Genomic DNA, 202500 nt, shown 5'->3' with positions numbered 1-202500 from the left:
CGTTTAAGGAGCTGATCGACGCGATTGAACGGATGTTCCGCAGCAATTGCGTAATGCCGGTCCGTCATCATCACGAGATGGAAGTGCCGGGCGAAGCAAGCGCCGTGATGCTGCTCATGCCGGCCTGGGTGCCGGGCGACCATATCGGCGTAAAGATTCTCAACCTCTTTCCCGATAATCATTTGCGCGCGCTTCCGACGATCATCGGCAGTTATCTTCTCTCCTCCGGCAAGACCGGCGAGATGCTGGCGATCGTCGAGGGTGGGGAGCTTACCGCGCGGCGCACAGCTGCAACGTCAGCGCTTGCCGCAAGGTATCTGGCACGGGAAGAATCCGAGACGATGCTGATGGTCGGCACGGGCCGCCTCTCGCTCAATCTGATACAGGCCCATGCGGTCACGCGGCCGCTGAAGCGGTTCCTTGTCTGGGGACGCGGCTACGAAAAAGCAGAAGAGACGTCCAAGGAAGCAAGGGGACTCGGCTTCGACGCGGTTGCCGTCGACGATCTTGGTGCGGCAGCCTGCCAAGCGGATATCATTTCCTGCGCTACGCTATCGAGCCAACCGCTGATTCGCGGCGAGTGGCTTAAGCCCGGCACCCATCTCGATCTTGTCGGCGCCTTCAAGCCAAGCATGCGCGAAAGCGATGATGAAGCGGTGCGGCGCTCTTTCGTCTTCGTGGACACGCGTGCGGGCGCCGCACAGGAAGGAGGCGATATCGTCCAGCCGCTCGCAAGCGGCATCCTGGCAATGGAAGATATAAAAGCCGAGCTTGCCGAATTGGCACGCGGCAAGCATCCAGGCCGAACCAGAGTCGACGAGATCACGCTTTTCAAGTCGGTCGGCGCGGCGCTCGAGGATCTCGCCGGTGCTATTCTCGCCTATCAGCATGCCTCCGGACAGGTGTCCGGCTGATGGCTGTTTCCTATAAGGCTGGACCGATCGCCGGAAACCTGCCGAAACTGCCGATCACCGACGTTCTCTGGGAAGTCACCGAGGCCCTGGCCCGTGGCACGCGGGCGGTGCTCTCCGCTCCGCCGGGCGCCGGCAAGACAACGCTGGTGCCGCTCGCGCTACTCGATCAGGACTGGTGTTCGGGCAGGATCATCCTGCTGGAACCGCGGCGGCTGGCAGCACGAGCGGCAGCCTCGCGGATGGCGTCCCTCATCGGCGAGACCGTCGGCGAAAGGATCGGTTACCGGATGCGGCTCGACAATCGGATTTCAGCCAGAACCCGGATCGAAGTGGTGACCGAGGGGGTCTTTGCCAGGATGATCCTCGACGATCCGGAGCTCACCGGCATTTCCGCGGTGATCTTCGATGAATTTCACGAGCGGTCGCTCGATGCGGATTTCGGCCTGGCGCTCGCACTCGACGTGCAGTCCGCGTTGCGCGACGACCTGCGTGTTCTCGTCATGTCGGCGACGCTCGATGTCGATCGGGTCGCGGGCCTGCTAGACGATCCGCCGGTGATCAAGAGCGAAGGGCGGAGCTTTCCGGTCGATATCCGGCATCGAGACCGGGCACCGAACGAACGGATCGAGGGCTCCGTGACGCGCGCCATCGTCGAAGCACATGCGAGCGAAACCGGTTCCATCCTCGCCTTCCTGCCGGGACAGGCGGAGATCCTCAGGACGGCGGAACGGCTGGAGGGCAAGTTCGGACCTGAAACCGTGATCGTGCCGCTTTACGGCAATCTTTCCCAGAAGGAGCAGGATCTGGCAATCAGGCCGTCGCCGACCGGGCAGCGCAAGATCGTGCTTGCCACATCGATCGCCGAGACATCGATCACCATCGACGGCGTGCGGATCGTCGTCGACAGCGGCTTGCAACGCCTGCCGGTGTTCGAGCCGGCGACGGGGATCACGCGGCTGGAGACGGTGCGGGTCTCGCGCGCATCGGCCGACCAGCGGGCGGGCCGCGCCGGCCGTACCGAACCGGGCATCGCCGTCCGACTCTGGCATCCGGGGCAGACGGCGGCGCTTCAACCCTTCACCCCGCCGCAGATCCTCGCCAGCGATCTTTCCGGCCTGGCGCTCGACCTTGCCCATTGGGGCGTGCAGGATCCGAAGACGCTTGCCTTTCTGGATCCGCCGCCTGGACCGGCTTTCAGCGAAGCAAGGGGTCTGCTCACGCAGCTCGGCGCGCTCGATCCCCAGGGTAGCCTTACTGAACACGGCCGGCTTATGCGGGAGCTTGCGCTTCCGCCCCGCCTTTCGGCGATGGCGATCTTCGCAAATGAAGAGGGCTTTGGCCGGGAGGCCTGCCTGCTTGCCGTTCTTCTGACCGAACAGGGCCTCGGCGGCAGCGACATCGATCTCGATGAGCGGCTGCGCCGGTTTCGCAACGAACGCGGCGACCGTGCTGAATCGGCCCGCAGACTGGCGGAACGAATCGCCTCCAACCTGCCGAAGACGTCACAGTCCAGCGAGCCGGTGACCGCAGGCCGGCTCCTGGTGCATGCATATCCCGACCGGATCGCGCTACAGCGCGGCGGGCGGGGACGCTTCGTCATGGCAAACGGCCGCGGAGCTGAACTGCCGGAGACCGAGCGGCTTGCCGCATCACAAATGCTGGTCATAGCAGACCTTACCGGCCGGGCGGCACAGGCAAGAATTCTTGCTGCGGCGGAAATCAGCCGCGCAGGCGTAGAGGCGGAACTTGCCGGGGCGATCCAGCAGAAGGATGAATGTTTCTTCGACCGGACAAGCCGCCAGGTCCGCGCCCGCAAGGTAAGGCGCCTCGGCGCCATCATTTTCGAAGAAAAGCCGCTGCCCCGGCCTGCCGGTGAACAGGCGGCAAAAGCCCTGGCGGAGGGCGTGCGTGAACTCGGGCTCCAGGCTCTGCCATTCTCCAAGGATGGAATGCAATTGCGAGAAAGGATCGGTTTCCTGCGCCGATCGCTCGGCGAGCCCTGGCCGGATGTCAGCGACGAAGCGCTGCTCACCAGGCTCGACGATTGGTTCGTGCCGTTCCAGGGAAATACTTCGGGTCTCGATTCCGTCGAGCCCGGCAGTCTTTCGGAAGGGCTGCGGTCGCTGATCCCCCCTGCGGTGGCGCCGGATCTCAACAGGCTGGCGCCGACGCATTTCGAAGCGCCTACCGGCCAGCGGCATCCGATCCGCTACGACGCCGAAGAACCGACGCTTTCCATTCGTGTGCAGGAATTGTTCGGATTGAAGAAACATCCATCGGTGGCGGGAGGCAAGCTGCCGCTGCTTCTCGAACTCACCTCGCCGGCGCACCGGCCGATCCAGACGACCCGCGACCTGCCGGGCTTCTGGACCGGCTCCTGGAAGGACGTGCGGGCCGAGATGCGCGGGCGTTATCCCAGGCATCCGTGGCCGGAGGATCCCGCCGAAGCGCTTCCGACGACGCGTGCCAAACCGCGCGGGACGTGACAGAATGCCGCCTGCGACCGGAAGTCCAACCGGTTTATGAAGCCGGCTCAATCATGAGTGGCCGCGGCAGCAAGAGACAAATTGTGATCGCTGACAATCCATCGCTGCGTTCTGCGCAATTCAGCCCTTCGAGCCGCCGCATCCGGCTTCAGACATTGGTGCGGCTGCGCTGGCTTGCCGTCGCGGGCCAGACGATCACCGTTCTTATTGTCGGGCTGCTGCTCAGGTTTCCGCTTCCGCTGCGGGAAGCCGCCGTCCTGGTCGGCGCGCTTGCCGCCGCCAATCTCATGCTTTCGGTCTGGTTTCCGACCACTTACCGGCTCGGGCCGAAATCGGCGCTCGCCCTGCTCAGTTTCGACCTGCTGCAGATGGCGGCACTGCTGTTCATCACCGGAGGGCTTGCCAATCCCTTTGCACCGCTGATCTGCGTTCCGGTCATCATCGCCTTTGCGTCCCAACCGCTACGCCATTCACTCGTACTGATCGTCTTCGCTCTCGTGTGCACAACTGTGCTTGCTTTCTCGCCCTATGCGGTTCCCTGGTATCCGGGAGAAGAATTGCGCATCCAGCCGATCATGCAGCTCGGCGTCTGGTGCGCGATCGCCTCGATGATGATGTTCGCGGCGTTCTACGCCTATCGCGTCAGCCACGAAGCGACCCTGCTTGCGGACGCGCTTGCGGCGACGGAACTGGTTCTGGAGCGGGAAAAGCATCTTTCGCAGCTCGACGGACTTGCCGCCGCGGCCGCCCACGAACTCGGCACGCCGCTCGCCACGATCAGCGTCGTCGCCAAGGAGATGGAGCGCGAGCTTTCCGACGACGACCGCTTCCGGGAAGACGTGCAGCTCTTGCGAAGCCAGAGCGAGCGCTGCCGCGATATCCTTCGGCGGCTCACCTCGCTCTCGGCCGAGAATGAAGAGCATATGCGCCGTCTGCCGCTCTCCTCGATGATCGAGGAAGTCGTGGCGCCGCACCGGCAGTTCGGCATAGCGATCGAACTCATCGAGAAGGGTGACCGAACGGCGGAGCCGGTCGGCAACCGCAATGCCGGCATCATCTACGGCCTTGGCAACCTCATCGAAAACGCCGTCGACTACGCCAAGAGCAAGGTAACGGTGATGGTCGAGCACAATGCGGAATGGGTGGCGATCACCATCGAAGACGATGGCCAGGGTTATGCGCCGGATATTCTTTCGCGGATCGGCGAACCCTATATGACGAAGAGACCCAGGGAGGACGAACGGGCGGGCGGGCTCGGGCTCGGGCTCTTCATCGCCAAGACGCTGCTCGAACGGTCCGGCGCATCGATCCACTTCGGCAACCGCGATAACGGTGATGCGGGTGCTCGCATCCATATCGAATGGCCGCGTTCGGTGATGGAAGCACGAGACTCGAAATGACTTTGCGATGGTGGTCCGACGGGACATAATGAAAAGGAAAGGCGGGCCTTCGCAAAAACCGAAAGCCGCGGAGAAACGAACACATGGATACGCATCTGGAAAAGACCACTGACCACGAGCTCGGCCCCGATCCTTCGCTGTTGATCGTCGATGACGACGGCCCGTTCCTGCGCCGGCTGGCGCGCGCCATGGAAAGCCGCGGCTTCGTGGTGGACACAGCAGAATCGGTGGCCGAGGGGATCGCCAAGTCGAAAGCCCGCCCGCCCAAATATGCGGTCGTCGACCTTCGTCTCGGCGATGGCAACGGGCTCGACGTGATCGAGGCGATCCGCCAGAACCGCGAGGATACCAAGGCGATCGTGCTGACCGGTTACGGCAACATCGCCACCGCCGTTACGGCCGTGAAGCTCGGCGCGGTCGATTACCTCTCCAAGCCGGCGGATGCGGACGATATCTTCAATGCGCTCACCCAGCGGCCGGGCGAAAAGGCGGACGTGCCGGAAAATCCCATGTCGGCCGATCGCGTGCGCTGGGAACATATCCAGCGTGTCTACGAGATGTGCGAACGCAATGTCTCCGAGACAGCCCGCCGGCTCAACATGCACCGCCGCACGCTGCAGCGCATTCTTGCGAAGCGCGCGCCGAAATAATCACAGCTCGTCAAAGCTCTTGCCGTTCGCCCATTCTGCCAGCATCAGGCGCTGGGCGGCGGTCCGGGAAAAGTTCAGCGTCATCGCCTTGCGGGTCGCAGGCGGCAGCTTGTGCTCCGGTGCGTCGCGCACCAAATGCCCGCCATAGCCGTCGGAAAGGAAAAGGCCGCAATCTTCCGGGAAGATCTCAAGCGGCACATCCTTATGGGTGGCAAAGAACAGCCGGTCGCAATAGGCGCGGTATTCGGGCCATTTGCGGTCGACGCGAAAATCCTCGACCGAAGTCTTGATCTCGATGATCCAGATCTCGCCCTTTTCGGAGATCGTGACGAGATCGGCGCGTCTTCCGCTTGTCAGCACGAGTTCCGGAATAAGTGCATGCCGCATGTCATGCAGCAGGATCTGCACGCCCTTGCGCACCATCATGGCGCGCGCGGACTGGCGCCCATCGATGAGCGGATTGTTGCTGACAACGTTGAGTATAGTCATGGTTTCCCGTGCCGCTGCCGGTAAATGTTGCAAAAACGCAATGGCATTTTTATTTGTGCGCCGGCTCTCTTCTGGTGCGCTGCAGCGGCTTGCCAAGTGCAATGTAATCGAAAATAACCCGTCATCAAAGGTGCTCGCACACCTGTCGCAATCGATTCGTTTCTTCCAAGAGATTTCCATGCGCTTTCGCAACAGCATGCTCGCATTCGGCCTGTTGGCAACTGCCGCCTTGGCCGGATGCTCCACGACGACTTCCGGCGGTACCGAGGTCGCAACCGTCACGACCTCGCAGATCTTCACCGATTCCTACGGTTCGATAAAAGACGCCGGTTATACCTTGCCGGCGATCCCGATCAGCCGTGTGGACAAGAAATTCCATCGGCAGATCGTCAGCTATTCCACCACCGAACGGCCGGGCACGATCATCGTCAACACGCGGGAGCGCTTTCTTTACTATATCCTGCCGAACGGCCGGGCGGTGCGTTACGGTATCGGCGTCGGCAAGCAGGGCTTTGCGTGGTCGGGCACAGCCTACGTTGCCTGGAAGCAGGAATGGCCGAACTGGCACCCGCCGAAAGAAATGGCCGCCCGCCGTCCGGACGTCGCCAAGTATGTCGAAGACGGCATGGGGCCGGGCCTCGGCAACCCGCTTGGTGCCCGCGCCATGTATCTCTTCAACGAAAAGGGCCAGGACACGCTTTTCCGCCTGCATGGCACGCCGGAATGGGCTTCCATCGGCACGGCGGCCTCGTCCGGCTGCATCCGCCTGATGAACCAGGACATCATCGACCTATACAGCCGCGTCCGTCCGGGCCGCAACACCAAGGTCGTCGTAATTCAGTAACCCGATATCGGCAAGAACAGAAAGGCCGCCGAGATTTCTCACGGCGGCCTTTGTTTTTGTGATCTGTCTACCGGTCACCCGGCGAGTTTGGCTTTCAGTTCCAGCCGGCGGCGGTGCAGGACCGGCTCCGTGTAACCGTTCGGCTGTTCGCGGCCTTTCAAGACCAGATCGAGCGCCGCCTGAAAGGCAACCGAGCCGCCGAAATCCCTGGCCATCGGCACGTAGAGCGGATCGTCGGCGTTCTGGCCATCGACGACGGCAGCCATGCGCTTCATGGTCTCGACGATCTGCTCCTTGCTCACCAGCTTGTGGTGGAGCCAGTTGGCCATGTGCTGGGACGAAATGCGCAGCGTCGCGCGATCTTCCATCAGCGCCACATTGTTGATGTCCGGCACCTTGGAGCAACCGACACCCTGGTCGATCCAGCGCACAACATAACCCAGAATGCCCTGCGCATTGTTGTCGAGCTCGCGCTGGATTTCCTCCGGCGTCCAGTTCGGCCGCGACGCGACCGGAACGGACAGAATGTCGGAGAGTTTTGCGCGCGGCCGGCTTTTGAAGCCCGCCTGAACGGCGGCGACGTCGATCTTGTGATAATGCGTGGCGTGCAGCGTGGCGGCGGTCGGCGACGGCACCCAGGCAGTATTGGCGCCGGCCTTCGGATGGGCAATCTTCTGCTCCAGCATCGCCGCCATCATGTCCGGCATAGCCCACATGCCCTTGCCGATCTGCGCGTGGCCGGAAAGGCCGCATTCGAGCCCGATATCGACATTCCAGTTCTCGTAAGCGCCGATCCAGGCCGCCTGCTTCATATCGCCCTTGCGGATCATCGGACCGGCCTCCATCGAGGTATGGATCTCGTCACCGGTGCGGTCGAGGAAGCCGGTATTGATGAAGACGACGCGCTCGCGCGCCTGGCGGATGCATTCCTTAAGATTGACGGTCGTGCGGCGTTCCTCATCCATGATGCCCATCTTCATGGTGTTCGTCGGCAGGCCGAGCGCCTGTTCGACACGCGAGAAGATTTCGCAGGCGAAGGCAACTTCCTCCGGCCCGTGCATCTTCGGCTTCACCACATACATGGAGCCGGTCCGGGAGTTCTGCCGGCGACCATTCGGGCCGATGTCGTGAATGGCGATCAGCGCGGTTACCATGGCATCCATGATGCCTTCCGGCACCTCGTTGCCGTCGCTGTCCAGCATCGCCGGGTTGGTCATCAGGTGCCCGACGTTGCGGACAAGCATCAGCGATCGGCGCTTCAGGGCGAAATTCGAGCCATCCGGCGCCTTGTAGTCCGTATCCGGATTGAGGCGGCGGATGAATGTCTTGCCACCCTTGGCAACTTCCTCGGTGAGATCCCCCTTCATCAGGCCGAGCCAATTGCCATAGGCGACGACCTTGTCCTCGGCATCGACGGCGGCAACGGAATCCTCGCAGTCCATGATCGTGGTGATCGCCGATTCCAGCCACACATCGGAGATCTTCGCCGGATCGGCCTTGCCGATCGGGGTCGTCGCGTCGATCAGGATCTCGATATGCAGGCCGTTCTTCGTGAGCAGCAGGTGCGTGGGTGAAGCCGGTTCGCCAAGATAGCCGGCAAACTGCTTCAGGTCGGCAAGACTTACGGTCTTGCCGTCTCGGGCGGCAGCCGTCAGCTTTCCGCCGGTGACAGTGAAGGAGGTCACTTCAGTCCAGCTTGCGCCGGTGAAGGGCGCCGATTGATCGAGAAAATCGCGGACCCAGGCGATGACCTTGGCGCCGCGGACGGGATTGTAGCCCTTGCCCTTTTCCGCCCCATACATCTCAGGAATGGCATCCGTGCCGTAGAGTGCGTCGTAAAGCGAACCCCAGCGGGCATTGGCGGCGTTCAGGGCGTAACGGGCATTCATGACCGGCACGACGAGCTGCGGCCCGGCGATCTCGGCGATCTCCGGGTCGACATTCTCTGTGGAAATCCTGAAGTCCGGCCCTTCCGGCAGGAGATAACCGATCTCGCGCAGGAAAACCTCGTAGGCCGAAAGATCGGTCGGCGCGCCGTTCCGGCGGTACCAGTCATCGAGCTTTCCCTGAAAGGCATCGCGCTTGGCGAGCAGTTGGCGGTTCCTGGGCGCAAGATCATGAACGATCTTCGAAAATTCGGAAAAGAACCGGTCGGCACCCACGCCGGTGCCCGGTAGCGCTTCCTTCACCAGGAAATCATAAAGCTTCTCGTCGATTGCGAGACCATTTTTCTGAACGCGAGCCATCGGCTCCTCCGAACTCCACGATATGCGGATGAGTCTCATTTGCGCCGAAGGAAATTGCAATGGCATAAATTTCAAATGACTTGTGCAATATTGGAAACAATCCCAGCGCTGATCAATAATCTTGCCAAGCTTCGCTGGAGGTTTGGCCATGCCGCTCCCAATAAGGTACCGATCCATATAGTTCGACGAGATATTCGATAAATACCCGGATCTTTGGGGGAAGATGTTGCCGGCTCGGATAAACGGCCGAAACCGACACATTCCTTGAGCCTTCATATTCCGGCATCACTCTCACTAGGCGTCCCTCCTTCAGCTCGTTGCCGATATCCCAGGTCGATCTCAACGCTATACCAAGACCTGCTATCACCGCTTCGCGAACCACCTCGCTCGAATTGGTCTTCAGCCTTCCCGCGGGACGATAGACAAAGGGGCCCCTGGGTCCTTCCAGCCTCCAGGGTTCGCCGTTATGCGGAGCCAGACAATGATGGTTCGCCAGGTCTTCTATCTTCTCCGGGATGCCGAAACGGTCGATGTAGGACGGCGATGCACAGAGGATCCGTCGAACCTGAACCAATTTTCGTGCGACGAGGCTCGAATCCTTCAGCTCGGATATACGGATCGCCACGTCATAGCCTTCGGCAATAATGTCGGTGAAGTCGTCCGACAGCATCAGTTCGATCGAGAGAAGCGGATGCGCCCGCATGAATGTCGGAAGATGCGGCGCGATATGCATTCGCCCGAAGGATGTCGGAGCGGAGATGCGGAGAGTTCCTACGATTTCAGTCGATTTTCCCGAGACGAACTGCTCCGCTTCCTCGATGCCGGTCAGGACATTCGCAACCCGGTCGTAAAATCCCCTGCCGGCGTCCGTCAAACCGATCTGGCGCGTCGTGCGCTGCAAGAGACGCGTTCCGAGCTGCTCTTCCAGCCGTTTGATGCGCTTGGAGACCACGGCCGGGGAAATACCCAGGCTTCTTGCGGCGGCCGACATATTTCCAGTGACTGCGACCTTGATGAAGATTTCCAAGTCGCCGAGATTGGTGATCACGGAGAATTTGTTCCTTATTGGAATAACCGCCTGGCTATTATAGCCAAATCGCAAATAAACTCCAGGGATTGTGATCTCGACAGGCTTCGCCTTGCGGTCCTTGATGACACCCGCTCGGCGAGATGGCTCCCGCCTTAACGCGGACTGACCCGCATCGGTATGCCGTCGCGGGGCTGCGTCGTCAGCTTCTGCACCGGCCAGACTTTCGTTTCCGGCGTGACGTCGAACTGATAGCGATGCATCAGCACTGCAAGTGCGATCACCGCCTCCTGCATGGCAAAGGTCGCACCGATGCAAATGCGTGGGCCCGCGCCAAACGGCAGATATTGAAAGCGGCCGATCGCGCCGCGGTTTTCGGGTAGGAAACGCTCCGGCATGAAAGCCCGCGGCTTTTCCCAGTAGAGTTCGTGGCGATGCAGCGTCCAGGGCATGACCAGCACGGTGACGCCGGCATCGATCCTGACCGTCTCGCCGCTCGGGCTGACCCAATGGTCATCGGCGATCGCGGCGCGATTGATCGACGGCGCTGGGGGGTAAAGCCTGAGCGCTTCCTCGAAGGCCGCCCGTGTCCAGGGCATCAGGTCGAGCCACTCCACCGGTTCGGCACCGGTTGCCAGAACATGGTCGATCTCCTCCTCCATGCGCTCGCGCACATGCGGCGATTGCGCCACGCAATAAAGCGTCCAGGCGAGCGCCCGCGCGGTCGTCTCGTGGCCGGCGCCGATGAAGGTGAGAATATTATCCTCTATCTCGTCCGGCGTCAGGCCGTCGGGGCCTTCGAGCTGGAGAAGCAGCGTCAGGAAATCCTGCGGCGTATCATCTGGGTTCGCGGCCATCCGTTGCCGTCGCAAGGCCATCGTATCCGCGACGACTTTGCGGAACTTGCCGAGTACCCGGCTGCCGCCGATACGCGTCAACCGCGGCACCCAGGGCGGGGCACGCAGGAGATCCATGGGGTCCACACGGCCCATGCGATGCAGCAACCGGTCGACATCGTCGGAAAAACTCTCGCTCGCCGTGACGATCTCGCCGGAGAAAAGCGTCTCCGAGAGGATGGCGAACGTCAACTCGGTCATGTCGACCGATATGTCGAAGATCTTGCCGTCCGGTCCCGCATCCGCATATCTGGCGGCATATTCCTCCGCCTTCGCCAGCATCTGCCCGGCAAAACCTCTCGCATGCTTCGGCGTGAAAACCGGTGCCATCGCCTTGCGGGACCGCTTCCATACCGGCCCTTCCGCCGTCAGCAGGCCATCGCGCAGGATCGGCCTGAGGATGAGCTGGCGAATCTCCGACATCTCGTAATTGGCCGCATTGTCCACCAGCACATGGCGGATCAGGCCCGGATCGTTGACGATCAGCGTCCGTTCCTTGAAGAATTTCGTTTCGATCCAGGGAAGCGTGAAGGAAGGCCGGCCCCACAGTTCAAGCGGGTTGTGCATGACTGTCCATATGATCTGAAGGCGTGTCGGCGGAACGGTCCTCGGCATCGGGGCCGGCGGGACGAAGGGTTCGGGGCGCATGTCCATCGACGGCCCTCCTCGGGGGTTCCTACATAGGGAATATCAGGCTTCGCAGGCAGGATTTCAACCGGAGCCGGGACCCTAAAGAAGGGATCTCAACTCCGAAAGCTTGTCGTTGACGAGCCAGCCGTAATAATTCTCCTCCGGCAGGCCGCCCCTCGCCTTGAGTGCTGCGGCGCGCCCGGCTGAACCGCCGGTATTGTAAAGCGTTGCCGTAATGCCGGGATTGCGAGCGATGTCCACGCCGGCGATCGTTTTGTAATCGTCAATCGCCCGGCGGATATTGGCGGCCATATAGGCAAGCGACCTGTCGGGGTCCATGATCGCGTCATAGACATCCGCGGCCTTGTTCTCGTCGAGCTTGGGATAACCCGAAATCCTTGCCACCGTGTCCGAGAACATCAGCGCCGTCAGCGGATTGATCTGGCCGAGGCCGAATGTCTGGCCGGCATAAAAGGGCTGGAAGAATACGGCGCTGAAGCGATTGTCCGGATAAGACTTACCGCCCACCATCCGGCCCCTGAAATTCTTTTCCCAGACGTTCTCGCGGCAGGTCCAGAGCTTGTAGGAGTCGGAGTAACCGTTGCACTGGCCGAATTCCGGCCGGCCGAGAAAGTCCTCGATGGACTCGTCTCCGTAACCGAACCGGAAGTTGTTTCCGGCATAGGCGGCCGCCTTGACGTAATAGGTCTGCAACCGATCATAGGCATCGACATTGTAGGTATGCTCGCCGACGATCGCGCCGATCATATGGATCGGGTCGATACCATAGGCGGCGGCTGTCGCCTTGATCTTGGCGATCAGCTTCCGGTCGGTTGCAAGCAGATCGCGAATCTTCTCGTATTTTTCGTCGAATGTCGTTTTGCCGGCACGCGTGCGGCGCATCGAAGCGCCTGGAACCTTTGGCTGTTCCACATGACGGTTACCCTCCGGCACCACGACGAGTCCCCCCGCCAACGCGGAAGAAGCCGCGAATGTGGCCGTGACGAGGAGGAATGCCAGGAGTATGCGTTTCAAGATTTGCTTGTCCCAGGACTTTGTCTGCGCCGGTCTACGGCGCCGGATGCTGAAAGCTATTCCAGCCGACTCAACTCTCAAGAGGCGGCCACCATGAAAACGCGTGTCCCTTACGTGAAGCATAAGCAACCGTCGAGACGCGGATGTTCAAAATCCCGTCAGAAGCCGACATATGGCAGCCGGACGTTGCCCGGCTGCCACGTTGTCCTGCTTAGAGAATATAGCGCGACAGGTCCGTGTCGGCAGCCAGATCGCCCACGTGCCTGCGCACATATTCTGCATCGATCATGACGGACGAACCGCCACGATCCGGCGCATTGAACGAAATCTCGTCCAGCACCCTTTCCATCACGGTCTGCAGGCGGCGCGCGCCGATGTTCTCGACCGAAGAATTGAGGTGAACCGCAACATCCGCCAGCGCGTCGATCGCATCCTCGGTGAAATCGAGCGCCAGCTCCTCGGTACCCATCAGCGCCTTGTACTGGCGGATGAGGCTTGCTTCGGTTTCCGTCAGGATACGACGGAAGTCCTCTTTCGTCAGCGGTTTCAGCTCGACGCGGATCGGCAGGCGGCCCTGAAGCTCCGGCAGGAGATCCGAGGGCTTGGCGACATGGAAGGCGCCCGAAGCGATGAAAAGGATGTGATCGGTCTTCACCGGCCCATACTTGGTCGAAACCGTCGTGCCTTCGACGAGCGGCAGCAGGTCCCGCTGCACGCCTTCGCGGGAAACGCCGGCGCCGAGCCCGCCGTCGCGGGCGGCGATCTTGTCGATCTCATCCAGAAAGACGATGCCATCGTTCTCGACTGCACGCACGGCCTCGCGCTGGATGACCTCGTTATCGATCAGCTTGTCCGATTCATCGCGGATGAGCTCGGAATAGGACTTCGAAACCGTGGTGCGGACCTTCTTGGTGCGGCCGCCGAGCGCCTTGCCGAACATTTCCGACAGGTTCAGCACGCCAATATTGGCGCCGGGCATGCCGGGAATCTCGAAGCCGGGCATGCCCGAACCGGTATCGGCGACTTCGATCTCGATCTCCTTGTCGTCCATCTCGCCGTTCCTGAGTTTCTTGCGGAAGCTTTCGCGGGTCGCCGGCGATGCGGTCGAGCCGACCAGCGCGTCGAGCACGCGTTCCTCGGCGCTCATGTGCGCCTTCGCCTGCACCTCGGCGCGTTTCTTCTCACGCACGAGGCCGATGCCGACCTCGACGAGATCGCGGACGATCTGCTCAACATCGCGGCCGACATAGCCGACCTCGGTGAACTTGGTCGCCTCGACCTTGATGAAGGGCGCCCCGGCGAGCTTTGCCAGACGACGGGAAATTTCCGTCTTGCCGACGCCGGTCGGGCCGATCATCAGGATGTTCTTCGGCATCACTTCGTCGCGCAGGCTCTCGTCGAGTTGCTGGCGGCGCCAGCGGTTACGGAGCGCAATCGCCACGGCGCGTTTCGCCTCATGCTGGCCGATGATGTAGCGGTCGAGCTCCGAGACGATTTCCCTGGGTGAAAAAGTAGTCATTTCAAATCCGTTTCTTCTGGTGCGTCCAACGCCATGAAATGGGCCGGACCGTAGATGGAAGTCCTAGTGTCGATGTAGCGGAAACCGGCCTTCTCGTAAGCGCGGATCGCCGCGACGTTTTCCGGATCGGGATCGATGACGATCCTTATCGCGCCGCCGGCGAGGAGTTCGGCCGCAAACTGGCGGATGATGGCGCTGCCATGGCCTTTGCCGACGAGTTCCGGACTGCCGATCGAGATATCAATTCCAAGCGTTCCCTTCGGCTGGTCCTGATAGGGATGGCCCTCTTCAAGATGCGGATCATAGTATTGGAGATAAGCGATCGGCTTTCCTTCCCACTCCACGATCATCGGCCGGGTTTCGACGCTCGTCATCGACTCTTCGATGCTCGCCAGCTCCTCATCAACCTCGCCCCACCATTTCGCGATATGCGGCTCGGCGAGCCATTTTGCGAGCAAGGGAAAGTCCTCACAGGCAACATCGCGAAATTGGTAGCGAGGCGGGCCGTCAGCCATCGGCGTCCAACGTTTCGATGACGATGTTGTGGTTGGTATAAACGCAGATATCGGCTGCAATATCGAGAGCCTGCCTTGCAATTTCCTCGGCCGACTTGTCCGTGTCCATCATGGCGCGGGCTGCGGCATAGGCGAAATTGCCGCCGGAGCCGATTGCCGTCACGCCATGCTCGGGTTCCAGCACATCGCCGTTGCCGGTGACGGCCAATGTCGTCGACTTGTCAGCGACGAGCATCATGGCTTCGAGGTTGCGCAGATACTTGTCCGTGCGCCAGTCCTTGGCGAGCTCCACGGCCGCGCGCATGAGCTGGCCCGGATATTGTTCGAGTTTCTTTTCAAGCCGATCGAGCAGCGTGAAGGCATCGGCCGTCGCGCCGGCAAAACCGGCGATCACCTCGCCCTTGCCGATACGGCGCACCTTGCGCGCGTTGCCCTTCATCACGGTCTGGCCAAGGCTCACCTGGCCGTCGCCAGCCATGATGACCTTGCCGCCCTTCCGCACAGTAATAATCGTTGTCATTCAGCACCTGTCTGGCCCCACCGGGGCATTGTTGGAGGCTCGAAACCGCCTCGTTGAACCCTATGTAAGTGGGGCTTAGCCGAATGCAATCTCCTGACAGCCCGCTGGGCAAAATGTCCTGCTTTTGCTGGATATTTGCCGGGCAGCCTGATAAGGAGCCCTGATCAGGGGCCGGAACCTGGCCCCCAGCATGGAGCATACCCTTATGGGCGAAACAACCGTCGCGCGCTCGGGAAGCATTTCCCGCAAAACCAACGAAACTTCCGTTTCCGTTTCCGTCAATCTCGACGGTACCGGCGCCGCGAAGATTTCCACGGGCGTCGGCTTCTTCGACCATATGCTGGACCAGCTTTCGCGGCACTCGCTCATCGACATGAATATCGATGTGAAGGGCGATCTCCACATCGACGACCACCACACGGTGGAGGATACCGGCATTGCACTCGGCCAGGCAATTTCCAAGGCGCTCGGCGACCGTCGCGGCATCGCTCGTTACGCCTCGCTCGATCTTGCCATGGACGAAACCATGACCAAGGCGGCGATCGACGTCTCCGGCCGGCCTTTCCTCGTCTGGAACGTTTCCTTCAGCGCGCCGAAGATCGGCACGTTCGACACCGAACTGGTGCGTGAATTCTTCCAGGCCTTCGCCCAGAACGCCGGCATTACCCTGCATGTGCTCAACCATTACGGCGCCAACAACCATCATATCGCAGAGACCTGCTTCAAAGCCGTGGCGCGTACGCTTCGCGCGGCAACCGAAATCGATCCGCGGCAGGCCAATCGCGTTCCTTCGACCAAGGGCATGCTGGTCTAGCCGCTTCTGGGAGAACCTCCTTGAGAAGCTACCTCGTTCTGACACCTCCCGGTGGGCCTGACAGAGATCACCGTTCCACGCTCGTTATGCAGGACGGGTTTTCCTGGCTCGCGTTCTTCTTTCCGTGGCTCTGGCTGTTCTGGAACCGGCTCTGGATCGCAGGCATTGCAGCCCTGCTGACGCAAATCGGTATCGGGCTCCTGATGGATATCCCGGGATTCGGCACGGCCGGTTTCCTCGCGGGTTTTGCCTTCAGCCTGCTGATCGCGCTCGAAGGTCGACATTATCGCTCCGAAGTCCTGATCCGCAGCAGATGGACGCTGGAAACGGTCATTGCCGCACCCGATATTCAGTCGGCTGAGGAAATCTATTTTTCCGGCCTGCCGCAACCCGAAGAGAAACAACTGCCGGCCTCGGCCGAGTGGGCGAAACAAGCGAAGCCGCCCATCGCCGGCTGGCGAGGGCCAGATTTTGGCCTTTTCGACTATCAAGGAGGACGCTGATGCGCGTCGCAATCATCGACTACGGGTCCGGCAATCTCAGGTCGGCCACCAAGGCCTTCGAGCGGGCCGCCCGCGAATCCGGCATCGACGCCGTCATCGACCTCACCGACAAGGCGGATGCCGTCGCCACCGCCGACCGGATCGTGCTGCCGGGCGTCGGCGCCTATGCCGATTGCCGCGCCGGCCTCGATGCCGTTCCAGGCATGCGGGAAGCAATCATCGAGGTCGTCGAGCATAAGGGCCGTCCCTTCCTCGGCATCTGCGTCGGCATGCAGCTCATGTCGTCGCGCGGGCTCGAAAAGACGATCACGGAGGGTTTCGGCTGGATCGAGGGCGATGTCGTGGAAATGACGCCGAATGATTCCAGCCTGAAGATCCCGCAGATCGGCTGGAATACGCTCGACGTCATCCATCCCCACCCGCTCTTCGAGGGCATTCCGACGGGTCCCGATGGTCTGCACGCTTATTTCGTGCATTCCTATCACCTGGCTGCAAAACACCGACACGACGTGATCGCCACCACCGCCTACGGCGGGCCGGTGACCGCCTTTGTCGGGCGCAACAACATGGCGGGCTCCCAGTTTCACCCGGAAAAGAGCCAGACGCTGGGCCTCGCTCTGATCGCCAATTTCCTGCGCTGGAAGCCTTGAGCTCCCGCGGATCATCAAGGATTTGAAGTAAAGTGATCCTATTTCCCGCAATCGACCTCAAGGACGGCCAGTGCGTGCGCCTCAAGCTCGGCGACATGGCGCAGGCGACCGTCTACAATCTTGATCCCGCCTCGCAGGCGAAGGCCTTCGAAGACCAGGGCTTCGAATGGCTGCATGTGGTGGACCTCAACGGCGCATTCGCTGGCGAGAGCGTCAACGGTGCGGCCGTCGATGCCATCCTGAAAGCCACGAAAAACCCCGTCCAGCTCGGCGGCGGCATCCGCACGCTCGACCATATCGAATCCTGGCTTTCGCGCGGGCTCACCCGCGTCATCCTCGGCACCGTGGCTGTCCGCGATCCGGCCCTTGTCGTCGAAGCCTGCAAAAAATTCCCCGGCAAGGTCGCCGTCGGCATCGATGCCAAGGGCGGCAAGGTCGCGGTCGAGGGCTGGGCGGAAGCCTCCGAGCTTGGCGTCATCGAGCTTGCCAAGAAGTTCGAGGGAGCCGGCGTCTCGGCGATCATCTATACCGATATCGACCGCGACGGCGTTCTGACCGGCATCAATTGGGCCTCGACGCTGGAGCTTGCGAATGCAGTCTCGATTCCGGTCATCGCATCCGGCGGGCTCGCCTCGCTCGATGACATCCACCGCATGCTGGAGCCGGATGCGGCACGGCTCGAAGGCGCGATCTCCGGCCGCGCGCTCTATGACGGCCGGATCGACCCGAAGGAAGCATTGGCGCTGATCCGCGCTGGACAAGGACGTGCAGCATGACCCTCAAAACCCGTGTCATTCCCTGCCTGGACGTCAAGGACCGCCCGCGTTGCCCGCAGCCGCGCAGCGGCGAGGACACGCAAACAAGAAAGGCGGCCGCCCTATGACCCTCAAAGCCCGCGTTATCCCCTGCCTGGATGTCAAGGACGGTCGCGTCGTCAAGGGTGTCAACTTCGTTGACCTGATCGATGCCGGTGACCCCGTCGAAGCGGCAAAGGCCTATGACGCAGCCGGTGCCGACGAACTCTGCTTCCTCGACATCACCGCCTCATCCGACAATCGCGAAACGATCTTCGACGTCGTCGCCCGTACCGCCGAACACTGCTTCATGCCGCTCACCGTCGGTGGCGGCGTGCGAGGCATTGCCGATATCCGCAAGCTGCTGCTTGCCGGAGCCGACAAGGTTTCCATCAATACGGCCGCGGTGAAGAACCCGGAATTCGTCGCGGAAGCGGCCGACAAGTTCGGCAACCAGTGCATCGTCGTCGCCATCGACGCCAAGAAGGTTTCAGGCGAAGGCGAGATCGATCGCTGGGAAGTCTTTACCCATGGCGGTCGGCAGCCGACCGGTATCGACGTCGTGGAATTCGCGAGGAAAGTCGTCGATCTCGGTGCCGGCGAAATCCTGCTCACATCCATGGACCGCGACGGCACCAAGGCCGGATACGACGTGGCGTTGACCCGAGCCGTGGCGGACAGCATCCGCGCCCCGGTGATCGCATCGGGCGGTGTCGGCACGCTGGACGACATGGTCGCGGGTATCAGGGAGGGTCACGCAACGGCCGTTCTCGCCGCATCGATTTTCCACTTCGGCACCTATACGGTCGGCCAGGCGAAACACTATATGTCGGAACATGGCATCGCCATGCGGCTCGACTGACCGGGAGGAACAGTGTGAGTGAGTTTTCCCTGAGTGACCTGGAGCGGATCGTCGCTGCCAGAGCCAAGGCCTCGCCGGACGAGTCCTGGACGGCCAAGCTCGTCGCGGCCGGGCAGACGAAGGCGGCGAAGAAGCTCGGCGAAGAGGCGATCGAGACGGTCATTGCCGCATTGGCGCAAGACCGAACGGATCTGGTGTCCGAAAGCGCCGATCTGCTCTATCATCTTATGGTCGTATTGAATATTGCCGGCATCCCGCTACAGGATGTCATGGATGAACTTCAGCGGAGGACCGGCCAATCCGGCCTTCAGGAAAAGGCGGGCCGGCAGACACCATGAATCTCGTACCACAACCTGCCGAACTGCCCGACGCCGGTTCGGCCTATGCGGAATATTATTCGCCCTACCATCACTTCACGGCAGAAGAGTGGGCGAAGTTTCGCGCCGATACGCCCTTGACGCTCACTGCCGACGAGGTGACCCGGCTGCGGTCGCTGGACGATCCGATCGATCTCGACGAGGTGCGGCGAATCTATCTTTCGCTCTCGCGCCTGCTTTCCTCACATGTGGAGGCCTCCCAGCTCCTCTTCCAGCAGCGGAACCGGTTCCTGAGCCTTTCCGATGTCACCAAGACACCTTTCATTATCGGGATCGCCGGGTCGGTAGCCGTCGGCAAGTCGACGACCGCGCGTATTCTGAAGGAGTTGCTTGCCCGCTGGCCCTCGAGCCCGAAGGTCGATCTCATCACCACCGACGGCTTTCTCTATCCGAATGCCGTGCTCGAACGCGAGCACATGATGGACCGCAAGGGGTTTCCGGAAAGCTATGATGTCGGCGCCATCCTGCGCTTCCTATCGGCCATCAAGGCAGGCGAGCCGAACGTCAAGGCGCCCCGCTATTCGCATCTGACCTACGACGTGCTGCCGAACGAATACACACTGGTCGACCGGCCGGACATCCTGATCTTCGAAGGCATCAACGTCCTGCAATCTAGGGCCCTGCCGGCGGACGGCAAGATCGTGCCGATCGTCTCGGATTTCTTCGATTTCTCGATCTATATCGATGCCGACGAGGAGCAGATTCACAACTGGTACGTCCAGCGGTTCATGAAGCTGCGCCAGACCGCGTTCCGCGACCCAACCTCCTACTTCAAGAAATATGCGGCGATCGACGCGGATGCAGCACGCGCCGTGGCGGAAAGCCTGTGGGAGAACATCAACCTGAAGAACCTGCGGCAGAACATTGTCCCCACCAGGCCGCGCGCCGACCTCGTCCTGCGCAAGGGCCGCAATCATCTCGTGGAGACGGTTTCGCTCAGAAAATTATAGGCGGTCGATCGCCGGCTATCGGCATTCAAACCTCAACTGTTGACCCGGCGAAGCGTCAGGTTGATGCGGCCACCGTTCTTCAGAAGCGTCGATGTGCCCGGATAGATGCGATCGACGCCGTGAAAGGCAAGACGCCCTTCGCCACCCAATATGACGACGTCGCCGCTTGAAAGCCGGAAGGAGCCCGTCTTGTCCTTACGATTCAGGCCGCCGACGCGGAAAAGGCAGCTATTGCCGAGCGAGACGGAAAGAACGGGTGCTTCGAGATCGGTCTCGTCCCTGTCCTGATGCAGCCCCATTTTCGCATCGTCGGAGTAGAAGTTGATGAGGCAGGCCTCCGGCGGCTTCAGATAACCGGCAAGCTTCTCCCACAGGCCCAGCAATTCCTGTGGCATGGCCGGCCAGGGTTTGCCCGTCACCGGATGAAAGGGCTGATAGCGATAGCCTCTTTCTCTATCCGTCACCCAGCCGAGCGGACCGCAATTGGTCATCCGCACCGACATCGGCTTGCCGGTGCCCGGCATTTCCGGAGTGTAGAGCGGGGCTTCCGCCGCCACGCCGCGGATCAGCTCGACCAGGTACCCCTGAGCTTCACGGTCGAGATAGCCCGGCAGATGCCGGATGCCATTGGGCAGCGTCGACACGTCAATCTCCCGTCGGGCGGCCGCGCATCTTCTTCACCTCGGAGCGGCCGGATTTCTCCTTCAGCCTGCGCTCTATCGAACCCTTTGTCGGCTTTGTCACCTTGCGCGGCGGCGGTGGCGGTTTCGCTGCTTCGAGGATCAGCTCCTTCAGCCTCTCGCGCGCCTCCTCGCGGTTGCGCTCCTGGCTGCGAAAACGGTTCGCCTCTATCATCAGGACGCCCTCCTTCGACACCCGTTTTCCGGCAAGCCTGATGGCATTCATCTTCACCCGCTCGGGCAGAGAGGGCGAATTGGCGATATCGAAGAAGAGCTGGACGGCGGTCGAGACCTTGTTGACGTTCTGACCGCCCGGCCCGCCCGCCAGCACGAACTGCTCGGCCAGTTCCCATCCGGCGATGGTGATGCGACTGTTGATGACAAGGGGATTGCTGGCCATGGTCGTCCGTCTACCGTGTTGGCCGCATGTTTCCCATAAAGCCGGCAAAAAGAAAACCGTCGGCTTTCAGCCGGCGGTTCCACGTGAATCAATCCGCTAATTTATTCGGCGGCGGCAAGCATTCCCGGAGCGGCGTTGCGCACCTTGCTGTCGACATGATCCTCGAACTTCTCGAAGTTCGAGACGAACATCGAAACCAGCTTGCCTGCCTGCGCATCATAGGCGACGCCGTCGGTCCAGGTCGAGCGCGGGTCGAGGATCGCCTGCTCCACCCCTTCGACCGCGACCGGCACGGCGAAGCCGAAATTCGGGTCGATGCGGAACTCGGCATTCTTGAGGCTGCCGTTCAGCGCGGCCGTCAGCAGCGCGCGCGTCGCCTTGATCGGCATGCGCCGTCCGACGCCATAGGCGCCGCCGGTCCAGCCGGTATTGACCAGCCAGCAATCGACGCCGTGGCGATCGATGAGATCACGCAGCAGGTTGCCGTATTCGGCCGGATGACGCGGCATGAACGGAGCGCCGAAGCAGGTCGAGAAAGTGGCTTCCGGCTCGGTCACGCCCTTTTCCGTGCCGGCGACCTTGGCGGTGTAGCCGGAGAGGAAGTGGTACATGGCCTGTTCCGGCGTCAGCCTGGCGATCGGCGGCATGACGCCGAACGCATCGGCGGTCAACATGATGATCGTCTTCGGGTGCGGCGCGATACCGGTCGCCGACGCATTCGGAATGAAATGCAGCGGATAGGCGCTGCGCGTATTCTCCGTCAGAGAGGCATCGTCGAAATCCGGAATACGGTTTTCGTCAAGCACGACGTTTTCCAGAACGGTACCGAAACGACGGGTCGCGGCATAGATTTCCGGTTCTGCTTCGGCCGACAGCTTGATGGCCTTGGCGTAGCAGCCGCCTTCGAAATTGAAGATGCCGGTTTCGCCCCAGCCATGTTCGTCGTCGCCGATCAGGGTACGGCTCGGATCGGCCGAAAGGGTCGTCTTGCCGGTCCCCGAAAGCCCGAAGAAAACGGCGGAATCGCCTGCCGGACCGACATTTGCCGAGCAGTGCATCGGCATGACATGCTTGGCCGGCAGAAGGTAATTCAAGACCGTGAAGACGGACTTCTTGTTCTCGCCTGCATAGGACGTGCCGCCGATCAGGACGATGCCTTTCGTCAGATCGCAGGCGATGACGGTCTCCGTGCGACAACCGTGACGGGCCGGATCAGCCTTGAAGCTCGGCATGTTGATGATGGTCAGCTTTTGGGCGAAGGTCTCGAGAGACGCGCGGCTCGGGCGGATGAGAAGGTTGCGGATGAACAGGGCGTGCCAGGCCAGCTCGGTCACGACGCGGGTGGGAAGCGCGTTGTCCGGGTCGGCGCCGCCGATGAGATCCTGGACGAACAGGGACCTTCCCGCCGCATGGGCCAACATATCCCTGTAGAGGACTTCGAAGCGCTCGGGGGACATCGGCTTGTTGTTGTCCCACCAGATGACGTCCTCGGTATTGCCGTCGCGAACGATGAACTTGTCCTTGGGGGAACGGCCGGTGTGCTGGCCGGTGACCGCCCTCAAGGCCCCATCGGCAGTGAGATCGGCTTCTTCGCGGCGGATGGCTTCTTCGTAAAGCTCTGTCTCGGAGAAGTTGTAGTTGACGCGCGACACATCATGAAAACCAAGAGTCGCTATCCCATTGGCGGGATTATAGAGTCCGAACTCCTCCATACGCGCTTTCCTTCTGTTGCTGTTGAATGTGGCGCGAAATTAGGGAGGGATTTCCAAAAGGGCAAGAGGGATCTTTTAAATTGTTTAGCAATATCAATTAATTAATCGATTTAAAAAATTTTATTCCTCTTTAAATCGTTTTACGGCTCGTTTTAATTCTCGTTCTTCACGACTCCAAATGACGAGGCGAAATACCGCGACTGTAAGCCACCTCTTTTACTTTGCCACAATTTGTTCCACCTTTATACTCAAGAAGCGCGTCGGCGGATGCCGCCTGGGCTGGGCTGATTCCAGGAGATGCGCATAAATGGTCACGGAGACGGAGAGCATGCAAACAATCGCGCTCGTAGATGACGACCGCAATATCCTGACTTCGGTGTCGATCGCACTGGAAGCGGAAGGATATAAGGTCGAAACCTATACGGACGGCGCCTCCGCGCTTGACGGGCTGATCGCCCGTCCGCCGCAATTGGCAATTTTCGATATCAAGATGCCGCGTATGGACGGAATGGAGCTGTTGCGCCGGCTGCGGCAGAAGTCCGACGTGCCGGTGATCTTCCTCACCTCCAAGGATGAGGAGATCGATGAGCTGTTCGGACTCAAGATGGGCGCGGATGATTTCATCACCAAGCCTTTCTCGCAGCGGCTGCTTGTGGAGCGGGTGAAAGCCATTCTGCGCCGGGCGGGCAATCGGGACGTCCAGGCGGTCGGCGGCGTAAGAACCGCGTCAGACCAGCAGGCGGCACGTACACTGGAACGCGGTCAGCTTCTGATGGATCAGGAACGCCATACCTGCACCTGGAAGGGCGAACCGGTTACCCTGACAGTGACCGAATTCCTGATCCTGCACTCGCTGGCCCAGCGGCCGGGCGTGGTCAAAAGCCGCGACGCCCTGATGGATGCCGCCTATGACGAGCAGGTCTATGTGGACGACCGCACCATCGACAGTCACATCAAGCGGCTGCGCAAGAAGTTCAAGATGGTCGATACCGATTTCGACATGATCGAAACGCTCTACGGCGTTGGTTATCGCTTCCGCGAGGCGGCATAATGCTTGCTAAAGCTTAACTTGAGGCCACGGCCGGATCAGGGATAAACTGATCCGGTGGAAGGACTGCAGTGGCAGATCAGACATTCGACAGCGAGATGGCCGGAATAGAGAAGGTCGAGACACGTCGTGCGCCGCGGCGGTTCTGGTCGCGACCGTTCACGCTCATTCGCCGGGTCTTCGGTCACGCGGTCTTTTCGAGCCTCACGCGCCGCATCCTGTTCTTCAACATTGCGGCGACGGTGGTTCTCGTCGCCGGGATCCTTTACCTCAACCAGTTCCGCGAGGGATTGATCGACGCTCGCGTCGAAAGCCTTCTCACTCAGGGCGAGATCATCGCGGGCGCTATTTCCGCATCCGCCTCGGTCGACACCAATTCGATTACCATCGATCCGCAGAAGCTCCTGGAACTGCAGGCCGGGCAGAGCATCACGCCGGTGCCGAACGACGAGGACCTCGATTTCCCGATCGATCCAGAACGCGTGGCCCCGGTCCTGCGCCGTCTGATCTCGCCCACTCGAACCCGCGCCCGCATCTTCGATGCCGATGCCAATCTGCTTCTCGATTCCCGCCACCTTTATTCGCGCGGCCAGGTCCTGCGTTTCGACCTACCGCCGGTGGAGGATGAATCGCAAACCTGGAGCGACTGGTTCGCAGGGCTCTTCAATCGCCTTCTGCAGCCTGGTAATCTGCCGGTCTACAAGGAAGCGCCGGGTGGCGACGGGTCGATCTATCCGGAGGTCATGAACGCATTGACCGGGGTGCGCGGCGCCCTGGTGCGCGTTACCGAGCGCGGCGAGTTGATCGTTTCTGTCGCGGTGCCGATTCAGCGCTTCCGCGCCGTGCTCGGCGTGCTGCTCTTGTCGACCCAAGCCGGCGACATCGACAAGATCGTGCATGCGGAACGGCTGGCGATCATGCGCGTCTTCGGCGTGGCGACGCTGGTCAACATCCTGCTTTCGCTATTGCTTTCCTCGACCATCGCCAACCCGCTGCGCCGCCTTTCGGCGGCGGCAATACGCGTGCGGCGCGGCGCCAAGCAGCGCGAGGAAATCCCCGACTTCGCCTACCGCCAGGACGAGATCGGCAATCTTTCCATTGCATTGCGCGACATGACCAACGCCCTCTACGACCGGATCGATGCGATCGAGAGTTTCGCGGCAGATGTCAGCCATGAACTCAAGAATCCGCTGACCTCGCTCAGGAGCGCCGTCGAAACCCTGCCGCTCGCCAAATCGGACGAATCAAAACAGCGGCTAACCGAGATCATCTTTCACGACGTGCGTCGCCTCGACCGACTGATCAGCGATATTTCCGATGCCTCCCGGCTCGATGCAGAGCTTGCCCGCTCCGTTTCCTCACCGGTTGATATGGAGATCCTGCTCGGCAATCTTGTCAATATCTCCCGCCAGATCCGCACCGGCCGCAAACCGATGGAGATTGATCTCGCTGTCGACAACAGGGGAGGCAACAAGTCGGCCTTCGTCGTCAATGGCCATGACCTTCGCCTTGGCCAGATCATTACCAATCTCATCGAGAATGCCCGTTCCTTCGTTCCGGAGAAGAGCGGCCGCATTTCAATTCGCCTTTCGCGCGTCAGGGACCATGTGACGGTGACCGTCGAAGACAACGGCCCCGGCATCCAGGCGGAAGATATCGACCGTATCTTCGAGCGCTTCTATACCGACCGGCCGGATGGTGAGAGTTTTGGCCAGAATTCCGGGCTTGGCCTGTCGATCAGCCGGCAGATCGCCGAGGCTCACGGCGGAACGCTGAAGGCGGAAAATCTGCAAAACCCCAAGACCGGCGCCCTGACGGGAGCCCGGTTCATCCTGTCGCTGCCGGCCGGCGAAACCCAATGAGGCCCCGGCCGGTCAACATCCACGCCACTGCCATCGTCATCGGCACCAGGGGCATTCTGCTTACCGGAGCTTCCGGCAGCGGCAAATCCATGCTTGCCTTTGCCTGTATCGCTGCCGCCAAAAGACAGGACGCTTTTGCGGCCCTGGTGGCCGACGATCAGGTGCTTGTCTCGCGCCATGGGGATTACCTTGTCGCCACGAGGCCGGAGACGATCGCCGGTTTGATCGAGTTGCGCGGCAGCGGCATCGCTCGTGTCGAAAGCCTTCCAGCAGCAGCGCTGGATGTCGCCATCAAGGTGGTCGCGCTATCGGAAAGCGACCGGCTTCCACCCGAAAACGAGCGTTTTGCCATCGCCGGCCTGGGTGAACTTCCGCTGGTGCGAATATGGCAGGGAGCGCCTGATCCTCTGGCGATTCTTGCAGCGTTCTCGCCCGGACTTCACGGCGAAATGCCATTTTGATCATCCGGAAGCCTGTTTTTGACTTGAACTTCAATTCTACATGGAGAAGATGGCTTCCCACCGCTAGACGGCTTTGTTGCAATGCGATAATGGCCGCGAGTTTCGATAGCAGGGGGCAGTTTTCATGATCGGACTTGTGCTTGTCACCCATGGCAAGCTGGCTGAAGAGTTTCGTCATGCGGTCGAACACGTTGTTGGACCTCAGAAATTCATCGAAACCGTATCGATCGGCCCCGAAGACGACATGGATCAACGTCGGCAAGACATTGTCGATGCGGTTGCCCGAGCCGACGACGGGCACGGCGTCATCATTCTGACCGACATGTTCGGCGGTACACCCTCCAATCTCTCCATTTCGGTCATGGACAGCGGCAAGACCGAGGTCATCGCCGGCATGAACCTGCCAATGCTGATCAAGCTTGCCGGCGTGCGCAGCGACAACAATATGGACAAAGCGCTCGCGGAAGCCTCTGAAGCCGGGCGCAAGTACATCAATGTCGCAAGCCGCGTCCTGAGCGGCAAATGAGAACCAACACCGGATGCCATCCACACTCTCCCGCGAATTCCTGATCGTCAACAAGCGCGGTCTTCACGCACGCGCATCGGCCAAATTCGTCCAGATGGTCGAGGGCTTCGACGCCATAATCACCGTCTCCAGGGACGGCACGACGGTCGGCGGCACTTCCATCATGGGTCTGATGATGCTCGCCGCCAGCCCGGGATGCACGATCGAGGTTTCCGCGAGCGGGAAACAGGCGGCGCAAGCGCTGGAGGCGCTGGAACAATTGATCGCCAACAAATTCGGCGAAGAAGCCTGAGCCGGCGGTCCTTCGAGGTCGCCGAGACATAAACATATAAAGACTTCTTTATGTCCCCGTTGCCAGCTTGCAGGAAGCCTGCTAAACCGCTGGCCAGCTTCCGCTTGGCCACAGGCGGGTCCTGCCATGTCCGTCGGTCCGCCGTCGGCACAGGCGCTACCGAACACTGGAGAGCTTTATGAGCACTGAGAAGGATTACGTCGTCGCGGATATCAATCTTGCCGCCTACGGCCGCAAGGAACTCGACATTGCGGAAACCGAAATGCCGGGCCTGATGTCCTGCCGCGCCGAATTCGTCGAAACGAAGCCGCTGAAGGGCGCCCGCATCTCGGGTTCGCTCCACATGACCATCCAGACGGCCGTGCTGATCGAGACGCTGAAAGAACTCGGCGCCGAAGTCCGCTGGGCCTCCTGCAATATCTTCTCGACGCAGGATCACGCCGCTGCCGCGATCGCCGCTGCCGGCATCCCGGTCTTTGCGGTCAAGGGCGAGTCGCTCACCGAATACTGGGAATACACCGACAAGATCTTCCAGTGGGCCGACGGTGGCCTTTCCAACATGATCCTCGATGACGGCGGCGACGCCACCATGTATATCCTGCTCGGCGCCCGTGCCGAAGCCGGCGAGAATGTGCTTTCCAATCCGGGTTCGGAGGAAGAGGAAATCCTCTTCGCGCAGATCAAGAAGCGTCTTCAGGCTTCGCCCGGCTGGTTCACCAAGCAGCGCGATGCCATCAAGGGCGTCACTGAGGAAACAACCACCGGCGTTCACCGTCTCTACGAGCTTTCCAAGAAGGGCCTCCTGCCTTTCCCCGCGATCAACGTCAACGATTCGGTCACCAAGTCGAAGTTCGACAACAAGTACGGCTGCAAGGAATCGCTGGTCGACGGCATCCGCCGCGGCACCGATGTGATGATGGCCGGCAAGGTCGCCGTCGTCTGCGGCTACGGCGATGTCGGCAAAGGTTCGGCCGCTTCGCTCGCCGGAGCCGGCGCCCGCGTCAAGGTCACTGAAGTCGATCCGATCTGCGCGCTGCAGGCCGCCATGGATGGCTTTGAAGTCGTCGTGCTCGAGGACGTCATCTCGACCGCCGACATCTTCATCACCACCACCGGCAACAAGGACGTCATCCGCATCGAACACATGCGCGCGATGAAGGATATGGCGATCGTCGGCAATATCGGCCACTTCGACAACGAGATCCAGGTTGCGGCGCTCCGGAACCTCAAGTGGACCAATGTCAAGCCGCAGGTCGACATGATCGAGTTCCCGAAGGGCAACCGCATCATCCTGCTCTCCGAAGGCCGCCTCCTCAACCTCGGCAACGCAACCGGCCATCCGTCCTTCGTCATGTCCGCCTCCTTCACCAACCAGACGCTGGCGCAGATCGAGCTCTTCACCAAGCAGGGCCAGTACAAGAACGAGGTCTATATCCTGCCGAAGCACCTCGATGAGAAGGTCGCCCGCCTGCATCTCGCCAAGCTCGGCGTGAAGCTGACGGAGCTTTCTGAAGAGCAGGCTGCCTATATCGGTGTCTCGCAGCAGGGTCCGTTCAAGGCAGAACACTACCGGTACTAGTCACTAGCCGGTCAATCCACAAGATATAGTGGCCGCAGCCTTGACAAAGGCTGCGGTTTCTTTTTTGGGCGCATCCCTTCCCGCCGATTCCCTAAGCAAGTATTGTTTTAGGACTTGATTCGCGCAGGCCCAGGAGCTTGCCGAGACCTAAAATCGGTCCGGCTCCGGGCAAGGCACGAAGTGGTATGTCTTGTCGATGAGCGGCAATTGGACGGAGACAGACCGGGTATGTCGGTAAAAATAACGAGCCTGTTCAAGCAGGCCGATCCTTCTTGCGACGGAGCGGACGCTCCGGCTTCGCTATCCGCTTCCGGCTCCCGGGATGGCGGCGCGACGGCCGGTGGGCTTTGCCGTCTCGCCCGCTTCGGCAGCGCCTTCCTTTCGGGCACCGCCCTTTCCGGGCTTGCGACCGCGGCGCTTGCGCAGCAATCGGGCAATGAAGCCGTCCGGCTCTTTTCCTCCACCGAAGTCATCGTTTCCTCGCTGGTCGTGGGTGCGCTCGGCGCCGCCCTGCTCTCCGCCGTCTGGCTGGTGCGCCAGCGCAGCAACATGGAAGTAGAGACCCAGGAAATGCGCAGCGCTTTGTCCGATGCGCAGCAGCGCATTTCGAAATACGAAGCCCTCATTGCCGACAAAAATCGGCGCATCGTCATCTGGGAAGGCGGGGCGTCGCGACCGGAACTCCTGGGCCAGCTCCCGCCGGAGACCGGAGCTCCGCAGCAAGACGTTGATTTCCTGGCCTTCGGGCGGTGGCTGCGCGGCCTATCCGCCGGCGAACTGGAAAGATCGATCGAGTTCCTGCGCAACGAAGCCCGCTCCTTCGACATAGTGGTCGAGACGAACCGTGATGAAATCCTCGAAGTGCAGGGCCGCGTCTCCGGCGGCAAGGCCTTCGTCCGCTTCATCGCGCTCAACAATCTGAGGGCGGAACTCGCGGAACTGAAGATCGAGCGCGAGCGGCTGGCAAGTTCGATCGCCCTCTTCCATTCGCTGCTCGATGCGATCGAACAGCCGGTCTGGCACCGGGACGCGCAAGGCAGGCTCACGTGGGTGAACCAGGCCTATGGCGATGCGGTCGAAACGACGGCACCCGCCCAGGCCGTTGATGAAGGACGCGAATTCCTCGGCACGATCGCCCGCGAAAAGATCAGGGCCACGGCAACCTCCGCCTCGCCGTTCCACGACCGGATTTCCACGGTCGTGCATGGCAATCGCACGATATTCGATGTCATTGATGTCGTGGCGCCCGGCGGCTCGGCCGGCATGGCGATCGACGTGTCCGAAGCAGAAGCGGTGCGCGAGGAGCTGAAGCGGACTTTGAAAAGCCATGCCGAGACCCTCGATCACCTGGCGACCCCCGTTGCCATCTTCGACGGCGAACGGCGGCTGCAATTCTACAATCAGGCCTTTGTGCAGCTGTGGGGGTTCACCCTTCCCTTCCTGGATTCGCGGCCGGACAATAGCGAACTGCTCGACAGGCTGCGCAGCGAAGGCAAGCTGCCGGAACAGCTCAACTGGCGGAGCTGGAAAGAGACGGCGCTTTCCGTCTATCGCTCGCCCGATACCCAGACCGATCTCTGGCATTTGCCGAACGGCCAGACGCTCCGCGTTATCGCAACCGCGCATCCGCAAGGAGGCGCCACCTGGGTTTTCGAGAATCTCACTGAACAGGTAGCCCTCGAAACCCGCTATAACACGCTGGTGAGGGTGCAAGGCGAAACGATCGACCACCTCTCCGAAGGGGTCGCCGTCTTTGGACCGGACGGGCGTATGCGACTATCCAACCCGGCTTTCCGGGCGCTTTGGGGCATTACGGCAGACGAAGCAAAGCCCGGCACCCACATCAAGGCGATCGAGGCGGCCTGCGGGCCATCCTACGACAAACCGGATGGCTGGCGGCGCTTCGGCCAGATGCTCACCAATTTCGATGACGAACGGCCATCATTGCAGGGCACGTTCGAGCTTTATTCCGGTCTCATCCTCGATTATGCGGTGACGCCGCTGCCCAATGCGCAGACCATGTTCACCTTCGTCGACATGACGGCCAGCGCCAGGGCGGAACGGGCGCTCAAGGAGAAGAACGAGGCGCTGCAGAAGGCCGACGAGATCAAGAACGATTTCGTTCAACACGTTTCCTACGAGCTTCGCTCGCCGCTCACCAATATCATCGGCTTCACCGATCTTCTGAAAACGCCGGGTGTCGGCTCGCTCAACGAGCGGCAAGCCGAATATATCGACCATATATCCACCTCCTCCTCCGTGCTCCTGACGATCGTCAACGACATCCTCGATCTTACAACCGTCGATGCCGGCATCATGCAGCTGCACTATTCGGAAATGGCAATCGACGACCTGCTCGATGACGTCGCCATGCAGATCGCCGACCGGCTGCATGAGAACGGCGTGACGCTCGCGATTACCGCACCGGCTGGATTGGGCACGATCATCGCCGACCAGCAGCGGCTGAAGCAGATCCTCATCAAGCTGCTCACCAACGCCACAAATTTCGCGCCGGAAGGGTCCACCATCAAGCTCAACTGCTGGCGGATGCAGAACGACATCTTCTTTTCGGTGACCGACCGGGGCCCGGGCATCCAGAAAGACATGCTGAAAAGCGTATTCGACCGCTTTTCCTCCAATTCCAAAGGCGGCAAGCGCAGCGGCGCGGGCCTCGGTCTCTCGATCGTCGAAAGCTTTGTCCAGCTGCATAACGGTGACGTGACGATCGACAGCAAGCCGGGCCAGGGCACAACTGTCACCTGCCGCATCCCAAGCGGTGCCTTGAAGACGCATTCCGTCGCTGCCGAATGAATGATGGTGCCACGCTCACTTTGACACTTGCAGACGAAGCCGAAACGATCTGTTTCGGCGAGGATCTGGCGCTTGCCTTGAAGAGGGGCGATTGCCTGGCCCTTTCCGGTGATCTCGGCGCTGGCAAATCGACGCTCGCCCGGGCCTTTCTACGGGCGCTCGCCGATGACGATACGCTCGAAGTGCCGAGCCCAACCTTCACGCTGGTGCAGAGTTACGAGCTTCGGATTCCGGTTTCGCATTTCGATCTCTATCGCCTCGGCGACGCCTCTGAACTCGATGAACTTGGTTTCGATGAAGCGCTTTCGGACGGCATCTGTCTGGTGGAATGGCCGGAAATGGCCGATGACCTGCTGCCGGAAACCCGCGTCATGCTGAGGCTGGAACATCAAGGCGACAGCCGGAGGGCGACGATCACCGGTCCGGAACCCCAGGTGAATCGCATCCGCCGGGTGCTGGCCATCCGGGAATTCCTCGATAAGCACGGTTATGCCCGCGCCCGCCGCCGACTCTTGACTGGCGACGCCTCGGTCATGCGCGCTTACGAGACAATCGGCACGGCAACTGGCGAAAAGCTTGTCCTGATGGACTGGCCGAAGCCGCCGGAAGGTCCGCCCGTGCTCGACGGCAAACCTTATCCCAAGGTGGCCCACCTTGCCACCGACGTCTATCCCTTCGTGGCGATCGCCGGCTATCTTCGCAAGATCGGGCTCGCGGCACCGGACGTGCTGTATGCGGATTGCGACCAGGGCATCCTGCTGCTTGAAAACCTCGGCGACGAAGGCGTTCTCGATGCCGAAGGGCAGCCGATACCCGAACGATACCGGGAAAGCGTTGCCTGTCTCGCCTTCCTGCACGGCCACCGGATGCCGCAGGACCTGCGGATCGACAAGACCCACGTCCACCACATCCCGGATTTCGATCCGACCGCCATGAAGATGGAGGCGAGGCTCCTCCTCGACTGGCATCTCCCCTGGAAGCGCGGCACGCCGGCGACCGATACGGAACGCGAGGACTATCTCGCCATCTGGGACGGATTGATCCGTGAACTCGCCAGTGCGGAGAAGAACCTGCTGCTGCGCGATTTTCACTCCCCGAACATCATCTGGCGCCCGCAGGAACCCGGCGTGCGGCGTGTCGGCATCATCGACTTCCAGGATGCGATGATCGGCCCGACGGCCTACGACCTCGCCTCGATCGTGCAGGACGCGCGCTCGGACGTTCCAAAGCCGCTCGCCGACCGGTTGATGCTCGACTATATGACGCTGCGCCGGTCGCAGGGCTCGTTCGACGAGCCGACCTTCCTGAAAGCCTGGGCGATCATGGCGGCGCAACGCAACTGCAAACTCGCCGGCCTTTGGGTGCGGCTCTTGCAGCGGGATGGCAAGCCGGGCTATCTGAAGCATATGCCGCGGACGCTTCGTTATCTCTCGGCAGCGTTGCAGCATGAAGTGCTCGCTCCTTTGCGCGATTGGTGCCGGCGGGCTGGAATAGAGCTCATCGAATCATAAACACGGTTTGAGATGACCATCAGACAAGCCCCCATCAAGCAGGCGATGGTTCTGGCCGCAGGTCTCGGCACCCGCATGCGCCCGGTCACCGATACGATGCCGAAACCGCTGGTAAGGATCGACGGCAAGCCGATGATCGATTACGCGCTGGACGCCCTCAGAGACGCCGGCGTCGAACGCGCGGTCGTCAACGTTCATCATTTCGCCGACCAGATGGAAGACCATCTGAAATCCTATGACGGTCTCGAAATTCTCATCTCCGACGAGCGCGGCGGGCTCATGAACAATGGGGGAGGCATCGTCAAAGGTCTGAAGCTGCTTGATCGGGAACCCATCTTCGTCATGAATGCCGATCTCTTCTGGATCGGCGAGAAGCCGGGCATGCCGACCAATCTCGAACGCCTGGCCGGATTCTTCGATCCTGACCGTATGGATATGGCTATGCTCTGCGTCCGCATCGAGGACACGACCGGGCACAACGGCGTCAGGGATTTCAGCATGGCCCCTGACGCCAGGCTGACGCGCTATCGCGACGATCCTTCCAATCCGGTCGTCTATGCCGGTGCTTTCGCCATGAAGCCGTCCTTTCTTGACGATGCGCCCACCGAGGCGTTCAACATCAACATCTATTTCGACAAGGCGATCGCGCACGGCAGGCTCTACGGCATGATGCTCGAAGGTCATTGGCTGACGGTCGGGACGCCGGAGGCGATCGGCGAAGCGGAGGATACGATCCGGCGATTCCGGGCGTCGGTGTAACCATGACGGGGCGGCATCAGCCACGCATCTTCACGATCCCCCCCGCGGCGCCGTTTCTGAAGACCGTCGCCGCCTCGCTTTGCGACGGTCGGCTGACGGACGGCTTTCGATATAATCCCTCCGACCCGCTCTCACTCGCCGACGTGACGATCTTCGTGCCGACGCGCCGTTCGGCCCGCGTGCTACGCTCGGAATTCGTCGATCTGCTCGGTGGCCACTCGGCCATCCTGCCGGTCATCCGGCCACTCGGCGAAACGGATGACGACAGCGGCTATTTCGATCTCGTGGCTCCGGAAGAAATGGACCTTGCCCTACCGATCGGCGGCACCGCACGGCTCCTGGAACTCGGCCGGCTGATCCTTGCCTGGCGCAACCAGTTGCCGAAGATCGTTCTCGACGTGCATTCGCAATCGCCGCTCATCGCGCCTGCCAGCCCGGCGGATGCCATCTGGCTCGCCCGGGCGCTTGCCGAACTCATCGATTCCATCGAGACAGAGGAGCGCGACTGGGCCGATCTCAAGACGCTCGACACCGGCCAACATGCGCTCTGGTGGCAGCTCACCGCCGAGTTTCTTTCGATCGCGAGCGCCTTCTGGCCATCGCGGCTGGAAGAGCTCAAACGTTCCTCGCCGGCAAGACACCAGGCGGCAATCCTGCGCGGCGAGGCCCGCCGCATCCTGGAAAAGGACCACACGGGGCCGGTGATCGTTGCCGGCTCGACCGGTTCGGTACCGGCCGCGGCCGACCTGATCGCCGCCATTTCCCATCTGCCGAACGGTACCGTCGTGCTGCCCGGGCTCGATCTTTCCATCCCGGCGAACCAATGGGCGATGATCGGCGAGGAAGCACCTGACGGAAAGATTGAACCAGCAAGCCGAAGCCATCCACAGTTCGGCCTGTCACGGCTCCTGAAGAAGCTCGGCATGGTACGGGAGGACGTGGGCATCCTCGGCAACATTCCGGACGATCTCGATTTCCGGACCGCGACCATTTCCCAGGCACTCGCGCCCGCCAAGGCCACCGATCACTGGAACATCTGGCGGGCATCCGCCGACCAGACTCTCTTGCGGGAAGCCTTTGCGGACGTTTCGCTGATCGAGGCGGCCAACGAACGCGAGGAAGCGGTTGCGATCGCGATCGCTTTGCGCCTCGCGCTGGAACAGCCGGCCCGGGAGGGCGGTGAAAGCCAGGCAGCGTTAATCACGCCCGACCGGGCGCTGGCCCGCCGCGTCACCGCCGAGCTTTCCCGGTTCGGCATCATAGCCGATGATTCTGCGGGCTCTCCGCTTTCCGGCACACAGCAGGGCACATTAATCCAGCTTCTCCTCGAAGCGGCGCTGAGGCCGGGCGACCCAGTTGCGATCGTCGGGCTCATCAAGCATCCGCTCGTCCGGCTCGGCTTTCCGGCCGAGGAATTGCGCTCGGCGATCGAGGCCCTGGAAATGCTGGCGCTACGCGGCGGCACCGGCGACATGGATATCTCGGCACTGGAACCTCTCCTGGAAGAGCAGCTTGCGGAACAACGGAACGACAGGCACCCGCCGCATTGGCGGCTGTCGCTACCGGAAGGCGCGGCGGACAAGGCGCGCGATCTCGCCCGGCGGCTGGCAAAGGCCGTCGAACCGCTCGCCTCGGCCTTCGTGCGCCGCCCGCCCGATGGCCGCGGCCTAACCACCAAGCTTGCACTGGCCGAATGGGCAACGAGAACCGGCCGTGCGCTTGAGGCGATCGCAATCGACGAACGCGAAAATCTGGCCGGCCTCTGGTCCGGTGAAGCCGGCGAAAGACTGGCCGGGCTACTTTCGGAAGTCATCGAGACTGACGGGCAGATGGAGGCGGACGGTCCGCAGTGGATCGACATCGTCATGGCACTGACGACGGGGGAGGCGGTGAAACCCCGTTCTCTCAGTCATCCGCGCGTCTTCATCTTCGGCACGCTGGAAGCACGGCTGCAGAGCGTCGACACGATGATCCTCGGGGGACTGAACGAAGGCTCCTGGCCTGGCCAGACAGTCAACAATCCCTTCCTCTCGCGCACGATGAAAATCGACATCGGCCTCGAACCGCCCGAGCGGCGGATCGGCCAGCTCGCCCATGATTTCCAGATGGCCTGCGGAACCCGGAACCTCATCCTGTCGCGCTCATCGCGGCAGGGCGCGACACCGACCGTCGCCTCGCGCTGGCTGCAAAGGCTGCTGGCGCTCGGCGGCAAGCCGTTCGCCGACGAATTGAAGGCGCGCGGCGACGATTACCGCCACTGGGCCTCCGCGATCGACGCGGGCGAGAACCAGCCCGGCGCCAAGCGCCCCGCCCCGAGGCCGCCAGCCGAACTGCAGCCGAAACGCTACTCCTTCAGCGAAGTTGGGCGGTTGCGCCGCGATCCCTATTCCGTCTATGCCCGACGTATCCTGAAACTCGACCCGCTGGGCCCGTTCAACCGGGACCCCGGCGCTTCGGAACGTGGCACGCTCTATCACGCGATCATCGACCGCTACACGCGCGAAGGCCACAGGCCCGGTTCGCCGGCTGCAAGGGAGGCGATGCTGCGGATCGCCCACGAACTTTTCGATGCCGAACAGTTACCACCGCATATCGACCGCGTCTGGCGGCCGCGCTTCCTCGAAGTCTCGCGAGCCTTCCTCGATTGGGAAGCAGAACGCGCGCCGGATATCCGCAGGACGCTGACCGAGGCCGGCGCCGGCTGGGAGCTGGAGCCCGCCGGCATCCGCATCACCGGCATAGCCGACCGGATCGACATCAAGGGCTCGGGCCTCGCCGATCTCGTCGATTACAAGACCGGCCTCAGCCCCTCCGTCTCACAGGCCCGAGCGTTGCTCGATCCGCAACTTGCGCTGGAAGCGGCGGCCCTGAAGGCCGGTGCGTTCAAGGATGTCGGGCCGCTCACGCCCGACCGGCTGCTCTACGTCCGGCTTCGGCCCGGCGATCGGTTCCGCGAGGACAAGGTCAACAATGAGGACTCCTCCGCGAACGCCAGGCGCCAGCCAAAATCGGCGCTCGATCTTGCCCAGGAATCGCTCGAACAGCTCACCCGTTTCGTCATCACGCTGCGGAACGGCGAAGCCGGCTTCGCATCGCGCCTGATCCCCTTCATGCAGGGCGATTTCGGCGGGGAATATGATCATCTTGCGCGCGTGGCGGAATGGTCGACGGCGGACGATGACGGGGAGGCAGAAACGGATGAGTGACCTTCTCCCCGAAGACGACGATCCGATCAAATGGATCGACTGGACGACGGTGCAGCAATCGCTCGCATCCGATCCGGTGAGCTCCGCCTGGGTCTCCGCCAATGCCGGCTCCGGCAAGACGCATGTGCTGACCCAGCGTGTCATCCGGCTGCTGCTCTCCGGCTGCCGCCCTTCCTCAATCCTCTGCCTCACCTATACCAAGGCCGCGGCGTCAGAAATGTCGAACCGTGTCTTCCAGCGGCTTTCCGAATGGACGGTGCTCTCCGACGACGAGCTCGGAAAAAGGATCGCCGGTATTGAGGGCATTGAGCCGGATTCGCTCAAGCTTGCCGAGGCGCGACGGCTGTTCGCCAAGGCGCTGGAGACGCCGGGCGGCCTGAAGATTCAGACAATCCACGCCTTCTGCGAGGCGCTGCTGCATCAGTTTCCGCTGGAAGCCAATGTCGCCGGGCATTTTTCCGTTCTCGACGATCGTGCTGCCTCCGCCCTGCTCGCCGAAGCCCGGCGTTCGCTTCTGACCGCCACATCCGCGGAAGACGATCCGGAACTGGCGGAGGCCTTCGCCCATGTACTCGATCTCGGCGATGAGTTCGGCCTCGAAACCCTGCTGTCCGACATCATCGCCAACCGCACGGCGATCCGCCGCTTCATAGCGCAAGCCGAACGGCAGGGCGGCATCGGCCTCGAACTGAAGCGCGCCTTCGGGCTCGATCCGGCCGATACGGAGGAGAGCATCGCAGCCGGCTACTGGCCGCTGCCCGGCCTTTCCGGCCTGACACTCGACCTCTATCTGGCGCTCGCGGATCAGAAGGGCGGTCAGAAAGTGACCGAGGTCGCCTATGGCCTTCGGATGGCAGCCAGGGAGCCGGACGTCTTCAAACGCGTCCAATATCTCGACCAGATCTTTCTGACGCGCGAGGGCAAGCCGAAAGCGGACAGTTCGCTTGTTGCAAAGGCGATGGTGACGACCGCGCCGGAACTTGCAAACGCGATCGACTGCGCCCGCACCCATGTCGTGGCCTGCCGCGACCGGCTGCGAATCGCGCGCATGCTTTCCGCCACCAAGGGGGCGCTGACGCTGGCCGAGCGGCTGAACGGCGATTACGAGGATCTGAAAAAGCAACGCAGCCTGCTCGACTTCGAGGACCTGATCGCTCGCACTGCCGACCTGCTCACCCGTGACGGCGTCGGCGCCTGGGTGCATTACAAGCTCGATCAGGGCATCGACCACATCCTCGTCGACGAGGCACAGGACACAAGTCCTATCCAGTGGACGGTGATCAAGTCGCTCGCGGAAGACTTCTATTCGGGCGCAAGCGCCCGGGAAACACGCCGCACCATTTTTGCCGTCGGCGACGAAAAACAGTCGATCTACTCGTTCCAGGGTGCGCGGCCGGAGCGATTTGCGGAAGAACGCGGCGAAACGGAAAAACGGGTGACGGCGAGCGGACAACCGTTCCATTCGGTTCGACTGCCGCTCTCCTTTCGCTCCACGGCCGATGTGCTTGCCGCCGTCGATCAGGTGTTCTCGCTGGAAGAAAACGCCAAGGGTCTCAGCGCGCTTGGCGAGCCAGTGCAGCACCGGTCCAATCGCATCGGCCATCCCGGCGCGGTGGATCTTTGGGACGTAGTGGTGCCGGAAGTTTCCGAACAGGAGGAAGACTGGACGGCTCCCTTTGATTCGACACCGGACAAGGCGCCATCCGCGATTCTCGCAAGCCGGATCGCCAATCGGATCGGTGAGATGATCGGCAGGGAGACGATCATCGAAAAGGGCGTCGAACGGCCGATCGAGCCCGGCGACATCCTCGTTCTGGTCCGCAAACGCGATGCTTTCGTCAATGCGCTGACCCGGGCGCTGAAGCGCCGTGACAACATTCCGGTCGCCGGTGCCGACCGGTTGCGGCTGACCAGCCATATCGCCGTGCAGGATCTGCTGGCGCTCGGACGTTTCCTGCTTCTGCCGCAGGACGACCTTTCGCTCGCCGCGCTCCTGAAAAGCCCGCTCTTCAATCTCTCGGAAGAAGACGTCTTTGAAGTCGCAGCGCTTCGGTCGGACGGGACTGGCGCGTGGGACCAGATCAACCGGCTCGCCGATGAACAACCGTTGCGTTTTCGCGAAGCGTCAGACGGGCTGCGTCATCTGCTTGCTCTTTCGCAGCAACTCAGCCCGCACGATCTCTTTGCCCGGATTCTCGGCCAATATGGCGGACGTCGGAAATTCCTTGGCCGGCTCGGCACCGAGGCTGGCGATATCCTCGACGAGTTCCTGACCTTCGCGCTTGACCACGAGACCAGTGGCCTGCCCGGCCTGCAAGCCTTCATCTCGACGCTGGAACTCGAATCTCCGGAGGTAAAACGCGAGCAGGACGGCGGCCGCAACGAAGTACGAATCATGACCGTGCATGCTTCCAAGGGGCTGGAAGCACCTGTCGTCTTCCTGGTGGACAGCGGCTCGAAAGCCTTTATCTCCTCGCACGTGCCGAAATTTCGCCTGCTACGGACCGGCAATGGGGAGGTGCCGGCCTGGGTGCCGGGGAAAACAATCAGCAACTCCCTCACGACAGCCGATGACGAGCGGATCAGGACAGCGACGGAGGAGGAATATCGCCGGCTGCTTTATGTGGGTATGACGCGGGCTGCCGACCGGCTGATCGTCTGCGGCTACAGGGGCAGCCGGGAAAATCCGGGCACCTGGCAGTCGATGATCTCCACGGCACTTTCGGCTGACGAGCAGCATTGCAGCCCCGCGCAATTTACCGGCCCGGATGGGGAATGGAGCGGCTTCAAGTGGCGGCTCCCCGCATCCGCCAGCCGCGTCGCCAAGGCGGAGGAAAAGGAAACCAGTTCAGGCAAGAAGCGACCTTTGCCGCCAATCCTCTTCCGCCCCGTGCCGGCTCAAAAGATGCTGCCGAGGCCCTTGAGCCCGTCCGGGGCCGGTACAATGATCGATGACGAGGCGGACGACCTTATCGTCACGTCGCCGCTGTTCAGCGAGAGAGAAAAGGCCGGGCTTGCACTGCAGAAAGGAAAACTCGTCCATCGCATGCTGCAGATGCTGACGGATTTCCCTCGGCATGAGCGGGAGTCGGCCGCACGGCGCTATGCGGAGCGAGCCGCCCGCTTCTGGCCGGCGACTGAACGGGAGAGCCTCGTCGCCTCCGTCATGTCCGTGCTTGCGCATGAAGAACTCGGACCGATCTTTTCCGAACGAAGCCAGTCGGAAGTCTCGATCATGGGAACGCTGACACTCGAGGGAAAGGATTACGCGATTTCCGGCCGGATCGACCGGCTGGTGGTAACTGAAACCGAAGTCATCATCCTGGACTACAAGACCAACCGTGTGCCGCCGAAAGGGCCGGACGAGGTACCGCTTGCGCACCGCGCCCAGCTTGCCATCTATCGGGAAATCCTGAAACCGCTTTATCCCGACAAGACCTTTGAATGCATGCTGGTCTATACCGAATCGGCTATGGTGATCTCGCTACCGCCGGACCTTCTGTCGCGCTCGCTTGCGGAACTCAAAACAAAGTGAGATGACGGCCATTGAAAATTTTGAGCGCGCGTCTCACATTTGGTTCAACAGAGAATCGTGAAGGAGAGCCCTATGGCTACCGTGAAAGTCGATAACAGCAATTTCCAGGCCGAAGTCCTTGACTCTGCCGAGCCGGTCATCGTGGATTTCTGGGCCGAATGGTGCGGTCCGTGCAAGATGATCGCCCCGAGCCTTGAGGAAATCGCCACCGAGCTTGCCGGCAAGGTCAAGGTTGCCAAGCTGAATATCGATGAAAATCCTGAGCTGGCTGCCCAGTTTGGCGTGCGGTCGATCCCGACGCTCGCCATGTTCAAGGGTGGCGAAGTCGCCGACATCAAGGTTGGCGCCGCTCCGAAAACCGCCCTTTCGGCCTGGATTTCCAGCGCCGCTTAAGCTGTAAAGTGCAGTGACCTCATGAAAAACCGGCTGTCTCCCTGCAGCCGGTTTTTTTTATTGCCTATCCCTGAGGGATCAGGTCGGCGGCGTGCCGTTATCAGCCAATGCATTGCCGGCGAAATAAAGCGAACCTCCGATCAGAATGCGCGGCGGCGGACTGCCCGGCACCTGGCGGCGGGTGATCTCCTGCAGCGCTTCCACGATCGAGCCGGCCGGCTCGGCGACCAGGCCCGCATCATAGGCCGAATGCGCCAGAACAACCGGATCCAAAGCCGCATCGCTGCCGCGAATCCGTGCCGTGAAGACATGTTCGGCGATGTCGGTAAAGGCGCGGAAGTAACCCACCGGGTCCTTGGTGTTGATCATGCCGGCGATGATATAGAGCGGCCGTGGCTGGCGCTCTTCGAAGGCCACCATGGCCTCGGCGATCACCTCGCCGCCAGAGGGATTGTGGCCGCCGTCGATCCAGATTTCCGATCCTTCAGGCGCATGCCGCAGCAGGTCGCCTTCGGTCAGCTTCTGCAGACGAGCCGGCCATTCGACGGTGGTCATGGCCTTTTCCATGATTGCATCGGTAACGGTGAAGCCCGCCGCCTTGACCGCACGGATCGCCGCCGCCGCATTGGCATATTGATGCCGGCCGGGCAGTTTCGGGAGAGGCAGGTCGGCAAGTCCGAACTCGTCCTGATAGACCAGCCGGCCGAACTCCTCGTGGGCGGTAAAATCCTGACCGTAGACGGAAGCCGGACAGCCGAGCCGTTCAGCGGTCGACACAAGAACGTCGCGCGCCGCCTCGAATTCCTGGTAGCCGACGACGACCGGCCGGCCACGCTTCATGATGCCGGCCTTTTCCGCCGCGATCAATTCAACTCTGTCCCCAAGATAAGCCTGGTGGTCGAGTGCAATCGGCATGATGACCGAGACGGCAGGGTTCGGGACGACATTGGTGGAGTCGAAACGCCCGCCCATGCCGACTTCGAGGATAACGGCATCAGCCGGCTTTTCGGAGAAGAGGAGAAAGCTCACCGCCGTCAGAATCTCGAAGACGGTGATCTGCTGGCCGGCATTCGCCTTTCCGACACGGCGCAGCGCATCGGCGAGATCAGCATCCGACACGAGCTGACCCCGGCCGCCCTTCACGCCGATCCGATAACGCTCGTGCCAGTTGACCAGATGCGGCGACGTATCGACGTGCACCGAATAGCCACCGGCTTCGAGCAGCGCCCGGCAGAAGGCCGTCGCGGACCCCTTGCCGTTCGTGCCGGCGATATGGATGACCGGCGGCAGCTTGAGATGCGGATTACCGAGAACCTCCAAGAGTCGGGTGATCCGGTCCAGCGACATGTCGAAACCCTTCGGATGAAGGGTCATCAAGTGCTCGATTTCCTTTTCGGCTTCGCTCACCGCGGCCTCGTTCATGATAGTCATACCGCCGCTCCGGCCCTTCGATAGTCCCGATCAATTCCCCGGCGATCAGGCGCTGACCGCAACGGGCACCGGAAGCGCATCCTGGACCGGCTGTTTTGTCAGCATCTTCAGAAGCTTGGCAAGCGTTGCCGGGATATCGTGGCGTTTCACCACCATATCGACCATGCCGTGTTCGAGCAGGTATTCCGACGTCTGGAAACCCTCGGGAAGCTTTTCACGAAGTGTCTGCTCGATGACGCGTTTTCCGGCAAAGCCGATCTCTGCGCCAGGTTCAGCGATATGGACATCGCCCAGCATGGCATAGGAGGCGGTGACACCCCCCGTGGTCGGGTTGGTCAGCACGACGATATAAGGCAGACCCGCTTCCTTCAGCATGTCGACGGCAACCGTGGTGCGAGGAAGCTGCATCAGCGACAGGATGCCTTCCTGCATGCGCGCGCCGCCCGAGGCAGGGAAGATGACCAGCGGGCACTTTTCCGCCAAAGCCCGCTCGCAGGCCTTGACGATCGCCTCGCCGGCCGCCATGCCCAGCGAGCCGCCGATGAAATTGAACTCGTGCACGACGGCAACCAGCTTCAGGCCCTGGACCTGGCCGACACCGGCAAGGATCGTGTCTTCCTGCTCGGTCTTCAGACGGCTGTCCTTCAGGCGATCGACATATTTCTTCGAATCGCGGAACTTCAGCGGATCCTGGGCAACCTTCGGCTGCGGCAGCGATTCATAGACGCCGCCGTCGAAAAGATCGGCGAGCCGCGCCTTGGCCGGCATCTTCATGTGGAAGCCGGAGGCTGGAATAACCCATTTGTTTTCTTCCAGGTCCTTGTGAAAGACCATCTCGCCGGTTTCCGGGCACTTGATCCAGAGATTTTCCGGAACCTCGCGACGGCCCAGCATGGAGTTTATGCGCGGCCGGACGTAATTGGTGAGCCAGTTCACTTGGGCGTACTCCTGTTGGAATTCGAACCTAATGTGGGCGGATTATTCGGCAGCAACAAGGCGTGCTGCACGTACGCCGGTCGCAAGACCCCGCACCAGCGTCGCGACGGAGGCGACGGTATCCGGGCCGGCCTTGCCGTCCTTGGTAAGGCTACCGGCGATCTGCGCCACGATCGCCGTACCCACGACAACGCCATCGGCTGCCGCACCGATCGCCTTGGCATGATCGGCCGTCTTGACGCCGAAGCCGACGCAGACCGGCAGATTCGTGTGAGCCTTAATGCGGTTCACGGCACCGGAGATCAGCGACGGATCCGGCAGGGACGAGCCCGTGATGCCGGTCATCGACACGTAATAGACGAAACCGGACGTGTTCTTCAGGACCGTCGGCAAACGCTTGTCGTCGGTGGTCGGCGTCGCAAGGCGGATGAAATTGACACCCTTTTTCAGCGCCGGGATGCAGAGTTCATCATCCATCTCCGGCGGCAGATCGACGACGATCAGGCCATCGATGCCGGCGGCGAGCGCGTCATCGAGGAACCGGTCAACGCCGTAGACGTAGATCGGGTTATAATAGCCCATCATGACGATCGGCGTTTCATTATCGGCCTCGCGAAACTTTCGCGCAAGATCGAGCGTCTTGGCAAGCGTCTGTCCGCCCTTCAGCGCGCGCTGACCGGCCATCTGGATCGCCGGACCATCGGCCATCGGGTCGGAAAAAGGCATGCCGAGCTCAATGATATCGGCGCCGGCGGCAGGCAGCGCCTTCATAATGGCCAGCGAGGTTTCGAAATCCGGGTCGCCGCCCATGAAATAGGTGATCAGGGCGGGGCGGCCTTCAGCCTTGAGGGCCGCGAAACGGTTGTCCATACGAGCGGTCATATCAAAGCTCCATGCCAAGGATCTTGCCGACGGTGAAGATGTCCTTGTCGCCGCGACCGGAGAGATTCATGACGATGATCTGGTCCTTGCGCATCTTCGGCGCACGCTTGATCACTTCGGCGATCGCATGGCTCGGTTCGAGTGCCGGGATGATGCCTTCGAGGCGAGTCAGCACCTGGAAGGCATCGAGCGCTTCCTGGTCCATGATCGGCACATATTCGACGCGGCCGATATCGTGCAACCAGCTATGCTCGGGACCGATGCCCGGATAGTCGAGCCCGGCCGAGATGGAATGACCCTCGAGAATCTGTCCGTCGCCATTCTGCAGGAGATAGGTCCGGTTGCCATGCAGAACGCCCGGGCTGCCGGCCGTGATGGAAGCGCAATGTTCGACGCCTTCAAGACCTCGGCCACCGGCTTCCACACCGACGATCTGGACACCTTCATCATCCAGGAACGGATGGAAGATGCCGATCGCATTCGAACCACCGCCAACGGCAGCGACAACAAGATCGGGCAGCCTGCCCTCGGCTTCGAGAATCTGCTCCCGGGCTTCCCTGCCGATGACCGCCTGAAAATCGCGAACCATTTCCGGATAGGGATGCGGGCCGGCTGCGGTACCGATCAGATAATAGGTGTCCTCCACATTGGTGACCCAGTCGCGCAGCGCCTCGTTCATGGCGTCCTTCAGCGTGCCGTGTCCGGCAGTCACCGGCTTCACCTCGGCGCCGAGAAGCTTCATGCGGAAGACGTTCGGCGCCTGGCGTTCGACGTCGGTGGCGCCCATATAGACGACGCAGGGAAAGCCGAAACGCGCACAGACCGTTGCAGAAGCCACGCCGTGCTGGCCGGCGCCAGTCTCAGCAATGATGCGCGTCTTGCCCATGCGCTTGGCAAGCAGGATCTGTCCGATGCAGTTGTTGATCTTGTGCGAACCGGTGTGGTTCAGCTCCTCGCGCTTGAAATAGATCTTCGCGCCGCCGAGATGCTCGGTCAGGCGCTCGGCGAAATAGAGCGGACTCGGACGGCCGATATAATGGGCGCCAAGTTCGGCCAGTTCCTGCTGGAAGGCCGGATCGTTCTTCGCCTTTTCCCATTCGCCCTGCAGGTCCAGGATCAGCGGCATCAGGGTTTCGGCAACGAATCGCCCGCCGAAAATGCCGAAACGGCCATCCTCATCGGGGCCGGATCGGAACGAATTGGGTAATGGCGTCTGGTTCACTTTCTACTCCCTGCGCGCCTTTTGAAGCCGGGCTTCCGCGACGGCGTCGAAAAACGCATCAATCATTCCAAGATCCTTGACGCCCGGTGCGCATTCCACCCCGGACGAAGCATCAATACCGCTTGCCCGCGTCGAGGCGAGCGCGAGAGCGACATTATCCTTGTTCAAACCTCCCGAAAGCATGTAATCCACGCTCTCGTCAAGGGAAGCCATCAGGCTCCAGTCGAAGGAGACGCCATTGCCGCCCGGCAGTTCGGAGCCCGCAGGCGCCTTGGCATCGAAAAGAAAACGGTCGGCAACGCCGATGAACGGTCCGACCCTGTCGAGATCGGCGGCTTCACTGACCGAAAAGACCTTCATGACCGGCAGGCCATAAAGCGCCTTCGCATGCAGGATGCGTTCCGGGCTTTCATGGCCGTGGAACTGGAGGATATCGGGCCTCAGCAGCGATACGATGTCGTCCAGTTCCTCGTCATCGGCATCGACCGTGACCGCGACGATCTTCACCCGGCCGCGGACACGGTCGGCCAGCTCACCGGCGATGTCCGGCTCGATATTGCGCGGGCTCTTGCGAAAGAAGATGAAGCCGATATGGGTCGCCCCCCGCGCCACGGCACGATCGACAGCCTCCGGGGTCTTCAGACCGCAAATCTTGATATCAGGTTTCATGATGCGCGGAGTGACACGAAATGCGTCAAGAGTCGAGCCAAATCGAGCGTTTCGGGTTCTCGAGTCTCTCATCGGGTCTAGCCCGGGACAAGAATGACAAGGGACGGAATCCACCCTTGGCGATCTGGGAATTTCAAGTTCGGCCGGGACACGTCGGGTGCCTCGATTTAAGTTTTTATAGGTGACACGCGACGTGTCCCGTTCAGTGTTCTTGTGCTGCGCAACTCCGGTTCCTCTGCGGCGATATGGTCTTACGTCCTTGCGGATGCCATACCGGGTTGTGTGCGACACACGCACGCCCCGCCTTGAGGCGAGAGGGGAACCATTTTCTGCGCAGCCCCTGACAACCCGACTGCATCAACGGCAGGCCGAAAGGGCACCGGTCCCATCTCGCCGGCGATGCTTGAACCGGTGTAGCCGAAACGGAACGCGAAGATTGTAGGCACAAGGCGCGAGGGCGGGGATAAACGGAGGCAGTTTTTTCTGTCGATTTCTCGCAAGGTTTTGATTTGGCTCGCCATACCCCCCTCTGCCCTGCCGGGCATCTCCCCCTCAAGGGGGAGCGCACCGGCTTCCCCAAACAAGAAACCGTTCTACCCGGCAGGCGCTGGATGAGGCCGGAAGGCGAGGCAACCGCTTCGGCCCTTCGCTAAGGCTCAGTGCGTTCGGCGCTACAATCGATTCACCGGATCGATTGCTCGGGCTACTCCCGACCGCTTCTCACTACTCGAAATCGATCGCGTGGAGCTGCGAGCCGTGCTGCTTCAACCATTTGCGGGCTTCTTCCATGCGCGGGCAGAGCTCCTTGCACAGCGCCCAGAATTTCGGCCCGTGATTCATCTCCTTCAGATGCGCCACTTCATGGGCTGCGAGGTAATCGATGACCAGCGGCGGCGCCATGACGATGCGCCAGGAAAAGCTCAGATTTCCATCCCAGGAACAGGACCCCCAACGGCTGCGGGTATCCTTCATGCTGACCGATTTGACCGGTTTGCGGATCGCTGCCGCATGGCGGGCGACCAGAACTTCCAGGTCCTTGCGCGCCTCCTTCTTGAAGAAAGCCGAAAGCCGCCGGCCCATGTGATCTTCCAGACCACTCACCTTCAGTATCGGCTCACCATCGACCGTCACGGCTTCAGTGAGGCCGCGCAAGGTTCCGGTATGCTCGATACGATGGGACACGCCACGGAAGGAAATACGGCCGCCATGGCGGACCGGGTTCTCGGTCGAAAATTTGGCGAGCCTAGTAAGCAGCCAGCCCTGATGCCGGTCGAGGAAATCGTCAATCTCGTGCTTGCGCAAACCGGCCGGCACGGTGAGATTGAGCGCCCTTCCACCGGGCTCGATCCTGAGCGTGATCCGGGTGGCGCGCCGGTTCTCCCGGATCGTCAGCGGCATCGCCCGGTCGCCGACATGCAGTGTGCGCTTCACCGTTTCGAGCGGTCTCGACTTCAAACGGACAGGTTTTTTCAGAAGCGCGAACATTCTTACGTTCTAGCCGATTCCCTTGCATAAAAAAGCCGGCGTGCGAGACGCCGGCTGTTCCTGGTTTCATCGCATGTCGTTGCCGCAAACTGCTGCACCCTTTTGGGTGGCAGCTTCGACTGTTTCACGTGAATCCAACCGCGCGATCAGAGGTCCACTACCGGATTCTGGCCGGGGCCGGAAGAATTGTTCCTGCGTTCGCGCATGAAGCGGTCGAATTCCTCCTGGTCCTTGGCGCGGCGAAGCTCGCGGACATAATTGTCGAATTCCTCGCGCATCTCGTCCAGCTTGCGGCGTTCTTCCTCGATCCGCTCAAGCTCGGCCTTGCGCCAGTCGTCGAACGCGACATTGCCGGTGGTAAAATGCGTATTATAGCGACGGCCCGCCCGACGGCAGCCGGCGAACATGCGGTCAGCGCGGTCATTCGCATCGCGCTTGAAACCGCGCAGCCTTTCCCCGAAGAGGATGTAGGCAAGCATGGCCAGGCCTAGAGGCCAGAAGACCACGAAACCGAGCACCATGAGAGCGATGGTGGCCGGCGTCCAATCCGGACGAATCAATGCTGACTGGTTCATAGGTCACACCTGATGGTTTCAGCGGGTGGCCACATGCCAGCCCGACTGAATCCGATTTGGTGAGCCCATGATCCGCCTTCAAGAAGACGGAACATTAAATCCAAGAAGATGCTGAAATATAAGAGGGAAATCGGAAGGGAGCGAATTCAGACCGCCTTGCCGCCCCGGATGACCCGCTTTACCGGCGTCCTTTTTCCCGGCGCCCTTGCATGTTTCTGCGCGAAAGCCACGATGCGCGGCGCGATCTCGCGGCGGAAACGCGAGCCGTTGAAGACGCCGTAGTGACCAACGTCCGGCTGCATGTAGTGCATGCGCATGTCTTCGGGAATGTTCGGGCAGATCGCATGCGCCGCCTTCGTCTGGCCGAGGCCGGAAATGTCGTCGTTCTCGCCCTCGATGGTCAGCAACGCGACATTACGGATCGCTTTCGTATCGACCGGAGTGACCCGGTGCATCATCTCGCCTTTCGGCAGCGAGTGCCTGATGAAGACGGTGTCGACGGTCTGGAGATAGAATTCCTCCGTCAGATCCATGACCGCCAGGTATTCGTCGTAGAAATCGCGGTGCCTTTCCGCCGATTCGCCGTCGTTCTTGACGAGATGCTGGAAAAATTCCTTGTGGGCGATCAGGTGGCGGTCGAGGTTCATAGACATGAAGCCCGACAATTGCAGGAAGCCGGGGTAGACGCGGCGCATGAAGCCCGACTGCGGCCAGGGCACATTCATGATGACGTTGTCGCGGAACCATTCGATCGGGTGCTCTTCCGCCAGCTTGTTGACGGCAGTCGGGTTGATGCGGGTGTCGATCGGACCACCCATCAGGGTCATGGACACCGGCAGCATCGAATCCCGCTGCGATTCCATCACTGCGACGGCGGCCAGGACCGGGACCGAGGGCTGGCAGACGCCGATGACATGCGCGCCAGGCCCGATGGCATGCAGCATCTCGATGACATAATCGATATAGTCGTCCAGATCGAAATGGCCTTCCGTCAGCGGCACCGTGCGGGCGTCGATCCAGTCGGTGATATAGATATCCGCATGCGGCAGAAGCGCTTCAACCGTGCCGCGCAACAGCGTCGCATAGTGGCCGGACATGGGTGCGACAACGAGGATCTTCTGGTCCTCCGACCGATCTGCCGGCAGATCGCGGCGGAAATGCAAGAGATTGCAGAAGGGTTTTTCCCAGACGATCTCCTCGGTCACCCCAACCTTTCGGCCGTCCACCACCGTTTGCGGAAGCCCGAATGCCGGTTTGCCATATCGACGGGTCACACGTTCGAAGACTTCGAGGCTGGCGGAAAGCGTCCGTCCGACCGTCGTCTGGGAAAGCGGGTTGAGCGGGTTGGAATAGAAGAAACGCATGGCATCCGCCGCGGCGCGGAACGGTACCATGGCGGCATGGTTCATCTCATAAAACTGATAGAACATGGATGTGCCACCTCTCGTGATTTTCGACGGCGTTCAGCAAAAACATCGAACCGATCGGTTCAGCAGCAGGGCCGAGACAAATTAACGGTTTTTTATCGCGGTGCAACATGAAGAAGGGATACCGGCGGGTTTTGCCATTGGAAAGCGGGACCGCGGATCATCCGCGGACTGCTCGTTGATGACCTATAATGGCAGGTAAGCCTTAAGGTTCCGCCTCCCAAGACTGGTAAAGGACTCGTGTCCGCCATGACACGAGTCCGGCGATCACTTAATCGTCAGCGACGAAGGTCTGGCGCTGAGTGCCGAGGCCATCGATCCCGAGCTCGACGACATCGCCGGCCTTGAGGAAACGCGGCGGCTTCATGCCGAGGCCAACGCCCGGCGGGGTGCCGGTGGAGATGATGTCGCCGGGATGCAGCGACATGAACTGGCTCAGATAGGAGACGAGATAACGGACGCCGTAGACCATCGTCCTCGATGAACCGTTCTGCATGGTTTCGCCGTTGACCTTCAGCCACATGCCGAGCTTCTGCGGATCGGCGACTTCGTCCTTCGTGACAAGCCAGGGGCCGATCGGGCCAAAAGTGTCGCAGGACTTGCCCTTCGTCCACTGGCCGGCGCGCTCGGCCTGGAAGGCCCGCTCGGACACGTCGTTCGTCAGGCAGTAGCCGGCTACGTAATCAAGCGCGTCTGCCTCGGAGACATATTTCGCGGTCTTGCCGATGACAACGCCAAGCTCGACTTCCCAATCGGTCTTTACCGAGCCACGCGGGATGAGCACATCGTCGTTCGGTCCGCAGATCGCCGACGTCGCCTTCATGAAGATGATCGGCTCCGGCGGGACTGTGGCGCCGGTCTCGGCCGCATGGTCGGAATAGTTGAGGCCGATGCAGATGAACTTGCCGGTGCCGGCGACGCAGGGGCCGATGCGGGCCGGCTGCAATTCCGGCAGGCTTTCGGGATCGAGCGCGGCAATTTTCTTCAGCCCTTCCGGGGAAATCGCCGCACCGGCAATATCGGCAACATGGCCGGAAAGATCGCGGATTTTGCCCTTGCTGTCGAGAATTGCCGGCTTTTCATGGCCCGGCTCGCCAATGCGCATCAGTTTCAAGGAATCTCCTCCGGTTGTCAGACAAGCCGCTTTATGGATCAAGTCGCGCGGCTTGTCACCCTGTTTTGCGGCGCGACAACTGGTTGCCAGCGAGGCCAATCGGCCTATTCTTTCTGCCTTACCGCAAACTCAACTGTGAAAATTCAGAGGATACCATGACCAGCAGCAATGCCCGCGAATCGGAATTTCCGATCGATGCCTTCTTCCTGGACCGCTGGTCGCCGCGCGCTTTCACCGGCGAGACGATCACACAGGAAACGATGCTGGCGATCCTCGATGCTGCACATTGGGCGCCCTCATCCGGCAACAACCAGCCCTGGCGTTTCGTCTACGCTCTGCGCGGCACGCCTTCCTTCCCGGTCCTCGTCGATATCCTGAGCCCCGGCAACCAGCGCTGGGCGAAGAATGCCGCAGCGCTGATGATCGTGGTTTCGAAGACCTACCGGATCTCGAAGGATGGGGAGCGGCGGCTCGCCTATACCCATTCCTACGACACGGGCGCCGCCTGGTTCTCGGTCATCTGCCAGGCCATGAAGCTCGGCTATCACGCCCACGGCATGGAGGGCTTCGACAAGGAGAAGGCGGTCGAGGTGCTTGGGATCCCGGAAGGGTACCGCGTGGAAGCGGCCGCGGCGATCGGCCGGATGGCAGACAGAAGCACCCTGCCCGACGATCTCGCCGAACGGGAGTCCCCGAGCAAGCGCAAGCCGGTTTCCGAAATCGCCTTCGAGGGGAAATTTACCGGAGAACCGTGACGGCGGAGACGCGGCGACCAGGGAGAGCGTCGCCTTGTTTCACGTGAATCCCCTATCCACAGGAAAGATTCACGTGAAACATTTTCGGGCTGGACAATAAAAAACGGCAGACCGCAGGGGCCGCCGCTTTTTTGATTGCGACGCCGGATGGGTCAGATATCGAGGTTGGCGACGTTCAGCGCGTTGTCCTGGATGAACTCGCGGCGCGGCTCCACTTCGTCGCCCATCAGGCGCGAGAAGAGGCCATCGGCATCGGTCGCATCGTTCACCTTCACCTGCAGCAGCGAGCGGACATTCGGATCGAGCGTGGTTTCCCAGAGCTGCTCGGCGTTCATTTCGCCCAGCCCCTTGTAGCGCTGCATCGACAGGCCCTTGCGGCCCGCCGCGAAGATCGCGTCGAGAAGCGCCCGCGGGCCGGAGATTTCCTGCTCACCGTCCTTGCGGCCGAGAACCGGCGGCGTGCGATAGATGTCCTGCAGACGCGTCGTCATCTGGTCGATATGGCGGGCATCGGCCGAACCGATCAGGGCCACGTCCAGGACCGCTATCTCCCTTACACCGCGCACCATGCGCTCGAAGCGCAGGCCGCCCTCATCCGTCACATGGCCGGACCAGCCGCGTTCGGTTTCCTCGGCGATCATGTCGAGCCTGCGGGCGACCTCGTCGGCAGTCTGCCGGGCGCGCTCGCGGTTGTCGGTGAGTTCCGGGTTCAATGCACCGGCAATCGCCGCCTGTTCGATGATCGACCGATTGTAGCGTGAATGCAGGCCGTCGGTCAGCGAACGCAGCCTGAGCGCATCCTGGATGACTTCCCGCAGATCCTGGCCGGCGCGCACCTCGCCCGAGCCGAGCTTCAGCGTCGCTTCCTCCAGGCCCATGCCGATCAGATATTCCTCGAAAGCCTTTTCGTCCTTCAGGTACTGGATCGACTTGCCGCGGGTCACCTTATAGAGCGGCGGCTGGGCGATATAGATATGGCCGCGCTCGATCAACTCCGGCATCTGGCGGAAGAAAAAGGTCAGAAGCAGCGTGCGGATATGGGCGCCGTCGACATCCGCGTCCGTCATGATGATGATCTTGTGGTAGCGCAGCTTGTCGGCGTTGAACTCATCCTTGCCGATCGAGGTGCCGAGCGCGGTGATCAGCGTGCCGATCTCCTGGCTCGACAGCATCTTGTCGAAGCGGGCGCGCTCGACATTGAGAATCTTGCCGCGCAGCGGCAGGATCGCCTGATTTTCCCGCGAACGCCCCTGCTTGGCGGAACCACCAGCGGAATCGCCCTCGACGAGAAAAACCTCGGACTTGGCCGGATCGCGCTCCGAGCAGTCGGCAAGCTTGCCGGGCAGAGAGGCAATGTCGAGAACGCCCTTGCGGCGGGTGAGTTCGCGCGCCTTGCGGGCCGCCTCGCGGGCGACGGCCGCCTCGACCACCTTGCCGACGAGGATCTTGGCTTCGGTGGGATGTTCCTCGAACCAGGTGCTCAGCGCCTCGTTGACGAGGCTTTCGACCACCGGCCGGACTTCCGACGAAACGAGCTTGTCCTTGGTCTGCGACGAGAATTTCGGGTCCGGCACCTTGACCGAAAGCACCGCCGTCAGGCCCTCGCGGCAATCTTCGCCCTGCAGCGTCACCTTTTCCTTCTTGGTGATGCCGGAGCTATCCGCGTAGGACGTCACCTGACGCGTCAAGGCTCCGCGGAACCCCGCCATATGGGTGCCGCCATCCCGCTGCGGGATGTTGTTGGTGAAGCAGAGCACGTTCTCGTGGTAGCTGTCGTTCCACCACATCGCGACCTCGACGGTAATGCCGTCCTTCTCGCCCTTGATGGCGACGGGTTTGTCGACGAGTGGCTTCTTGGCGCGGTCGAGATATCGGACGAAAGCCTCGAGGCCGCCGTCATAGATCATCTCCTCTTCCTTGATATCCGGCTTGCGCTTGTCCGTGAGCCGGATTCGGACGCCCGAATTCAGGAAGGCCAGTTCACGCAGACGATGTTCGAGCGTACCGTAGTCATACTCGGTCATCGTGAAGGTCTGGGGGCTTGCCAGGAAGGTGACCTCAGTGCCGGGCCGGCCCTCATATTCCCCCACGACCTTGAGCGGCGCATCGGCGACGCCATGGGTGAAGGAAATCTCGTGGACCTTGCCGTCGCGGCGGATGCGCAGCTTCAGCCAGGTGGAAAGCGCGTTCACCACCGAGACGCCGACGCCATGCAGGCCGCCGGAGACCTTGTAGGAATTCTGGTCGAACTTGCCACCCGCATGGAGCTGGGTCATGATGACCTCGGCCGCGGAAACGCCCTCCCCCGAATGGATGGCGGTGGGGATGCCTCGTCCGTTGTCGGTCACGCTGACGGAACCATCCGGATTGAGGGTAACGGTCACCAGATCCGCATGGCCGGCCAGCGCTTCGTCGATCGCGTTGTCGACGACCTCATAGACCATGTGATGCAGGCCGGAGCCATCGTCGGTGTCGCCGATATACATGCCGGGACGCTTGCGGACGGCATCGAGGCCTTTGAGAACCTTGATCGAATCGGCACCATATTCGGCACTCGCGCCATTCTCGCTGACGGGTGTATCGGTCATCAAATATCTTCCAGTTCGTTTGAGATGCCGGTTGAGCGAATCACCGGCCTTTCCACCCTGAAATATAGGGAAATCGGGGCGGTTTCTAAAGGTTGGCAGGGACGAAAGCCGTGGATGCGTGCCAGAAGTCAATCCGGGCGGGGGGTTTTCCTCAGCAGCGTGTCCATATTCTCTATCACGTCCGGCGGCAAAGTGCGAATCTGTTGCGCAAGGCGATTCGCAAAGGCCGTATAGGGCGCCGGAAGGCCCGACGTATCCAACACGACCTTCGGATGAGAGGCCTCTGCCAGCAAAAAAAGCTCCTCCGCTTCATCCCAGATAACGTTGAAGTAGCCGGCAATCCGCTGCAGGAGCTCGAAGGTCGGTCTGCCGCGCCGACCGTGCTCCAGGGCCGAGAGGTAGGCTGGCGTCACGCCGATCGCCTCAGCAAGGTCACGCTGGGTGACACCCTTGCGCCGGCGCAGTTCGCGCAATGCCTGGCCGAAGGGCGTCATTCGCGCTCCCCTCCATAGGCCCCCCGGCCCCGCGAGAGCCGGACATACATGGCGCCTTCGCCGCCGTGATGGCGCGCCGCCCATTCATAGGACGAAATCAGGAACCGGAATTCCGCTTTCGAAAACCACAGCGGCACGGCACGGCGGAGTACCCCTTCGCTTCCCATCGAGCGGCCCTTGCCGGTGATGACGAGGACGTGGCGGAGGCCCCGCTCATGCGCCCGCAGGAGGAAATCGAGCAGCAGGTCATGCGCCTCGTCCTGAAAAAGACCGTGGAGGTCAAGACGTGCCTCGATCGGCAGGCGGCCCTTGGCAAGCTTTTTCTTCACCGGCTTTTCGAGAGGATGATGGATGTTGGATCTTCTCGATCGCGCGGCGGCGCTCTCAACAGCCTGGTTTTCCGGCACCGGCGTAGGCTTCGGCCTGACAGTCTCCTCCTCGGCGAGCCTTGCCGCTTCCTTCTCTTCGAATTCGAGAATCTCCTTCATTCGGCCGGGCAGCGCGTTGGCGGTTTTCGCCACCCTGCCCCAGAGAATCCGTTCTTCCGGATCGAGTTTCCGACCGCCCTTCATCCAACAAACCTGACAGAAGCCGCCTTCGGGACGAGAATATAGAAATCCGCATCATTGCGCACCGCTCCCGCCAATTCACCAGCTTCAAACCCCGAGCCGGTGAAGATATCGCCGCGGGCCGGGCCGACGATTGCCGAGCCGGTATCGAGCGCCAACATCAACCGCGCGAACGGCTTTCCGCCGTCCATGTGCGTCAGCGTTTCGGAGCGGATGAAGAAGGGAAAGCCGAAGGTATGGATCTGCCTGTCGACCGCGAGCGATCGTCCCGCGATCAGCGGCACCTTGGCGGCGGCTACAGGACCCAGCGACGGTTCGGACACTTCCGCCTTCCGGAAGAAGATATAGGAGCGGTTATGCCAGAGAACCTCGTCAACCTTAGCCGGATTCCGAGCCAGCCAGGCGCGAATGCTCTGCATGGAAATTTCCGCGGGATCGATTTCGCCACGATCGATCAGCAGCTTGCCGATCGGCGAGAAGGGATGGCCCGCCTTGGCGGCATAAGTGATGCGTTCGACCCTTCCGCCGGGGTATTTCAACCGCGCCGCGCCCTGCACATGAGCGAAGAAGACGTCGACCTTCGACTTCGCATAGGCGATTTCGAGACCGCGGCCTTCGAGAAAACCACCATCGATCTCCGCGCGATCCGGATAGGGTACGACGCCTTCCGCTGTTCGCTGCCCGAACATGTAGCCGGAGTCCATACTCGCCGGACGACTCGCATCATCGAGATCGATCAGGTCGTCGGGACGGTAATAGAAGGGATAGGCCCAGGTTTCATCACGGGCGCCCGAGACCTCGATCTCCGGCTCGTAGAAAGCCGTGACGAAGCCGCGCCCGCCATCCAGGCGAGAAATCAGGAACGGAGTGCAATGGGTCTCGAAAAAAGCACGTGCGGAGTCGGCATCCGACGGACTTTCGCCGGCCTTTTCCAGAAACCTCGCCAGATCATCGGCTGTCAGGCCCAGTGCGCCGGTGCGATAGGGTTTGACCTTGCGGATATGATCGAGGCAGGCCCGCATGCCGGCAAAGAGCGAGGTCGGATCGTCCTCTTCCCATCCGGGCAGATCTGAAAAGGATAGCGGCCGGAGCGTATAATCCGCAAAAACGCCTGTCATTGTTCGGATTCGGTGGCAACCAGCTTCCAGTTCGGATCGCGGGAGCGGATATCACGGGCGAAAGTCCAGATATCGGTGACTTCGGCGACCGTTTCCTGGTCGCCCTCGGTCAGCGTGCCGGCCTTGTCATAGGTGGCAGAGATCAACTGGCTGACGATACGGACCGTGACCTGCGCTTCGGAATCCTTGACCGCCGTATGCGTGATATCCGCCTTGTCGATTCCGACAAAAGTGGACTTCACCACTTCGCCCCTGGCTTCCCGTTCGGAGATCGCGGTGTCGAAGCCATCATAGACCTCTTTGGAGAGGAGACCTTTCAACGTCTTCCGATCGCCATCCGCAAAGGCCATGACAATCATCTCATATGCCATACGGACACCATTCAGGAAGTCGCGCGGACGAAAGGAGGGATCAACCCTCAGCAGTTCCCTGAGCGCAGTGTTGAGCGGGGTATCTGGTTTGGCGACGGCATCGATATCGGCATAACGCTGCTCGTCAACCTCAGAATTGCGGCCCGGCAAGGTCACGACCTTGCTGTCGTCGCCGTTCGAATTCTTCGCGGCATCACGGGAGCTATAGGGATCGAGTGGCGGCTTCTCGTTTCCTGTCCGCCGGCCGAGCACACTGCGCAGTTGCAGGAAGATCAGAACAGCGGCGACAAGGAAAAAGAGTGTTATAAAGTCGTTAGAGCCCATCTTAACCCGCAATTGCCGTTTAAATGTTTGTTGCACCTTCTCATATAGTCCGCATCCACCAATCATTCAAATAGCGAAGACGTCAGCGCAAAATACTGCAGGACCATTAAGAACTGGGAACAACATGCGTTTCTTTCTCGTGCCGCTCTTTCTTATCGTTTGGCCTCTGGCAGAAATCGCCGGCTTTGTGCTCGTGGGGCGTGCGCTCGGCCTATGGGCGACGCTCGGCCTGGTGATCGGCACAGCGGTACTTGGCGCGTTCCTGCTCCGCAGGCAGGGCATGCATATTCTAAGAGAGATTTCCACGGAAGGCCGGGAAGGCCGGGTGCCCGGCCGGACCCTCATCGACGGCGCGATGATCGTGATTGCCGGCATCCTGCTCCTCCTGCCAGGCTTCATCACCGACATTATCGGTCTGGCGCTCTTCATCCCATTCGTGCGCGGGGGCCTCTGGTCATTGATCGGCCGCCGCATCGTGGTGGTCCGCACGTCCAGCAGCACGCGCTACCGTTACGACGGCGACCGGTCCTCCCCGGGCGGTAAGAAATCAGGCCCGGTAGTCGATCTCGACGAGCAGGATTTCCATCGCAATTCGAATCCCTCCTCGCCCTGGGCCGGACCAAAAAACGAGGAACATTGAACAGGCCAGTTGGTTTGCCGGGGATTGGCAAGCCCAACAACGTTCCCATTTAGCCTTGAAACCCTCTAACCCGAAATGTTAGAGGGCCTCAACGCTCCAACGCCTCGAGGAAATCCCATGGCAGACGAAAACAACCAGGCAGCAACGCCGTCCATCAATATCCTGGCACAATACACCAAGGATCTCTCCTTCGAGAACCCCGGCGCACCCCGATCGCTCCAGGCACGCGACAAAGCCCCGAGCATCAACATCAATGTCAATGTCAACGCCAACCCGCTTTCCGAGGTCGATTTCGACGTCGTGCTGACACTGGAGGCCAAGGCCCAGGAAGACGAGAAAGTCGTCTTCGCGACGGAACTGGTCTATGGCGGCGTTTTCCGCATCAGCGGTTTCCCGCAGGAACACATGCTGCCGCTGCTGTTCATCGAATGCCCGCGGCTGCTTTTCCCCTTCGCACGCCAGATCATCGCCGACGTGACGCGTAACGGCGGTTTCCCGCCCTTGATGATCGATCCAATCGATTTCGCGCAGATGTTCACGCAGCGCATGGCCGAAGAACAGGCCCGCGCCAAGGTGCAATCGCTGAACAGCTAAACCTGATCCGTTGCAATAAAAAAGGCCGGGTCCCTGACTCGGCCTTTTTTCATTTCACTCGACAATCTGATATTTCAGCCAAAGCGCCTTCTCCTTGAGCGTTGCGACCATGGCGCCATGGGCTTCGATCTCCGCTGCTGTGATGCGGGCGGCCAAAGTCCGTGGGTGGCCGGCAACGGTCACGACCACTTCCTCGACTTCGATTACCGTCGTCGGCCTTTCCGCATCAGACAGGCCAAGCGCTGCCTGGCGGCCACCGGTCATTTCGATATAGACTTCCGCCAGGAGCTCGGAGTCGAGAAGCGCCCCGTGTTTGGTGCGGTGCGCATTGTCTATGCCGTACCGGCGGCAGAGCGCATCAAGCGAATTCGGCCCCATCGGATGTTTGCGGCGGGCCATGGCGAGCGTATCGACGACCCGGTCCATCATGACTGGCGGAAGCCCAAGCCGGTCGAACTCCGCGTTGATGAAACCCATGTCGAAGGTGGCGTTATGGGCGATCCATTTGGCACCGTCAAAAAATTCGATGATCTGATGAGCCACGTCGGCAAAACTTGGCTTATCCTTCAGGAACTCGTCAGTAATGCCATGTACGGCAAGCGCATCCGGATGGACCTTGCGGTCGCCGGGATTGATATAAAGATGCAGCGTTCTTCCGGTCGGAAAATTATTGATGAGCTCAATGCCTCCGATCTCAATCACCCGGTCGAATTTCGTTTCGAGGCCCGTGGTTTCCGTATCGAAAATGATCTCGCGCATGTCATTGGTCCGTTTCTTTGGCGCTCACCTTTGCCGCTTTCAAAGTGGCTATGATCTCGCGCACCCTTTGTCTTGCCGCGTCCAGCCCGAAGCCGGTATCGACCAGGAAATCGGCTTTCTTCCGCTTCTCCGCGTCCGGCATCTGGCGGGAGAGAATCATCGCCAATTTTTCCTCGGTCATGCCGGGACGCGCAAGCACCCTTTCGCGCTGTATCTGTGGATCGCAGGTGACGACGACGATGACATCCACACGATCCTCTCCCTTCACTTCGAAGAGCAACGGTATGTCGAGCAGCACAAGATCAGTGCCGGCTTGTCGATGACGTTCCAGGAATTCAATTTCGCGACTCCGAACCAACGGGTGAACGATCGATTCAAGGAGCGGGAATTTTTCCGGTGCGGCTGCAAGCTGGCGCGATAGCTCCTGACGGTCGATGACGCCATCCCTGACCGTGCCCGGAAAGGCCTGACCGATCGGTTTCACCGCATCGGTGCGGTAGAGATCATGGACCACGGCATCCGAATCATTCACCGGCACGCCCTCTTCCGCGAACATTTTTGCGGTCGTGGATTTTCCCATACCGATGGAGCCGGTGAGCCCGATGACGATCATCAATGTCTTTCCATGTCGGCGATGACGAGATCGCGAAGGGCCTCGTCGACCAATGGCCGACGCCCGAACCATTTTTCAAAACCAGGCACGGCCTGATGAAGCAGCATGCCAAGGCCATCGACGATCGCAAAACCCTGGTTTTCCGCCTGAGCGAGCAAGGGGGTTTTCAGCGGGACGTAAACGATATCGGTGACGACTGCATCGTCCCTCAGCGACGAGAAATCGACTTGCGGCGCCTCGCCGCCATCCATGCCTAGGGATGTCGTGTTGACGAACAAGCCAGCACCGGACATCACCTCGCTCAGCGCTTCCAGAGAGTGGGCATGCACTTTCGGGCCAAAGCGATCGGCAAGCTCCTGGGCGCGTGGAACGGTCCGGTTGACCACGTGAATTTCGCCAATACCGCGATTGCGGACAGCCTGAATGACAGCACGGCTTGCACCGCCAGCGCCGAGGATCACGGCACGGCCGATCTTATCCCAACCGGGATGACGGTCATCGAGATTGGCCGTGAAGCCATAGCCATCGGTATTCGTCGCGTTGAGCAGACCATTTTCCATCCAGAGCGTGTTCGAGGCGCCGAGTTCCTCTGCCAAAGCATCCGGTCGGTCTGCCAGTCTGAAAGCCAGTTCCTTGTGCGGAATAGTGACATTGCCGCCGCGATATCCCGAACTGCCATCCTTCAAGGCCTGAATGAATGCCGGAAAGTCCTCTTCTGAGACAGCTTCGGCTTTGTAAGTACCGGTGATGTCGAACTGCTTCAGCCAATAATTGTGGATCAGCGGCGAACGTGAATGCTTTACGGGCCAGCCGGTAACGAAGGCGTTAACCAAGAGTGTTTCACGTGAATCAGCCATCGATCGCTCCAAGTTCGCGCAGCTTGTCCAGGAGCGGCAACATGGGTAAGCCCAGGATGGTAAAATAGTCTCCGTCGATCTTCGAGAAGAGCTGGATGCCTTCGCCTTCAAGTTGATAGGCGCCGACGCTGCCGAAGACCTTTTCTCCAACGCGCATCAGATATCGATCGACAAAAGCATCGCTCAATGTCCGCACGGTCAGGTCGGCATGGGCGACATGTTCCCAGACGACATCGTTATCGCGGGCAAATGCAATGGCGCTATTCAGCCGATGGGTCTTGCCGGCAAGCGACATCAGGTTCTCCTTCGCCTCCCCGAGGGATTTCGGCTTGTGATAGACCCGGTTGCCGAGAGACATGGTCTGGTCCGATCCAATCACCAGCGCACCGGGGAAATGCTGACTCACATCCAGCGCCTTGGCCTTGGCGAGCGCCAGCGCCACCTGATCAGGGGATGCCCCTTCCAGGCCTGCTTCCATCTCCCGTTCATCGATTTCGGCGGCACGACTTTCAAATGTCAGGCCAGCATTTTCCATCAGCATCCGGCGAAAGGGGCTGGCGGAGGCAAGCACAAGGGGAACTGTCACGAGGAATCTCCCAGAAGCGGCAGGCGTTTCCGCTTAACGCAGCTTCGGGCGCAGCGCAACGATTGCGGCTGCCGTCTCCTCGATCGACCGACGCGTCACGTCTATGACTGGCCAATTGTGCCTGGCGCACAGAGCGCGGGCATATTTCAGCTCCTCGTTGATCGTTGCACGGTCGGTATAATGCCGGTGATCGAAGCCATGTGTCGCCCCAAGCTCCCGGTTTTCGCGGACCTGGCTGATGCGATCCGTTGTCGCGACGAGGCCGACGATGAGTGGATGAGTAGCTCGATAAAGGCTTTCCGGCAGGTCGGCACCAGGTACGATCGGGATATTGGCTGTCTTGATACCCCGGTTGGCAAGATAGATGCTGGTCGGTGTCTTTGACGTGCGGCTGATACCGACCAGCACGACATCCGCCTCGTCATAGTCCTCCGGCATCTGCCCGTCGTCATGATCCATGGTGAAGTTGAGCGCTTCGATACGCTTGAAATAGTCGGCATTCAGGGCGTGTTGCGCGCCCACCCGCCGGCGGGACGGTGCGCCGAGATAGGCTTGAAACGTGGCCATGATCGGCTCAAGAACATTCACGCTTGGCAGACCCATTTCACGGCAGCGCTGGTCGATGAATCCCGCCAGTTCCTGATCGACAATCGTGTAAAGGACGATGCCCGGTTCCCGATCGATGTCTTCCAACACCGCCAAAAGCTGCTTGCGGTTCCGGATCAGTGGATAGACATGCTCGATCGCAAACGACGACTGGAATTGAACCGAAGCAGCCCTGCCAGCGGAGATAAGAGTCTCGCCCGTCGAGTCAGATATCAGATGCAGATGGAAGAAGTTTTTTCTGTTCTCCACGCTAATCTTTACCCTTTGTTGACAACTCGGGAGAGACGATCCGCATCTGCCTGCCGGTCGCCCGTCGCTTGGAAAACTGCCTCGTTTTCCACATCTGCAGGTTTCGTGGACGCCAATCAAGCGAACTTGTGGGCTTTGGGGATAAAGACCTCCAAGCGGCTTTCCATCCCCAGTTTATCCACAGATGGCAACGAGGCCACACCGCGCCTATCCTTCTGGAATCTCGTCAAAAAATTGATTTCTCCCTTGAATTACAAGATTTCTCGCAGGTTCTGTTCCATCCTGATGGCGAGAGTGGCGGATCGCCGCGTCGGCTGTGATTTGACTTTAATCCTTGCTACCCACCGACTCTAAGAAATAGAAAACAAAATTAAATTCTTTTCTTTGATTTAGGGAGAACCCATTGACCGGCGAAACCCGTAAGATCGTCGCGGTGCTTGAAGGCAGGACGGTCAAGCCGCCACCGATCTGGCTGATGAGGCAGGCAGGACGCTATCTTCCGGAATACAGGGAAACGCGGTCGAAGGCCGGAAGCTTTCTCGATCTCTGTTACACCCCGGACCTGGCTGTCGAAGTGACCTTGCAGCCGATCCGGCGCTATGGCTTTGATGCGGCGATCCTCTTTTCCGACATCCTGGTTATTCCGGATGCTCTGAAGCGAAATGTTCGTTTCGTGCAGGGAGAAGGTCCACAGATGGACCCGATCGACGTTTCCGCCATCGAAAGGTTGAAGAGCGACGGCGTTCTCGACCACCTGGCACCGGTGATCGAGACGGTGCGTCGATTGAGAAAGGAACTGCCGGAAGAAACCGCCCTGCTCGGCTTTTGCGGCGCGCCCTGGACGGTGGCTACCTATATGATCGCCGGCCACGGCACCCCGGACCAGGCTCCCGCCCGGCTGTTTGCCTACCGGTACCCGGAAGCTTTCGAAAAACTTCTCTCTTTCCTGGCCGAGGTATCGGCGGAATATTTGATCGCCCAGATCGATGCGGGTGTGGACGCTGTGCAGATTTTCGATTCCTGGGCGGGGGTTCTCGGAGAGCGAGAGTTCCAAGCTTACGCTGCAGGGCCGGTTGCGCGTATGATCGAGATCGTTCGCAAGGAACGCCCGCAAGCCAAGATCATAGCCTTTGCCAAAGGTGCTGGTTTCAACCTGAAGACCTATCGTCAGAGGACTAAGGCGGATGCGATCGGTCTCGACTGGTCGGTGCCGCTTTCTTTCGCAGCCGAGCTGCAGAAAGACGGGCCGATCCAGGGCAATCTCGATCCGATGCGGGTGGTCGCCGGCGGAAAATCGCTGGAGGAAGGTATCGATGCGATTCTGGACAAACTCGGAAACGGACCGCTGATCTTCAATCTCGGGCACGGCATCACACCAGAGGCCAATCCCGATCATGTGACGGCGCTGATGAGGCGCGTACGGGGAGCAAGGGCATGAATGCGTCCGAGCTGCAGAGCGGCCGGGCGGCCGGGCGGCGATCGGCAGTTCGCGCATTCGTCGCGCTTGTCGTCTTCATCGCGATCCTGGCTGCGGTCTACCTGGTGCGGCCGGATGATTTTGTCCTCTATATCAAGGCTTTCCATGTGATCGCAGTGATCTCCTGGATGGCCGGCCTTCTCTATATGCCGCGGCTTTTCATCTATCACAGCGATGCGGAACCGGGCTCAGCCCATTCGGAAACATTCAAGATGATGGAACAGCGGCTCCTGAAGATCATCATGAATCCGGCGATGATGATCACATGGGTTCTGGGCCTTTTCCTGGCCTGGGATGTTTATGGATTCCGCGGCGGTTGGCTGCATGCGAAGATCGGGCTGGTGATCCTTCTTACCCTCGTGCATGTGCTGTTTGGTCGCGCCGTCCGGAATTTCGCGGTCGACGGTCACCGTAAATCACCGCGCTATTGGCGGATGATGAACGAATTGCCAACAGTGCTGATGATCGGAATTGTCATCCTCGTGATCGTAAAACCGTTTTGATGTTCTTTTTCTCAGCAAGAATTTCTGCTTGCCCCTTGCGGCATTCCACGCGAGTCGCTATTTTCGCCCCATCTCATCTCGTGGCATGCGTGTAATTTCCCATCGTCCCTGGATCATCTTCCGCGGGAGCGAAGTTCACCGACACGCCTATATTCTCCCTAAAATTCTCACACTACGGTCCCCTCTTCATGGCTGAAATGAAGCTTCAAGAACTCAAGAGCAAATCTCCTACCGATTTGCTGACCTTTGCCGAATCCCTGGAGGTCGAGAACGCCAGCACGATGCGCAAGCAGGAGCTGATGTTCGCGATCCTCAAAGTTCTGGCGAGCCAGGACATCGAGATCATCGGCGAAGGTGTGGTCGAGGTCTTGCAGGATGGATTTGGCTTCCTGCGTTCGGCGAACGCCAACTATCTGCCCGGCCCGGACGATATCTACATCTCTCCCTCCCAGATTCGACGGTTTTCTTTGAAGACCGGCGATACGGTGGAAGGCCCGATCCGCGGGCCGAAGGAAGGCGAGCGTTATTTCGCGCTCCTGAAGGTCAATACAATCAACTTTGATGATCCGGAGAAGATCCGGCACAAGGTCCATTTTGACAATCTGACCCCGCTTTATCCGAATGAGCGGTTCAAGATGGAACTCGATGTTCCAACCTCGAAGGACCTCTCGGCTCGCGTCATCGATCTTGTAGCGCCGCTTGGTAAAGGCCAACGTGGCCTTATCGTCGCGCCGCCGCGCACGGGTAAGACTGTCCTTCTGCAGAATATCGCCCATTCCATCACGGCGAATCACCCGGAATGCTACCTCATCGTTCTCCTGATCGATGAACGCCCGGAGGAAGTGACCGACATGCAGCGCTCCGTGCGCGGCGAGGTGGTTTCCTCCACCTTCGACGAACCGGCCGTTCGTCACGTACAGGTCGCCGAGATGGTGATCGAAAAGGCGAAACGCCTTGTTGAGCACGGCCGTGACGTTGTCATCCTGCTCGATTCGATCACCCGCCTTGGCCGCGCCTACAACACGGTCGTGCCGTCGTCCGGCAAGGTTCTGACGGGCGGCGTGGACGCCAACGCGCTACAGCGGCCGAAGCGCTTCTTCGGCGCCGCCCGTAACATCGAGGAAGGCGGTTCGCTGACCATCATCGCCACGGCGCTTATCGACACCGGCAGCCGCATGGACGAAGTCATCTTCGAAGAGTTCAAGGGCACCGGCAACTCGGAAATCGTGCTCGACCGCAAGGTCGCCGACAAGCGCATATTCCCGGCCATGGACATTCTGAAATCCGGTACCCGCAAGGAAGACCTGCTCGTGCCGCGCCAGGATCTTCAAAAGATTTTCGTTCTTCGCCGCATCCTCGCTCCGATGGGTACGACCGATGCCATTGAGTTCCTGATCGACAAGCTGAAGCAGACGAAGAACAATGGCGATTTCTTCGACTCGATGAACACTTGATCCTTAGCCGGATTCCCGAATTCTCAAAGCGCCCGGTTGAAACCGGGCGCTTTGAGTTTCTGGACCTGTTTGATAAAGCATCCGGATGAACCGCACCGAGGACACGATCTTTGCACTCTCCAGCGGCACCCTGCCGGCGGGCGTCGCGGTTGTGCGGTTGAGCGGTCCCAAGGCGTTCGATGCCGCGACGGCTCTGGCAGGCGATCTCCCGATTGCACGGAAGGCCGGCCTCAGAGCGATTCGGAGCCGCAACGGATCGGTTATCGACCAGGCGCTGCTTGTCTGTTTTCCGGGACCGGCTTCCTTTACCGGCGAGGATTGTGTGGAACTCCATCTGCATGGGAGCCGTGCGGTGGTATCCGCTGTCTACGAAGAGCTTTCAGCCCTTCCGAGCCTCCGTTTTGCCGAGGCCGGCGAGTTCTCACGCCGCGCGTTTGAGAATGGTAAGCTCGATTTGGTCGAGGTCGAGGGTCTCGCGGACCTCATCTCTGCTGAAACGGAGATGCAGCGGCGGCTTGCCGTCGAGCAGAGTTTTGGCGGCCAGTCCGTCCTCTATCGGAGCTGGGCGGATCGCCTGACGCGCGCACGTGCAATGATAGAGGCGGAGCTGGACTTTGCCGACGAGGATGATGTCCCGGGCTCAGTATCCGATCGTGTGTGGTTAGATATGGGCGATCTCTACGCCGAGATCGAGCAGCATCTTGGGTCCGCGAAGGCAGGTGAAATCGTCCGCGATGGATACAAAGTGGTGATCGCCGGGCCACCTAATGCAGGAAAATCAAGTCTACTCAATGCCTTAGCGAAACGAGACGTCGCGATTGTCACGGAAATTGCAGGGACGACGAGAGATATCCTCCATGTGGATATCGATCTGGAAGGCTATCTAGTCCGCTTCTTCGATACGGCTGGTCTTCGGGAGACAGGAGATCTTGTTGAACAGGAAGGTGTGCGGAGGGCGCGGATCGCAATCGAACAGGCAGACATGATCCTTGAGCTGGAGGAAATCGATTCGGTTTCGAAACATGACGCGAAACTACCCTCAACAAATCTGCTTCGGCTGGGTACAAAGCTCGACAAGCATGGCGTTTCGCCGAATTACGACCTTTGCATCTCCAGCAGGACGGGTGAAGGCTTGGAGCAATTGCGCGGGCGTATTCTGGAGGAGTTGCGCAGGGTTTGGACGGGTTCACTCGTTCCCAATCGACAACGACAGGTCCAGTATTTGAAAGAGGCTTCCCAATCGGTCGCAGAAGCGCTAAATGGCCGGGAACTGGACATTCGAGCTGAAAGCCTTCGGGCGGCTGCATCGTCGCTCGGCAGGATCACCGGCCATGTGGATGTCGAACAGCTTCTGGATGTCATTTTTTCGCAATTCTGTATTGGCAAATGATTCACGTGAAACGTAGCGGCGACGCGGTTTCATGGAGAGATGAAAATGGACACGGTTTTTGACGTGATTGTGATCGGGGGCGGGCATGCGGGCTGTGAGGCGGCCAGTGCCGCCGCTCGCATGGGTGCGAGAACCGCGCTGATCACCCACAAAAAGGAGACGATCGGTGTCATGTCCTGCAATCCCGCTATCGGCGGTCTCGGCAAAGGGCATCTGGTCCGTGAAGTGGATGCCTTGGATGGGTTGATGGGACGGGTTGCTGACGAGGCGGGGATTCAGTTTCGGCTTCTCAACAGGAAGAAGGGACCTGCGGTCCGAGGGCCAAGGACGCAAGCGGACCGGAAACTCTATCGCCTGGCAATGCAGCGCGAGCTTTTCAGCCACCCGAATCTGACCGTGATCGAAGGGGATGCGTTTGACATCGATATTCAGCGCGGTCGCGTCGCCGCGGTCGAGCTGAAGGATGGGCGTCGATTCGGATGCGGAACGGTTGTGCTGACGACTGGCACCTTTCTTCGCGGCTTGATTCACATCGGCGACCGAAAAACACCGGCAGGTCGTGTTGGGGAAGAACCCTCGCTTGGTTTGTCGGCCACCTTGTCTCGCCTCGGCCTCAAGCTTGGACGGTTGAAGACCGGTACGCCGGCACGGCTGGATGGAAGGACGATAGACTGGGCCGGCATTGGGCGGCAGGAAGCGGACGAGAATCCGGTTCCGTTTTCCTTCATGACGGATCGGATCGTGACGCCGCAGATAGCATGTGGAGTCACGCGCACGACGGATGCGACCCATAAGATCATCTCGGACAATATCCATCGGTCGGCCATGTATTCCGGCCAGATCGAGGGCGTCGGGCCGCGCTATTGCCCATCCATTGAAGACAAGATCGTTCGGTTTGGCGAACGGGACGGCCACCAGATCTTTCTAGAGCCGGAAGGTCTGGATGATTGTACGGTTTATCCGAACGGCATCTCCACGTCGCTGCCGGCCGAGGTGCAGGACGCCTTCATCCGAACCATTCCCGGACTGGAGAGGGTTTCTATTCTCCAACCCGGTTATGCGATCGAATATGATCATGTGGATCCGCGGGAACTGAAGGCTTCTCTGGAAGTGAAAAAGATGCCGGGGCTTTTCCTCGCCGGCCAGATCAACGGCACGACAGGGTATGAGGAAGCAGCAGCTCAGGGCCTGGTGGCAGGCCTTAATGCAGCACGCTCAGCGGCTGGTGGTGGCGAACCTCATCATTTCAGCCGGGCAGACTCCTATATCGGTGTCATGATCGATGACCTGACATCGCGTGGCGTGACCGAGCCCTACCGCATGTTTACGTCGCGGGCCGAATATCGCCTCTCGCTTCGTGCGGACAATGCCGATGTCAGGCTTACGGAAAAGGGCGTTGAACTGGGATGCGTCGGCATTGCGCGCACGAAGAAATTCAGAGCTTATCAAGAGTTGCTGGATAATGGGCGCCGGCTTCTCCGCTCCTTGAACCTGACACCTAAGCAAGCCAGCCAGCATGGTTTGAGGATGAACCAGGATGGGCAGCGCCGGACCGCGTATGAAATCCTCGCCTATCCGGATCAGTCACTCACATCACTTGTCACCATCTGGCCCGAACTCGGCGAGCTTTCACCCAAGGTGGGAGAAGCTTTGGAGATCGAGGCTTCCTATGCTGTTTATATGAACCGGCAGGCAGCCGACATTCACGCCACGCACCGGGACGAAGCACGTATTATCCCTCAAGACTTTGATTTTTCAGCACTTCCTGGCCTTTCCAACGAGCTGAAACAGAAACTGGCGGTCGCTAATCCCGTCAATTTGGCGCAGGCTTCGAAAGTCGATGGCATGACGCCAGCGGCTCTTGCCCTCATCCTGGCGCTTCTCCGTCGGGAAGAAGCAGCAGCCAATCGCGTTAAACGAGTCTCCTGATGCTGTTGAACGGCAGGAGTGTTTCACGTGAAACGCAGGAAAGGCTGGAGCATTTTGCTCTGCTTTTCCAAAAATGGGCGAAGACGATCAATCTCGTAGCCCCCTCGACTCTGGATGAGTTCTGGAACCGCCATATTTCCGATAGCGCACAGATCTTCCAGCTCTCACCGGAGCCCCTCCGGTGGATCGACCTGGGATCGGGTGGGGGATTCCCGGGGATTGTTACAGCAATATTTTTGGCCGAGCTGCAGGATGGCTGGGTTCATCTTGTGGAAAGCAACCAAAAGAAGGCTGCCTTTCTTCGGGTTGCCTTGGCAGAAACGCATGCGCGTGGATCAGTCCACCCTGTGCGAATAGAAACGGCTCCGCGAATCATTCCGGAATGCGATCGAATCTCCGCACGGGCCCTGGCGGAGCTCGATCTCCTTCTTTCATATTCCGCCGATTGGATGATTGGGAAGAAAGCAAGGGCTTTTTTTCATAAAGGCCGGGATTATGCGGCGGAAGTCGCGAAAGCACGTGGTCGTTGGGCTTTCGATCTGGTAGAACATCGAAGTGTCGTCGAGGCGGACTCCATAATCCTCGAGATTGCCAACTTAAGGCGCAACGAACCCTAGATTTCAGGTGCGGCATGTTCGAAAAGAACCGGATTATCACCATAGCCAACCAGAAAGGTGGCGTCGGCAAGACGACGACGGCCATAAACCTCGCCACGGCGCTTGCTGCAATCGGCGAGCATGTGCTCATTGTCGATCTGGATCCGCAAGGAAATGCCAGTACGGGACTGGGTATCGAACGCAGGGATCGCAAACTATCTTCCTACGACTTGCTGATGGGTTACAACACGATTGCCGAGGCTGCTCTCGAAACGGCCGTCCCCAATCTGTCGATCGTTCCCTCGACCATGGATTTGCTGGGATTCGAGATGGAGATTTCTCAATCTCCCGATCGAGCATTCAAACTTCGCCGCGCCCTCAACACCGAAGAAGCGGCGGCTTATTCCTATATCCTCGTGGATTGCCCACCTTCGTTCAATCTGTTGACGATGAACGCGATGGCTGCTGCCCATTCGGTGCTTGTTCCGCTGCAATGCGAGTTTTTTGCGCTGGAGGGATTGAGTCAGCTTTTGGAAACTGTCGACCAGGTGCGTCGTACGGTTAATCCCTCCTTGGATATCCAGGGGATTGTGCTTACGATGTTCGACGCACGAAATAACCTTGCGCAGCAGGTTGTCAGTGATGTACGGACATATCTCGGCGAGAAGGTCTATCATACCCTTATCCCGCGTAATGTCCGCGTGTCGGAAGCGCCATCCTATGGCAAGCCGGCTATTCTGTATGATCTGAAATGCGCCGGCAGTCAGGCCTATCTTCAGTTGGCCTCGGAGGTGATTCAGCGGGAACGCAGGCGGAAGGCCGCTTGAAGGCTGTAGACTCACAGGTGAATGAGAGAATGAACGACGATCTTTCAAAGAGGCGCCTTGGCCGCGGGCTCGCGGCGCTGATCGGTGAAATGGATCAGCCGCTGCCGGTGGATAGCGCACCGCGCAGCGTCAATCCCGACCGGCTGGTTCCGATTGAGCATGTTTCTCGGAACCTGAAGAATCCGCGGCGGAATTTTGACGAGAGTGAGCTGCAGGACCTAGCGAGCTCGATACGTCAACATGGCATCGTGCAGCCGGTAGTCGTGAGGCCGACGGGGGGCGATCGATACGAGATTATTGCCGGCGAAAGACGCTGGCGCGCGGCTCAGCTTGCCGGATTGATTGAGATTCCGATCATCGTCCGGGATGTCGACGACCGGACTGCGCTAGAGCTTGCCATCGTCGAGAATGTCCAGCGGTCGGATCTCAATCCCCTCGAAGAGGCGATGGGGTATGACCAGCTCATTGCCGAGCATGGTTACACTCAGAACGATCTGGGGGAGATCATCGGCAAGAGCCGGAGCCATGTGGCGAACAGTCTGCGCCTTCTCAAGCTCCCTGAGCCGGTTCGTGAAATGCTCTCGGTAGGTAGTCTATCTGCCGGGCATGCACGTGCCCTAATCACCACGTCGGATCCGGTGACGCTTGCTCGTACGGTCGTCGCCAAAGGCATGTCCGTTCGTGATGCGGAGCGGCTGGCTCAGAACGATATCAAGGCGCAATCGGAGCCTGCATCCGTTTCGAAAGCGGAACAAAAGGATTCGGATACCCTGGCATTGGAGCGGACGCTCTCCGATTCTCTCGGGTTGGAGGTCAAGATCAACCATAAGAGCGGCGGCGGCCATGTCCGGATCAACTATCGGACGCTGGAGCAACTCGAAGAAATCTGCCGCCTTCTGGAGCGGCGATAATCCAAGAAATTCAGCGGCTTGACTGAATGGTAATAGCCATCAGCGCGTGGAAGGCGATGCTGGGCTCAAGGCTTTGTTTCTGGCGCGACGTGAGAACGGCAGCCTGAAGCCGTTCGGTTTCACGGGAAAGCGCTTGGGAATTCCAACTTCTCAGAGCTTTTTCGATGATCGGTTTACGCCTGAAGTGAATATGCCGGCCAAGCGTCATCATGACCTGAGCGACAGGCAGCTTCTTTTCTTCCATTTCGGCCTTCATCAAGTCCAGCATCTGAAACTGCTTCAGGCAGGATTGCAGAACAAGGAAAACCGGCGTCTTTGACGATAGCACTTTCTGGATGGCGCGGTGCAGGCCCGGAAGATCGCCGCTCAGGACGGCATCGACCGCCTCGTCGGAGGAAACACTGCTGGCATCTCCGATGATTTCTTCGATATGCCCTTCCTCGATCACACCCTGACCACGGCAATAGAGAGCGAGCTTGCGGATTTCATTACGAGATGCCGCCCGATCTCCGCCGAGCAGGTCCAGAAGTTTCTGGCGAGCAGCCGAACTGATCCGCAGGCCCTCGCTCGCCAGTTCGGTATCGATGAGGCCGTTGAGAGCCTTGATGTCGTCTGCATAGCAGGGGATAATGGCAATGGATTTGGCCGGCTCCGCGATTTTGCGCAGACCGCTGCCCTTCTTGAGATCGCCGGCTTCGACAATCAGAATATTGGCGGCTGCGGGACCGTCGGCAAGCACCTGCATCGCGTCCAAAAGTGGCTTTTCGTTGGCCGCGCCGCGCAGCCAGATGAGCTTGGATCCGCCAAAAAGGCCGAGCGCGTTGACTTCGTCGAGCAACTTGCCGGGGTCGCCCTGAAGATCGGAAATATCGATCTTGAGCATGGCGAACGGATCATCCTGGGAGACGCCTGTTTTGCGGGCCAGCCATGCCGCCCTTTCGGAAACGAGGCCGCGATCCGGGCCGTAGATCACGAAAATCCTGTAGAGCTCGGCGCCCTTTTCGGCAAAGCGATCGAACTCGTGGGACTTTATTTCTGCCATGCCGTTTGTGGCTGAGGTTCGCGCGCCAGCACAATGGCGATCTCGGCGCGGATGAACTCAGCAAGCTCCCTTGCCGCGCGGTTTTCGGCATCCCGGATCGCGCGCAGCTTTGCGAAGCCTTGGCCGGAAACGTCGATGAGCGAAACGACTTCCCGTTTGCCGGATTTTAGCACCTGACCGTCGCTCACGCGGGTGAGTGTATAGACTCCCTCGACTTGGACGCGGCCGGGAAGCGGCACGCCAGTCGTGGATACATTGTCGTCGTCCTCGTCATCGATGATGCTGGAGGCCGTGCTTGTTGCTGCAAGCTTCACGTCATAGGCGGGGTGCTTGGATTCACCTGCTCCGCCGGAGGTCAAGAAAATCAGATGGTTGCGAATAACCTGGTCAATCCGGCTTTTAGGTTGCGAGAAGCTGACGGCAGCCAGACGTTCACCGGTACCGTGAGCCTCGGAATAAAGCGGGCGAACCTGGCAACCGGCAAGAACGGTAAGCATTGCAAGGCAGGAGACGAGCCCAATGCGACGAAGAGAGCGGTCAAACGACAATGTTCACGATCCTCTGTGGGACGACGATGATCTTCTTCGGCGCCCGGCCATCAAGAGCCGCTTTTACCGCATCCAGCGTCAAAACCGCAGCCTCGACCGCACTTTGATCCGCGTCGCGCGCGATTGTCAATTCGGCCCGCTTCTTACCATTGATCTGGACCGGCAGTGTGACATCGTTCTCGATGACCAGTGCCTCGTCGTATTGCGGCCAGGCCGTTTCGGCAACCAGATCCTTATTACCGAGCACCGCCCAGCATTCCTCAGCCAGATGCGGCGTCATCGGCGCGACGAGCTGGATCAGGATTTCAGCAGCGTTGCGAACGGCTGCGCGATAAGCAGCATCACCTTCGCCGGCTGCCACTTTGCCGAGCGGCGTGGCCAGCGTGTTCACGAGTTCATAGATGCGCGCGACAGCCTTGTTGAAGGAGAGCTTGTCGTAATCCCCCTGGACCGCCTTCAGCGTCTTGTGGGCGAGCTGGGAGATTGCCAGCGCATCACCCTCCCTAGCCGCCGCCGGATGGACCCCCGCCAGGCCTTCGGAGGCTTCGGAAATCAGTCTCCAGAGGCGTTGCGTGAAACGATGAGCACCTTCGACACCGGCCTCCGACCAGATGACGTCGCGATCCGGCGGCGAATCGGACAGCACGAAAAAGCGTGCCGTGTCGGCGCCGTAGGAGGCTATGATATCGTCCGGATCAACGACATTCTTCTTCGACTTCGACATCTTCTCGATCGAGCCGATCGTGACTTCCTCACCGGTCAACAGGAGGGTCGCGCGTCGTTTGCCATCGACTTCCTCGATGCGAATATCCGCCGGCGAAACCCACTCACCGTTCGGCCCCGAGCCGTGGCGGTAGGTTTCATGCACGACCATACCCTGGGTAAAAAGGCCTTTGAAGGGCTCCTTGACGTCCACATGGCCGGTTTCACGCATGGCGCGGGTAAAGAAGCGCGAATAGAGCAGGTGCAGGATCGCGTGTTCGATGCCGCCGATATATTGGTCGACCGGCAGCCAATGATTGGCCGCGGCCGGATCCGTCGGCCCGTTCTCCCAGGGGGCCGTGAAGCGCGTGAAATACCAGCTCGAGTCGACAAAGGTGTCCATGGTATCCGTCTCGCGACGGGCGTCCTTGCCGCAATTCGGGCAGGCGACATGGCGCCATGTCGGATGCCGGTCGAGCGGGTTGCCCGGCTGATCGAAGGTGACATCATCCGGCAGCCTGACCGGCAGGTCCTTTTTCGGTACCGGCACAACGCCGCAGTCTTCGCAATGGATGACCGGGATAGGGCAGCCCCAATAGCGCTGGCGGGAAATGCCCCAGTCGCGCAGGCGGAAATTCACCTTGCGTTCCGCCTGCGGCATGTTGCCCAGCAATGTATTGGACAGCTGATCGGCAACGATTCCGAAAGCTTCGTCAGTCGTCTTGCCGTCCAGGAAGCGGGAATTAATCATCACGCCGTCATCGACATAGGCGGTATCGCCGATTGCAAAGGTTGCGGCATCGCCGTCCTGCGGCATGACGACCGGAACGACCGGCAGGCCGTATTTGCGGGCGAAATCGAGGTCGCGCTGATCGCCCGACGGGCAACCGAAGATTGCGCCAGTGCCATATTCCATCAGCACGAAATTCGCGACATAGACCGGCAGTTCCCAGGACGGATCGAGCGGATGCCTGACGCGGATGCCCGTGTCTATCCCCTTCTTCTCGGCCGTTTCCAGCGCGGCGAGCGACGTTCCATGCCGACGGCATTCTTCGGCGAAGGATTCGATGGCCGGATTCGTCGCGGCAACCGCCTTGGCAAGCGGATGGTCGGCGGCGATCGCCAGAAAGGAGGCGCCGAACAGCGTGTCGGGACGGGTCGTATAGACGACTACCTCGCTCTCGCCGGCAGCCGTGGACGAGACGATTTCCCAGCGGATGGTGAGACCTTCGGAGCGGCCGATCCAGTTCTTCTGCATCAGCCGGACCTTTTCCGGCCACTGGTCGAGCGTATTCAGCGCGTCGAGCAGGTCCTGACTGAAATCGGTGATCTTGAAGAACCACTGCACCAGTTCACGCTGCTCCACCAGCGCGCCGGAGCGCCAGCCGCGGCCATCGATGACTTGTTCGTTGGCGAGCACGGTCTGGTCAACCGGGTCCCAGTTGACCTTGGACTGCTTGCGATAGACCAGCCCCTTCTCCATCATGTCCAGGAAGAGATGCTGCTGGCGGTGGTAATAATCGACATCGCAGGTCGCGAACTCGCGGGACCAGTCCAGCGACAGGCCCATGGCCTTTAGCTGCGCCTTCATCGACGCGATGTTCTGATAGGTCCAGGACTTCGGATGCACCTTGTTGTCGCGTGCGGCGTTTTCCGCCGGCATTCCGAAGGCGTCCCAGCCCATCGGGTGCAGCACGTTGAAGCCGCGGGCGCGCTTGTAGCGGGCGACCACGTCGCCCATGGCGTAGTTGCGCACATGGCCCATGTGGATGCGTCCCGACGGATAGGGAAACATCTCAAGAACGTAATATTTCTCGCGCGGATCGTTGTTGTCGGTTTCGAAAACCTTGGCCTCGTTCCACTTCTGCTGCCAGCGTGGCTCGGCATCGCGCGGGTTGTAACGTTCAGTCGCCATTTCGATGATATTCCGGGAAAATAAGATCAAGAGTCGGGCGAGACCTTCATCATGAAACCCAGCAAGCGTCAAGTTTTCGGGGCCGGGAAGGGGGCAAGTTTCGGACGGAAGGCCTTGGCAGAGCCCTATATGAGAGTTAATCGCTCTCTTCGCAAGCAATACGGAAGGTCGGATCATGAGTGTCGAGGAACGGCTGCAGGATGTGAAAGCGCGGATCGAGAAGGCGGAGCGTCAGGCCAGGCGACCAGCCGGTTCGGTGACCCTCGTGGCTGTGTCCAAGACTTTCGATGTCGAGCATATCCGTCCGGTCATTGCCACAGGCCAGCGGGTGTTAGGTGAGAACCGGATCCAGGAAAGCCAGGGCAAATGGCCCGCCCTGAAGGCCGAGACGCCGGAGATCGAGCTGCATCTGATCGGCCCGCTGCAATCCAACAAGGCCGCCGATGCTGTCGCATTGTTCGATGTGATCGAGACTGTCGACCGGGAAAAGATCGCCCGGGTGCTCGCTGAGGAGATGAAAAAGCAGAATCGGACGCCCCGCCTCTATGTTCAGGTGAATACGGGGCTGGAGCCGCAAAAGGCTGGTATCGAGCCAAAAGAGACCTCGCGTTTCGTGGAGTTCTGCCGAAAAGAGCTCGGCCTTTCGATCGAAGGGCTGATGTGCATTCCGCCGGCGGAAGAGAATCCCGGGCCGCATTTCGCCCTCCTCGCCAGGCTCGCCCGGGAAAGTGGCGTCGAGAAGCTTTCGATGGGCATGTCCGGCGATTTTGAGACGGCCATCGAATTCGGAGCGACCAGCGTTCGGATCGGCTCGGCGATCTTCGGCGCGCGAGAATAGATTTTTGTCAAGTCCCTAGCGCTTTCGTCGGGGTTTCCCCCACTCCTCCCGCACCCTAGATTGGCTGATCTAGGCTAGCTTATGGCGGGAGGTGCAGATGCAAAGCCGTTATCTCAAGGTCTACGAGGCTTGGCAGAAGGATCCGGAAAATTTCTGGCGCGAAGCTGCTGCCGCGATCGACTGGTTCAAGGAGCCGGAGACGATCTTCGACAAGGACCAGGGCGTTTATGGACGATGGTACCCAGGCGGCGAGACGAACACCTGTTATAACTGCCTCGACCGACATGTCGCTGCCGGCCAAGGCGAAGCTGCGGCCTTTATCTACGACAGCGCCATGACGGGCACCAGGAAGACTTTCAGCTATGCCGAGGTGCTGTCGGAGGTCCAGGCGATCGCCGCCGTGCTGCGTAACCATGGCGTCGAAAAAGGCGACCGGGTCATCATCTACATGCCGATGATACCCGAAGCGGTATTTTCCATGCTGGCCTGCGCGCGGCTCGGAGCGATCCATTCGGTTGTGTTCGGCGGGTTCGCGGCCCATGAGCTGGCTGCTCGGCTCGACGATTCCAAGGCCAAGGTGGTGATCAGCGCAAGCTGCGGTCTGGAGCCCGGGCGGGTGGTGGCCTACAAGCCGCTTCTCGATCAGGCGGTGGATATGGCGAAAACAAAGCCCGACTATTGCCTGATCCTGCAGCGCGACCAGTTGCATGCGCCGCTGCGTTATGAACACGGCGACCGGGATTTCGCCGAGGCCATCGAGGCGGAAAAAGTCAACGGCACGCAAGTGCCCTGCGTACCGGTCAAGGCGACCGATCCGCTCTATATCCTCTACACGTCGGGAACCACCGGTCAGCCGAAGGGCGTTGTGCGCGACAATGGCGGACACATGGCGGCACTCCGCTGGAGCATGGAGAATATCTACGGCCTGAAGCCTGGCGATGTCTTCTGGACGGCCTCGGACATCGGTTGGGTGGTCGGCCATTCCTACATCGTCTACGGGCCGCTACTGGCGGGCACGACGAGCGTACTGTTCGAAGGAAAACCGGTAGGCACGCCCGATGCCGGCACATTCTGGCGCGTAATCAATGAGCATAGAGTGAAAGTCCTCTTCACGGCGCCGACGGCATTCCGCGCGATCCGCCGTGAAGATCCGGAAGGGGAGTATATCGCAAAGTACGACATTTCCAGCCTGCAGGCGCTGTTCCTTGCGGGGGAGCGCGCCGATCCGGAAACACTGAAATGGGCAGAACAGCAGCTCGGAATCCCTGTGATCGATCATTGGTGGCAGACGGAAACGGGCTGGGCGATTGCCGCAAACACGGCCGGTCTTGGCCTCATGCCGGTCAAGCACGGCTCGCCCACCCGACCGATGCCGGGTTATGCGCTCGACGTTCTGGACGATGCCGGACATCCGGTGCCGCCCGGCACGCTCGGCAATATCGCCGTCAAGCTTCCTTTGCCGCCTGGCTGCCTCGTCAGCTTCTGGGAGGCCGATGATCGCTTCCGCAAGGCGTGCCTGGAAGAGTTTCCGGGCTACTACAAGACTGCCGATGCAGGCATGATCGACCAGGATGGCTATGTCTTCGTCATGGCCCGGACCGACGATGTCATCAACTGCGCCGGGCACAGGCTTTCGACGGGTTCGATGGAAGAGGTCTGCGCCATGCATCCGGATGTCGCCGAGTGTGCCGTTATCGGCGTTGCCGACCAGCTGAAGGGACAGGTGCCCTGCGGTTTCGTGGTATTGAAGCACAACATCACGCGCGACCATGCGATGATCAAAAAAGAGGTCGTGGAACTGGTTCGGAACGAAATAGGCCCGGTTGCGGCCTTCAAGACGGTGATGGTCGTTGACCGGTTGCCCAAGACGCGATCCGGCAAGATCCTGCGCGGCACGATGCAGAAAATCGCCGACGGGATGCCGTGGAAAATGCCGGCAACGATCGACGATCCGGCGATCCTCGCCGAGATCACCGCGATCCTGAAGGCAAACGGCTATGCGCATGAGGGAGGCGGCCTGAAACAGACCGCCTGAGATCCGAATCGACAAGCCCCGGAAGCGTTCCGGGGCTTGTCGTGTCTGTCGCCGGGAATTTGACAGTCCGCTCAGAAGCGATCGTCTTCTTCATCCTCTTCGCGGCGGTTGGATTTCAGCGAACTAAGCTTTGCGAAAACCGCATCCGCATCGATTTCCTTTTCTTCCTCGCGCTCACTGCGATAACCGAAGTCGAGATTCTCGGTTTCGGACGCAGGCTGCAAAGATGCACCGAGTTCGGCGGCGGTCGGCAGCGGTCGGCCCTTGGAAGCCTTTTCCACTTCCAGGTCGAGATCAATCTGGCTGCAGAGGCCGAGGGTGACCGGATCCATCGGTGCCAGGTTGGCCGAGTTCCAGTGGGTGCGCTCACGGATCTGTTCGATGGTCGACTTGGTGGTACCGACGAGGCGGGAAATCTGGGCATCCTTGAGTTCCGGGTGATTGCGGACCAGCCAGAGGATTGCGTTCGGACGATCCTGGCGTTTGGAGACCGGCGTATAGCGCGGGCCACGGCGCTTCGATTCCGGCACGCGTACCTTGGGCTCGGAAAGCTTCAGCTTGTAGTTCACATCCGCCTCTCCCCGGGCGATCTCGTCGCGGGAAAGCTGCCCGGTGGCGATCGGATCGAGGCCCTTGATGCCCTGCGCCGCTTCGCCATCGGCAATTGCTTTCACTTCGAGCGGGTGCAGCTTGCAGAACTGGGCGATCTGGTCGAAGGAAAGGGCCGTGTTGTCGACCAGCCAGACCGCAGTCGCTTTCGGCATAAGCAATTGTTGAGCCATAGGTATAGTTCCTCTGTCCGTCCGCGCCGGTGTCGCGGGCCGTGGGTATCAACCACAATTTCCGGGAATTCATGTGGCTCTATAACCGGAATGGGTCAGAATTGCAAATCTCAAACAAAATGACCATTCGTCTAATTGTCCGGGTTGCTCCACCTGTTATGAATGCGGCACAAATCGCTAAAGTCTGACCTTGGCTTCGGCATTTCGAATGGGAGGTATTCATGTCCGAAAAAATTTATCCGGTGCTCAAGCCCGTTAAAGCGCGCGCTTTGATCGACAAGGAAAAATACGAAAAGTGGTATGAGGAGAGCATCGAAGATCCGGACAAGTTCTGGGGCAAGCACGGTCGGCGCATCGACTGGTTCAAGCCTTACACCAAGGTCAAGAACACGTCGTTCAAGGGCAAGGTTTCGATCAAGTGGTTCGAGGATGGGCTCACCAACGTCTCCTACAACTGCATCGACCGCCACCTGAAGACGCATGGGGAGCGCACTGCGCTGATCTGGGAAGGCGACAACCCCTATATCGACAAGAAGATCACCTATAACCAGCTTTACGATCAGGTCTGCCGGCTGGCCAACGTGCTGAAGAAGCACGGCGTCAAGAAGGGCGACCGGGTTACCATCTACATGCCGATGATCCCGGAAGCGGCCTATGCGATGCTCGCCTGCGCCCGCATAGGGGCGGTCCATTCGGTGGTCTTCGGCGGCTTTTCGCCTGAAGCACTGGCCGGCCGCATCGTCGACTGCGAGTCCACCTTCGTCATCACCTGCGACGAGGGCGTGCGCGGCGGCAAGCCGGTGCCGCTCAAGGAAAATACCGATACCGCCATCCATATCGCTGCCCGGCAGTATGTGACGGTCGACAAGGTGCTCGTCGTGCGTCGTACTGGCGGCAAGACGAACTGGGCGCCCGGCCGCGACCTCTGGTATCACCAGGAAATCGCCAGCGTGAAGCCACATTGCGAGCCGGTGAAGATGAAGGCCGAAGACCCGCTCTTCATCCTTTACACGTCGGGTTCCACCGGCAAGCCCAAGGGCGTGCTGCACACGACCGGTGGTTATCTCGTCTACGCGGCAATGACCCACGAATATGTTTTCGATTATCACGACGGCGACATCTACTGGTGCACGGCGGATGTCGGCTGGGTGACCGGCCATTCCTACATCGTCTACGGTCCGCTTGCGAACTGCGCCACGTCACTGATGTTCGAGGGCGTGCCGAATTTCCCGGACCAGGGCCGCTTCTGGGAAATCGTCGACAAGCACAAGGTCAACATCTTCTACACGGCGCCGACGGCGATCCGTTCGCTGATGGGCGCCGGCGACGAATTCGTGAAACGCTCCTCGCGTTCCAGCCTGCGCCTGCTCGGCACGGTCGGCGAGCCGATCAACCCGGAAGCCTGGGAATGGTATTACAACGTCGTCGGCGACGGGCGCTGCCCGGTCGTCGATACCTGGTGGCAGACGGAAACCGGCGGCCACATGATCACGCCGCTGCCCGGCGCGACCGACATGAAACCGGGTTCGGCCACCAAACCCTTCTTCGGTATCAAGCCGCAGCTTGTCGACAACGAGGGCAATGTTCTGGAAGGTGCTGCCGACGGCAATCTCTGCATCACCGATAGCTGGCCGGGCCAGATGCGCACGGTCTATGGCGATCACGACCGCTTCGTGCAGACCTATTTCTCCACCTACAAGGGGAAATATTTCACCGGTGACGGCTGCCGCCGCGACGAGGACGGCTATTACTGGATCACCGGCCGCGTCGACGACGTGCTGAACGTCTCCGGCCATCGCCTCGGTACGGCGGAAGTCGAATCGGCGCTCGTTTCGCATCATCTGGTGTCGGAAGCCGCAGTCGTTGGCTATCCGCACAATATCAAGGGCCAGGGCATTTATTGCTACGTGACGCTGATGGCCGGCAACGACGGCACGGATGCGCTGCGGCAGGAACTTGCCAAGCATGTTCGCCAGGAAATCGGTCCGATCGCGACGCCGGACAAGATCCAGTTCTCGCCCGGTCTGCCAAAGACCCGCTCCGGCAAGATCATGCGCCGCATCCTGCGCAAGATCGCCGAGGACGATTTCGGCTCGCTCGGCGATACATCGACGCTCGCCGATCCGGCCGTCGTGGACGACCTGATCGCCAACCGCCAGAACAAGGCGGGCTGATCACAGGAAGGCCGCCTGGATCTCCGGGCGGCCTTTCAGCATCCGATGCGGGATCGGATTTCCTCGACTTGTTCCCGCGTATGGCAGATGTTTTCGCAGGGAATGCCGTCTTTGTCCGCATCGGCCCGGCGATATCCTTCGCACCAGATCTCGACCGCTTCCTCACAACTGTCGACCTGCTTGCAGCTCTTTCGCGAACTCTGGGCATAGGTTGTCGAGGCTGCAAGAGCGGTCAGGATACAGATCAAGATTGTCGGCCGTTTCATACTTATCCCCCGCAGGAAGGGTAAGTTTGCGCGCCACCTAATTCAAGCAACTGCTTAAATCTCAAGGTTGAATCAATTCGTCTCGCAAACCTGTCGCGGCTTGCGTCCGCCGTCGTAGCTCTGCGCCAGACCGGCGAGGAGCAGATTGTCGGCGACGCTCCGGCCATCGGAAAGCGTGACGTCGGCGACGATGCGGCCGAAATATTTGTCCCCTGAAATGCGGGTGAGCTGAATTTGACGTGATGCGCCTGCGAGCATTTGCAGCGCATGCTGAGCATCAAGGCCAATTCGGCGGAGCTTGGCGCATTTGGAACGGAGCTCCGGCGTATCGATGCCGCGGATGCGGACATAGACTTCCATCTTCTGCTGTGGCCAAGGCTGCGCTTCGACAAGCAGGGTATCGCCATCGATCACGCGCAGAATTTCGGCGGCGACCGGTCCCGAGACCTCGTCACGTGCCGAGGCTTCGGTGGTGAGCACCGCGGCGAAACCAGCGAGAATCAGAAGTCTCTTGACCATGAAAGGAATAAATTCCCGACTTCGGTCGAAGTCAATAGGAATATTTGCTTATGTGAAGTGAAGCGTTGGCCAATCCGCCTCGCCCTAGAAATCGATAGCGCGACCGTTGATCTCCCAGTCGCCGAAGCGGGCGGGATCCGCGCCGCCGCGGCCGCCGATTTCCCTCGGCATCTCCGCATCGGCGGCAGCTTGCCGGCGTTCTTCGGCTTCCTTCAGGGCGCGTTGCGCCGCGGGGGATAGCGGTTTCCCTACAGCGCTCTCTTCCGGTGTCTTGTCGATGTTATCGTTGTCTGGATCTTGCATCTTTTCCATCACTGGATGGTTTATTGAAAACTGTGGTTGAATTGACCACATGATAGGACGTTCGCCGGCATGGTAAAACCCCTCGTAATACCGGCAACTGGAGAGATGACGATGAACATGATACGCACCGCCATGCTTCTGGCCTTCATGACGGCCCTGTTCATGGGGGTCGGGTTCCTGATCGGCGGGCAGAGCGGCATGATGATCGCCCTGCTGATCGCTGCCGGCATGAACGTGTTTTCCTACTGGAATTCCGACAAGCTCGTGCTTTCGGCCTATCACGCCAAGGAAGTCGATGCGCGCACCGCGCCGGAATTCTACACCATGATCCGCGATCTTGCGGCCAATGCCGGCCTGCCTATGCCAAAGGTCTATATCTACGACAATCCGCAGCCGAACGCTTTTGCGACCGGCCGTAACCCGCAGAATGCCGCCGTTGCCGCATCGACCGGGCTGCTGCAGCGCCTGACGCATGAAGAGGTCGCCGGTGTGATGGCGCACGAGCTCGCGCATATCCAGAACCGCGATACGCTGACCATGACGATCACCGCGACACTTGCCGGCGCAATCTCCATGCTCGGCAACTTCGCCTTCTTCTTCGGCGGCAATCGCGACAACAACAACCCGCTCGGATTCATCGGCGTGCTGGTGGCGATGATCGTCGCACCGCTTGCGGCGATGCTCGTGCAGATGGCAATCAGCCGCACGCGCGAATATTCGGCCGACCGGCGCGGCGCGGAAATCTCCGGCAACCCGCTCTGGCTGGCCTCGGCGCTCGCCAAGATCGCCAATGCGGCACATGTGATCCCGAACTATGAAGCCGAGCGCAATCCGGCGACAGCTCATATGTTCATCATCAATCCGCTCTCGGGCGAGCGCATGGACAATCTGTTCTCGACGCACCCGAATACGGAAAACCGTATCGCCGCCCTGCAGCAGATGGCGGGCGAGTTCCGCCAGGCCACCTCGACGGCCGGGTTCGGGACTGATAGACCGCAGCGCACCGCGCGCTCCGTCCCGAATACCGGCTCAAATTCCGGCTGGGGCCGCGGCTCGGACGAACCGCGCAAAGGTCCCTGGTCTTGAACGACAAGAAGAAAAAAAAGAAACCTTCCAAACCACCGGGATACCGCAGAGAAACGGCCCCCACTGCTGGAGGCGAAAGCCTTCCGAAGCCCGGATTGGAGGTTCGAGCCACGGCCGCCAAACTGCTGGCGGCCGTCGTCGATAAAAAGATTTCGCTCGATGGCATGCTCGATCCGGTCCATGGCAATCCCGCCTACAGGGCGCTCAATGACGCCGACCGGGCACTGACGCGGGCGATCCTGACCTCTGCGCTCCGCCATCTGCCCCGCATAGAAGCGGCGATCGCTTCCCTAATCGATAATCCCCTGCCGGAAGGCGCGCGTGCGCTTCATCACGTGCTCGTCGCGGCCGCCGCGCAGATCCTGTATCTCGATGTTCCCTCGCATGCGGCGGTCGACCTCGCCGTCGAGCAGGCCAATCGCGATCCCCGTAACCGCCGTTTCGCCAAGCTGGTGAATGCGGTTCTGCGCCGGATGGTGCGGGAGAGGGAGGAGATGCTCTCGAAGACCGCCGCGGTTTCGCCGGTGCCACCCTGGTTCCGCGAGCGGCTCGTCGCCGCCTATGGCGAGGCAGAGGCCGAGCGCATCGCGGAGGCGCAACTCGTGCCTGCGGCCATCGACCTGACGGTGAAATCCGATCCCAAAGCTTGGGCGGAAAAACTCGGCGGCAAGGTCCTGCCGACCGGCAGCGTCCGGCTGGCCGCTTTTCAGGGGGCGGTGTCCGCGCTCGAAGGGTTCGAAGAGGGAGCGTGGTGGGTGCAGGATGCGGCGGCGAGCATTCCCGCCAGACTGTTCGGCGATCTCAAGGGGAAAAAGGTGGCCGATCTCTGTGCGGCGCCGGGCGGCAAGACGGCGCAGCTCATTCTTGCCGGCGCCCACGTGATGGCGGTCGAGCAGTCCGCCAACCGGCTTGTCCGGCTTGAGGAAAACCTGAAGCGACTCGGGCTCCAGGCCGATCTGGTGGGTGGCGATCTGTTCGATTTTCGCCCGGAGGAACCGCTGGACGGCGTGCTGCTCGATGCCCCCTGTTCCTCCACCGGCACGACGCGCCGGCATCCGGACGTGCTCTGGACCAAGGGGCCGGAGGATATCGCCAAGCTCGCTGCATTGCAGGAAAGGATGTTGCGCCACGCCGTCACGCTGGTGAAGCCGGGCGGCATGATCGTCTTCTCCAACTGCTCTCTCGATCCGTCTGAGGGAGAGGAACTGGTTGCGCGCGTGCTCGGGGATCATCCGGACCTGCAGCGTTTGCCCGTAGATCCCAGGGACTGGCCAGGGCTTGGAGAAGCAATCTCGCCACTCGGAGAATTCCGCACCACGCCGGCCATGCTGCCAGGCGACGAAAATTTTGCGGGCGGCATGGACGGGTTCTTCGCGAGTGTGCTTCAGCGTCGGTAAGGCTTTATTCACCATACGGCGCGCATTCTTTCGAATGATCTAAAGTGATTCCCGCCGACAGGCGGAGACCGGATTCCTGCGGAGTGTTCCAGATTGACGATGCGGCTCGCGGATCGCCGGAGGCTTTTCTCCTACGGCATTCGGGAAATCTGGCGCCGCCTTTGCCGGCGGTCTGCCGGAATTCGTCTGGCTGTGACATCTTCTGCCCTTCAGGTGCCGGACAGGCTGATTGTCGCGCCGACGGATCTGAGGGCGCTCGATTCTTTCGTGGCGGAAGAAATCCTGGAAGATCGTTTCCCGCTGGCCGGGAGAATTCTCGAAACATTTGGTGAGTCGCCCTTTTCCATCGAGCTTCCGTCCCGGGCCTTCGCCGAGCGGCTGCATTCCTTTGCCTGGCTCAGGCATATCCGTACCAACAAGACGGAAGCAACCTGCGCCCATGCACGGCAGATGGTGTCAGACTGGATCGCATTGCATGGCCGGCGTCCGAAAGGCATTGCCTGGGAGGCGAATGTCGCAGCAGAACGGGTGATCGCCTGGCTCTCTCATTCAACCGTGGTGCTGCAGGGAGCGGAGGCGGGATTCTATCGGCGCTTCATGAGAAGCCTTGCCTACCAGGTCGGATACCTAAGGAAGATAGCCGGCTGCCTGCCAGAAGGCGAGACGCGGCTTAGACTCAGGATCGCGCTTGCGATGGCTTCGGTTTCGATGCCGGCGCGGGCCGCCCATATACGTCGCGAGGGCATCCGGCTCGACCGCGAACTGGAGCGGCAGATCATGGCGGATGGCGGCCACATATCGCGCAATCCCCGCGCGGTCCTCAATCTCCTGATCGATCTCCTGCCTCTTCGCCAGACTTATATCAACCTCGGCCACGATCTACCGCAGAAACTCATTCCGACGATCGACCGCATGTATCCGGCGCTTCGGTTCTTCCGGCATCAGGACGGTGACCTTGCGCTGTTCAACGGAGCGAGTTCGACGCCAGCGAGCGAGCTGATGTCGGTCCTGAGATATGACGAGACCGCAGGCAAGCCATTCAAGGCCCTGCCGCACATGAACTATCACCGGCTTTCGGTGGAAGGGACCACGCTGATCGTTGATACAGGGCATTCGCTTTCCGCCGAACTTTCGCGCAGTGCGCATGCCGGCTGTCTTTCCTTCGAGATGTCAGCCGGTCGGCACCGCTTCATCGTTAACTGCGGAGCACCAAAATATGCCAGCCGCAGCTACCGGCAGGTCGCCCGGTCGACGGCTGCCCATTCGACCGTGACACTCAACGAGACCTCGTCCAGCCGCATCGTCCGCTCCAAGTTTGCCGGGCCGATCCTGCTCGGCGGCGTATCGGAGGTGGAGGTCGAGCGGTGGGACGATATGCATGGCAACGACTGGCTGCGCGCTCGCCACAATGGCTATGTGCGCGAGTTCGGCTATTTTCACGAACGTGAGATCGGTCTCAACGTCAAGGGCGACAAGATCAAGGGCCATGACCGGTTGTTCCTGCCGGAGGACAAAGGACCCGAAACCGGGCCATTCGCGGCTGCGGCGCGTTTTCATATCCATCCGGCTATCGTGCTTTCCCGGCGCGATGAGGAAAGCGTCGTCATGCGGGCGCCGGATGGCGAGACCTGGATTTTTGCCGCCCCCGGTCTCGATGTGCTGATAGAGGAGGATATCTTCTTTGCAGATGTCTCCGGCGTCAGGCCGAGTCAGCAGCTCGTCATCGAATTTTCGCCACCGGAGACATCGGAAATCCGCTGGATGCTGAGGCGCGGAGATTAACGCGCAGCGCGGTTCAATCTCTTGTTATTCTACCTGTCGTTATGCCGAAACCGGCCCGCACTTCCGGGGGAGATGGATTAGGCGTTTCCTCAGGAGCGAAGCTATGCTAACCGGCGGCCATCTTTTGATGGCGCCGGGTTCAGCGGCGCATTTTGAGGAGAGACCGATGGCTGTCGTTTCCAAGAAAATCCCTGCTCCCGACCGCGTGAAAATCCGGACCGCGCTGCTTTCTGTCTCCGACAAGACAGGCATTGTCGAACTTGCCCAGGCGCTGGTCGCCCAGGGTGTGAAACTCCTGTCGACGGGCGGGACGCACAAGGCGATTGCGGCCGCCGGCCTGCCGGTCACGGACGTCTCGGAGGTCACGGGTTTCCCGGAAATCATGGACGGCCGGGTAAAGACCCTGCATCCGAACGTGCATGGCGGATTGCTGGCCATCCGTGACGATCAGGAGCATGTGGCAGCAATGAAGGAACACGGCATCGAAGGCATCGATCTCGCCGTCATCAACCTCTATCCATTTGAGGAAGTGCGCGCCGCCGGCGGCGACTATCCGACAACGGTCGAAAACATCGATATCGGCGGGCCGGCGATGATCCGTGCTTCCGCCAAGAACCATGCCTATGTGACGATTGTCGTCGATCCGTCCGACTATCCGGCAGTGATCGAGGCGCTGCGCACCAGCGACGGCCAGACGGCCTACGCTTTCCGCCAGAAGCTGGCGGCCAAGGCCTATGCCCGTACGGCTGCCTATGACACGGCAATCTCCAACTGGTTTGCCGAGGCGCTCGACATTGAAATGCCGCGCTACCGGACAATCGGCGGCGTTCTGAAGGAAGAAATGCGCTATGGCGAAAACCCGCACCAGAGCGCCGGCTTCTACGTGACCGGTGAGAACCGCCCAGGCGTCGCGACCGCCACACTCCTGCAGGGCAAGCAGCTTTCCTATAACAATATCAACGATACCGACGGCGCCTTCGAACTGATCGCGGAGTTTTCGCCGGAAAAAGCGTCGGCCTGCGCGATCATCAAGCATGCGAACCCCTGCGGCGTCGCGACCGGTCCGACGTTGAAGGATGCCTATCTGCGGGCGCTTGCCTGTGATTCCACGTCTGCCTTCGGCGGCATCATTGCACTCAACCAACTTCTCGACGGCGAGACCGCCGAAGAAATCGTGAAGCTCTTCACGGAAGTCATCATCGCGCCGGAAGTCTCGGAAGAGGCGAAAGCGGTGATTGCCAAGAAGCCTAACCTCCGCTTGCTGGTGACCGGCGGCCTGCCGGACCCGCGTTCGCGGGGTATCACGGCCAAGACCGTTTCCGGCGGCCTCCTCGTCCAGACCCGGGACAACGGCATGATCGAGGACATCGACCTGCGCGTTGTCACCAAGCGCGCGCCGACGCCAACCGAACTGGAAGACATGAAGTTCGCCTACAAGGTGGCAAAGCACGTGAAGTCAAACGCCATCGTCTATGCGAAGGACGGCCAGACAGCCGGTATCGGCGCCGGCCAGATGAGCCGGGTCGATTCCGCCCGCATCGCCGCCATCAAGGCGGAAGAGGCGGCCAAGGCCATGGGATGGGCCGAGCCGATGACCAAGGGATCGGCTGTCGCGTCCGAAGCTTTCTTCCCTTTTGCAGACGGGCTGCTGTCGGCGATCGCGGCTGGTGCTACGGCCGTCATCCAGCCAGGCGGCTCGATGCGGGACGAGGAGGTGATCGCCGCCGCCGACGAGCACAATGTCACGATGGTCTTCACCGGCATGCGGCATTTCCGGCACTAGGACCGAAGCTATTGAGCCGGAGTCTGCTTCGGCTTATCGGCGGGATAGGGTGTGATCAGCAGGAGCGCCAGGCCGGCCAGCAAGAAGATCATCAGCGTCGACATGCCGAGCCGGGCAGAGCCACTGGCATAGGTCACTATCGAGAAGAAGAGCGTTGCCATGAAGCTCGTGGCGCGGCCGGAAAGCGCGTAGATGCCGAAATAACGGCCAGCTTCGGATAGGCTGACGCTGCGCGCCAGATAGGATCGCGATGAAGCCTGGACCGGGCCGAAGGCGAGGCCGATCAGCAGCCCGAAGAGAATATAGGCTTTTTCTGCGGCCGTGCCGAACAGACCGCCGCTGTCTTCCATCGAGAGCGGGAGAAGGCCGAAGAAGACGAAGCCCGGGCCTGTGGAAATGATGCCGAGTGTTGCGACAAGCAGCAGTATCAGGCTGATGATCACGACGACCTTGGATCCGAGGAATCGATCGAACCAACCGGCCGCGATGCAACCGAAGATCGCCACGACGTTCAGGATGATGCCAAAGATGCCGATCTCGATCGTTGCCCAACCAAACATGCCGGCCGCAAACGTCCCGCCGAGAATGAGCAGGCCATTGACGCCATCCTGATACAGCATGCGCGCGACCAGGAATTTCGTGATGCCGGTCCGCCTTTTCAGTTCCCGCAAGGTGCCGCCGAGTTCGCGCAGGCCCGAGCGGACGGCCTTGCCGAGCGGTGCGCCCCTTCCCGCATCCGGTGTGAAGAGGAACATCGGCAGGATGAAGAGGAAATACCAGAGGGCCGATATGGGGCCGGTGATGCGGGCGTCTTCGCCAAGATGCGGGTCGAGGCCGAAGAGCGGCGGCAGGCCGATCAGCGTCACGCCGGTTTCCGGATTGGCGGCGAGCAGTGCGACGACCGCCATCAGCACGATCATGCCGCCAAGATAGCCGAGACCCCAGGCAATGTTGGAAACCTTGCCGATTTCGTCCTTGGAAACCAGGCGCGGCATCATGGAATCGTTGAAGACGGTCGAGAATTCCGCGGCGATCGAAGCGAAGATCATGAAGAAGATCGGCCAGATGATCGGCGAGCCGGGAGCTGCGAACCAGAGCAGGGCGACCGAGGTGATCTTGATGGCGGCGAAGACGGCGATCCATGGCTTGCGGGGACCGGACTGGTCGGCGATCGAGCCCAGGACCGGTGAGAGGATGGCGATGACGATCGAGGAGATCGTCGCCATGTTGCTCCAGGCGGCCTGCGCTGAAACCGGATCACTGGTCAGGCGCGACACGAAATAGGGGCCAAAGACGAAGGTGGTGACAACCGTGAAGAACGGCTGCGCCGCCCAGTCAAAGAGCATCCAGCCCCAGATACCGCGCCGTTGCGTTTTCACCGGCGCATTATCCATGTGAGAAACGGCCATCTTTTCCCCCACGTCAGCCACCTCTCAGCACCCGCGCTACGCCACCGGGCCATGCGCAAGATCGCTGAGCAGGCCCGCCGCAACCATGATCTTGGGAAGCGTCAGATCGCTGCTTTCGCTTAATGCCACCAGTTCGGCGCCGATGCGGTTCACGTGCATGCGATCATTGCTCACCCAGGCTTCCAGCGGCTTCTTCTCCTTCGGATAGGCGCCCAGCGCGGTGATGACGATATCGCGTCGGGCCGCAGCGATCTGCTGCAGGCTGCGGGAAAGCGCCAGGCTTTCATAGTGGTCCGACGTGCCGATCCGGCTGCCGGTCGCGAGGAGCCGGTTGACACGGAAGGTTTCGGTTGCCGAAAAATAGCTTTCGGTGGCGCGCGCCATGGTCTCGCCGGTCCGGTCGGCGATCAGCATGATCTCGGGCACTAGGACAAGGATCGAAAGCAGCGTGACCTCCCGGGCGAGCGAAGCGGGAACGCCCTGGGCTTCAAGCTCAGAGGCACGAGCGGCCATTTCAACGGCGCCAGCGCCGTTGATCGAGGAGCGCAATCCTTTGATCGCAGCCTTGAGCCGGCTCATCGCCCCATCCATGTCGCCCGTACCGACCTGTGTCTGAAGGATGAGCCGCGTGGCTTCTGCGAAGATTTCGCTGATCCGGGCATAAAGATCGTTCTGCGTCTGGCCGGCAATCTTTCCGTCCAGCGCGTCGATCTCGGCCCACAGCTTCGGCAGGTCGAAACCGTCCCGCGCAAGGAAGGCAGCTTTCACGACATTCGCGGCCGTGGCCCCGGTCATGTCGCTCATCTGCTGTATGAAGCCCGGCCCGCCGCGGTTGATCGCTTCGTTGCCGAGCACGGTGGCGATGATCTCGCGATGCAGGCGGTGGTTTGCGATATCAGCCGCATGAGGCTTCTGCATTCTGGCCGGGAAATAGGCCTGCAGCACCGCGGAGAAATAGGGATCATCCGGAAGGCTGCTTTCGACCAGCGCGTCGAAAAGCACGATCTTCGCGTAGGAGAGCAGCACGCCGATTTCCGGCCTGGTGAGCGGCCGGCCGGACAGATACCGTTCCGCGAGTTCGGCATCGTCCGGCAGGGTTTCCACCTTGCGGTTCAGGTGACCCCGGGCCTCCAACACGGACATGAGGCGGGACAATTCCTCCCGGTTGGCGAGGCCCTTCCGTTCCGCCAGCGAGATCGCCAGCGGCTGGAGATAGTTGTTGCGAAGGACGAGGCCGGCCACTTCGTCGGTCATCGAGGCCAGGAGGCGGTTGCGCTTGTCGCGCGTCAGGCGTCCATCCTGCATGGCCGAATTCAACGCAATCTTGATGTTGACCTCGACGTCGGAGCAGTTGACGCCGGCGGAGTTGTCGATCGCATCGGAATTGCAACGGCCGCCGGCAAGCGAATAGGCAATGCGGCCCTTCTGGGTCATTCCGAGATTGGCACCCTCGCCGATCACTTTGGCGCGCACTTCGTCGGCCGCTATACGAATCGGATCGTTGGCGCGGTCGCCCACTTCGGCATCGGTCTCGAACGTCGCCTTGATGTAGGTGCCGATGCCGCCGAACCAGAGCAGGTCGGCCTGGCTTTTCAGGATCGCCATCATGATTTCGAAGGGCGTTGCGGCCGTCTTGTCGATGCCGATTGCCGCTGCGGCTTCCTTAGTCAGCTTTACCAACTTTTCCGAACGGGAAATGATCATCGCGCCTTCGGAGAGCGCCTTGCGGTCGTAATCCTGCCAGCTCGAGCGCGGCAGCGCGAACAGGCGTTCCCGCTCGGCGAACGACTTTTCGGTATCCGGATCGGGATCGATGAAGATGTCGCGGTGATCGAAGGCGGCAACGAGCCTGATCTTACGCGACAGCAGCATGCCGTTGCCGAAGACATCGCCCGACATGTCGCCGACGCCGACGACGGTGAACGGCGTCGTCTGGATGTCGATGTCCCTCTCCCGGAAATGCCGTTTCACGGCCTCCCAGGCACCGCGAGCGGTGATGCCCATCTTCTTGTGATCGTAGCCTGCGGAACCGCCGGAGGCGAAGGCGTCGTCCAGCCAGAAGCCGGCTTCCTGCGCCAGAGCATTGGCTGTGTCGGAGAAGGTCGCCGTGCCCTTGTCGGCCGCCACGACGAAATAGGGATCGTCGCCATCGATGCGGATCGTGTTTTCCGGGCCGGCCACGTCCGCACCGGTGATGTTGTCGGTGATCGAGAGGAGCGTGCGGATGAAGGTCTTGTAGGCCTCTTTCCCCGCATTGAAGATTTCCTCACGCGAGCCGCCCGCAGGCAGCGCCTTCGGGAAAAAGCCACCCTTCGCGCCGACCGGCACGATGACGGCGTTCTTGACCTGCTGCGCCTTCACGAGGCCGAGAATTTCGGTGCGATAGTCCTCGCCGCGATCGGACCATCGGATGCCGCCGCGCGCCACCTTGCCGAAGCGCAGGTGTACGCCCTCCACTTCCGTGCCGTAGACGAAGATTTCCCGGAAGGGGCGCGGTTCCGGCAGGCCGTCGAGCAATTTCGGATCGAGCTTGAACGCCAGCATCTTCTTCGTGGAACCGTCGGCCTCACGCTGGAAGTAGTTGGTGCGCAGCGTCGCATCGACCGCATTGACATACCGGCGGAATGTCCGGTCCTCGTCCAGGTTGGGCACGCTGGAAAGCGCCTCCTCGATCTCCGCATGGATATCCGCGAGCTTCTTGGCGCGGGTCTTCTCGGCAATTTTCGGATCGAAGCCGTCGCGGAAAAGGCGGAAGATGGCGGCGGCGATCGCCGGATATCTGGTGAGCGTATCGGCGATATAGGTCTGCGAGTAGACGATGCCGGCCTGACGCAGATATCTGGCGTAGGCGCGCAAGACCGTGACTTCGCGGGCTGAAAGACCGGCGAGCAGGACGAGCCGATTGAAGCCATCGTTATCGATCAGGCCGCCGAAGGCGGACAGGAATGCCTCCTCGAGCAGCGGCCCCTCGCGGGAAAGATCGACCGCGCGGGCGTTATCAAGCTGCAATTCCATGTCGTGCAGCACGACGAGCTTGCTTTCCGGCCCGACATGGATTTCGAACGTCTGCTCGCTGACGACATGGAATCCGAGGTTTTCCAGCAAAGGCACTCGTCGGGAGAGCGACAAGTGCTGATCCTTGTGGAAGATCTTCAGCGAGACGGTGTTTGCGGCCTCGTCCGGGCGGCGGTAGAAGGCGATGCGGATCGTCTCGCCGGCGGCGCAGGCGGCAACATCGGGCAGGTCGGCAAAGGTTTCCTCGGGGGTAAAGGTCTCCTGGAAGGCCTGAGTGACGGAAAGGCGCGGGCCTTCTTTCGCCAGCGTGGCGAAACGTTCTTCCCAGGGCGTGGCAATCAGGCGGATCGCCTCTTCCAGCTTCACCTGGGCGATTCGTGGCGTCTTGCCGCCGCGCCGGCCGATGATGACATGGACGCGCGCGACCCCGCCCTCCGGGAAGGCCGGATAATAGGCGGAGACGTGGCCGTCATAGACACTGGCGAGGTAATCGCTCACCTTCTCGCGGACCAGCGAATTATAGTCCTCGCGGGGCACATAGACGATCACCGAGACAAAACGGTCGAAATGGTCGATGCGCGGCAATATCCGGACGCGGGGGCGTTCGCTCAGTTCCATGATCTGCTCGCAAAACCTCGCAAGCAGGTCCGGATCGATCTGGAAAAGGTCGTCGCGGGGATAGGATTCCAGCGTGTTTTCCAACATGCGGCCGGAATGGCTGTCGGGGTCGAAGCCGAAATGCTCCTCGATCCGGGCCGCCTTGGCGCGCAGAAGCGGGATTTCGCGAACGGAGTGAGTGTAGGCCGTCGCCGTGAAAAGACCGACGATGCGCAATTCGCCGACGACCTCGCCTTTTTCATCGAAGCGCTTGACGCCGACATAGTCCATATAGGCTCGTCGGTGGACGACCGATTTCACATTCGCCTTGGTGACGATGAGGAAATCCGGTCCGTCGAGGAATTCCAGGATTTCCGGCGTTGTCATCACCGCGTCCTTGCCCTGGCGCAGCACGAGAACGTCCGGATCGGAAAGGATGCCCAAGCCGCGGCCCTTGCCGCGTTCGAGCTTCGCTTCCGGGCCCTTGCCGGAATAGACGTATTCACGCATGCCGAGGAAGGTGAAATTGTCGTCGCGTAGCCAGTTAAGGAAGGCGAGCGCCTCCTCCCGATCAGATTTTTTACGGCTCGCGGAATTGTTGAGCTGCTTTGCTGCCCCCTCCAGCACCTCCAACATGGAGGCCCAATCGGTGATCGCCAGATGCACTTGGTCGAGGATGTGGCGGATACGCTCGGTGAGCGCCGTCGCCTGTTCCCGGTTCAGCGGCGCAATGTGGATCTGGATGAGGCTCACATGATGAGCCGGATTCCCGGGCTGCTCGCTGGAACGCAGAACCGGTTCTTTTCCCGGTTCCAAATTGAGGATCGGGTGGACCGCCATGAAGAGGTCGCGATGGGTCGCGGTCACCTCGCCCATGATCGAATCGAAGAGGAAGGGCATGTTCCGGTCAACGACGGTCAGCACCGAAACCGGCACGCTGTTCGGCTCAACGCCGGACAAGGTCTCCACCGTGATATCCGCCCGGATCCGTGTCCAGGCCTGCAACCGTTCGGCCGCATGTCTCGCCGAGCGGGCCAGCATTTCGGGCGTATAGTTCTCAAGGTCGTCATTGCTGGCCCGGCCAAACAGAATGAACGGATCGAGATGCGGTCCCTTGCTTTCAGCGGCGATTTTGCGTGCGCTTTCGATCTGCTTTTCCCGCTTCGGATTCTGCCTGGCGGCCATGCCCCTCTCCCCTTTTTCCGTTCAAAGATCGAATAAATTCATCTCATGTCATCATGCGGCAACGTGGCCGATCCATGTCAGTGCGCAACAGACCTTCCATTCTTCCGTGAAGCCTTGTTGACATAACCGGCCGAAGAAACCATCAACAGGGCCTCGAAGCGGGAAATCAGACCCATGGATACCAGCAATGCCGTCATCGTCATCTCCAGCCATGTCGTGCGGGGCTCGGTCGGCAACAGAGCCGCCGTCTTCGCATTGGAAATCCTCGGGTTTCCCGTTTGGGCCATGCCGACCATCGTCCTTCCCTGGCATCCGGGTCACGGGCCTTCCACGCGGCTGACCTTTCCCGAATCAGACTTCGACAAGGCTATAGGCGATCTCATCCGCGCGCCATGGCTCGGCGAGGTGAAGGCGGTGCTGACCGGCTATTTCGGCAATGCGGCCCAGCCGCGCTCGGTTGCGCGGCTCATCCGCGCGCTGAAGGAGAGAAATCCCGACCTTCTCTATATCTGCGATCCAGTCATGGGTGATCTCGGCGGACTCTATATCCCGCAGCCGACAGCGGAAGCGATCCGCGACGAGCTCATCCCGCTCGCGACAATCGCGACCCCGAACCGCTATGAGCTGGCCTGGCTTTCCGGTGCGCCGCTCGAAACCAACAACGCGATCATGGACGCGGCAGTCGCGCTCGGGCCGCCTCGCATCCTGGTGACGTCGGCCGTGCCGATGATGGCGGGCGGGACGGGAAACCTCTATCTCACCGGAAAACACGCACTGCTTGCCGAGCACCGGCTGATCGACAATCCGCCGAACGGTCTCGGTGATCTCATGAGCGCACTTTTCCTGGGGCGAATCCTTGCAGGCATGGACGAGGAAAAAGCGCTGCAGCTTGCCACCGCCAGCGTTTTCGAGATTCTCGCTCGCACGGCCAAGCGTGGCGGCGACGAGCTGACGCTCGAAACGGATGCGTCGAGCCTTTCCTCGCCCATGGCCATGGTGCAAATGCGCCGGCTGGTGCATCCGTTGCAACGGGTGAAGCGATAAGCCGGCCAGTCTCGCAATTGTAGAATGACCGTTGATCTTCGGCGAGCGGCACTATAATCCTTGGTACATGACGGACTTTCCAGACAGACTTCTGGCGGGCTATCGCAACTTCATGAACGGGCGCTATAGCGACGAAAGCGATCGCTACCGGGCATTGGCGGAGACCGGGCAGAAACCTCACACCCTTGTCATCGCCTGTTGCGATTCACGTTCTGCTCCGGAGACCATCTTCGACTGTGGTCCCGGCGAGCTCTTCGTCGTGCGCAATGTCGCCAACATGGTGCCGCCCTACGAGCCGGATAGCCAGTTTCATGCCACTTCGGCCGCGCTGGAATATGCGGTTCAAGTCCTGAAGATCCGCAATATCGTTGTCATGGGCCATGGCCGTTGCGGCGGCATTCAGGCGGCGCTGGATCCCTCCACGGAACCGCTGTCGCCGGGCGATTTCATCGGCAGATGGATGAGCCTCGTGCGGCCCGCGGCTGAACAGATCCAGAATAACGCGTTCATGACGCCGGCCGAACGCCAGACGGCGCTGGAACGGGTCTCCATCCGTAATTCCATCGCCAATCTGCAGACATTTCCTTTCGTGAAGAATCGCGGAGAGGAAGGCGGACTCAGCATTCATGGTGCCTGGTTCGATATTTCCACCGGGGAACTCTGGGTGATGAACAGTAAGGGCGATTTTGTCCGCCCCGATCTCGACGAACCGCCGATCGAGGCCGAGCAAGCCTCGGCCTGAATCTCAGCGGGAACTCGTCTGCAGGCCGTCGATCTGGCCGCCGATATGGGCGATCGCCCGCTGATAGACCGAGGCGGCATTCCAGCCCTGGATGGCGGCGAAATTCGGTTCCCCCGGTTGGTATCCGGCACCGGCCCTCCAGCCATGACCGCGCAGGAAGTTGGCGGTCGAGGCAAGCGCGTCGGCGCGCGAGCGGACCATGTCGATATGGCCGTCGCCGTCACCGTCGGTGCCGTAACGGACGACGTTCAACGGCAGGAACTGGGTCTGCCCGATTTCTCCATGAGCGGCGCCGCGGGCAGAAATGCTCAGATCGCCGCGGGCGACGAGTTGGAGAGCGGCATAAAGCTGCTCAGTAAAATAGGCAGAGCGGCGGCAGTCATAGGCGAGCGTGGCGACCGCCGACAGCGTGTGCTGGTTGCCCATGAAGCTGCCAAAACCCGTTTCCATGCCCCAGATGGCGATCAGCGGACCGGCGGGCACGCCGTAACGGCGTTCGATCGAAGCGAAGAGTGAGGCATTGCCGGACCTCATGCTCTTGCCGCGGGAGATGATGGTCGCGCCACCACGCTTGCGCATGAATTCATCGAAGGAGAGCTTGAAGCTCTTCTGACCGCGGTCGGCGCGGATCGTTTCGCGATTGTAGGAGATGTTGGCGAACGCCCTTTCGACGACGGACGGGTTGACGCCGCTTGAGGGGGCAACCCGCTTGAAGTCTTCAACCCAGCGGGCAAAACCAGAGGAGTCGTTGCCGCATTGAGGTGCGGCCAAGGCTGGAGTGACGCTCAGAAAACCAGTTGCGATCAGTCCTGCCAGTATAATCTTCTTCATTGCGGTTAGCCCGTCGTGAGCCGGAGCGCTCGGCTGCAAGCGCCCGGGAATATGTTATCGGCCTTATGGCGGTGGTTGCAAATATTAGCAACTCACCCGCTCATGAATAGTTTGTGAAGTGTCTCGAATACGAGAAACTCCCGCCATATCTGGCAGGAGTTTCTATCGGAATATGCTTAATAAAGCTATCACCAATCAGGCGGCGGCCTTGCGAGGCTTGATCAGGCCACGATTGACGAGCAACTCGGCGATCTGCACGGCATTCAGCGCGGCACCCTTGCGCAGGTTGTCGGAAACGACCCAGATGTTGAGACCGTTTTCAACTGTTGCATCTTCGCGGATGCGGGAAATGTAGGTCGCATCCTCGCCAGCGCATTCGTAAGGCGTGACATAGCCGCCGTTCTCGCGCTTGTCCACGACCAGGCAACCCGGGGCCTCACGCAGGATATCGCGGGCCTGGTCGGCGGTGATCTCGTTCTCGAATTCGATATTGACCGATTCCGAATGACCGATGAAGACCGGAACCCGCACGGCGGTGCAGGTCACCTTGATCTTCGGGTCGAGCATCTTCTTGGTTTCGGCAAGAACCTTCCACTCTTCCTTCGTATATCCGTCCTCCATGAACACATCGATATGCGGAATGACGTTGAAGGCAATGCGCTTGGTGAACTTCTTCGCCTCGATCGGGTCGGCAACGAAGACGGCGCGGGTCTGGGTGAAAAGTTCGTCCATGCCTTCCTTGCCGGCGCCGGAGACGGACTGATAGGTCGAGACGACGACGCGCTTGATCTTGGCGAAGTCATGCAGCGGCTTCAGCGCCACGACGAGTTGGGCGGTCGAGCAGTTGGGGTTGGCGATAATGTTCTTCTTGGAAAAGCCGCTTATTGCATCCGGGTTTACTTCCGGCACGATCAACGGCACTTCGGAGTCGTAGCGCCAGGCGGACGAGTTATCGATGACGATGCAGCCCTGCGCGCCGATCTTCGGCGACCACTTCTTGGAGACGTCGCCGCCAGCCGACATCAGGCAGATGTCGGTATCGGAGAAATCGTAATTCTCGAGATTGGAGACCTTCAGCGTCTTGTCACCAAAGGAAACTTCCGTGCCCTGCGAGCGGGCTGAAGCCAGCGCTACGACTTCACCGGCTGGAAAGCCGCGTTCCGCGAGGATGGACAGCATCTCCCTGCCGACATTGCCGGTTGCACCGGCGACTGCGATCTTGAAACCCATTTTGTGCTCTCTTTCTGTCTCTCCTCCATCCGGTGAGGGGGAAGCCGCAGACGCATCCGCGGATTTCCTTGTCCCCGGCCTTGCCGGGGAGAGAGCGGCGGGCCTGAGACGTCAGACGGTTTTCGTCGTCGTTTTGGCCTTGGTTTTGGAGAAAGCGGAAAAACATACCCGCTGCGCGGCTTCATCGTCCGGCAGTGCACAGTGAGCGATGTTGAATTCGCAGGCACGCATATGGTTGTTTTCCCGTTCGCGAAGCTGTTTAGAAGATTTTCGGGATGAGTCAAGCAAGCGTTTTGCCCAAGCTGCTTTTCGTCTATCCCGCGGTTTCTTCCATTTCTCGTTTCGGCGGGACACCGCGCGGCGGGAAGGGGGCGCTCTTCCAATCCGGACGCGTCAGCAGAGGGATCGGTCGGCGCAAAATCGGCCAGCCGTCGGGCTCCTGCCGGAAAAGCAATCCATGACGGGCAAAGACGATCGCCATCGTCACCGAGAACCACGCGCCGAAGGAAAGGCCGGCAATCACGTCGCTTGGGTAATGAGCACCAACGATGACACGGGAGAATCCAAGCCAAAGGCCCATGATCAGGAAGAGCAGGCGGTAGGGCGGTGCCAACAAGGCCATGGCCATCAGGAATGCGCCGACCGTCGTGGCATGGCCGGACGGAAAGCTTTCAAATCGAGCGCCGGAAAAGGGATTTAAGCCGTAGGCAGTCCACTCTTCATAAAGACCAGGCCGCGCACGTCCGATGATGCGCTTCACCAGGTTGACGAGGAGCCCCGAACCGGCGACCGAGACGAAAACATAAAACGCCATATGGCTGACGAGAATGGCCCGGAAACGTGCCTTCAGGGTTGGCGCCAGCCGGATGACGGCGAGGGCTTCGAAGAACAGGAGGGCACTTGCAAAGAGGATCCAACCGGATTTGCCTAAGTCCGTGATGGTCCGGCCGATTGGCCGCAAGATATAGGGCGTATGGGCCGCATAGAAGCCAACCGGGGCATCGAGCAGGAAGAAGGCAATCAGAACCAGATTGACTGCAATGAGCACATAAGGCCACCAGCGGGGCAAAGGCGGGCTTGAACGATAGCGATAACGGCGATGTCTCAGCTTTTTGATTGTCCGCTTCATTAACCTCTATCCGTCGACAGGTTCATTCCTGTTTTCTCGCAGGTGCCCGATATGGGGTGCCGAAAGGGTAAAAACCAGTCGTTGAGGCCGGTCTCCTTCCACCTCAGGATGGAAGGGACCGGCAAATGGATCAAGCAGAGAGGTTCGCGAATTCCTTGAGAATTGCATCGCCCATTTCGGACGTGCCGACCTTGCGGCAGCCTTCGGCCATGATATCGCCAGTACGGATGCCCTGGTCGAGTACGTTTGCGATCGCCTTTTCCAGAGTATCGGCCTCCTTCACCAGATTGAAGGAGTAGCGCAGGCACATGGCGAAGGAAGCGATCATGGCGATCGGATTGGCGATGCCCTTGCCGGCGATGTCGGGCGCGGAGCCATGCACCGGCTCGTAGAGAGCCTTGCGCTTGCCGGTTTTAGCGTCCGGCGCGCCGAGCGAGGCGGAAGGCAGCATGCCGAGCGAACCGGTCAGCATGGCGGCGACGTCGGAGAGCATGTCGCCGAAGAGGTTGTCGGTAACGATCACGTCGAACTGTTTCGGCTGGCGCACGAGCTGCATGCCGCCGGCATCGGCCAGCATGTGCTCGAGCTTCACGTCTGGATAGGAGCGCTTGTGCGTCTCGGTAACGACCTGGTTCCAGAGCACGCCGGACTTCATGACGTTGCGCTTTTCCATGGAGCACACGGCATTTTTCCGGGTGCGTGCGAGTTCGAAGGCCACGCTGGCGATGCGCTCGATCTCGTAGGTATCGTAGACCTGCGTATCGATGCCGCGCTTCTGGCCGTTACCGAGGTCGATGATCTCCTTCGGCTCGCCGAAATAGACACCGCCGGTGAGCTCGCGGACGATCAGGATGTCGAGACCTTCCACCAGTTCCGGTTTCAGCGAGGAGGCAGAGGCGAGCGCCGGATAGCAGATTGCAGGGCGCAGGTTGGCGAAGAGTTCCAGATCCTTGCGCAGGCGCAGCAGGCCTGCTTCCGGGCGCACTTCATAAGGAACGTGATCCCATTTCGGTCCGCCGACGGCGCCGAAAAGCACCGCGTCCGCCTTCATAGCCTTGGTCATATCCTCTTCGGAGATCGCGGCGCCATGGGCATCGTAGGCGCAGCCGCCGACCAGGCCTTCGTCGAGCACGAAATCGGCTTTCATGGCGCTGTTCATATAGTCGATGATCTTGCGGACTTCGCCCATGGCCTCGGGGCCGATGCCGTCGCCGGGAAGGAGGAAGAGGTTCTTTGCCATAATCAGATGGTGTCCTTGCGGGTTTCGCAGGCTCGTTCGTCCTCCCGCGCGTGGCTTTTTGCCTGCGCCTGGCTAAACCTCGTCCGAGCCTGCCGAAGGACGAGGTCGGAAAAGGGGTTACGAACTGCCGGCCCCGATGCGGGCCGTCACCTCGATTTCGATCTTCATTTCCGGTGTCGTGAGGCCGCAGACGACCATGGTTGCGGCCGGGCGGATTTCGGAAAAAGTCGCGCCAAGCACTTCGACCACGGCATCGTAATCGGCCATGTCTGTGAGATAATACCGCACCCGCACGATATCCCGCAGGCCGCTGCCGGCCTCCTTCAGAGCCTTTTCGATCGTGCCGAGCGCGTTTCGCGTCTGGTCCGAAACGTCATCCGGCATTTCCATCTTCGCATAGTCGTAGCCGGTGGTGCCGGAAACATAGACCATGTCGCGGTCCACGACTGCGCGCGAATAGCCGATCCGCGCTTCGAAGGGCGATCCGGAGGAAATCCATTTGACCATCGGGTGCGTTCCGGAAATCAGAGCCAGGGGCGCGCGGTGCGGTTCCTGTTCTCGAAACTGCTGATCGCCGCGTCGCTCTTCAGCGTCGAAGCGATGTCGTCGAGGCCTTCGAGCATGATGTGACGGCGGCCGGGATCGATATCGAAATGGATCGCACCGCCATCCGGGCCGGTGATCTCCTGCGCTTCCAGGTCGACCGAGAGAACCGCATTCGAACCGCGCTCGGCGTCGTCCATAAGCTTTTCCAGGTCTTCCGGGCTGACGACGATCGGCAGGATGCCGTTCTTGAAACAGTTATTGTAGAATATGTCGGCAAAGCTCGTCGAAATCACGCAGCGGATGCCGAAATCGAGAAGCGCCCAAGGGGCATGCTCGCGGGATGAGCCGCAGCCGAAATTGTCGCCGGCGACCAGGATCTTGGCATTCCTGTAGGCGGGCTTGTTGAGCACGAAATCTGCGTTTTCGGTGCCGTCTTCGTTGTAACGGGCCTCCGCGAAAAGACCCTTACCGAGGCCGGTGCGCTTAATCGTCTTGAGGTAATCCTTCGGAATGATCATGTCCGTGTCGATATTGACGACCGGAAGCGGCGCTGCGACGCCGGTGAGCTTGGTGAACTTTTCCATGATCTGCCTCCACGTGGGACTACATCTGCGGAAGCTGCCATAAAGCAAATCTGCGTGGATTTGAAGGCCTGTTTGCCTTCAACCGGTACGCCAATGAGGCTGAGAACGGTCTATTTATGGCTTTCAGGGATCAAAGGTCGATGATCGTGCCGCGGCCGTCATTCCAGACGCGCATTTCGCGCTTGCTGGCCTTTGCGCGTACCGGAACCGGCTTCAGCCGCGCCGAAAGCGCCCGTCCAAGGGAAAGAACCGCGAGGATGCCGACAAAGGCTACGGTCAGAGAAGCTGTCAGAAGCGCTGCCATGGCAAGCACGGCAATTGCCGATACGATGACAAAGAATGCGCGGATGTTTTGCATGGTCCAAACCTTTCTTATCGAAGAATGTGGGCCCTTCCGCCCTTTCTTGCAAGAGGTCTTGCACGGAACGGTATTGCCGCAGACTTAAAAGATTGGCACAAAGTCGTGATGACCGCCTTGACTGACATCAATTCTGCTCCCGCTCGTCTTCGCCGCTCTGTCCTGAGCGTGCCGGCCGGTAATGCAAGGGCATTGGAAAAGGTACATGGTCTCGATTGCGATGCGGTGATCTTCGATCTGGAAGATTCCGTGGCGCCGGAGAAGAAGATCGAGGCTCGCGACAATCTGCGCCGATTGTTCAGGGAAGGGCCGCTGCGAAACCGGGAAACTATCATCCGCATCAACCCTCTCGAAACCGAGTTCGGCAGAGCCGACATGGATCTCGTGGTCGAGATATCGCCAGAAGTGGTGCTGGTTCCCAAGGTGGAGCGGGTTTCTGAGGTGCAAGCGATCGCGGATATCCTGTCCGAGACCGGTGCCCCAGACGAGCTTGCCATATGGGCGATGATCGAGACGCCGAAAGGTGTTCTGAACGCGGCGGCGATTGCCGGGGCGGATGAGCGGCTCCGATGTTTCGTCGTCGGCCTCAACGACCTGCGCAAGGGAACCGGTGTCCTGTCGCAGCCTGGCCGTGCCTACCTCGTGCCCTGGTTGATGCAGGTGGTGCTTGCCGGACGGGCTTATGGCATCGACGTGATCGACAGCGTCTTCAACGATTTCAAGGATGCGGAAGCTTTCGATGCGGAATGTGCCCAAGGTTGTGCCATGGGTTTTTCCGGCAAGATGTTGATCCATCCGGCCCAGATCGAACCTGCTAACCGGCATTTCGGTCCCGACCCGCGGGCCGTGGAAGAGGCTGAAGCGGTGATTGCCGCTTTTGCCCGGCCGGAAGCCCAACATCTCAACGTCATCAATCTGAACGGCAAAATGGTCGAGCGCCTCCATCTGGCGGAGGCTGAAAAGCTTGTCGCCAGTAACCGGATCATTGCCGAACGAAAGAAACTTTCATGAAACTCTATCGCTTCCTCACCGGTCCTGACGACTCTTCTTTCTGCCACAAGGTGACAGCTGCGCTGAACAAGGGCTGGGAGCTTCATGGTTCCCCGACCTATGCCTTCAATGCCACGACCGGCGAGATGCAGTGCGGCCAGGCGGTCATCAAGACCGTTCATGGCAAGGATTATGATCCGGACATGAAACTTGGCGAGCAATAAAAGCTCTGTCGATTGACCTTAACGCTGGGCGGCGTCTTCGGCGCTGGCCTCGATGCGTTCCATGTCGTCGTCGCTCAAGCCGAAGTGATGACCGATTTCGTGGATCAGCACATGGGTGATGATATCGCCCAGCGTCTCATCGTTTTCGGCCCAGTAATCGAGGATCGGCCGGCGATAGAGCCGGATGCGGTTAGGCAGTTCGCCCGTTTCCATATTGAAGCGCTCGGAAATGCCGCGACCTTCGAACAGACCGAGCAGGTCGAAGGGTGTTTCGAGCGCCATATCTTCGAACACCTCATCATCCGGAAAATCCTCGATCTCGATGATCAGGTTGGTGGTAAGGGCCCGGAATTCCTCTGGCAAGTGACCATAGGCCTCGATCGCCAGCGACTCGAACGAGTTGATCGTCGGCGCGTGGCGATCCCGCCAATCGTCGGTCTGGTCGATACGGGCCATGAGTTCTCCTTCTGATCAGGCCCATATAGTGCCTTCGCCGATATTTTTCGAGAGAAGAATCATTGGCCTACCGCCAGAGGAAAAGATTCCTGCCATTTGGTTGTTGACTCTTTCGAAGGCCTCTGGAATCCATAAGAACATAAAGTGAACATTCATGATGGGAGCTGACGCCATGGCCGAGAACGCCACGGCGCGGGAAACGCTTTTTGCCCTGCGCGAACAGATCGCCAGAATGGAGGGAAAACCCTTGCCCAGCCTGGCTGCGGCGAAGCAGGCAGATGCTGCCGCGGATCCTGAAGCGCAAAAATCCAGGAACAATCAACCCCGTCTGCCATTCGGCATAGCGCCTCTGGACGCTGCTTTGGATGGTGGCCTGCCATTTGACGGCCTCACGGAAATTCGTTCGATGGTGATGCTGGATGCGGGCGCGGCGAGCGGATTTGTACTTGCGCTTGCCGCTTATCTCAAGGCCATGGAAACAAGCGAGGCACCGGTTTTATGGGTCGGTGACGTCGTTTCCAGGCAGGAGGCCGGCGCTCCTTATGCTGTTGGCCTCAGGCAATTCGGGCTGGACCCTCACGAGATTCTTTATGCGTCGCCGCGCAGGCTGGATGATGCACTATGGCTTGCAGAAGCCGCGGTGGCGAGCGGTGTCCTGTCCGCCACCATTCTCGAAATCCGGGGCAACCCGAGGCATTTCGGCCTTACCGAAAGCCGGAGGCTTGGCCTGCGGGCGAAAGCAGCGGGACGGCCGCTTTTCCTATTGCGGCATGCGGGCGAAGAAGAAGCGAGCAGTGCTTTTTTCCGCTTCCTTGTCAAACCGGCGCGAGCCTCCGGGCGACGCCTTCCGAATGGATCCATGCTTGGCGGCAGCATCGGCCATCCCGTTTTCCAACTGACCCTGGAGAAGAGCCGCAATCCGGCTCCGCTCTCCTTCTTTCTGGAGTGGAATCCCCGTGACCGTCAATTTTCGCTCGACCGTGAAACAGGAGAAACTTCCTCTTTCCGTAACCCGCCAACGCATCCTGGCGCTGGTCTTCCCGCATCTGCCGACCGACAGGATCGCTCGTCAGTTCTGGGGCCTGTCGTGGCGAACGAGAGGGCGTCCTGACCATCCGCCGATCCTCTGTGCCGGGCGGCGTGACAATGCCATGCGGCTTACTGCACTCGATGAAGTTTCCGAACGGCTCGGTTTGAAACGAGGACAGGGCCTCGCGGAAGCGCGCGCCATGTTTCCGAAGATTGACGTGATGGATGAGGATGGGGAAGCCGACCAGGTGCTGCTCGAAGCCATCGCCGACTGGTGCGACCGTTATACTCCACTCGTGGCACTTGGTGGCCGCGAGGGCCTCCTTCTGGACATTACCGGTTGTGCGCATCTCTTCGGGGGTGAAGAGGCCTTGTTAAGGGATATTCTTAAGCGGCTTTTTCATATGGGGTTCGATGTCAAAGGAGCGATTTCTTCGTCCCCCGGTCTCTCCTGGGCGGCCTGTCGTTTCGGACGCGGTGGCGTAATTGATGACGAAACGATGAAAGAGGTGCTGGCCCCATTGCCGGTCAATGCCTTGCGCATAGACGACGCTATGATCGTCTCACTGCATAAGCTCAGGCTGAAACGGGTCGGTGATCTTTTTCCCATGCCGCGTGCGCCGCTTGCCCGCCGTTTCGGCACGCAATTGCTTCTTCGGCTGGATCAGGCGCTTGGAGCGAATGAGGAAGCAATTTCTCCCCGGCGGCCTGTCGCGGCTCTTTCTGCCGAGCGGCGGCTCGCCGAACCGATTCAGGCGGAGGAACATATCCTGCAGCTGATTGGGCAGATCGCGACGTCTCTTCGACCGGGACTGGAAGCTCGCGGAATTGGCGGGCGAGTTTTCGAACTGGTGCTTTTCCGCATCGATGGCCGGGTGTTCCGCATCACCGCCGGGGCTTCGCAGCCGCTACGCGATCCGGAACGTATCTCGACCCTGTTTTCCGAGCGTCTGAACGCCGTCCACGACGATCTCGATGCAGGCTTCGGTTTCGAACTCCTGCGCCTCAATGTGCTGCAGCACGACACTTTTAGGACCGCGCAAGGCGATTTCATCGGCGACGGAGAGAGTGAAATCTCACTTGCGGATTTTGTCGATCGAGTTTCGGCGCGTTTGGGGGCGGATTGTCTACAGTTTGCGGGATTGCGGCAAAGCCATATGCCGGAACGGGCGAGAGTTTTTGTGCCGGCGATGACGGCGGGAAGCGCGCAGAAGAAAGGGGATGAAGATTTAGCCTTCGCGCCCAGATCTGATCGGCCATTGCGACTTTTCCACCATCCGGAGCCGATAGATGCTTTTGCCGCAACGGTACCGGATGGCCCGCCCCAGCGGTTTCGCTGGCGCCGGATCGTTCATCGGGTCGTTCGGGCCGAAGGTCCTGAACGGATTTCCCCGGAATGGTGGATAGATCCCAAGGAGGCGGAGGAACGTGATTATTTTCGCCTGGAAAGCGATGCGGGTCGACGTTTCTGGATTTTTCGCGAAGGCCATTACGACGGAAAAACAGCGCCAAGCTGGCGCGTCCATGGGATTTTCGCATGAAGAATGCCCCCGTTTTTTTCGAGATCGGCGCCAAGACCAACTTCTCCTTCCTGGAGGGGGCTGCACGCCCTGAAGAAATGGTGTTGACAGCAAGCCTTCTTGGCCTTTCCGGCCTTGGCATTGCCGACCGGAATTCGGTCGCCGGTGTGGTGCGGGCGCATAACCAAGTCCGGGACATGAAGGAGACGTACAAGCGTCAGCAGGAGCAGGGGAAAAAGGAGGACGAGGAGGACGCGGTGTGGCCTTGTGCCTTTTACCCGGGAGCGCGTCTCGTCTTTTCGGACCACACGCCGGACGTTCTGGCCTATCCGCGGAATCGGAAGGGCTGGGCCAACCTATGCCGCCTGCTGAGCAGGGGAAACCTTAGGACGGAAAAGGGTTCCTGCATCCTGGAGGAATGGGATTTTCTGGAATGGTGCGACGAGATGATGCTTGCTGTCGTGCCGGATTTCACCCGCGCGGAAGATGCTCAGTACCTAGCGAAGCTGGGTAAGCAGCTGAGCTCTTATCGGGAGAAATTCGAAAAGAATATCTATCTCGCCTTGTCGCCGACCTATGACGGGCGCGATGCGTTCGTTTTCACCACCTTTGCGCAGATCGCTTCGCAATGTCACTTTCCGTTAATCGCAACCAACCTGCCTCTTTACAGTCTCCCCTATCGACGCTCGCTATCGGATGTCGTGACGGCCATCCGCGAGCATGTGACGGTTCAGGAAGCCGGCTTTCGTCTTGCCCCTAATGGAGAGCGGCACCTCAAACATTCCGCTGAGATGGCGCGGCTTTTCGCCAAATATCCGGATGCGATCGCCAACACTCAGAGGTTTTCCAAGCAACTGCAATTCTCGCTGGATGAGCTCAGCCATAATTATCCGGACGAGAGCGTACCGGGCGAGACGGTATCGGAAACCCTGGAGCGGCTGACCTGGGAAGGGGCCAGACGCCGGTATCCGGATAAAATTCCGGACAAGGTAACGGATCAGATCAGGTACGAACTCGGTCTCATCAAGGAGATGCAATACGAGCCTTACTTCCTGACGGTGCGCCATATCGTCTGGCATGCCCGATATGAGTTGAAAATCCTGTGCCAGGGGCGGGGATCGGCTGCCAATTCCACCGTCTGCTTTTGTCTTGGTATCACCGAGGTCGATCCGACATTCACGACGCTGCTTTTCGAACGGTTCATTTCGACGGAGCGGAATGAACCGCCGGATATCGATGTCGACTTCGAACACGGTCGGCGAGAAGAGGTCATTCAATACATCTATCGCCATTATGGTTTTCGTCACGCAGGCCTCACGGCGGCAGTCACAAGCTATCGGACCCGTATGGCCGGCCGCGAAGTGGCCAAGGCTTTCGGGCTTTCGGAAGACGTCCAGGCCGCACTTTCCAGCCTGGTCTGGGGCTGGTCGGAGGACGGGCTTTCGGAGCGGGATGTGAAGGCGGCCGGACTCGACGTGAAAGACCTCACGACGCAGAAAGTCCTGGCTCATGCGAAGGAGCTTCTGGGTTTTCCGCGGCATCTCACCCAGCATGTCGGCGGTTTTCTGATCACGCGCGACCGGCTCGACGAGGTCGTCCCGATCATGAGGACGGCCATGCCGGGGCGCTATATGGTGGAATGGGACAAGGATGATCTCGACACATTGAAGCTCCTGAAGATCGATGTGCTCGCCCTCGGCATGCTGACCTGTCTCAAGAAGGCATTCGACCTCATGCGGGTTCATTACCAGGTTGATGAAACCCTGGCGGGGTTGCAGCAGAAGCCTGAGGACGCCGTCTATGATATGATCTGCCGGGCCGATACGGTCGGCGTTTTCCAGATCGAGAGCCGGGCGCAGATGAGCATGCTGCCGCGGCTCAGACCCCGGAAATTCTATGATCTCGTCGTGGAGGTGGCGATCGTCCGGCCAGGCCCCATTCAGGGGAACATGGTCCACCCGTATTTGAAGCGGCGAGAGGATGAGCGAAACGGCCGGCCGGTAGAATATCCGAGCCCCGCGCTTAAAGAGGTTCTGAAAAGGACCCTCGGCGTACCGCTCTTTCAGGAGCAAGCGATGCAGATCGCTATCACGGCCGCGCGCTTCCCTGCCGAAAAAGCCGACAAGCTGCGTCGCTCGATGGCAACATTCAAGCGATCGGGACGAGTGGAGGAATTCAGGCGAGACTTCATCAACGGCATGCTGGAAAACGAGTATTCAAAAGAATTCGCGGAAAGCTGCTTTAGTCAGATCCAGGGATTTGCGGAATACGGTTTTCCGGAGAGCCATGCCGCTTCCTTCGCCCTGCTGGTCTACGTCTCGTCCTGGATCAAGGCTTACTATCCGGATGTCTTCTGCGCGGCTATGCTGAATTCGCAGCCCATGGGGTTCTATGCGCCGGCGCAGCTGATCCGTGATGCGCGGGAGCACGGCATCCAGACCCTTCCTGTCGATGTGAATAAATCCGCATGGGATTGCACTCTGGAAGAGGCCATCTTTGACAGGAACGCGATCGACAAGCGTCATGAGTCCATGCGCGATGTCATCAAGACAAGATATGCCGTGCGACTAGGTTTTCGTCAGGTCAAGGGCCTGTCCGAAGATGACATGATCAAGAAATTCATCGCCAGTCGAGGAGGCGGCTACACATCTGTTTATGATCTCTGGCTTCGGTCCGGGCTCGATAAGTCGGCTATCGAACGGCTTGCGGACGCCGATGCTTTCACCTCTCTCGGGCTTACGCGCCGTGAGGCCCTCTGGGCCGTGCGGGGACTTGATGTGAAAAATACGACGGAGAGGTTATCTCTGTTCGATGTGGCAGGCTGTGCGGATCTCAGGCCTGAACCGAAGATCAGAATTCCGACAATGCTGCCGGGCGAGGAGGTGATCGAAGACTATCGGTACCTTTCCCTGTCACTGAAGGCGCATCCGGTCTCCTTCCTTCGTGAAGAATTCAGAACGATGGGAATCGCCCGAAGTGTCGATCTTCTGGACGTTCCGAACGGGGGAAGAGTCACGATCGGAGGGATCGTGCTGGTGCGGCAACGTCCGGGTTCTGCCAGTGGCGTGATCTTCATGACATTGGAAGACGAGACCGGTGTCGCCAATGCGATCGTCTGGCCTAAAACTTTCGAGCGTTTCCGATCGGTCGTCATGGGCGCGCGGCTCGTGAAAATCCGGGGGAAGCTGCAAAGCGAGAGCGGCGTTATTCATACGGTGGTCGAACACATAGAGGACATCACTCCCATGCTTGGCCTTCTGCAGGAGGAGGCGCGCCGGCCCGAGATATCATCGTCCCGATCAGATGAGGTATTGCAGTCCAGCGGCAATCATCGCCGGAAAAGGCGATCCAACGGTATGGAGGAGGAGAGACGTCAGAAAACGGCTGCTGCCGCACCGCCGCTCTATTCGACCGAACCGAGTAGCGTCATGCCCAAGGGACGGAACTTTCACTGAGTGTAGCAAAAGGCTTCGTGAGGAACTGTTTTGCGCTTCGGTTTGCGTTCGTTGGCCGATATTCTCGCGTAGCGGCCAAACGATGCTTCCGATTTCAATCCGCTACTTCTCGAAAGGTCGGCACAAAGAAGGCCGCATCGCATTTTTGATTCACGTCATGGAATGGCAGGCTTCTTTAAGAAATAACGCAGATACCCGATTTTTTCTTGACATCGGATGTCCGCTTTCGCAAAAAGAGGATGTTACAGGTCATGTTTCGCAGGTCGACCGAGAAATGCTGGTTTGCAGTTGCAATTACATCACCGACAGGGAAATCAGGGACGTTATTATCGAGCTCCTTAACGAAGACTGTTGGCAGCTGATCGTTCCGGCTAAAGTGTACCACGCCATGGGTAAGCGCGGCCGTTGCTGCGGCTGCTTCCCGAATGTTGTCGACCTCATCATCCGTACAACCGAGGAATATCACGCCGAGCACCACTCGACGGAAGCCGAGGTCGTTGTATATATGTCCCGCTTGAAACAATTCCATGAAGAGCACAGGAGAGCGGACATTGAAAGGCGACTCAAAGGTCATCGAGCGGCTTAACGAGGCACTTTTTCTCGAACTTGGTGCCGTCAACCAATATTGGCTGCATTACCGCCTTCTCGAAGATTGGGGCTATACAAAGCTTGCGAAGAAGGAGCGGGCCGAGTCCATCGAAGAGATGCACCATGCCGATAAGCTGATCGCGCGCATCATCTTCCTTGAAGGCCATCCCAATCTCCAGACAGTGGCGCCGCTACGGATCGGCCAGAATGTCAAGGAAGTTCTTGAAGCCGACCTTGCGGGTGAATATGACGCCCGCACGGCTTACAAAGCCTCCCGCGATATCTGTCATGACGCCGGTGACTATGTTTCGATGAAACTCTTCGAAGAGCTTCTGGCTGATGAGGAAGGCCATATCGACTTCCTTGAAACCCAGCTCGATCTGCTGGCGAAGATCGGCGAGGAGCGTTACGGTCTGCTCAACGCGGAATCTGCCAACGAGGCCGAATAAACCGGCATCATCGATAAAAGGCCCGGTGCGTTTGTGCAGCGGGTCTGTTCCGACGGCAATGAACGCGTCGCGGCGCCGGTCGATGAGGTTTCCGTCGGTTCGATATTGCGAAACGCCGGCAAGTAACCATCTTGGCTAACGGACATCCGGCACCATCCTGAACGATGCCGAAGGGCTTCCTGTGCGGCTTTAAGTGCGAGCCATATCCGCCAGGCCCCGGGCTTCGAGAAGAAAGCTGTGGGAGAGCTGGACGCTTTTATGGAGCAACCTATCAGTCCTGCCGTCTTCGCTGTGCATCGAAAGCAGCAACCCAAGGTTAGATTAAACCGCAGCTTTGGCCAGATGCGCAAACTCCGCGACGACCTGATCATAAACGACGCGCTTGAACGGCACGATCAGGCCGGGCAGATCGGTCATCGGCTTCCATTCCCAAGCGTCGAATTCCGGTTCATGGCCGCCTGGCGGCGGGTTGATGGCGATTTCACTTTCGTCGCCGTCGAAGCGGAAGGCGAACCAGCGTTGCGTCTGGCCGCGATATTTGCCCTTCAATCCGATACCTATGAGATGCGGTGGCAAGTCATAGTTGATCCAGTCGCGCGCCTCTGCGAGTAGCTTGACGGTCCGGATACCAGTTTCCTCGTAAAGCTCGCGATAAGCTGCAGGAAGCGGATCCTCGCCCCTGTCGATGCCGCCCTGCGGCATTTGCCAAAGCTGCGGCGAACCGTCGTATTCGCTGTTGCCTTCGCTGACGCGTCGTCCGGCCCAGACAAGGCCATCGCGATTCAGCACCATGATGCCGACACAGGGCCGGTAAGGCAGATCTTCGGCGCGAACCAGGCGTTTGTCCTTCTTGCTCATGCACGACTCCGATCCATCATGGCTCGACGCTTTCGCCTGCGAGTGCTGAAACCCCGACGATCTCGATCCCGCGTTGCGATGCCTTCTCGCTCCACTGCCTTATCGCATCAATGCTCTCATCGAAAGCGGAAGCGACGCCAACAGCCGTGCCCCTGCGGCCGGCGATGCGCTCCAACTCATCCAACTTCTTGAGAATTGCATCCGCCTGCAACTGGCCGTCGAGGGTCAGATCGCCGAAAGCGTGCGGCAGTCCGATCGCCTTGGCGATAACCGCCGTCTTGGATTGGGCAGACGTGCCGTCGTCGAGAAATAGCAGGCCGCGTTGCGAAACATCGCGCAGGATCGGCTCCAGCGCATCCGCATCGGCAAGATAACGGCCGCCAAGATAGTTCATGATGCCCGTGTAGTTCGTGATCCTGCCCATGGCTTCATGCAGCCGGTTAAGATTTTCTTTTACGGAAGTCCTGGTCAGCAATGTGTCAGGACCTGGATCGTTTGCCGGATAGTCGAATGGCTCTAGTGGCACCTGTAGCAGGATTTCGTGGCCGCTGCGGCGAGCCTCCTGCATCCAGCGCTGGAGGCTGTTGCCGCTCGCAGCGAAGGCAAAGGTTATCGTCGGTGGCAGTTCTCTGATCGCCCTCTGCGTGCCCGTCTGGCTGAGGCCAAGCCCGCCCACGACGATCGCGATCCGAGTTCCACGTGCACCAGACCATGGCCGAGCATACTGGTCCATCGGCCGCAATCCGTCCGGGCCGGTGATCGGCAACCGGCCATAGGGCGAGTCTTCGAGCAGTGCTTCATTGGGCTGGGCGGCCATGCGTGGGTCTTGGCCAATTCTTTGGGCTTCGATGAGGACCGGGCCGCCGCTGTCGCGGGATCGCGGCGTGTATTTTGTCACGACCATGCCGTCGTCCGTCAGCGTCCGCTCGATATTCGCACCGGAAGTTGGATTGGAGCGAGGCATGCCCGCAGGTTGCTGCCCAGCGGAGTCCTGATCGTTCCTTCCGAGAGACTGAGCCTGGTCAGGTTCGGATGCCGGCGGATCATTGGACGCGACCTGTCTCAGAGCGTCATCACCTCGCATAGCATAAATCGAAAGGCCAAGAATGCCTGCGACGGCGAGGGAGGCGAGAACGGCCGCGGAAGAAAATCTTCTAACCCGTCGCCGTGCGGCCGGCCGGCTTTGTCCCAGCGGTGCGTGGAGATCGCTGCCCAATTTCGGTCCTGTATCGTGCCTGCAGATAAACAGAACCGGCCAGCGAGGCGTCTTGACAACGCGCTACGCTGGCCGGTCCGCGGCTCTTTACTTCTTGATAGCGGCCGCAGCCTTATCCGGATTCGCAGGGAAGGACGGATCAGTCTTCACGCCATGGAGCAGGTCCAGTGCATAGTTGAGCTGGATGTCGTCCTTGGCTTCCGGCGGCACATAAGCGACGGAGCCCGAACCTTCCTCCGTCTCGGCGGCGCCCGGAATATGGCCCCGCAGGCTGGACTCACCTTCGGCGCGGACCTTGCCCTGCAGTTCCGGCGGCAGTGGCTGCTCAACCTTGATGTCCGGGTTGATGCCAGTGCCCTGGATCGATTTACCCGAGGGCGTGTAATAGAGAGCGGTGGTCAGACGCAGCGCGCCGGCGTCGCCGAGCGGGATGATCGTCTGGACCGAACCCTTGCCGAAGGAGCGCGTACCGAGAACGGTTGCACGCTTCAGATCCTGCAATGCGCCCGCGACGATTTCCGAGGCGGAAGCCGAGCCACCATTGACGAGTACGATCACTGGCTTTCCATCCGTCAGATCACCCGGGCCGGCATTGAAGCGGCGGGTTTCGTCTGCATTGCGGCCGCGTGTGGAAACAACCTCGCCGCGTTCCAGAAAGGCGTCGGAAACGTTGATCGCCTGGTCGAGAAGACCGCCGGGATTAAGGCGCAGGTCGAGGACGTAGCCCTTCAGCTTATCGGCCGGTACATCCGCCTTGATCTTTTTGATCGCCTTTTCCAGGTCGTCGTAGGTCTTTTCAGTAAAGGAAATAACGCGGACGTAACCGACGTCACCGTTCTCAACGCGGGATTTTACGGCGCGGACCGCGATGATATCGCGCACGACGGTGATATCGAGCGGCTTGTCGGCGCCTTGACGAATGATCGTCAGCTTGATCGGCGTGTTGACCGCACCGCGCATCTTTTCGACGGCATCTTCAAGCTTCAGGCCGCGTACCGGCTGGCCGTCGATCTCCGAAATGAAGTCACCGGCCAGGATGCCGGCACGCGAGGCGGGCGTATCGTCGATGGGCGCGATGACCTTGACGAGTTCGTTCTCCATCGTCACCTCGATGCCGAGGCCGCCGAACTCGCCGCGCGTCTGTGTGCGCATATCTTCGGCATCTCTGGCATTCATGAAGCTCGAATGGGGGTCCAGCGAGGTCAACATGCCGTTGATGGCATTTTCTACCAGCTTTTCCTCGTCCGGCGGCGTCACGTACTGAGCACGGACCCGCTCGAACACATCGCCGAAGATCGACAATTCCTTGTAGGTCGAAGGACCGGCGGCCTGCGCAGGCACACCGGCCGAGTAAATCACGCTCATCGCTGTCGCACCCATGAGCGCCCCGACGATGACAAGAGAAGCCCTACGAATCATTTCGTGCCCTTCCAGTTTCTTTTGCGGTCCACCACGGCCTGGAATCGACCGGAGTGCCGTCCTTTCGGAATTCAATGTAAAGCGTTGGACGATCTGTTTCCAGCGCCAATGCCATTGCGCTTGCCACTCTTTTCTCACCCATAACGGCGATGGGTTCGCCTGCGAAGACGAACTTGCCCTGCCGCGCATTCACTTCATCCATGCCGGTCAGGACCAGATGGTATCCGTCGCCGGCATTGAGGATGATCGTCTGTCCATAGCTTCGGAACGCACCGGCAAAAACGACGAGACCATCCGCAGGCGCCGTAACCACTGCTCCGGGATTCGAAGCTATGGTCGTGCCCCTTGCCGTATGTCCTGTCCCGTCGGGGTCACCGAACCAACGCAATACATCTCCGGCGACCGGAAGCTCCAGCTTCTGCTTGAGGCTCGAAAACGCATATGCGGGCGCAATACGGTTTTTGTCAGGCACGCCGCTTTCGGCGAGCTTTTTGGCCCTTTCGCGCTCGGCTTCCGAAAGGAGGCGGCGCCGCTCCTCTTCGAGGCGTGCCCTGTCGATTGCATCGCGGACGGAAGCGATCTCGCCTTCAAGCGATTGGATGAGGCTTTCAAGCGTATCGGCGTGCCCGGCAAGTTCTTCCGAGCGGCGGCGTTCGGCATCCAGGTCGGCGATGTTACGCCTGTTCAACTTTTCATTTTCAGCGAGGAGAAGGTTCATACGCCGCTCTTCTTCGAGGCTTTCGGCGATGGTGCTGGAGACGCTCGTCTTCTCGGTCAGGGCGGCAGCCTGCAAAGAGACAAGAGATTGGAGATCGGCGACCAACTCGTTCGCCTCGTCCCGCATGCCAGGTACGACAGCGCCAAGCAGGATGGCGCTGCGCACGGATGCCAATGCATCGTCGGGCGTGACCAGAAGCGCCGGCGGCGGATTGCGCCCCATCCGCTGAAGCGCTGCGAGCACCTCTGCGAGAACGGCGCGGCGGCTGCGCAGCGAGGCGTGAATGCCATCCTCCTTGACCTTGAGCTCGGCGATTTTCTTTTCGCTGGCCAGGATCCTCGTTTCAAGGCTCTTACGGCGGGCGGCGGATTCGATCAGGGCCTGGCGGACATCGGCGCTGTTTTTCTTGATATCCGCAATGTTCCTTTCAATCGTGGCCACTTTGTCGGCCGAAAGCTTCATGTTCTTGGACAGGACTTCGAGCTCGCCGCGCGTCTCGTTGCGCCTGCGCTGCAGATCGGCTGTAGGATCGACCATGGCGGCTGCAGGTGATCCAGTCTGCGGCGGCGGTGCCGGCATATCGGCATCCTGAGCGCGAGCCGGGCTGGAGGGTTCAAGGGGAGGAATCAGGGCGAAACCGAAGGCTGCAGCCAGAAGCAGCGCATGTCGGTACGATGTCATCCCTGTTATTCTCATTCCCGCTCCGATTTTCCGCCGGATCGAGGAAGCGTAAGCTGATTTGCCCGACGAAGCCATAAACAACATCGTGTTTGAATCTAAATGAAGTGTTTACACCCGGTGATAGGGATGGCCGGAAAGAATGGTGACGGCGCGATAAAGCTGCTCGGCAATGAGGATACGCACGAGTTGATGCGGCCAGGTCAGGGTGCCGAGATTGAGCACCACATCGGCGCGTGAGCGCAATTCCGGGTCAAGCCCGTCAGCACCGCCGATTGCCAGCATCAGATCGCGCTTGCCGTTGTCGCGATAGCGGCCGATGAGGCCGGCGAAAGATTCGCTGTCGAGCGCCCTGCCGCGTTCATCGAGGAGGATGAGGATCGCACCTTCCGGGAGTGCCTTTTCAAGCATGCCGGCCTCTTCACGCTTGCGCGTTTCGGGGTTGGCTGCGCGACTCTCCTGGACTTCCATGAGCTTGGACAATTCCAACCCCACCGCCGGGCCAGCTTTGGCGAAGCGGTCGAGGTAACGGGACGCAAGGTCCTTTTCAGGTCCGGCTTTCAGCCGTCCCACCGCAAAAAGGCTTATCCGCATGTCCTGATCCGTTTTTTAGCGGCCGAAATCCCGTCCGGGCGGCGAGCGTATGCTCGGCCCTCGAATTCGACGTCAGCCAGACCGGTTCAGGATGCGCCCAAACCTGTCAGTGCAGCAGTGTACCTTCCTCGATATCCGGAGCGGCCCACATCTTTTCGATGTTGTAGAACTCGCGGATTTCCGGGCGGAACACATGTATGATGATGTCACCGGTGTCAATCAGCACCCAGTCGCCAGCCTCCAGGCCTTCGACGCGAGGTGCACCCAGGCCCTCGTCCTTAAGATCGGAGATCAGGTGATCGCAGATGGCCATGACATGCCGGCTCGATCGTCCGGAGACAACGACCATATAGTCTCCGAGCGCTGATTTTCCGGCGATGTTGATGGTGACAATATCTTCTGCTTTGGAGTCCTCGAGACTTGCGAGGACCAGTTCGAGAGCGCGGGCGGCGGCATCGGCGCCACGTTCCAGGCTCTGCGGGAGGACGGGGGCCGTCTTTCCCTTGGCGTGTACTGTTGTCAGGGTCTGTCCTTTCTTCCGGTAACAGCAACATGCACTTTCCGCGAATCCGATTTGAGACTCGGTCGCATAGAGAAAGGTGGCATCGAATGGTCAATCTTTCAAGGGAGAGGCCAAAAAGGTGATCGTGACGGCCAGAATCTTCTTCATCGTTTCATTTTGCGGCTGTTTGCATGTTTCCGGTCAGGATTTCTGGCCGTTGACGGCGCGGATTGCGGTGGAGCTCAGTGCCGAACGCGGACCATGAATGAAAGTCCAGGCAGGGGCTTTGCGCTTCCACAATGTCCCGGCATCGTCCTCATCGATGCGGGCATAGTCAAAGGTACGGGCCATTTTCGACGAGAGGAAGGAAAGTGTCGAACCGGGGCGATCGATGACGGCGATCGGGAAGGTGGACGCGATCTCCTGCCATTTCTGCCAGAGATGGAAGGTCTTCAGGCTATCAGCGCCCATGACCCAGATGAAATGCACATGCGGCTTCCTGGCTTTCACAGAGGCGAGCGTATCAGCCGTATATGAACCGCCGAGCGTCTTTTCGAAAGCGGTGATCTTGATACGCGGATCATGGATCAGCTTCTCGCTCATGGTGAGCCGGTGCTTCAGCGATGCAAGTTCGGAGCGACTTTTCAGCGGATTACCGGGAGTAACCATCCACCAGAGCTGATCGAGCCCGAGGCGGCGGAGCGCGATTTCGGCGACCAGCAGATGCCCCTCATGCGGTGGGTTGAAGGAACCGCCGAACAGACCGACAGCCATGCCGCGCTCTACATGCGGCATGTCGAGATAGCGTGGATCGATCGTTTCCTGCCCCACGTGGAATCAGGGCCGGATCTGACCGGTGCCATGCACCAGGTATTTGAAGGACGTCAACTGTTCGACGCCGACGGGGCCGCGCGCATGCATTTTACCGGTGGAAATGCCGATCTCGCCGCCCATGCCGAACTCGCCGCCGTCCGCGAACTGGGTCGAGGCATTGTGCAGCAGGATCGCCGAGTCGATTTCGTTGAAGAAACGCGCGACGACATCCGGGTCTTCTGCAATCACTGCCTCCGTGTGATGGGACGAATAGGTGTTGATGTGGCGGATCGCCCCGGAAATGCCATCGACGATGGCGACCGAGATCACCGCGTCGAGATATTCGGTGCGCCAGTCTTCCTCCGTCGCAGGCTTGAAACCGGGGAAGACCTTCAACACAGCGGCGGAAGCGTGGATTTCGCAGCCGGCTTCCGTCAACGCTTCAAGAATCGGCATCAGGTGCGTGCCGATCGCAGCGCTATCGACAAGCAGCGTTTCTGCCGCGCCGCAGACGCCCGTGCGGCGCATCTTGGCGTTGACGACGATCTTCTTCGCCATTTCAAGATCGGCGGAAGCGTCTACATAGATATGGCAGAGGCCTTCGAGATGGGCAAAGACCGGTACGCGTGCTTCGTTCTGAACGCGGGCGACGAGGCTTTTGCCGCCGCGCGGCACGATGACGTCGATAGCACCGTTGAGGCCCGACAGCATGGCGCCGACCGCCGCGCGATCGGTAGTCGGGACGATCTGGACCGCGTGTTCGGGAAGTCCGGCGGCTTTCAGACCGGTTACGAGGCAATCATGGATCGCCTTCGATGAATGGGCGGAGTCGGAGCCACCGCGCAAGATTACCGCATTGCCGGCCTTGAGGCAAAGCGCACCTGCATCAGCCGTGACGTTCGGGCGGCTCTCATAGATCACGCCGATGACACCAAGCGGTGTGCGTACCCGCTCGATATGGAGACCGTTCGGCCGATCCCAGGCGGCGATCACCTCGCCGACCGGGTCCTTGAACTCGGCGATCTCTCGCAAGGCGCTGGCCATGCCAGCAATGCCTTTTTCAGTCAGCGTCAGCCGGTCGATGAAGGAAGGAAGCAATACCTTGCCTTCGACTTGTCTCAGGTCGATGGCATTGGCGGCGAGGATTTTGTCCCTGGCGGCAAGGATAGCATCCGCCATTGTATTCAGCGCCTTGTTTTTGGCTTCGGTCGAGGCCGTGGCAAGCTCCCTGGCTGCCGCTTTGGCATTGTGGCCGATCTCGTCCATGATGGCGGCGACGTCGGCCGCGTTTGCAACTTTATCAAGCATGGGCGGTATCCTCCTTGCGATCCTCGTTCTTCGCCTTGCGCCGAATCGGTCCGGTCATCACCAGGTCGTCACGGTGAACCATGGCAGCGCGGCCGGCATAACCGAGGATCGCCTCTATCTCGCCGGACTTGCGGCCGGTGATCTGGCGAGCCTCGTCGGCATCATAGCTTACCAGCCCACGGGCAATCTCGCGCCCGTCGACACCGATGATCGCAACCGTATCACCGCGATGGAAATGCCCCCTGATACGGCGCACGCCTGCGGGCAGCAGGCTTTTTCCCCCGCCAAGCGCGTTTTCCGCGCCTTCATCGACGAAAAGTTCGCCGGCCGGCTGAAGCTGGCCCGCGATCCAGGTCTTTCGTGCCGTGACGGGCGTGCCGGAAGGCGCGAACCAGGAGGAGCGCGTGCCCTCTTCAATGGCGCGCAGCGGATGGTCGGCCTTGCCAGAGGCGATGATCATGGCGCAGCCTGCGCCGGTTGCGATCTTGCCGGCATCGATCTTGGTGCGCATGCCGCCACGCGAAAGCTCCGAAGCTGCGCCCCCCGCCATCGCTTCGATTTCCGGCGTGATTGCCGGGATGGCCTCCAGGAACCTTGCACCCGGATCGAGGTGCGGTGGAGCCGTATAAAGCCCATCGATATCGGACAGCAGAACGAGGAGGTCCGCGCTGGTCATGGTCGCGACACGGGCGGCGAGCCGATCGTTGTCGCCGTAGCGAATTTCAGTCGTGGCAACCGTGTCGTTCTCGTTGATGATCGGCACAGCGCCGATCTTCAGCAATTGGTTGATTGTCGCGCGGGCATTGAGATACCGGCGGCGCTCCTCAGTATCTCCGAGTGTCAGCAGGATTTGCCCAGCCACGATCCCGTCGCGGGACAAGCTTTCTGACCAGGCGCGTGCGAGTGCGATCTGGCCGACGGCCGCTGCCGCCTGACTTTCTTCGAGCTTCAAGGCGCCGGAGGGCAGGTCAAGCACGGTGCGCCCCAAGGCGATCGCACCGGAGGAGACCACCAGAACGTCAATGCCTTTCATCTTCAGCGCGGCTATATCGGAGCAGATCGCATCGAGCCATTGCGATTTCAGACCCGTCTTTCGGTCGACAAGCAGGGCAGAGCCGATCTTGATGACGATACGGCGGTGGCTGGCGAGCGGCTTTCGGGCAGTCATTCGTCGCTCCCCTCGCCGAAATCCTCGATCGGCAAAGAGCGGTCGGGCAATGCCGTCTCTTCGCCCTCGCTCGCTTCGACGATGACGTCACGAAGGGCACGCAGGACCTCGGTCATGCCCCTGCCGGTAACAGCCGAGATTAGAAACGGCGTTTGGCCGCACGCCTTCTCCAGTTCCTTCGCCTTTTTCTTGAGTTCCTTCTCATCGAGTACGTCGATCTGCGAGAGTGCGACGATTTCCCTTTTGTCGGTCAGGCCTCCGCCATAGGCTTCGAGTTCCGTTTTTACGGTCTTGTAAGACTTGCCGGCCTTTTCCTCGACTGCCGAGACGAGGTGCAGCAGCACACGGGTGCGTTCCACATGGCCAAGGAACCGGTCGCCGATACCCACGCCTTCGTGGGCTCCCTCGATCAATCCGGGGATGTCAGCCAGTACGAATTCACGTCCGTCGATCGAGGCGACACCGAGGTTGGGATGCAGCGTGGTGAAGGGATAGTTGGCGATCTTCGGCCGTGCTCGCGTCACGGCTGCCAGAAACGTGGACTTGCCCGCATTCGGCAGACCCACGAGGCCGGCATCGGCAATCAGCTTCAGCCGCAGCCAGATGGTTTTTTCCTCACCTTCAAGGCCAGGATTGGCCCAGTTCGGCGCCTGATTTGTCGAGGTCTTGAAATGGGCGTTTCCGAAGCCGCCATTACCGCCCTTGGCGAGCCGAAACTTCTGGCCCTCCTTCGTGAGATCGACGATCAGCGTCTCGTTGTCTTCCTCAAAGATCTGCGTGCCAACCGGTACTTTCAGCGTCACATCGCTCCCGTTGGCGCCGGTGCGGTTCTTGCCCATGCCGTGCGTGCCGATCTTGGCCTTGAAGTGCTGCTGGAACCGGAAGTCGATCAGCGTATTGAGGCCGTTGACCGCTTCCACCCAGACATCGCCGCCACGCCCGCCGTCACCGCCATCCGGTCCGCCGAACTCGATGTATTTCTCTCGACGGAACGAGACCGCGCCCGCGCCGCCGTCACCGGAGCGTATGTAGACTTTTGCCTCGTCGAGAAATTTCATGTTTCCGCCGTCGGTTTTGCGTTGATCGGGGCCTCATCTGACAAGGCATCCGGTGGGTTTCGATATCGCCGGTTGGGACAGAGGTCAAAGATTATCATGAAACCCCCGGCAACCAGCCCGGCGGAATCTCTCCCGCCGGGCCTATCATCATATAGGTTACGGCCGCCGAAGCCGACGGAAGTCCTCGGGCAGCATCGCGGTTTCGATATGCGGCACCATGCGGTTGCGCGACATGCTGAAGATCTGGTCCGCGTCGGTGATGCGGAAACCGAGCTTCCGCTGGACATTCAGCGACGCGAGATTGTCCGCAAAGGCCCCGGAGCGGATCGCCGTATTGGGCATCCGCCGGAAAAAACGCTCCAAGGCTGCGCCGGCCGCCTCCGTCACGTAACCGCGATCCCAGTAGAAGCGGTTGAGCCAGTAGCCGAGATGCCACTCACCACGACGGAGTTCGATCGCGACGACGCCGATATGAGTATCGTCACCGGTCGTGATCGCCAGCGCCCAGTCCGGCAGTATGCCGGAGGTCTGCGGGACGATCCAGTCCAGCGCATCCTGCCGATCATAGGGTTGCGGCACTTTCGACAACATGCGGCTCACCTTGAAATCGCCGAGCGATTCGGCAATCGCCGGCGCATCGGAGAGTTTGTGAGGCCTGAGGACCAGCCGTTCGGTGATGATGACGGGGCAGGGGCCTGGCATCGTGACGACAGAATCGCTCTTCTGGAGAACGGCAGCGTTCATCTCAGTTCTCCCCAGCTTCTCAAGGACATCCAGGTCTTGCGGTCGAGCCGGAACCATTCGACCGCGACCATGCCGCCGAGCGCCATGCAATCGATCATGCCGGTGCCCTGGAACTGGAAGCCGCACTTCTGGATCACCCGCTTCGATGGGATGTTGGTCACCCGGCAACGCGCATCAATGTAATCGATGTGGTTGCGCGTGCGGAAGGCCATGTCGATCAGCACATGCGCGGCTTCGGTGGCGTAACCCCTGTTCCAATGGGGTTCGCCCAGCCAGTAGCCGATCTCCAACGTTCGCTCGTCCTGGTGGGGTTCCAGCGCGCAACAACCGAGGAAGGCGCCGTTGTCACCTCGCGTGATGGCGTAGACGCACTTGCCAATCTCGCCGGCTTTCGCACGTCGTACGAAATCGGCTGCGTCTTTTGCCGTGTAGGGATGCGGCATACGCGACACCATGGTCGCGATATTCGCATTGTTGGCGAGATGGGCAAGGGCGTCGATGTCTTCTTCATGGGGCGCGCGGAGAACCAGTCTCTGCGACAGTAAGACGGGGCAATCGCTCCTCGACCGTTCGGGTCTTAGCGGTTCCTTAGGCCGTTCCTCTGGCGGCCGGGATTGGCTCGCCCTCAGTAATTCGCCTTGCATGGTTCAGTCTCCTCTCTGAGGTTAAAGAAAAAGGGAAGGTGGGTGGCGCCCCATCTTCCCTTTTCTTCTGACTGAACTTTGCGCTTCAGCCGGGTCGATGAGACGCCGGCTGTTTTAGAGCGCTACCGGCTTATTCCGCTGCTTCCGCTTTCGGCATGACGGACACGTATACTCGGCCGTTCGCCTTCGTGCGGAAGGACACGTTACCGGCGGCGAGTGCGAAGATCGTGTGGTCCTTGCCGAGGCCAACGTTCTGGCCCGGATGCCACTGCGTGCCGCGCTGACGCACGATAATGTTGCCCGGAATGACGGCTTCGCCGCCGAATTTCTTCACGCCAAGGCGCTTGGACTCGGAATCGCGACCGTTACGCGACGAACCGCCAGCTTTCTTATGTGCCATTGGTGTTCTCCTTTACCTTCGAAACCCTGATTAGCCGAGAATGTCCGTGATGCGGACAACCGTGTGATGCTGGCGATGGCCGCGAATCCGCTTGGAATTCTGCCTGCGGCGCTTCTTGAAGGAGAGAACCTTCTTGCCACGGTTATGCTCGACCACTTCGGCCTTGACCGTCGCACCCTTGACGAATGGGGCGCCGATCTTGGCATCGGCGCCTTCGCCGACGACCAGGACTTCGCTGAACTCGATTACTGCACCAGCTTCGGCTTCCAGCTTCTCGATGGTCAGCATGTCGTTGGCTGCCACGCGATACTGCTTACCGCCGGTCTTGATGACTGCGAACATTCTTTATCCTTTCATGTTCGGTCCGGCTCTATCCGGAAAGGACGGCCGTCTTTTTGTCAGTCGGTCTATGGCAGGGTTTCGAAAGAGAGCATCTTTTGAACTTGCCTGCCGGTGAAATCCGCATGGCGGCAACAAAGCGCCATGCAAACAAAGAGGCATGGAATCTTTTCCACGCCTGATCGCGTGCGGGGATACGCGACAGACAAAAAACTGTCAAGGTAAAAGCTTAGCTTGTCTCGATATTCGCCCCTTGCCAGCTCCACCTTTCATCGCTATGAGAACGCCGCGCTGACCAACGCGTCACATCTTTAAGCGGAGAGGTGGCTGAGTGGTCGAAAGCACCGCACTCGAAATGCGGCATACGGGCAACCGTATCGTGGGTTCGAATCCCACCCTCTCCGCCATTCGGACACTGGTTTACCAGTGGTCCTCACAAGATTGCTGAGCCAATTCTGCTATCAACAAGCGTCTCGATCTTGATCTTTTTGGACCAACGGCGCACTGGAGCCACGCAGGCACTATCCCTAGGATTGCGGCCGATACTCTTGTCTGAGCCGCTCTCGATCCCACTCATCGATGAAATCAAGATTGTAGAGATGTTCGAGCAATGCAGATTCGTTAACTCGTAGCGCCTTTGCGATTCGCGCAGCTACGTATCTGTCGATTCTGCCTACTTGGGTCAGGTTACGGGCGAGCAACCCACGGGGCATGATTAAGTAGGCTGCGAAAGCATTCGCTCTCTTCTCAATCTCTGGCGCTACCCAGGGGCCGCTCACATGCGAAATCCGTTTTGCACGTGTCCTATCGTAGAGGATGTGGCAAAGTTCGTGGGCTATTGTAAAGCGCTTGCCGTCTTCGTCTGCATTGAAGAGACTTCTAAGATTGATCACAATTGCTGGTGCGAAACCCTCACCAGCCAAAGCGACTCCGCGGATGGAATCTGTGTCGAACTCAAGTTCCTCCACTGAGATACCCAGGTCGCCAGCAAGAGCTCGCACATCTACCCAGGTTGGGTTGCCTCGCAAATAGCGGAGTTCATCGAGCAGATCTTCCGCCAAAGAATATCCATCTTCATGGGGGGAACCCATGACGGAGTTGAGGCCAGGAGAAACGACGGCGGCTAAGTGATCAGAGTCATGCCCACTTTGAAACTTGATCATGACGTCACAGAGCCTGCCGACATCAGCTTGGTTCAGCTCGGGGCTTACGCCTCCAAACATCGCAATTGCGGGTGAGAGGATGTCGAGAAACGGCTCCTCCCTTCTTTCAGGCTCGAGAAGCTCCAAATGGCCAGCATTAGCTAAAACTTGACGTGCAAGTTTGAGGACGTCCTCGGGGACATACGCCTTCTCCAACTCTTCATTTGAGATGTTGCGGAGGCTATCAATCTTTTCACAGATCTCCGCCCATCGCCGCTGGTCATCAACGTCGAGAGACAGCGGCGGATTTGCGCAGAACCACTGCATCGCGTTCCAAAGTGGTTTCGCCACCTGTGAGACCGGCAGACGAGCAACACCAGGCTCGCATGCAAACCTGAAGCCGTTAGGGGGCATGAATGGAGGCGCGGAAGTCCAAGAAATCTCTACGGCGTCACCAAACCGGCGAATAAATATGTCTGGGAACAGTCCGCCTTCCGAGCAAGACCTTAAAGCATGCCTTTCGAACCAGCTCTTAGCTGCTTTATAATTCGCCTTGCCCAACTCGTCGTCGGCAGCAATCCATCGTGCGATTGCTCGTCTACAAGCCACTGCTGCGGGTGCGGCACTCTTCTCACTCCAAGAAAAGTCTTCTTCCTGAAACAAAGACGACCAATTTGATGCTAACCAATCAAATAGGGGAGAGAGATACCAGCCCACATGTCCCTGCTTTGACTGGCCTCTCTCGCTGCTCGTCAGATTTTGATCTGCAACGATGATCGTCAAGTCTCCGACTGACCAACCATGGTTGAGCGGACGATATCGGCGCAGTTCGCTGTCATTGGTCCAACGTAGACCAATTTGAAACACTCCAGGCTCGCCAAAAAACTCAAATTTACTCATCGCTATCCAGCGCCCAGCGCACATCTTCCTTTGAGAAGTCTATATAACGCTTAATATCTCTCCGCGTCACTAGCCCCTCATCTAACCAACTGTCTTTGATTTCCACTGGCACTCTATTCCAAGGTTCCGGATATCCGTGCCACGTGCCATCCGCCGTAGGCTGAGCGACAAATGCTATCCCCCTAGACGTAGCATACCTCTTTTCGGTGACAGGATCGCTTTTGCTTTGGTCAAACAACTGATTAGCGATAGTCTCGTTCCATTCATGCTGAAACGGATCCCCGTGGAAGCCGCTGTCCAAGAGTTCGTGTGTCCATTCCGGACAAAGTGTTCCCTTGCGTCCCGCAGCCGGTCTGTTTTTGTGCTTCAGGGATCCGCGATAAAGTGAGGGCGCTTTCATGTTTCCTGCGGTTCGAGCCTTGGAGAATACTCCGACGACAAGCGTAGGTGTCTTTGCTTAACTTTTCCCCATATCCTTTCATGTTTCCTGCGGTTCGAGCCTTGGAGAATACTCCGACGACAAGCGTAGGTGTCTTTGCTTAACTTTTCCCCATATCCAACTCAAGACAGTTGGGCTCCTATAGGATCATCCAACTCGCACACAAATTGTGCCCGGTTAAACCTTGGCACCCCTCCAGGGGCATCCTAAGCGTGACCTTCAATATCCGTTGGAGGTCACCATGGCGACGATCCGGAAGCTTAGAGGACGCTGGCAAGCTCAGGTGCGCCGACGCGGCATGAAGCCGCGAGCAAAAAGCTTTGACAGCAAAGCCGAAGCGGAGAAGTGGGCGCGAGACTTGGAGAGCCAGGTCGATCGTTTCGGTATGGCGCCGGACACGAAGATCCTCGAGACCACAACGCTCGGCGAGCTTCTTGAGCGTTACCAGAAGGAGATCACGCCTCGGAAACGTGGTGCAGTCCAAGAAGGGCAGCGCATTGACGTTCTTCGGCGTCATGATTTGTCCCATAGAACTCTGATCGGTCTAAGCCAGCAAGACGTTGCGACCTTCCGTGACGAGCGGCTTCAGCGCGTAGCTCCATCTACCGCCGTGCGCGAGATGGCGATCCTCAGCCACACACTTGAGGTTGCGATCCGAGATTGGGGTATGCCGCTCGCGAAGAACGTCGTGAAGCTAGTGCGCCGACCGGTTATTCGTAACGAACGCTGCCGACGCCTGACGGGTGACGAGGAGCTGCGTCTGCTGGACGGTTGCGACGCAGGTCAGATCCCTTACCTTCGAACACTGGTGATTGTCGCGATCGAGACCGGGATGCGCCGTGGAGAGCTGCTCGGTCTGAAATGGTCCGATGTCTCGCACAATCGCCGTGTCATCACGCTGACGCTTACCAAAAACGGATCCGGTCGTGAGGTGCCACTCAGTCCTCGCGCCTTTGATGCGCTGATGGATTGGAAGTCGCGCACCGAAGTAGACCAATCTACCGTATTTCCAATGACGACCGGAGCGCTCGAACAAGCCTGGCGCCGTCTATTGATCCGTGTGGGCATCACCGGACTGAGATTTCACGACTTGCGACACGAAGGCGTCAGCCAATGTCGTTGAAAAGCAATAATTTGGGACTGGGCTTTATTGATGCGGCTTTCGGCTTTGCGTCTAGCGCAGCAAAAGGATTTGAACCGTATGGTAGGGGGCAAGTCCCTCGTGTTAGGGATTGCCTTGTTTCTAGGGATTTCGAGTATCTCCGGTGGCCTTCACGGTTGATTTGAAGGCTCTTTGAGACCACATGGCGGACAGGCCTGAACATTGGCGCTATGGCGACGGTTTTCGGGATTTAATGCCGGCTCGAACGGATCGCCGACCACCGTGGCCGGATGTCTGAAGGCCTTCAATCTCAGGGCTTCCCGCTATTTCCCGCCTGTTCCCGGAGATTCCCGCCAATTCCGGAACTCACCGTCTTCCTACACCGAGATCTCCCTTTGAAAACAGTGGACATGGCTCGCACTTAAAGCCGCACAGGAAGCCCTTCGGCATCGTTCAGGATGGTGCGGGATGTCCGTTCGCCAAGACGGCTACCCATAGTGAATTGTGATGCAGAAACTGACGAGGGCCACGTTCCCGGCGCTGGGAGCGTGGATCTTTAAGCGGTCGCTTAAGTAGGCCTTTCGCCGCGTGAGCGCCGGTTAATGTATTCATCGACCGTTTGCGGCAGAATCGCATCGTTGAGCGTTAACAAAGCTCGCAGGAGATATTCGCGGATACCAGAGCGCGGTTTTTTAGCCGCAGCACTCTCTATCGCGCTCTGTATGTCTGATAAGATACTCGATAGCTGACGGCAAAAAAATTAGATCAGCGTCTCGTTTGAATACGAAGTCATCGATTACCCAATCGTCGGACGGTGTGTTTCGAACTGAGCACGGACACGTGCAAAGGCGATTTCCCTGGTATAGCTGGTCTCCTTCCCAAACAAACCCTTCGGATCGATACCTATAGCGTAGCCATACCGGTTACTCGTTGGATATTCCGGTGCCGCATCCCTTGAAAGCTTACCTTCTTCGTCTAAATTAATGCGATAAAGCCTAATTTAATCGACACTAGACGAGCGACTACGGGCGGGGTCATCCGAAAAGGGGCGTTCGCAATCGAGAGTCTAAGCGGTCGTCCCAGAAAGCTTCGCCCTACAAATTTGCTCGACAAGCTCCTGAAGCACCTGAATACGTTCGATGATCCAGCGAAGCTCTTCTTCTGTTATCTCGTAATGCGGCGAATACCTTGCATCGACATAAGCCCGATCGAGCCGCTCGAAACAGCGGCGGGCGAATTTGGTGTCTCGCGGCCATGCCTCGATCAGGCGCGCGTCGATCCCCTCGGCCGAAGAGCGTAGGAATTTCAGGCGATGCGACTTAGGCGAGTAGAGGGTCAGGACAAGCAGGACGCAGTGATACGCTTCTTCCGTCGCCTGATGCAGCATAAAGGAGCCGTGTCGCCAGATTCCGTCATCTAGCATCAATTCTGCTCCGCGGAGCGCTTCCCTTGAAAGCTTGAACCAGCGCTCGAAATAACCCTCAGCCTCCTTCCTCGCATCTTCCTGATCCAGCGGCTTCGGTGCCACGAACGGATGGCCTTCCTTCTCGTAGAGCATGATGCCGTCGCGGATGATGTCGATAAAGAAAGGCCTGCCGCGTGCCAGCTGGTCGTTCACGTCCTGCAGCGTGTGAACGATGATGTTGACCGGCGTCTCGATTTCCTTGGTAATCGTCAATTCGCGCAGGAAATGATCGGACACATCGTGCCACAGATCATTGTCCTCTCCGACGCTTTTGATATTGACGACAACGAGGATATCGAAATCGGACCTGTAACCGCTCTTGCGATCTTCCACCCAGTCGCCGCGGCTATAGGAACCGAAGAGAATGACCTTCAAGATCCGCCCGGCCTTCTGCTTTTCGGAAAGCTTCGATTGCTGCGCCGCATCGAATTCCTCAAAGATGATCTTCAAGGCAAGCGAAAGCTCCCGCTGCTTGCGCTCCGGAAGATGGCCGAGGCCGTCATTGTCGTCCGTCACCAAAACACCTGTGTCCATTGCCCTGTCGTAACCTGCAGCCATTGCGGCAATGCAAGTCTACGCCTCTGTATCTGGCCAGACTCAAAATCACCCAAAACAAGCGCTAGCCAAGCGTTGCGCTACCCAAGATTGAGCACATGCGCCGACGTATTTAATCATACACCTTATTTGGGCGGTCGCCGCAAGCGCGGCGCAAGTCATCGGGGAAAACCCGACCTCAATCCACGACCCTGTAATTGCGATGTATCGCCCAATGGCCAAGCAAATTCGCGGAGTTTGCCTATGATGCAGGGAATGGAATGTTGATCTGGTGAAATTCCCCGTACGAATTAAGACTATATCAGATCTTCGGGCGAGGAACTATTTTGCGTGCATCGACATTTTAGGTTTTCGGCCGGATAACGAGGCAGCATATGCAATCAGTCAGGATGACCGAAGAGCTGTGGCAGCATCTGCTTTCGCTGCGGGAGGATTCGATTGACCCGGTTGCGCTTCCTGAAGATGTCGATGTCTCGTGCCTGTCGCTTTACAGGCCGCTAGCGCTGCGGGAGAGGCCTTTTGCCCTGGCTCAGGTCGGTCAGTCGCTGGATGGGCGCATCGCAACCCCGGCGGGTGACGCCCAGAATGTTTCGGGATCCGACGGGATCGCTCATCTTCACCGCTGCCGCGCGCTGGTGGATGCGGTTATCGTCGGTGTGGGGACGGTTGTCGCCGACAATCCGAGCCTTTCCGTCCGCGCAGTCCGCGGCAGAAGCCCGGTTCGGGTCGTGGTGGATTGCAACGGCCGTATGCCCGAACGCGCCAAGATGCTGCATGACGGCGGCACACCCGTCCTCGTGATGCAGGCAGACGATGCGTCGCGTCGCTATGATGCCCATGAGGTCATTCGTCTGCCGCGTCAGGCCGATGGCGGGCTGTTGCCCAACGATATCCTGACAGCACTTGCAGAACGCGACCTTGCCACAGTCCTGGTGGAAGGCGGCGCAAGAACGATTTCCCGTTTCGTCGATGCGCAGTTGATCGACCATTTGCATGTGTCGGTATCGCCGATCATCATCGGTTCGGGACCGGCTGGAATCCGGCTTGCGCCAATCGAGCGGCTTTCCGAAGCACGCCGCCCCGAGGTGCAGATCTACAATATCGGCACGGATATCGTCTTCGACTGCAATTTGCGTGCCGAGGCTCGACAGCAGACCGCCTTACCTAAGCGCGAGGATATCCTGATGGCCAACACGGCATAGACTGCCTTCAACGTCGACCATGCGGTGTCGGAAACCGGCCCAATCGCCAATTTCGTTCTCGTCAAGTTGGCCGTATTCATAGATCGCGCGGATAACGCCATCGATAAATCGCCGCTGCAGACCGGCATCGGCTGCCGTCATGATCCATGGAGACGGGGCAACCTGCAGCGTATAGTCCCTCTCCTTCAGGCATTCGACCAGCGTCTTCCAACCGGCCGGCCCAAGCGAAACGCCAAACCCCTTGTCACTCAGTTGATGCGCATTGAAACTTCCTGCGATCGCCTGGTCCAGCGGATGCGGCTTCGACCAAGTCATTTCCCCGTCGTAGTTCAGTGCGGCGTAAAGGCCGATACCGGTCGTGGAAATCCGTTCGGCGAACCGGCGGATGAATTGCTCGGAACAGAGGTCGAACAATGCCGATGCCGTTACCAGCCTCGCATCCGTCAATGGCAGCGCTTCGATATTGTTGAGATCGCAGCGGATAAACTCGACCGCGTTACCATGAAGCCGTCGGGCTTCATCCAGCAGCCGCCTGTCGTTATCGAACAGCTGCCAGTGGACTTTCCTCTCAATTTTCGGCGAAAGTGCGCGGAAGGTCGCTCCCGTCCCGCAGCCGATATCAAGGATGGTGCTGCCGGGAGCGTTCTCGATGGCTTCGACTGCGGCGGCCAGCAAAGCCTTGTCACGCGAACGGGCATCTACCGGTTCCCGCAGGGCCAGCCAATTTTTGTCGAAGCCGCTCACGATGCTGCCTCCAGGACGTCGGAGATGATAGCGGCCGTATCCCTCCAGGAGGGCAATTTGGCGCCGGCGGTCGCCGCAGCGTCCGCCATAGCGATTCGGGTTTCCGGTTCTTCGAGCAGCCGGCGCAGAGCCACAGCAAATGCCTTGGGATCATCCGGAGGAACAAGGAAGCCTGCGCTTCTCGGCACGACTTCCGGTACAGCGCCGGCCGCGCAGCCGACGATCGGCAGGCCTTGGGCAAGCGCTTCGGCAAAGACCATGCCGTAGCCCTCGTAACGGCTGGCCAGCGCGAAAATATCGGCCCTGGAAAACTCGTTGCGTGGATCGTCGATCTGACCTGCGAGCTCAATCCGATCACCAAGACCCGATTGGATGATCTGCCTTTCCAGCGCAGCCGAGGTGTCGGGATCAAGCGTCCTGCTGCCGACAATGCGACAGTCCCAGGAAAGATCGGACAGCTTTTCCAGCGCTGCAATCAGCACGTCGTGGCCCTTCCGGCGGGTCAGCGTGCCGATACTGAGGATCAGGGGCGGCTCGCCACGAGCCTTTGAAAGAGGCGCGGGATCCATGCCGGGAATGGCGACCGTAATTTTCTCCGCCGGCACCGCATAATTGGCAGAAAGTTCTGCCGCGGTCGTATGCGAAGTGACGATGATCCCGCGGGTCTGCGCCAGTGCGGTTTTTTCGCGCGAGGCAAGGGTCTTTTGCTGCCTATGTTCGAGCCCCGTTTCCAGAGCCAGCGGATGATGCACCAGCGCCATGATTTTGAGCCGCTTTGCCTCGCGGACGGCGCATTCATCCATGACGCCGAAAGCCAAACCATCGATCAGCACGAGGCTGCTCTCCGGAAGCTCGGAAAGCATCCGACCGGCTGCTTCAAGCTGGGCTGCGCTCGGGTTCGGAAAACCCTCGCCAAGAGAAAGCGGCTCGACATTCCAGCCGATATCGCGAAGGGCTGCGATCACGCGCCGATCATATCCATACCCGCCGGTGCGGGTTTCGATGTCGCCCGGGTAGGCGAAGATGAGATCACGGCTCACAGCTCAGCCTCGTACCAGCCGCGTGCGGTGTGGGATTCATTCAGTATAACCCTAAGCTTGCGTATGCGCTGACCGCCCCCGCCAAGCCGGCCGTTGTCGATCGCCTCGGCGATGCGATCGAAGATGTGCTTCGCCAGGAACTCCGTCGTGGTCACCTTTCCAGCGAAAATATCCAATGTGTCAAGGTTCTGGTAGTTCAACGGCGCCAGCACCTCCTTTAGCACGTCGGTGGCGAGCCCGATATCGACCGCAAGGCCGTTCTCGTCGAGATTGTCGGTAAAGAAAGCTGCATCCACGGTGAATGTCGCGCCATGCAGTCCCTGGGCAGGACCGAAGACCGGTCGGGGAAGGCTGTGCGCAACCATGATGTGATCGCGGACTTCGATGGCGAACATGCAAATTTTCCTCAGTAGCGGATGCGGTGGCAGAGCGTGGCAGATGAACGGATAATGCCGGGGTAATCGCGCGCCATCGTTTCGAACGGGGTCTCGCCTGAAATCAAGCGGTCGAGCCGGTCGTCATCCAGAAGCTCAAGTGCCTTGGCCATGCGGCGGTGCGTATCCCAGCGAGCCCGTCGTCCGGGCGGCAATGCGCCAACCTGGGAGCTGACGACGGAGAGCCGCTTGGCATGGAAGGCGCCGCCGAGAGGAAGCTCGACGTGTTTTTCACCGTACCAGCTCGCTTCGACGATACGGGCTTCGAAGCCGGCATGGCTCAGCGCTTCTGCCAGGGCCGTGGAAGATGCGGAGGCGTTGATCAGGACGTCGCAATCATTCTGCATTGCGTCAGGCAGTGCGAAATGAAGGCCGAGAGCCCGGGCAATCTCGGCGCGTTCCGGCTCGATATCGGAAATCATGACTTCCGTTCCGGCGATCCGCGAGGCGAGCCAGGCGACCAGAAGTCCGACGACGCCGGCGCCAAAGACCGCTACCCGATCGCCTGGCTGAATGCCACCATCCCAGATGATGTTGAGTGCTGTTTCCATGTTTGCGGCCAATACCGCTCGCTGTGGTGGAAGGCTTTGCGGCAATGGATGTACCGCTGGGGCCGGCACGCGAAAACGGTCCTGATGCGGGTGCAAGCAGAAGACCTGCCTGCCTATGGCCGCTTCCGACCCTTCCTCGACGACGCCGACGGCGGCATAACCGTATTTCACGGGAAAGGGGAACTGCCCAGCCTGGTGCGGAGCGCGCATGCGCTGATATTCGCTTTCCGGCACTTGCCCGCGGAAGATAAGCGACTCAGTGCCGCGGCTGATGCCGCTATAAAGCGTGCGAACCAGGACATCGCCCTCGCGTTCCGGCGGAAGCGGCTCATCGCGGAGCCCACAGCGGCCCGTCTCCTCGAACCAGAGGGCACGGCTATGCTCTTCCATCACGGGTGGTTGAGCCGTCTCATGCCTTGTCACATATTAGCCCTTTCAGATTTACCAAAATCACACCTAGAGGCCTCAACGATGAGGGCAAGGGATCAGAACTTCGAGAAGAGGATAAAGATATCACGTTTATTTGACGCCGTTTTTTTGATTCAGGCTTGGCGGCTCGGTGCAATCCTTTCCATGTAATATCCGGAGGAGAGCGTCATGATTGTTTCACATCAGCGTTGGGAGGGGCGTGAGCGCTGCGTAGAGATTGGATGGCCGATCTTCGCGACGGCACCGAAAGGCGGGTCCGGTGGTTGAATGGATGAATGCCGGCCACCCGGACGAAATGGCGGCCCGCCGAGCTTTCCGCTCGCTCTTGCTCAATGCTTCTACTGTGACGGTGTCGGTTGCCGTAGTCTTCATTGTTGCGATGGATCGTTTGGGAGATCGTCTCGGCATGGACACGGTTGCCATCGGCACAGCCTTCGTCATCTATGCCGCAATCTGCACAATCGCGCTCGGCAATCTTCACGCGCATGGGCACAGCCGTTTCGGCGCGGCGAATATGGTAACGACAGTGCGGGCGGCAATTACTGCCACCGTAGGCGGATTGGTGCTGGTGTCCGATCAGTTCGGCCAGGCCTCCCGCGCCGAAGCTTTGTGGCTCATCGGCTCGATCGTTGCCTTCGCGCTCGCCCTGGACGGTGTCGACGGCCATCTTGCCCGCCGAACCCGTACCGCTTCGCGTTTCGGCGCCCGGTTCGACATGGAAGTCGATGCTCTGCTGATACTCTTCCTGTCGATTGCCGCTTTTCTGCTCGGCAAAGCGGGCGTCTGGGTCCTGCTGATCGGCCTGATGCGCTATGCTTATGGCGCGGCACAAAGCGTCCTCCCCAGGCTGCGGGGCGAGCTGCCGCCTTCCATGCGCCGCAAGCTGATCTGCGTCGTGCAGGGGGCGGCACTGTGTCTGATGCTGTTCCCGTTCATTGTGCCGCCCGTTTCGACCATGCTTGCGGCGTGGGCGCTAGCCGCGCTTGCCTATTCCTTCGCGAGGGATGTGATTTTCCTTCTGCGCGCAAGTCGAGATGAACATGCGTCATGACCTATCGGCTTCGCTGGGGCTTGCGCGCTCACTGCTCATTTATTACGGCCAGCCCTGGCGACGGTCTTCACTGAAACGATTCTATGCCGAGTTCATCAAGCCCGGCGATCTTATCTTCGATATTGGCGCACATGCGGGCAATCGCAGTCGGACGCTTCTTTCCCTCGGTGCCAAGGTCATCGCAGTGGAGCCGCAGCCGATATTTGCCGATTTCATCGCGCGGTCTTTTGCCGGCGAAGAACTGGTTCTGCTGCGCAAGGCGGTAGGCAAGCAACCGGGCACAGTTGATCTTCATATTTCCGACCGGCATCCGACGGTGACGAGTATTTCGCCGTCCTGGATTTCAAAGATGGAGAAGACCATCGGATTCCGCAGTGTCACTTGGAACCGCGTCGAACGCGTCGAAATGACGACGCTCGACGTGTTGATCGATGAATATGGTCTGCCGGCCTTCTGCAAGATCGATGTGGAAGGTGCGGAAGCGGATATTCTTGCCAGCTTGCATCATCCGATCCCGCTGCTTGCTTTCGAATATATTCCGGCGGCGATGGAAATTGCCGAGGAGGCAATTGGCCATATGCGGAAACTTGGGCCCTACCGTTTCAATCGGGTGGAAGGCGAGGGGCACCGCTTCGCGCATGGTGAATGGGTCTCGGCCGAATCCATATTGGCTGAGCTCCCGGGATTGGCGGGACGGCAGTTGTCCGGCGATATCTATGCTCGGCGTGATGCATGACGGATCAGCGACGTCTCAGTCCGGAAAGCCATGGCCGGTGGAGTCGAAGCATTGACGGAAAGAGTGGCCATGAATGAGTACCGGTCTTTTCGTACGAAGGACAATGCAAGCAAAGGGGACGCCCGGCAGCCAAATCGGCGGTCCTTGCCGCGGATCGCAATTGCGTCGGTGATCGTTGCGGTGATCCTCGCGCTGCCCTCCAGGCCGGAGGCACTCACCAATGTCTCGGAGATCCGGTTTCCGCTGGAGGTGATCGGCATCGTGCTGTTCGCATTGGTGCTCGACGGCGCCGGCTTTGCTATCCTGAAGTGGGGCATTACCCTGTCGCTTGCCGCGATGCTGTTCCTGAAGCTTGCGGATATCGGCACCGGCATGGTCTTCCAGCGTCCGTTCAATCCCTATCTCGATCTCAAAATCCTGACGGACGGATGGAATCTCTTGAGCGGCACGGTGGGAGTGGCGGTAGCGGTCGGCATCATCTGCGCCGGCCTCGTCGCATGGCTTCTGGTGACGGTCGTGCTTTACTGGTCGTTCGACGGCTTTCGGCATTCAGCCGTTGAGGCTCGACGAAAATCCGTCCTCGCAAGCGGCATCCTTTTCCTTGTCGGGTTGGCGGCCTTCATCGTCCAGGATCGCGATCATCGCAATCTCGGCATAGAGGCACGGGCCGTTCCCTATTTTGTCAATCGCGTCGCGATGGTGAAAGATTCGGTCGCCGATCTTGCCCGGTTCGAGGATGAGGTGAAACAGGATCCGGTTTCCGCCGGACGGCATTTCTCGGCGCTCGCCGGCACGGACGTGGTGCTGATCTTCATCGAGTCCTATGGCCGCAGCGCGATCGAAGACCCGCGTTATGCCACCCGCATCAACGATCGCCTCGACTTGATGGAGCGGGAAATCGAGGCGGCGGGATTGCAGGCGCGCAGCGGCTGGCTCACTTCGCCAACGGTCGGCGGCATAAGCTGGCTGGCGCATGGCACGCTGCTTTCCGGCCTCTGGATCGATAGCCAGGCGCATTACGACCGGATGATTACCAGCGAGCGGCGAAGTCTCAACAGCCTGTTTCACGCGGCCGGCTGGCGGACCACGGCGGTGATGCCGGCGATTACCATGGACTGGCCGGAGGCAGGCTATTTCGGTTATGACAGCGTGCATGATGCCCATGGCCTCGGCTACAAGGGCAAGCCGTTCAACTGGGTGACGATGCCGGACCAGTATACGCTTTCAGCCTTCGAGCGGCTGGAGCGCCAGGGACGTGACGAACCAGGCCACACGCCGGTCATGGCTGAAATGGCGCTGATCTCCAGTCACGCGCCCTGGACGCCGATCCCGTCGTTGGTCGATTGGGATCAGGTAGGCGACGGAACCGTGTTCAACCCTCAAGCGGAAGGCGGCGAGTCGCCGTCTGTCATCTGGGCCGATCCAGCGCGCGTCCGCACTCAATATATCGCCTCGATTGATTACACGCTCGAAACGCTGGGCTCCTACATGGTGCGCTACGGCAGGAATACCTTATTCATTCTGCTCGGCGACCATCAGCCGGCCGCGATCATCACCGGCGAGGAGGCTTCCCGTGACGTGCCAATGCATATCGTTGCGGGCAACCCAGAGCTCCTGGATCGCCTCGACGGCTGGAACTTGCAGAGGGGAATGATCCCAACGAAAGAAACGCCGGTCTACCGGATGGATGAGTTCCGCAGGAAACTGGTCGAGAGCTTTGACTAGCGGTCTCTAAGCATGGCTGCCGAGATAGCTTTCCATCAGGGCCGGATCGACTGCCAATTCGGCTGCCGGACCGGAGCGTTTCACTTCGCCAAGCTCGACCAGATAGCCTTCGTCGGCGATCTCCAGCGCAGCGCGCGCATTCTGCTCGACAAGCAGGATCGAAACGCCGGTCGTCCGAAGTTCCGAGACGATGTTGAGAATATCGGCGACGATCTTCGGCGCCAGCCCCAGGCTCGGCTCATCGAGCAGCAGCAGGCGAGGGCGGCTCATCAGCGCGCGTGCCAGCGCCAGCATCTGCCGCTCGCCGCCGGAGAGCGTGCCCGCGAGCTGCTTGCGACGCTCCGCGAGCCGCGGAAAGCGGGCGTAAAGTTCCTCGCGTGTTTCGGCACGTTCCGACGCGTTGCGCAGAAAGCCGCCGAGTTCGATATTGTCTTCAACCGACATGGTCGAGAAAAGCTCGCGCTTTTCCGGCACGAGGCAGAGACCTTCGGCGACGCGGGCCTCTACCGAGTGCGGTACCGGTGCACTATTATACAGGATCGTGCCTTTTGCCGGCACGATGCCCATCACCGCATTGAGCAGGGTCGTCTTGCCGGCTCCGTTCGCGCCGATGACGGTCACGATGCTGCCCGGCCTCATGGCAAGCGAAATGCCGTGCAGCACTTCGGCGCGGCCATAAGAGACGTGGATGTCCGAGAGTTCGAGCAGGTTCCCGCTCATGCCACACCTCCGAGATAGGCGGCGATCACAGCCGGATGTTTACGGACCTCCGTTGGCTTGCCGTCGGCGATCAGCGTGCCGAAATCCAGCACGACGAGGTGATCAACCAGGCCCATGACGAAACCCATGTCATGCTCGACCAGCAGTACACTGACACCCTCTTCGCGGAGTTTGCGGAGCAGGCTGGCAAGTTCCTGCTTTTCGCCATGGCGCAGGCCGGCGGCTGGCTCATCGAGCAACAGAACGGCCGGATCAGCCGCGAGTGCTCGAGCGATTTCGAGGATACGGATCTGGCCGAGTGCGAGATCGCCCGCCGGCCGGTCGCGATATTGACCAAGACCGACACGTTCGAGCTGAACAGCGGCTTCGGTCAGCAAAGTTGCCTCCTCTTCCCGCTCCAGCCGGAAGAAACTGCGGAAAACGCCGGCGGAGCCGCGCAGATGCGCGCCGAGTGCGACATTTTCCAGCACCGACATATCCGGCAGGATCTTGGCGTGCTGAAAGGTTCGAGCAATGCCATGCTGGGCAATTTCGCGCGGGCTGTCACCGGTAAGCGGTTGGCCCTCATAGAAGATGGAACCGCTCGTCAGCGAAGCGATGCCGGTAATGAGGTTGAAAGTCGTGCTCTTGCCGGCGCCATTGGGACCGATCAGGCCGACAACCTGACCGGCCTTTACCTGGAAGCTGACGTCGTTGACCGCCACCAATCCACCGAAGGCCTTGCGCGCCTTTTCCACTTTGATGAGCGGAGAACCGGCCGCTGCGAGCGTGCGTCTGGCGAGCTTATCGCTGGAAGCCGGGATCGGCCGCGGAGGGCGTTTCGGCAGGAGTTTCAACACGAGGGGCCAGAGTCCGTCGCGGGAAAGCTGCAGGATTAGGACAAGCAGGATGCCAAAGACGATCATCTCGAAATTGGCGGTCGTGCCGATGATGTCCGGTAGGAAACGCTGCAGGACGTCCTTGAGAATCAGCACGATGCTTGCCCCAAAGATCGCGCCCCAGACATGGCCGGCGCCGCCGACCACTGCCATCAGCAGGTATTCAATGCCCATGGAAAGGCCGAAGGGGGTCGGGTTCACCGAGCGCTGCATATGGGCATAGAGCCAACCGGAGAGTGCCGCGACAACGCCGGCGAAGACGAAGACGGTGAGCTTGGCCCGAACAATATTGACGCCGAAGGCTTCGGCCGCCTGACTGCCGCCGCGCAGCGCACGAATGGCGCGGCCGATGCGGGAATCGAGCAGGTTCCTGGCGCCGATCGCCACCGCAATCACGAAAAACCAGATGAGATAGTAGATGGAGCCGTCGCTTAAGAAACGATAGCCGGCGAATTCGATCGGCGGGATGCCGGAAATGCCGTCATAGCGGCCGAGCAGGTCGATCTTCCCGAAGAGGTAGTAGAGCGCCAATCCCCAGGCGATCGTGCCGAGCGGAAGGAAATGACCGGAAAGGCGCACGGTGATCAGGCCGAGCGGCAACGCGATCACAGCGCCGACGATCAGCGATAGTGGCAATGTAAGCCAGGGCGAGACGCCGTAGTTTGTGCTGAGCACAGCGGTCGTGTAGGCGCCGAAACCACAGAAGGCCGCCTGGCCGAAGGAGGTCAATCCGCCGACGCCGGTCAGCAGAACCAGGCCGATCGTCACCAGTGAGGCGAGGCCGATATTGTTGAGCAGCGTAATCCAGAAAGGAGGAACCGGCAGGGCCGGTACAACCGACAGGAAAAGGATGCCGACAAATCCGGGCAGCATGCGCCGAATGTTCATCGCTCACTCCTCCTCATGGAATGCGTGGCTGAGCGACAGCCAGATCAGCACGGGGATGATCAGCCCAAAGACGATGACCTCCTTGTAGGAACTGGCGAAGAAGGAGGCGAAGGCTTCGATCAACCCGACGCCAATAGCGGCAACCGCCGTGATCGGGAAACTCGCAAGTCCGCCGATGATGGCCGCAACGAAACCCTTGAGGCCGATCAGGAAGCCGGTATCGTAATAGATCGTGGTGATCGGGCCGATCAGAACGCCTGAGATTGCGCCGATGGTGGCAGCCAGCGTGAATGCGGTGATGCCTGTCAAATGGGTGCGCACACCGACCAGCCGGGCACCGAGACGGTTGACGGCCGTGGCACGCAGAGCCTTTCCGAGCAGCGTACGCTCGAAGAACATATAGAGGGCAATGATGATCGCGATCGTCGAGCCATAGATCCAGAGGCTCTGCGCCGGCACCATCAGTGAGCCGATCGTGTAGTTTGTCTCCGCCAGCGGCTGGGCGCGCAGCCCTTCCGCACCGAAGAAGACGAGGCCAAGACCCATCATCGCCAGATGCACGCCGACCGAAGCGATGAGCAGCACCAGCACCGAAGCGTCGGCAAGCGGTCGGTAGGCGATGCGATATACGTAATAACCCATGGGAGCGATGATCAGGATGGTGAGCAGTGCCTTGGCGAAGGCCGGCAGGCCGAGCGGCGCGAGCATGGTTGCTACGCCGTAGATGACGGCCGGCAGGATGAGGTTCATTGCCAGGCTGCGCAGGAAGGTGCGAGCATCTGTGCCTCGCCGCCAGCTCCAGAGATCAGTCAGGAATGCAATTGCGCCAAAGCAGACAAGCAGGGATGTCGTCGCGGGCACGCGGCTGTTGTCGAGCAGCGCCAGCGTGAGTGCGCCATAGGCGACGAACTCGCCCTGTGGGATGAAGATCACCCGCGTGACGGAGAAAACGAGAACCAGCGCGAGACCAAGAAGCGCATAGATTGCGCCGCTGGTGACCCCGTCCTGGATCAGGAAGGTCGCAATCATCGCGTCCAAAGAATTTCCCCCCGATTATTGAACCGACGCCGATAGGAAGCCCGGCAATGAATGCCGGGCCTTTGATGAATGGCCTTTATTTCACCAACTCGAACTTGCCGTCCTTGGTCGTGAGCAGGACAACGGCCCGCTCGTCGAGACCGAGGTGATCATCGGCCTTGTATTCGAAGACGCCCTGGCTTGCCGGGAACGGCCCACCCGTCTCGATCGCGTCACGAAGTGCTGCGCGGAATTCCGGTGTGCCCGGCTTTGCGGTTTTGAGCGCGACCGGGATCGCCTTTTTCAGGATCGCCATGGCGTCGTGAATATGCGCGCCGAACTGGGTGCGGGTGCCGGCACCGAATTTCTTCTCATAGGCCGTAACGTAAGCGAGGCCCTCCTGCTTCGTCTCCGACGAATCCGGCTGGAATTCCGGCACCATGACAGGGCCTGAAGCGAAGATCGTGTTGTCGGCCGCCTTGCCGGCGATGCGCAGGAAATCGAACGTCACGGCGCCATGGGTCTGATAGATCTTGCCGGTGAAGCCGCGTTCGCGCAGTGCGATCTGCGGAAGTGCTGCGCCGGTGCCGGAGGCGCCGACGAAGACGGCGTCCGGGCGAGAAGCGACAAGCTTCAGGACCTGGCCGGAAACGGAGGTGTCGGGACGTGCATAACGTTCCTCCGCCACCATTTTCAGACCGTACTGCTCGCCGATCGCCTTGTACTGGTTGACCCAGAGATCGCCGTAGGAGTCGGAAAAACCGATATAGCCGAAGGTCTTGACGCCGTCGGCCTTCATTTTTGCAAACAAGGTCCGGGCGATCAGGCCGGCATCCTGCGGCAGGACGAAGGTCCACTTGCCTTTGGAAATGTTCGGCGGGACAGGCGAAGCCGAGAAATGCGGCGTGCTGGTTTCGGCGGCAACACCGGCAACGGCGATCGAAGCGGGAGTGAGCGCCGAACCGACGATCACATCGACTTTTTCGTCATTGACGAAACGGCGGGCATTGGTGGTGGCGACCGAAGGATCGCCGGCATCATCGAGGACGATGACCTTGAGTTTCTCGCCGCCCACGTCAGCCGGCCAGAGTTCGACGGAATTCTTGAGCGGAATGCCGAGCGCAGCGCCCGGCCCGGTTGACGAAACGGTGACGCCGATGGTTACGTCAGCGAGTGCTGGACCCGCCAATACAGGAAGGGACAGGGCGGCAATCACCGCTATCCCAGTAAAAAAAGGGTTCTTCATAGGATCCTCCCAGGACAAAAGCGGGCGATCTCCTCTTCGCCCGCTGTTTGTTTACATGGAGATTGTTTCTTTGTAAACAATCTAGCGGAGGCGAGATCGGCACTTCATGATGCGAGCGCTCCCAGATGGCCCAACTGAAGGAAAGGTCAGGGTGGGTCGAATCCCAACAGACGTGCGAAGCCCGTCTTCCTGTTCAGTTCCACCGTCTCACGCGCCCGCCTGACACGTCGTTCCACGAGCCCCAGCATATCCATGAATTCATTGATCTTTTCGGCCGGAAAATCGCCGAAGAGATGTTTTTCGAGAGCATCTATCTCAGCTACCATACTGTTGTAGACGGCTGTTCCCGCAGGTGTAAATTCGATCTGGGCCCACCGTGCATCGCGTTCATCTGAACGGCGGTCTATCAGACCACGATCAACGAGTTCCCGGATCGCGCGCGAGACCATGGCCTTGTCGATGGTCGTGTGACGGCCGATTTCCATCGGCGAGATCGGCTGATAGCTGCCGATCGCGGACATCACCCGCCAGATATTCAGTTTGAAGCCGTGGACTTCGCAAAGGAGGCTGAGCAGCTTCACCATTTCCGCGTTGCTGCGCGCAAGCCTGTAAGGCACGACCTTGGAGAGTTTTCTGGCCGAATCAGGCCGTTCGTCGGTCATATGTCAGGTCACCAGTGCCCGCTGCTTATATTCGGCGGCATCCCAGAGCCGGTTCGTCATGATGTCTTCGAGAATGCTGACCGCCTTCAACACGTCGCGTTCGCCGATATAGAGCGGCGTGAATCCAAAACGGATTGCATCCGGAGCGCGGAAATCGCCGATTACGCCGCGGGCAATCAGTGCCTGCATGATTGCATAACCTTCCCGATGCAGGAATGAGATCTGGCTGCCGCGCTTTTCCCCATTACGTGGCGAACCGAGCGTCAGCATGGGGCAACGCTTTTCCACTTCGGCCACGAAAAGATCACACAGTTTGATCGATTGCTGGCGCAGATCGGCCATGTCCACGCCTTCCCAGGCATCCAGCGCGGCATCGAGCGCGACGAGTCCGAGGATTGGCGGCGTGCCCACCCGCATTCGGTCGATGCCGCCGCCTGGCCGGTACCCGAGATCGAAGGCGAAAGGCGTCTCGTGTCCCAACCAGCCGGAAAGCGCCGGGCGTACCTTGTCCGCAAGGCGTGGCGCAACATAGATGAAGGCCGGCGCGCCCGGACCGCCGTTGAGGTATTTGTAGGTGCAGCCGACCGCAAAATCAGCATCCGCTCCCGTCAGGTCGACGGGTAGAGCGCCAGCCGAATGGGCGAGGTCCCAGACGGCGATGGCGCCTTTGTCATGTGCCTTTTTCGTCAACGACTTCATGTCATGCAGCCGACCGGTGCGGTAATCCACTTCGGTCAGCATCAGAACGCCGACGGTTTCGTCGATCGCCGCTTCCACCTCCTCCGGCTCGACGATTTTCAGTTCATGGCTCCTGCCGAGCGAGCGGATCAGGCCATCAGCCATATAGAGATCGGAGGGGAAGTTGCCGCTGTCGGAGAGAATGACCTTGCGCTCAGGCCTCAACTCAAGCGCGGAGGCGAGCGCCTGATAGACCTTGATCGATAGCGTATCACCCATGACGACCGTGCCTTCGGGTGCGCCGATCAGCCTACCGACCCGGTCGCCGACTTTGCGCGGCATCATCATCCAGCCAGCCTTGTTCCAGCCCTTGATGAGTAGCTCCCCCCATTCGTCGGTCATCAGCCTGGCGACACGTTCCTTGGCGGCAAGCGGCAGAGGTCCCAGCGAATTGCCGTCGAGATAAACGATGCCCTCCGGAAGATAGAAGAGCGAGCGGGTCTTTTCGAAATCCGTCACAGGTGCACCTTATATTCGAGCCGATACAATTGCAGGCAGACTAGAAGCTGGAGCAGGGCACGCAAGATGGATTCGCATCCTGATCCGGCAAATTCGCCGCGCATTCTGAGCTTGTGGTCAGGCGGTTGCCGCCGTAACCTCACCGCATCCGGTTCCCAGACAAGGATCTGATGCCGATGGACAATCCCGTTTCCGAGACCGGGCCGTTTCCCGAAGAGCCGGGAATTCTGGAGTTCCTGAAGATCTGCGACAATTTCTATCCTCCCGATGCCGTCCATGCATCGATCGAGCAGCAGCGCACCTGGTACGACGCACTCTGCGCCCATTTTGACCGGCCTCTGCCGCATGGGCTCACCTTTGGGGACGAGATGCTGTTCGTGCCGGTTCGGCAATACCGACCGGCGGAGATCCGCACGAAGACGGTGCTGCTTTATCTGCATGGCGGCGGCTTTGTTGTCGGGTCGCTCCAGAGCCATCACGCGATCTGCGCCGAGATTTCCGATTTCGCCGGGGCGGAACTCGTCTCGGTCGATTATCGCCTGGCGCCCGAGCATGTCTGGCCGGCCCAGACGGACGATTGTTTCGCGGTGCTGAAACAGCTTCTTGGTCAGGAAAGGAAGATCGTCGTGATCGGCGACAGCGCCGGCGGCAATCTTGCAGCGGGACTGGCGCTGCGCGCACGCGACGAGCGGCTTTCCGGCATTATCGGGCAAGTGTTGATCTATCCGGCGCTCGGTGGCGATCTCGTCTCAGGCTCCTATCAAGAGATGGCGCACGCCCCCGGCCTGACGACGCAGGATGTCACCTACTATCGAGCGATCCTGAAAGCGCCGGCTGACGAACCCGTGGCGCATCCGCTGCTGGAGGCCGATTTCTCCGGCCTGCCACCCGCCTATATCACTGTCGCGCATTTCGATCCGCTGTGTGACGATGGACGTCAATATGCCGAACGGCTGGCTGCGGCGGGCGTCACCGTCACCTTGCGTGAGGAGCCGCAGATGGTGCATGCTTGGCTACGTGCCCGGCATATAAGCGGCGGCGCCGGGGACGGATTCCTGGCAGTTTGTGAGGCAGTCCGGCAGCTTGCAGGGAGCGAGACATGAGCGGAGTCACCGATCTTTCCAAGCTGCTCGCCAGTCTGGAACCGACGCTCCTGGATGGGGAATTCGTCTATACGACCGTGCCACACGAAAAACTGGATGATTACCTGCCGCTGAAGCCGATCGGAATGTTCTTCGAGGCGGAGGGTCTGACGCTGATCCTGCCGAACGCGTCCGCCGTGCAGGCCGGTCTTGCGGTCAGCGCTCCACTCCGCTGCATCACCATGATGGTACATTCCTCACTGGACGCAGTCGGCATGACGGCGGCAATGGCATCGGCGCTCACCAAGGAAGGCATCAGCGCCAACGTTGTGGCAGCCTATTATCACGACCACATCTTCGTCCCGGCGGTGGATGCGGACCGAGCCGTGGCTGCGCTCAAGGCTCTTTCGTCGCCCGCTACATGAGGTCGCGGGGGATTATCTTTTCAAACGTTTTCTCAAACACCTGTTTCTTGCCGTCATAAGCAACAACCGAAGCGCTGATCAGCCAATCCTCCGCCGTGCAGGTGATCTTCGCAGTCGATATGGTTCGCACCGACCAGCCTGTCCGCTGCATGTCGCAGGTCCAGATGGCCGTGCCCCTCATCGAGAGCGGATCGTCCGGCGAGATCGACCAGACTTCCTCGCGAAGCTGGCGGGTCGAGAGGCCGGTTCCGGGATGTTCGGCAAGTCCGGTATCTTCGTGAATCAGGTAATCTGTACGGTTGGCGGAAAGATCGCGCGTGACGCTGCGCCGCGTCACGGGAGGCGTATGGGCGATATACTTCGGTAACGGATCGGGGTTGTCCGGCTCTCGCATCTCGAAGGCTTCGTGTGTGCCGAGCTTCGGCAGTGCCAAGCCCAGAGAGCCGATGTCGATCGTCAAACCTGGATCGACAGGCGGCGGCAGCACCGTCGGCCAATAGGCGGTCGAAAGCGACAGCCGGACGCGATGACCCTTGCCAAAGCGGTAGCCGCAGGCATCGAGGACGAGACGGATCGTAACCGGTTCGCCGGGTATCAACGGCTTGGGTTCGGCGTTGCCTTCGCGATGGGCGAGGTTGATGACCCCGAAGGAAACCCGTGTTGCCGTGCCATCCGGATGCACGTCGACGATGCGGGCGCAGAGATTGGTAAGTTCGGCTTCGCAACTGAGCGTCAGCGTGAGGATCGGCCGGCCAAGGTAGTCCTGCGGTTCGGCAAGCGGCGAGGTTTCAAATACGAGCGAACCGGCGTCGTCGATGCGCTGGTCGCCGGCAAGCTCGGCATCCGGTTTCAGCGTGAACCACTCGCCGGAGGCCGTGCCGATATCGAGCGGCGACTTGAGATAGACCTCATGAGCCGGCGCATGGGGGATCGGGAGACCTTCAACAAGCGTGCCGAACTGGTCGACATAAAAGCACTGCGCCTCCGGTTCGGACCATTTCTGTTTGCAAATCCAGAAGCCGGGATCGCTATCGCGGCGTGGCGCCGGCTTCGGGCCGTCAAGAATATAGGCACGCACCTGGGGCAGGGCTTCGATGCCATTTTCCTCGCCGCGCAGCCAGCGGTTCCAGAAGGCAATCGCTTCACCAAAAAAATCGGCACGCGGCTTCGGCCAGGCGAAATGCGGATATTTGTGGATCCACGGACCAATCAGTGCCCTGGATTTTTCGCCGAGCCCTTCAGCAGCAAGCAACGGCGTATTGCGGTAGCCATCGGCCCAGCCGGCAATCACCAGCGTCGGTATTTCGATAGCCGAGTAATCTTGCGAGATCGAGCCGTGCTGCCAGAAGGCGTCGCGCCGCTGATGCGACAGCCATTCCTCCATGAAGAAGGGTTCGTTATCCAGCCGCTCTATCCACATTTCCATCCAGTGATTGCCGACCAGTTCAGGATCCGGCGGGCGGGACTGGTAAGCGAGCATGGTTGCAGCCCAGGAAAGCTGGGCGGAGAGGTGGCACCCGTTCTTGTAGTGGATATCGTCGTTGTAACGGTCCGTCGTGGAGGCGATCGAAATCACCGCCTTCAAGGCCGGCGGGCGGAGGGCGGCGACCTGCAGGCTGTTGAAGCCACCCCAGGAAATACCCATCATGCCGACATTGCCGTTCGACCACGGCTGTCTTGCGATCCAGGCGATCATCTCGCAGGCGTTTGAGAGTTCCAGTTCCGTGTATTCGCCGTCGATGACACCACCGGATTCGCCCGAGCCGCGAATATCGACTCGCACGCCGGCAATGCCCGCTGCCGCGAAAACGGGATAGGTCGACTCGTCGCGTGCGCTTGTTCCGTCGCGCTTGCGGTATGGCAGGAATTCGAAGACTGCGGGCACGGGATCGGCCTCGGCCCCATCCGGCATCCAGATACGGGCGGCAAGACGCGTCCCATCCCTCAGCGTGATCCATTGGTTTTCGATGACGGAGAAGGAGCGTTCAGTCATTTGGTGTGCACTTTCAAGAACAGCGGATTCAATTCCCGGCACTTTCCATGCGCCGCGTGTCAAGTACCCGTTCCAGCCAGCCTATCTCCATTTCCGGCACGGATTTCAGGAGCAGATCGGTATAATCGTCGAAGGGCGGCGAGAGCGCCTGGGATTTGGGTCCGAAACGCACCAACCGGCCACGATGCATGACCGCGACGGAATCGGCGATTGCCCGGACGATCGCGATGTCATGGGTGATGAAGACATAGGAAAGCTTTTCCTCTTCCTGCAGTTTCATCAAGAGCTTCAATATGCCTTCCGCCACCAGCGGGTCTAGCGCGGAGGTGGGCTCGTCACAGAGAATGAGCTCCGGCTTGGCGGCCAGCGCCCGCGCGATTGCGACACGCTGTTTCTGGCCGCCGGAAAGCTCGGCCGGATAGCGGTCGATGAAACCGTTGCTCATCTCGATCTGCTCGAGCAGTTCCCTCACCCGCGCCGTTTTCGCAGCACCGCGCAGTCCGTCATAGAAGGTCAGGGGCCGGCCGATGATGTCGCGCACCGTCTGGCGCGGGTTCATTGCAGTATCCGCCATCTGATAGATGAGCTGGATGCGGCGCAGATCGTCGCGCGAGCGATTCTTCAAGGCCGGCGCCAGCGTTTTGCCATCGAAGGTGATCTTGCCTTCGCTCGGCGGAAGGAGGCCGGTGATGACACGCGCGAGCGTCGATTTGCCGGAACCGGATTCCCCGACGATCGCCAGCGTCTGGCCCTTGCAGAGATGCAGCGAAACGCCGTGCAGCACCTTGAAGCCATTGCCATATTGCGCGCTGACATTATCGACCTTCAGGAGCGGGCTTGTCTGGTCGGAGGCTTCTGCGTGTGCCGTCTGGCGAACGTTTACAAGCGCACGCGTGTAATCCTGTGTGGGTGCCTCGATGATCTGCTGGACCGAGCCGTATTCCACCGTCTTGCCATGGCGCAGGACCATGATGTCGTCGGAAATCTGCGCGACCACCGCAAGGTCGTGGGTGATGTAGAGCGCCGCTGTATGGGTTTCTTCGATCGCATGCTTGATTGCAGCCAGGACGTCGATCTGGGTTGTGACGTCGAGCGCGGTCGTCGGTTCGTCGAAGACGATCAGTTCCGGGTTCGGACAGAGCGCCATGGCCGTCATGGCGCGCTGGAGCTGGCCGCCCGAGACCTGATGCGGAAACCGGTTGCCGAAGGTTTCGGGGCTCGGCAGGCCGAGCACGCGGAAAAGGTAGAGCGCCCGTTTCCTGGCTTCTTCCTTCGTCATCAGCCCGTGCCTGACCGAGGCTTCGATCACCTGATCGCCTAGCCGATGGGCCGGGTTGAAGGCGGCGGCGGCCGATTGCGCCACGTAGCAGACGCGGGCACCGCGCACCTTACGGATGCCGGTATTGTCGAGGGGCAGAAGATCGGTGCCGTTGAGGATAACCTCGCCGCCGGTAATCTCGGCACCGCCGCGGCCGTAGGCGAGAGCGGAAAGGCCGATCGTTGACTTGCCGGCGCCGGATTCGCCGATCAGGCCGAGCACCTTGCCTTTCTGAAGGTCGAAGGAGACATCGTCGACAATCGTGATGCGCCTCGGCGGCTCGCCGGGCGGATGGCTCACCGCCTCGATCCTGAGGTTGCGGACGGACAGAAGCTCAGGCATCGCCGCGACCTCCCTTGAGGCTGGAGGTTCGTTTGAGCAACCAGTCGACGACGAGGTTGACGCAGACGGCGAGCGCGGCGATCGCCGCGCCAGGCACGAGTGCCGCCGGAATGCCGAAGATGATGCCGTCCTTGTTGTCCTTCACCATGCCGCCCCAATCCGCTGCCGGTGGCTGAATGCCGAGGCCCAGAAAGGAAAGCGTCGAGAGAAAGAGGATGGAGAAAGCGAAACGCAGGCCGAATTCGGCCAGCAGCGGCGAGAGCGTGTTCGGCAGGATCTCGCGGAAGATGATCCAGGCCGTGCCTTCGCCGCGCAGCTTGGCGGCTTCTACGAACTCCATCACCGCGACGTCCAGCGCCACAGCGCGTCCGAGGCGATAGACGCGAGTGGAATCGAGGATCGCCATGACGAGAATGAGCACAATCAGGTGCTGCGGCAGGACGGCGAGCACGACGAGTGCGAAGATCAGGGTCGGGATCGACATCATCAGGTCGTTGAAACGGGAAAATGCCGTATCGATAATGCCGCCGGATACCGCGGCTATGAAGCTTAAAAGGATCCCGAGCGAGAAGGAGATGACCGTCGCCGCGAGCGCTACGAACAGCGTGGTCCGGGCGCCGTAGATCAGTCGGGAGAGAATGTCCCGCCCGAGATTGTCCAGCCCGAAGAAGAACTGCGCATCCGCCTCCTGCCAGACGCCGCCGACCACCTCCGTCTCGCCATAGGGTGCGACCAGCGGCGCGAAAAGGGCGCAGAAAAAAGCGATGGCAATGCCGAACATGCCGATCCAGGCGGTGATGGGGATTTCTCTCAGCCTCATCGCGGATGCCTCAGGCGCGGGTTGGCGATGATCGCAAGGATATCGGCCAGCATGTTGAGGAAAATGTAGACGGCGGCAAAAATCAGCCCGCAAGCCTGCACGACGGGCATGTCACGCACGGTCACGGCATCGACCATGTATTGGCCCATCCCAGGATAGACGAAGACCACTTCCACCACGACAACGCCGACCACCAGATAGGCAAGATTCAGCGCCACGACATTGATGATCGGGGCCAGCGCGTTGGGTGCGGCGTGCCGGGCGATCGCCCGCCAGGCGGAAAGCCCCTTGAGCTCGGCGGTTTCCATATAAGCCGAGGACATGACGGAAAGGATCGCCGCCCGCGTCATACGCATCATATGGGCGAGCACCACAAGCACCAGCGTTGCGGTCGGCAGCGCAATGGCCTTGATCCGATCGAGGGAAGCCATGCCGTCGTAGACGGTGGCCGGGAAAGTCGCGACGCCGAAATTGACGGCGAAATAGAGGATCAGCAGATAGCCGATGAAGAATTCCGGCAGTGAGATCGCAGCGAGCGAGATAACGTTGATGATCTTGTCCGGCATGCGGTTGCGGAAGTGCACGGACAGCATGCCGAGCCCGACTGCGAGCGGCACTGCGATCACCGCCGCGAACCCGGCGAGAAAGAGCGAGTTGCCAAGCCGCTTGCCCACCTGTTCCGAAACCGAGTTTCTGCTTGCCCAGGACGTGCCGAAATCGCCCTGAACGGCGCCGCCAAGCCATTCGAAGTATCGGGTGACGATCGGCCGGTCGAGCCCGAGTTCGGAGCGGATATTGGCGACCGCCTGGGGTGTCGCGGACTGGCCGAGATAGGTGGTCGCGAAATCGCCGGGGAGCGCCTCGACACCGCCGAAGATCAGCACCGAGACGGCGAAGAGGAGCAGGATCGACAAAAGCATGCGCTCGATGACCAGGGCGAGAAGTGGAAACCGCTCCCTGAATCTCTGGCCGGGCAGGCTGTCTGTTTCGGTGGAGTTGGACATCGGCGAGAAGCCTCGTTCTGAAACGGAGGGAGGATCGCGGAAAGACCCGCGATGCCTCGGTCAAGCGGCGAACCGCGGTCTCAGAATTCAGGCGTCCAACCAGACGCGGGTTGCGACATAGCCATTCGACATGTCGTTGCCGATGTCGCTGACATAGCCCTTCACCTTTTTGGTCGCAGCATTCACGAAATCGTTGAACATCGGCAGGATGGTGCCGCCCTCGTCGCGCACCATCATCGCCATCTCGCGATACATGTCCTTGCGTTTGGCCTCGTCCAGCTCGCCGCGGGCGGCGATGAGGAGCTTGTCGAACTTCTCGTTCTTGAACTTCGTGTCGTTCCAGTCGGCGGTGGAAAGATAGGCGCCGGAATAGAACTGATCCTGGGTCGCGCGGCTGCCCCAATAGGAGGCGGAGAATGGCTGGACGTTCCAGACGTTCGACCAATAGCCGTCGCCCGGTTCGCGCTTGATCTCCAGCGTAATGCCGGCCTTCTTCGCGCTCTGCTGGAAGAGGACCGATGCGTCGACCGCACCGGGGAAAGCAACCTCTGAGGTGCGCAGAAGAATGGAGCCGCTATGGCCCGACTTCTTATAGTGAAAGGCTGCTTTGTCGGGATCGTATTTGCGCTGCTCGATGCCCTCGGGAAAGAGCGCATAGGTATCGTTGATCGGGAAGTCGTTGCCCACCTTGCCGTAGCCGCCGAGGATGCGCGTGACCAATTCCTCGCGGTCGATCGCATATTTCAGTGCGAGCCGCAGGTCGTTATTGTCGAACGGTGCCTTGTCGCAATGCATGATGAAGACATAGTGACCGCCGCCGGACGTCGTCAGGAGTTCGACATTGGGCGCACGCTTCAGCAGCGAGACGGTTTTCGGATCGACGCGGTTGATGAAATGCACCTGGCCGGAAGAGAGGGCGGCGATGCGGGCGGTCGCATCGTTCATGTTGATGACTTCCACCGTCTGGACAAAGCCGCGGTCGGAGCGCCAGTCGTTGGGGTTCTTTTCGAAGGTCATGCGCACGCCGGGCTCGAAGGTGGTAACCTTATAAGCCCCGGTTCCGATGCCGGCCGTCGGGTTGTCGATTCCTCCATTGGGCTGAATGACGAGATGGTAATCGGTGAAGATTGCCGGCAGGTCGGCGTTGCCGGAGTCGAGCGTGACAACCAGGTCGCCGCCCTTGTTCTCGATGTTCTTGATGGATTTCAGGACGCCTGCCGCGCCGGATTCCGTCTTGCTGTCGCTGTGACGCTTCAAAGTGGCAACCACGTCGTCCGTAGTCATCTCCTTGCCATCGTGGAACGGCACGCCCTTGCGGATCTTGAAGGTCCAGACGGTCGCATCCGGAGACGGCGACCAGGATTCGGCCAGCGACGGGATTGGTGCGCGGGTTTCCGGATGGGTCTCGACCAGCGTGTCGCCCCAGGTGCGCACAGCCATGAACATGACCTGAGACGTAGCCTTGGCGGGGTCGATCGAGTCAGTTGCAGCGCCGCCCTCAAGCCCGAGCTTGAAATGACCGCCCTTCTTTGGCTCCTGCGCGGACGCGCTCGTTGCAAAGAGATGGCTCGCTGCGGTCAACGTCATGCCAGCGGCCATGGCGCGACCCATGAATTCCCGGCGGCTCATGCCTCCCGCGGTCACGCGACCGGCGAGATGTCTAGTAAAATCGGTCATTCCCCTGTTCCTCTCTTATCTGATGCAGATTTCTGCTTTCATGCCAGGCGCCGGGCGATACGGTTTCCTCTTCCGTAACGGTTGGCGCGTCATCCTATCGATCCTGGGAAATGGTTCGGTTGCCGCCGACATATCTTCCTTTCTTCTGCAGACCCCGGCTCATGACTTGAGCTCTTTTGCCTCAGGGCTATCCTGCGTTAGATCGAAGGCCTTCTGCGAGGCTTTGGATGAATAAGGGCGCGTTTACTGCGCGGGTGGTGCCTTCGATACGACATTAATTGCCGTCGATACGACAGTTTTGGCAACCATCTATCGGTTGCGAAAAATTGACATTTGCTCAAGCAGGGAAATTTTGCTCAGATGCCCGCAATGGCATGGAAAAAGGTGCCGGTGACATTCCCGCGCCAACCGCCCGACGGACCGATTTCGTTGCCGATGCCGTCTGCAATCATGGCGAGAGGTGGGTCGGTTCCGGGGCAAAACACCCGCGCATAGTGAAACTCGTGGCCGCGTACAGTCTCGCCCTTCTGACCTATCGCGCAGGGGCCGAGCAGGCGTGCCTGCCGGTAGCCAAGGTTCATCTTTCGTTTGGCGAAACTGGTGCGATGGGAAAGCAGGCCGGTCATGGCGTGGGTCGCGCCGTCCGCGTCTTCCAGCGCCTCGCCGAGCACCATATAGCCGCCGCATTCGCCGTGAACCGGTTTCGTCTCCGCGAAGCGCTTGAGGCCTTCTCTGAAGTTTTCGGCAGCCGCCAGCCTGCCGGCATGAAGTTCCGGATAGCCACCCGGCAGCCAGCAGACGTCGCAATCGGTAGAAGGAGCCTCGTCGGCCAATGGTGAGAATGGCACCACCTCTGCGCCGGCTTCACGCCAGCCGCGCATCAGGTGTGGATAGAGAAAGGTGAAGGCAGCATCCCGCGCCAGCGCGATGCGCTGTCCGGGCGGCGGCAGCGCCTTTGCCGGCGAACCGGGAGGAATGTCGAAGGGGTTTGCCGCAGCGTAGATCGCATCGAGATCAAGTGACGCTTCCATGGCATCGGCAAGCCGTTCGATATGTGCATCCATTTCAGGATGTTCGCTCGCCTGCACGAGGCCGAGATGCCGTTCCGGCAGGATCAATGTCGGATCGCGCAGGATCGTGCCGACAACCGGCAGGCCGATAGCCTCGATCGCATCGCCGGAGAGCTTCCTGTGCCGCTCGCTGCCGGCACGGTTCAGAATGCAGGCGGCGATCTTCACCTGCGGATCGTAATGCGTGAAACCATAAGCGATGGCTGCGGCAGTCTGCGACTGGCCGGAGACGTCCAGTACCAGCAGGACCGGCAGACCGAAGAGACGGGCGAGATCGGAAGCCGCGCCGGAGCGGTTCTTCTCGCTAACGATACCGTCGAAAAGGCCCATGGCGCTTTCGATCAACAGCAGTTCCGCATCATCCGCCTGTTGCCGCGCGAGATACCGAAGGAGATCCGGTGCCATGGCCCAGCTATCGAGGTTGAGGCCGGGCACATGAGTTGCAGCCTCATGAAAGCCGGGATCGATATAATCCGGTCCCGTTTTGATGCCGCGCACTTTCACGCCACGGCGGGCAAAGGCGCGCAGCAGGCCGATCGTGACGCTGGTCTTGCCGGAACCGGAGCGCGGCGCGCCGATGATGAGTGCACGGGCAGTCATCGGTGCTGACCTGAAAGGGCTGTCTGCATCGAGACGATCCTACCGATGACGATCAAAGCCGGTGCGGCAAAGTTCTGGCGCTCGATCTCAGCCTCGACCGTGGCGAGCGTCGCGATCATCGAGCGTTCCCCCGGCATGGTGGCGGCCATCAGCACAGCCACCGGCGTTTCGGATGGCAGACCGCCCTCCATCAGCAGCTTCGCAATCGTGCCGATCGTGCTCACTCCCATATAGACGACGATCGGTTCGCCGGTTTTCGCCAGCGCTTTCCAGTCCAGGTCACCTGGGGTGCCGGCTGCATGTCCTGTAGCAAGTGTGATTGCGCGGCTGATGCCGCGCATGGTGGCGGGGATATTGGCCGCCGCCAGTGCGGCGAGCGCCGAAGTCATGCCGGGCAGGATACGGAAAGAAATGTTCTCCCTGGCGAGCGCTTCCGCTTCTTCGCCGCCACGCCCGAAGACGAAAGGATCGCCGCCTTTCAGACGCAACACGCGTTTTCCTTCCCGCGCGAGCTCGATGAGTTTCGTGGTGATATCGTCCTGCGCCACCGATGGTTTGCCGCCCCGTTTTCCCACAAAGATCAGATCCGCCGTTTTCGCCAGCGACAGCACGTCCTCGGAGACCAGAGCGTCGTGGACGATCACATCCGCCTTGCCGATCGCATCCGCTACTTCCAAAGTCAGGTAGCGCGGATGGCCCGGCCCGGCACCTGCGAGCCAGACATGGCCCGGCTGAAAGACGGGCGCCTCTATGATGGCCTGGATTTTCTCATTCAGATGCATATGCAAACCTTTTGCCGGCATTCGCCGGTCGGGCTATAGAAACGGCCATGGAAACGGATGGCAAGAACCTGCGCCGTGGCTGGACCACGGGAACCTGCGCGGCGGCGGCCAGCAAGGCTGCCTGCCTTGCGCTCGTTTCCGGCAGATTTCCGGACATGGTGGAGGTGACGCTGCCGGGCGGCCAGCGGCCGAGCTTCGCGTTGGCCATGGAGGAGACGGGCGAAGGTTTCGCCAAGGCCGGCATCGTCAAGGACGCCGGCGACGATCCCGACGTCACGCATGGGGCGCTCATCATGAGCACCGTGAGTCGCGGTGCTGCCGGCAGCGGCATTAGCTTCAAGGCAGGCAAAGGCGTGGGAACGGTGACGCGCCCCGGCTTGCCCCTGCCGCCAGGCGAGCCTTCTATCAATCCGGTGCCGCGCAAAATAATCGCCGAGGCGATCGCAGAGGTGGCGGGCGGCGAGACCGATTTCGAGGTGGAGATTTCGGTCGCTGATGGCGAGAAGATCGCGGAAAAGACGTTGAACGGCCGGCTCGGCATTTTGGGTGGTATCTCGATCCTCGGCACGACCGGTATCGTCATTCCCTTTTCCTGTTCGGCCTGGATCCATTCCATCTGGCGCGGCATCGATGTGGCACGGGCGGCGGGTCTCACTCATGTCGCCGGCTCCACCGGCAACACGTCGGAAAAGGCGGTGCAGGCCCATCACGACCTGCCCGAAATCGCGCTGATCGACATGGGCGATTTCGTTGGCGGCATGCTCAAATACCTGCGCGACCATCCCGTGCCGAAAGTCACCATCGCCGGCGGCGTTGCCAAGATGACCAAGCTCGCCCAAGGCATGCTCGACGTCCATTCCAAGCGCGGCCTCGCCGACCTCGAAGCTTTGGCCAAAGTCGCGGCAGAAGCCGGCGCGGCGCCCGAGCTTGTCGAGCGGATTGCGGCTGCGAACACGGTTGCCGAAGCCTTCGCACTCGCGGGCAAAAGTGGATTGCCACTTGGCGACCCTATCGCGAATCTTGCCTGGAAAACCGCTGCCAAGGTGCTCCGCGATCCGCAGATCGCGCTGGAGATCCTGGTCTATAATCGCGAGGGCCGCTTGGTGGGCCAGGCGCCATTTACACCTTCGGATCATTCGGAATCTCTGCCTTTGTCCGTCTGAGGCCAGCCGGGCCGGAAGCGGCGTACATAGTCGGCGTTGTAAAGCTGGCTTTCGGCAAAATCCGTCGAACCAAGCCCCTTGCCGACGAAAATCAGCGCCGTGCGTTCTGCCGGTTCCTCAGCAAGTTTCGCCTTTATGTCGGCCAGCGTGCCCCGGACGATCCGTTCTTCCGGCCAGGAGGCGCGCACGACGATCGCCACCGGACAGTCCGGCCCATAAAGCGGCATCAGTTCAGCGACGATCTGGTCAAGTGCGTGGATGGCGAGATGGATCGCCAGCGTGGCGCCCGTCGCCCCGAAAGCCGCCAGTGTCTCGCCTTCCGGCATTTTCGACGCACGTCCGGAGACACGAGTCAAAACAAGGCTCTGTGCCACTTCCGGAATGGTCAGCTCGCGCTTGAGCGCTGCCGCCGCCGCGGCAAATGACGGTACGCCGGGCGTCAGCGTGTAGTCGATGCCGTGCTTTTCCAGTCGGCGGATCTGCTCGGCCACCGCGCTCCAGACGGAAAGGTCGCCGGAATGCAGCCGTGCCACGTCTTTGCCTGCCTCATGGGCCGCGACGTATTCCGCCTCGATATCATCGAGCGAGAGGGAGCCTGTGTCGACGATCCGCGCATCCTGCGGGCAATAGTCGAGCAGTTCCTTCGGCATGATCGAACCGGCATAGAGGCAGACCGGCGACCGGGCGAGAATGTCCCTGCCGCGAACGGTGATGAGGTCGGCAGCGCCTGGGCCGGCGCCGATGAAATGGACGGTCATGGATTGTCCTTCGAACGGGCAAGCGCGCACGTGGCGCCATTGGCGATCAGCCGAGGCACGATAAGTTCCGAAGTCTCGCCGGCGAGAGCGAGGGCTGCCGCTTCGGAAAGGCTTGGTGTCGCAGTCTGCGCAAGGCTGTGTTTCGACACGGTTTTCGTTCGAGTTTCCGCTTGCTTCAGCGCGTGTTCATCAAGAATATGCATGGGCAGGCCAAGCTTGGTCGCCAGATCAACAATGCCCGGTTCATGCCGCTTGATTTCGCCGGTAGCCAGCGCCGTTACTGATTCACGTGAAATACCAGCCTCGATGCAGGCGGCATCCAGTGCGGTAAGCACAGCCTCCGCTGACGTTCCTTTCCGGCAGCCAAGTCCCGCGACGATCATCTCTGTTCTCCCGGTTTTGTCCATCGCCATTGGGTGACTGGCATGGCGGGCCGCCAGCCGGTCATACTGCCGATCGGTGCGGCGCGCGATATCTCGATCCGGATCAGCTCGCCAGCCAGGCGGGCATGCGCAGCGAGGAGGACCGCTTCCATTTCCAATGTCACGGCGTTGGCGGCCAGCCGCCCGCCGGGTTTCAGCGCATCGATCGCCGCATCGAAGACGCCCACCTCACTACCCCCGCCGCCGATGAAGATCACATCGGGCATGGGAAGACCGGCCAGCGCGGCCGGTGCTTCACCTTCGACAATCTTAAGCCCCGGCACACCGAAGGCAGAAGCGTTTCGCTTGATGCGTGCTGCCCGTCTCGGATCGGCCTCGATCGCAATGGCTTTCAGAGAAGGATCGGCCAGCATCCATTCTATACCGATCGAGCCGGAACCGGCGCCGATGTCCCAAAGCAGCTCCCCGCGCCGGGGGGCGAGCGCCGAAAGCGTCAGCGCCCGGATTTCCCGCTTGGTGATCTGCCCGTCATGCTCGAAAAGTGCGTCATCCAAACCGGAGGCTCGTGGCAGAACGCGTGCGCCGGCTTCCGCCTTAACTTCGACCGCGACGACATTGAGAACATTGATAGCCAGCAATGCAAATTCATTTGCGGCTGCAGAGCGGATACGCTCGTCCCCTCCACCCAAAGCCTCCAGCACTGTCAGGTGTGATGGACCGAAACCCGTCTCTGTCAGGAGAGAGGCAAGTTCCACTGGCGCTTTTTCATCCGACGTCAGCGCAATAATCCGCCGGCCGGGATGCAGAAACGGTCGGATGAGGTCGAGCGGCCGGCCGTGCAGCGACACGGTTTCGATCTCCTGCAAAGGCCAGCCGAGCCGAGATGCCGCCAGCGAAAAGGACGAGGGTGCTGGATAGGTGATGAATTCTTCTGCTGGAACGTGCCGCGAAAGTGTGGCGCCGACTCCGAAAAAGAAAGGATCCCCCGATGCCAGCACACAAACGTTCTGTCCACGCAGTGCCATGACATCGCGCATTGTCGGATCGAAAGGCGCCGGCCACGTGCGCGCCTCGCCGGCGATCAAGGGTGCGGCCAATTCCAGATGCCGTTTGCCGCCGAAGACGACCGAGGCGGAAGAAACTGCGGAACGCGCACCCTCGCCGAGACCCTTCACGCCGTCCTCGCCGATGCCGACGATGGACAGCCAGCAGCTTTGGTTTAAAGCTTTACCTGCTGATTCAGGAGGCATAGTGAAACATTCCATCCTCATTCTCGGCGGCACGGCGGAGGCCAGAAAACTGGCGGCAGGGTTCGCCGGTGATCCGCGCTTCACGACCGAACTTTCGCTGGCCGGCCGCACGCGCGCACCGGCAGAACAGCCCGTGCCGGTACGGATCGGCGGTTTTGGCGGTGCGGAAGGCCTGGCTGCCTATCTGCGGGACAAGGGTATCACGATCCTGATCGATGCAACCCACCCCTATGCGGCGCAGATCTCCCGTAATGCGGCAGAGGCTGCGAAGCGGGCGGATGTGCCTTTGATTGCGCTCCGCCGTTCTCCCTGGCGCCAGCAGCAGGGTGACCGTTGGATTGAAGTCGCCAGTATTCATGAGGCTGTCACGGCATTGGGCAAAAGCCCGAGAAAAGTCTTCCTCACCCTCGGCCGGCAGGAACTTCTGCCTTTCGAGGCGGCGCCGCAGCATCATTACCTCATCCGCAGCGTCGATCCCGTTGAACCGCCGCTTGCTGTGCCGCATGCGATCTATCTGACGGAGCGCGGCCCGTTTGCCGAAACGGACGAGGCACGGTTGCTGAAAGAGCAGGGTATCGAGGTGATCGTTGCCAAGAACAGCGGCGGGCCTTCGAGCTACGGCAAGATCTGCGCCGCCCGTGCGCTCGGTATCGAGGTGATCCTCGCGCGCCGTCCGGATTTGCCGGATATGCCGTCGGTGGAGACCGTGGAGGAGATGCTTGCCTGGCTCGATCATGTCCCGGCGCCCTTGAAAGAACGCGGCGAATAAACGATCGGCCGCTGGCCTTCCCGCTCGATGATCCGGGTTTCCGCCGTCCCGACGATCACACAGGTCGCCATGTCGGCCATGCCGCTTTCGGCCTCGGAAAGGGGCACGATCCGGATCGTTTCGTCCGGCCGACCCGCTGCGCGGCCGAAGATTACCGGAACCTCGCCCGGCAAATGCCGGCGCAGCAGGGCGAAGGCGTCGCCGAGCTGGTGCGGCCGCGCCTTGCTGACCGGATTGTAGAAGGCCATGACGAAACCGGCTTCTGCCGCCGCAATCAGTCTCTTCTCGATGATTTTCCAGGGCTTCAGGTTGTTGGAGAGCGAGATGGCGCAGAAATCATGCCCCAGCGGCGCGCCGGCCCTGGCTGCCACCGCCAGCATGGCTGTCACCCCCGGCACGACGGAAAAATCGATACTGCGCCATTCGACCGGGCCTTCATCGATCGCTTCGCAAACCGCCGCCGCCATGGCGAAGACGCCGGGATCGCCGCCGGAGACGACGCAGACTTTGCCGCCATTGGCGGCCATCTCCAAAGCGGCCCGGGCACGCGCCAGTTCCTCGCGGTTGTCGGATGCATGGCGCCGCTGGTCCGGCCGAAGGTTCAGTCGGTCGATATAGGGAAAATAGCCGAAGAAATCTTCCGCTGCCGCCACGGCTGCCAAAGCTTCCGGCGTCATCTGATCCGGATTGCCTGGCCCAAGGCCGACGACTGTCAGCGAACCGCTCATCGGTCGTCTCCCGGCCGCGCCTTCCAGCCGGGAACCAGCACGATCGAGAAATAGGGCGCCGGGCTCTCGTCACGCTCTTCCAGTTTCTGGGCCGCGCCGTTCGCCATGGTGCCGCGTTCCACGTAGAGCGCGCCGGACAGTTTCCCAACCGACGCAAGCGCACGGCGGATCTTCGGCAAGTTGCGGCCGACCTTCATGATAACAGCGCCGTCCGTATTTGCCAGGCGTTCGGCCAGCTTTTCCTCAGCAAGCGTGCCCGGCAGCACGCTCAAGATGTCGTCGCCCTGAACCAGCGGCAGGCCCGTCATCGACCAGCAGCCGGACATGGCGGTGACGCCTGCCACGACTTCTGCCGGATAGCGGCTCGCCAGCCGCACATGCAGGTGCATGTAGGAGCCGTAGAACAGCGGATCACCTTCGCTGAGCACAGCCACATTTTTCCCAGCGTCGAGATAGGCGGCGATTTCCTCCGCCGAGCGGTCGAAGAAGTCGGAGATCGGACCGCGATACTCCGCCTCATCCTTGCTGGTCTCGGTCGTCACCGGATAGACAAGCGGCAGTTCCAGCGTGCCCGGTCGGACATGGGCTCCTACAATGGCGCGGCCATTGCCCGTGCTGCCCTTCTTGCAGAAGAAGGCGATGACATCCGCCTCGCTGATGGTACGCGCCGCCTTCAGCGTCAGCAGTTCCGGATCGCCCGGCCCCGTGCCGACGCCGGTGAGCTTGCCTTTGAGGACCACCGCGTTCAAAGGCCTGCCCTCGCAAGCGCGTTGACGCAGGCTGCCGTCATGGCGGAGCCGCCCAAGCGGCCTCGCACCACGGCATAGGGAATGCCGAGCGCCGATTCCATCAGCGCTTCCTTGGACTCTGCCGCTCCGACGAAACCGACCGGCATGCCGATGATCGCGGCCGGGCGCGGCGCGCCGGCATCCAGCATTTCGAGCAGGCGGAAGAGCGCCGTCGGCGCATTGCCGATCGCCACCAGCGCGCCTTCCATTTCATCCCAGAGGTCCAATGCGGCAGCTGATCGGGTGTTGCCGATCGTCCTGGCAAGCTCGATCGTGCGGCTGTCTCGCAGCGTGCAGATCACATCGTTATCGGCGGGCAGCCGGGCGCGGGTGATGCCATGCGCAACCATTTCGGCGTCGCAGTAGATCGGCCTGCCGTCATAAAGCGCGCCACGCGCCCGAGCGACGAAATCCTTCGAAAAGTGGAATTGCTGCGCCGCCTCAACAAGCCCGCAGGCATGGATCATGCGCACGGCGATTTCCGCCTGTTCAGCGGAAAAGGCGGAAAGATCGGCTTCCTGGCGGATGATCGCGAAGGACTTTTCGTAGATCGAGTCGCCTTCACGAATATAGTCATAGTTGTTCATGGTCGTCCTGACGTTACAGCCGCAGCGAGCCGATCAGTTCCGAGTCGGGCTAGGCAGGCGGCGGAATTTTCCCCTTCGCGTCGTTCGATCCGAACGAGATCGGCGATACGGCGAAGAGAGGCGCTGGTATTGGCAAAAGAGATGGAGGCAAAGGGCGGTTTGGCTGCTTTGCCCCGCCCGATCAGGGAAATGCCGTCGGCCGTCCCGCAGAGGGTCAACGCGGACGGCTCCGGATGGGCGCAGCCTTTCGGGCAGCCCGTCACATGCAGCTTGAATGACCCGTCGAGCAGGTCTGCACATTCGGCTGCGGCCTCAGACGCAATGGCGTGGGTTGCGATCGTCGCCGACGTGCAGGCCGGGCTTCCCGGGCAGGCGGCGATATGTCCCCGCGGGTCGGCGGAGGACGTGATGAAGCCGGCCCTTCCCGCGAAAGTGGCGAGCGCTTTACAGGCTTCGTGCGTTCCGAAGAACAACAGCGAGTGATCCAATGCCGGCTTCAGAGATTTGATCCCCAGCCGCTCGGCTTCATAGCAAAGTGCGATGAGGTTTTCAGCCTTTGCCTGGCCGAACGCGGGACCGAGGCCGATGGCATGGAAGCCGTTCGAAAGAGCAAACAGGCCGAAGGGCGAGATCGAGGGTTGCGCATCCGCATTCACCGGAAGCCCGTTTGCAAGATCGCTGCCTCGTGCTTTGTTTCCCATCGCTGCGAGCTTCTGAAGCAAAGAAATGGCGGTCGCGATGGCGTCGGCGTCGTCGAACACTCCGCAAATCTTACCCGTTGTCTCCGGTCCGCCGAGCATCAGTTTCCAGCAGATGTTTTCGCCGGATCGAACGGCGACCAGCCGGATATCCGCCAGCAGATGGGAGAGCCGCAATCTGCCATGCCCGTCTACCACGAGGCACATCTTTGGTGCGAGACCCTCGATGCCGCGCGCAGCTTGCCGGATTGCTTCGGCAACCGGTCTCGGATCGACGATTTCGGTTTCATCCAGACCGGCAAAGGGGGGAACCTCGACCGCAAGTCCTTCACGCAAGGGCAGATTCAGCGCCCGGACTTCCGTGTCCAACATCGGAGCGGAGATTTCCGTCAGTCCGCGAGCCTGGAGATTTCCCCGGGCGGAGATATCAAGAATGCCGTTGCCGTGACGCTGTGCCAGCCTGCAGAGTTCAGCCAGTTGCCCCGGAGAAATCGCATCGATCAGCGCGATGCGGGCCAGAAGCCCGTCACCGGTCATCATCGGAGCGGAAAGCGCCGGGCAGGCGCCGCGTCGCATGTCCAAAGCTTTGCGCTCGAGCGAGGGCGCGGTCATGCCGACCTCCTTGTCAACATCTCGAGTTCGGCGTCGATCGCATTCCGGCGCGGGTGCCAAAGGCCGCGGCGGAGCGCCGAGCGGAAACGTTCGCCCATGTAGCGCGCACCTTCGGGGTTCTGCGAGAGCAGGAAATCGCGTACTGCTTCGTCACCGAGATAGGCATCGTAGGTTGCGTCGATCAGCGATTGCGGGATAGCACGGGTGGTCTCGGCAAAGCCGATCAACCGATCGACGGTTTCCACCAGTTCGGCCGCACCACGCGGCCCGTGGCGCATCTGGCCTGCGATGAAGCGCGGATTGACGGCGCGAGCGCGCACCACACGGGTCACGGCTTCCGAGAGCGAACGGGCCTTCGGCTTCTGCGGATCGGTGGTATCGAGCGCGATCACATCCGCCTTGCCGCCAAGTGCCGCGACCGCTGCCGAAAACCCGCCGATGAAAGCAACGTCCGCCGAACCGTCCAAAAGATCACGGCCGGGGTCGTCACCAGTATGGACAAGCAGGTCAGCGCTTCCAACGCGTTCGGCGAAGCGCCCGGGTACGGCCGAAGCCTCACCCTCCGCCCCGCCGAAGGCATGGCTGGTAGCGTCGAGATAGAGGTGGCCGAGTTCCTCGCGCTCATTCCATGTGCCGTCTGCGAGCTTTTCCTCAATGCCGGAACCATATGTGCCGGGGGCAGAACCGAAAATGCGTGGCGGCACATGGCCAAGCCTGCGGGCTTCCTCGGCCAGCGGGTTGTCGCCCGGCGCTTCCTCGCGGGCCGCGATCGCCCGCATGGCGGCGTCCAGCAGCGCGATCAGCGCCGGGAACATGTCGCGAAACAGGCCGGAGATACGGAGCGTCACGTCGATACGCGGACGGCCGAGCGCCGCCGGTGGCAGGACGTCGATGCCGGTCACGCGGCCAGTCGCTGTATCCTGTACCGGCTTTGCGCCCATCAGCGCCAGAGCCTGGGCCACTTCTTCGCCGCCGCTACGCAGGGAAGCGCTGCCCCAGAGATCAAAAACGAGGCTTTTGGGCCAGTCGCCGTGATCCTGCAGGTAACGCCGAAGAATCTCGTCCGCTGCGCGTTTGCCAAGCTCGAAGGCAGTCGGCGTCGGTAGCGTGCGCGGATCGCTGGCAAAGAGGTTGCGGCCGGTCGGCATGACGTCGCGGCGGCCGCGTGCCGGAGCGCCGGACGGGCCGGGGCGGATATGCTTGCCGTCAAGCGCGTCGATCAAGGCTTGGCGCTCGGTTTCGGCACTCAGTATCCGTAACGGATCGTTATCATCCTCCGCCACCTCGCCGAAGACATGCTGGCCGTCCTTGATCGCGAAATCCTTGAGATCGCAGAGAAAGGCGTCGATACGGGTCAGGGCCGTGTCCGGATCGTCGTCGCCGGAAACGCCGGCTTCGGAAGCCAGGCCGGTATCGCGGGCCGTCTCGACGATCAGCTTTGCCAGCCGGTCACGACGGCGGCGGTCGAGCCCGTCTGCCTGGGCATATTCATCGACCAGCAGTTCGAGCCTCTTCTGTTCGTCGGACAATCCGGCATCGGTCAGAACCGGCGGCAGATGGCCGATGGTGACGGCGGAAATCCGTCGCTTGGCGACCGCTGCCTCGCCCGGATTGGAAACGATAAAGGGATAGATGACCGGCAGGCCCCCGGTCACGATCTCTGGAAAGCAATCCTTCGAAAGGGCAACCGTCTTGCCCGGCAACCATTCCAACGTACCATGGGCGCCGACATGCACGATCGCATGCGCGCCGAGCGTCTCGCGCATCCACTGGCCAAAGGCCACCAGCGCATGGCGTGGCGGCAGATCCGGGTCGTGATAATCGGCCCGGCGGTCTGCGTTGCGGCCGCGATCCGGTGCCAGCGCTACGGTGATATTGCCGAAAGTCGCTGCACGGAAACGGAAGGCGCCATCCCCAAGCTCCGCGTCGGGCGGCCCCCAGGCGGTTTCTGCGCCCGGAGCCGGGTGATAAGCGGAGAGCGGATAAGAACCGGCTTCCCGGTTTAGCAAGTCAAGAAGGTCTCGCGCGGTCACCGGTATGTCGGGGATGGAATAGCCGGCTATCGAAAGCTCGCGCAGCATGGACAGCACGCTTTGCGGCACGTCCAGCCCGACGGCATAGCCTGTGCGGCCGGGCGCACTCGGATAGTCCGGCATCAGGATGACGATCTTGCGGGCGGATCGCGGCGTAGATTTCAGGCGCAGGAAAGCGGCAATGCGCTCGGCGACCTGCTCGACCCGGTCCGGCTCCGGCCGGCTAAGAAGGTTGGCGGAATCGCTGCCGGCCTTGAAAGAGATCGCGCCGGCCAATATGCGCCCGTCGAGTTCCGGCAGGACCACATGCATGGCGAGGTCTGCGGGATTGAGACCGCGGCGGCTTTCCGCCCAGCCTTCACGCCGTGTCGTAGCGATGACGACCTGGAACACCGGCACGCCGGTGCGATCGAAGATCGTCTCACCGCTGTCGCTCGCGCCGCTGGCAAAAGCGGTGGTGGCAATGATCGCCGCAGGTTCGAGATCTGCGATCGCTTGTTCAACGAAGTTTATCGCCTCGACATCCTTCAACCCGCTGACGAAGATCGGGATCGGCGCGAAACCGCGTTCAAGCAGCGCTTCGAACAGCGCATCGATCGGTGCGGTGTCGTTCGCGAACAATATGGAGCGGTAGAAGAGGACCGGCAGTCGCAGGGCGTCTGGCGAGAAATCCGCGAGCAGATCGTCCACTCCGACGATTCCGCTGCCTGGCCTGTAATAGCCCATCTTCGACATCGGTGCGGCTTGCGGCAGGACCTCCTGCTCGTCATTCGCCAGCGCGGCCAAACGCTTTGCAAGCAGACGCATATTGCCCGGTCCGCCCTCGCGGAAACAGGCAAGAAAGCCGGCAAGCACCTCTTCGGAAACGGTCGAGGCAGCAGCGAGTCTTTCATCGCGGATACTGCATTCGCCGGGCAGAAGCGCGAGCGCGGTCTTCTTGAACCGCGCCAGCCGCGAAATCTCTTCGACACCATATGACCAGCGATCATAGCCGCCAAGGATGCGCACGAGAATAACTTTGGCATGTGCCGCCGTCTTTTCGATCCAAAGATCGACAGACATGGGATGCCTGAGATCAGCGAGATTGGTCAATCGCAGGGTCGGCTGACCTTGGCCCCATGCGGCGGAAATGCCGTTCAGATCGCTGCCAGAAAAGGACAGCACCACCACATCGGCCGGCGACTGGTTCAGGTCAACCGGTTCGATCAGGTCGTCGAGCGACGACGATGTGGTGGCGAGTATGTGCATCCTTCTCTCTGAGTTTCTGTTTTCTCTCGGCAATTGCCAACGGAAAACCGCTTCACACTTTTCCTGCTATCACGCGGCCAGCATCCTTTCGATCGCGGCGCGGTCGATGCCCTTTTCGCCGATTACGACAAGGCGGCTTATCCGCGCCTCACCGGGCGCCCAGGCTCGGTCGAAATAGTGGTTTACGCGCGATCCTACCGCCTGAACCTGCAGGCGCATCGGTTTGTTCGCGACTTCCACGAAGCCTTTTATGCGCAGTACGTTCTCCGCCTCCGCCGTCGCGGAAATGCGGGCAGCCAATTCGTCAGCATCGGAAACAGCCGGGAGATCGACGACAAAGCTGTCGAAATCATCATGATCGTGGTCGAGTTCGTCGTCGTGATGGGTCTTGCGGTTTTCGATATCGTCCTCGACGGCGAGGCCAAGTCCGATCAGCACGGCCGGATCGATCGCGCCATTGGCAGCCGAGACGATCTTCACGGCACGCGGCAGATGGGCGGCGACGCGGTCCCGGGCGGTAGCAAGGCCCGCAGCATCGAGGAGATCACTCTTGGTCAGCACGATCATGTCGGCGCAGGCGACCTGATCCTCGAACACTTCCTCGACCGGATCGTCGTGGTCGATGGAGCCGTCCGCCTGGCGCTGCGCCTCCAGCGCTTCATGGTCATCGGCAACGCGGCCTTCGGCCAGTGCCACACCATCCACAACGGCGACAACGCCGTCCACCGTGACACGTGCCTTGACGGCCGGCCACTGAAAAGCCTGAACGAGCGGCTTCGGCAGCGCAAGGCCGGAGGTTTCGATCAGGATGTGGTCGACGCGCGGTTCGCGTGAAAGAATCTGATCGATCGCCGGTACGAAGTCATCCGCCACGGTGCAGCAGATGCAGCCGTTGGCAAGCTCGATGACGTTGTCTTCCGGGCAGCTCTCGATGCCGCAGCCCTTCAGTATCTCGCCGTCGATGCCGACATCGCCAAATTCGTTGACGATGATCGCCAGCCGCTTGCCGTCAAGCTTCGCGATCAGGTTGCGGATCAGCGTGGTCTTTCCGGCCCCCAGGAACCCGGTGACGACGGTGCAGGGAACGCGGTCGAAGCTGACGCTCATGATGGCATGTCCTCGTGATGATGAAAGGGTGGGATACGGGCCGTCAACCCCTTGCCGCGCAGACATGTCGGGCGGCCGCGTAGAGGAAGGAAACCGCGCTCGTCCTCGGCCAGCATCATCGCGCCGGTGACGATGTCCTCGACATTGTCGAGGGACAGATGGCCGAAGACATAGGACCAACCGTTGCGGTGATTGAAGGCGGCGCTGGGGCTTTTTTCGCAATTGGCAAGGCAGGTGACGGGCTTGACCGCGAGCGGCTTGCCGTCCGCTGCTTCACGTAGCGCTGCGATCAACGCGATGCCCGGCCGAACGTCGCCGTCGGACACATCACGGCAATTGGTACAGACGAAAATCGTCACATCTGCCGGATCATCTGGTCGGTGGTCACTCATCGGTCAGCCGCGTTCCCGCCGGGGTCGAAACAATCGGGGCGCGGAGCAGAGGGCTGAAACCGCCTGCGGTGATCGAGAACTTCCTCCGGAGCACCCCGCCCGGTGAAGCAAAAACATCAGATGGCAGGTCTCCTGGCTTGCGGGTCACCGCCATTTGCCTGCCTTCCCGGTTTCCCAGTGGCTTATAGGCAATGGCTCGCCGCTTACAGTTGCGGGGGCAGCCGCGGCATTGATCGCGAAAGGGATCTCACCGCATTCTCTCTTAGCCCTCCCCGTTGCCGGAAAGGGACCATCTCTTTTCAAGTAAGCCCGGTCGCATGCTTATGTCAATGCGTCGCAAAGGCGATTGCCGTGAGGCCGATTTCGTCTATAGTGAGCCAGCCTATGGTGCCCCGAAAGGGTATTTGAGGGAATGCGGTGCGACGGATCTGCTGTCAAACCCGCGGCTGCCCCCGCAACTGTAAGCGGAAAGTCTTCGTCCATGATGCCACTGGAGCAATCCGGGAAGGCGGGCGCAAGATGCCTGATCCGCGAGCCAGGAGACCTGCCAGAGGCGAGGAAAAACTTCAACGGCCCTCGGGTGGAGGGCGAAAGGACAAGGCAATGGCAACGAAAACCGCTTCGACGGCAGTCGGTATTTCCTCCTCGAAGATCATCCCGCTCAGCATGACGGCCCTGCTGGGGCTTTTCGTCGTCGGTTTCGTCGGCTTCTCGCATATGGAAGTCGTGCACAATGCCGCGCACGATTCGCGTCATTCCTTCGCTTTCCCCTGCCACTGAGGGGAGTTTCCCATGTCGTTGTTTCGTAACATCGTCTTCACGGCGGTGATCGCCGGGCTGTTGTCCGGACTGCTGCTCACCGTCATGCAGAGCTTTTCCACTGTCCCGCTGATCCTGCAAGCGGAGAGCTACGAGAATGCCGGCGGCGGAGAGGTCGGCCACAGCCACAGCCATGAGGCCGCTCCCGCCGGCAATGCCGCAACGCCTGCGGACCATCATCCCGACGAAGAAGCATGGATGCCGGCAGACGGTTTCGAGCGCTTCATTTATACGGCCGCCGCCGACATGCTGGCCGCGATCGGTTTCGGTCTTATTCTGATCGCGGTTTCAGAAGCCCAGGGCGGTCTCAAAGGCTGGCGCAGCGGACTGATGTTCGGTATTGCCGGCTTCCTGACCGTCAGCTTGGCTCCAGGGCTCGGCCTCCCCCCGGAACTTCCGGGCATGCCGGCTGCTGAGCTTGGTCCCCGTCAGGTCTGGTGGATTTCGACCGCAGTCTGCACTGCAGCGGGCCTTGGCCTCCTCGCCTATACGCGCTCAGCCGTATTCGCCGCGCTGGCGATCGTTCTGCTGATCGCGCCACATATCGTCGGCGCGCCGCTGCCGCCCGGGCATGAAACGGCTGTGCCGCTGGAACTCTACGCCCGCTTCGTGAATGCTGTCTACGCCACGAACCTGGTATTCTGGGCTGTACTCGGTGCGTTGGCCGGGATGATCCGCGAACGCTTCCGTGCAGGGGAAGAGATCACGGCGCGGTCTGATGGGGAGTTCGTATCGCGGTGAAGGAGATCGACGAGGCATCGGTCGAACGTCATCGCGCCAAGATGGTGAACCGCAAGGCAGTGCAGGACAAGGAAGTCGCCGGGAAGACCGTCGAAAAGGGGCTTCTCATCGTCCATACCGGTCCCGGCAAGGGAAAATCCACCGCCGCCTTCGGCCTGGCTTTGCGTATGCTCGGCAACAATCGCCGGGTCGGCGTCGTGCAGTTCATCAAGGGTGCCTGGTCGACAGGCGAGCAGCCGGCGCTGGCCGTTTTCGGCGATCGGGTCGTCTGGCACACGATGGGCGAAGGCTTCACCTGGGAAACTCAGGATCTGACGCGGGATATCGCGGCCGCCGAAAAGGCCTGGGCAAAGGCTCTCGACCTGATGGCGGACGAGACGATCGGACTCATCATTCTCGACGAACTCAACATCGCGCTTCGTTACGATTATCTCGATCTCGACAAGGTGGTCGCAGCACTTCAGGCGCGGCGGCCGGACCTTCACGTGGTCGTCACCGGTCGCAACGCCAAGCCGGCGCTGATCGAGGCGGCGGATATGGTCACAGAGATGACGCTGGTCAAGCATCACTTCAAGGCGGGCGTGAAGGCCCAGGCCGGCATCGAGTTTTAACGGTATGACCGCTCGCGCGCTGATGTTTCAGGGTACGGGTTCGGATGTGGGCAAGTCGCTGGTGGTGGCCGGGCTTGCCCGCGCCTTTACGCTGCGTGGGCTGAAAATCATGCCGTTCAAGCCGCAGAACATGTCGAACAACGCGGCAGTCACGGCGGATGGCGGCGAGATCGGACGGGCGCAGGCCTTGCAGGCGCGTGCGGCCGGGGTCCCGCTCAGCGTACATATGAATCCTGTGCTTCTGAAGCCTCAGAGCGACGTCGGCGCGCAGGTCGTGGTGCAGGGCAAGGTCGAAGGCAATGCCAAGGCCGCCGAATACCAGGGCCTCAAGCGGAAGCTGATGCCGCGGGTGCAGGAAAGTTTCGACCTTCTCCGCAACCAGGCCGATCTGGTGCTGGTGGAAGGCGCCGGCAGCGCTTCGGAAATCAATCTCCGCCGCAATGACATTGCCAATATGGGGTTTGCGCGGGCGGCGGATGTGCCCGTCGTGCTGATCGGCGATATCGACCGCGGCGGCGTGATTGCTAGCCTTGCCGGCACGAAACTTGTGCTCGATCCCGAAGATGCGGCGATGATCCGCGGGTTCATCGTCAACCGCTTTCGGGGCGATCCGGCCTTGTTTGCCGAAGGCATGCGGATGATTGAAGAACTGACCGGCTGGCGATCGATCGGGCTTTTGCCGCATTTCGCGGATGCAGCGTTTCTGCCGGCGGAGGATGCGCTCGGGCTCAACCAGTCCTTCGCTCGCAAGTCCGGCGCAAGAATCCGCATCGCAGTGCCGATCCTGCCGCATATCTCCAATTTCGACGATCTTGACCCGCTGGAAGCGGAGCCGGAGGTCGATCTCATCCGTGTCAGGCGCGGTGAGGCCATTCCGGGGGATTGCGACCTCGTGCTGCTGGTCGGCTCGAAAGCAACCGTCTCCGATCTGGCTGCACTTCGCGAGGCTGGTTTTGACGTGGATATCGCCGCTCACGTTCGTCGCGGCGGGCGCGTGCTCGGCCTTTGCGGCGGTTATCAGATGCTGGGCAAACGGATCTCCGATCCGGATGGCATCGAAGGATCACCCGCTTCGGTCGAAGGGCTGGGCCTGCTGGATGTCGAGACCATCCTGTCCGCCGATAAGCGGCTGGAAGCAGTTTCGGGCGAAAGCTTCGATGGAGTTCCCTTATCCGGCTATGAGATGCATATCGGCCGGACATCCGGGGCCGATTGCCGACGCCCGTTCTCGGTGATCGACGGTAACCCGGATGGTGCGATATCGGCGGATGGCCGGGTCTGGGGCACCTATCTTCATGGGCTTTTTTCGGATGACCGGCAGAGGTCGGCCTGGTTGACACGGCTTGGCGGCGCGGTGTCGGTCCTGGACTATCAGACCGGGGTGGACAATGTGCTCGACCGGCTGGCCGCCCATATGGAACGGCATCTCGATCTCGATGGATTGCTCACGCTTGCCAGATGATCCATGCCAGGAAGCCGAAAAGGCCGATAAAGAGCGCGTCCGCGACGCGGGCGAGCTTCAATGCGCGGCGGATATCGACTTGGGTGAGTTCCGAGCGCCCGCCTTCGCCCATAAAACGCGCCTCGATCATCTGTCCGCCATAGCTCCGCGGCCCCGCCAGCGCTATGCCGAGTGCGCCGGCCATCGCCGCTTCCGGCCAACCGGCATTCGGAGAGCGATGGTGGCGTGCGTCGCGGAAGATGGCCTTGATTGCATTCCGAGGCGAAGCCTTGTCGACGAAAAAGGCAGCCAGCACGAACAGAAAAGCGCTCAGCCGCGAGGCCGGCAGGTTAATGAGGTCGTCGAAACGTGCGGCCGCCCAGCCGAAGGCTTCGTGTCGCGGATTGCGGTGGCCGATCATGCTGTCGGCGGTATTGGCTGCCTTGTAGGCCGCGCCGCCCGCGAGGCCGCCGACGCCCATCCAGAAAGCCGGCGCCACCACGCCGTCGGAGAAATTCTCCGCCAGGCTTTCGATCGCCGCACGGCAGACGGCGGCCTCGTCGAGCTTTTCCGGATCGCGGCCGACGATCATCGAGACGGCCTTGCGCCCGGCGTCGAGCCCGCCATACTTCATCGCGTCGGCAACCGCTTCGACATGCTTTTCAAGGCTTTTCTGTGCCGGGAGGCTGGCGGCTATCAGAATCGGCAGGACCGCTCCCAGAGGGATCGTCAGAAGCCCGTATTCGATCACAAACGCCACGGCGATTGTCACGCCGAGCAGCGTCAACAGAGCAAGCACGCCCATGCGTTTGCGCGTATCGAAATCGTCGGCCTCGCGGTTCCAGCCGTTGTCGAGCCGGGATATCAGCCGGCCCATCCAGGTGACCGGGTGGCCGATCGTCCGGAAGAGCCAGTCCGGATAACCGAAGATGCGCTCTATGATCAGGGCGAAAAATGCGAGAAGGAACATGCCGGTGACTGCATCTGAGATTGGTGGTCCGATAGCGCATGGCGGCAATCTGTCCCGTGCACGGGCGCTGTTTCCGCACGCGCCTGAACCCTGGATCGATCTTTCCACCGGTATCAATCCTTATTCCTATCCGCATTCTCCCTTGCCCGACAATGCCTTTGCACGCCTGCCGGACCCCGCACTGGCAGAAAGGCTGAAGGCGATCGCAGCGGAAGCCTATGGCGCGCCCTCGGCTGCCCATGTGGCGGCGGGGCCGGGCACGCAGATCCTGTTGCCGATCCTTGCGAGCCTGCTTGGGCAAGGTAAGGCTACGATCCTTTCGCCGACCTATGCCGAACACGCCCGCGCAGCGCGGATGGCCGGTTTTGAGGTGACCGAAACGGACGATCTGGATCGGCTGGCTTCTGCAGATCTCGCCGTTATCGTCAATCCCAACAATCCGACCGGCCGAATCGTCCCGAAGAGTGATCTTCTGGCGCTTGCAGCCATCATGCGAGCAAAAGGCGGATTGCTGGTCGTCGATGAAGCCTTCGTTGACGTCTCGGAAGCGGCGAGCGCAGCGGATGCGGTCGATGCCGGCGGACTTATCGTGCTGCGGTCCTTCGGCAAGTTTTACGGCATGGCGGGCCTGAGGCTCGGATTTGCGATCTCTCGTCCGGATATCGCCCGAAGGATCGAGGACCAGCTCGGCCCTTGGGCCGTTTCCGGTCCGGCGTTGCATATCGCCAGCGAAGCGCTGGCCGACGGTTGGTGGCAGGCGATGATGCGACAACGATTGCGCGATGATGCCGCGAATCTTGATATCTTCCTGATCGGCGCTGGCATTCCAGTCTTCGGCGGTACATCGCTATTCCGCTTCGTTCGGGACGCGCGCGCGCTGGCGATTTTCCAGCATTTGGGGGAGCGCGGCATCGTCACCCGCCGCTTCGAAGAACGGCCGGCTGATCTCAGGATAGGGCTTCCCGACAAAAATGGCTGGCCAAGACTGGAAGACGCTCTGAAAACTATTTAGCCGGCGAATCGAATTTGTCGCGCCATGCGGCCCGTGCGTTCGGCACGGGTAAGGCGGTTGCCTCATAGACGCCGCGGGCCACGGCTCGGGCCGTCACGATTGTCGTCAGGTGGCAGAGTTCGGCAAAGGCCGCCATGTCGTCCAGCGGTTTTGCCCCCGTCGCGGCGGAAAAGATCGTATCGCCATCGCCTGGCAGGTGCGCCGGCAGAACAGCGCGTGCCAATCCGTCATGCGCCATGATCGAAAGCCGATGCGCCTGCGCTTTCGTCAGGAAGGCATCGGTCACGACGACGCCGATCGTCGTGGCCTTCAGGTTGACGCCTTTAAGCCGCAGGGCCGAATGGCTTTCGGTGAACTTTTGCGGCAGGCCGAAGCCACCGAATTCCTCGTCCTGCTCAAATGGAGCTGCCCAGAAATGCGGGCCTTCGGCGACAGTCGCCGAACCCATGGCGTTAACCGCGAGCAGGGCTGCGATCGTGTGGCCGGCTGTCGTCCTTGCGCTCGCCGAACCGAGCCCACCTTTGAATGTCGCAGTCGTGGCGCCGGTGCCTGCTCCTACAGTTCCGAGCGCAAAAGCGCCTTTCGCAGTGGCCTTGAAGGCATCGTAGCCCATCTCCCGATAGGGCGAGTGAAGTCCCCAGTCCTTGTTGCCGCCGTTCAGGAGATCCATCAGGATTGCCTGCGGTACGATCGGTACACGGACGTTGCCGACTTGGAAGCCACGGCCGATTTCACGAAGCCCCGCCTGCACTCCGCCCGCGGCGTCCAGTCCGAAGGCCGAACCGCCGGACAGCACGAAGGCGTCGACCGCCTGCACGGTCATCGACGGGTCGAGCAGTGCAGTATCCCGGCCGCCCGGCGCGCCACCGAGCACCGAGCCGGAAGCGACCGCCGGTTCATCGAAGACGATCGCCGTCACGCCCGAACCCAGTGCGGGATCGGTGGCATGGCCGACGGCGACGCCTTCGATGTCGGTCAAGAGGTTCAGCGGCCCGATCATAGGCTTCATTCGATGTCGAACTTGACGCCCTGCGCCAGCGGCAGGGTGCGGCCATAGTTCAGCGTGTTGGTGGCGCGGCGCATATAGGCCTTCCACGCATCGGAGCCGGATTCGCGGCCGCCGCCGGTTTCTTTTTCACCACCGAAGGCACCGCCGATCTCGGCGCCCGAAGGACCGATATTGACGTTGGCGATGCCGCAATCCGAACCGCGTGCGGAGACGAAGGTCTCGGCCTCACGCATGTCATTGGTGAAGATCGAGGAGGAGAGGCCCTGCGGCACATCGTTATGCAGGTCCAGTGCCTCTTCGAAACTCGAATATTTCATCACATAGAGAATCGGCGCGAAAGTCTCGTCCTTGACCGGACCCGTCTGGGCCGGCATTTCGACAATCGCGGGGCGGACATAATAGGCGTCGGCCGCCTCGTTCCCAAGCACGCGCTCGCCTCCGGTCACCTTGCCGCCTTCGGATTTCGCTGCTTCTAGGGCTTTCTGCATCTTCTCGTAGGCCGCCTTGTCGATCAGCGGGCCGACAAGTGTGCCGTTCTCCAGCGGGCTGCCGATCGTAACGGACTGATAGGCCTTCGTCAGGCGAGGCACCAGCGCGTCGTAGACGCTTTCATGCACGAAGAGACGGCGCAGCGTCGTGCAGCGCTGGCCGGCCGTGCCCATGGCAGCGAAAGCGACGCCGCGGAGCGTGAGGTCGAGATCGGCCGTCGGGGCGACGATAGCGGCATTGTTGCCGCCGAGTTCGAGGATCGAGCGGGCGAAACGCTGTGCCAGCCGCAGGCCGACCGTGCGGCCCATAGCGGTCGAGCCGGTGGCGGAGACGAGCGGCACTTTCTTGTGGTCGACGAGAATCTCGCCGATCTCGCGGCCGCCGATCAGAAGGGTCGAAAGGTTCTTCGGCGCGGTGTAGCCTTCGGCGACATAGCGGGTCAGCGCCCTGTCGAAGATCGCCTGGGTGGCGAGCGCCGTCAACGGTGTCTTCTCCGACGGTTTCCAGATGGTGGAGTTGCCGCAGACGATGGCGAGCGCCGCGTTCCAGGACCAGACGGCGACGGGGAAGTTAAAGGCGGAAATGATGCCGATCGCGCCCAGCGGATGCCAGGTTTCCATCATGCGGTGGTCGGCGCGTTCGGTGGCGATGGTGAGGCCGTAGAGCTGGCGGGAGAGGCCGACCGCGAAATCGCAGATGTCGATCATTTCCTGCACTTCGCCCAGGCCTTCGGAAGTCACCTTGCCCACTTCGATCGAAACCAGCCGGCCCAGCGCGGTCTTGGCTGCGCGCAATTCCTCGCCGAGGAGACGTATCAGCTCGCCGCGCTTCGGAGCCGGCACCAGCCGCCATTCGAGGAAAGCCTCATGGGCGGCTTCGATGGCTTGTCTTGCGCCGGCAGGTGTCTCTTCCGGCAGCTTGCCGATTTCGGCGCCGGTGATCGGCGAACGGACGGCAAGGGTGCCGCCGGTATAATTTTCGGCTTTCACGCCGAGATCGCCCAGGATGGCTTTCACCTCGGCAGCGAGATCGAGAGTGGCAAGGGTCATGTCAGTCTCCGGAATCGAATTTCGGTCAATCTTAGAAATCGGCGGCGGTTTAGCAATCAGAACCGTTCGCCGGCGAAATGGGCGATTTGCGCGCCCGCCTCGTAATAGGCTTCCTTCAGCGCGCGAAAGCCCGGTTCTTTCGGCTCCGTCAGCGGCAGCGGGAGGTCGGCTTCGGAAACCTCGCCGAGAATATGCCGGGCAAGCAGCTTTCCGAAGGTGGTGCCGGGCGCGATGCCGCGGCCATTGTAGCCGGAAAAACCGATCACGTTGCGGCCGAATTTGTGGAAGCGCGGCAGCGCGTTGTCGGTCATGCCAATCTGTCCGTACCATTCCGCCTCGAACTCCACCTCGCCAATCTGCGGGAAGAGGCGAGCGAGCGAACGCTTCGCCCATGCCTTGTGAACGGCGATGCCGGTGCCGCGCAGCGCGCCGACCGAGCCGAAGACCAGCCGGCCGGCCTGATCCATGCGGAAGGAGGAGAGGATTTCCCTGGTGTCCCAGCAGCCTTCGCGGCCGGGCAGAATGGAGCGGCGAAGATTGTCGCTGAGTGGCGTGGTAGCGAGATTGAAATAGGGCAGATGCACCTGCTCACGGCGCACCTGTTCCCAGGGGCCGGTGCTGTAGGCGTCGGTCGCCACGATGATCCAATCGGCGGATACCTCACCCCGTTCAGTCTTTAGGATCTTCCTGCCGTTCGCCTCGCCGGTATTGATAACGGCGCTGCCGGTATGGAGCTTCGCACCGGCTTTCACCGCCGCATGCGCCAATCCCCGTGCATAGGCGAGCGGTTGCAGCGTGCCGGCGCGCATATCAAGGAGCGATCCGGCATAGGCTTTCGTGCCGATGCGCCGTTCCGTCTCGGTAGCATCGAGCAGGATCACCGGCGCGCCGCGTTTCTGCCATTGCCGGGCGCGTTCCTCCAGCTCCTTCATTCCTTCCGGCCCCACGGCGCAATGCAATGTACCGTTCTTTTCCAGTTCGCAGGCGATGCCGTGCCTCTCGATCAGGTCCCGAACGAGGTAGGGACCGTCGCCAAGCAGTTCGAGCGCCCTGTCGCCATAGGCAGGCCCGAGTTCCTTCAAAAAGTCATCCGGCATGACCCACATGCCGGCATTGATGAGGCCGACATTGCGACCCGCACCGCCAAAACCGATCTCGGTTGCCTCAAGCAGCCGGACATTCACTCCGGCCTCGGCCAGATGCAGCGCAGCAGAGAGGCCGGTATAGCCGCCACCGACAATCGCCACGTCGGTGGAAACGGCTTCTTCCAGCCGCGGCGCAAGTGGAGGCGGGGGCGCGGTCTTTTCCCAGAGGCCGTGAGAGCGGGGATCGTTGAGCATGATGGATTGTCCGGAGGCGTCACTCACTCTCTCTTTACAGAGAGCTGTTATCGATGAATATCGACATGTTCTCAACAGGTCATTCGCTGGAGGAATGACATGCTGCCGCCCCGGCGCTTCCTTCCCTCGTTTTCGCTGCTTTCGGCCTTTGAAGCAGCAGCGCGCACCGGCAGCGTCACGGCGGCGGCGAACGAACTCGGCCTCACCCAGAGTGCCGTCAGCCGCCAGATCTCGGCCTTGGAAAATCAGCTCGGCGTGGCGCTTTTCCTGCGCGAACGGCAGACGATCCGGCTGACGCTCGCAGGCGACGGCTATGCCCGCGAGGTGCGGGAGGCGTTGAGGCGCATTTCCAATGCCTCGCTCAATCTCAAGGCCAACCCTTCCGGCGGAACGCTGAACCTCGCCATCCTGCCGTTCTTCGGTACGCGCTGGCTGACGCCCCGGATCAAGCATTTTCTCGACGCGCATCCGGGCATTGTCGTGAATCTCATTACCCGGCTGGAGCCGTTCGATTTTCGCTTCGATACGCTCGATGCTGCCATCCATTTCGGCGCGGCCCGCTGGCCGGGCGCGGCGCTCACCTTCCTGATGGAAGAAGAAGTGCTGCCGGCCTGCAGCCCTGATTTCAAGATGCGGCATAATCTGAAAGCTCCGGCGGATGTGCTGAAGGCGCCGCTCCTGCATCTCAATACGCGGCCGGATGCCTGGGAGCTGTGGTTCACGAGAAACAAGGTCCCGTTCGATGCGCTGCATGGCATGCTGCTCGACCAGTTCATGACCATGGTCGAAGCGGCCGCCGCGGGGCTTGGCGCAGCGCTCCTGCCGCGTTTCCTGATCAGCCGGGAACTGGATCAGGGGCTGCTGGTACCGGCTGTGGAAGGACAGGTCATGGAAACCGGGCAATACCATCTTGCCTATCCGCCCGATCGCGCCACTTATCCGCCGCTTGCTGCCTTCCGGGATTGGATCGTCCAGGAGGTCGAGCAGGATATGCTTGCGAACGGCGGACGCATCGGCCAATAGTCGGGTATGTCCATCATTGATCGCGCAGGCGATCCGACCGACGGGAAGACGTCCATGAAACCCATTTTCGTCCAGCTTCGCTGCAAGCCCGGCAAGACCTATGAAGTCGCCGATGCCATCTACAAGACCGAACTCGTTTCCGAACTCTATTCCACCAGCGGCGATTGGGACCTGCTTCTGAAGATCTACATCAAGGACAGTGACGAGATCGGCCGGTTCGTCAACGAAAAGATCGCATCCATTCCCGGCATCGAACGTTCGCTTACGACGATCACCTTCACTGCTTTCTGATAAGGAAACGAAAAAGCCGCCCGAAGGCGGCTTTTTGCGGAAATATCAATAGGATCTCAGACATGTGCCGTTGGCGCCAAGTTGCGCGAACGGACAAGATCGCGAATCGCGAGGCGCACTTCGTCCGCGGAGTTGAATCGCTGCTCATCGAGATCGATGACGTGAAATTTCACGGCGATGAACTTCAACCGATCCTCATCCGGAATGACGATACCGACGGGTTCCCCGCCGAACTCAATAACTTGCTTCTGCATGGCAGACTCCCGCAGTGGCTGCTTAAAGACAGCTCTGGCGAATGAAAATTTTCAGGAACGATTGAACCGAAAGCGTTACATTCGACAGCACGGAAGGGAGCGGCGATCCGTGCCGATCATTTTGGACGCACCTTCACCCAAGGCGGCGACGAAAACAGGTATAAGCATGTCACTCTCCCTTTTGGTGTTGCGTGAAAAACCGATCAGGCTCAACCGACCGGATGATGACTGACTGTAGGTGAGTCCCACAGCGCTATCAACAAAAATCAGTGTAACTAGAATTTTTTTCCGACTCATGACAGGAAAAGGGCGGAATTGTGAAATTTCATTCGCAAGTCCACGGCCATCGTCCGTCACGGTTTAAATAGGAAGCCTTCCGGCTCACGCAAGAACCGGGTTCAGGAATTTCCGGTCTGCGAAAGGCTCAACTTTCCGAGAGGAGCGCCTTCAGACGGGCAGCCAGGAGATCGGCACTTTCGCGGCTGAAGCATAGCGGCGGGGCTATCATGAGCTCGTCGCGGCCGTTCGAAGCGGTCAGGATGCCGTCTTTTCTCAAGCCTTGGCCGATTGCATTGGCCTTCGCATCATCCTCGAATACAAGGGCCAGGCACAGGCCCATGCCCTGCACGGCGCGAATCGCCGGATGACGGGCGGCGAGTTCCTGCAGCGCCGATTTCAGATGATCGCCGACAAGCCGGGCGTTTTCGCGAAGCGCCTCTTCCTCGCTGATCTCGAGAGCCGTTGCAGCCGTCGTGCAGGCGACCGGACTGACCCGGCCCACCGTGAGTTCCAGGGACGCGGCGATCGTCTCGCGCATGAAAAGAACCGCGATATCTTCTCCGGGAAGGCCGGCAATGACGAGGTCGGGCCGGAGGCCGGATGCTTCAAAACCCCAAGCATGGTGGCCCAACCTTCCCCAGCCCGTGCTTGTCTCATCGATGACGAGGAGGCCCTCGTTGCGGGCCAGTGCGTTCAATATTTCCGACAGGCTGTCGGCCGGATGAGGAAAGCCGGTCAGCAGCAGCCCGGCCTTGCCGTCCTCTCCCAGCGCCGCCGCGGCTTCTTCTCTGCTGCTGGTACAAAGGATCATCGCATCGTCAGCGACCTTCGGCACCAGGCCGACGACACCGACGATGTCGTGCCTGCCGGTATGGGCGCGGGCTACGTTCAGAGCGTGATCGAGCGCATCGCGATGGCTGGGCAGGACAAGCACGGTCATGAGCCCCTCAGGCGCCAGATCCTCGAGGCGCTGGGAGAGATGCTGTTCTGCTTCCGATGGGCCGGCGGGCGGGGTGTTCAGCAACAGGAGCTGCCGGTAGGCTGCGGCCGCCACGCCCGGATCACCGTGACCGATCAAAGGGGCGTTGCCGGCGAGGTCCAGCAGACTACGCCCGGTGCCATCGAAGAGATACTCCTTCCAGCCGCGGACGGGCTGGTCTGGATGCTTCGGGTCCGGCGCATCGGCATCGGTGCCGAGCAAGGCTGCCGGGGACGGGCATAGATGGGACCATGTTCCCGCCTTGCCGGGAATACAGAAGTGCGGCGGCACAAGATCCGGATCGCGGCAGAAGCGCAGACGTATCCCGCCGACGGCATTTTCCGCCCCGGCAACCATTCCAAGCGGTTCGCCTGCGTCAAGCTTGGTCTCTTCGGCAATTTCGCATTCGAGTCCCTCGACATGCAGGGTCAGCTCGCGACCGGCAAAGACAAGCCGCGGACCAGCGCGCTTCACCGTTCCCCCGAAAGGTGCCACCGCTGTTGTCCCGGTCGGTACGCAGGCGTCGATATGGAGCGAGAAGTTCTCCGGCTCCTGCAGAGGGTCGGCTGAACTTTTCGAAAGGCGATATTCGCCGTAACGCGTGCTTCCACGGCCGGTTTCCCACGCGACGCGTGCCAGCAGTTTCCAATCGTTTTCCGGATCGGTCCAGTTACCGCCATAAAGCAGCGGACTTGTGACGCTGAGGTCGACGAGCCGGAGCGTATCCGGATCGATGTCCGGCAGAAGGCGGCCGATCTCCGGCAGAGGTTTCGTCATCTTCGTCACATCGAGGATGGCTGCGAACATCCATGCTGGGGAGACGGTGGTCGCTGCATGGAGAACGGCGCGGCGTCTTTCCGCATCCTCTTGCACCTGTTGATCGTCCGGGGATTGCACCCGCCTATTCTCGGCTTTGGCTGAAAGGATTCCGGTCCGGGCGACGATGAGCGGCCAGAGCGCCTCAAGCTCTGCGAGCGTCAGTGGATAGATGTCATGATAGGCGCGGATTGCCGGCAGTGGGGCAGAGGGGTCACCGTCGCGGTTTGCGAGCATATAGGCGCAGCTATTGGCGAGGCCGGCGACGAGCCAGCCATTGGAAAGACCGGTGAAGTCCGTCAGGCCTGTCGGAAGCCAGATGCCATCAGTCATCTCGCCGATGACGGCATCGGCGTCGAGGTTCTGGTGTGTGACAGCGGTGCGCAAACCCGGAGCGAGCGGCTGTATGCGCCGCAATGCCGTCACCATGGCCTTGGCGATGATGTCGCGTGTCTCCTGGTCGGCGACTGCGGACAAGAGCGATACAGTCTGCGGACCTGCCTTGCGCAGGTCGCTTTCCGGCTCCTGTTCTGGAATCGAATGTTCGAAGTCTTCGAGGCTTTTTGCTAGCGAGGCAGAGATCGCACCGAAGGCCGCAATCGCCTCGTCCGACAGTTTCTCGTCTGCCTGTGGTGAGGTGCCATCGAGAAAAGTCAGGAGGCGGATGCGTCGATCCTCGCCGGCAAGCGGCAGGACGATTGTGTCGTTCCCATCCTTGGTGGATACGGGCTCGGGAACATGCGGCCCGTCCGGCTCGCGCAGGATATGGCGCATCAGGGCATGTTCGGTCTCGATCTTATCAAGAGGCCAGTCAGCGGGTGCCACCTTCAGGAGGTAGCGCATGTGGCCGTTGTCGATCAGAAAGTAAGGATTCTTCCTCCCCTCGATCGGAAAAACCTGCCCTGAAAGCCCATATTGCTCGCGGAGGATCTCCTCCACCGCATCGATCGACGGACCGGTTGACGAAACATCGATGAGGTCGGGCATGACGTCGGACATGAACCTCTCCGGAAATGGCACTTCCGAAGAGGATAGTGCGGCAGAACCGCACGTCCATAGGGCTTTATTCGAGCTTATCCCATGCGCTCGGATGCATAGGAGCCTGGGCTCGGGGGGAAGACGACGGTGCGGTTGCCGTTGATGAAGGTGCGGTGGTGGATATGGGCATGGATGGCGCGGGCCAGTACCTGGCTTTCGACGTCCCGACCGAGCGACACATAGTCGTCCGGCGACTGCGCATGGGTGATGCGCACCGTGTCCTGCTCGATGATGGGACCTTCGTCGAGATCGGCGGTGACATAATGGGCCGTCGCGCCGATCAGCTTCACGCCGCGCTGGTAGGCCTGCTTATAAGGGTTGGCGCCCTTGAAGGACGGCAGGAAGGAATGGTGGATGTTGATGATCCTGCCCGACATCTTGCTGCACAGACTGTCCGAAAGCACCTGCATGTAGCGGGCGAGTACGATCAGCTCGGTGCCGCTCGACTCTACCACGTCCATCAACTGCGCTTCCGCCTGCGGCTTGTTCTCCTTCGTCACCTTGATGTGGTGGAAGGGGATGTCGTTGTTGACCACCAGTTTCTGGTAGTCGAAATGGTTCGACACGACGCCGACGATGTCGATCGGCAGCGCCCCGATCTTCCAGCGGTAGAGCAGGTCGTTGAGGCAATGGCCGAAGCGGGAGACCATCAGCAGCACCTTCATGCGGTCCTCGGCATCGAAGATGTCCCAGTCCATCGCGAACCTGTCGGCAACCGACTTGAACTCCTCGATGAGGGCCGGCCGTTCAGCCCCCTCTTCGGAAAGGAAACTGACGCGCATGAAGAACTTGCCGGTGTCGAGGTCGTCGAACTGCGAACTGTCGATGATGTTGCAACCCTTTTCGGCAAGGAAACCGGATATCGCAGCAACAATCCCGCGCGTGGATCTGCAGGTGACCGTCAGGACATAGTTCTTCATCTAAAATCTCCCTCCTCCGTCATCGGTGGCCAATTCGTGTATACATAAAGGCGGCGCAGGACAATACCCAGCCCAGAACGAAAGGGAAAAATGCCCAAATGAGCTGACGCTCGATGTCTTTGTGTGTACAGAGGCCGCTTCATCCGTTCCATGGCTCGGCTTTTTTCATAGCGTTTTTCATAACGCCGACCTTAGGGACAGCTGATCAAAATTCCATTCCCTTTGCGCCGTCCGAGCGCGTATTGTCGCCGCCTGAACGTATTCGGAGAGCTATTGACTGTGCTGAAGGCCACGTGAGCAAGCCGCGGACGCCTGCTCGACAGCCTCTTTTCGGCACATTCCGTCGGCAATCGATAAAATTGCAAGAAATTCCTTAAGGCTTCGCGAGGGAGGTTCAGCGTATTGCTGTCGGCAGTGATTCAATTACCGGCACGACCATGACGGACGCTCGACTGAAATCCCGACCTGTTCGGGAAGCATCAGGTCTCATTCCACGCCCAGCCTCCGAGCCGCTGACCTTCGGCGGCACGATCGGGCTTTTCGCGCCTGCTTGCGCCGGCACCAAGCCGTCCGGTCTCGCCGTGCTCTTCGCCAGCCCCTGGGGATTGGAGGAAATGTGCACGCGCAAGTTCTGGCGGATCATCTCCGAAAAGCTTGCCGATCGCGGTATCCCCAGCCTTCGCTTCGACTATCCCGGCACGGGTGACGCGCTGGATGGCGTGGATTTTAAGAATGGTCTTGGCGTCTGGTCCGACAGCCTCGTCGCGGCAGGCGCTCATCTGAAGGCCCTTTCCGGATGCGAGCGCATTGCCGTCGTTTCGCAAGGTCTCGGTGCAGTCGTCGCCGCGAAGGCCGCTGAAAAGATCGAAGGTCTCGAAGCCATTGCCTATCTTGCGCCGGTCGTGTCCGGTCGGTTGCATGTCCGCGAACTTGCCGTCTGGTCCAGGGTGGTGGACGAGAATCTGAGCCTTCCCGAGGAGCAGCGACAGAAGGCGAGCGTCTCGATTGCGTCGCTGACGATGCCGGCCGAGGTCGCCGAGGAGGTTCGCAAGGTCAATCTGATGACGGCTGACCGGGTGCCGGCCCTGCGGACACTGGTTGTCGGAAGGGCCGATCGGCCCGCGGATCACGACTTCGCGACACATCTTCGCGGGCTCGGCGCCGATGTGACGGAGCAGGTATTCCAAGGTTACGAGAGACTGGTCTCCAATCCGGCGATTTCTAAACTACCGCTGCAGGTTGCGGAGAACCTGGTCGACTGGATCGCCGCGCTTCCTGTCGAGCCGCATTCCGTCAGAGAAAGCCAGAGGATGGCAGTTGCGCCGCTTGCCGGCGACGGCTTTGCCGAAACGCCGGTCCGTTTCGGCTCCAACAATCGGCTATCCGGGGTTCTTTGCGAGCCGCTGCACGGGCGTTCGGGTGCCACGGTACTCTTTCTCACCTCGGCCTATGACCGGCATGTCGGCTGGGGGCGCACGACCGTTATGATGGCCCGGACGCTTGCCCGGTCCGGCATCGCGTCGCTGCGTTTCGACACCGCCGGTGCGGGCGACAGCCCGCCCGTGCCCGGACGGCCGGAGCAGGTGCTTTATCATTCAAGCCAGAATGCCGATGTATCGGAAGCGATCGATTTCCTCGAAGCCCTCAGGTTGACGCCGGTGGTGACATCCGGCCGCTGCAGCGGCGCCTATCTCGGTTTCCAGGCATCGCTTGTCGAGCCGCGTATCGCCGGCAATGTCTCGGTCAATCCGGCCGTCTTCCGCTGGCGTCCCGGCCGGTCGGTCGAGGATGCGATCATCAACGGTACGCGCAGCCTCGACGATTACGGCAAGCGCGCCCTCAGGATAGAGACGTTCAAGCGGATTTTGAAGGGCGAGGTCAATGTCCTCGCCGCAGTCCGCAACATCGTCAACGGTATCGGCAGCCGGATCAGGAACAAGCTCCTGCACGTTTTCCGCGCCGTTCTCCCCGAGGGGCGGGCGATCTATGGCGCTTTTCGTGCGCTTCACCAGCGTGGCATGCCGGTTTCACTGATCTACAGCGAGAACGATCTTGGCCTCGAACAATACCATTTCTATTTCGGTCGTGACGGGTCGGGTCTCTCGCGCTTCCCGAATGTATCGTCGACGATCATTCCTGACGCGGATCACAACCTGACGCCGGATCACGCGCGCGAGATTTATCTCGACACGTTGAGGAAGATGGCTTTTCGCTTTGCTCCGGCGGTCGATACCAACCACTCAGAAACGCGCGACGCGGTTGCTGCCGAGTGAGCGGACCGTGCCGCCCGGCCGCCCGGTGGCTCCGGGCAAGGCTTCAAGCTGCACCCGTTTCGGTGCGTTCGGCGCAAGATGGAACCAGTTGTCGCCGGGACGGCAGCCCAGCGCATCGATACTGACCGACTGTGCAAAACAATCCGTCGAAAGCTGCAGCCAGAAGGCACCGTCATCCTCCTCCAGCGATACTGAAATGCCGGCATCATGCAGCGCGTTCGCGCGTCCCAGCGGAAAATGAAAGGCCTCGGCGATCAATTCGCTTGTTTCGGCATGCTTGAGCCGGGCAACGGTCACATCATGGGAGGGCGGGCCGAAACGATAGGCATAATTGGCATCGGAGAAAGCGCCGAAGAGATCGACACATGCAAGGCTTTCGCTGCCGCGGGCGGGAAGTGTCAGTTCACGGCGGCCGGAAACCACCGGCATCTTGCCGTCGCGCAGGCAGGTGACTTCGAGCACGACCGGCAGGGTATACGCGGTTTCGTTCAACAGGTGCAGGTCCAGCCCGCTGGTGCCCTCGTCGGTGAACATGATCTGTACCGGCCGGAAGGCGCGCTTCAACGCATGCCAGGCGGGTTTCGGCTTGCCATCGGCGCCGACAACGCCCCAACCCGGTCCGCGCATGACATCCTGAAAGGTAAAGATGAGCGCGCCGTCGCAGGTGGAACCCGGCCGTCGCCATTCGGCAAAGGTCGCCTCCATCACTTCGCCCGTGACGGCGCGGGAGAGTGCCAGATAGCGATCGAAGTCATCGCACCGGAGCTTTTGCGGATCGACGCCGTAAAGCTCGCAAAGATAATGGTCGCGTACATCCTCGAAATCCCAGTCGGCGCCGGCATCGCGCGGGATGCCGGCCTTGCTGCCCTGGAGCGTTTCCGTGGCGGAAAGATTGGAGAAGGCGAGGCATTCGGCCGCGAAACGGACATTTGCCCGGCGCGCATCTTCCAGCGGGCGCTTGTAGGCACCGACGCCGTAATAATGCGCCACGCCCGCATTGGGAAAGAAGGGCAGTGCGCCGCCGGACGGAGAATTGGCGACATAGGGCAGGTCGGGTCTATGTTTGCCGGCGAGGCCCGCCAGGGTTTCCTCGCAAAGCAGGCCTTTCCAGATGCGTCCCGGCAGTCCCAGCATCGCACCCTGCTGATAGATTTCGCTGCCGCCGCAAAGCACGGCAAGCGAGGGCGATGCCTGTGTCGAGTAAAGGAACTGTTCCACTTCCTTTTTCACGTGAATCACAAAATCCGGATCGGCAGCCGGATAATCGAAATTGGCGAACATGAAGTCCTGCCAGACCATCAATCCCAATTCGTCGCAAAGCGCGAAGAAATCTGGGCTTTCGTAGGTGGCGATACCGGGAATGCGGATCATGTTCATGCCCGCGTCCTTGGCGAGCCTGAGCCAAGGCTCATAGCTTTCGCGGTCGCCCGGCAGTTTCACGATATCCGCAGACGTCCAGACCGCGCCGCGGCAGAAGATTTTCTCTCCATTGACGATCAGTGCGAAGTCGTTGCCGTCTTCGCCGCGATCGACGGAAACAGTCCGGAAACCGGTCCGGGCAAGCGGAAATCTCTCGCCGTCGATGCGCAGCACTATGTCATAGAGGTTCGGCTCGCCATGCGTGTGTGGCCACCAGGGCTTTATGCCGGGCAGGCGTAGTTCGGCGGAATATTTTCCTTCAGCGAACACGAAGGATGCTTCCCGGCCGTCGCAGACCAGGCGGAAATTATGCGCCAGGCCCTCGTAAGCAAAGCTGACTTTGAGAACGCCTTCGCCATCCCGGAGCCCAGCTGAGAAACCGAGGTCGGAAATCCGCGTCCTGCCCGGCCTGATCAATGAAACCGGCCGCCAGGGGCCGACCGCCTGCACGTCCGGGCACCAGCCGGGCATGAAGCCGAGCGCAGTGGTACGGATCAGGCGAAGGCCCTGGTTGTTCATCAGCCGCGGCCGCCAGCGGGCGCGGGGACCGCTCTTTTCCAGATGCGGTTTCAGCGCCCGAAAACAGATCGATAGCGTTTCGCAGCCCGCGAGGTTCGCCGGTACGTCATGGCTCTCGAACATGCTTTGGGAAGACAGGATCAGTCGGTCGTCGAGGAAAACCTCGGCGACCGTCGCAAGACCGGCGAAGCGCAAAATTACAGGCCCCGGTGTTTCTCCCGCCAGAGAGCGGCGATACCAGATATCCTTGTCGAACAGCGGCGCGGGGTTGTCGCGGTCGAAACGCCCGGTCGCCTCCAAGGCCGCGGCCGCTGTGCCCGGCACGATTGCCGGAATGTCGTCGAACATGAACGGAAGCTCGCCCGGCAGCGTATGAGCACCGGGCTCGGTCACAACCAGCGACCAGCCTTCGTCAAGAAGACTGGTTTCAGCACCGATCAGCGAAAGAGTGCTCACGCCGCCTCGCGGTTCTCGGTTGCCGTCAGCGCCAGATCAGCCATCAGCACGTCCCAAGCCTCGATAGCCGGGTCGAGCGCGGTTGCCAGCGGCGAGAATTTCTTCCGGGTCACCGCGCGGGCAAGCTGGAACTGGGTCGATTTCGCGACTTCCGCGATCTTCAGCGCCTGTTGCCGGGCTTCCGCAAAGGCCCGACCGTTCAGCCAGGCAAGATGGCTGGCCAGCAGCTCGAAATTCGCACCGACCTGCCTCAGGGTGTTGAAGGCGTATTTGTGGAAGAAGCCGAAATCCCGCTCCGCCACGCGCTCCACCTGCGCCGGGAAGACATCCGCGAAGGCGCGGATCGGGTTTTCATCCGGCCGGCGGGCGTAGTGATGGCGCAGCAGCTTCCACGCCGTTTCGCGGATATCCCGGATATCGGGGTAGGCCGCGGGAAACTTGGCAAATTCCGTGTAGGGTAGGAAGGGGAGTGCGTCAGTCCCGGCATCCATCTGGAACAGGCCTTCGAAATCCTCGCCGCCGAGCGTGAAGAAGCCGCCATTGTGGAAATAGTCGAGCTCGCGCTTTTCGAGATCGAGCCGGTTGATCGCCACGGTCGTCTTGCCGTGTTCCTGGCGGTAGGTCACGCCGCGCGTGTCCGGCAGGTAATAGCTGTCGAGTTCCATCAGCGAGAGCCGACCTCTGGCAATCTGCTCCGCCACATGCCGTTCCGGCCGGTCGAAGATCGCCAGCTCGGTTACCCGTATGCCGTAGAGCGTTTCAAGGTCCTCCAGCGGCACCTTGAAGAAGGTGAACTGGTCGCTCTCGAAATCCTGGGTCAAAGTGAAGCCCAGCATGGCTTCCGGCGGAAGCTTCTGCGCCGAAAGCACCTCGATCCAGAGATCGACATAGCAATTGGTTTCCGGCCACACGCGTTCCGCCGAGTGGAGCACATGCGGCATGTAGCTGGCCGGATCGAGGCCGAGGAAGACCGATGTCATGGCATCAGCCCCACAGGACGGCGCGAACGCTTTCCGGCCACGCCTTCACGTCGAGGCCGTGGGTGTGGAAGAGCGCGAGCGCGATGCGCTCCAGGCCGAAGCCGACGCAGGCGGTGTGCGCCGTCGAGCCGTCTTCCAGGTAGAGGCCCCATTTCGTGCCGAACGCGTCCTGATGGTAGTTGAAGCTCATGCAGGCGGTCGGTTTGGCGGTCGAGGTGATCGGGATCAGCAGTTCGAACTTCAGGTTCTGATCGCGCTGGTTGTTTGCCAGCATCTTGCCGGCGCGGCCGAAGAACGGGTCGTTGGCGATGTCGATCGCAACGTCGAGGCCGACCGACTTCATCATCTCGACGCCGCGGTCCATCCAGCGCTGGCGGAAGTCCGTCACATGCTGTTCGGTCCCCATGCAGACATATTCGCGCATGCGGAAAAGCTGCTGGCGGGCCGGATCCTTGGAAGGTTCATGGCGGAAGCAATAGCTCTGCAGGTCGTAGAGGCCGCCGGATTTCGGCAGCTTGCCGCGGCGTGCGACCGTCGGGTAGAGCGGGTAGCAGGCGGCCGGCGTCAGTACGATATCGGTCGCCTCCTGGCCTTTGGTCCAGTCTTCGCCCACTTCCATGCATTTCAGGAGGCTCATGTGGTCGAGCTCGCTGCCGCAGAAGGAATGCACCGTGCCGGCAAGCTGCGGAAAGCTCTTCATATAGCCGCTGGTTTCGAAGAATTCGCGGTTCATGCCCGGCGGAAAGCGCATGGCCTCGGCGCCATCGGCGCCGCCCACGCTGTCGATCAGTCGCTCGAAAGCGGCGATGACGTCCTCGAACTGGCCGCTTCGGCCGTAAAGACCGTCGACGCCGGTCTCGATCAGAAGGCCTGCATCGAACAGGCGGTCGAGAAAGGAAACTTGCATGTCCATTGGCTTCACCTCAATCAATTCATTTGAAGGGCAATTCATTTGACGAAGTGGGCGTCAGCCGAGAAGGCTGGTGTCCGGTTTCTGCACGAGCAACATGGTCGACGTGTTGCCGAGGATGCGGTCGTTGGAGATCATCAACTGGGCGGAATGGGCATCGCGCAGGTGCCTGCCGAGGCTGTAGGGCGTGCCGTTCTTGTAGCCCATGATGCCGCAGATGATCATCGCCTGGTTGATGATCGTCAGGATCGTCTCGGAGGAGGCGAGCTTGACGTTGTTCATGGCGATCGAGAACGCCATGGAGGAAAGCTGGTCCGGATCCGCCCGGGCATCCTCGTAGGCCCTGAGGCCCGAGAGGATGTTGGCCTTCAGGAGCTGCAGCAGGTTCGAGGCCTCGGCCAGCCGCAACGCGCCGGGCGGCTGCGAGCCGCCCGCCTTGCGGGCGGCGGCGCGCACGAAGGCCTGGGCGCGAAGCACCGCATCGGCGGCGATACCGTACCAGACGGCGCTCCACAGCAGGTGGGAGCTTGCGAGCATGGACTGTGCGGCGATTTCGGCGAAAGTCTTCGGGAAGACCTGTGCCGCGGGCGCCTCGCCCTTGAAGATGAAACCATCCGAGCAGGTGCCGCGCATGCCGAGCGTATCCCAGTCGACGGTCTTTTCGAGCGTATACTGGCTCTTCCTGAAGACGGTCATCACCTGGTCGCCCGGAGCCGCGTCCGCACGGGCGCGGGAGGTGACCATGATCGCGTCGGCGTGCTCCCCGTAGGAAATCACCGTCGCATCCTTTTCGAGCCGGCAGGTGTCGCCGTCGATCTCGATGGCGCAGATGGAATTGCGCAGGTTCCCGCCGATGCCGGCCTCCGTCGTCGCCGAGGCGACGAGAAGCTGGCGAGCGCAAAGCTCGCGCATGAAATCCCTGTGCCATTCGCTCTCGGCACCGTGCTCGACAAGGCTCGAAACCTTGATCTGGTGCATGGCGAAGACCATGGCGCTCGCGGCACAGGCCTGTCCCAGAATGGAGCAGATCTCCGCGAGCTCCTGCGTCGTTGCACTCTCGCCGCCGAAGGCTGCGGGGATCTGGATGCCGAGCAGGCCTTCGGCCTTCATGGCATCGACGGCTTCCTTCGGGAAGCGGCCTTCGCGGTCGACGGAATCGGCGAAATCGGCGGCCACCCTCGCCACGCGATGGGCGCGTGCGCCGAGGCTCATATCGGTTGCGACAGCGGCAAGGCTCATCACGCGGCCTCTTTGGCTTTCAGGATGTGGGATACCGTCTGCTCGATCACCGAGATGCTGGCAAAGGACTTGCGGTTCAACAGGTTGTCCGGAAACTCGATGTCGAAGGCCTCTTCGAGGCCCAGCATGAGCTGCACGGATGCAAAGGAAGAAAGGCCCGCCGCATAAAGATCGGCGCCATCTTCCAGCTCGGTCATGGCGACCGGCAGATTGCCCAGTTTCGCCAGCAGTTCGCGAATGGTCTCGTTCATCTCGACGTCTCCCGATAATTGGAACTCAAGCGTTCATCGCTGGCGGGATGTTTAGGCCGGAAAGCATAAGATTCCGGTAAGAAACATGCTGAAAATCGGGCTGCGGGATTCGCTAAAATCCAATCGATCGGCATCTGTCCGAACTGGCTTGACAGGAGGGCTGCTCCGGTTTCTGATGTCCGGATTCACCAGGGGGGTCCCGGCAAGGGGCTGAGATACTGCTGGGCAATACGGCTTTGCCGATTGTGGCGCAGTGACCCGTTGAACCTGATCCAGTTCATACTGGCGTAGGGACGGTGCGGACGCTCACGGCTCAATGGCGGGATTCCCGCTCCGGCTCAAGGCGTTCTTCCATCATTCCAACACCGGACTGGGTCTCCAAACGTCAAACCTTGGAGCCTCAACCATGAATATCGCGACCACCAAGCTTACCCCGGTCGTCACCACCGGCCCGCTTCCCGCCTCGAAGAAGGTCCTGAAGCCCGGAGTCCTTCATCCCGACATCCGCGTGCCGATGCGCGAGATCGCGCTGCACCCGACCTCCGGCGAACCGCCGGTGACGGTCTATGACTCATCTGGTCCCTATACGGCCGAACCCGCGACGATCAGCATTGAATCCGGCCTGCCGCGTCTTCGCGAAAGCTGGATCAAGGCCCGCGGCGACGTGGAGACCTATGAGGGACGCATCGTCAAGCCGGAGGACAACGGCTTTGTCACCGGCGATCGCCTGACGCCGGAATTCCCGGTCCGCAATGCTCCGTTGAAGGCGAAAGCAGGCCTGGCCGTCACCCAGCTCGCCTATGCGCGGGCCGGGATCATAACACCGGAAATGGAGTTCATCGCCATCCGCGAAAATCTCGGACGGCAGGCTGCGAAAGAAGCACTTGCCCGCGATGGCGAAAGTTTTGGTGCGCACGTGCCAGACTTTGTGACACCGGAATTCGTGCGCCAGGAAGTCGCCGCAGGCCGGGCGATCATCCCCGCCAATATCAACCACCCGGAGACCGAACCGATGATCATCGGCCGGAACTTCCTGGTGAAGATCAACGCCAATATCGGCAATTCAGCCGTCACCTCGTCGATGGCGGAAGAGGTCGAAAAAATGGTCTGGGCGATCCGCTGGGGCGCCGACACGGTGATGGACCTCTCGACCGGCCGCAACATCCACAATATCCGCGAATGGATCATCCGCAATTCACCGGTCCCGATCGGCACCGTGCCGCTCTACCAGGCGCTCGAAAAGGTGAACGGCATTGCCGAGGATCTCACCTGGGAAGTTTTCCGCGACACGCTGATCGAGCAGGCCGAGCAGGGCGTCGACTATTTCACGATCCATGCCGGCGTCCGGCTTGCCTACATTCCGCTCACCGTCGACCGCGTCACCGGCATCGTCTCGCGCGGCGGTTCGATCATGGCCAAGTGGTGTCTGCATCACCACAAGGAGAGCTTTCTCTACGAGCACTTTGAAGAGATCTGCGACATCTGCCGCGCCTATGACGTCTCCTTCTCGCTCGGCGACGGGCTGCGCCCCGGCTCGATCGCCGACGCCAACGATGCGGCGCAGTTCGCGGAGCTGGAAACGCTCGGCGAATTGACGCAGATCGCCTGGGCGAAGGACTGCCAGGTGATGATTGAAGGCCCCGGCCATGTGCCGATGCACAAGATCAAGGAAAACATGGACAAGCAGCTGAAGGTCTGCGGCGAAGCGCCGTTCTATACGCTTGGCCCACTGACGACCGATATCGCGCCGGGCTATGACCACATCACGTCCGGCATTGGTGCGGCGATGATCGGCTGGTTCGGCACGGCCATGCTCTGCTACGTCACGCCGAAGGAACATCTCGGCCTGCCGGACCGCGACGACGTCAAGGTCGGCGTCGTCACCTACAAGATCGCCGCGCATGCGGCCGATCTTGCCAAAGGGCATCCCGCCGCTCGCATCCGCGACGATGCGCTGTCGCGCGCCCGGTTCGAGTTCCGCTGGGAGGACCAGTTCAACCTGTCGCTCGATCCGGAAACGGCGCGCAATTTCCATGACGAGACGCTGCCGAAGGAGGCACACAAGGTGGCGCATTTCTGCTCCATGTGCGGTCCGAAATTCTGCTCCATGCGGATTTCGCACGACATCCGTGCCGAAGCGCAGAAGGAGGGGCTGGAGGCGATGGCCGCGAAATACCGCGACGGCGGCGACCTCTACATGCCGGTCGGAAAGGATTGATGCATCAAAGCCTCCGCCGATCTTCCGGCGGAGGTATTCCTCATTGCTGTGCTTGACCTGAGGATTCAAGCACATGCCCGCTCCCCTCTTGGCCTCATTTAGCGTTTGCTGGGCAGCAGGCCGTCGATCTAACCGAAGCGGGCTTGTTTGAGGAAGCCGGTGCGTCGATCCGATCTCCCCACTTGAGGGGAGGGCTATCGCATATGGGAATCGAGCATGCTGCCCGCTTCATCATTCCACGGAAGCCATAGCATGTTTATTATATGCAATTCCCCTGCACTTGAGGGGGAGATGCCCGGTAGGGCAGAGGGGGGTGTGGTGAGGCAAATCAAGGCCTTGACCGAAGCCGGCAGAAAAAATCACTCCCTTTCGTCCTCGCCCTCTTGCGTCATGCCTAGAATTGTCCCGCTTCCGTCGCCGGAGTGTTTCGCGAGACGTTCGCGGGCAGGCGGGAGCCGGCGCTTCCATCGGAACCGTAACGTGCGGGAAAGGTGGAAGAGGTGAAAGCCGTGGAGCGCATGTCGAAAGGCGGTTGCTCCTATCAAGCCTCCCCCTGGCCGCCGGGTCAGGTTCGGTTGAGCCGTGCAAGTGGTGAGCCTGTCCCGAAAAGACGGGCGTGAACGAGACCACGCAGCGAGGCGAGATGATCACCTGTAGGGGCCGGAAGCCCCGAGAGAACGCCGAAGGCCACGCGAATGCGGAGCCACTTTATACAATTCCAATGAGGTTCCGCATTCGTGTGGGCTCTCCGAGATCTCAGGACACGGGCAGAATCGGTCGCGTGAAGGATGAGCCGTGTCATTTCGGAGGATAGATATGCTCCTCGCCGCGGAAATCGCTGACGGAGTAGCAGCCGCCTCGCCGGCGGATCGCGCTTTCGCCGATTGCCGCCTTGCCGTGGCCGCCCGGAATGTCGAGCACATAGGTCGGCTGGCAGAGGCCGGAGATTTTCCCACGTAAGGCCGAGACGATTTTCTGGCCTTCCTCAATGTCCAGCCGAAAATGGCCCGTGCCCGGCGCCAGATCGGGATGATGCAGGTAATAAGGTTTGACCCGCGCTTCGACGAAGGCTTTCATCAACTCGCCCAGGACCGCCGGATCGTCGTTGACGCCGCGCAGAAGCACCGTCTGGCTTACCATCGGGAAACCTGCATCGACCAGCCGCGCGCAGGCGGCGCGGGCGGTCTGCGTCATCTCGCGCGGATGATTGGCATGCAGCGCCACATAGACCACCTTGCCGCTGTCCTTCAGCGCTTCGATCAGTTCCCCGTCCACGCGGTCCGGTTCGACAACCGGTACGCGGGTGTGGAAGCGCACGATCTTCACATGCGCAATGTCCGCAAGCCCCCGCATGATGGCGACAAGCCGGCGCGGCGAAAGCACCAGCGGGTCGCCGCCGGTGAGGATCACTTCCCAGATTTCCGGATGCTCGCGGATATAGGTGAGCGCGGCGGCCAACTCTTTCGGCGAAAGCGTGCCGTCGCCCTCGGGACCGACCATTTCACGGCGGAAGCAGAAGCGGCAATAGACCGGGCAGATATGCACCGCCTTCAGGAGCACACGGTCCGGGTAGCGATGCACGATACCCTTGACGGGGCTGTGCGCGTGATCACCGATCGGGTCGGCGCGTTCGTCCGGCGTCGCGAGCAATTCGTCGGGATCGGGGACGAACTGCCGGGCAATCGGATCGTTCGGATCACCCCTGTCGATCAGCGATACAACGGTTGGCGTCAGCGCGATCGCGTAGCGGTCCGCAACGGCGCGGAGGCCGTCGAGCTTTCCGGGCTCGACCAGGCCGGCGGCCAGCAGCTCTTCCGGCGTTTTCAATGAGCGGGCTGCCGTCACGAAAAGACCTCCGCGACCGGCGCCCACATCACCTGTTCGACGCGGGAGGCACCCGTCGCCAGCATGGCGAGCCGGTCGAAGCCGAGGGCCGCGCCGCTTGCATCCGGCATGGCCGCAAGTGCTGCGAGAAAATCCTCGTCGATCGGATAGCGCTCGCCATAGATGCGGGACTTCTCGGCCATCTCGTGCTCGAAGCGGCGGCGCTGTTCGCCGGCATCGGTCAGTTCGCCGAAGGCATTGGCAAGCTCGACACCGCAGGCATAGAGTTCGAAACGTTCCGCCACGCGCGGATCACGGGCGGAGGGGCGGGCGAGGGCCGCTTCCGAAACCGGATATTCGCAAAGGATTGTCGCCCGGCTCTGTCCCAGATGCGGTTCGATCTTCTCCACCAGCACCCTGCTGAAGAGATCGGCCCAGGTGTCGTCTTCGGCAAAGCGAATTCCGGTCCGCTTCAAGCCAGCCGCCAGCAGATCGCGGTCGGTTTCGCCATTTGCGGCGACGGAGGCGAGGAGGTCTATGCCCGCATATCGTTCGAACGCCTCCGCGAGCGACAGGCGCTCTGGCTCGGCAAAGGGATCGACCTCCATGCCCCGGAAGATGAAACGATCCGTCCCGGTGGTCTCCGCGGCAAGCGCCAGCATGTCGGCGCAGTCGGCCATGAGCTGTTCATAGCTCTCGCCGGCGCGATACCATTCCAGCATGGTGAATTCCGGGTGATGCAAGGCCCCACGCTCGCGGTTACGGTAGACATGCGCAAAGGTGAAGATCCGCTTCTCGCCGGCCGCCAACAGCTTCTTGCAAGCGAATTCGGGCGAGGTGTGCAGGTAGATCGATGCCCGTGCGCCGTCGATCGCGATTGCCTCCGTGGCAAAAGCATGCAGATGTGTCTCGTTGCCTGGCGAGATCTGCAGCGTGGCCGTATCGACTTCGACGAAATCCCGTTCGCCGAAAAATCCGCGCAGCGCCGCCTGGATCGCATTGCGTCCCATCAGGAAGGGCCGGCGGTCCGCGTGGTTTGCCTGCGTCCACCAGGGCGAGCGGGATACGGCGGGTCTGGATGAGCTCATTTACGGCTTTCTTCGCCGGTTCTTCCCGGCAAGGCTTCCACTTTGCGCGGTTTTGGAGTAGTTCCGGCCGGAAAACAGATACTCGATCACGAGGGCCGTCTTGCGGGCTGGTTACCGCCCGGTCCTCTACGATGCATTTTCGGCAGTTACAAGCCAGTACGCACCATAAGGAATATCATGGTCAAGGTCATCGCCTCCTCCGTCCGCAAGGGCAACGTCCTCGAAGTCGACGGCAAGCTCTATGTCGTTCTCACCGCCCAGAACTTCCATCCCGGCAAGGGCACGCCCGTCACCCAGGTCGACATGCGCCGCATCGTCGACGGCGTGAAGGTGTCGGAGCGCTGGCGGACCACCGAGCAGGTCGAGCGCGCCTTCGTGGAAGACGTGAACTTCCAGTATCTCTACGAAGACGGCGAAGGCTTCCACTTCATGAACCCGGAGAGCTACGACCAGGTCGTGGTCGATGCGGAGACGATGGGCGATCAGAAAGCCTATCTTCAGGAAGGCATGACCTGCATCCTTTCCATGCATGAAGGTGTGGCGCTGGCTCTGCAGCTGCCGCGCCACGTCACGCTCGAGATTGTTGAAACCGAGCCGGTCGTGAAGGGGCAGACGGCCTCGTCGTCCTATAAGCCGGCCATTCTTTCCAACGGCGTCCGTACCATGGTCCCGCCGCATATCGATGCCGGCACCCGCGTGGTCATCGCGACGGAAGACAATTCCTACGTCGAACGCGCCAAGAGCTGATCGTCCCCGGCCCGTCGGCCCATGATAAAAACCTCCGGAGCGGCTGCTCCGGAGGTTTTTTGTTGTCATCAGTATATCAGCGGAATCTATTTCTTCACGACAACAGAGGCGACCTTGGCATCCGTCTTGCCGAAGGCGTAGCCGCCGCCGATCGCGACGTTGAGGGTGACATAGTCCTGTGCGACCTGCTGCACGGCCTGGGCAAGGCTCGCCTGCGCGGTCGAGACCTCGCGCTGCGCGTCGAGCACGTCGAGCAGCGAGGATGCGCCGTCACGATAGCTTGCAGTCGCGAGCTGCAACGCTTCCTGATAGGACTTCACCGTCGCCTGGTAGGCTTCGACCGTGCGGCGGTCGCGAGCCACGGCGGCAAGCGCGTTCTCGACCTCTTCGACTGCATCGAGAACGGTCTGCTTCCAGGCAAGATAGGATTCTCGTGCCGACGATTCGGCAATCTTCACATTGCCCCTCAGGCGGCCGCCGTCAAAGATCGGCAGGCTGAGCTGCGGACCGAAGGACCAGCCGAGAACGCCGCTCTCACCGGCAGAGATTCTGGTGTAGGACGGCGTGATCGAACCGCCGAGCGTGATGGACGGATAAAGCTGCGCTTCGGCCACGCCGATCTCGGCAACGGCCGAGGCGAGTTGCCGTTCTGCAGCGCGAATGTCCGGGCGGTTGCGGATAAGATCAGCGGGGATGCCTGCTCTTGCATTGAAGCGGGCGACCGGCTGGCGGGCACCTTTTTGAAGTTCAGCAACGAGGGAGGATGCCGGCAATCCAAGCAACGTGGCGATGCGATGGGTGGCGCGGCGGAACTGGGTCTCGAGGCCCGGAATTTCCGCGATCGTTGAATTGACGAGACCTTCCGACTGGACGACGTCGAGTCTGGAGGCCGCCCCAGCTTCGAGCTGAAGCTTGGTGAGGTTCAATGTTTCCCGCCGCGAATCGAGGTTCTGCCGAGCGATCGCGAGGCGCTCCTGATAATAGCGGACGTCGATATAGGCAGACGCGACCTGTGACAGAAGCGTCAGCCTCGCCACGTCTGCGCTGGCATAGGCAGCGTCAAGACTTGCGAGCGCCGATTCCTTGGAGCGGCGATAAAGGCCGAAAAGATCGAGGAACCAGGACGCAGTCAAATCGCCGCTGGCCGTCGTCTGAGGACCGGACGACGACGGGCTCAGCGGCCCTCCAATGTCCTCACTGCCGCTTCGGCTTGCAGAGGCTCCAAGGTCCAGGGCAGGCAGCCCGCCGGCACCTGCAACGATGACATTGGCCTGTGCGGCATTGATTCGTTCCAGAGCCTGGAGAACGTCGAGGTTCTGCCCAAGGCCCGTCTGGATATAGCCATTCAGGCGGCTGTCATTGAAGGCGGTCCACCAGGCAACCTGCGACACGTCACCGTTGCTGGCAGCGCCGGCCTCGCCGAACTTTCCCGGCAGGGAGATTTCCGGCGGCGTGTGATCGGGACCGACGACGCAACCCGAAAGCAGAAGCGCGGTGATAAGAGGAGCAACAACTCGAGTGGATAGCATTTTTCTGTCCCAGTGCCCTAAACGCTTGGAAGTCAGACATTCATGCCGCTTCCGATTGCTCCGTCAGGAGCGATTCGATTGTTCCTGACGGTATTAGAAGACCAAATCCGTTAACGACATAATCCTTATGCTACGCTTTTTCACGGTTTGATAACCGTCTAACGACAACAAAGAAGGAGGGAACGAAGAAAATTCCGAGGAGTGTTGCAGAAAGCATACCACCCAGCACTCCGACGCCGATCGCGTTCTGCGCCGCGGAGCCGGCTCCCGTGGCTATGGCGAGCGGAACAACACCCAGAATGAAAGCAAGCGACGTCATGATGATCGGCCTCAGACGCAGGCGAGCCGCTTCGAGTGTCGCTTCCACAAGGCCCATGCCCCCCTGCTGTCGATCCTTGGCAAATTCGACGATCAGAATCGCATTCTTCGCCGCCAGACCGATGGTCGTCAGAAGGCCGACCTTGAAGTAAACGTCGTTCGACTGCCCGAGAAAGTGCGCCGCGGTCAGTGCCCCGAGCACGCCGATGGGAACCGCGAGGATAACCGAGAAGGGGATCGACCAGCTTTCGTAGAGCGCTGCGAGGCACAGAAAGACGATCAGGACCGACAGCGCGTAAAGCATCGGCGCCTGCGAGCCAGAAAGCCGCTCCTGATAGGAAATTCCCTGCCATGCTACCGAATAGCCGCCCCCCATCTCGGATACCAGGCGTTCCACTTCGTTCATGGCGTCGCCCGAGCTCACACCTGGTGCGGCCGACCCCTCCATGGAGAAACCCGTGACGGCGTTGAAGGCAGAAATGGAAGGCAGGCCGTTGATCCAGGTTGCTTCCGTGAAGGAGGAAAACGGAACCATCTCGTTGTCGGAATTGCGGGCATCCCAGTATTTCAGATCCTCCGCCTGCATGCGGTAAGGCGCATCCGCCTGCACATAGACCTTCTTGATCTTGTTGTTCAGCGTGAAGTCGTTCACCCGGCTGCCGGCGAAAATGGTCGTCAGCATGGAATTGACGTCGGAAATCGAAACTCCCATGGCGCTCAGCTTCTCCTGGTCCAGCAACAGCTTTACCTGGCTTTCCTGATCGCGGTCGTTGCTGCGCATGGCGGTGATCTTGTTGCCGCTGTTGGCGGCCTGCACGAGTTGTTTGGACGCCGTCACGAGGGCTTGCGAGCCGTGATTGCCGCTATCGACCAGATACATGGAGAAACCGCTGGAGTTGCCCATGCCCTGAATTGCCGGAGGAAGCAGCGGGAAGACCTGGGCTTCGCGGATCGTGAAGAAATAGCCCATGGCGCGCTGAACGATGGCGCCTGCAGCGAGCTTCGGGTCCTGACGTTCGTCGAAATCCCGAAGGCTCGCAAAAACAAGGGCGTTGTTCTGCCCGGAGCCCGTGAAGCTGAAGCCGTTTACCGCGAAGACGTCCTGGACGCCTTCCTTTTCCTGGTCGAGATAATAGTTTTCGACCTTCTCGATCACCTCGGCTGTCTGGGCACTGGTTGCGCCATTCGGAAGCTGGATGATTGTCATCAACACGCCCTGGTCTTCCTGCGGGAGGAAAGAGGAGGGAAGTCGCGTGAAGAACCAGGCACATCCCCCGATCACGATGGCGAACATGATCATCACGCGCAGCGGACGCTTCAGGAGGTAACCCACGGAGCCCACATAGCCATGCGTGGTCCGGTCGAAACCCCGGTTGAACCAGGCGCCGATCCCTCGCCCCTTCTTATCGTGGTCGATCGGTTTCAGCATCGTCGCGCAGAGGGCGGGCGTGAGCACAATGGCGACCACAGCCGACAGGAGCATCGCCGACACGATCGTCACGGAGAACTGCCGGTAGATGATGCCGGTGGAACCGCCGAAAAATGCCATGGGAATGAAGACGGCGGTCAGCACGAGCGCAATGCCTATGATCGCGCCGGTGATTTCCCCCATCGATTTCTCGGTGGCTTCAAGTGGCCCGAGGCCTTCCTGCGCCATGATTCGTTCGACGTTTTCCACCACCACGATGGCGTCGTCCACCAGAAGACCGATGGCAAGGACCATGGCAAACATGGTCAAGGTATTGATCGAGTATCCCGTCAACGCCAGAATGCCGAAGGTTCCCAGCAAGACGACCGGTACAGCGATCATCGGAATGAAGGTTGCCCGGAGATTCTGCAGAAATACCAGTAGGACCACGAAGACGAGCACAATGGCCTCGATCAGCGTGTGGACCACCTTTTCAATGGACAGCGATACGAAAGGCGTGGTGTCGTAGGGATAGATGATCTTCACGCTTTGCGGGAGGGCCGGTGCGATCTCGGCGAGCTTGGCCTTGACGCGGTCCGCCGTATCAAGCGCATTCGCGCCCGTTGCCAGGTTGACTGCGAAACCCGAAGCGGGCTGGCGATTGGAGCGGGAACTGGAGGAATAGCTCTCCTGGCCGATCTCGACGCGCGCCACATCGCTGAGGCGCACGTTGGCGCCACTGGTGTCGACCTTGAGGATGATTCGTTCGAATTCCGGCACGGTGGTCAGCTGGCTCTGGGCCGTCATGGTGACGTTGATCTGCTGGCCTTCGACGGACGGCAGGCCGCCTACCGACCCTACCGAGACCTGAGTGTTCTGGATCTGGATGGCCGATGTGACGTCTGCGGGTGTCAGCTGGAATTTTCTGAGCTTGAACGGGTCGAGCCAGATTCGCATCGAATAGGCCGAACCAAAGGAGTTGATGCTGCCGACGCCTTCCAGGCGTTTCACCTGATCTTCGATCTGGGTCGAGAAGATGTCGCCCAAATCGGCGGAAGATCGCTTGCCATCGGTGGAAACGAGTGCACCGACGAGCAGAATACTGGATGTCGATTTGGTGACCTCGATACCCAGATCCTGGACGATGGACGGCAGTTGCGACGTCACGAGTTGCAGCTTGTTCTGGACCTGCACCTGGGCAATGTCGGCATCGACACTGTTGTCGAAGGTCAGCGAGATGCTGGCCTGCCCGGTTGTGGAGGAGGAGGTCATATAGGTGAGGCCATCCAGGCCAGTCATGCCGTCCTCGATGATCTGCGTCACCGTTTTCTTAACCGTGTCGGCACTGGCGCCCGTATAGGAAGCGGAGATGCGCACGGTTGGCGGGGCGATTTCCGGATATTGTGAAATCGACAAGGTATTGATGGCGAGAACGCCGCCGAGCATGATGACGATGGAGATGACCCATGCGAAGATCGGCCGCCGAATGAAAAAAAGGGACATGATCTAGTTCCTGATCCCGATGTTGCCGAACAAGCCGCGAGACATCACGACTTCGGCGTCGGGGCATCGCCGACGACCGGTTTCTCTATGACGAAGCCCTTGGAATCAATCTCCGCAGGAACGGGATTGACGGTGGCGTTATCGGTGATCCACTGGAGGCCATCAACGATGAGTTTGTCTCCGTCGCTCACGCCGTCGGTGACCAGCCAGTTGTTGCCGGAAAGCTGGCTGCTGCGGAAAGTGCGCGTTTCGACCTTGTTGTCGGCGGTCACGAACTGCGCCGTGAGTTCGCCATTGGCGTTCCGGCTGGCCGCGCGCTGGGGAATGAGATAACCCGTTTCCCTGCCAACGGTGATGGTGGCGCGCACAAACATGCCCGGCAGGATGAGATTGTCGGGATTGTCGAACAGGGTGCGGATGGAAACGGTGCCGGTGGTCGTGCTGACCGCCATTTCGGACATATCGAGCTTGCCGATGTGGGGATAATCGGAGCCGTCCTCCAAGGTGAGGCGGATTTGGGTTATCTCGTCATTTTCCTTGCGGTCAAGGTTTCCGGCAGCGATGGTCGTCCTCAGACGCCGCAGATTCACGCTTGATTCGTTCAGCTCTATATAGATCGGGTTGATCTGGCGCAGGGTCATCAAAGCATCGGTCTGGCTTGCTGTGACGACGTTGCCGACCGAGAATCGGGTGGCCGAGGTGACCCCGTCGAAAGGCGCACGGACTTCGGTCAGGCCGAGATTGATCTGAGCTGTCTGCAGAGCCGCGCGAGCCTCTGAAACAGAGGCCCTGGCTTGAAGCAGTGTCGTGCGAGCGTCCTCATATTCCTTTTGCGAGGCGCCGCTATTGGCCAGCCGCTCGTAGCGTTGAAGATTGGCCTCGGCCGCCGGCACGCTCACCTCCGAACGCTCCAATGCGGCCTGGGCCTCGGCTGCCGAGGCGAGATAGGTGTCGTCCTCGATCTTGTAGAGAAGATCGCCGGCTTTCACGAAGCTGCCCTCCTTCACCGCAATCTGCTTGATCACCCCGCCGACGCGCGGCCGGATGTCGGCCGACTGGAAGGCTGCCGCACGGCCGGAAAGAACCGTCGTGAGCGGCTGTTCGGATTTCTGCAGGGTCACGACGCTGACCGGCTGCGGCGGCCGTTGCGGAGCTCCGCCTGCGGATTGCTGTTGGCCAGAATCGCTGCAAGCCGCAAGAGCTGCAGAAAACAGCAGTGGTAGAATCAGTTTGCGTCCGATCATGGCGTCATCCAAGGCAAGGCGTTTGGGTAATCGCCACGGCAGACGATATGTGCCGGGGCGAAGGACGGAGAAGGTACCCCGTCTTGAGTGGTCAGAACAGTGGTGGTCGAAAGAAGAATTCGGCCAACGGTCTGCGGTGGGGAAGTGACGTAAGTTAAAAATCGTCACTTTACAAGCGGATTTTGCAACGCAGCATTCACAAGTCCAGTGAGGCCGTCACATCGGTCATAAAGTTCGGCCTTGTCGGACTTGGCCAGAAGAACAGGATGGAGCACGCTCGCAAAAGCGGCTGCGACATGCCGACTTATCGCGTGCGGGTCGGTACATTTGTACGCACCGCTCGCTACGCCCTGGCGGATGAGATCGGTAAAGAGGGACTCGATCAGTTCCTTGTAATGCTGCCCGCTCGGCAGATCGGCTTCGGACATCAGAAAGATCATCTCGAAGAGGAAAGGGTTTTCGCGGATGTCCTGAAGATGTGCCTCCATCAGCTTGCGCACGACGATCGCAAGCCGCTCGGGCGCCGGAGCGGGTTCGTCAAGCGTCCCGAATCGCCCGATCATGCGGCTGATATGCCGGTCACAGATGGCATCCGCCAGCGCTGCCTTCGAGTGAAAATGCTTGAAGATATTGGCCGGCGAC

General features: G+C 60.5%; 178 protein-coding genes, 1 tRNA gene and 3 riboswitches (2 of these 182 cut by a window edge). Of the genes, 71 read left to right on the top strand and 108 right to left on the bottom strand.

The genetic code is table 11. The annotated features are described in order from the left end of the window. From lhpI to QEO92_RS23855, 4 genes are all read left to right on the top strand, one after another. A protein-coding gene (lhpI, locus tag QEO92_RS23870; RefSeq protein ID WP_227704662.1) for a bifunctional Delta(1)-pyrroline-2-carboxylate/Delta(1)-piperideine-2-carboxylate reductase crosses the window boundary here: on the top strand, positions 1-914 show its 3' portion. The gene continues 40 nt to the left of window position 1, outside the view; only the last 914 of its 954 coding nucleotides appear in the window; its start codon lies beyond the left edge, outside the window; the stop codon is at positions 912-914. Further along, positions 914-3400: an ATP-dependent helicase HrpB gene (gene hrpB, locus QEO92_RS23865; protein ID WP_227704661.1), complete on the top strand. Its 2487-nt coding sequence runs from the start codon at positions 914-916 to the stop codon at positions 3398-3400. The genes lhpI and hrpB overlap by 1 nt, the downstream gene beginning before the upstream one ends. Positions 3401-3486: 86 nt before the next feature. Beyond that, positions 3487-4800 carry an ActS/PrrB/RegB family redox-sensitive histidine kinase gene (locus QEO92_RS23860; protein ID WP_227705250.1) on the top strand — a complete coding sequence of 438 codons (1314 nt, stop codon included), beginning with the start codon at positions 3487-3489 and terminating at the stop codon, positions 4798-4800. A gap of 83 nt (positions 4801-4883) precedes the next feature. After that, on the top strand, positions 4884-5450 hold the full coding sequence (locus tag QEO92_RS23855; RefSeq protein ID WP_052182979.1) for an ActR/PrrA/RegA family redox response regulator transcription factor: 567 nt from the start codon (positions 4884-4886) through the stop codon (positions 5448-5450). Here QEO92_RS23855 and QEO92_RS23850 read toward each other — a convergent pair whose 3' ends face one another. Beyond that, positions 5451-5939, bottom strand: a complete 489-nt coding sequence (locus QEO92_RS23850; protein ID WP_227704660.1) for an MmcB family DNA repair protein — start codon at positions 5937-5939, stop codon at positions 5451-5453. A gap of 178 nt (positions 5940-6117) precedes the next feature. On the opposite strand from QEO92_RS23850, the gene QEO92_RS23845 reads away from it, so the two are divergent. Then, positions 6118-6783, top strand: a complete 666-nt coding sequence (locus tag QEO92_RS23845) for a L,D-transpeptidase (protein WP_037154347.1) — start codon at positions 6118-6120, stop codon at positions 6781-6783. A 74-nt stretch (positions 6784-6857) separates the two neighbouring features. Here the strand turns inward: QEO92_RS23845 and QEO92_RS23840 are convergent, their stop codons facing one another. From QEO92_RS23840 to hslV, 7 genes are all read right to left on the bottom strand, one after another. Further along, positions 6858-9029: a malate synthase G gene (locus QEO92_RS23840; protein WP_227704659.1), complete on the bottom strand. Its 2172-nt coding sequence runs from the start codon at positions 9027-9029 to the stop codon at positions 6858-6860. Positions 9030-9141: 112 nt separating this feature from the next. Continuing rightward, a complete protein-coding gene (locus QEO92_RS23835) occupies positions 9142-10074 on the bottom strand; it encodes a LysR family transcriptional regulator (RefSeq protein WP_227705249.1) in 933 nt (310 codons plus the stop codon). 137 nt (positions 10075-10211) lie between these two features. Beyond that, positions 10212-11606, bottom strand: a complete 1395-nt coding sequence (locus tag QEO92_RS23830; protein ID WP_227704658.1) for a cytochrome P450 — start codon at positions 11604-11606, stop codon at positions 10212-10214. Between the two features lie 75 nt (positions 11607-11681). Then, the gene (locus QEO92_RS23825) at positions 11682-12617 is read right to left on the bottom strand and encodes a DUF1402 family protein (RefSeq protein ID WP_227704657.1); all 936 of its coding nucleotides are present in this window, start codon (positions 12615-12617) and stop codon (positions 11682-11684) included. 211 nt (positions 12618-12828) lie between these two features. After that, positions 12829-14136 carry an ATP-dependent protease ATPase subunit HslU gene (gene hslU / locus QEO92_RS23820; protein WP_037153907.1) on the bottom strand — a complete coding sequence of 436 codons (1308 nt, stop codon included), beginning with the start codon at positions 14134-14136 and terminating at the stop codon, positions 12829-12831. Continuing rightward, positions 14133-14651: a GNAT family N-acetyltransferase gene (locus QEO92_RS23815; RefSeq protein ID WP_227704656.1), complete on the bottom strand. Its 519-nt coding sequence runs from the start codon at positions 14649-14651 to the stop codon at positions 14133-14135. Before QEO92_RS23815 ends, hslU begins: the two co-directional genes overlap by 4 nt. Further along, positions 14644-15171, bottom strand: coding sequence for an ATP-dependent protease subunit HslV (hslV, locus tag QEO92_RS23810; RefSeq protein ID WP_037153910.1), 528 nt, complete (start codon positions 15169-15171; stop codon positions 14644-14646). Before hslV ends, QEO92_RS23815 begins: the two co-directional genes overlap by 8 nt. A gap of 205 nt (positions 15172-15376) precedes the next feature. On the opposite strand from hslV, the gene hisB reads away from it, so the two are divergent. From hisB to coaA, 7 genes are all read left to right on the top strand, one after another. After that, on the top strand, positions 15377-15985 hold the full coding sequence (gene hisB, locus QEO92_RS23805; RefSeq protein ID WP_227704655.1) for an imidazoleglycerol-phosphate dehydratase HisB: 609 nt from the start codon (positions 15377-15379) through the stop codon (positions 15983-15985). A 20-nt stretch (positions 15986-16005) separates the two neighbouring features. After that, positions 16006-16488 (top strand): DUF2628 domain-containing protein, encoded by a 483-nt coding sequence (locus QEO92_RS23800; RefSeq protein WP_227704654.1) that lies wholly within the window; start codon positions 16006-16008, stop codon positions 16486-16488. Next, entirely contained in the window at positions 16488-17138 is a 651-nt protein-coding gene (gene hisH, locus QEO92_RS23795) for an imidazole glycerol phosphate synthase subunit HisH (RefSeq protein WP_227704653.1), read from the top strand. Before QEO92_RS23800 ends, hisH begins: the two co-directional genes overlap by 1 nt. A gap of 32 nt (positions 17139-17170) precedes the next feature. Further along, positions 17171-17914: a 1-(5-phosphoribosyl)-5-[(5-phosphoribosylamino)methylideneamino]imidazole-4-carboxamide isomerase gene (hisA, locus tag QEO92_RS23790; protein ID WP_227704652.1), complete on the top strand. Its 744-nt coding sequence runs from the start codon at positions 17171-17173 to the stop codon at positions 17912-17914. Positions 17915-18017: 103 nt separating this feature from the next. Next, entirely contained in the window at positions 18018-18794 is a 777-nt protein-coding gene (gene hisF, locus QEO92_RS23785; RefSeq protein ID WP_227704651.1) for an imidazole glycerol phosphate synthase subunit HisF, read from the top strand. 14 nt (positions 18795-18808) lie between these two features. After that, the gene (locus tag QEO92_RS23780) at positions 18809-19132 is read left to right on the top strand and encodes a phosphoribosyl-ATP diphosphatase (RefSeq protein WP_227704650.1); all 324 of its coding nucleotides are present in this window, start codon (positions 18809-18811) and stop codon (positions 19130-19132) included. Next, positions 19129-20121: a type I pantothenate kinase gene (coaA, locus tag QEO92_RS23775; RefSeq protein WP_037153922.1), complete on the top strand. Its 993-nt coding sequence runs from the start codon at positions 19129-19131 to the stop codon at positions 20119-20121. The genes QEO92_RS23780 and coaA overlap by 4 nt, the downstream gene beginning before the upstream one ends. 32 nt (positions 20122-20153) lie before the next feature. Here the strand turns inward: coaA and QEO92_RS23770 are convergent, their stop codons facing one another. From QEO92_RS23770 to QEO92_RS23760, 3 genes are all read right to left on the bottom strand, one after another. Further along, complete coding sequence (locus QEO92_RS23770) at positions 20154-20765, bottom strand: alpha-ketoglutarate-dependent dioxygenase AlkB (RefSeq protein ID WP_227704649.1); 612 nt, start codon at positions 20763-20765, stop codon at positions 20154-20156. Position 20766: 1 nt separating this feature from the next. Beyond that, positions 20767-21201, bottom strand: coding sequence for an alternative ribosome rescue aminoacyl-tRNA hydrolase ArfB (arfB, locus tag QEO92_RS23765; RefSeq protein ID WP_227704648.1), 435 nt, complete (start codon positions 21199-21201; stop codon positions 20767-20769). Between the two features lie 101 nt (positions 21202-21302). After that, positions 21303-22913 carry a phosphoenolpyruvate carboxykinase gene (locus QEO92_RS23760; protein WP_227704647.1) on the bottom strand — a complete coding sequence of 537 codons (1611 nt, stop codon included), beginning with the start codon at positions 22911-22913 and terminating at the stop codon, positions 21303-21305. Between the two features lie 328 nt (positions 22914-23241). Between QEO92_RS23760 and QEO92_RS23755 the strand changes: the two genes are divergently transcribed. From QEO92_RS23755 to trxA, 12 genes are all read left to right on the top strand, one after another. Continuing rightward, positions 23242-23964, top strand: coding sequence for a response regulator transcription factor (locus tag QEO92_RS23755; protein ID WP_152601181.1), 723 nt, complete (start codon positions 23242-23244; stop codon positions 23962-23964). A 95-nt stretch (positions 23965-24059) separates the two neighbouring features. Continuing rightward, the gene (locus QEO92_RS23750) at positions 24060-25823 is read left to right on the top strand and encodes a sensor histidine kinase (RefSeq protein ID WP_227705248.1); all 1764 of its coding nucleotides are present in this window, start codon (positions 24060-24062) and stop codon (positions 25821-25823) included. Then, positions 25820-26284, top strand: a complete 465-nt coding sequence (locus QEO92_RS23745) for an HPr kinase/phosphorylase (RefSeq protein WP_227704646.1) — start codon at positions 25820-25822, stop codon at positions 26282-26284. Before QEO92_RS23750 ends, QEO92_RS23745 begins: the two co-directional genes overlap by 4 nt. 124 nt (positions 26285-26408) lie before the next feature. Then, positions 26409-26810, top strand: a complete 402-nt coding sequence (locus QEO92_RS23740; RefSeq protein ID WP_037153937.1) for a PTS sugar transporter subunit IIA — start codon at positions 26409-26411, stop codon at positions 26808-26810. 13 nt (positions 26811-26823) lie between these two features. Further along, complete coding sequence (locus QEO92_RS23735; protein WP_037153939.1) at positions 26824-27102, top strand: HPr family phosphocarrier protein; 279 nt, start codon at positions 26824-26826, stop codon at positions 27100-27102. 178 nt (positions 27103-27280) lie between these two features. Further along, entirely contained in the window at positions 27281-28681 is a 1401-nt protein-coding gene (gene ahcY, locus QEO92_RS23730; RefSeq protein WP_227704645.1) for an adenosylhomocysteinase, read from the top strand. A gap of 228 nt (positions 28682-28909) precedes the next feature. Further along, the gene (locus QEO92_RS23725; protein WP_227704644.1) at positions 28910-31492 is read left to right on the top strand and encodes a PAS domain-containing sensor histidine kinase; all 2583 of its coding nucleotides are present in this window, start codon (positions 28910-28912) and stop codon (positions 31490-31492) included. Then, positions 31489-33003: a tRNA (adenosine(37)-N6)-threonylcarbamoyltransferase complex ATPase subunit type 1 TsaE gene (tsaE, locus tag QEO92_RS23720; protein WP_227704643.1), complete on the top strand. Its 1515-nt coding sequence runs from the start codon at positions 31489-31491 to the stop codon at positions 33001-33003. The genes QEO92_RS23725 and tsaE overlap by 4 nt, the downstream gene beginning before the upstream one ends. Before the next feature lie 12 nt (positions 33004-33015). Further along, a complete protein-coding gene (locus tag QEO92_RS23715) occupies positions 33016-33762 on the top strand; it encodes a nucleotidyltransferase family protein (RefSeq protein ID WP_227704642.1) in 747 nt (248 codons plus the stop codon). A gap of 2 nt (positions 33763-33764) precedes the next feature. Further along, positions 33765-36968 (top strand): double-strand break repair protein AddB, encoded by a 3204-nt coding sequence (addB, locus tag QEO92_RS23710; RefSeq protein ID WP_227704641.1) that lies wholly within the window; start codon positions 33765-33767, stop codon positions 36966-36968. Beyond that, the gene (gene addA, locus QEO92_RS23705; RefSeq protein ID WP_227704640.1) at positions 36961-40503 is read left to right on the top strand and encodes a double-strand break repair helicase AddA; all 3543 of its coding nucleotides are present in this window, start codon (positions 36961-36963) and stop codon (positions 40501-40503) included. Before addB ends, addA begins: the two co-directional genes overlap by 8 nt. Positions 40504-40575: 72 nt before the next feature. Next, positions 40576-40896, top strand: coding sequence for a thioredoxin (trxA, locus tag QEO92_RS23700; protein ID WP_037153955.1), 321 nt, complete (start codon positions 40576-40578; stop codon positions 40894-40896). A 78-nt stretch (positions 40897-40974) separates the two neighbouring features. Here trxA and QEO92_RS23695 read toward each other — a convergent pair whose 3' ends face one another. From QEO92_RS23695 to QEO92_RS23655, 9 genes are all read right to left on the bottom strand, one after another. Then, a complete protein-coding gene (locus QEO92_RS23695; RefSeq protein WP_037153957.1) occupies positions 40975-42327 on the bottom strand; it encodes a bifunctional folylpolyglutamate synthase/dihydrofolate synthase in 1353 nt (450 codons plus the stop codon). Positions 42328-42372: 45 nt separating this feature from the next. Continuing rightward, positions 42373-43263, bottom strand: a complete 891-nt coding sequence (gene accD / locus QEO92_RS23690; protein WP_210057075.1) for an acetyl-CoA carboxylase, carboxyltransferase subunit beta — start codon at positions 43261-43263, stop codon at positions 42373-42375. Positions 43264-43305: 42 nt separating this feature from the next. Then, positions 43306-44145 carry a tryptophan synthase subunit alpha gene (trpA, locus tag QEO92_RS23685; protein ID WP_037153963.1) on the bottom strand — a complete coding sequence of 280 codons (840 nt, stop codon included), beginning with the start codon at positions 44143-44145 and terminating at the stop codon, positions 43306-43308. A gap of 1 nt (position 44146) precedes the next feature. Beyond that, the gene (gene trpB, locus QEO92_RS23680; protein WP_037153966.1) at positions 44147-45367 is read right to left on the bottom strand and encodes a tryptophan synthase subunit beta; all 1221 of its coding nucleotides are present in this window, start codon (positions 45365-45367) and stop codon (positions 44147-44149) included. A gap of 3 nt (positions 45368-45370) precedes the next feature. Then, complete coding sequence (locus QEO92_RS23675) at positions 45371-46036, bottom strand: phosphoribosylanthranilate isomerase (protein WP_227704639.1); 666 nt, start codon at positions 46034-46036, stop codon at positions 45371-45373. 723 nt (positions 46037-46759) lie between these two features. After that, positions 46760-47521, bottom strand: a complete 762-nt coding sequence (locus QEO92_RS23670) for a M48 family metallopeptidase (RefSeq protein ID WP_227704638.1) — start codon at positions 47519-47521, stop codon at positions 46760-46762. 146 nt (positions 47522-47667) lie between these two features. Continuing rightward, positions 47668-48096: a DUF2852 domain-containing protein gene (locus QEO92_RS23665; RefSeq protein ID WP_037153976.1), complete on the bottom strand. Its 429-nt coding sequence runs from the start codon at positions 48094-48096 to the stop codon at positions 47668-47670. Between the two features lie 146 nt (positions 48097-48242). Next, positions 48243-49526, bottom strand: coding sequence for a polyhydroxyalkanoate depolymerase (locus QEO92_RS23660; RefSeq protein WP_227704637.1), 1284 nt, complete (start codon positions 49524-49526; stop codon positions 48243-48245). 268 nt (positions 49527-49794) lie between these two features. Next, positions 49795-50637 (bottom strand): fumarylacetoacetate hydrolase family protein, encoded by an 843-nt coding sequence (locus QEO92_RS23655; RefSeq protein WP_227704636.1) that lies wholly within the window; start codon positions 50635-50637, stop codon positions 49795-49797. A gap of 155 nt (positions 50638-50792) precedes the next feature. Here QEO92_RS23655 and QEO92_RS23650 point away from each other — a divergent pair, with 155 nt between their 5' ends. Beyond that, a complete protein-coding gene (locus QEO92_RS23650) occupies positions 50793-51392 on the top strand; it encodes a nitroreductase family protein (protein ID WP_227704635.1) in 600 nt (199 codons plus the stop codon). A 152-nt stretch (positions 51393-51544) separates the two neighbouring features. Here the strand turns inward: QEO92_RS23650 and gyrB are convergent, their stop codons facing one another. The 5 genes from gyrB to QEO92_RS23625 form a co-directional block, all read right to left on the bottom strand. Further along, on the bottom strand, positions 51545-53980 hold the full coding sequence (gyrB, locus tag QEO92_RS23645; RefSeq protein WP_227704634.1) for a DNA topoisomerase (ATP-hydrolyzing) subunit B: 2436 nt from the start codon (positions 53978-53980) through the stop codon (positions 51545-51547). Between the two features lie 128 nt (positions 53981-54108). Then, positions 54109-54474 carry a helix-turn-helix domain-containing protein gene (locus QEO92_RS23640; protein ID WP_037153992.1) on the bottom strand — a complete coding sequence of 122 codons (366 nt, stop codon included), beginning with the start codon at positions 54472-54474 and terminating at the stop codon, positions 54109-54111. Next, positions 54471-55046 carry a Smr/MutS family protein gene (locus QEO92_RS23635; RefSeq protein ID WP_227704633.1) on the bottom strand — a complete coding sequence of 192 codons (576 nt, stop codon included), beginning with the start codon at positions 55044-55046 and terminating at the stop codon, positions 54471-54473. Before QEO92_RS23635 ends, QEO92_RS23640 begins: the two co-directional genes overlap by 4 nt. Further along, positions 55043-56161 carry a murein transglycosylase A gene (gene mltA, locus QEO92_RS23630; protein ID WP_227704632.1) on the bottom strand — a complete coding sequence of 373 codons (1119 nt, stop codon included), beginning with the start codon at positions 56159-56161 and terminating at the stop codon, positions 55043-55045. The genes QEO92_RS23635 and mltA overlap by 4 nt, the downstream gene beginning before the upstream one ends. Then, a complete protein-coding gene (locus tag QEO92_RS23625; protein WP_227704631.1) occupies positions 56158-56856 on the bottom strand; it encodes a Tim44/TimA family putative adaptor protein in 699 nt (232 codons plus the stop codon). The genes mltA and QEO92_RS23625 overlap by 4 nt, the downstream gene beginning before the upstream one ends. A 124-nt stretch (positions 56857-56980) precedes the next feature. Here QEO92_RS23625 and QEO92_RS23620 point away from each other — a divergent pair, with 124 nt between their 5' ends. Further along, complete coding sequence (locus QEO92_RS23620; protein ID WP_037154003.1) at positions 56981-57496, top strand: FxsA family protein; 516 nt, start codon at positions 56981-56983, stop codon at positions 57494-57496. A 117-nt stretch (positions 57497-57613) separates the two neighbouring features. Continuing rightward, positions 57614-58090, top strand: a complete 477-nt coding sequence (secB, locus tag QEO92_RS23615) for a protein-export chaperone SecB (protein WP_037154006.1) — start codon at positions 57614-57616, stop codon at positions 58088-58090. A gap of 54 nt (positions 58091-58144) precedes the next feature. Here the strand turns inward: secB and dnaQ are convergent, their stop codons facing one another. Genes dnaQ through QEO92_RS23590 form a run of 5 tightly spaced genes read right to left on the bottom strand, consistent with a single transcriptional unit; the run spans position 58145 to position 61760 of the window. After that, positions 58145-58849 (bottom strand): DNA polymerase III subunit epsilon, encoded by a 705-nt coding sequence (gene dnaQ / locus QEO92_RS23610; protein WP_227704630.1) that lies wholly within the window; start codon positions 58847-58849, stop codon positions 58145-58147. Position 58850: 1 nt separating this feature from the next. Continuing rightward, a complete protein-coding gene (gene coaE, locus QEO92_RS23605; protein ID WP_037154011.1) occupies positions 58851-59462 on the bottom strand; it encodes a dephospho-CoA kinase in 612 nt (203 codons plus the stop codon). Beyond that, complete coding sequence (locus tag QEO92_RS23600; protein WP_227704629.1) at positions 59462-60319, bottom strand: shikimate dehydrogenase; 858 nt, start codon at positions 60317-60319, stop codon at positions 59462-59464. Before QEO92_RS23600 ends, coaE begins: the two co-directional genes overlap by 1 nt. Next, positions 60312-60905, bottom strand: a complete 594-nt coding sequence (locus QEO92_RS23595; RefSeq protein ID WP_037154017.1) for a Maf-like protein — start codon at positions 60903-60905, stop codon at positions 60312-60314. The genes QEO92_RS23600 and QEO92_RS23595 overlap by 8 nt, the downstream gene beginning before the upstream one ends. A gap of 33 nt (positions 60906-60938) precedes the next feature. Beyond that, complete coding sequence (locus QEO92_RS23590) at positions 60939-61760, bottom strand: pyruvate, water dikinase regulatory protein (protein WP_227704628.1); 822 nt, start codon at positions 61758-61760, stop codon at positions 60939-60941. A 475-nt stretch (positions 61761-62235) separates the two neighbouring features. Between QEO92_RS23590 and hemE the strand changes: the two genes are divergently transcribed. The 8 genes from hemE to QEO92_RS23550 all read left to right on the top strand — a co-directional run bounded on the left by hemE (position 62236) and on the right by QEO92_RS23550 (position 70847). Next, positions 62236-63198 (top strand): uroporphyrinogen decarboxylase, encoded by a 963-nt coding sequence (gene hemE / locus QEO92_RS23585; protein WP_407722163.1) that lies wholly within the window; start codon positions 62236-62238, stop codon positions 63196-63198. Next, positions 63195-63740: a protoporphyrinogen oxidase HemJ gene (gene hemJ / locus QEO92_RS23580; protein ID WP_037154025.1), complete on the top strand. Its 546-nt coding sequence runs from the start codon at positions 63195-63197 to the stop codon at positions 63738-63740. Before hemE ends, hemJ begins: the two co-directional genes overlap by 4 nt. A gap of 188 nt (positions 63741-63928) precedes the next feature. Continuing rightward, positions 63929-65194: a transcription termination factor Rho gene (rho, locus tag QEO92_RS23575; RefSeq protein WP_152601182.1), complete on the top strand. Its 1266-nt coding sequence runs from the start codon at positions 63929-63931 to the stop codon at positions 65192-65194. Positions 65195-65279: 85 nt separating this feature from the next. Further along, positions 65280-66584, top strand: a complete 1305-nt coding sequence (mnmE, locus tag QEO92_RS23570) for a tRNA uridine-5-carboxymethylaminomethyl(34) synthesis GTPase MnmE (protein ID WP_227704627.1) — start codon at positions 65280-65282, stop codon at positions 66582-66584. 45 nt (positions 66585-66629) lie between these two features. Next, entirely contained in the window at positions 66630-68513 is a 1884-nt protein-coding gene (mnmG, locus tag QEO92_RS23565) for a tRNA uridine-5-carboxymethylaminomethyl(34) synthesis enzyme MnmG (protein WP_227704626.1), read from the top strand. Next, on the top strand, positions 68513-69130 hold the full coding sequence (gene rsmG, locus QEO92_RS23560) for a 16S rRNA (guanine(527)-N(7))-methyltransferase RsmG (RefSeq protein ID WP_227704625.1): 618 nt from the start codon (positions 68513-68515) through the stop codon (positions 69128-69130). The genes mnmG and rsmG overlap by 1 nt, the downstream gene beginning before the upstream one ends. Positions 69131-69144: 14 nt before the next feature. Then, positions 69145-69936, top strand: a complete 792-nt coding sequence (locus QEO92_RS23555; protein WP_037154040.1) for a ParA family protein — start codon at positions 69145-69147, stop codon at positions 69934-69936. 29 nt (positions 69937-69965) lie between these two features. Continuing rightward, entirely contained in the window at positions 69966-70847 is an 882-nt protein-coding gene (locus QEO92_RS23550; RefSeq protein ID WP_227704624.1) for a ParB/RepB/Spo0J family partition protein, read from the top strand. Positions 70848-70857: 10 nt separating this feature from the next. On the opposite strand, the gene holA is transcribed toward QEO92_RS23550, so the two are convergent. The 3 genes from holA to leuS are packed head-to-tail and all read right to left on the bottom strand — an operon-like array spanning position 70858 to position 75054. Then, the gene (gene holA / locus QEO92_RS23545; protein WP_227704623.1) at positions 70858-71889 is read right to left on the bottom strand and encodes a DNA polymerase III subunit delta; all 1032 of its coding nucleotides are present in this window, start codon (positions 71887-71889) and stop codon (positions 70858-70860) included. Beyond that, positions 71877-72386 carry a hypothetical protein gene (locus QEO92_RS23540; protein ID WP_052182996.1) on the bottom strand — a complete coding sequence of 170 codons (510 nt, stop codon included), beginning with the start codon at positions 72384-72386 and terminating at the stop codon, positions 71877-71879. The genes holA and QEO92_RS23540 overlap by 13 nt, the downstream gene beginning before the upstream one ends. 40 nt (positions 72387-72426) lie before the next feature. Next, positions 72427-75054 (bottom strand): leucine--tRNA ligase, encoded by a 2628-nt coding sequence (gene leuS, locus QEO92_RS23535; RefSeq protein ID WP_037154361.1) that lies wholly within the window; start codon positions 75052-75054, stop codon positions 72427-72429. Positions 75055-75229: 175 nt separating this feature from the next. Between leuS and QEO92_RS23530 the strand changes: the two genes are divergently transcribed. Both QEO92_RS23530 and QEO92_RS23525 read left to right on the top strand, forming a co-directional pair. After that, positions 75230-75892: a YggS family pyridoxal phosphate-dependent enzyme gene (locus QEO92_RS23530; protein WP_227704622.1), complete on the top strand. Its 663-nt coding sequence runs from the start codon at positions 75230-75232 to the stop codon at positions 75890-75892. A gap of 97 nt (positions 75893-75989) precedes the next feature. Then, positions 75990-77927: a propionyl-CoA synthetase gene (locus QEO92_RS23525; RefSeq protein WP_227704621.1), complete on the top strand. Its 1938-nt coding sequence runs from the start codon at positions 75990-75992 to the stop codon at positions 77925-77927. Positions 77928-77998: 71 nt separating this feature from the next. On the opposite strand, the gene QEO92_RS23520 is transcribed toward QEO92_RS23525, so the two are convergent. Continuing rightward, positions 77999-78709, bottom strand: a complete 711-nt coding sequence (locus tag QEO92_RS23520) for a DUF1013 domain-containing protein (protein ID WP_227704620.1) — start codon at positions 78707-78709, stop codon at positions 77999-78001. A 221-nt stretch (positions 78710-78930) separates the two neighbouring features. Between QEO92_RS23520 and acs the strand changes: the two genes are divergently transcribed. After that, a complete protein-coding gene (gene acs, locus QEO92_RS23515; protein ID WP_037154057.1) occupies positions 78931-80883 on the top strand; it encodes an acetate--CoA ligase in 1953 nt (650 codons plus the stop codon). A gap of 35 nt (positions 80884-80918) precedes the next feature. Here the strand turns inward: acs and QEO92_RS23510 are convergent, their stop codons facing one another. From QEO92_RS23510 to QEO92_RS23500, 3 genes are all read right to left on the bottom strand, one after another. Further along, the gene (locus QEO92_RS23510) at positions 80919-81149 is read right to left on the bottom strand and encodes an excalibur calcium-binding domain-containing protein (RefSeq protein WP_037154060.1); all 231 of its coding nucleotides are present in this window, start codon (positions 81147-81149) and stop codon (positions 80919-80921) included. Between the two features lie 72 nt (positions 81150-81221). Then, a complete protein-coding gene (locus tag QEO92_RS23505; protein WP_227704619.1) occupies positions 81222-81668 on the bottom strand; it encodes a thermonuclease family protein in 447 nt (148 codons plus the stop codon). A gap of 84 nt (positions 81669-81752) precedes the next feature. After that, on the bottom strand, positions 81753-81971 hold the full coding sequence (locus tag QEO92_RS23500; RefSeq protein WP_227705247.1) for a DUF1674 domain-containing protein: 219 nt from the start codon (positions 81969-81971) through the stop codon (positions 81753-81755). Positions 81972-82082: 111 nt separating this feature from the next. Here QEO92_RS23500 and htpX point away from each other — a divergent pair, with 111 nt between their 5' ends. The 4 genes from htpX (at position 82083) to purH (ending at position 88019) form a co-directional block, all read left to right on the top strand. Beyond that, positions 82083-83057: a zinc metalloprotease HtpX gene (gene htpX / locus QEO92_RS23495; protein WP_037154067.1), complete on the top strand. Its 975-nt coding sequence runs from the start codon at positions 82083-82085 to the stop codon at positions 83055-83057. Between the two features lie 95 nt (positions 83058-83152). Next, positions 83153-84454, top strand: a complete 1302-nt coding sequence (locus QEO92_RS23490) for an RsmB/NOP family class I SAM-dependent RNA methyltransferase (protein ID WP_227704618.1) — start codon at positions 83153-83155, stop codon at positions 84452-84454. Between the two features lie 99 nt (positions 84455-84553). Further along, a complete protein-coding gene (locus QEO92_RS23485) occupies positions 84554-86236 on the top strand; it encodes a heparinase II/III family protein (protein ID WP_227705246.1) in 1683 nt (560 codons plus the stop codon). Between the two features lie 166 nt (positions 86237-86402). Beyond that, positions 86403-88019 carry a bifunctional phosphoribosylaminoimidazolecarboxamide formyltransferase/IMP cyclohydrolase gene (purH, locus tag QEO92_RS23480; protein ID WP_227704617.1) on the top strand — a complete coding sequence of 539 codons (1617 nt, stop codon included), beginning with the start codon at positions 86403-86405 and terminating at the stop codon, positions 88017-88019. Between the two features lie 8 nt (positions 88020-88027). Here the strand turns inward: purH and QEO92_RS23475 are convergent, their stop codons facing one another. Both QEO92_RS23475 and QEO92_RS23470 read right to left on the bottom strand, forming a co-directional pair. After that, a complete protein-coding gene (locus QEO92_RS23475; RefSeq protein ID WP_227704616.1) occupies positions 88028-89428 on the bottom strand; it encodes an MFS transporter in 1401 nt (466 codons plus the stop codon). 36 nt (positions 89429-89464) lie between these two features. After that, on the bottom strand, positions 89465-94225 hold the full coding sequence (locus tag QEO92_RS23470) for an NAD-glutamate dehydrogenase (protein ID WP_227704615.1): 4761 nt from the start codon (positions 94223-94225) through the stop codon (positions 89465-89467). A 174-nt stretch (positions 94226-94399) separates the two neighbouring features. Here QEO92_RS23470 and pdxY point away from each other — a divergent pair, with 174 nt between their 5' ends. Next, a complete protein-coding gene (gene pdxY, locus QEO92_RS23465; RefSeq protein ID WP_227704614.1) occupies positions 94400-95269 on the top strand; it encodes a pyridoxal kinase PdxY in 870 nt (289 codons plus the stop codon). Positions 95270-95336: 67 nt separating this feature from the next. Then, complete coding sequence (locus tag QEO92_RS23460; RefSeq protein WP_037154079.1) at positions 95337-96011, top strand: carbonic anhydrase; 675 nt, start codon at positions 95337-95339, stop codon at positions 96009-96011. A 3-nt stretch (positions 96012-96014) separates the two neighbouring features. Here the strand turns inward: QEO92_RS23460 and QEO92_RS23455 are convergent, their stop codons facing one another. From QEO92_RS23455 to QEO92_RS23425, 7 genes are all read right to left on the bottom strand, one after another. Next, positions 96015-96842: a lytic murein transglycosylase gene (locus tag QEO92_RS23455; protein WP_037154080.1), complete on the bottom strand. Its 828-nt coding sequence runs from the start codon at positions 96840-96842 to the stop codon at positions 96015-96017. Positions 96843-97037: 195 nt separating this feature from the next. Continuing rightward, positions 97038-98072 (bottom strand): aspartate-semialdehyde dehydrogenase, encoded by a 1035-nt coding sequence (locus tag QEO92_RS23450; RefSeq protein ID WP_037154082.1) that lies wholly within the window; start codon positions 98070-98072, stop codon positions 97038-97040. A 313-nt stretch (positions 98073-98385) separates the two neighbouring features. Then, positions 98386-99201, bottom strand: coding sequence for a phosphatase PAP2 family protein (locus QEO92_RS23445; RefSeq protein ID WP_227704613.1), 816 nt, complete (start codon positions 99199-99201; stop codon positions 98386-98388). Between the two features lie 130 nt (positions 99202-99331). Further along, complete coding sequence (leuB, locus tag QEO92_RS23440) at positions 99332-100444, bottom strand: 3-isopropylmalate dehydrogenase (RefSeq protein WP_227705245.1); 1113 nt, start codon at positions 100442-100444, stop codon at positions 99332-99334. 114 nt (positions 100445-100558) lie between these two features. After that, positions 100559-100948, bottom strand: coding sequence for a RidA family protein (locus QEO92_RS23435; protein WP_037154086.1), 390 nt, complete (start codon positions 100946-100948; stop codon positions 100559-100561). A gap of 17 nt (positions 100949-100965) precedes the next feature. Next, the gene (leuD, locus tag QEO92_RS23430) at positions 100966-101571 is read right to left on the bottom strand and encodes a 3-isopropylmalate dehydratase small subunit (RefSeq protein WP_227704612.1); all 606 of its coding nucleotides are present in this window, start codon (positions 101569-101571) and stop codon (positions 100966-100968) included. Positions 101572-101701: 130 nt separating this feature from the next. Continuing rightward, entirely contained in the window at positions 101702-101929 is a 228-nt protein-coding gene (locus tag QEO92_RS23425; RefSeq protein ID WP_037154090.1) for a hypothetical protein, read from the bottom strand. Between the two features lie 108 nt (positions 101930-102037). On the opposite strand from QEO92_RS23425, the gene QEO92_RS23420 reads away from it, so the two are divergent. Continuing rightward, the gene (locus QEO92_RS23420) at positions 102038-102940 is read left to right on the top strand and encodes an HpcH/HpaI aldolase/citrate lyase family protein (protein WP_227704611.1); all 903 of its coding nucleotides are present in this window, start codon (positions 102038-102040) and stop codon (positions 102938-102940) included. Beyond that, positions 102937-103143: a DUF1737 domain-containing protein gene (locus QEO92_RS23415; protein ID WP_037154091.1), complete on the top strand. Its 207-nt coding sequence runs from the start codon at positions 102937-102939 to the stop codon at positions 103141-103143. The genes QEO92_RS23420 and QEO92_RS23415 overlap by 4 nt, the downstream gene beginning before the upstream one ends. 18 nt (positions 103144-103161) lie before the next feature. Here the strand turns inward: QEO92_RS23415 and QEO92_RS23410 are convergent, their stop codons facing one another. Then, entirely contained in the window at positions 103162-103599 is a 438-nt protein-coding gene (locus QEO92_RS23410; protein ID WP_037154095.1) for a metallopeptidase family protein, read from the bottom strand. A gap of 172 nt (positions 103600-103771) precedes the next feature. On the opposite strand from QEO92_RS23410, the gene QEO92_RS23405 reads away from it, so the two are divergent. The 5 genes from QEO92_RS23405 to bfr all read left to right on the top strand — a co-directional run bounded on the left by QEO92_RS23405 (position 103772) and on the right by bfr (position 110640). After that, positions 103772-104710, top strand: coding sequence for an ImuA family protein (locus QEO92_RS23405; protein ID WP_037154097.1), 939 nt, complete (start codon positions 103772-103774; stop codon positions 104708-104710). A gap of 40 nt (positions 104711-104750) precedes the next feature. Next, positions 104751-106169, top strand: a complete 1419-nt coding sequence (locus QEO92_RS23400; protein ID WP_280107527.1) for a Y-family DNA polymerase — start codon at positions 104751-104753, stop codon at positions 106167-106169. Beyond that, positions 106166-109603 (top strand): error-prone DNA polymerase, encoded by a 3438-nt coding sequence (locus tag QEO92_RS23395; protein WP_227704610.1) that lies wholly within the window; start codon positions 106166-106168, stop codon positions 109601-109603. Before QEO92_RS23400 ends, QEO92_RS23395 begins: the two co-directional genes overlap by 4 nt. 157 nt (positions 109604-109760) lie before the next feature. Continuing rightward, the gene (locus QEO92_RS23390) at positions 109761-110189 is read left to right on the top strand and encodes a (2Fe-2S)-binding protein (protein ID WP_227705243.1); all 429 of its coding nucleotides are present in this window, start codon (positions 109761-109763) and stop codon (positions 110187-110189) included. Continuing rightward, on the top strand, positions 110155-110640 hold the full coding sequence (gene bfr / locus QEO92_RS23385; protein ID WP_037154105.1) for a bacterioferritin: 486 nt from the start codon (positions 110155-110157) through the stop codon (positions 110638-110640). The genes QEO92_RS23390 and bfr overlap by 35 nt, the downstream gene beginning before the upstream one ends. Positions 110641-110961: 321 nt before the next feature. Here the strand turns inward: bfr and QEO92_RS23380 are convergent, their stop codons facing one another. The 14 genes from QEO92_RS23380 to rplU form a co-directional block, all read right to left on the bottom strand. Continuing rightward, a complete protein-coding gene (locus QEO92_RS23380; protein WP_227704609.1) occupies positions 110962-111498 on the bottom strand; it encodes an RNA pyrophosphohydrolase in 537 nt (178 codons plus the stop codon). Positions 111499-111514: 16 nt separating this feature from the next. Then, on the bottom strand, positions 111515-112714 hold the full coding sequence (locus QEO92_RS23375) for a divergent polysaccharide deacetylase family protein (RefSeq protein WP_407721814.1): 1200 nt from the start codon (positions 112712-112714) through the stop codon (positions 111515-111517). A gap of 87 nt (positions 112715-112801) precedes the next feature. After that, the gene (locus QEO92_RS23370) at positions 112802-114133 is read right to left on the bottom strand and encodes a S41 family peptidase (protein WP_037154114.1); all 1332 of its coding nucleotides are present in this window, start codon (positions 114131-114133) and stop codon (positions 112802-112804) included. Beyond that, complete coding sequence (locus tag QEO92_RS23365; protein WP_227704608.1) at positions 114123-115532, bottom strand: murein hydrolase activator EnvC family protein; 1410 nt, start codon at positions 115530-115532, stop codon at positions 114123-114125. Before QEO92_RS23365 ends, QEO92_RS23370 begins: the two co-directional genes overlap by 11 nt. 108 nt (positions 115533-115640) lie before the next feature. Next, positions 115641-116123 carry a 23S rRNA (pseudouridine(1915)-N(3))-methyltransferase RlmH gene (rlmH, locus tag QEO92_RS23360; RefSeq protein WP_037154119.1) on the bottom strand — a complete coding sequence of 161 codons (483 nt, stop codon included), beginning with the start codon at positions 116121-116123 and terminating at the stop codon, positions 115641-115643. Between the two features lie 106 nt (positions 116124-116229). Further along, entirely contained in the window at positions 116230-116697 is a 468-nt protein-coding gene (gene rsfS / locus QEO92_RS23355) for a ribosome silencing factor (protein ID WP_052182987.1), read from the bottom strand. Between the two features lie 129 nt (positions 116698-116826). Next, the gene (locus tag QEO92_RS23350; protein WP_265105879.1) at positions 116827-117420 is read right to left on the bottom strand and encodes a nicotinate-nucleotide adenylyltransferase; all 594 of its coding nucleotides are present in this window, start codon (positions 117418-117420) and stop codon (positions 116827-116829) included. 42 nt (positions 117421-117462) lie between these two features. Further along, positions 117463-118746 carry a glutamate-5-semialdehyde dehydrogenase gene (locus QEO92_RS23345; RefSeq protein ID WP_227704607.1) on the bottom strand — a complete coding sequence of 428 codons (1284 nt, stop codon included), beginning with the start codon at positions 118744-118746 and terminating at the stop codon, positions 117463-117465. Continuing rightward, on the bottom strand, positions 118739-119914 hold the full coding sequence (proB, locus tag QEO92_RS23340; protein WP_227704606.1) for a glutamate 5-kinase: 1176 nt from the start codon (positions 119912-119914) through the stop codon (positions 118739-118741). The genes QEO92_RS23345 and proB overlap by 8 nt, the downstream gene beginning before the upstream one ends. Beyond that, the gene (gene obgE, locus QEO92_RS23335) at positions 119911-120972 is read right to left on the bottom strand and encodes a GTPase ObgE (RefSeq protein ID WP_037154129.1); all 1062 of its coding nucleotides are present in this window, start codon (positions 120970-120972) and stop codon (positions 119911-119913) included. The genes proB and obgE overlap by 4 nt, the downstream gene beginning before the upstream one ends. Before the next feature lie 156 nt (positions 120973-121128). Next, the gene (locus tag QEO92_RS23330) at positions 121129-121716 is read right to left on the bottom strand and encodes a GNAT family N-acetyltransferase (protein WP_037154132.1); all 588 of its coding nucleotides are present in this window, start codon (positions 121714-121716) and stop codon (positions 121129-121131) included. After that, positions 121713-122360 (bottom strand): GNAT family N-acetyltransferase, encoded by a 648-nt coding sequence (locus QEO92_RS23325; protein WP_227704605.1) that lies wholly within the window; start codon positions 122358-122360, stop codon positions 121713-121715. The genes QEO92_RS23330 and QEO92_RS23325 overlap by 4 nt, the downstream gene beginning before the upstream one ends. A 130-nt stretch (positions 122361-122490) precedes the next feature. After that, the gene (gene rpmA / locus QEO92_RS23320; RefSeq protein WP_037154138.1) at positions 122491-122760 is read right to left on the bottom strand and encodes a 50S ribosomal protein L27; all 270 of its coding nucleotides are present in this window, start codon (positions 122758-122760) and stop codon (positions 122491-122493) included. Positions 122761-122790: 30 nt separating this feature from the next. Next, complete coding sequence (gene rplU, locus QEO92_RS23315; RefSeq protein WP_037154140.1) at positions 122791-123102, bottom strand: 50S ribosomal protein L21; 312 nt, start codon at positions 123100-123102, stop codon at positions 122791-122793. A gap of 314 nt (positions 123103-123416) precedes the next feature. On the opposite strand from rplU, the gene QEO92_RS23310 reads away from it, so the two are divergent. Next, positions 123417-123506 (top strand) — tRNA-Ser (locus QEO92_RS23310). A gap of 120 nt (positions 123507-123626) precedes the next feature. Here the strand turns inward: QEO92_RS23310 and QEO92_RS23305 are convergent. Continuing rightward, complete coding sequence (locus QEO92_RS23305; RefSeq protein WP_227704604.1) at positions 123627-125141, bottom strand: ImmA/IrrE family metallo-endopeptidase; 1515 nt, start codon at positions 125139-125141, stop codon at positions 123627-123629. A 680-nt stretch (positions 125142-125821) separates the two neighbouring features. Here QEO92_RS23305 and QEO92_RS23300 point away from each other — a divergent pair. Further along, positions 125822-126703: a tyrosine-type recombinase/integrase gene (locus tag QEO92_RS23300; RefSeq protein WP_227704603.1), complete on the top strand. Its 882-nt coding sequence runs from the start codon at positions 125822-125824 to the stop codon at positions 126701-126703. 1045 nt (positions 126704-127748) lie between these two features. Here QEO92_RS23300 and QEO92_RS23295 read toward each other — a convergent pair. Beyond that, a complete protein-coding gene (locus QEO92_RS23295; RefSeq protein ID WP_227704602.1) occupies positions 127749-128681 on the bottom strand; it encodes a HEPN domain-containing protein in 933 nt (310 codons plus the stop codon). Between the two features lie 395 nt (positions 128682-129076). On the opposite strand from QEO92_RS23295, the gene QEO92_RS23290 reads away from it, so the two are divergent. Continuing rightward, positions 129077-129904 carry a RibD family protein gene (locus QEO92_RS23290; protein WP_037154203.1) on the top strand — a complete coding sequence of 276 codons (828 nt, stop codon included), beginning with the start codon at positions 129077-129079 and terminating at the stop codon, positions 129902-129904. Here the strand turns inward: QEO92_RS23290 and QEO92_RS23285 are convergent. Genes QEO92_RS23285 through QEO92_RS23270 form a run of 4 tightly spaced genes read right to left on the bottom strand, consistent with a single transcriptional unit; the run spans position 129863 to position 133096 of the window. Then, positions 129863-130648 carry a class I SAM-dependent methyltransferase gene (locus QEO92_RS23285; RefSeq protein ID WP_037154204.1) on the bottom strand — a complete coding sequence of 262 codons (786 nt, stop codon included), beginning with the start codon at positions 130646-130648 and terminating at the stop codon, positions 129863-129865. The genes QEO92_RS23290 and QEO92_RS23285 overlap by 42 nt on opposite strands. Continuing rightward, positions 130645-131688 carry a glycosyltransferase family 4 protein gene (locus QEO92_RS23280; RefSeq protein ID WP_037154208.1) on the bottom strand — a complete coding sequence of 348 codons (1044 nt, stop codon included), beginning with the start codon at positions 131686-131688 and terminating at the stop codon, positions 130645-130647. The genes QEO92_RS23285 and QEO92_RS23280 overlap by 4 nt, the downstream gene beginning before the upstream one ends. After that, on the bottom strand, positions 131685-132083 hold the full coding sequence (locus QEO92_RS23275; protein WP_037154210.1) for a 6-pyruvoyl trahydropterin synthase family protein: 399 nt from the start codon (positions 132081-132083) through the stop codon (positions 131685-131687). The genes QEO92_RS23280 and QEO92_RS23275 overlap by 4 nt, the downstream gene beginning before the upstream one ends. 11 nt (positions 132084-132094) lie before the next feature. Then, the gene (locus QEO92_RS23270; protein WP_227704601.1) at positions 132095-133096 is read right to left on the bottom strand and encodes a zinc-dependent alcohol dehydrogenase; all 1002 of its coding nucleotides are present in this window, start codon (positions 133094-133096) and stop codon (positions 132095-132097) included. A 265-nt stretch (positions 133097-133361) separates the two neighbouring features. Here QEO92_RS23270 and QEO92_RS23265 point away from each other — a divergent pair, with 265 nt between their 5' ends. The 3 genes from QEO92_RS23265 (at position 133362) to QEO92_RS23255 (ending at position 136614) form a co-directional block, all read left to right on the top strand. Then, positions 133362-134153, top strand: a complete 792-nt coding sequence (locus QEO92_RS23265; protein ID WP_227704600.1) for a CDP-alcohol phosphatidyltransferase family protein — start codon at positions 133362-133364, stop codon at positions 134151-134153. Next, a complete protein-coding gene (locus QEO92_RS23260) occupies positions 134143-134889 on the top strand; it encodes an FkbM family methyltransferase (RefSeq protein ID WP_152601189.1) in 747 nt (248 codons plus the stop codon). Before QEO92_RS23265 ends, QEO92_RS23260 begins: the two co-directional genes overlap by 11 nt. Positions 134890-135033: 144 nt before the next feature. Continuing rightward, positions 135034-136614 carry an LTA synthase family protein gene (locus tag QEO92_RS23255; RefSeq protein ID WP_227704599.1) on the top strand — a complete coding sequence of 527 codons (1581 nt, stop codon included), beginning with the start codon at positions 135034-135036 and terminating at the stop codon, positions 136612-136614. A gap of 6 nt (positions 136615-136620) precedes the next feature. Here the strand turns inward: QEO92_RS23255 and QEO92_RS23250 are convergent, their stop codons facing one another. From QEO92_RS23250 to kynU, 6 genes are all read right to left on the bottom strand, one after another. Beyond that, entirely contained in the window at positions 136621-137334 is a 714-nt protein-coding gene (locus tag QEO92_RS23250) for an ABC transporter ATP-binding protein (RefSeq protein ID WP_037154218.1), read from the bottom strand. Next, positions 137331-139100: a branched-chain amino acid ABC transporter ATP-binding protein/permease gene (locus QEO92_RS23245; protein ID WP_052182990.1), complete on the bottom strand. Its 1770-nt coding sequence runs from the start codon at positions 139098-139100 to the stop codon at positions 137331-137333. The genes QEO92_RS23250 and QEO92_RS23245 overlap by 4 nt, the downstream gene beginning before the upstream one ends. A gap of 3 nt (positions 139101-139103) precedes the next feature. After that, a complete protein-coding gene (locus QEO92_RS23240) occupies positions 139104-140138 on the bottom strand; it encodes a branched-chain amino acid ABC transporter permease (RefSeq protein ID WP_037154221.1) in 1035 nt (344 codons plus the stop codon). Between the two features lie 76 nt (positions 140139-140214). Beyond that, a complete protein-coding gene (locus QEO92_RS23235) occupies positions 140215-141363 on the bottom strand; it encodes an ABC transporter substrate-binding protein (RefSeq protein WP_037154223.1) in 1149 nt (382 codons plus the stop codon). Positions 141364-141509: 146 nt separating this feature from the next. After that, positions 141510-141947, bottom strand: a complete 438-nt coding sequence (locus QEO92_RS23230; RefSeq protein ID WP_280107477.1) for a MarR family winged helix-turn-helix transcriptional regulator — start codon at positions 141945-141947, stop codon at positions 141510-141512. 81 nt (positions 141948-142028) lie between these two features. Further along, positions 142029-143222, bottom strand: a complete 1194-nt coding sequence (gene kynU, locus QEO92_RS23225) for a kynureninase (protein ID WP_227704597.1) — start codon at positions 143220-143222, stop codon at positions 142029-142031. Between the two features lie 176 nt (positions 143223-143398). Here kynU and QEO92_RS23220 point away from each other — a divergent pair, with 176 nt between their 5' ends. Beyond that, on the top strand, positions 143399-144325 hold the full coding sequence (locus QEO92_RS23220; protein WP_227704596.1) for an alpha/beta hydrolase: 927 nt from the start codon (positions 143399-143401) through the stop codon (positions 144323-144325). Next, positions 144322-144729, top strand: a complete 408-nt coding sequence (locus tag QEO92_RS23215) for an ACT domain-containing protein (RefSeq protein ID WP_037154235.1) — start codon at positions 144322-144324, stop codon at positions 144727-144729. Before QEO92_RS23220 ends, QEO92_RS23215 begins: the two co-directional genes overlap by 4 nt. Here the strand turns inward: QEO92_RS23215 and QEO92_RS23210 are convergent. From QEO92_RS23210 to cobA, 7 genes are all read right to left on the bottom strand, one after another. Continuing rightward, a complete protein-coding gene (locus tag QEO92_RS23210) occupies positions 144722-146722 on the bottom strand; it encodes a CocE/NonD family hydrolase (protein WP_227704595.1) in 2001 nt (666 codons plus the stop codon). The genes QEO92_RS23215 and QEO92_RS23210 overlap by 8 nt on opposite strands. Positions 146723-146750: 28 nt before the next feature. Continuing rightward, a complete protein-coding gene (locus QEO92_RS23205) occupies positions 146751-148382 on the bottom strand; it encodes an ABC transporter ATP-binding protein (RefSeq protein ID WP_037154241.1) in 1632 nt (543 codons plus the stop codon). Continuing rightward, positions 148375-149202 (bottom strand): ABC transporter permease, encoded by an 828-nt coding sequence (locus QEO92_RS23200; protein ID WP_037154243.1) that lies wholly within the window; start codon positions 149200-149202, stop codon positions 148375-148377. Before QEO92_RS23200 ends, QEO92_RS23205 begins: the two co-directional genes overlap by 8 nt. Continuing rightward, complete coding sequence (locus QEO92_RS23195) at positions 149199-150206, bottom strand: ABC transporter permease (RefSeq protein WP_227704594.1); 1008 nt, start codon at positions 150204-150206, stop codon at positions 149199-149201. Before QEO92_RS23195 ends, QEO92_RS23200 begins: the two co-directional genes overlap by 4 nt. 87 nt (positions 150207-150293) lie before the next feature. After that, positions 150294-151883, bottom strand: coding sequence for an ABC transporter substrate-binding protein (locus tag QEO92_RS23190; RefSeq protein ID WP_037154248.1), 1590 nt, complete (start codon positions 151881-151883; stop codon positions 150294-150296). 356 nt (positions 151884-152239) lie between these two features. Next, positions 152240-153553: a cobyrinic acid a,c-diamide synthase CobB gene (locus QEO92_RS23185; protein WP_227704593.1), complete on the bottom strand. Its 1314-nt coding sequence runs from the start codon at positions 153551-153553 to the stop codon at positions 152240-152242. After that, positions 153550-154335, bottom strand: a complete 786-nt coding sequence (gene cobA, locus QEO92_RS23180) for a uroporphyrinogen-III C-methyltransferase (protein ID WP_227704592.1) — start codon at positions 154333-154335, stop codon at positions 153550-153552. The genes QEO92_RS23185 and cobA overlap by 4 nt, the downstream gene beginning before the upstream one ends. Before the next feature lie 47 nt (positions 154336-154382). On the opposite strand from cobA, the gene QEO92_RS23175 reads away from it, so the two are divergent. Further along, positions 154383-155498, top strand: coding sequence for a cobalt-precorrin-5B (C(1))-methyltransferase (locus QEO92_RS23175; protein ID WP_227704591.1), 1116 nt, complete (start codon positions 154383-154385; stop codon positions 155496-155498). Here QEO92_RS23175 and cobM read toward each other — a convergent pair. From cobM to cbiE, 3 genes are read right to left on the bottom strand one after another with little or no spacing between them, the layout of a single operon-like run. Beyond that, a complete protein-coding gene (cobM, locus tag QEO92_RS23170) occupies positions 155468-156256 on the bottom strand; it encodes a precorrin-4 C(11)-methyltransferase (RefSeq protein ID WP_227704590.1) in 789 nt (262 codons plus the stop codon). The two genes, QEO92_RS23175 and cobM, sit on opposite strands and share 31 nt — an antisense overlap. Continuing rightward, the gene (locus QEO92_RS23165) at positions 156253-156639 is read right to left on the bottom strand and encodes a cobalamin biosynthesis protein (protein ID WP_052182991.1); all 387 of its coding nucleotides are present in this window, start codon (positions 156637-156639) and stop codon (positions 156253-156255) included. Before QEO92_RS23165 ends, cobM begins: the two co-directional genes overlap by 4 nt. Next, positions 156636-157889 carry a precorrin-6y C5,15-methyltransferase (decarboxylating) subunit CbiE gene (gene cbiE, locus QEO92_RS23160; protein WP_227704589.1) on the bottom strand — a complete coding sequence of 418 codons (1254 nt, stop codon included), beginning with the start codon at positions 157887-157889 and terminating at the stop codon, positions 156636-156638. The genes QEO92_RS23165 and cbiE overlap by 4 nt, the downstream gene beginning before the upstream one ends. A gap of 1 nt (position 157890) precedes the next feature. Between cbiE and QEO92_RS23155 the strand changes: the two genes are divergently transcribed. Continuing rightward, positions 157891-158658 (top strand): cobalt-precorrin-6A reductase, encoded by a 768-nt coding sequence (locus QEO92_RS23155; RefSeq protein WP_227704588.1) that lies wholly within the window; start codon positions 157891-157893, stop codon positions 158656-158658. Here the strand turns inward: QEO92_RS23155 and QEO92_RS23150 are convergent. From QEO92_RS23150 to QEO92_RS23120, 7 genes are all read right to left on the bottom strand, one after another. Continuing rightward, entirely contained in the window at positions 158622-159386 is a 765-nt protein-coding gene (locus QEO92_RS23150; protein WP_037154268.1) for a precorrin-3B C(17)-methyltransferase, read from the bottom strand. The genes QEO92_RS23155 and QEO92_RS23150 overlap by 37 nt on opposite strands. After that, a complete protein-coding gene (locus QEO92_RS23145) occupies positions 159383-160135 on the bottom strand; it encodes a precorrin-2 C(20)-methyltransferase (RefSeq protein WP_037154270.1) in 753 nt (250 codons plus the stop codon). The genes QEO92_RS23150 and QEO92_RS23145 overlap by 4 nt, the downstream gene beginning before the upstream one ends. Next, positions 160132-160761 (bottom strand): precorrin-8X methylmutase, encoded by a 630-nt coding sequence (locus tag QEO92_RS23140; protein ID WP_037154272.1) that lies wholly within the window; start codon positions 160759-160761, stop codon positions 160132-160134. The genes QEO92_RS23145 and QEO92_RS23140 overlap by 4 nt, the downstream gene beginning before the upstream one ends. Beyond that, positions 160758-162071 carry a precorrin-3B synthase gene (gene cobG / locus QEO92_RS23135; protein ID WP_052182992.1) on the bottom strand — a complete coding sequence of 438 codons (1314 nt, stop codon included), beginning with the start codon at positions 162069-162071 and terminating at the stop codon, positions 160758-160760. Before cobG ends, QEO92_RS23140 begins: the two co-directional genes overlap by 4 nt. After that, positions 162068-165352 (bottom strand): cobaltochelatase subunit CobN, encoded by a 3285-nt coding sequence (gene cobN, locus QEO92_RS23130; protein WP_037154275.1) that lies wholly within the window; start codon positions 165350-165352, stop codon positions 162068-162070. The genes cobG and cobN overlap by 4 nt, the downstream gene beginning before the upstream one ends. 69 nt (positions 165353-165421) lie before the next feature. Next, positions 165422-166459: a cobalamin biosynthesis protein CobW gene (gene cobW, locus QEO92_RS23125; protein ID WP_227704587.1), complete on the bottom strand. Its 1038-nt coding sequence runs from the start codon at positions 166457-166459 to the stop codon at positions 165422-165424. Then, the gene (locus QEO92_RS23120; protein ID WP_037154280.1) at positions 166456-166851 is read right to left on the bottom strand and encodes a DUF1636 family protein; all 396 of its coding nucleotides are present in this window, start codon (positions 166849-166851) and stop codon (positions 166456-166458) included. The genes cobW and QEO92_RS23120 overlap by 4 nt, the downstream gene beginning before the upstream one ends. A 105-nt stretch (positions 166852-166956) precedes the next feature. Next, positions 166957-167160: riboswitch (cobalamin riboswitch) on the bottom strand. Positions 167161-167219: 59 nt separating this feature from the next. Then, positions 167220-167417, top strand: a riboswitch (cobalamin riboswitch). A gap of 37 nt (positions 167418-167454) precedes the next feature. Here QEO92_RS23120 and QEO92_RS23115 point away from each other — a divergent pair. From QEO92_RS23115 to QEO92_RS23100, 4 genes are read left to right on the top strand one after another with little or no spacing between them, the layout of a single operon-like run. After that, a complete protein-coding gene (locus QEO92_RS23115) occupies positions 167455-167631 on the top strand; it encodes a CbtB domain-containing protein (RefSeq protein WP_037154283.1) in 177 nt (58 codons plus the stop codon). Between the two features lie 12 nt (positions 167632-167643). After that, positions 167644-168411 carry a CbtA family protein gene (locus QEO92_RS23110; RefSeq protein ID WP_227704586.1) on the top strand — a complete coding sequence of 256 codons (768 nt, stop codon included), beginning with the start codon at positions 167644-167646 and terminating at the stop codon, positions 168409-168411. Positions 168412-168452: 41 nt separating this feature from the next. Next, positions 168453-169022: a cob(I)yrinic acid a,c-diamide adenosyltransferase gene (gene cobO / locus QEO92_RS23105; protein ID WP_244446923.1), complete on the top strand. Its 570-nt coding sequence runs from the start codon at positions 168453-168455 to the stop codon at positions 169020-169022. Positions 169023-169026: 4 nt separating this feature from the next. After that, positions 169027-170484 carry a cobyric acid synthase gene (locus QEO92_RS23100; protein WP_227704585.1) on the top strand — a complete coding sequence of 486 codons (1458 nt, stop codon included), beginning with the start codon at positions 169027-169029 and terminating at the stop codon, positions 170482-170484. Here QEO92_RS23100 and cbiB read toward each other — a convergent pair. Beyond that, positions 170468-171433, bottom strand: a complete 966-nt coding sequence (gene cbiB, locus QEO92_RS23095) for an adenosylcobinamide-phosphate synthase CbiB (protein WP_037154294.1) — start codon at positions 171431-171433, stop codon at positions 170468-170470. The two genes, QEO92_RS23100 and cbiB, sit on opposite strands and share 17 nt — an antisense overlap. On the opposite strand from cbiB, the gene cobD reads away from it, so the two are divergent. Beyond that, on the top strand, positions 171432-172445 hold the full coding sequence (gene cobD / locus QEO92_RS23090) for a threonine-phosphate decarboxylase CobD (protein WP_227704584.1): 1014 nt from the start codon (positions 171432-171434) through the stop codon (positions 172443-172445). The genes cbiB and cobD overlap by 2 nt on opposite strands. Here cobD and QEO92_RS23085 read toward each other — a convergent pair. From QEO92_RS23085 to QEO92_RS23075, 3 genes are read right to left on the bottom strand one after another with little or no spacing between them, the layout of a single operon-like run. After that, the gene (locus QEO92_RS23085; RefSeq protein ID WP_037154301.1) at positions 172438-173445 is read right to left on the bottom strand and encodes a P1 family peptidase; all 1008 of its coding nucleotides are present in this window, start codon (positions 173443-173445) and stop codon (positions 172438-172440) included. The genes cobD and QEO92_RS23085 overlap by 8 nt on opposite strands. A 5-nt stretch (positions 173446-173450) precedes the next feature. After that, the gene (gene amaB / locus QEO92_RS23080; RefSeq protein WP_037154304.1) at positions 173451-174992 is read right to left on the bottom strand and encodes an L-piperidine-6-carboxylate dehydrogenase; all 1542 of its coding nucleotides are present in this window, start codon (positions 174990-174992) and stop codon (positions 173451-173453) included. A gap of 56 nt (positions 174993-175048) precedes the next feature. Continuing rightward, positions 175049-176332 carry an NAD(P)/FAD-dependent oxidoreductase gene (locus tag QEO92_RS23075; protein WP_037154305.1) on the bottom strand — a complete coding sequence of 428 codons (1284 nt, stop codon included), beginning with the start codon at positions 176330-176332 and terminating at the stop codon, positions 175049-175051. Positions 176333-176431: 99 nt separating this feature from the next. Between QEO92_RS23075 and QEO92_RS23070 the strand changes: the two genes are divergently transcribed. Both QEO92_RS23070 and QEO92_RS23065 read left to right on the top strand, forming a co-directional pair. Further along, positions 176432-177355: a LysR family transcriptional regulator gene (locus QEO92_RS23070; RefSeq protein ID WP_037154308.1), complete on the top strand. Its 924-nt coding sequence runs from the start codon at positions 176432-176434 to the stop codon at positions 177353-177355. A 54-nt stretch (positions 177356-177409) separates the two neighbouring features. Then, positions 177410-177646: an Lrp/AsnC ligand binding domain-containing protein gene (locus QEO92_RS23065; protein ID WP_037154402.1), complete on the top strand. Its 237-nt coding sequence runs from the start codon at positions 177410-177412 to the stop codon at positions 177644-177646. Between the two features lie 56 nt (positions 177647-177702). Here the strand turns inward: QEO92_RS23065 and QEO92_RS23060 are convergent, their stop codons facing one another. The 3 genes from QEO92_RS23060 to purU form a co-directional block, all read right to left on the bottom strand. Beyond that, entirely contained in the window at positions 177703-177900 is a 198-nt protein-coding gene (locus QEO92_RS23060; RefSeq protein ID WP_037154310.1) for a hypothetical protein, read from the bottom strand. 424 nt (positions 177901-178324) lie between these two features. Beyond that, entirely contained in the window at positions 178325-180973 is a 2649-nt protein-coding gene (locus tag QEO92_RS23055) for an aminotransferase class III-fold pyridoxal phosphate-dependent enzyme (protein WP_227704583.1), read from the bottom strand. A 74-nt stretch (positions 180974-181047) separates the two neighbouring features. Next, entirely contained in the window at positions 181048-181932 is an 885-nt protein-coding gene (gene purU, locus QEO92_RS23050) for a formyltetrahydrofolate deformylase (RefSeq protein WP_227704582.1), read from the bottom strand. Positions 181933-182369: 437 nt separating this feature from the next. Between purU and QEO92_RS23045 the strand changes: the two genes are divergently transcribed. Further along, entirely contained in the window at positions 182370-184205 is a 1836-nt protein-coding gene (locus tag QEO92_RS23045) for an alpha/beta hydrolase family protein (RefSeq protein WP_227704581.1), read from the top strand. On the opposite strand, the gene QEO92_RS23040 is transcribed toward QEO92_RS23045, so the two are convergent. From QEO92_RS23040 to QEO92_RS23020, 5 genes are read right to left on the bottom strand one after another with little or no spacing between them, the layout of a single operon-like run. Continuing rightward, positions 184173-186599 (bottom strand): glycoside hydrolase family 2 protein, encoded by a 2427-nt coding sequence (locus QEO92_RS23040; protein ID WP_227704580.1) that lies wholly within the window; start codon positions 186597-186599, stop codon positions 184173-184175. The genes QEO92_RS23045 and QEO92_RS23040 overlap by 33 nt on opposite strands. Further along, positions 186596-187579, bottom strand: coding sequence for a DUF1839 family protein (locus QEO92_RS23035; RefSeq protein ID WP_227704579.1), 984 nt, complete (start codon positions 187577-187579; stop codon positions 186596-186598). Before QEO92_RS23035 ends, QEO92_RS23040 begins: the two co-directional genes overlap by 4 nt. A 4-nt stretch (positions 187580-187583) precedes the next feature. Beyond that, the gene (locus tag QEO92_RS23030; RefSeq protein WP_227704578.1) at positions 187584-188492 is read right to left on the bottom strand and encodes an amino acid--[acyl-carrier-protein] ligase; all 909 of its coding nucleotides are present in this window, start codon (positions 188490-188492) and stop codon (positions 187584-187586) included. A gap of 54 nt (positions 188493-188546) precedes the next feature. Then, positions 188547-189728 (bottom strand): acyl-CoA dehydrogenase family protein, encoded by a 1182-nt coding sequence (locus QEO92_RS23025; RefSeq protein WP_227704577.1) that lies wholly within the window; start codon positions 189726-189728, stop codon positions 188547-188549. Further along, complete coding sequence (locus QEO92_RS23020) at positions 189728-189979, bottom strand: acyl carrier protein (RefSeq protein WP_227704576.1); 252 nt, start codon at positions 189977-189979, stop codon at positions 189728-189730. Before QEO92_RS23020 ends, QEO92_RS23025 begins: the two co-directional genes overlap by 1 nt. A gap of 180 nt (positions 189980-190159) precedes the next feature. Further along, positions 190160-190291: riboswitch (TPP riboswitch) on the top strand. 94 nt (positions 190292-190385) lie between these two features. Between QEO92_RS23020 and thiC the strand changes: the two genes are divergently transcribed. Further along, positions 190386-192197, top strand: a complete 1812-nt coding sequence (thiC, locus tag QEO92_RS23015; RefSeq protein ID WP_227704575.1) for a phosphomethylpyrimidine synthase ThiC — start codon at positions 190386-190388, stop codon at positions 192195-192197. Between the two features lie 798 nt (positions 192198-192995). Here thiC and QEO92_RS23010 read toward each other — a convergent pair. After that, positions 192996-194042, bottom strand: a complete 1047-nt coding sequence (locus QEO92_RS23010) for a lysine-2,3-aminomutase-like protein (protein WP_227704574.1) — start codon at positions 194040-194042, stop codon at positions 192996-192998. Continuing rightward, positions 194039-195109, bottom strand: a complete 1071-nt coding sequence (epmA, locus tag QEO92_RS23005) for an EF-P lysine aminoacylase EpmA (RefSeq protein WP_227704573.1) — start codon at positions 195107-195109, stop codon at positions 194039-194041. The genes QEO92_RS23010 and epmA overlap by 4 nt, the downstream gene beginning before the upstream one ends. A 177-nt stretch (positions 195110-195286) precedes the next feature. Here epmA and efp point away from each other — a divergent pair, with 177 nt between their 5' ends. After that, positions 195287-195856 carry an elongation factor P gene (gene efp / locus QEO92_RS23000; protein ID WP_037154339.1) on the top strand — a complete coding sequence of 190 codons (570 nt, stop codon included), beginning with the start codon at positions 195287-195289 and terminating at the stop codon, positions 195854-195856. Positions 195857-195942: 86 nt separating this feature from the next. On the opposite strand, the gene QEO92_RS22995 is transcribed toward efp, so the two are convergent. The 4 genes from QEO92_RS22995 to QEO92_RS22980 all read right to left on the bottom strand — a co-directional run. Then, the gene (locus tag QEO92_RS22995) at positions 195943-197385 is read right to left on the bottom strand and encodes an efflux transporter outer membrane subunit (RefSeq protein ID WP_037146700.1); all 1443 of its coding nucleotides are present in this window, start codon (positions 197383-197385) and stop codon (positions 195943-195945) included. A gap of 130 nt (positions 197386-197515) precedes the next feature. Next, on the bottom strand, positions 197516-200614 hold the full coding sequence (locus QEO92_RS22990; protein WP_227704572.1) for an efflux RND transporter permease subunit: 3099 nt from the start codon (positions 200612-200614) through the stop codon (positions 197516-197518). Between the two features lie 44 nt (positions 200615-200658). Continuing rightward, positions 200659-201858, bottom strand: coding sequence for an efflux RND transporter periplasmic adaptor subunit (locus tag QEO92_RS22985; RefSeq protein WP_081952717.1), 1200 nt, complete (start codon positions 201856-201858; stop codon positions 200659-200661). Between the two features lie 164 nt (positions 201859-202022). Further along, a protein-coding gene (locus QEO92_RS22980; RefSeq protein ID WP_227704571.1) for a TetR family transcriptional regulator crosses the window boundary here: on the bottom strand, positions 202023-202500 show its 3' portion. Its footprint extends 125 nt past the window's final position; only the last 478 of its 603 coding nucleotides appear in the window; its start codon lies off the right edge, out of view; its stop codon occupies positions 202023-202025.

The sequence above is a fragment of the Neorhizobium petrolearium genome, assembly GCF_029854435.1.
Taxonomy (GTDB): Bacteria; Pseudomonadota; Alphaproteobacteria; order Rhizobiales; family Rhizobiaceae; genus Neorhizobium; species Neorhizobium petrolearium.
Note: the sequence above shows the minus strand (reverse complement) of the source record. Positions and strands in the feature narration are given on the sequence as shown.

Excerpts from the sequence above, each read along its gene's own strand:
- hrpB (WP_227704661.1), top strand. The coding sequence starts at position 914 with ATGGCTGTTTCCTATAAGGCTGGACCGATCGCCGGAAACCTGCCGAAA.
- QEO92_RS23855 (WP_052182979.1), top strand. The coding sequence starts at position 4,884 with ATGGATACGCATCTGGAAAAGACCACTGACCACGAGCTCGGCCCCGAT.
- QEO92_RS23850 (WP_227704660.1), bottom strand. The coding sequence starts at position 5,939 with ATGACTATACTCAACGTTGTCAGCAACAATCCGCTCATCGATGGGCGC.
- QEO92_RS23845 (WP_037154347.1), top strand. The coding sequence starts at position 6,118 with ATGCGCTTTCGCAACAGCATGCTCGCATTCGGCCTGTTGGCAACTGCC.
- QEO92_RS23840 (WP_227704659.1), bottom strand. The coding sequence starts at position 9,029 with ATGGCTCGCGTTCAGAAAAATGGTCTCGCAATCGACGAGAAGCTTTAT.
- QEO92_RS23830 (WP_227704658.1), bottom strand. The coding sequence starts at position 11,606 with ATGGACATGCGCCCCGAACCCTTCGTCCCGCCGGCCCCGATGCCGAGG.
- hslU (WP_037153907.1), bottom strand. The coding sequence starts at position 14,136 with ATGACTACTTTTTCACCCAGGGAAATCGTCTCGGAGCTCGACCGCTAC.
- QEO92_RS23815 (WP_227704656.1), bottom strand. The coding sequence starts at position 14,651 with ATGGCTGACGGCCCGCCTCGCTACCAATTTCGCGATGTTGCCTGTGAG.
- hslV (WP_037153910.1), bottom strand. The coding sequence starts at position 15,171 with ATGACAACGATTATTACTGTGCGGAAGGGCGGCAAGGTCATCATGGCT.
- hisB (WP_227704655.1), top strand. The coding sequence starts at position 15,377 with ATGGGCGAAACAACCGTCGCGCGCTCGGGAAGCATTTCCCGCAAAACC.
- hisH (WP_227704653.1), top strand. The coding sequence starts at position 16,488 with ATGCGCGTCGCAATCATCGACTACGGGTCCGGCAATCTCAGGTCGGCC.
- hisF (WP_227704651.1), top strand. The coding sequence starts at position 18,018 with ATGACCCTCAAAGCCCGCGTTATCCCCTGCCTGGATGTCAAGGACGGT.
- coaA (WP_037153922.1), top strand. The coding sequence starts at position 19,129 with ATGAATCTCGTACCACAACCTGCCGAACTGCCCGACGCCGGTTCGGCC.
- arfB (WP_227704648.1), bottom strand. The coding sequence starts at position 21,201 with ATGGCCAGCAATCCCCTTGTCATCAACAGTCGCATCACCATCGCCGGA.
- QEO92_RS23760 (WP_227704647.1), bottom strand. The coding sequence starts at position 22,913 with ATGGAGGAGTTCGGACTCTATAATCCCGCCAATGGGATAGCGACTCTT.
- QEO92_RS23755 (WP_152601181.1), top strand. The coding sequence starts at position 23,242 with ATGCAAACAATCGCGCTCGTAGATGACGACCGCAATATCCTGACTTCG.
- QEO92_RS23750 (WP_227705248.1), top strand. The coding sequence starts at position 24,060 with ATGGCCGGAATAGAGAAGGTCGAGACACGTCGTGCGCCGCGGCGGTTC.
- QEO92_RS23745 (WP_227704646.1), top strand. The coding sequence starts at position 25,820 with ATGAGGCCCCGGCCGGTCAACATCCACGCCACTGCCATCGTCATCGGC.
- QEO92_RS23740 (WP_037153937.1), top strand. The coding sequence starts at position 26,409 with ATGATCGGACTTGTGCTTGTCACCCATGGCAAGCTGGCTGAAGAGTTT.
- QEO92_RS23735 (WP_037153939.1), top strand. The coding sequence starts at position 26,824 with ATGCCATCCACACTCTCCCGCGAATTCCTGATCGTCAACAAGCGCGGT.
- ahcY (WP_227704645.1), top strand. The coding sequence starts at position 27,281 with ATGAGCACTGAGAAGGATTACGTCGTCGCGGATATCAATCTTGCCGCC.
- QEO92_RS23725 (WP_227704644.1), top strand. The coding sequence starts at position 28,910 with ATGTCGGTAAAAATAACGAGCCTGTTCAAGCAGGCCGATCCTTCTTGC.
- tsaE (WP_227704643.1), top strand. The coding sequence starts at position 31,489 with ATGAATGATGGTGCCACGCTCACTTTGACACTTGCAGACGAAGCCGAA.
- QEO92_RS23715 (WP_227704642.1), top strand. The coding sequence starts at position 33,016 with ATGACCATCAGACAAGCCCCCATCAAGCAGGCGATGGTTCTGGCCGCA.
- addB (WP_227704641.1), top strand. The coding sequence starts at position 33,765 with ATGACGGGGCGGCATCAGCCACGCATCTTCACGATCCCCCCCGCGGCG.
- addA (WP_227704640.1), top strand. The coding sequence starts at position 36,961 with ATGAGTGACCTTCTCCCCGAAGACGACGATCCGATCAAATGGATCGAC.
- trxA (WP_037153955.1), top strand. The coding sequence starts at position 40,576 with ATGGCTACCGTGAAAGTCGATAACAGCAATTTCCAGGCCGAAGTCCTT.
- QEO92_RS23695 (WP_037153957.1), bottom strand. The coding sequence starts at position 42,327 with ATGACTATCATGAACGAGGCCGCGGTGAGCGAAGCCGAAAAGGAAATC.
- trpA (WP_037153963.1), bottom strand. The coding sequence starts at position 44,145 with ATGACCGCTCGTATGGACAACCGTTTCGCGGCCCTCAAGGCTGAAGGC.
- QEO92_RS23675 (WP_227704639.1), bottom strand. The coding sequence starts at position 46,036 with ATGAAACCTGATATCAAGATTTGCGGTCTGAAGACCCCGGAGGCTGTC.
- QEO92_RS23670 (WP_227704638.1), bottom strand. The coding sequence starts at position 47,521 with ATGTTCGCGCTTCTGAAAAAACCTGTCCGTTTGAAGTCGAGACCGCTC.
- QEO92_RS23665 (WP_037153976.1), bottom strand. The coding sequence starts at position 48,096 with ATGAACCAGTCAGCATTGATTCGTCCGGATTGGACGCCGGCCACCATC.
- QEO92_RS23660 (WP_227704637.1), bottom strand. The coding sequence starts at position 49,526 with ATGTTCTATCAGTTTTATGAGATGAACCATGCCGCCATGGTACCGTTC.
- QEO92_RS23650 (WP_227704635.1), top strand. The coding sequence starts at position 50,793 with ATGACCAGCAGCAATGCCCGCGAATCGGAATTTCCGATCGATGCCTTC.
- gyrB (WP_227704634.1), bottom strand. The coding sequence starts at position 53,980 with ATGACCGATACACCCGTCAGCGAGAATGGCGCGAGTGCCGAATATGGT.
- QEO92_RS23640 (WP_037153992.1), bottom strand. The coding sequence starts at position 54,474 with ATGACGCCCTTCGGCCAGGCATTGCGCGAACTGCGCCGGCGCAAGGGT.
- QEO92_RS23635 (WP_227704633.1), bottom strand. The coding sequence starts at position 55,046 with ATGAAGGGCGGTCGGAAACTCGATCCGGAAGAACGGATTCTCTGGGGC.
- mltA (WP_227704632.1), bottom strand. The coding sequence starts at position 56,161 with ATGACAGGCGTTTTTGCGGATTATACGCTCCGGCCGCTATCCTTTTCA.
- QEO92_RS23625 (WP_227704631.1), bottom strand. The coding sequence starts at position 56,856 with ATGGGCTCTAACGACTTTATAACACTCTTTTTCCTTGTCGCCGCTGTT.
- QEO92_RS23620 (WP_037154003.1), top strand. The coding sequence starts at position 56,981 with ATGCGTTTCTTTCTCGTGCCGCTCTTTCTTATCGTTTGGCCTCTGGCA.
- secB (WP_037154006.1), top strand. The coding sequence starts at position 57,614 with ATGGCAGACGAAAACAACCAGGCAGCAACGCCGTCCATCAATATCCTG.
- dnaQ (WP_227704630.1), bottom strand. The coding sequence starts at position 58,849 with ATGCGCGAGATCATTTTCGATACGGAAACCACGGGCCTCGAAACGAAA.
- coaE (WP_037154011.1), bottom strand. The coding sequence starts at position 59,462 with ATGATCGTCATCGGGCTCACCGGCTCCATCGGTATGGGAAAATCCACG.
- QEO92_RS23600 (WP_227704629.1), bottom strand. The coding sequence starts at position 60,319 with ATGGCTGATTCACGTGAAACACTCTTGGTTAACGCCTTCGTTACCGGC.
- hemE (WP_407722163.1), top strand. The coding sequence starts at position 62,236 with ATGAGGCAGGCAGGACGCTATCTTCCGGAATACAGGGAAACGCGGTCG.
- hemJ (WP_037154025.1), top strand. The coding sequence starts at position 63,195 with ATGAATGCGTCCGAGCTGCAGAGCGGCCGGGCGGCCGGGCGGCGATCG.
- rho (WP_152601182.1), top strand. The coding sequence starts at position 63,929 with ATGGCTGAAATGAAGCTTCAAGAACTCAAGAGCAAATCTCCTACCGAT.
- mnmE (WP_227704627.1), top strand. The coding sequence starts at position 65,280 with ATGAACCGCACCGAGGACACGATCTTTGCACTCTCCAGCGGCACCCTG.
- mnmG (WP_227704626.1), top strand. The coding sequence starts at position 66,630 with ATGGACACGGTTTTTGACGTGATTGTGATCGGGGGCGGGCATGCGGGC.
- rsmG (WP_227704625.1), top strand. The coding sequence starts at position 68,513 with ATGCTGTTGAACGGCAGGAGTGTTTCACGTGAAACGCAGGAAAGGCTG.
- QEO92_RS23555 (WP_037154040.1), top strand. The coding sequence starts at position 69,145 with ATGTTCGAAAAGAACCGGATTATCACCATAGCCAACCAGAAAGGTGGC.
- QEO92_RS23550 (WP_227704624.1), top strand. The coding sequence starts at position 69,966 with ATGAACGACGATCTTTCAAAGAGGCGCCTTGGCCGCGGGCTCGCGGCG.
- holA (WP_227704623.1), bottom strand. The coding sequence starts at position 71,889 with ATGGCAGAAATAAAGTCCCACGAGTTCGATCGCTTTGCCGAAAAGGGC.
- QEO92_RS23540 (WP_052182996.1), bottom strand. The coding sequence starts at position 72,386 with ATGCTTACCGTTCTTGCCGGTTGCCAGGTTCGCCCGCTTTATTCCGAG.
- leuS (WP_037154361.1), bottom strand. The coding sequence starts at position 75,054 with ATGGCGACTGAACGTTACAACCCGCGCGATGCCGAGCCACGCTGGCAG.
- QEO92_RS23530 (WP_227704622.1), top strand. The coding sequence starts at position 75,230 with ATGAGTGTCGAGGAACGGCTGCAGGATGTGAAAGCGCGGATCGAGAAG.
- QEO92_RS23525 (WP_227704621.1), top strand. The coding sequence starts at position 75,990 with ATGCAAAGCCGTTATCTCAAGGTCTACGAGGCTTGGCAGAAGGATCCG.
- QEO92_RS23520 (WP_227704620.1), bottom strand. The coding sequence starts at position 78,709 with ATGGCTCAACAATTGCTTATGCCGAAAGCGACTGCGGTCTGGCTGGTC.
- acs (WP_037154057.1), top strand. The coding sequence starts at position 78,931 with ATGTCCGAAAAAATTTATCCGGTGCTCAAGCCCGTTAAAGCGCGCGCT.
- QEO92_RS23510 (WP_037154060.1), bottom strand. The coding sequence starts at position 81,149 with ATGAAACGGCCGACAATCTTGATCTGTATCCTGACCGCTCTTGCAGCC.
- QEO92_RS23505 (WP_227704619.1), bottom strand. The coding sequence starts at position 81,668 with ATGGTCAAGAGACTTCTGATTCTCGCTGGTTTCGCCGCGGTGCTCACC.
- QEO92_RS23500 (WP_227705247.1), bottom strand. The coding sequence starts at position 81,971 with ATGCAAGATCCAGACAACGATAACATCGACAAGACACCGGAAGAGAGC.
- htpX (WP_037154067.1), top strand. The coding sequence starts at position 82,083 with ATGAACATGATACGCACCGCCATGCTTCTGGCCTTCATGACGGCCCTG.
- QEO92_RS23485 (WP_227705246.1), top strand. The coding sequence starts at position 84,554 with ATGCGGCTCGCGGATCGCCGGAGGCTTTTCTCCTACGGCATTCGGGAA.
- purH (WP_227704617.1), top strand. The coding sequence starts at position 86,403 with ATGGCTGTCGTTTCCAAGAAAATCCCTGCTCCCGACCGCGTGAAAATC.
- QEO92_RS23475 (WP_227704616.1), bottom strand. The coding sequence starts at position 89,428 with ATGGCCGTTTCTCACATGGATAATGCGCCGGTGAAAACGCAACGGCGC.
- QEO92_RS23470 (WP_227704615.1), bottom strand. The coding sequence starts at position 94,225 with ATGGCCGCCAGGCAGAATCCGAAGCGGGAAAAGCAGATCGAAAGCGCA.
- pdxY (WP_227704614.1), top strand. The coding sequence starts at position 94,400 with ATGGATACCAGCAATGCCGTCATCGTCATCTCCAGCCATGTCGTGCGG.
- QEO92_RS23460 (WP_037154079.1), top strand. The coding sequence starts at position 95,337 with ATGACGGACTTTCCAGACAGACTTCTGGCGGGCTATCGCAACTTCATG.
- QEO92_RS23455 (WP_037154080.1), bottom strand. The coding sequence starts at position 96,842 with ATGAAGAAGATTATACTGGCAGGACTGATCGCAACTGGTTTTCTGAGC.
- QEO92_RS23450 (WP_037154082.1), bottom strand. The coding sequence starts at position 98,072 with ATGGGTTTCAAGATCGCAGTCGCCGGTGCAACCGGCAATGTCGGCAGG.
- QEO92_RS23445 (WP_227704613.1), bottom strand. The coding sequence starts at position 99,201 with ATGAAGCGGACAATCAAAAAGCTGAGACATCGCCGTTATCGCTATCGT.
- QEO92_RS23435 (WP_037154086.1), bottom strand. The coding sequence starts at position 100,948 with ATGGTCAAATGGATTTCCTCCGGATCGCCCTTCGAAGCGCGGATCGGC.
- leuD (WP_227704612.1), bottom strand. The coding sequence starts at position 101,571 with ATGGAAAAGTTCACCAAGCTCACCGGCGTCGCAGCGCCGCTTCCGGTC.
- QEO92_RS23425 (WP_037154090.1), bottom strand. The coding sequence starts at position 101,929 with ATGCAAAACATCCGCGCATTCTTTGTCATCGTATCGGCAATTGCCGTG.
- QEO92_RS23420 (WP_227704611.1), top strand. The coding sequence starts at position 102,038 with ATGACCGCCTTGACTGACATCAATTCTGCTCCCGCTCGTCTTCGCCGC.
- QEO92_RS23415 (WP_037154091.1), top strand. The coding sequence starts at position 102,937 with ATGAAACTCTATCGCTTCCTCACCGGTCCTGACGACTCTTCTTTCTGC.
- QEO92_RS23410 (WP_037154095.1), bottom strand. The coding sequence starts at position 103,599 with ATGGCCCGTATCGACCAGACCGACGATTGGCGGGATCGCCACGCGCCG.
- QEO92_RS23405 (WP_037154097.1), top strand. The coding sequence starts at position 103,772 with ATGGCCGAGAACGCCACGGCGCGGGAAACGCTTTTTGCCCTGCGCGAA.
- QEO92_RS23400 (WP_280107527.1), top strand. The coding sequence starts at position 104,751 with ATGCGGCTTACTGCACTCGATGAAGTTTCCGAACGGCTCGGTTTGAAA.
- QEO92_RS23395 (WP_227704610.1), top strand. The coding sequence starts at position 106,166 with ATGAAGAATGCCCCCGTTTTTTTCGAGATCGGCGCCAAGACCAACTTC.
- QEO92_RS23390 (WP_227705243.1), top strand. The coding sequence starts at position 109,761 with ATGGAATGGCAGGCTTCTTTAAGAAATAACGCAGATACCCGATTTTTT.
- QEO92_RS23380 (WP_227704609.1), bottom strand. The coding sequence starts at position 111,498 with ATGAGCAAGAAGGACAAACGCCTGGTTCGCGCCGAAGATCTGCCTTAC.
- QEO92_RS23370 (WP_037154114.1), bottom strand. The coding sequence starts at position 114,133 with ATGATTCGTAGGGCTTCTCTTGTCATCGTCGGGGCGCTCATGGGTGCG.
- QEO92_RS23365 (WP_227704608.1), bottom strand. The coding sequence starts at position 115,532 with ATGACATCGTACCGACATGCGCTGCTTCTGGCTGCAGCCTTCGGTTTC.
- rlmH (WP_037154119.1), bottom strand. The coding sequence starts at position 116,123 with ATGCGGATAAGCCTTTTTGCGGTGGGACGGCTGAAAGCCGGACCTGAA.
- QEO92_RS23350 (WP_265105879.1), bottom strand. The coding sequence starts at position 117,420 with ATGCCGCATGTAGAGCGCGGCATGGCTGTCGGTCTGTTCGGCGGTTCC.
- QEO92_RS23345 (WP_227704607.1), bottom strand. The coding sequence starts at position 118,746 with ATGCTTGATAAAGTTGCAAACGCGGCCGACGTCGCCGCCATCATGGAC.
- proB (WP_227704606.1), bottom strand. The coding sequence starts at position 119,914 with ATGACTGCCCGAAAGCCGCTCGCCAGCCACCGCCGTATCGTCATCAAG.
- obgE (WP_037154129.1), bottom strand. The coding sequence starts at position 120,972 with ATGAAATTTCTCGACGAGGCAAAAGTCTACATACGCTCCGGTGACGGC.
- QEO92_RS23330 (WP_037154132.1), bottom strand. The coding sequence starts at position 121,716 with ATGAACGCTGCCGTTCTCCAGAAGAGCGATTCTGTCGTCACGATGCCA.
- QEO92_RS23325 (WP_227704605.1), bottom strand. The coding sequence starts at position 122,360 with ATGCAAGGCGAATTACTGAGGGCGAGCCAATCCCGGCCGCCAGAGGAA.
- rpmA (WP_037154138.1), bottom strand. The coding sequence starts at position 122,760 with ATGGCACATAAGAAAGCTGGCGGTTCGTCGCGTAACGGTCGCGATTCC.
- rplU (WP_037154140.1), bottom strand. The coding sequence starts at position 123,102 with ATGTTCGCAGTCATCAAGACCGGCGGTAAGCAGTATCGCGTGGCAGCC.
- QEO92_RS23305 (WP_227704604.1), bottom strand. The coding sequence starts at position 125,141 with ATGAGTAAATTTGAGTTTTTTGGCGAGCCTGGAGTGTTTCAAATTGGT.
- QEO92_RS23300 (WP_227704603.1), top strand. The coding sequence starts at position 125,822 with ATGGCGACGATCCGGAAGCTTAGAGGACGCTGGCAAGCTCAGGTGCGC.
- QEO92_RS23295 (WP_227704602.1), bottom strand. The coding sequence starts at position 128,681 with ATGGACACAGGTGTTTTGGTGACGGACGACAATGACGGCCTCGGCCAT.
- QEO92_RS23290 (WP_037154203.1), top strand. The coding sequence starts at position 129,077 with ATGCAATCAGTCAGGATGACCGAAGAGCTGTGGCAGCATCTGCTTTCG.
- QEO92_RS23275 (WP_037154210.1), bottom strand. The coding sequence starts at position 132,083 with ATGTTCGCCATCGAAGTCCGCGATCACATCATGGTTGCGCACAGCCTT.
- QEO92_RS23260 (WP_152601189.1), top strand. The coding sequence starts at position 134,143 with ATGCGTCATGACCTATCGGCTTCGCTGGGGCTTGCGCGCTCACTGCTC.
- QEO92_RS23250 (WP_037154218.1), bottom strand. The coding sequence starts at position 137,334 with ATGAGCGGGAACCTGCTCGAACTCTCGGACATCCACGTCTCTTATGGC.
- QEO92_RS23245 (WP_052182990.1), bottom strand. The coding sequence starts at position 139,100 with ATGAACATTCGGCGCATGCTGCCCGGATTTGTCGGCATCCTTTTCCTG.
- QEO92_RS23235 (WP_037154223.1), bottom strand. The coding sequence starts at position 141,363 with ATGAAGAACCCTTTTTTTACTGGGATAGCGGTGATTGCCGCCCTGTCC.
- QEO92_RS23230 (WP_280107477.1), bottom strand. The coding sequence starts at position 141,947 with ATGGTGAAGCTGCTCAGCCTCCTTTGCGAAGTCCACGGCTTCAAACTG.
- QEO92_RS23220 (WP_227704596.1), top strand. The coding sequence starts at position 143,399 with ATGGACAATCCCGTTTCCGAGACCGGGCCGTTTCCCGAAGAGCCGGGA.
- QEO92_RS23215 (WP_037154235.1), top strand. The coding sequence starts at position 144,322 with ATGAGCGGAGTCACCGATCTTTCCAAGCTGCTCGCCAGTCTGGAACCG.
- QEO92_RS23210 (WP_227704595.1), bottom strand. The coding sequence starts at position 146,722 with ATGACTGAACGCTCCTTCTCCGTCATCGAAAACCAATGGATCACGCTG.
- QEO92_RS23205 (WP_037154241.1), bottom strand. The coding sequence starts at position 148,382 with ATGCCTGAGCTTCTGTCCGTCCGCAACCTCAGGATCGAGGCGGTGAGC.
- QEO92_RS23200 (WP_037154243.1), bottom strand. The coding sequence starts at position 149,202 with ATGAGGCTGAGAGAAATCCCCATCACCGCCTGGATCGGCATGTTCGGC.
- QEO92_RS23195 (WP_227704594.1), bottom strand. The coding sequence starts at position 150,206 with ATGTCCAACTCCACCGAAACAGACAGCCTGCCCGGCCAGAGATTCAGG.
- QEO92_RS23190 (WP_037154248.1), bottom strand. The coding sequence starts at position 151,883 with ATGACCGATTTTACTAGACATCTCGCCGGTCGCGTGACCGCGGGAGGC.
- QEO92_RS23185 (WP_227704593.1), bottom strand. The coding sequence starts at position 153,553 with ATGACTGCCCGTGCACTCATCATCGGCGCGCCGCGCTCCGGTTCCGGC.
- cobA (WP_227704592.1), bottom strand. The coding sequence starts at position 154,335 with ATGCATCTGAATGAGAAAATCCAGGCCATCATAGAGGCGCCCGTCTTT.
- QEO92_RS23175 (WP_227704591.1), top strand. The coding sequence starts at position 154,383 with ATGGAAACGGATGGCAAGAACCTGCGCCGTGGCTGGACCACGGGAACC.
- cobM (WP_227704590.1), bottom strand. The coding sequence starts at position 156,256 with ATGACCGTCCATTTCATCGGCGCCGGCCCAGGCGCTGCCGACCTCATC.
- QEO92_RS23165 (WP_052182991.1), bottom strand. The coding sequence starts at position 156,639 with ATGATCGTCGCGGGACTTGGCTGCCGGAAAGGAACGTCAGCGGAGGCT.
- cbiE (WP_227704589.1), bottom strand. The coding sequence starts at position 157,889 with ATGCCTCCTGAATCAGCAGGTAAAGCTTTAAACCAAAGCTGCTGGCTG.
- QEO92_RS23150 (WP_037154268.1), bottom strand. The coding sequence starts at position 159,386 with ATGAGCGGTTCGCTGACAGTCGTCGGCCTTGGGCCAGGCAATCCGGAT.
- QEO92_RS23140 (WP_037154272.1), bottom strand. The coding sequence starts at position 160,761 with ATGAACAACTATGACTATATTCGTGAAGGCGACTCGATCTACGAAAAG.
- cobG (WP_052182992.1), bottom strand. The coding sequence starts at position 162,071 with ATGACCGCGCCCTCGCTCGAGCGCAAAGCTTTGGACATGCGACGCGGC.
- cobN (WP_037154275.1), bottom strand. The coding sequence starts at position 165,352 with ATGCACATACTCGCCACCACATCGTCGTCGCTCGACGACCTGATCGAA.
- cobW (WP_227704587.1), bottom strand. The coding sequence starts at position 166,459 with ATGAGCGTCAGCTTCGACCGCGTTCCCTGCACCGTCGTCACCGGGTTC.
- QEO92_RS23120 (WP_037154280.1), bottom strand. The coding sequence starts at position 166,851 with ATGAGTGACCACCGACCAGATGATCCGGCAGATGTGACGATTTTCGTC.
- QEO92_RS23115 (WP_037154283.1), top strand. The coding sequence starts at position 167,455 with ATGGCAACGAAAACCGCTTCGACGGCAGTCGGTATTTCCTCCTCGAAG.
- QEO92_RS23110 (WP_227704586.1), top strand. The coding sequence starts at position 167,644 with ATGTCGTTGTTTCGTAACATCGTCTTCACGGCGGTGATCGCCGGGCTG.
- cobO (WP_244446923.1), top strand. The coding sequence starts at position 168,453 with ATGGTGAACCGCAAGGCAGTGCAGGACAAGGAAGTCGCCGGGAAGACC.
- QEO92_RS23100 (WP_227704585.1), top strand. The coding sequence starts at position 169,027 with ATGACCGCTCGCGCGCTGATGTTTCAGGGTACGGGTTCGGATGTGGGC.
- cobD (WP_227704584.1), top strand. The coding sequence starts at position 171,432 with ATGCCGGTGACTGCATCTGAGATTGGTGGTCCGATAGCGCATGGCGGC.
- cbiB (WP_037154294.1), bottom strand. The coding sequence starts at position 171,433 with ATGTTCCTTCTCGCATTTTTCGCCCTGATCATAGAGCGCATCTTCGGT.
- QEO92_RS23085 (WP_037154301.1), bottom strand. The coding sequence starts at position 173,445 with ATGATCGGGCCGCTGAACCTCTTGACCGACATCGAAGGCGTCGCCGTC.
- amaB (WP_037154304.1), bottom strand. The coding sequence starts at position 174,992 with ATGACCCTTGCCACTCTCGATCTCGCTGCCGAGGTGAAAGCCATCCTG.
- QEO92_RS23075 (WP_037154305.1), bottom strand. The coding sequence starts at position 176,332 with ATGCTCAACGATCCCCGCTCTCACGGCCTCTGGGAAAAGACCGCGCCC.
- QEO92_RS23070 (WP_037154308.1), top strand. The coding sequence starts at position 176,432 with ATGCTGCCGCCCCGGCGCTTCCTTCCCTCGTTTTCGCTGCTTTCGGCC.
- QEO92_RS23065 (WP_037154402.1), top strand. The coding sequence starts at position 177,410 with ATGAAACCCATTTTCGTCCAGCTTCGCTGCAAGCCCGGCAAGACCTAT.
- QEO92_RS23060 (WP_037154310.1), bottom strand. The coding sequence starts at position 177,900 with ATGCAGAAGCAAGTTATTGAGTTCGGCGGGGAACCCGTCGGTATCGTC.
- QEO92_RS23055 (WP_227704583.1), bottom strand. The coding sequence starts at position 180,973 with ATGTCCGACGTCATGCCCGACCTCATCGATGTTTCGTCAACCGGTCCG.
- purU (WP_227704582.1), bottom strand. The coding sequence starts at position 181,932 with ATGAAGAACTATGTCCTGACGGTCACCTGCAGATCCACGCGCGGGATT.
- QEO92_RS23045 (WP_227704581.1), top strand. The coding sequence starts at position 182,370 with ATGACGGACGCTCGACTGAAATCCCGACCTGTTCGGGAAGCATCAGGT.
- QEO92_RS23035 (WP_227704579.1), bottom strand. The coding sequence starts at position 187,579 with ATGACATCGGTCTTCCTCGGCCTCGATCCGGCCAGCTACATGCCGCAT.
- QEO92_RS23030 (WP_227704578.1), bottom strand. The coding sequence starts at position 188,492 with ATGGACATGCAAGTTTCCTTTCTCGACCGCCTGTTCGATGCAGGCCTT.
- QEO92_RS23025 (WP_227704577.1), bottom strand. The coding sequence starts at position 189,728 with ATGAGCCTTGCCGCTGTCGCAACCGATATGAGCCTCGGCGCACGCGCC.
- QEO92_RS23020 (WP_227704576.1), bottom strand. The coding sequence starts at position 189,979 with ATGAACGAGACCATTCGCGAACTGCTGGCGAAACTGGGCAATCTGCCG.
- thiC (WP_227704575.1), top strand. The coding sequence starts at position 190,386 with ATGAATATCGCGACCACCAAGCTTACCCCGGTCGTCACCACCGGCCCG.
- epmA (WP_227704573.1), bottom strand. The coding sequence starts at position 195,109 with ATGAGCTCATCCAGACCCGCCGTATCCCGCTCGCCCTGGTGGACGCAG.
- efp (WP_037154339.1), top strand. The coding sequence starts at position 195,287 with ATGGTCAAGGTCATCGCCTCCTCCGTCCGCAAGGGCAACGTCCTCGAA.
- QEO92_RS22995 (WP_037146700.1), bottom strand. The coding sequence starts at position 197,385 with ATGCTATCCACTCGAGTTGTTGCTCCTCTTATCACCGCGCTTCTGCTT.
- QEO92_RS22990 (WP_227704572.1), bottom strand. The coding sequence starts at position 200,614 with ATGTCCCTTTTTTTCATTCGGCGGCCGATCTTCGCATGGGTCATCTCC.
- QEO92_RS22985 (WP_081952717.1), bottom strand. The coding sequence starts at position 201,858 with ATGATCGGACGCAAACTGATTCTACCACTGCTGTTTTCTGCAGCTCTT.